This is a genomic window from Pedobacter punctiformis (assembly GCF_027213715.1).
Taxonomy (GTDB): domain Bacteria; phylum Bacteroidota; class Bacteroidia; order Sphingobacteriales; family Sphingobacteriaceae; genus Pedobacter; species Pedobacter punctiformis.
Map to the genome: position 1 here is coordinate 57672 of NZ_JAPWGM010000004.1, position 230686 is coordinate 288357.

Below are 230686 nucleotides of genomic sequence, written 5' to 3' on the forward strand. Positions count from 1 at the left end.
CAAACTTATTGTCTTCTACATGGTGTGCATCTAAAAACTGACCAAAAGCGTCTGATTTAGCCGCCTGCCCCAAATCTTTTTTTATGTAAATATCAGCTGTAATCCAATAACCGCCCCGCTGCTTTAATGCCCGGTGTATAGTTTGGCAAAGCGAAGCTTTTTCTTCGGGATTTAAATACATGAGCAAACCCTCGTTAATAATACTCAGTTTACCCGCAGGCATTTGATTAACCACTTCATTAAAGGCACTTTCATCCATTGCATTAAGAATTTTGGTTTGCAGCTTACCCTTTAAATGCAATTGTTCCTGACGGATCAGTTGTTCAGTTAAATCCCGCTTAATTTGAATCACTTCTGCTAAATCCGTATCGAGGTAAAAAACATTTGGATGGTTAAGCGCCATGTTCAAACCTCTGAAAGAGAAACCCGAAGAGATTTCGAGTACGTTTAAGCTGCCTGAAGCAAAAAGTAAACTATCTAAAGATAAATACCGGCTCTCAAAATGCAGCAACCGTTTTAAAAAGAGATCATCATGTTGATCACCCGCCAGCTGATCAACTACATCGTTACCCAAAATTAGCCTGGCTGCATCCGCTATAAAGGGAATAGTAGTTAAGCTTTTGGTAAGCAATAAAGCTTTAGCCGATGGACTGATGGAACTGTAATCGCGGTTCATTTTGGATTGAAAATGTGAATCAAAAATAGCATAAAATTATAACTATATCTTTAAAGCACTGTTTCAATATTTATGCTCATTACAGCTGTTAATATCTGAATTACAAAATCAATAAAACGTTTAAATTAAATAATTATGGATATAGGAGATACTTTGCCCGTATAGCCTTAAACTTCTGCAATCCAGGTTCCCAGCTTTTTCTGATGTCTGCTTCCGATACGCCTGCTATAATCTGTTTTCTTAATTGATCGGTACCAATACGTAAATCAAAAGCTGATATATCCTGGTTCTCTCTTCCTGGAGCAAAGAAATTAGCCTTATCCGGGTAAGCATTATATAATTCAATTAACCACGATAAATCAATTTGGCGGTTTTTCCGAAGCTTGTTAATATCATAATTGCGAAAATCGAGGCCATAACAAACAGCGTCTTTGTGTCGTGGACTCTCGCTCATTCCGGGAATACTTACCGGTTGGTACGAAAACGAATACTTGCCTTTTAATGCGGGCGCTCCCAAAATAGTAAACGGCATATAAGTTCCCCGGCCTTCATTAATAGCAGTTCCTTCAAACATGCATAAACTTGGAAAAAGCATAACAGCTTGTTGTGTATTTAAGTTTGGTGAGGGGTGTATCGGTAATACATAAGGCATCTCGTGATTATAGTTGGCAACCTTTATAATATTTATTTTGCATTGTTTTTTCAGGTAGCCTTCGCCATTAAGGTATTGTGCAAATTCACCAATAGTCATACCATGTGTCATCGGGATATAATGGATCCCTATGGCAGATTTGAATTTATCATCAGTCATTACCGGCCCATCTATTACATATGCATTAGGATTAGGCCGGTCAAGAATTAGCAGTTCTTTGTTGTTCTCTGCACAGGCTTCCATTACATATTCAAGCGTATTAATATTAGTATAGTAACGGCAGCCCACATCCTGAATATCAAAAACCATAAGATCAATATCGGTCATCTGGTCTTTTTTTGGTTTTTCGTTTTTGCCATATAAAGAGATTATTGGAATACCGGTTTTAGCATCTATTTCATTACCCACTACAGCTCCATTACTGGCATTGCCTCTAAAGCCATGCTCAGGTCCAAACACTTTTACAATTTTGATCCCAAGGCTTACTAAACTGTCTACACTGCTTTTTTTGCCGATTATGGAACTCTGATTTGCAACCAGACCAATTCGTTTTCCTTTTAGATATGGTAAGTATTTTTCAGTCTGGTCGGCACCTGTAATAATTCCCCGCTTACCGGATGTACTTTGATTTGATGATGCAATTTGTGCAATGCACGTAATGTTGCTGATTACCAGAAGCGTTAAAAAAAGTATAGAAATAAATCTCATCATTTTTAAAAGGTTTATAATTTCTTTATGACCATTAGTATTTGCATGATGTATCTATAAGCCACAAGGACTAAATTAGTAAATTTGGCTAAAGTATCATATATATGCCGTAGGTTATATACTAAATTATGAAGGTAGGCGGAGGCTTGTATGCGGTAGTGTTATTTTAAGTTTATCACTTGCAAGATGAGGAATGTACCTGATTCCTTTATTGTAGCTGTTTACGATGCGGTTTATAGTTAATGTAGTTGGTGTTTTTGTTACTACCAGCTATATTTTAGCCCTGTATTACTCAAGTTTTTCTTTCATGCCCAAAATACCCAACAATCCACCTGTATGGATGGCCAGTATTTTATCTTCTTTTTTGATTATCCCTTTTTGTTCCAGATCAACAATCGAATAAAACATTTTTGCTGTGTAAACCGGATCAATTAACAAACCAGTTTTCGCTATGAAAGTTTTCATAAAGCCAGTCAGCTCTGGTGTTGTTTTGGCGTAACCACCAAAATGGTAGTCGGTATGCAGAATGAGGTGCTCAGATATAGAGACATATTTTGCAATTTCATCCTTAATAAAAAGTCCTCCTTTTAAAACAGGAATCATATGCAGTTTAGTTTCCAGGTTATTTTGTTGTATGCCTTTTAATAAACCTGCTGCTGTAGTACCCGTACCGACAGCACAAAAAATGTGATCGTAAGCTAGCGGTAATTCATTAATAATTTCTGCACAGCCGGAGATAGCTTCAGCAGATGCCCCGCCTTCATCAATGAAGTAAGCGGCCTTATCATTACCAAAATGTGTTTTATACAGTTCAATTTTGTTTTTATAACTTTCCCGGTCTGTAAAAATCAGCTTCATTCCATACAAAGTACAAAGCATCAGTATTTCATTTTTAACAGCTTCACCCCGCACAAAGGCAGTCGATTTTAAATTCAGTCTTGCTGCTGCGGCAGCTGTAGCCAATAAATGATTGGAATAAGCGCCTCCAAAAGTTACAATATGAGATTTTTGTTCAGTCTGGAGTTTTTGAATGGCGTACTTCAACTTTCTCCACTTATTGCCCGAAATATAAGGATCAATTAAGTCATCCCTTTTTACAAAAAGATTGTTAAAAAGAGCAAACTCTAATTTATGTACAGGACTGTATATTTTTTCAAACACGTGTAAAAATAAAAAACACCTGCAAATTGCAAGTGTTTTTATAATTTTTTAGGGAATTATTACTTGAAATAAATCTTTCTTACCAGATAAGGAAAGAAATTAAGCACGATTTTAACGTTTTGAGTAAAATTTTTCATATCCGTTATTATTAGGTATTCACGATACACAAATAACAAGCCAAATATTTATAATGTATTGATCTGGATTAAACTTAACACAAAATTAATATTAAACCAGTTTTTCGATGATTAGATTGGAGGATGTAAGGTATCACTATATCTAAAAATAGTATTATGTATTGTCTAATTGTATACAAAATAGAACGATCACTATATCAATTGGATACAATTTTATAGATGATAACCTGTCTAATTAATTCCTCAAATTTCGCCATGCATATTGAATGAAGTATTCAGGTTAAAATTGTTTTCCAATTCTAAATCATTTAAAAAAAATCTTAGCCTTAAAAGTTTATTTTTGCAGGATGGAAAATGAGGTAGAGCTTCAGGAATCAGAAGAACAGGATTTATATGAGCACTTAAGGGTAATTGTTGACAAGGGGCAATCCTTGTTAAGAATTGATAAGTTTTTAATGCACCGGGTAGAAAATGCTTCCCGAAACCGTATTCAAAACGCGATTGAAGCCGGGAATGTATTGGTTAACGAAAAACCAATTAAGGCAAGCTATAAAGTAAAACCTGCTGATGAGATTTCGATTGTTTTACCACATCCACCACGCGATACTGAGGTTTACCCCGAAGATTTACCTTTAGATATTGTTTACGAAGACAGTGATTTGCTGGTTGTTAATAAAGCCGCAGGCATGGTTGTACACCCTGGTTTTAATAATTATACAGGAACCCTGGTTAATGCTTTGGCATTTCATTTTGAGCAATTACCACAATTGCCGGGCAACGATGGCAGGCCAGGTTTGGTACACAGGATTGATAAAGACACCTCGGGTTTATTGTTGATTAGTAAAAATGAAAGATCAATTACTCATTTGGCCAAACAATTTTTTGACCACAGTATTACCAGAAAATACATCGCTCTGGTATGGGGCGATATTGAAAATGATGGTACTGTAACCGGTTATATCGGCAGAAGTGTGAAAGACCGTCGTGTAATGGATATTTACGATGATGAAGAAAAAGGAAAATGGTCGGTAACACATTACACTGTTTTAGAGCGCTTAGGCTATGTAACTTTGATTAGCTGCCAGCTTGAAACCGGACGTACACATCAAATCCGGGCACATATGCAGCACATTGGGCATCCTTTATTTAACGATGCAACCTATGGCGGAGATAAGATTTTAAAAGGAACAACGTTTAACAAATACAAACAATTTGTTGAAAACTGCTTTCAGTTATTGCCAAGACAAGCGTTACATGCACAGTCACTGGGTTTTATTCATCCCACAACAAAAGAATATATGTTTTTTGAATCGGCTTTACCCGAAGATTTTAAAGCAGCATTAAATAAATGGAAAAATTATACCGCTACCTCATAAAATATGCCCCAGGACTACCTTTTGTTTAATGATGAATATTATGCGGCAGACGCTCCAATTATAAGTGCCTCAAACCGGAGTTTTAAATTCGGTGATGGCCTTTTTGAGAGCATGCGAATGATTAATAATAAACTGCAATTTGCAGATTTGCATGCTGACAGGCTTATTGCCGGAATGAAAGCGCTTAAAATTGACGGACACGCCTTGATGGACGATTATTTTCTGCGTCAAAAAACAGCTGACCTTTCTAAAAAAAATAAGTGGAATGGAAATGTACGTTTTCGTTTATCTGTATATCGTTCAGGTGCGGGTGTTTATACCCCTGAAGCAAATAAAGCCGGTTATGTTTTAGAAGGCATTCCTTTAAAAAGTAATCTGTATGATATTAATGCCAAAGGTTTAATTATCGATGTGTTTGATGAAATGACGAAACCCGTTAACAAACTGTCGAACTTTAAAACAGCCAATGCCTTGCTGTATGTCATGGCCGGGATTTTTAAAACCAATAACCGCCTGGATGAAGCCATGATTTTAAATCAAAATGGTTTTTTGTGCGAAAGCATCAGTGCAAATGTTTTTGTGGTATATAATAAGCAAATTTATACACCGGCCTTAACCGAAGGTTGTATTGGTGGTGTAATGCGTACCGCCGTAATGCAAATTGCAAAAATGAATAATATACCTTTAATTGAAGCGCAGATCAATCCTGAGATTTTAAAAGAAGCAGAAGAGGTTTTCATTACTAATGCTACACAAGGTATACAGTGGATAATGGGCTATGGCCGAAAACGCTATTTTAATGAAGTTTCAAAATTTTTAATCGAGAAATTGAATAGTTTTTAATCTCGTGCAGGTTCAGTTTTATCAAACGGAAAATGAATTATTAAAACCTTATTTAGAAGGTAACTACTTTCTTTTCAAAGATAAAACGGAAGAAGATATAAAATACCTTACTTTCCTGAATAATTTACTTAACCTTTCAATTTACCGGAATGCTCGGCAAAAATGAAAAGTCTATTTTTCTAAATATTCCTTTAAACTTGTTCTTACAATGTGATTCCATCCTGCCTCAAAGCTTTTACGGGCAAAATTCGGATCATCCTTAGGAAAAGTTTCTGTGCCGGTATGTGTAAGCTTAACACGGCTGCCTGTAGCCGTTTCAAAAATCTCCCAGGTTACAACCGAATTGCCTTCATAGTTATCATATTGCCAGGTATATGATAGTTTTTTATTTTCTTCCACTTCTGTTACCTTACAAAGATGCAGGTATTGCTTGTATTCAGCCCCGCCAAGAAAATCAAATTTAAATCCAACCTGAGGTTTGAAATCCTTTAACTCAAAATACCAGCTTTTCATCTCGTCCTTATCCGTTAGGGCCTTCCAAACTTTATCCGTTTTTACATCGATTAGCTGTTCTACTATAATTGGGTCCGTTTTCATAGCTTAAATGTTTAATATTGACTAATTATAACCTCATTCCTCTTAAAAAATCTTCAACAGGCATTCTTTTTTTGCCTTCATATTGTATATCCATAAGTTTTATAAAACCATCTTTGGTGGCAAATTTCAAATAAGTTTTACCGTCCGTTAAAAAGCTTCCGGCAGAAATGCCTGGCTCTTTATCTTCATATACCGCTTTAAAAATTTTAAGGGTTTTATCATTCAATGTGGTAAAGGCCGTTGGATAGGGACTTAAACCCCTTATTAAATTGTAAACCGATTGAGTGGTATTGTTCCAGTCTATTTTACAATCTTCCTTAAATATCTTTGGTGCATGTTTTAAGTCATTACTCTGCGGTTGTGGCTGTTCGGTAAAGTTATTTTCTTCAATGGCCTTAACCGTTTTAACCAATAATTTAGCTCCAACCAACATCAATTTATCGTGCAAATCTCCTGCGGTTTCATCATCAGCAATGGCTACACTGTCGCTCATAATTACATCTCCGGTATCAATCTCCTGCTTTAAAAAGAAAGTAGTTACCCCGCTTTCTTTTTCGCCGTTAATAATAACATGGTTAATTGGTGCAGCACCGCGATACTGAGGCAAAAGCGATCCATGTAAATTAACAGTTCCCTTTGGAGGCATATTCCAAACTACCTCAGGCAACATTCTAAAAGCAACAACAATTTGTAAATCCGCATTAAAAGCTTTAAGCTGAGCTAAAAACTCCGGATTTTTAAGTCTTTCGGGCTGTAATACCGGAATGCCTTTTTCCACGGCATACTTTTTAATAGCACTTTCATTTAATTTTTGTCCGCGGCCAGCAGGTTTATCTGGTGCGGTAACCACCGCAACCACATTAAAATTGGCCTGTACAAGTGCATCTAAAGAAGCAACGGCAAAATCGGGGGTACCCATAAAAACTATTTTCATCAGTATATGTTGTGTTTCTAGCTGTTTATAAAAAACGTGTGTATCTACATTTAAGTTTTACAAAATAACTAAAAAATAAATCATACTTACAGGTTAAAATGGTACAAGGCAAAGAAGTTGTTAAAGCGAACGGATTGGTTTATGTTACCGATGTGATGCCCGGAATTTACCGGAAAGGAAAGGCTGGAGAATTTTATTATGAGGATAAAGACGGACATAAAGTTACAGATGAAAAACACCTGGACAGAATTAAAGCACTCGTTATTCCACCTGCCTGGCAAAATGTATGGATTGCCAATAAACCCAATGCCTATTTACAGGTAACAGGAATTGATGCTGCAGGAAGAAAACAATATAAATACCACGCCAAGTGGACCAGCAGGCGTTCTGATCATAAATACTATCGTTTATACGAATTTGGAAAGGCTTTGCCTGGAGCACGCAAACAATTGGCTAAAGACCTTAAACGTAAAGATTTTGATGAACGTAAAGTACTGGCAATTTGTGTGGATGTGCTCCAAAAAACACTTATCCGTGTGGGTAATGAAAATTACAAACAGCTCTATGGTTCTTTTGGATTAACAACGCTTAGAGATAAACATGTTAAAATAAACGGAAGCAAAATTAGCATGGATTTTGTAGGTAAAAAGGGGGTATTGCAACAGGTAGAATTGAATGACCGCAACCTGGCAAAGCTGGTTAAAAAATGCAGGGATATTCCCGGGCAGGAGTTATTTCAATTTTATTCTAACGGAAAAGAACATAAAAGTGTTGATTCCGGTAAGATTAATAACTACATTAAAGAAATTACCGGTGATGATTTTACGGCTAAAGATTTTAGAACCTGGGGTGGTACATTGGAAGCCTTAAGGCAATTTGCAAATTGCAGTAGTGACGAAAATGTTAATACAAAAAAAGTAATGATTACTGTGCTGGATTGTGTTGCAAAAAAACTGGGAAATACCCGGGCCGTTTGCAAGAGTTCTTACGTATACCCGCTTTTGCTTACCGCTTATGAAAATAATGAATTGAAAAAATTTATGGAAAAGATGAATTCTAATCAAAGTATAACCAAAACGGGTTTGGGACATGATGAAAAGGTGTTATTGTCTTTTTTAAAATCAACAACTAAATAAAAGAAATTATATTTGCGATCCTAAATCTTTATGCAGCTTGACCTTGATAATAATTCAGATTTATTTAATCTTTTAATAGAAGAGTCGGCTATGCCGATAGCTTTATATGAAGGGGAAAATATGGTAATTAAGGTGGCTAATAAAGCCATATTAAAAGCCTGGGAAAAAGATTGCTCTGTAATTGGAATGGAGCTAGCCAAAGCTCTTCCTGAACTGGATGGGCAACCTTTTATGCGCATTTTAGAAGATGTTTATACTACTGGAATTGCCTACGAAGCCAAAGAAGATAAAGTGCAGTTAATTCAGGATGGCGTTTTAAAAACCTTTTATTTCGATTTTACTTACAAGCCTTTAAAGGATATTAATGGGAAGGTTTGTGCTATTTTAAATAATGCAACAGACGTAACCGCATTGGTAACGGCCCGGTTGAGGGTAAAAAGGAACGAAGTTCTTTTTAGAAAAATTATCAGAAATGCACCCGTAGCAATTGGTATTTTAAGGGGAGAGGATTTTGTAATTGAAGAGGCAAATAATGGGCTCCTAACTTTGTGGGGCAAATCCAGAGGTGTAATTGGCTCTAAACTGATAGATGGTTTACCTGAATTAGTTGGCCAACCCTTTTTAGATTTGCTAAGTAAAGTTTATACCGAAGGTACATCTCATTACGGTAACGAAACTTTAGCAAGAATAGAACGAAACGGGGTGCTTGAAAACTGTTTCTTCAATTTCGTTTATGATCCGATAAGAGATGAAAATAATCAGATTACCGGGATTATGATTGTGGCCAATGAAGTAACCAACCAGGTAAAAACAAGAGAACGTATTGCGGAAAGTGAAGAGCGGTTTAAAAATTTGCTGCTCGAAAACCCTATGCCAATGGCTCTGTATGAAACCGAAGATATTATCATCAGGCTGGCGAATGATGAGATGCTAAAAATGTGGGATAAGGATAAAAGTGTGATTGGGAAACCAGTGGCGGAAGGCATTCCTGAATTGGTTGGACAACCATTTGTTCCCATTTTGAAAGAGGTTTACCGAACTGGAGTTCCTTACCACGGCGACCAGCAGGAAGCCAATTTAATGATGGACGGAGAGCTGAAAAAAGGCTGGTATAATTTTACCTATAAACCTTTAAAAAATGCAGAAGGTGTAACCTATGGTATTTTACATGGTGCTATTGATGTAACCAAACTGGTGCAGTTACAAAAGCAAAAGGATGAATTTTTAGGCGTTGCCAGTCATGAATTAAAAACACCCGTTACCAGCATCAAAGCATATACCCAGGTTTTAGAGAAACTGATCCGGAATGAAGGGGATGAAAAGAAAGCGAATATGGTGCGCAAAATGGACCAGCAGTTAAACCGGTTAACAGGCTTAATAGGCGATTTATTGGATGTAACTAAAATTCAGTCCGGAAGAATGGTATTTAATCAAACGCAGTTTGATTTTGATTTGGCCATAGAGGAAGTAATTGATGAAATACAACATACCACCAGCAAACATCATATCAATGCAGATTTGCAAAGCAAGGCACTAATTTATGCTGATAAGGAAAGAATAGGGCAGGTGATTATTAACTTCCTGTCAAATGCCATTAAATATTCTACAGATTCGCATCATATAGATGTTAAAAGCTATTTGAAAGATGAAGAGGTGGTTTTAAGTGTACGCGATTATGGAATAGGTATTTCTTCTGATTTATTGCATTTGGTTTTTGACCAGTTTTACAGGGTTGGCGGACATCTTTTACATACTTATCCCGGATTGGGTTTAGGACTTTATATCTCAGCCGAAATTATTAAAAGTGAAGGTGGCAGAATATGGGTAGAAAGCGACGAGGGTGCCGGATCTACATTTTATTTTGCCTTGAAAGTTTAATAACATTAAGCCGGATTATCCAATTTAATCAACCGATATAAGAAGTTATTTCTGTTTATTGATCCTTTGGAGCCTTTTTTATAGGATGAACTGGCTGTTCACTTAGTTCGCGCTCCTTTGCAAGGTTTTTAGAATCAAGCTCTTTTATATTCTGCTTTTCTTCTTTTTTCTTAACCGTTTTATGGTCAACAGGTTCCCGTCCTTTAGGTATCTCCTGCTCGTAATTACTTCCTGGTTTTTTACTTTTTTCTTTTGGTCCGCTCATGTCGAATTAATGATTAAATGCGTAAATAGCGCCATTACAGAAGCCTTTTACGCACTCTATAATTCGCCATTATTTATACAACAAATATTTCTTGCGCATTGTTTTATATGCGCTTAAACCAGGTTCCCAGCTGGCTCTGATTTCTTTTTCTGATTTACCATCAATAATTTGTTGTCTGAAATCAGCAATACCAACCAAACGCTCTATAACACCCATTTCCTTACTTAATTTAGAATTAAAAAAGTCGGCTTTATTCGGTGAATTTTTATAAAGTTCAATCATCCATTGCAGTTGTATGGTTTTGCTTTTTCTGATTTTTTCGATGTCTGCATTTCTTAAGTCTAAGCCATAACAAATCTGATCCTGAAATAAAGGCGTTTCTGACATGCCTTTAATGCTTTTAGGTGTAAAGCTAAAACTGTATTTTCCTTTTAAAGCAGGTGCCCCAACAATAGTAAAAGGATACATTGTACCGCGGCCATGATTTAAATAAGTGCCTTCAAATAAACAGGTTGTTGGATACAACATAATAGATTGTTGCGTATTTAAATTTGGTGATGGCTTAACCGGTAAGGTATATTCCATATCGTGATTGTAGTTTGCAACTTTAATAATATTGATTTTACATTTTACCTTGCCTTTTAGCCAGCCTTCACCGTTTAGCATTTGAGCATATTCTCCAATGGTTAAACCATGGGCAATAGGAATAGGCTGAACCCCAATACCCGATTTAAATTTTGGATCTAAAATAGGCCCGTCAATTAAATAACCATTAGGATTTGGACGATCAAGGATTAAAAGTTCTTTATTGTTTGCCGCACAAGCTTCCATAACATACTGCAGCGTATTGATGTACGTGTAAAAACGAACCCCCACATCCTGAATATCGAATACCATAATGTCAATATCGGCTAAATCCTCAGCAGTTGGTGTGCTGTGTTTGCCGTATAATGAAATTGCTTTAATTCCGGTTTTGGTGTCTACCGCGTCATCAACATGAACACCGGCGCTGGCATTTCCTCTAAAACCATGCTCCGGACCAAAAATCTTTTCAATTTTAACACCTCTTTTAAGTAAACTATCCACTACGGTTTGATTACCAATAATGGAGGTAGGGTTAACCACCATACCAACACGTTTCCCTTTTAAAAGAGGCAGGTATTTTTCAGTTTGTTCAGCACCGGTTTGCATAGTGCCTGCTTTTGCAATCGCTCTCTCGCGGTCTATTAAAGTTGTACTGTGTTTAGTTTTTAAATCGCCGTCTAATGGTTTAGGCTGTCCGCACGCAGAAAGACAAATAAAGCCCGAAAGTGCAATGCCAATGTAGGTTCTCATCATTATATTAGGTTCTGATCAATTATTCCTTAAATATTTATACACTAAGGTATCAAACAATAAAAGGATTTTACGGTTAAACTTCTGCTTTTTCTAAATAAATGCCTTTATTTAAAAGGAATTAAGCATTTTTGCTAAGTTACAAATTTATCAAATTGAATTTCGAATATTTTATAGCCGGGCGGATTGCCATTAAATCTGAAAGAACTTTTTCTAAGTTGATTGTTCGTATCGCCATTGCTGGTGTAATGCTTAGTCTTGCTGTAATGATTCTTTCTATTGCTATTATTAAAGGCTTTAAGACCGAAATTCAGGATAAGGTACGCGGTTACCTTGGCGATGTACAAATTACACGCTATGATTTAAATAATTCTTTTGAGCATTCCCCATTTGTTTTAGATGCCACAACAAAATACCGGCTTAATCATAATTCTGCTATAGATTATTACTCTTTTTTTGCCACCAAACCTGCAATTTTATCTGCCAATAATGAAATTGAAGGCATTAATTTTAAAGGCGTTGATAAAAATTACAACTGGGATTATATAAAAAAACACCTGATTAATGGCCGCGTAATCAATTTTGCTGATAGTACAAAAGCGATGCAGGAGTTATTAATTTCTAATTATACGGCAAACAGACTTAAGCTTAAAACAGGTGATGATTTTGTGATGTATTTTGTTCAAAATCAACTCAGACCACGCAAGTTTAAAATTGTGGGTATTTATGATATTGGGGTTGAGGATATTGATAAAGGTTTTGTGCTGGGCAACCTGAATATTGTTAAACGGTTAAACAACTGGAAACCGGATGAAATAGGAGGGGTTGAAATTAAAATTAAGGATTTTGACCGGTTAAATCCCGTTGCAGATCATATTTATGAGAACCTGCCGACCACACTTCGATCCTATTCTATTAAAGAAAATTTTCCGAATATTTTTACCTGGCTGGGGCTTTTAGATATTAACACGAAGGTTTTATTAATCCTGATGCTCATTGTTGGGGTAATTAACATGATTACCGCTTTGCTAATTATGATTTTAGAGCGAACCAATATGATTGGAATGCTAAAAGCTTTTGGAGCAAGTAATTTCAGCATTATGAAAATCTTTCTCTATAATTCTGCTTATTTAATTGGTATTGGTTTATTACTCGGTAATATTTTGGGTTTAGGTTTGGGTTTTTTCCAGCAGGCCACTCATATTTTTAAACTAAACCAGTCTTCCTATTTCCTGGCTTATGCCCCAATAGAGTTTCATTTTATAGATGTATTGCTGTTAAATGTGGTTACTGTAGTGGTGTGTTTAACTGTATTGCTTGTTCCATCTTTATTAATCAGTAAGGTGTCGCCTTTAAAGGCCATTCGGTTTAAGTAACGGGCTTTTTAAGCTGAAAGTTTGATTATTGATTCAGTTCAGTTAAAAATACAAACCGGGGCAACAACCACAATAAAAGGAAAGAATAAAAATCACCTTACAAATTCCAAACTTATGACGCCCCGGTTTGTATTTTGCAAAAATCGGAGAGCGCATCATGCACTTATCAGCCTCCTATTAGGTAAGCACATGCCAACTCTTTTTAGCTTATATGGATAAATTATAGGCAGGCCATCAACCGCAGGGTTACCCGGTTAATCAGTTGTCTGTCATTATGAATACGAATGAAAGATTAAAAACGCTACAGCATCAACAAAAAATTAAACGGAAAGCCAATCAATGCCTTGCATGGCGTTTAAAAACTCAGTTCTGGGTGGCAGGTTTAAATATGGATAGGTCACTTTTGAAAGATATAAACCTGTTGGGTGTGCGGGTTCTAAAAGTTTCGGCGTTTCCAGTGTAATCAACAGATTTTCAAATTCATCTACACTTAAATCTCCTTTACCGACTTTTAAAATTTTCCCCATTAAAATGCGGATCATTTTGCTTAAAAAGCGATTACTGGCAATATGAAAACGAATGCGGTCGCCCTTGGCATTTACAAATAAACCGGCATCCATTACATTACAAATGGTGTGTTCGTATTTATCTGGCTGGGTACAAAAAGCCCTGTAATCTTTATATTCAGGCAACAGGTTTACTGCTGCTTTCATCTGCTGTAAATCGAGTTGTTCTTCCAGATAAAAAGAACTTTGAGTACTTAAAAAGGGATCTTTATAGGTATGGATAAAGTAATCGTATTGCCTTTGTACGGCATCAAAACGGGCATGAGGTAAACCCTCCATTTTAATAATATCAAAAATGGCAATGTTTTGAGGCAGGGCCTTATTTAAGCGGTAGAGCAGATCAAAATCATAACCCTGTTCTATATCCGCATGGAAAAAAAACTGACTGGCGTGTACGTGTGCATCCGTACGTCCGCAACCAATAATCGGAATCGTTGTTTTAAAAATCTGTAAAAGCGCTTTTTCCAAAACATCCTGCACACTTAAAATGCCCGGTTGTTTTTGCCAGCCGTTATAATGCTGGCCCTGGTATGCGATGTGAAAAAAATACCTCATTTATAATTTCTTCGCCTCATTCCAGTATATATCCATTTCGGCCAATGTCATATCAGCTAAGGCCTTTCCATTTTCTTTGGCTTTGTTCTCTAAATACTGAAAACGTTTAATGAATTTTTTATTGGTCTTTTCCAGTGCATTTTCGGGGTTGATGTTAATGAAACGGGCATAATTAATCAGAGAGAAAAGTACATCTCCAAATTCCGATTCTGCCTTTTCCTGGTCTATAATGGTGTTATTGTCGACATTAAATTCTGCCTTAAACTCCTGCAACTCTTCCTCAACCTTTTCCCAAACCTGGGTTTTATCTTCCCAGTCAAAACCTACACCACGAGCCTTTTCCTGAATCCTGGATGCTTTAACCAGTGCCGGTAAAGAAGCCGGTACACCTGCTAAAACAGATTTATTGCCTTCTTTTAGCTTAATTTGTTCCCAATTGCGTTTAACATCTTCTTCATTTTGTACTTCTACATCGCCATAAATATGCGGGTGTCGGTTAACGAGTTTATCACAAACGCCGTTTAATACATCAGTAATGTTAAAATCATTGTTTTCCGAAGCAATTCTTGAATAAAAAACCAAATGCATCATTACATCACCCAATTCTTTTTTAATCTCGTCAAGGTCGCCTTCTAAAATGGCATCCGAGAGTTCGTATGTTTCTTCAATAGTCAGGTGGCGCAGGGTTTCCATGGTTTGTTTCTTATCCCATGGGCACTGTGTACGTAAGGTATCTAAAACGGTAAGTAAACGTAAAAAAGCATCAGCTGGGTTACTGGCACTGGCAGGAATCGGATTGTTAGGCATTGCAGATTTTTTAGACCGCTAAATTACCAAAACATAACACAGCTACCAAAGTAAATGATTTGATATAGAAAATCAGTTTTTGGTTACCTATATCCTGCCATCGTTCAATTTTTAATTTCATAGGTAATGTTAGTGTTTCTGCAATTAGTGTTGGTGCTCCTGCCATCAGTGTTATTTATTCGCTCAAGTTTTTAGTATTCTATGATATGATTGCATTCTTCATACGCGTACGCCAACGCCAAGGGCTTTGCGAAGTTGCGGCAATTTCGAAGCCGAGTACTTTCGGTGACTGTGAACGAAGTTATGGAAAATATTAGTACAATTTTGCACAAGAAGGTCGCAATTTTGCCAAGCCCATGTTAGCGGTTCGTTGTGCGTTTACCATTCTTGAATAATAATTCCCAATTGTTTGTCCATTAAAGCAAATTCTTTCGCTTTCCATGGGCGAAGAGTAATTTTTGATAAATTAGGGTGTAAAAACTCGGGATGAGATTTTGAAACCTTTTGATAAACTTCCTCAATATTATTGGTTATTAATCTAAATTCCGGATTATGCTCTTTGGCTAATCCGTCATCTTGAAAAATATTAATCCGTAAATCATTTCTAGAAACTACACAAAAAGGGTTTTTAGAATTCAATTCGTTGTGTTCGATTTCGAATTCTAGACAATCTACAAAGAGTTTTAATCCATCCTTAATATCGATATAGAAGATATTGGGCACTAATTTGGTGAAATTCATGAAATATAAAGTTTAATTAACACAAAATTTAATTACAATCACCGCTAACGTTTTGGGGCTTTGCAATGGTGGGGCAATCGAAGCACAAATCTTCAATTTTTTACAAAAGTTCAATTGAAAAACTGCCATTGAATTTTGCACTTCAGCCCGCCTGGCGCAAAACCCTTGTTACTTGCCGTATTTTTTTCTTAGTATATTCAGTAGCTTAAAAATGCTTTCTTGTGTTTCTTGTGTTGCACTATTTGCTACGATAATGTATGCCAATTTTTTGTTTTTGTCCAATAGAGTGTAACAAAAAAATGTCCCTGCCGAACCCGAATGTTCTGATAATTGTTTTTCTTTATTATTTATGTTTCCCCAACCAATAGAATAGTCCTTTAGTCCAAAATGAAGAAAATTATAGGTGCCCGCTTTCAAAATATTGTCACTTCCCAATAAGCCTTGTAAATTAAGTTGTATAAATTTAGCATAATCAGGTAAGGTCATACAGATATCTCCTGCTGGTTCTCCAAGTGATAAGTTATAGTCAGTATCAGACAGAAGTGGTTTTAAGGTGTCATTTTCAATCCAATGTCCATACGGTTGATTTAAATTAATTTTATTAGGCCAACTAAATCGTACGTCAACATTCAGCTTTTTTTTCATTATTTCTTTTATCAATTCTTCCCAAGTTTTCCCTGATACTTTTTCAAGCATTAACGCTGCTATGCTATAACCCGCATTAGAATAGTTGTATAGTTTTTCATTGTTTTTTACAGGTTTTTCAATGAGTAAATATTTTGAAAATTGCTTACGTTGTTCTGATTTGTCTCCTTCAAATTCTGGTAGTTCCTGAAACTCTAAGCCGCTTGTATAGGGTTGGATTTTAGCTCTGTGTGATAATAAATCAGCCAAAGTAATATTTAAATATTTTGGATTGCTTTGCTTTTTCCAACTTGGAAATAAATCAAAAAACTTAGTTGTCCATTGTATTTTATTATTTTCAACAAGATAAGCAGCTATGAAACCTGTAATTGCTTTTGTATTTGAACCTAAATGAAAGTAATCATTAATATTAGCTTTCGTTTGCTCATTTTTAATGTCTATCCTATGAAACCCCAGTGTTTTTAATTCAAGAACACTGTCTGCCGAAACGACAACAAAACCAAGTTCTGGGATTTGATTTTTAAGCATTAGACTATCAGCAACGATTGATGTTTCTTGTGCCTTTATTTTAAATGAAGCTGTAATTATTAATATTGTCGTAAATAGTCTTCTCATATTTTATGGTGTCGTTTTAATATGGCAGGTAACGTTTTGGGGCTTTGCGATGGTGGGCAATCGAAGTACAAATCTTCAATTTTGTACAAAAGTTCAATTGAAAAACTGCCATTGAATTTTGCAGTTTCGCCGCACTACTGCAAAACCACTGTAAGCTGACATTTTATTTTACTCTTATATGCCGGTTTTTCAAGGTTTTTTATCATTTAGGAAAGGGTATTTTTTAAAATATTGTCTAACCCCAAAATACCTATACCATTTCCAAAACATCCAAGGACTAATGTTATAGTATTCGCTTGTTCTGTACAATACTAAATCTTTATATTGAGGATTGTTTTGTTTAAATTTATTAAAATCATTATTTAAGGCTAATAATGCCTGTTCTGCAGTATTACTTCCTTTTGATATCACCACCAAATGCTCGAACTCACCATTTAAAGTCTTAAAATTTTCAGAAGAGCCATAAGGAGTTCTACCACTAAATGCTCCTCCCCACATCGTTAGTACATTGCTAAAAAAAATAAAAAGTAACAAACAGATAATTAAATGTTTTGGACTTCTTATCAATTCTCCTGGAAAAAAAGTTACCGTACCAATTTTGAACTTCATCCGCTGTGTTTAATCGTTTTGTCTTATTGTTTTCAGGCTAAATTACTACTACCAAAAGTTTTTTCTGCATTTGTTTTTTGTTATTATAAAAATACGATCAGCGCCCAAATTGAAGCAATCCATTTACAATTCGCTGGGTTTGGCTTACAATTCGTTAAAAAAGTGTGATTTGGAATCAGCTTGGCTGAAATAAGCTATGTGGTAATAATCTAAACAATTGAAAAATAATGATTTATGCAAACAATTTTTGACGGTAATGCTTTTATTCGTTTAATTTATTTTGGATTATTTTCCAAGCTTCTTCTTCATATTCAAATGCAATTTCTTCGATTGTAGTTATTTTTTTATGATTTAGTAATTGTATACTTAACGAAAGATTTTCTGGCTTTTTAATTAATTTCTTTGAAATAATGATGAAAGTATTCACTCTTAGTCCATTGTTGGTTAGTGCATTATTTTTGGTTTCGGGTTCTTTTGTAAATTCAAAATCTACTGATGCTCTGCCTGTTGAGTGTCGGTTTTTTGTCTTTAATAACTTTGCAGATTTCATTTCGGCCCATAATATTCGTCTTTTCCAAAAAATTGAATAGGCAAAAATTCCATAATCATTAATTTTTATGATGGGCAAAAATGTTGCCGTCAAAATCCAAATGTCAACGATTAAAATAATTACAAATAAAATGACGCCTAAAAAATTGTCGTTTAGATAAAATTTAATTCTGTTTTCTGCAATACTTATAATTCCTATTACTGCAAATTGCAAAGTAAAAAGCATCATAATCATTGCGATAATGTTTAAAAACCAAACCTTTGAAAAAATTCTGTAAACCGTTTTCAATATTTCTTTCTTTTAAGTGTTGGGTTTTTGTCAGCATTATTGCTAACGGTTTTCGGTTTGGCGTAGTGGCGGATTTTCAGCACAAAAGTTCAATCGAAGTACGAAAGTTGAACCTTGCACGAATGTTCAATTGAAAAACGTCAACCGCCATTACCTTGTTAGCGGTAGTACTTTTATTCGAGCGATTGTAAATTTATTTCCTTCATATAACAATCAAATACTCGATATACCTTAATTTCGGGTCGCTCGGCTAAGTATGGCTTTATTTCACTAATATTTTTGAACTCTTCATACATATCATATTCGTCTTTGCAAAAATATTGATATTCAATTGTATAAATTCCCTTTTCAATTCGTTCTTTGTCTTTTGAATTTTTATTGTTTTCAATTATGATTTTGGTGTTAGCTTCCAACAAATCAAAATCTCCATTCAAAACAGCTATGTGTCTTTTCAATATTTCACTTAATTCTTTTAAATATTTGTCATTTATTTCTTTTCCACTTACTGCATATTGATTCGATATCTTGTCCAAAAAAATCGTTTTTTTTGTCTTCAAATATTGTTCAAAAAGATTGTTGTAATTTTCTCTCAAATCAGTTCGATAATTCTCTATTTTTTTGTTTTTTGGTTCAAGATTGTCAATATAATATTCATTTATTTTCGCCCAGATTGGTGTAGATGTAGTTGCCTCAAACCAAATGTCAATACTAACAAAATCGTTTTCCGTTTCAAAGTGAATTTCGTATGCCAGTTGTTTTTCAACGAATGCGGAAAACTGAAAGTCAGATTGAAGAAAAGAAAAATTTTCTTCAATGCTTTCTTTGATGTCAGTAAAAAAAATATTTTCCTCCATAATCCATTTTAGGTCAGGCGTATTACCGCTAACGGTTTAGGGCTTTGCGTTCGGGCGGGAAATCGAAGCACAAAAGCCGGTATTATTACTAAAGTTTAATTGAAAAACTGCCGTTGAATTTTGCAATCAGCCCGCCTGACGCAAAACCCTTGTTAGCGGTAGCTTTTTAATATGCTTGCAGTTCAGCACTATTTTTTGGGCGATACAAATAAAGTTGAATGTAAGTTGTAGTTCCAATATCTTTGTCTTTTCGCTTAAAACCTCCCCAAAGTGCAGATTTTTCGTTATTTATTTTTTCTAAACAGACTAATTTTCCATTGGCATAAAAAGTCATTTTGTATTTTTCTATGGGTTTCAAATCAAAAAAATTAAGATTATCATCTGTTCTAAATTGATAATCATTGTCCCATCGATATTTAATTTCGGTAGATGATTGATACAATTGTTGGGAAAATCTTTTTTCTGTGTTATAAAAAACATTCGCTAAATCATTTTTTGTTCCTTTCAAATAGATTTCTCTTATTTCATTGTATTTTGCAACAACTTCCTTTTCTAATGCTTTTAGTTTGTCTTTATCATTCGTAAAAAGTGTTTCGGCATTATCTAAAGTGATAATTGTATAGGGAACATTTGCTTCAAAAGTAAAACTGTCTTCAAAATAATTCTTTCCTTCAAAAGTTGCAACTTCTCTACCTTCAACCATTTTCTGAGGCGTTGTATAAGTTTTTACTTCTTCTTCATCGCCCCAACTATTATCTTTGTTTATGAAAGATTCTTCTATAATTATCCGAACACCAGAGTTCCTCATTAATGTTGTGTGCATTGAATTGGTGGTTTGATTAAATCCAGGAGACAAACGAATAGTTATTTTTTGTGGACCTTTTTGGGTGATGTCCCAATTCAGCGGAAAATACGAACCTGACAAACCGCCTCCAGAATTATCTTTGTATTTAATTATGGGAACGTCATTAATTAGAATTTCAAACGAGCAATTACTCGTTGTAATACTTGCTCCGTAATGCGGTTCTTTACTGAAATGTTTTATTTCGTTTCCGATTGTATAAATATCTTTTTCTGATTTTGTGTTTTTATTTTGTCCGTTACAGCCTGTGAATAGAAGTGTGAAGTTTAGAAAGAAAAGTATTTTGTATAATTTCATCATTATTTGTTGAGTTATTTCATTTAGTTGGGTCGGTCTGTAAAATTACCGCTAACGTTCTAGGGCTTTGCGTTCAGGCGAGAAATCGAAGCGCAAAAGCTGGTTTTATTACTAATGTTCATTTGAAAAACTACTGTTGAATTTTGCAATCAGCCCGCCTGACGCAAAACCCGTGTTAGCGGTTCGGTTTTGTTTATCTGTCATTTCTTGGTGACGTGTCGGATTTACTTACAAGTTTAAAAGCAAATAAATCATCGTCCCTTTCTTCACACTCTACAATGTCCAAATGTTTAAACTCATCAAGTAAATCATTGTCGTATAGTTCCCAAATTTGATACTGGTTATTTGGCAAGCATTCGGCCTGAACTGTCATCCATGCATTGTCCTTACTTTTAACTTGAATAGTTGTTATAGTCGAGAAGCCTTCTGTCCAATTGTCTTGGTCAAGTTCGTATTCAGAAATTTCAAATGCCTCTGGTCTGTACTTGAAACCATTTTTGTCTTTAAGCCGAGTTATTGCTAATTCAGCTTGCTCTTTTGTCGAATAAGCACCAATTAATTTTGTCTCGTTACAGCCTCCAAGTTCGTAGGAATGATGTAAAATAAAAACTGTTCTCATATTCTTATACTGTCTGTAAACTGACCGCTAACTTATAAATATACGCAAGTTTTTAAGATAGAAAAATAATTAATGTACCCCCAGATAGGTTGAGCCTAAGCTTTTTATATTTCTTTTATGCGTATTTGAGTACAACATTTTTAAAAGCCTACTTAATAAATGCAAGTTTACTACCCATTTAATTTGTCTAATGGACTTATTGCTTTCACATCTTTTACCAACTTGTGCATAAATGAGGGTGGTTTTAATATCATGATGTCCCACTCATATTTTTATCATACTATGGATTGCACTCTTCATATGCGATACGTGTGCGTCAGCATGTGGCCAATATGGTAGGGATTTAGATTATCCTGATGCTGAAATACCATACCCATGCGATTAAGAAGATTTGAAATGGAATTCTGAACCATAAATATTTCAAACCAGGTCCGCGTTTATGCAAGTCTTCATAATTAATATGGTGTTTTGCAGCATGAATATTTGCCGGCAACATGGCGATTAAAAAAATAATTAAAGCTATTCCGGTATAATAACGGGTTGTTTCAATAACCAGGCCAATGGCAAAAAGTACCTCAAGGCCGCCCGTTAAAATAACGATTTCAACTTTTTTTGGGATAAATGAGGGAACCATTTCGGCCATGCTGGTTTTAAATTTAAAGTGGCCTATAGAAGTAAAAAGCAGCATAATACTCATTGCTATATTACCAGCAAAGAAATTGTTCTGATCAAAAGCAGCATACTTTCCAATTAAAAGAATAACAATGAAAGAGCATAATAAAACAACGAGGGGTTTCATAAAGCTTAGGAAATTAGGTTAAAAGCAATTAAAAGGGTTGCAATAAACAATACCACCAGCCCGGAAAGAAAAATTAGATCTGCTGTTTTTTCCAGGCGCTTGCTCGCCGTTTGTCCCCGGCGCATGGATAAAAAGGAAAGGATACAACTGGTCATAAAAATTATGACCGCCAGAACTGCAAATTCGTCAATTAAAGATCCATCGCTCAGGTTTAGTTTTTTCAGGGAGGTTAATACAATAAAGCATATGCCCAGTAAATTAGCCGATGTACTTAGAATATGAGGAGATCTGTTTTCGGGCATTTATTCTTTCTCTTCGAGTTTAATTTTCTTCGTAATCTGATAAACCCTTCTTTTCTTTAAAGGTTTAACACCTTCGCCCATTAATTGCCCCCATGGTTTTAGCTCGTCAATTCTGTCGAAAATAATTTTCATCATGGCCAGGTAAGGGATACACAAAAACATGCCGGAGATGCCCCAGACCATTTCGCCAACTACAATACCTACAAAGGCAATTAAGGCATTAATTTTAACTTTAGAACCTACTACCAGCGGCATCAGGATATTTCCATCAACGGCATGTACGGCCACAAAAGCAATTAAAACCAATAAAACTTTAGCCGCACCTGCGGTAGCGAAAGTAATTAGACAGCTGATTAACAGAGCAGAAAATATGCCCAGATAAGGTACTACATTGAAAATGCCTGCCACTAAGCCAAGCAAAACGGCATATTTTACGCCTAATATTGATAAAACGGCAATCATTAAAACCGTTACAATAAGCATTTGCAGAAATAAGCCAATGATGTATTTTTTTATAATGCTTTGAATCTGGCTCACAATTTCGGATACTTTTTCCCGGTGTTCTTCTTTAAAAACGGAGGTTAAAAAAGTATATAAAATGTGGCGGTAGTTTAAAATAAAGAAGGTAAAAAGTAGGGTAAAACCTAAAAATAAAAACGTTGACGATACCGTTGCAAGGGTTGCTGCAACTACGGTAGCACTTGTTGCCAAAGCTTTTTCAGCACTGTCATTTAAATAAGAAATCTGTTTTTCTGTATTTACATGGAAAGTGGATGAAATCCAATGCTGCAATTCATGAAAAGAAACATTTGCCTTTTCTTTAAGTAAAGGCCAGTCCTGCCATAAATCAGTAAGCTGGTTGCCAAAAAAAAATATGATGCCACCGATTACTGCAATCATTAATACAACCGCGAAAATGGTTGATAAACCGCGTTTAAATCTAAGTTTTTTCTCCAGAAAGGTAGCTGCCGGCAAAAGCAGAAGTGCCATTAAAAAAGAGAATAATAGGGGTGCCAGTAACGATTGACCCAGTATAGCAATGTACGTTAAGCTGATTAAACAGAATAATACAAGGGCAAGTTTAGGAAGGAATGATAGTCCGGTTGTTTTCATAGAATTTTTATGTCCCGTTATATACAAAATGCCTGACTAATTTGTTTTAATCAGGCATTTAAATATATAATATTTTTTCTAATAGATACTGGCTTTATCTAATGATGAAATATCTGCAGGACTTAATTTTAAGTTGGCTGCATCGGTGAAAGATTTTAGCTGATCCAGATCTGTCACACTTGCAATTGGGGCCGTAATTGAAGGATGATAAATTAACCAGGCCAATGCAACGGCTGCAGGTTCGGTGTGGTGTATTTCAGCAACCTGATCTAATGCCTTTAAAATTCTGAAACCACGTTCGTTTAAGTATTTTTTGATGCCACCACCGCGTTTACTTTTGTTTAAATCGTCTTCGCTACGATATTTTCCGGTTAAAAAGCCACTTGCCAGAGAATAATAGGTAACTACGCCTAAACCATGTTCTAAACATATTTTTTCATGTTCCTGTTCAAAACTTTCGCGGTCGAATAAATTATAACCGGGCTGATAAGCCTGATATTGAGGCAGGTTATGCTGATTTGAAAAGAGGAGCGATTCTTTCAGGCGATCTGCTGAAAAATTTGAAGCGCCGATCCAGCGTACTTTTCCTGCTTTAATTAAAGTCTCATAAGCACTCAAAGTTTCTTCAACAGGTGTGGTTTCATCGTCGTAGTGAGAAAAATAAAGGTCGATATAATCTGTTTTTAAGCGGGTTAAAGAGTGTTCGACTTCATTAATGATGTAATCTTTTTTTAGTGTTTTGCCATGGCCCATATCCGAACCAACTTTGGTTGCAATAATTACATCATGACGTTTATTTTGCTTACTCAGCCAGTTGCCAATAATTTTTTCTGATTCGCCACCTTCATTACCGGGTACCCAACGTGAGTATACATCGGCCGTATCAATAAAGTTAAAGCCTTCGCCTACAAAATGATCCAGTATTTCAAATGATTTTTGTTCGTCAACCGTCCATCCAAAAACGTTTCCACCAAAAACAACAGGTGCTATATTTAAATCCGACTTTCCTAAAATTCGTTTTTCCATAATATGAGTTCTAATGTTACTTTAACAAATCTAAGCCACATGGGTTTTGCCGGGCAGTCTGAAAAGTGTCAATTTCTAATGGGGGCGCAGGAAAAGATTCTTTTAACGCCCTTAACATCTCCCTTTTGCCTGGTGCACCCGGAAGTTTCTCAATGGTAAAGCCACTGGCTTTAACGGCTCTTTTTAGTTTTCCGGTAATGGCGTAGGTTACAAAAGTTCCACCCGGTTTTAAGAAATTGCAGGCCTTCGCAATAATTTCATCAGTCCACATTTCTGGCTGGTGCTGAACGGAAAAGGCATCGTAGTAAATTACATCAAACTTTTTTTCTGTGTGAAAACTGGCAAGAGTAGTATGCGGAATTTCCAAATTGCAAAACGCCGATAAACTTTGTGAACCCTTTAGTGCCATATCATAATTATTGATGAAATTGTTCCATATTTCTTCAGGAACATAAGCGGCATAACCGGTTTGCTGAATAACTTCTGTTGACAGTGGAAAGGCCTCAATGCTTGTATAATTGAGTTTTATATTTTGTTCGGTGCAATATTCAAAGCTTAAAATAAAGTTTAATCCGGTACCAAAACCAACTTCTAAAATGGAAATTTCAGATTTTCCATTGCTTGCAAATTTTAAGCCTGCATCTATAAAAACATGTTTACTTTCCTGCAGTGCTCCGTGTTTGCTATGGTAATGTTCGCCAATGTTTTCGTTGTATAAAGTGTTGGATCCATCGGCAGTTGGTGTAAGAATATTCATGATTCAAAAATAAGTTTTTAATTTAGCATTTGCTTTTGGTCGTGTTTTTTGTGCTGATCAGTCTTCAAGGCCTCTTAAAATGTTGTTTGGTGTAATGATTTTTTGCTAAATTGATAAAATGGATATAGAAACTTTCAGAACGTATTGTCTAAGCTTGCCGGGTACAACCGAGGGTCTGAAATGGGAGCACCTTTGCTTTATGATTGAAGAAAAAATATTTGTAATCATTGCCATTGACGAAGGAAATAGTTTCTCCATTAAATGTAATCCTGATGATTTTGATGAACTAACTGCGAGACATGGTATTATGCAGGCGCAGCACATGGCCAAACGACAATGGGTGCGGGTAGAAAATCTGGAAATTTTTCCGGATGCTGAACTGATGAAACGGGTTGCGGATTCCAGGGCATTGGTATTGGCTAAACTGCCCAAAAAAACGCAGGCGAAATACAGTTAATCAGACGAGTTTTTTTAAAGCCAGCAAGGTGTTTTACTGCTCCTTTTTATTGTCATCTTTTTTATCCTCTTTTGAATTTTCCTGTAATTCTTTTTGCTTCGTGATGTTGAATCTATACAGGTCTTCAGTATCGACTAATTTTCTGGTACATTTTTCAATGTCTGTTCCTTCTTTTTCCCATAAGTAGGGGCGGAAACTGTAAGATTTATTTCCATCTAAATTGGCTATAAACTGATTCCATTTGGACCATCTTAAGCCCTTATAAAATTTATTCAGGTCGCTGTCGAAACAAAAAAGGATAAATTCTCCATAACCTGCACCTAAAGATTCCCAGTTTAAGCTGTTTGGTGCTAAGTAATAAACATTTTTGATGTCTTTGCCCAGGCTGCCATAATTAATCGCAAAGAAGCCACCAACTGCATCGTCAGCCACTAAAAGATACCCGGGTTTATCTCCATATTCGGTAATGGTTTTATCTTTATTCCATTCGGGTAAAGAACGGTTTAATTTTGCGCTACCCGATCCTAAAATCCTGATCCAGCCATTATCGATCATTATTCCACCGGTGTTATAAACAATTGCACCCAAAGTAGAGTAGGTTGAAATTTGAGCGTTGTAAAGTGCATCTTTTGCTTTTGCCGAATCTACTTCAAGGATTTCAACTTTATTTTTAGCAGAGTCGATCCATTTTTGAACGAGCGGCCAGGCCGGATCGGTTTTGTTGATCAACTCATCAATGCTTTGCATTTTATTTTGAGCAACGCCAAGTAAAGAAACAGCTGAAAGGCAGAAAATAGAAATGGCTTTAAATACTTTTATCATGGAGGTGATGTTATTTTAATCAAATATAGAATGATAAATCTGAACCTGATTAAAAACCGGGCTAAAAAAAAATCGCCCCGATTGTTCAGGGCGATTGTAATATAGGTTTGATATTCCTCTTCGGGATGAATTATTTTAGGGAAATAAGATTTACCACATTCTAATTCTATCTTCAGGTTTTTTATATAATTTATCTCCTGGTTTAACATCAAAGGCTTCATACCAGGCATCCATATTTACCGGTGCTCCAATTGTACGGAATTCACCAGGAGAATGTGAATCGGTTTTAATTAACTGTGCCGCATTATCAGGCAAAATATTACCTCTCCAAACCTGAGCCCAGGCTAAGAAGAAACGCTGATCAGGTGTGAAACCGTCAATTTTTTCATTGCTTTGGCCTTCTTTAGTCATTTTGAATGCAGTATAAGCCGCGTTTAAGCCACCTAAGTCGCCAATATTTTCGCCCATGGTTAGTTTACCAATCACATGGATGGTATCTAAAACCGTGTAGGCGTCAAATTGTTCGCCCAATGCTTTTGTTTTTGCTTCAAATTTAGCTTTATCTTCAGGTGTCCACCAGTTTTTTAAATTACCAGCTGCATCATACTGACTTCCGCTATCGTCAAAACCATGGCTCATTTCGTGACCGATTACTGCACCAATGCCGCCATAATTTACGGCATCATCTGCATTTGGATCAAAGAACGGGAATTGTAAAATTCCGGCCGGGAAAACAATTTCATTTAAAGTAGCGCTATAATAAGCATTAACTGTCGGAGGGGTCATGCCGAATTTTTTACGATCTACCGGTTTACCCAATTGATCTACCATATCGTTATATCCCCAAATGCCAGCATTTTTTAGGTTTTGAAAATAGGTTCCTTTGCTAATTACCAGGCCATCATAGTTTTTCCATTTCTCAGGATAACCTACTTTTGGAGTAAAAGCATGCAATTTTGCCAAAGCTTTTTGTTTGGTTTCAGCACTCATCCATTCTAAACCATTAATTCTGATTTCAAACGCTTTACGCAAATTTACAATCATCTGGTTCATGCGTTCTTTCGCTTCAGGTTTGAAGTATTTGGCAACATAAAGCTGACCAAGTAATTCGCCAATTGTGCCATCGGTTAAAGATGACATGCGTTGCCAGCGGGGAGTTTGAACTTTTTGTCCGGTTTGTGCCTGGTTAAACGCAAAACTAGCCTTAACAAAAGGAGAGCTTAAGCTTGATGCTGAGCCTTTTAATATATTCCATTCCAGATAAGTTTTCCAGTCTGCAACTGAAACACTTTTCAACAGGCCATCTAAGCTGGCAAAAAACTTAGGTGAAGAAACTAAAACAGTGTCCTGACCTTTGATTTTAAATTTAGGCAGGTAAGTATTCCAGTCAATATCAGGGGTTGTTTTATTAAAATCAGCAATGGTAAATTTGTTATACGTTTTATAAGGATCACGCATTTCCAAACGGCTCATTTGCGCTTCAGCAAATTGCTTTTCTATTTTGAAAACGGTGGCTGCCTTTTGTTGTGCTTCTGCAGGGGTGCTTCCTGTTAAAGTAAACAAAGTAACCATATAGGTATTGTAAGCCTCACGGATTTTTACGCTGCGGGTATCGTCTTTTAAGTAATAATCACGATCTGGTAGAGTAGTGCCTCCCTGACCAAGACTAACCATGTATTTATTTACGTTTTTGCGGTCCTGGCCAACGCTTAAACCGAACATTCCGCCGCCCATGCCGTTTGTGCGCATGTAAGCAACCTGATCTAAAATACCTTGAATATCTTTAATCTGGTTAATTTTTTGAAGTTCCGGTTTAATAGGGCTATAACCTAATTTTTCAATAGTTAGGCTATCCATCGCAGCGGCGTAGAAATCGCCAACACGTCTTTTAACAGATCCGGCAGGAGCCGATTTATCTGCTGCAGCCTCTTCAACAAGGCTTTTTACAGCGTTAATATTGAAGTCGCGAAGTTGGTTAAAGCTTCCCCAACGGGTTTCTTTTGGAGGTACAGGGTTGTTTTTTATCCAGGTGCCACTTGCGTACCGGTAAAAATCATCGCCAGGTTTAACGGAAAGATCCATGTTAGCTGGGTCAATGAATTTTCTGGGTGCTTGTGCATTTGCCGAAAAACTGGCTGCAACAATGCCTAAGCCCGCAAAGTATCTTTTTAGATTTTGATATTTCATTTGCTATTAAAGTTAGTTATAACAGCGAAAAATATGAAATACTAAATGATATATAATAATATAATAGAAATATTACTTATTGAACCAATAGTATATTTTGGCTAAGCCCAGACGTCTGATAAATTCTGCGGGCGAAAATATGGTCTTAATAGATTTCATGATTTTTTAAATCTTATACACTATTAACACTTTTTAACATTATTTATTGTGCAAGTGTTATAATTTTTCTTATCAAGAATGATTCAGGATAGCAATTATATTTTGACTAATTTTGAATATTAGACATAAAGATGAATAATTCAGGAGCCCTACCTAACGATGACAGCTGCTGCGGCAGCAAAGCGAAACCAACCCACCAACACAACCATGATCATGACCATTCTCACGATGATGATGATCACGGGCATGACCACAGTCATTCAGAAGATCCTTCACAATTTAAAGCCTATCAACCGGCAATCATTACCTTAATCATGTTGCTTATAGGTATTGCCTTAGATTCAGTTTTTAAAGTTTCTGCTTTTAATATTATTAGGCCTTACTGGTATATTTTAGCCTATTTGCCGGTAGGTATTCCTGTGTTAAGGGAAGTTTGGGAAACTTTTAAGTCAAAGGATTTTTTTACCGAGTTTTCTTTAATGTCTATTGCTACTATTGGAGCGTTTTGTATCGGACAATATCCTGAAGGCGTTACCGTAATGCTTTTTTATACCATTGGTGAGTTATTTCAAATGGCTGCTGTTAACCGGGCCAAAAAGAACATCAGGGCCTTGCTTGATGTGCGACCAGATGCTGCAAGTGTTTTAAGAAATGATAAATATGAAAGCGTTAAACCAGAAACTGTAAATATTGGCGAGACCATACAAGTAAAAGCCGGAGAGAAAGTGCCGTTGGATGGTGTATTATTATCAGATAAAAGCAGTTTTAATACAGCGGCTTTAACAGGAGAGAGTAAACCGAAAACCATTAATCAGGCTGAAAATGTGCTGGCTGGAATGCTTAACCTGGATCGGGTTATAGAAATTAAGGTGACTAAATTGTTTGAAGAAAGTGCCATTTCTAGAATTTTAGAAATGGTGCAGAATGCAACTACCCGCAAAGCAAAAACCGAGTTGTTTATCCGCAAGTTTGCCAAAGTATATACGCCAATTGTTTTTTTTATGGCACTGGCATTGGTCATTATCCCTTTATTGCTTTTAGGACACGATTATGATTTTCGTACCTGGTTATACCGGTCGCTGGTTTTTCTGGTTATTTCTTGCCCTTGTGCATTGGTAATCTCTATTCCTTTGGGCTATTTCGGTGGTATTGGTGCGGCATCGGCCAATGGAATTTTATTTAAAGGGTCTAACTTTTTAGAGCTGATTACTAAACTGAACACAGTAGTAATGGACAAAACCGGAACATTAACCAAAGGTGTTTTTAAAGTACAAAAAGTAGAAAGTAAGATTGATGAAAGAGATTTTCTAAATCTTTTAACTGCGGTTGAAGCCAAGTCTACACATCCGATAGCAAAAGCAATTGTTGAATATGCTGCCGGAAAAGAGATTCATCTGGCAGAGAATATTGAAGAAATTGCAGGAATGGGTTTGAAGGGAAATGTGCAGGATAGGGAAGTTTTAGCTGGTAATGTTAAACTGCTCGAAAAATTCAATATTGATTACGACCAGAGTTTAAAGGATATTGAAGAAACTATTGTGGTTGTTGCAGTAGATAAAAAGTATGCAGGTTATGTACTAATTGCTGATGAAATTAAAGAAGATGCTGCGGAAGCAATAAAAGCATTGCATGCCAATGGAGTAAAACAAGTGGTTATGCTGAGTGGAGATAAATCATCTATTGTTAAAAAAGTAGCTGCCCATTTAGGCATAGATTCTTTTTTTGGAGATTTATTACCTGAAGATAAAGTTGCAAAACTGGAAGAGATTAAAAAAGATAAAAACAAGGTTGTTGCGTTTGTAGGCGACGGTATAAATGATACACCTGTTTTAGCCATAAGCGATGTAGGCATTGCTATGGGGGCCATGGGAAGTGATGCAGCAATTGAAACCGCCGACGTGGTGATACAAACTGATCAGCCTTCGAAAATTGCTACTGCTATAAAAATTGGCAAAGCCACTAAAAATGTGGTTCTTCAAAATATAGTACTTGCCTTTGCAGTAAAAGCCATTGTATTGATTTTAGGTGCAAGAGGTCTTGCAACTATGTGGGAAGCTGTATTTGCAGATGTAGGTGTAGCCTTATTAGCCATATTAAATGCAGTGAGAATACAAAAAAAGAAATTTTAAAATACTATTAAAATTAGTATATTTGGGAGTGAATAAGCCAATTCCATATCCAGAATTAGATGATGAACCTGTTGAAAAGTTCGAAGATATAGATGCGTCATTAACTTACAGCTATTCCAATTATTTAAAATGGCTTTTTGATGATCGTGTAGAACTGATTAAAGGTAAAGTGTTTAAAATGAGTCCTGCCCCTTCAAGGATTCATCAGGAGATTTTTGGGCGTATTTTCAGGCGCATTGGTAACTTTTTAGAAAATCAATCTTGCAAAGTCTACGGCGCTCCATTTGATGTTCGTTTTCCAAAAGAAAGCATTGATGATAAAGCCATTTTTACCGTTTTACAACCTGATATTTGTGTAATATGTGATAAAACTAAACTGGATGACCGGGGTTGTGTCGGTGCGCCCGATTTAGTAGTCGAAATATTATCTCCCGGAAACAATAAAAAGGAATTGCTTTATAAATATCAAATTTATGAGGAATTTGGTGTGAGAGAATATTGGGTGGTGAGCCAAAGTGATCAAAGCATTTTAATATACACTTTGCAGGAGGGGAAATTTTATCCTTCAAAGATTTTTACCCTCAGTGAGAAAGTCACATCATCTGTATTACCGGGCTTTGAGTTACTTTTGGATGATGTTTTTACAGAATAAATAAGCTCAACTGCTATTTTTCAAAATCCTTCTACCTGTATCAGTCACATGCTAAATCCGGTTCATTTTGTTTGATAATTTTTGGATGAAATTGTAAATTTTAGCGCAATTTTATTGAGCTAAACCCGATAAAATATAATTCAGTAATTGCTTTTCAAATTATTTTTCAGCTTATACAGTGAACTTGCAAGAAGGCTTTTCTGCATTACAGCTCTATGCTTTTTCTGCTTTAAATTTTGCCCTTAAAAACGTATTTTTGCTGGCTCAAACAGATATTGAATAATTTTCATGAGCATATCCACTAAGTACAATCCTGCAGAAACCGAAGATAAATGGTATAGCTACTGGCTATCGAAAAAGTTTTTCCACTCCGAACCAGACGAACGTGAGCCTTACACAATTGTAATTCCGCCGCCAAATGTTACGGGAGTGCTGCACATGGGGCACATGCTTAATAATACCATTCAGGATGTTTTAATCCGTAAAGCCCGGATGCAAGGTAAAAATGCCTGCTGGGTTCCTGGAACAGACCATGCTTCTATTGCAACTGAGGCCAAGGTTGTGGCTATGCTTAAAGAGCAGGGGATTAATAAAAAAGACATTTCGAGAGAGGAGTTTTTGAAATATGCCTGGGAATGGAAAGAAAAATATGGCGGTATTATTTTAGAACAGTTAAAAAAATTAGGGGCCAGCTGTGATTGGGATCGTACCCGTTTTACAATGGAAGATGATCTTTCTGAAGCGGTTATCGATACCTTTATTCACCTGTATAAAAAAGGATGGATTTATCGTGGCATCCGCATGGTGAACTGGGATCCTGCCGGTAAAACAGCAGTATCTGATGAGGAAGTAATCCGCAAAGAAGTAAATCAGAAACTTTATTACATCAAATACCTGATTTCGGGTACTGAAGATCAGTTTTTAACAATTGCAACTACCCGCCCGGAAACCATTATGGCGGATGCAGCGATTTGTATTAACCCAAATGATGAACGCTTTACACATTTAAAAGGTAAAAAGGTTTTCGTTCCACTGGTTAATCACGAAATTCCGGTTATTGAAGACGAATATGTGGATATTGAATTTGGTACAGGATGTTTGAAAGTTACCCCGGCGCATGATTTAAATGATTACGAACTTGGTGTTAAACATAATTTGCCTGTAACGGATATTTTAAATGAAGATGGTACCTTAAACGAACTGGCTGTTATTTTGATTGGCGAAGATCGTTTTGTTGCCCGTAAAAAAATTGCAGTTTTATTAGAAGAGGCGGGGCATTTAGAAAAAGTAGAAGATTATAAATCACAAGTTGGCTTCTCTGAGCGTACCAACGCTGCTATTGAGCCAAAGCTATCAATGCAGTGGTTTGTTAAAATGCAGGAAATGGTGAAGCCAGCCTTAGCCGATGTGTTAAATGGTGAAGTAAACCTGATTCCGAATAAATTTGAAAATACTTACCGCCATTGGATGGAAAATGTTCGGGATTGGAACATTAGCCGCCAGCTGTGGTGGGGACAACGTATCCCGGCCTGGTATGATGATAAAGGGAATTGGGTGGTAGCCAAAACTAAAGACGAAGCTCTAGAAGAATTCTGGAAAAAGAAAAACCTCGATCAAACTTGCTCTGATGCAGAAAAAGTAGGGTTTAAAACTCAGTTAGAACCATTCTTAAGACAGGATGATGATGTGATGGACACCTGGTTTTCGTCGTGGTTATGGCCAATTTCTGTTTTTGATGGCTTTAAGAACCCTGATAATAAGGATATAAATTATTATTATCCAACAAATGATTTGGTAACGGCCCCTGAAATTTTATTCTTTTGGGTAGCCCGTATGATTATGGCCGGACATGAGTTTATGGGCAAAAAACCATTTACAAATGTTTATTTAACGGGTATTGTAAGGGATAAATTAGGCCGGAAAATGTCTAAATCTTTAGGAAACTCTCCTGATCCGATTGAATTAATTGAAAAATATGGCGCCGATGGGGTTCGTGTTGGAATGTTAATGTCCTCTCCGGCAGGAAATGATTTAATGTTTGATGAAAGCCACTGTGAACAAGGCCGTAATTTTGCCAGTAAAATATGGAACGCTTTCCGTTTGGTTAAAGGGTGGGAAATTAATGAAAACCTTGAAAATCCAAATGCTCAGGCCATATCCTGGTTTGAAAACAGGTTTAATGAGGCTTTAGTTGAAATAGAGGATAATTTTAAGCAATATCGTTTATCTGAAGCGTTAATGATTACCTATAAACTGGTGTGGGACGATTTTTGCGCATGGTACCTGGAAATGGTTAAGCCGGCTTACCAACAACCAATTGATGCGGCTACCTATCAGGCAACAGTTTCGTTTTTCGAAAATATTTTAAAATTACTTCATCCTTATATGCCTTTCTTAACCGAAGAATTGTGGCATGATGAAGTATTTGGCGAACGCTCGGAAATGGATTGCTGCATTGTTGCCGAATATCCAAAAGGAGGTTCATTTGATCATATTTTGTTAAAAGATGCTGAGGTTATAAAAACAGTTGTTGCCGAGATCAGGAATATTCGTAATCAAAAACAAATTTCTCCTAAAGAAGCTTTGCCATTAAATTTGAAGGTAAATTCAGGTTTGGATTATAAAAAATGGTTAAATATTATTTTCAAACTGGCTAACGTGAGTGAAGCAGAGTTTGTTAATGATAAAATACCAGGAGCAACAGCTTTTATGGCCGGAAAAGATGAATTCTTTATCGTTTTGGCTGATACTATCGATGTAGATGCAGAGCGTATTCGCTTAAAGGCCGATTTAGGGTATTTACAGGGCTTTTTGAAATCTGTTGATGCTAAATTGAGTAATGAGCGTTTTGTGCAGAATGCCAAACCAGAGATTATTGCCAATGAGCGTAATAAAAAAGCAGATGCTGAAGCTAAAATCAAAATTATTGAAGAAAGTTTAGCCCTGTTGGGATCATAAATAAATATTATAAATGATTGAGCCTGTTAGAATTAATTTTTAACAGGCTTTTTATTTTTAAGGCAGTCGTCACTCTGAATTTATTTCGGAGTCTTTTTGATAATTAAGATGCGGAAATGAATTCAGCCTGATGAATGTGTTAAATCGATTCAGTTCTTCCCGTTTCTAAATTGTTACCTCCTTTAAATACAATTCTCTATTAAAAATCTTATTTTGGGGCATGTTAAATGCTGAAATTGAAGTGTTTATGCAGTTTAAATTTCTAACCTATATTAACTTCATCCCCAATGGAGAATTCCAGAAGAACATTTATAAAGCAATCGGCAATATTTGCTGCGGCAACCTACGCAGGTACAATGGGCCTGAGCGCTAAAAGTTATGGTCGTATTATTGGTGCCAATGATAGAGTAAGAGTTGGTATTGTTGGCTTTTCAGACCGTTTTAAAGACACACTTTTACCTTGTTTTCTCAACCACAGTAAAGAACTGAACTTTGATGTTGTCGGACTTTCTGATTTGTGGAACTACCGGCGGGAGCTGGGCGTTGCTCATCTTAAAGAAAAATTCGGGCACGATATTCAGTCTTGCCGAAACAATGATGAACTTTATGCGATGAAAGATCTGGATGTTGTAATCATCAGTACAGCCGATTTTCAACATGCTTTGCATACAATTGAAGCAGTTAAAGCAAATTGCGATGCTTATATAGAAAAGCCCTTTGCCGAAACAATGGATGATGCGAAAGCGGCATTAAAGGCTGTAAAAGCGAGTAAACAAATTGTACAAATTGGTTCTCAGCGCAGAAGCGGAGAAAATTATTCCAATGCTGCAAAATACATTCAGGACGGAAAATTTGGTCCAATTACAGCAGTAGATTTAGTGTGGAATGTAAATCAGCCCGGAAGGTGGCGCAGACCTGATTTAGTGGCTAAATTAAAAGAAGAAGATATAGACTGGAAACGTTTTTTACTGAACAGACCAGCTGATGCTTATGACCCAAGAAAATATTTGGAATACCGCTTATTCTGGCCTTACTCATCAGGCATGCCTGGACAGTGGATGTCGCATCAAATTGATACCGTACATTGGTTCACTAAATTACATCATCCCAGAAGCGTGGTGGCTAACGGAGGAATTTATACCTGGAAAGATGGCCGTAAAAATTGGGATACGATGGTTGCGGTATTCGATTATGGACAACCAAATACCACAGATGGTTTTCAGGTAACTTTCACTTCGCGAATGCAGAACAGTGTAGGTGATGTTGGTGAGGTTTATTATGCTAACGGTGGCGAACTAAATTTAATTACCAACAAAGTTTCGCCAAAAGGGGGCTTAAAAGAAAAGGAAGCTGCTGCGATGGGTATGAAAGCTAATTTATTGCCCGATTTTGACCTCACCAAAACTGAAATTAAAACAGCAACGGGCGCAAACATGGGTGGTGATCCTTTAACGTCAGCCCACATGCGAAACTGGATGGAATGCATCCGAAGTCGTAAAACACCAAATGCTCCTGTTGAAGCTGGTTATTCACATTCAATTGCAAACATTATGACAAATGCGGCAGTTAGAACCGGAGCAAAAGCAACCTTTGATGAAAGCAGACAAGAAGTAATTGCTAACGGAAAAGTTTTTAAATATTAAATCTCAAAAATTCGTCATTGCGAGGAACGAAGCAATCTTTTTTGTAAGATAGATTGCTTTGTCATTCTTCCTCGCAATGACGGCAAAAAAGTAAAAACCCAAAATTAATATGTTAAACATTAAAAAATATAGCATTTTAGCCCTTTCCTTAATTAGTTTATCAACTTTTGCACAAAAAACCAAACCTCTTTTTGATGGAAAAACTTTAACAGGGTGGAAAGCTGTTGCCGGAGCAGCACCTTACAAAGTTGAAGATGGAATGATTGTAGGCACGATGACTAAAGGAACGCCAAATTCTTTTTTAATTACTGAAAAAGAGTATGGAGATTTTGTTCTTGAACTTGACGTTAAGCTGGAAGGGGAGACGACTAATTCGGGAATCCAAACGCGTAGCCACATTAAACCTGAAGGAAATAATGGAAAAGGCTTGGTTTATGGTCGCCAGGTAGAGATTGATCCAACAGCCAGGGCATGGACGGGTGGTGTTTATGACGAAGCGAGACGTTTATGGCTTTATCCTCTGGAATTAAATCCAAATGCCAAACCTTTATATAAAAAAGAAGCATTTAACCATTACAGGATTGAATGTATTGGAAACGAAACTAAAACATGGGTAAATGGAACACCTGTTGCTTATGTAATCGATACGCTGGATAAAACAGGTTTTATCGGTTTACAGGTTCATGGCATTGGTACCAATCTGGATAATGATGGTAAAAAAGTCTATTTCAAAAACATCAATATTCAAACGGAAAATATTAAACCCAAAGCTTTTTCTAAAGGAATATATGTGGTCAATTTAACGCCAAATGCTTTATCAGATTATGAAAAAGCTAATGGGTATAAATTGTTGTTTGATGGAAAAACGAATAATGGATGGGTTGGAGCATATAAAACTACCTTTCCGGCAAAAGGGTGGAAGATTACCGATGGTATAATGAGTGTTGAACCCTCAACCGGTGCAGAATCGACTAACGGTGGCGATATTGTAACTAAAGATCAATATTCGGCTTTTGATTTATCTTTCGAATTTAAGCTCACACCCGGCGCAAATAGTGGAGTTAAATATTTTGTAACGTTAAGCGAGAATAATAGCGGTTCGGCAATTGGTCTCGAATATCAGGTATTAGATGACGAACTCCATCCGGATGCCAAATTAGGGCGTGACGGGAATAGAACATTAGCATCTTTATACGATTTAATTACCGCAAAAAAAGAGGCAAGATATCTTCGCCCTGTTGGAAGCTGGAATAATGCAAGATTAGTGGTTTATCCGGATAATAGGGTAGAGCATTATTTAAATGGGGTAAAGGTTTTGGAATATGTGAGAGGATCGGAAGCATTTAAACAACTGGTTGCCATAAGTAAATACAAAGACTGGAAAAACTTTGGCGAGGCACCGAAAGGACATATTCTGATTCAGGACCATGGAAATAAAGTTGACTTTAGAACGATTAAAATTAAAACGTTATAAAATCAGAGCTGCAAATATTCGGGTAATTCCTGTACAAAATCGAAGCTGCCGTTTAGGTGGTCTATTTTTGCATAAACATGCTGTAAACCATTGGTTAAGGCAATCCATCTTGCCTGGTGAATGGAATTGTATCTCGCTGCCTGATCAAACACAGCTTGCGTAATTTTAACCTTTGGTGCTTTACATTCTATCAGCATTAATTTTTCACCTGCAGTATTGTAAACTAAAATGTCGCTCCGTTTTTGCAATTGATTTAAAATCAAACCGCCTTCAATCTGAATTAAGGTTTTAGGGAATTTGCCCTTTTGAATCAGGTTTTGGATAAAATGCTGGCGAACCCATTCTTCGGGTGTTAACACCAAATGCTTTTTTCTTAACTCATCAAAAATAAAGATCGTATTATCCTTTTGGGTAATTTTAAATGGATAGGGCGGAAGGTTTAATGGTGTTGGATTAAAAGTCATTCGTTCATTGGCTCAATGGTTTATTAATTATTAACCATCATCCATTGGCCAAAGTTACCAATTTTGTGTATAAACAATTCCCTAAAAATATTTAATGTTGAAACCTAAATTGTAATTTTACGGGCAATGACTGCTGCCGAAATTATCAAAGATCTTAAAGCCCGAAAGTTTAAACCTGTGTATTTATTGCATGGAGAAGAATCTTATTATATAGATGAAGTAACGGATTATATCGAAGATAAACTGTTAAATGATGCTGAAAAGGGCTTTAACCAAACTGTTTTATATGGCAAAGATACCGATATGGCAACAGTTCTGGGTGCAGCAAAGCGCTACCCGATGATGTCGGAATTTCAGGTTGTTATTGTTAAGGAGGCACAGGATTTAAAATGGGCTAAAGAAGAAGGGAATAGTAAAGAGGCAGAGTTTGTTTTAAACTATTTTGAAAAGCCTCTGCCAAGCACCATTTTGGTATTGGCGTTTAAGTATGCCAATTTCGATAAACGTAAAAAAATCTATAAAGCCATTAGTAAAAGTGGGTTAATTTTTCAGTCTGATCCTGTGCGGGATTATAAACTGGTACCCTGGATTGAAGATTTTGTGAAGGATAAAGGCTATAAAATCGATCCACAGGCTTCGGCGCTAATGGCTGAATATCTGGGTACTGATCTTTCAAAAATTGCCAATGAGATTGAGAAACTGATGCTCAACATTTCTAAAGAGGTAACCATTAATACCGATTTGGTTCAGAAAAATATTGGAATCAGTAAAGAATATAACGTTTTTGAATTGCAAAAGGCTTTAGCCATTCGTGATGTTTTAAAGTGCAACCGCATCATCACTTATTTTGCAAACAACCCTAAAGCCAATCCAACAGTGATGGTTTTGGCTAATCTGGCAGGTTATTTCACTAAGATATTAAGGTACCACTACTTACAAAATAAAGCAGAGGCTGCATCAGCATTAGGTATCCCTCCATTTTTTGTGAAGGATTACGAAGTTGCCGCAAGAAATTACAATACAGGAAAGGTTTTTCAGATTATTGGCTTACTCCGCGAATATGATTTAAAAAGTAAAGGTTTGGATAGCAGTGGAAATGTAAACGATGGAGAACTTTTAAAAGAGTTAATTTTTAAGATGATTCATTAATTTTAAGCAATATGTTACAAGGATTACGAACTATAGTTTACTACGTTGGCGACCTAGAAGCTGCCAAAGAATGGTATAAAAAGATTTTTGAAATTGAGCCGTATTTTGATGAACCTTATTATGTTGGTTATAACATTGGTGGGTTTGAATTGGGCTTAAATCCGGATGATTCTGGATACAGTAACGGAAACCATTCTATTACTTATTGGGGCGTTGAAAACATAGCGCAAACTTTTGCCCGGTTTGCCGAACTTCAGGTAGAAATCCATCAGAAACCTGAAAATGTTGGCGGGAACATTTGGGTAGGCAGTATTTTTGATCCGTTTGGTAATGTAATTGGATTAATTGAAAATCCGGAATTTAAATTACCATAACAACTATCTTTTTAAAATTCTGTAATTTCTGAATATTTTCTTTCTTCCGTTAACGGCGTAGATGATTGCGGTTATCACACTGCATATAATCAAACCGGAAGTCCACATCACCTTTTCGGAAGAAGTGAACTTATCCGAACTATTCACTTCAAACAGACAAAGGATAATAAAACCTAAAATAAGGAAAGCGCTGATTGAATTTATAATTTCTGTGAAAGGTAGATGGAAAACCTTAAAGACAATGGCAATAGCCAATGTTCCGTAGGTTAACAGAAAGATTGAATTAAAATACTTTAGAACATTCATGGCTTTTAGAGTTAGCGGTTAACCAAATCTAATGTTTTGATTATATTTTACAAGAATCTGTCCCGTTATTTGAGTGCTTTTATTAGTTTTGAAACAAATAAAATTCTATGAATCATTGGTTAGTAAAAAGTGAGCCTTTTAAATACAGTTGGGAGAAATTTAACAAAGATGGCCGTACCTTTTGGGATGGCGTTCGTAATTATCAGGCTCGTAATAACCTAAAAGAAATGAAAGAGGGCGATCTGGTACTTTTTTACCATAGCAATGAAGGTAAAAATGTAGTTGGTGTAGCCAAAGTTGTTAAAGAATTTTATCAGGATCCAACCACGGACGATGCAAATTGGGTGGTAGTTGATTTATCTCCTGTAGAAAGTTTGAAAAACCCGGTTTCGCTTGAACAAATTAAAGCCGAAGAAAGCCTGAAAGATGTTTCCCTGGTTCGTCAGGGTCGCTTATCGGTTATGCCTTTAAAAGCGGAAGAATTTGATAAAATTTTGGAAATGGGGAGCTAATCACTCCTGAATCTGCGGGGGGATTTGTCAGCGTTTAGAAGTAAAATATAGTAATAGGTTTTGAACAACTTCTTACTATATTTATGAAATCTTAATCATCTATGTATGAAAGCTTTCTCTCTAATCTATTTGTTCTATGCATTTGCTTTTGTTACCCACGCACAATCTGTTAAACCTTTTTTAGCTGTAATTAAAACCAATGATGGGCAACAAAAAGGCATACTACATAAGGTTGATTCTAATTCAGTGGTGATTGATGCCAAGGATGGATTTATGCGTATTCCGACTGAAAGTATAAAATCTGTTAAAATAAGAAGGGCAAAAAAAGGCTATAAAATGCGCAACTATATGGCCTATAAAGAAGATAACAGTAAATACAAACTAAACAGAGAAGGCAAATTTGTTGACGATTTTGGACATGAAATGCCATCGTTGAAAGACGAGGCTATGGCCGCCATATTTTCGCCATTCTTTAACGGAATAATAAATGCCATAGCTTTACCCATCCACGCTATAAATCCAAATGTAAATAGTTTTAAAATGAATAATGATAAAGCGAGGCGTGTGGTGCAACTTAATGAAATAAGTTATTATTCCATTTATTACCAGGCTAATCCGGATGTTTTAGCTGAACTGCATAAGCTTAAAGAGATTTCGGCGCAAGCTAAACCTTAAATCTGAGTTTCTTTCTTTCGGTTGCTTAACATCAGGCCTATTGTCATCACTAAACTTGACCCTAATACAACCAGAAATAAAAATGAGGTGCCTACCTGGGGTATTTTTAACGAATTGGGCAAATTAAAGTATAACAAAATACTGATTAAACCCCTTGGTGCGATATAAACGATGGGTGATGGTATTCCTTCTTTGAAAAACTTTAAGCAAACCCAGCGAATGGCATAGATGGAGATTAAGATAAACAGACCATTTGCCAGTACAGGTTTATCATTTAATTCGTAAATATTCATGGTAAACCCGAAAATTACAAAGAAAAACGTCCGTAAAATAAAGGCACTTTCAGCGGATAGCTGATACAGCTGGGATAAATCTGCACTTAGGTTTTTATATAAAAATACACCTCTGAACCAGGCATTTTGAATCGTATCTGCATTGTTCAAAAATAATCCTGTGCTTAAAATCAGGACTAAAGATGATAAATGGTAGGATTGGCCAATTGCATAGACCAAAATCAGTATCGAAATAATAAGGAAAAACTTAATGTGGTGTACCAGTTTGCCCATTATATAAAGCAAAACCACACATGCGATTGCAGAGAACAGAATAATCAAAAAGGTACTTAACCCAAGGCTTATAAACGAAGAATAGGAGATTGCCGGATTGGTTATGGCGAAATTAAAAATGATAATTCCCAAAATATCGGAGAAGGAAGACTCGTAAATTACAAACTCTTTATCCTGATTATTCAAAGCTGCGGCCGAAGGAATTGCAATTGCCGAGCTGATTACGCTAAAAGGAATGGCGTTGGCAATACAAACGTATAAACTTTGGTGACTGATTTGGTAGATGATAAAAGTAATCAGTGCAATGGTACTGATTAAAATGAAAAACGCGGATAAGAAAGCACTTCGAATAATCTTATTCTTTTCTTTGTCGTACTTGAGTTCAAGCGAACCTTCAAAAACAATTAATATTAAACCAACTGTTCCTAAAGTTGGCAAAATAGAGAGAAAATTGAAAGTATGAAGTTGTAAATTATCAACCAATAAGCGTAGGCCTATTCCCAGCAATAGCAGCAATAAAACCGAAGGGATTTTTGTTTTACTGGCCACTAAATCAAACAGATAAGAAAATATTACTAATCCGCTTAAAATAATTAATATCGTATAAGTTGTCATATTTTTAGCGTATTGAACACCGCTAAAATAGCACAATCAAAATAAGTAGCCGAAAAAAAGTATAAAATTATGCTTTAAAAAACAAAGCTTTTAGCTCACTTGCATCATCAGGATTCATTTTCCCGCCAAGAACCAAACGCAGTTGTCTGCGACGCAGAGCGCCTTCAAAAAGCTCAATTTCCTGCTCGCTTTCAGGTACTAATTCAGGTACAGGAATAGTTCTTGCACTTTGGTCAACAGCTACAAAAGTATAATAAGCTTCGTTGCTTTTTTGTCTGGCACCACTTGGAATGTTTTCTGCCCAAACGTCAAGTCTAACTTCCACCGAAGTGTTAAAAGCACGGGTTACTTTGGCTTCAATGGTAATTACATCGCCTAATTTAATAGGGTGTTTGAATGAAACGTTATCTACAGAGGCTGTTACCACAATACGATTACAATGTTTTTGAGCTGAAATTGCAGCGGCAATATCCATCCAGTGCAGCAAACGGCCACCCATTAAGTTATTCAGCGTATTGGTATCATTTGGCAATACCAATTCATTCATTATTGTAAAGCTCTCCCTGGCAAATTTCTTTTTCAAACTCATAACTGGCCGCAAAAGTACATAAAATTGTGTTAAAACGGCAGGTAATTACAAATTTGAAACGGTTAATTGAAACTTAAAATCACATGTAAATCAATAAAACAATTAAAAATATATCCTGTTATCTTAGCATAAAATTGAATTAATGCAAAATCAAACCATCATCCAGTATTTTCATTGGTATTATAACGAAGAACAAAACTTGTGGACTAAAGTTGCGGCAAATGCGGCACATTTAAAAGAAATTGGAGTTACTTCTGTATGGTTGCCACCAGCCTATAAAGCCAGTACCGGCGGTTATTCTGTTGGTTATGATGTTTATGATCTATTCGACCTGGGCGAATTTGATCAGAAAGGCAGTGTAAACACTAAATATGGTTCTAGGGATGAATATATCAACGCAATAAATACTTTACATCAACAAGGTATTTCAGTTTTGGCCGATGTGGTGTTTAATCATAAAGCCGGTGGCGATGAATTAGAGAAAATTCCAGTAAGAACAGTTAATGAAGAGGACCGAAATGAATTTACCAGCGATGTTTTTGAAATAGAAGCCTGGACAAAGTTTACATTTCCCGGCAGACAGGGGAAGTATTCTGAGTTTATCTGGGATCATCAATGTTTTAGCGGGGTAGACTGGGCCGAAGATTTAAAACAAACTGCCATATATTCTATTCAAAACCATGCAGGAGAAAGCTTTGAACAGGTTCCATCTACAGAGTTTGGAAACTACGATTACCTGATGTTTAACGACATTGATTACCGCAATACTTCGGTAGTAGAAGAATTGAAATATTGGGGCGAATGGCTTGTTGAGACTGCTAATATCGACGGTTTTCGCATGGATGCTGTAAAACATATTAATCCTCAGTTTATTAATGACTGGATTGATCACCTGAATCAAAAATTTAATAAAAAGTTTTTTATCGTAGCCGAAAACTGGGACATTGTGAGTACAGAAGCAATGTCGGAATATATTGACTTGACACAGGGAAGGGCACAGATATTTGATTCTCTTTTACATCATAATTTTTATCTGGCCAGTCAGGACGGAAATAGTTTTGACATGCGTACAATTTTTGATAACACCTTGATTCAGCTTAACCCCGAATTGGCCGTTACCTTTGTTGATAACCATGATTCGCAACCTCTACAAGCTTTAGAATCTTATGTAGAGTTCTGGTTCAGGCCAATTGCCTATGCTATTATCTTGTTAAGAATTCAAGGAATACCTTGTTTGTTTTTCCCGGATTTATATGGAGGAATTTATGATGATAAAAACAGCGAAGGAGAAGATGTACACATTGAATTAGCCATTTTGCCCTTGCTTGAAAATATGTGTAAAATAAGATCTGATTTAGCTTATGGAGCTCAGCGGGATTACTTTGATCATGGAAATTGTGTGGGATGGGTACGTGAGGGCGACAATGAATATGAAAACAGTGGTTTGGCGGTAATTTTGAGTACCAGAGAAGAAGGATTTAAAGAGATGGAAATAGGAGAGAAGTTTGCTGGTAAGACTTTTATTGATGCTTTAGGCCATCGTGAGCAAGAAATAGTTGTTGGAGAAAATGGCTGGGCCGAATTTCATTGTAATCCAGGCAGTGTAAGCATATGGATTTTGAAAACAGATTAAATAACCTGCTGGATAATAAAGTTTACCCAACAGGTTTAATTTGTTAAGGTAAAAAATTATCTACTTCTCTGTAAGCTTCAATGACCCTTAATTCGCCAGCCTTATCTGGTTTAGAATTGCCGTGTTCCATACCCATTACACCTTTATAACCTTTGCTGTAAAGATGTTTAAACAGATTTTTATAATTAATCTCACCAGTGGTTGGCTCTTTTCTACCCGGATTATCTCCAATTTGGATGTAAGCAATCTCATCCCAGCACCTGTCCATAGTTTTAATTAAATCACCTTCAGTACGCTGCATGTGGTAAATGTCATATAGTATTTTACACGAAGGACTTTTAACTGCTTTACAAACGGCATAGGTTTCATTTGTTTTTTGCAGAAAGAGTTCAGGTGTATCGCTTAAGGTTTCTAAAACCATAATTAATCCATGAGGTTCAAAAATCTCTGCTCCGGCACGCATCGCGTCAATTACATTGGCAAACTGATTTCCGTAAGGCAAATTGCGCTCATAAAAACCGGGCACAACTGTTAACCACTTTGCATTACATCTTTTGGCTGCTTCAACAGACTTTTTACAGGTTTCTATAAATTTATCTTTAAATTCCTTTTTGCCCGTTGTTAAAGAAGTTTTCCAGTTATCGCCGCCATCAACAACAAAAACACCCATCCTCATGCCTAATTTGGATAATAAATTACCAATTTTCTCCTGCTCATCAACCGGGCGGTTTAGATAGCCATTATCTTCAATAGACCTGAAGCCACGATCATACATAAACTGAATTTGATCGATAAAATTTTTACCTGCATGGTTTTGGAACATGCCCTGATGGGGGGCATAATCTAAGTTAAATGTTTTATCCGCTATTGCACCACTGGTTTTTTCAGCAGCAAAGCTTTCAGAAAAAGCTGTTCCGGTTGTTATAGCGCCTGCAGTAAGCAAGCTGTTTCTTATAAATTCACTTCTTTTCATCTGTTTGATTTTTAAACTGATTTATGGTGTGATTAATTTTTTAAATCCTGTGGTTAAGATGTCGGCTACTTTTCCATCCTTGCGGTGATAAACGAAATAAGCTTCCAGGTCTTTTCTATGCTCTACAAATTTAATAGCTTCCTGTAAATGCATGGCCATTAATGCATTATCGTATCCATCAGCCGTAATAGCATCATGAGCATAAACCGTTACACTAATCATTTCATTGTTTAGCGGATATCCTGTTTTCGGGTTAATCAGATGGCTTATCTTTTTTGTACCGTTTTGGTGAAATTTCCTGTAATTTCCAGAGGTTGTTATTGCGCCATGATTTAGAGCAACAACGTGCCTGATGGCAGGTGTACCGTTTTCGTCTGGTCCTTCAATGCCTATTTTCATTGGGTCTCCATTGGGTTTCGGGCCTAAAATTCTAATTTCTCCACCAATCTCAGCAATATAATGCTTTATGCCTCTTTGTTCAAGGTAACTGCTCACTAAATCAACACTGTAACCCTGTGCTATTCCATTTAAATCTATTTTTATACAGGGCTTGAGCTTTCTGAGTAATCCTTTCTTAAAGATCAGATTTTGCATGCCTACACAATTTAAAATAGCTTTAACTTCAGCACTATCCGGTTCTTTTAACTCTTTTTTAGGTCCAAAGCCCCAGGCTTGTACTAAAGGCTCAACCGTTATATCAAAAATGCCTTTTGTATCTTTATTAATTTCAAAGCTTTTTTTTAATACCTCACTAATAAAACGATCGGTTTTAACTTCCTGATCCGTATTGTTAAACTGATTTATCAATGAACCTTTTTTGTACAGGGACATTGATAAATCTATTTCATTTAATAAACTGTCTATGTTTCCTTTTGTAACAATCTTATCGTAAGCATAATAACTTATAGTGTAGTCTGTTCCCTGTGCATAGCCATGTATTTCATATTTGCTCAATTCGTTTTTAAAAAAGTAAGCGATGAAAACCGGAAGAAGGAGTAACAGAAACTTATAATTTACCATGATGGATATAAAGCTTACTACAAAACTTTGGTTTTACCCGGCATGGCATAAGGATAAATTCCATTTGCATCCGGTAATACCTTTGGCATGGCATCCCAGGCCAATCTATCAGGCAACAAACTGTTATTTGCTGCTAAGGCTTCATCCCATTTAATGGTTTCACCCGAGTAGGTTGCGTACCGGCCTATAATCGATGTAAATGTACTTGTTGCAGCATAATCGACATTGTTAAACTTATATTCGCCTTTAAATATTGCTTCAAACAACTCATCATGTTCCGTTTGATAAGGGTTGGCATTTCCTTTAGTAACGTGATTGTAGAGCTCTTTTCCGCTATAATCTTTCATAATGGCCTGATTACTTCCTGAAAGATAAATTTTGCCTTTTGTACCCTGAAAAGATTCATCAACCCGATTGCTAATGCCTTCAAAATGGCGGCATTGGCTACTGATCACCGCACCATCGGCATAAGTCAATTCAATAGAGTGATTATCGTAAATTTCTCCATAATCTTTACCCGTTCTCCAGGCCCTGCTTCCAGTTCCCTGTACAGATACCGGATGTGCATTTTTTACCCAGTTGGCAATATCGATATTGTGTACGTGCTGCTCTACAATATGATCACCACAAAGCCAGTTAAAATAATACCAGTTTCGCATTTGGTATTCCATTTCTGTTTGACCTGCCTTGCGGGGATTTACCCATACGCCACCACTGTTCCAATACACCTGGCCAGACATAATATCGCCTATTGCGCCATCATTAATCCGTTTTATAGATTCGCGGTAATTGGTTTGATAACGTCTTTGTAAACCAACCACAACATTTAATTTTTTTCTTTTTGCTTCTTCAGCAGCTGCTAAAACTTTTCTGATACCCGGCGCATCAACTGCAACAGGTTTCTCCATAAAAACCTGTTTATTTTGTTTAATAGCCTCTTCAAAATGTATAGGTCTAAATCCCGGAGGGGTAACCAGTAAAACCACATCGGCTAAAGGAATTGCTTTTAAATAGGCATCGAAACCTACAAACTGTCTTTCTTTTGGAACATCTATTTTTGCTGCAAATTTAGTTGATAAAGCCGTGTAGCTTTTATCAATTCTATCCTGAAAAGCATCGGCCATGGCCACCAGTTTAATGTTATATTTTGTGCTCAGGGCTTGAAATGCAGCACCCGTTCCACGATCGCCGCAACCAATTAAAGCGATTTTAATAGTGTCTGATCCTGATGCATAGGCCCCAGCTAAAGGAATGCTGCTTAACATAGCCCCGCCTGCGAGCAGTGCTGATGCTTTTAAAAAGTCACGACGTTGTTGTAAGTCGATGTTTAATTTTTTCATTGTGTGGTTCGTTTAATGTTTAGGTTTTAATAATCAGCGATTGGTTTTTTATTGTAATAAGCTTCTATTTCTTCTTTGGATGGTGTTTTAACTGGTCTGACTAGCCGGAGGCCAACAAATGGTGCTTCAGGAAACCACCAGTTACTTTTTGGAATTTGTGGATCTAGTTGCTTCCACGATGAATCTGAAGCTAATCTTACGGAAGAGGTTAATTTATCTGCTGTTTCATCATAAGAACCTCCGCGAACACTGTTTGGGTAAAGTTTATCTGGCAATGCAACTGGATTTTGTACTGTTTTGTCTTTAGTGTAAAAATCTGCTAAATATTGGTCGTAAGTCCACTCACTCACGTTTCCATGCATATCGTATAAACCCCAGGCGTTTGGCTTTTTTTGACCAACAGGATGCGTTTTATTGGCACTGTTTTCTTTGTACCAGGCATATTCGGTAAGCTTTGAAGCATCATCTCCGAAAGAGAATTTAGAATCGCTACCCGCTCTGCAGGCATATTCCCACTCGGCTTCGGTAGGTAATCTGTAAAAAATGCCTGTTCGGGCATAAAGCCATTTACAAAATTGAATGGCGTTATACTGAGTCATGGCTATAGCGGGTTGATTTTCTTTCCCCATTCCAAAAGTCATGTCCAGATAGGGCTTCGTAGGTCTTGTCACCGCATCTACATTGGCCGGAATTTTTCCATCACTTGCTTTAAGTTCGTAATCGCGGTATAGGAAAGGTTCGAAAATATTCCAGGTTACTTCATATTTACTCATCCAGAAAGCATCCAGCTTAACTTTATGAACCGGTAATTCATCTGGTTTTCCATTTTTACTGCCCATTTGAAAAGTGCCTTCAGGGATGGCCTGCATTTCGAACTTTAACTGGGTGCCGTTAATGTTTTGAACATAAGGACTGGTTGTATTTTGTGCAAAAATATGCACGCAGGGGTAAGATATTAATGCAACAGCAATTAACTTTTTGAACATAATGATTGGTTAGGGACGCTTGTTTCCATGCGTTTGTCAGTTTTACTTTTCTGAGGATTAAAAGTAATTAACCGCTTTTAAATCAAAGAGCATTTGTGTAACAATAAAGTTATGAATTAAAAAAATAAGATGATGACAAATTTATCTTCTTTCCGAAATTTTATTGCTAATCTGTGCAAAGCCCATTAAGCTGTCCCATCTTGCACCAGGCCTGCGGTAGTATGCAAAAATTTGATAGGTGTTTTCAGTTTCAAAAAAAGAACCCTCAAATGGTTTTGTTTCTGTAGTATTTGTGGTTTTATCCAGCCAGGTATACTCATAATCGTAAAGCCCCTGTTTAAGCAAAATATTACCATAAAACTGTTTTCTGCCCGCATCATAAATAAGTTTGTTTTCGTTCGATAGCGTATAATTATTGAAACGGCCAACTACGTAAGCATCTCCATTGGCAGAAGGTGCAAGTGCATTTAAAGTAAACAGCACACCTGCATATTCAGCTTCTGTACGGTCATCACGGCCATCGGTATTGCGAACAAAAAAGTTTCCATTTTCGTCAAATTGATTAGCAAAAGCGCTCGTGTTTCTTGAAGCATCCTGAAACAGAATTACATTAACAGCTTCGTTATCTCTGTATATGCCTTTTACATTATCGGCTTTATATCGTAAACTTCGGATATCAAATTTTCTAAATTCATTATCAGCCCAAAAATCATTGGTATTAATGTCATTATAAACCAGTTGATTTGGCCGGATAAAAGATGGTTTGGTGTTAACTTGTGCTGTGTTGGCATTAAAATTTTGCATAACCACCGCTTTTAAATCCTGATAGGGATTAGAAATTGGAATTTTATGGTTAATGGTGAAGTTAATTTTTTGCTTTAAATTTCGATCTGCAACCTGCATAGAATTGGTTACTTCCATAGCAATGGCAAACTGACTGTCTACAATGTAAAAACGCTGAGAAATAACCGGTTTTTTTAAATCGCCGTCTTCATAAACTTTAAGCAAATAATTACCACTAATTTTTGGCTTAATCTGGTCATTCGGTAAACTTAATTCATAATGAGTATATTTTCTGGTTGTATTTACCGAATAGCGGTAATTAATTATCCGGTCATCGTTAAAACTTTCTAAATAATCGATACTTGAAATGCGTGAAGATTGCCAGTCTGATGTACAATGCTCTACCGTATACCAGTAATTTTTTGTTCCGCCAAGTAAATCATCAAATGAGAAATTTATGGTTTCGGCAGAATTTAGGTTAATAACAGGCAGTGATTGTTCTTTGCTGTTGTTAGAGCAGAGTACTGTTTTAATGTTTGGCTGGTATATTTTGTTTTCGTAAACGAAAGGTGTACCACTTTGCGCAAAGGTTAATGTAGAGATGAAAAATAAAATAGGCAGTAGTATTTTTTGCATCGCTAAATCTACATTTTTGAAATGAAGAGACAAAGTCAATTTTTTATACCCTGCCGGCAGACTCTTTTCTTTTGACAACAAAAGAAACAAAATTACCCGCTTGTAATTTTCTATTAAAGTTAGGAACTGGGGCCGGTCATTGTATTCCGAAAAATTGACCATGCCGGGCCAAAGTAAAACGTAGAAACAATGCTTTGGCTTGGTTAACTATAAATACGAAGAGTTTGATCATAAAAAAAGCCGAAGGCGTGCTTCGGCTTAATCATATAAATAATCAGGGTTGATCGGTTTTACCCCTCAAGCTCCATAATTTCAGCGGCTAAACTTTCCCATTTGTTTTGGGTATTGTCTAAATCATGTTTTGTAGCTAAATAACGTTTATTGGCTTCAGCTAATTTATCAGCCTTGCTGTACACATTTTCATCTGCTAATTCTGTTTCAATGGTTTTTACAGCCGCTTCCAGATCAGCAATCAGCTTTTCTGTTTTCTGCAATTCATCATTTAATTTTTTCAACTGATTAGCCGTATTCGGAGCAGCAGGTTTTGGCTCTTCTTTCTGTTTTTCAGGTAATTTAACCGGGATAGGCTTAGAAACCGGAATTACCCTTTTACTATTCCATTCCTCATACTCCGCATAAGTACCTGGGTATTGTTTGATTTTTTCTTCTTCAATGAACCAGATCTTGTTAGCCACATTATCTAAGAAATACCTGTCGTGAGATACAGAAATAAAAGTACCTTCAAACTGTTGTAAGGCTTGAATTAAGATGTTTACCGATTGGATATCCAGGTGATTGGTTGGCTCATCCAGAATCAGGAAGTTCGAATCTGTTGTTAAAGATTTTGCCAGTGCAACCCTTGATTTTTCACCTCCGGAAAGGACTTTAATTTTCTTAAAAACATCATCACCTGTAAAAAGGAAACAGCCTAAAATACTGCGCAATTCTGTATCGGTATGTTTTGGCGCAAAAGCCTGTAATTCTTCTAAAATAGAATTTTCCAGATGCAAAGATTCCAATTGGTGCTGTGCAAAGAAAGTAGTTGTTACATTATGTCCGGTTTCACAGAAACCATCAAAACCTTCGGTACCGGCAATAATTCTCAATAAAGTAGATTTACCTTTACCGTTCGCACCGATCAGGGCAATTTTGTCACCCTTTTCAATCACACCTTCAGCATCTTCTAAAATATGAACGTTAGGGTATCTTTTAGTTGCGTGCTCAATTCTAACCACGTGTCTGCCCGACGGCTTGGTAAATTTAAAGCTGAAGTTAACAGTTGGATTATCATCATCCACATCATCCACACGCTCCATTTTATCTAAAGCTTTCATCCGCGACTGAGCCATTTTGGCTTTGCTTGCTTTAGCTTTAAAACGTTCAATTAAGCGTTCTTCCTGCTTAATTTTGGCTTGCTGGTTTTTAAATTCTCCTTTTTGAATCTCGCCCCGTAAAGCTTTTTCTTCTACATAGAAACTGTAGTTGCCCGCATAAACCGTTAATTTTCCTTTGCGGGATTCTACAGTACGGTTTACAATTTTATCCAGGAAATATCTATCGTGAGAAACGATTACAATTGCCCCTTCAAAACCCATTAAATAGTTTTCTAACCATTTAATTGAGGGTAAATCCATGTGGTTGGTGGGCTCATCCAGTAATAAAATATCAGGATTTTGAAGTAAAATCTTCGCCAGCATCACCCGCATACGCCATCCTCCCGAGAAGGTATTAAGTGGCCTAACCTGGTCTGCTGTGCTAAAACCCAAACCGGCTAAAATTTCATTTGCACGATATTCTATATTGTAACCATCAAGGGCTTCAAACTCTTGTTGTTTGTCACTTAATTTATATAAAACCTCTTCACTATAGTCGGTCTCGATTTTTTTAAGCAACTCCTCAATTTCATCATGCAGCTGGTTTTGGCGTTCAAAAGCCTCCATGGCCACATGTAAAATACTATGGTGAGAATCGTAAGAAAGTAAATCCTGGTTCAAATATCCGATTTTCAAGTCTTTAGACATAGAAACCGTACCCGAACTTGGCGCATACTCACCAACAATTATTTTTAAAAGTGTAGATTTTCCTGTCCCGTTAGCACCAATTAAGCCGGCTCTATCGCCCGGTTTAATATGCCAGTTCGCTTCATCATATAAGGCTCTTGAGCCAATCAGGAATGTTAAATTATTTATTGAAATCATTTCGGCTGCAAAAGTACGAATTTTAAAGGCTATTTTTTGCTTGAAAATCAAATTCCTGATCGCATGAATTAAGCAAGCGTTTAAGCTGGTCAGATCTGACCAAAAGGGTTAAAAAGAAAATCAAATTTTATCAGTTTTGAATGATTAAAATGTATAGGTTTGAGTTATAAATTACCTATAGAAATGAATAACGACAATGTAAAAATCCTTAGCACAGAAATCCTTTCAGATAACTGGTATACCTTAAATAAGATCACTTTTCAATACCAAAAGAAAGATGGCAGTTGGCAAACTCAAAATCGAGAGGCTTATGACAGAGGCAACGGCGCAACCATTTTACTGTATAACAAAACAAATAAAACCGTTATTTTAACCAGGCAATTCCGGTTGCCTACTTATATTAATGGAAACGAAAGTGGCCTGTTGATTGAAACCTGTGCAGGCTTGCTGGATAAAGATAATCCTGAAACAGCAATTAAACGCGAAACGGAAGAAGAAACAGGTTATAAAATTACCGAGGTAAAGAAGGTTTTTGAAGCCTATATGTCGCCAGGCTCGGTTACAGAAATATTATACTTTTTTGTAGCCGAATATTCAAAAGAAATGAAGGTAAGTGAGGGTGGTGGGCACCATGAAGAACAGGAAAACATAGAAGTAATGGAAATGCCTTTCGAAGAAGCGGTGAACATGATTGAAAGCGGAGAGATTAAAGATGGCAAAACAATTATGCTGCTTCAGTATGCTCAAATTAATAACCTGCTAGGATGAGGAAGTTAATTGCAATTTTAGGTGTAGTTGCGATGCTTGGAGGCATGGCCTACTTCTTTTTGTTTAAAAAGGACAATGAAAGATTTTTAACCCAGGGGGATTGATTATTTTCAGCAAGAAAAATACAATGAGGCATTGGTTTATTTTAATCTGGCCGAAGAATTAGATAATACAGAAGCCTTAATATATTCAGGAACCATTTATTTAGAATCAAACAACCCCAAACAAGCGATTCCTAAACTTGAAAAGTACATCAGTAAAATCAGCCCTGATCATGAAAATTATAAAATTGTTTTAAATGATTTGGGTGTTGCTTATTTTAAGATAAACAATATCGAAAACGCTAAAAAATATTGGGAAAAGGCAGCTGCTGCTGGAAATCCAACCAGTTTAAATAATCTAAAAGAGTTAGAAAAAAATAACCTTTAACGGTTAAGCTAACAACTCAGATTGACAATTTTTTAAAATAAATATTTGAAAATCTAAATATTATCTCTACTTTTGTACTGTAATAAAAATAATTACAGAATGAATAACAGCCGGTTTTCAATTTCTTTACACATACTCACGCTCCTCGATCAGGCGAAAGGTGCATTAGTGTCTTCTGACTGGATTGCAGGTAGCATTAATATTAACCCTGTTTTGGTACGTAAAGAGATTATTAACTTGCGTAAATACGGTTTTGTTCAAAGTAAAGAAGGCAAGGGTGGGGGAAGTACTTTAGCTAAAAGTGCAGCTGATATTAATTTAGGTGATGTTTATCTGGCCATAAAACAGAAAAGTATTTTAGGCGAGAGCAAAAATGAGCCTAATCCAAATTGTCCTGTTGGAAAACAAATTAATAAACACCTTGATCAATTATATCATGATGCTGAAAATGCATTAATCAGAAATCTTTCGGGCCAGAATCTGTCAGATTTTAGTTCAAAATTTAGTTAAATTTTTTTATGATAAACTGTAATAAAATTAATTACAATATAAAATAATCTCTATGAAAATCAAATCAATTTTAATGGCCTGGCCTTTGTTTTTGCTATTTTATTTACACCAAAATATCTGAAAGACTTTGAGATTGAACTGACGAGACATAAAGATTCAAAAGATTAATTAAAGCCATGGAAATAAAATATCCGGATTTAGGCGATAAAGGAAGTTTAGACGCAGGTGCAAAAATGAATACCGGCGAAATGAAGTGGTAACTATTAAATTAAAAGAACAAAATTCAAAACATAAAAATTAAAATAATATGAAAGTAGCATTAATTGGAGCCTCAGGATTTGTAGGAGCCGCAATTTTAAAAGAATTATTAAGTCGTGGAAACGAAGTTACCGCTATTGCACGTGATGTAAATAAAATTGAAACCGAAGGTGATAAACTGACTAAAAAACAAGCAGATGTTTTAGATACAGATAAATTGGCGGAGGCAGTAAAAGGTGCTGATGCCGTTGTAAGTGCATTTAATGCCGGCTGGGCCAATCCAAATCTTTATGCAGATACGATTAAAGGAGCAGAGGCGATTCAAAAAGGGGTAAAAGTAGCTGGCGTTAAACGTTATATTTTTATAGGAGGAGCCGGTACTTTACAAATCGATGGTAATCAAATCGTGGACGGCCCAGATTTTCCTGAAGCTTATAAACCGGGTGCAACTGCCGTTAGGGATTATTTTAATACACTTAAAAATGAAACGGAATTAGATTGGTTGTTTTTTAGTCCGGCTATAGAAATGCACCAGGGCATAACCACAGGCCGTACAGGTAAATATCGTTTAGGTAAAACCAGTCCTGTTTTTAATGAAGATGGCCGTTCTATCCTTTCAGTTGAAGATTTAGCAGTTGTTATTGCAGATGAACTGGAGAATAATGCGCATTATCAGGAACAATTTACCGCTGCGTATTAAAATTCTGAAAACTGCTTAAATTTCAATTAGATTTTTGCATGTTAGTATGAGCCTGTTGAAGACCTTATATGCTTTGCAAAAATTCAGCATAACAATTTTAAGGAAATTATTTTAGTTGAAATTTAAGCAGTTTCGTATAATTGTAAACTGGATAAAGGAATATTGGTAGAATTATACTTCTACCTTTTCCATTTTACATTTAGTTATTTTATCTTCGTTGCATGTATCGCCTTATTAAACCAATTTTCTTCAAATTTGATCCCGAAAACGTGCATTATTTTGTCGTAAAGCGGTTAAAATGGTTTAATGACAGATTTCCACTTGGAAAAACCATTATCAGAAGCAGTTTTGATTTTCATGTTAAAGGATTGGAAAAGGAAGTTTTCGGAATTAAATTTAAAAACCCTGTTGGTTTGGCGGCTGGTTTTGATAAAAATGGCGAGTATGTTGAGGCTTTAAGCAATCTGGGCTTTGGTTTTATTGAAGTTGGAACCGTTACCCCGATGCCACAACCGGGAAATGATAAGCCACGTATGTTTCGCTTACCTAATGATGAAGCCCTGATTAACAGAATGGGTTTTAACAATAAAGGAGTAGATGTAATGGCCGAACGTTTGCGGATTTTAAAGGATAAACATCCTGATATTGTTGTAGGTGGAAATATTGGTAAAAATAAAACTACACCTAATGAAGATGCAGTAAGTGATTACATAAAATGTTTTGACAGATTATTTGATGTTGTTGATTATTTTGTGGTTAACGTAAGTTCTCCGAATACGCCGGGTTTACGCGAGCTACAGGAGAAAGGACCATTAAAAAATATTCTGAATACCTTACAGCAGCGCAACCGTAAAAATGATATTTCGCGTCCAATCTTATTAAAAATAGCACCCGATTTAACGGATGCGCAATTGGATGATATTATTGAAATTGTTTCAGAAACTAATATTGCCGGAATTATTGCCACTAACACCACCATTAGCCGTGAAAACCTGGCAACAGAAAAGGAACTTACAGATGAAACCGGTGGTTTAAGTGGTAAACCAGTTAAAGATCGTTCAACGGAGGTAATCCGTTATTTATCTGAAAAATCGGGTAAAGCGTTTCCAATAATTGGGGTTGGAGGTATTCATTCTCCGGAAGACGCTCAGGAAAAATTAGATGCTGGTGCAAGCCTGTTACAACTGTATACAGGTTTTATTTACGAAGGCCCTGGCTTAGTTAAAGACATTTGCAAAAGCCTGGTTAACATACAGGTTTAAAATAATGAAGCGCAAATACCATTCACGCTTCAAACCTAATTTTATTATTTTACTGCAATAAAGATATCAACTTCGGCCTGTTCAGGATTTTGTGCTTTTTCGCCATACACCTCAAAATCAGCTGTAAAAGCTCTTTGTATGTCAGCATTCCAGATTTTTACCCATGCATCAAACACCAGTCCTTGTAAAATATTTCCCTTCACTGCATATTTCGCATAAGCAGCCTGTTCAATGGTTTTTTCGATCATGCCTTCAGGAACAGATGCTGAATTTGAAACTTTGCAACCAATAATCGTTGTATAAGGTTTTGTATGATCTTTCTCGTAATCTGTATAAATAACATAAACCGCATTACCGGTTTTATTTGGGATTTTCTCCGAAATATTCTCAGTCATAAACCTGTTCCAAAGTTCAGGGATATCTTTTCCGGATTGTCCGTTTTCATTTGTTGTCCTTACGGAAATTCCAACTACGCAAAATTTTTCAATGGTTTGACTACTCATTTTGATGGTTTTTAATTAAGCCCAAAAATATAATTGAGTTACGACAGCCCTATGTCAGGGGTTGAGAAGATTTTTCAAGGCAAATTTTAAAATATTCCTGTAATGACATTTTCTGCGGTTCAAATTGTTCATCAAGCAGGTTCAACGTTTTTATTCTGTCAAGTCTGAAAGATCTAAAATCCATTCTTAAACGACACCATGCAATTAAAAGCCAGTTTTCTTGTGTGCTGTATAAAGCAAAAGGCTCAACTAATCTCTTTGTGGTTGCATCATTGTCAGGAGAATAATATTCAATTTGAGTTAGTTTATAATTGGTTAAAGCCAGTTGCAGATATCCTCAGCTACATTTTGCCTGAAAACAATCCGGTTTGCCAGCAAATTTGCTTTGTCTTTAGTATTGTTTTTTAAAACAGATTTTATCTTAAAAATTGCGCCTGTATATTCTTTTACAAAAGAAGCATCTTTATTTTTTAAAATGAGTTGTTCTGCGGTAATCAGTGCATTGGCCTCACTTTCAGTAAACATTACAGGAGGAATATTGTAGCCCTCAATAATAGAGTAGCCTTTACCTTCTTCGGATAAAACAGGAACACCTGCTTGCTCCAGTGCCTTAATATCTCTGTAAATGGTGCGTACGCTTACTGAAAACTTTTTGGCCAGTTCTGTCGAAGTCACCAACCTTTTGGTTTGTAAGTGAATTAAAATAGCCGTTAATCTGGAAAGACGTTTAGTGTCATTGTCAATCATAAGGTTTAAAATGTCAACTTAATACAGGTAGGGCAAAAAGAATAGCTCCTGCTAAAAAGATAACGGTTAAAACATGTATCTTATAATGATTTGCCCTTAAAAAAATGAATTGTTGTACGGTCCGGATGAGCCAAAATATGGAAGATCCTGTTAAAAACCAATTTCCAAGTTTAGTTGTCATAAGTTCCTTTGGAAAAACGAAACAAATAATGGCGGTCAAAATGAAATAATAACTAATTTGAATGTTTAAAATTTGCATGATTCCTCTATTTGCAAAGCTTAATTTTTTCAAGTCATTGTCCCACCGAAATATTTTCCAAAATCCGAAGTGGAAAAGTGCAAATGCAATATTGTATAGGCCACAAATAAATATTACTGTTTTCATCTCTTCAGTTTCTTGTGAATCCCGTACCGCTAATTCTTAATGTATTTAATTTAGAATACCCTTTTAAGGTTCTTTATCATTATTCAGGCAGCACTATATCATTCCAATCTTTAATTGCGAATGATTTTATAATACCTTCCAGAATAAATGGGTCTTCCTTTGTAAACTGTTCGGCTGCTGCACGGGTTTTAAATATAGCCATACTTCCCATGTCAGAAAATGGCCCAACGCCAATTATCTCACCACTCTCAATATATTTATCGACAATAATTTTATGTCTGGGATAAACTGTCATAATGGTTTCCATTGATACACCAGACGGTTCTCCAATTAATACTGCTTTCATTTTAGTTGGTTTTTAAAAAACTTCAGGCAATCTTAAATGCCATTTTTCATTTTTTCAACATATTCTGCGTTGAATAATTGATTAGGCTTCAAATAAACAACATTGTTTTGGAAATCAAGAAACGTGTTGAATCTTTTTAATATTTCATTACCTAAAATGTGAATATTTTCACCTCTCATAGGTTTGTTAGCTGTAATTTGCTGAACGGGAACATTTTTTAATTTATAGTTTCCAATTTTCAGTAATTCCAAATTAGAGGTAATTACAGGTATTTCATTTCCCTGAGCGCCTTTCATCATTACTTTTTTTATCACTTCCATTTTTTCTGCAGGGAAGTTACTCAATTTCAGTAAATCATTGTCAAGCATCGCTGTTCGTTGGTAGCCTGTATCAAATAAAAATAAACTTGTGTTTTTAATGCCGTTTTGAGAAATAGTGCCCTCTATCAAAAAAAGCTCTTTAAAGTATTTAATGGGGAATTTTTTGAACTTACTATCTTTAGATACGTATGCAGGCAGTTGATTGTGAACGATTAATGCATTTTTGTCGTAGTTGAGCTCAACAGTCTTATCTTTGAATAAATCCCAGCCAAATCTTCCGTCAGTATCATGCCCCGTCAATTCTGCATCGTAGATTTTTGTTTTATAATCATGGTTCCCGATTTTGAGATTGTAAACGGTATTGTAAAGCTTTGGGACAGATTTGAGTTTATTTTTTAAAACATTATTTGTAAGTACAAGTTCGGTGGTTCCGGTATCGAAATTTAAGTTTAATGTATCACTATCATTAAAAACAGCCTTTACATAGATCGTATTTTGTTTATTGATAATTAGCGGGATAGTGTCACTTTCCAGTGGTTTATTTTGCGCAATTGCATGAGTTGATAATAAAATGAATGCTATAAACAGGTTTTTTATCATGAATGTTGTATTTAAAATAGATGTGTTTGCTTAGAGGAAGACTTTGTGTGCTTTAGCACGATTTTATTTGGCCGTGTATTTTTCAAATAATGCGTAATCAAAAGGAATTTTCATGGTTAAATCTTTGGCTTCCCAATCCTCACCATTCGAAGCCTGATAAAAATCATATGCGTTTTTCATGAAATTGTCGCCATTTGGGGCTTCCTGCCAATCTTTTTTCTCCCGGTTGTAAAGTAAAATCATGCAGCTTACACAGTTAAAATTGCCTTCCTTCTTTGCATTTTCGTAGCATTTGCCAATTTTAATGTTCAGTTTTTGGCGGATAATGACGTCTGTCAATCTGCTATTGGTCAAATGAGTAAGTGCAACCTCTGCATCCTTATCGGATGGTGAGTTTTTAGAGATTCTTAAGTTTTCAAAATGTGCATTTTTGATGGCTTCTAACTCCGTTTGCTTAGCATGTGCATCTAATATATTGATATCTGCCGGATAGAAATCTTCTACCGGCAAAACTGCAGTTGAATCTGAAACACCAGCAACATTTCTTTTTACTATTTCTGTTGCAGGTTTCGAATTAGTATTCCCAAATAAATAAGATTTTAATTCTGTAAGATGAAAGCCTATTTGGTTAAAACCAACCACAAATTTTAAAAATAGAACTACCGCTAACAGCGTTATTCCGAATATCCAAAGGTATTTTTTCAATTTCAAATTGTTTTATAAATCGTGTTCAAAGTTTATCCGTGTATGTATAACAGAAATCAGTTAGTCCCCCTCGTTTTAAACTGCCACCGGTTAATGTTATTTTATTTCTCTGTTTAATACAATTAACTTATTGTTTTTTATTCCCCGGTCTGCCATCGGGTAAAACACAATTGCATAAGCGTTTTCGGTTGTTTTATTTATGCCTGAAATAACCAGCTTATCATCTTCCATTTCTAAAATTTCATTTGTAAGCAAATTCTTATAACCTTTTACGCCTTTACTGAAAAATATTTCCAATAATGTATCTTTTTTTGTCGTAAACCAACCATTTCCAAACTCTCCGTTAAATCTGGTTATATAAGTATCGTCAGCAAGTTTAACAGGTTGCCAGGTATTAAAGAATGGATCTTTAATATCGATAAGTTTAATTTTTTCGCATTTTCCGTTGATGTCAATTTTTTCAATAATAATTACACCCTTTTCCTGCGTTAAGAGATAAGAATCTTTTTCAAATGACAAGCTTAAAATTTGTCTGTAAAATTTTTGTCTGTTATTAATTTTTCTGTGTCTGATTTCATTTCCTTTTTCATCAATTTGTCTATGCAACCAGGCATTACCATCTTTTGCTAATAAATGAATTTCGTGATTTGAGATAAACACTTTGTTATTTCTCGGTAATGAGACTTTTAAATTGTATTTTTTTTTTATCATTCCATTTTTGAATTCAATGGCAAGAAGCTGATCTGGTTTTGTGTCTGACCAAATATCTACATTATAAAAGACTGAATGTTTTTCAGTTGAACCAATAAAACTGCCCGTAAAAGGCTTATCACCTTTTGGTACATCTATATTTTCCCGGTTAAAAATCGGTATGCTTATTTCCAGTTCTTTATTGGTATAAGGTGGAATAATGGAAACATATGCTTTGTTATCCGAACTGAAAAATAATGTTGGTAAAATGCCACTATCTTCTACAAAACTTTCTTCTTTACCATCATTGTCTATAATGGTATAAACTAAATTGTAAGTTTCGTTTTTATTATAAACATAGTTTGCTAAAAGAGATTTATTAGCAAATGAAATACTTTCTTTAGCCGAAATTCCTGTGTCAGCAACTAATGTTGTTAATATTCCAAAATCAGTCTTTATAGTCGATGATTCGAATAACTTTGCTTTGTCTACATTTTTCATAATATGTCATGTTATTTTGTAGTTACACTACTTGCTAAATAAACAATACTTTATAGCCATTCTTCAAAACCATTTACAATTCGCTGGAAATGATTTACGATTCGTAATTTTTCAAAGAGAAATGATCGTATTCCGGGTTTGATTTCTATTGATAAATGCGTGTTTTAAATTGCTGGCAGAAAGCCTAGGAGGGGTGCTACCTTTTGTTAAAGTGTTGCTGTTATCGCTTTTGAAATATTCTGTAACTCCTTTGAAGAAGTCATGTTTGTTAGTTTATTTACTTTTAAGCGTAATATTTTATTGTTTTTCCTGACTATAATCATCAGAAAATTTTCATTGTCAGTGTGTAAAAATGCCTGGTCACCGGGCTCATTTAACTTTTTTAACCCGGGCATATTTTCATTTTGTTTTAAAATGCTGGTATATGTCTTTTGTGCAGAAGTTATATTTTTAAACTCTTCAAGCAGATAATATAAATTACTTATTTTAGAGCCGGTGATATTTGTAGTATAGGTACATCTGAATTTTGTAATTCCATTTTTGCTTTCAGAAGAATTTTCAGTCAGTTTTGCAGATTGTCCTAAAATTTTTTCGGCATCAGCTTGAGTAATACAAACGTTTTGTTTTACTATTTTCTCCTGACTTGTTAAGTTAAGATTTTGCCTGATATTGTCATTATCGGATTGATAACAGGTGAAAAATGCCAATAATATATTCAAAGAAAAATATATGATCGTATTCATATCATTTAATATTTTAATTAGACCTGTTATCCCTGATTCTTTCTATTATTTTATTTTTTCGCTTTTTTTATTGCATCAAGATATTTTTTCTTAACCCCATTATCTTCCTCAGCTTCAGATAATTTTTCCAAAACAGGCATCAGTTTTATATTACGACTCGTTTTTAATTTTAGTATCTCGCCAAGAGCCAAAGCTGTTGCCCAGCGAACAACAGTTCCGTTATGAACCGCGTTTTCAAGCAAATTGGTGGTTGCAGAATCAAGTTTGTCAGAATATTTACTGGAAATATTTGCAATAACTTTTGCACTTTCCCATTTTATTCGTGGTTCATCTTCTTTCAAAGCTTTAGTTACAAAAAAGAAAACCGTTTCATCTGCGAGATTTGGATTTTTCTTCGTTGCGTATTCAATAGCTTCGATACAAGTTGCTCTGTTTGTTGCATTTTGTGTTTCAGCAAAGGCCAGTAATTCATCACTTGGTAAAGTGTTTTCCAATAACCACTCACCAATTTGGGCTACTTTTGCCTTTGCTTTTACTGATTTATCCTTAAATAATTCTTCGATGGTCATTATTTCTCGTTTAAGCGTTTTTTAGAATTTAATTTTAGTTTATACAAAATATACATTACAAATGAATAATCGAAAATAGAAGGCACAAAAAAAGCATCCTGTGATCAATAGGATGCTTTAAATTTTTTAAGAGTTTCTAAAAACTATTTTGCCAATGCAGCTAAAACAGCATTGTTTTTAGCTAATTGATCGTTTTTAGGTTGTGCAGAGCGACTTCCTAATTCGATATTAGTTGCTCTTTTTAAGAAATCTACTTCCTGATGAGCAAAGTTTTTATTTCTTCTGTCTTTTCTTTTTAATCTGGTAACTGCCATGGTAATAACCTTTTATTATATTTTATTTGTACAAATGGAGGTCGAGAGCGGATTCGAACCGCTGTAGAAGGTTTTGCAGACCTCTGCCTAGCCACTCGGCCACTCGACCTGATAAATTCAAGGCTGCAAAAATAGCAATTATTACTTAGCTAACAAATATATTGAGCTTAATTTTGAATTATATTCGATGTTATTTGCTATCTCTCACTATTTCAGTACAAAAAATTGCAGCACTGACTGCAACATTTAAAGATTCTGCCTGGCCAATTCTTGGAATGGTAACCGGATAACTGATTTTTTTTATAATTTCTTCTGTAATTCCTTTTCCCTCATTACCTAAAATAACCAATCCTTCTCTCTTCCACTTGGTTTTGTAAATAGATTCTCCGTCAAGCAAAGCCCCATAAACCGGTATTTTAACTTCATCAAGTAAAGAAGAAAGATTTTCGTAATAGACGTTTACTCGTGCAAGCGAGCCCATGGTGGCTTGAACAGTTTTTGGATTATAAGCTTCAACAGTATCCTCAGAACAGATAATATTTTTAAAACCAAACCAGTCAGCTGTCCTGATTATAGTACCCATATTTCCCGGATCCTGTACTCCATCCAGCACAAGTGTAAACTGGCCATCCAAATCTTTAATGTTTAACTTTTTGTTTTCCTGAAACTTCACCAGCGCTAAAAAGCCCTGTGGAGTTTGTAATGTACTAATCTTCGCTAACTCAGCGTTGTTTACTTCAAATAAGTTTATATTTGCAGCCAGTTTGGGTAACAAATTGTGTTGTTCACTGCTGTAAAATATAGAGTGGATCTGGTAGCTTGATTGTATAAATTCTTTTATAGATTTTATGCCTTCAACAATAAACAACCCATTTTCACGGCGATATTTTTTTTGATGTAACGATTTAATAAAACTAATCTGAGATTTTGAAAGCATACAAATACTTAATAAATTTTAAACTGAAAAGCCCTGCAATATTACTTATAATTATTGTTTTAATGCAGGCTTGTTCATCAACTAAATATATTGCAGACTACCAGGCTATTGTTAAAAAAGTTACGATAGATAGTGTTGATTCAAAATTTAAAGAGCAGGCTTATAACTATGTTCAAAAGGACATCAGGCCAACTTCTCCTTACAGCATTAACGTTCCACTGTATAATTTATTCAATACTAAGGATGGCCGTTATAAAACCAATAACATTAAACCTTTTGGAACACCACCTGCTATTTTAGACAGTACACTGGTTGAGATTTCGCGTAATCAAATTCAAAAATTTCTTAGGGGAAAAGGATATTTTAAGGCAAAAGTTACTTCAGATATTAAGGTAAAAGATAAAAAGGCAGAAATTAAATTTAAGGCTGATCCGGGACCTGCTTCTTTTATCAGCCATATTACCGATTCTATTTCTAATCAAAATATTAAGAATATTTACGAAACCAATAAACCTGGATTAACGCATTTACACAAAGGAATGCAATTTGATACGGATTCGTTAACTTATGAAAGGGAACAGATTTATAAGATTATGAAGGAAAATGGTTATTTCTATTTTCTACGGCCTTATGTGAATTTTGATGTTATTGAAACAGCAAATGTGAGCGATGTTAATTTGCGGTTAAATATAACCAACCCGCCAACAAAAGATGGACACAGGCAATATAATATTGGTTACACACACATGATTATTGCTCCAAATCCGGACGGTTTCCCTGATTCGGTTCGTACAAAATTGAGTAAGGATACTGTAAATGGGATTATTTTTACCGATTTTTCTAAACGTTACAGAAAAAACCCGATTGTGCGTTACGACTATTTGAAACAGGGCGAATTGTACGACATCAGAAAGGAAAATTTAACCTACGACCGTTTATACGAACTGAACATTTTTAAAAATGTTAAGATCGATTATTTTAACCGCGATAGTACTTCAAATAAAATTAACCCGATTATTCTTTTAACACCTCAAAAGGTAATGAGCAACCGCATTGAGGGAGAGGTTCCTTTTAATGGTGGTACCGTAGGTTTTAACTTAAGTAATACCTATACCAATAACAACCTTTTTAGAGGGGCAGAGCGGTTTGAATTACAGGTTAAAGGCGGTTTGCAATCCCGCATAGGAGATGGAGCAAAGCCATTCAAAGACATTTATCAGCGTGATTTCTCCATCAGTGCGAGTATAACGGTGCCAAGGTTGCTTATCCCATTTTACAACCCTGTTTTGGGGGCTAATGGAATGCCGCATACAACTTTTTCATCCAGTTACATTTACGCATTACAAAAGGATGTTTCGGTAAGACGGATTTTTATTAACTCCATTACCTATGACTGGGTTGAAACAAAATCTAAACTGCATTCCTTTACACCTTTAAATTTTGAGTATAGATTTGGAAATCTGGACCCAAAAATTCCGGAAGAAATTCTCCTCAACAACTTATACTATGGCCTCTTGTTAAATAGAAAAGATTTAACCTTGGGAATGAAATATGCCTATACCTTAAACGCCAATAAACTAAATGACCTGAGGAGTTTTATATATTTTAGAGGTAATATTGATATAGCAGGAAACCTTTTACAAGGCATATCCAGCTTAACGGGTGCCAAACATGATGCTGCAAATGGAGATTATGCCAAAATTTTAGGTTTACCATTTAATCAATATGTGCGTCCGGAAATAGATATACGCTGGTATAAACATTTAGGTGAATCAAATCAATTTGTTGCCAGACTAAGCGCCGGTATTGGATATGCCTACGGAAATTCGGAAGAAAGAGGAATTCCATTTGAAAAATTATTTTTTGCAGGTGGTTCAAGTGGAATAAGGGCATGGCAGGCCAGAACCTTAGGTCCGGGTAATTATAACCGTGCTGTAATTGCTACTGAAGCCGGAAGAAAAGCCTTGTTTGGATTGGATCAATTGGGAGAGATGAAAATTGAAACCAATTTTGAGTATCGCTATACTTTATTGAAGAAGTTTTTTGGAGGTGTTTTAAAAGGAGCTGCTTTTGTTGATATGGGAAATGTTTGGAACATTAATGGAAAAAGTACATTAAGTGGTGGTATAAGTGAGGAAGTGAAACAGGCAACTTTATTTAAATTAAGTAAACTGGCGCAGCAAGCCGCGATAGGAACGGGTATGGGCTTTAGATATGATGTACAATATTTCGTATTTAGATTCGATATTGGCTTAAAACTTAAGGACCCACAGTTCTCGGGTTCTGATCAATGGGTGGTTAGTAAATTTCTATCTGGAGGACGGGCCTTTAAAGACGCATATAGCTTAACCAATGGTCCGGATACTTACCGTTTTATTCAGTATAACTTTGGTATAGGAATGCCTTTTTAATCAAAAAGGCTTAATGGCTTAGGCTTATTTTCGATATGCTTAAATTGAAATTCTTTGTAGGGCCGCCATCTTTTATCCATGTATTTGTATACGGAGAAGTTATTGATTGTAAAAGTTCTTTTAAATTGCTTTTCCTGATATTCATTCATAATAGATTCAAATGTTTCAGGCTTAACATCTTTAAAAGCAATGGTTAAGTGTGGCGTAAACTTAAAATTATTTTTCTCTGGTAATAAAGCCAATGGTTTAAGTTCTTTTTTAATCTGGCCCTGAAGTTTCATAATTTCATCATTCTTCTCTACATCGATATAAATGGTATGTGGAGCAAATGCACTAAAATTCTTTAAAACCTGTTCAAAGGTATTCATAAAACAAGCCCGTTCTAAAGCATCAAAGAACTTCTGTTCCTGTAAAGCTGAAGATAATTTTACAGGATTGTAAAGCGTAATATGTGCTGGCCTTTTTAAAGATTCGTGAACATTATACTTTGCAGAAATGTCATTTCTGATGAGATCGATATCCTCTACTATACTTACTGGTGGGATAATACAAACTAAAAATAAATTTTCCATAGACTAAAATTACTAAAAATATTAGTAATTAATAGGCGTTTATGAAAAAAATAATTCCTTATGTCAGTCCTCAAAAAAGATTTTTTAATCCATCAAACGTACTTTCAAAAAACGTAGAAAGATTTAAGCCGTTACTGTGATTAAAGTAAATAAATATGACGAATACAATTGCCACAAATATGATGAGTTTCCTGAAAGCAAAGGCAATTAAGATCAGTACGATAGGAATAATGAAGAGCCATAAACTATTAATGGTGTAAGGGCTTAAATCAGTATCTTTTTTATACACGTAAACAAGCTTGCTGTGCGTACCTGTATCGTTTTGATGTTTGAGGTAAACAAATGTAGAACGTTCAATAGGAAGCGGTAATACTGCTACACCATCATTAAATTTTAAGCTTTGCGTAAAACCACTTACACTAAAGGTATAAATACCGTTAATGTTTTCGTTTGGCTTATTTAAAGAGTCGGCGGCAATAATGGCCAGTTTATTATTTTTAAGCAAATTTTCTTTAACAAGAAAATTATTAATGGCTGCGGTTTGGGCAAAGCCAAAAAAGCTGATTAAGCTGAGAGAAAAGAAAATAAATAGTCGTTTCATTCTATAGAACGTTTGTTGTAAATTAAATAGCCAATGTGCAATAATACACCATTTCTTTTAACTGCATCATTATATAAATTATAACTTAAGCTTACAGGGCCTACTGGCGTGTGATAAACCAAGCCGGTGGTGCCTGCATAACGTATTTTACTAATTGCCTTTGCATAATCAACATCCTGAAAATTATTGAGTTCGAATTCTTTATGCGGCAGGAAAAGATATCCTTCCAACCTGAAATCCAGATTCTTTTTTAAGCTATAAATATTTTTCACACCCCCGGCAATATAGGTAGTTGCTCTAAATTTATCCAGAAATAATGAACGGCTGTCTTGAAGTGGATAAAATGCCGGAGACATGAGTAAGCTAGAGTAATAATTTTTAAACAATGGCTGATTGGAGATTACACCTTCAATTAAATAGCCAAATGTATAATTTTTAAGGTGCAGGAAATAATTTTCCTGAGTTAATTTGATGCTTCCCCAATGTCTGATCTGCTGTTCTGGTAAGCCTTTGATAAATCCCGGCGTATTTCTGAAAATATTACCGGGGTTATAATTTTCACGTCCGGTGGTGTAATTAAAACTCAAAGAGAAACTTTGACCTCTGGTTGCATATTGCTTTCTGTTGAGTGAGTTCTTCTCTAAATTTAAGGAACCTTTAAAGCCATTAAAAATCGTTTGGTCTAAAATATCACCCACTGCAAACGTATTATTCGGACTGTAACGGTCATTATTATTGATGAACGTAGAGTGTAATACAATTTTAGTGTTGTGGTTTAGCGGCATACCTATCATCAAATCAATTTTACGATCAGATTGTTCGATGTAAATAGGGCGGGGGTTTTCAATAAAAATTTGACTGGTGTTGTAAAAATTCCAGTGATTATAAGTTAATTCTGCTGCTAAAAAGAGGGGTAAACGGGTAGGGTAATCTACACGGCCATTAATTTGTACGGATTCATAAAAGCGGCCAGAATAAAAACTGGTACCGAAAGTATACGCCTTTCTGTTTAAATAGTTGTATTCGGCACCTAAAAAAACATTGCTGATTGGCCTGGTGGAGATATTCCCGCCTAAATCAAGCTTGAAACTTCTTTTCGGTTTGGCAATTACTTCAAAGGTATAACTATCTGTTGCAGCCTGATAAGATATTCTGGGATAAATGGTTTCAAAAGTTTGATCGGCAACCAATTTATAATAACCACGCTTAATATCCTGAAGATTGAAAGTTGTTTTATCGCTTTTAAAAAGCCGTTCAACATATTTTTTCTGATCGTTGTTAACCCCCGATACCGTTACATTGCTAAATAGAAGGTCTGGTTTTTTGGCATTAAACTGTGCCCGTTTCTTTTCCAATTCCTCATCGCTTACTCTGTTGCTGATTAAAGCCTTAATTTTAGGCATATTAGCCATGGTTGCTTCGTAACCTTTTTGAATGAGCTCTTTTACCGGTGAGAAGTTAGAAACACTGTAATCGCCTACCTCCGGTTGAATGTAAACCCCATTTTTACCAATCATAGTAGAATCAGACTTAGATAAAAACATGAACACCAAAAAGCGGTTCATCAGTCTGTCATCTATATTTTTAGGGTATTCGTTATACGTTTTAGAGGATACATTGGCTCCAATAATATAATCCGGCTTAAATTCTTTGGTCATTACATCCACCGGGAAATTATTGTAGAGCCCACCATCAAAAACATATTTGTTATCCAGCTTAATCGGGCGATAAATAACCGGAACCGTCATGGTTGCCCTAACTGCTTCGGCTAAACTGCCTTTGCTTACAGTAATGCTTTCTTGCGACAATACATCGGCTACCATACACCTGTAAGGAATGAAAAGGTTATTAAAATTATCTTTTGAAACCGCAGATGCCTGAGAGAAAAGCTCCAGAAAGGCAAAATTTAGTGGAATATCATTAATCAGGTTAGACCTGAAACTGAAGTGAAACCCGGTATCAATGGCAACTTTAGCGGTAAGCATAGAAGCATTAGGTGCGTTTTTTTGAAAGAAAAAAGTGTAATCGCTTGTGTAACGGCCATTTACCCAGTTTTGAAAATCGTTGCTCAAAGCAATTTTTTCTATTTGTGCCGGAGAATAACCCGAAGCATACATGGCACCAACAATGCCTCCCATTGAGGTTCCGGTAATATAATCTATCGGGATATGGTTTTCTTCCAGTGCTTTTAGCGTACCAATATGCGCCAAACCTTTTGCACCACCGCCACTAAAAACAAGACCTACCTTTTGCGCATGTAACTGGATACAGCACAGGAAAAGAAGCATCAGCAAAAAACATCTAAAAGTAAGCACCCCTAAAAATAAGGTTTTACTTTTAAAGTTTAGTTCAATATAAAGATGTTATATGTTAAAAATGATGCAAAAGTTACCCAAAGGATGTATGGAATGAAAAGTAAACCTGCCCATTTATCAATTTTGTAAAATACATAGGCATTTATAAGAATTACCAGTAATAACAGAATAATTTCTGCCAGTGCAAAACCAATTTCGTGCAGATAGAAAAATATAAACGACCAGCTTAAATTTAAAACCAACTGAATCAGATAAATGGCAACAGTTCGGGGAAAGTGAACAATTTTATCTCTTTTCATCCAAACCAAATAGGCTGCAATACCGATCAGGATATAAATTGTTGTCCAGGCGTATGGAAATACCCAGTTTGGCGGGTTAAATGATGGCTTGTTAAGGATTGGATACCAGGTTTTTACAGATTGTGCCGTTGCCCAGCCGCCCAATGCACCAATTCCAAGGGTTAGGGCAATGCTAAGGATAAGCGCTAAAGGTTTAAATTTCATTTTGCTAATTTGACTTTAAACAATAATAAAACCTAAAAGTTTTACCTAACGGCCAATTCCCGGTACTACCGGTAAACTTTCATTATCTTCTGATCCAACACTTTGAACGGCAAATAAATAATTGTCTTTACTATAAGGCAAACGCAATTCTGTAGCCGTTGTATAAAACTTTTTCTGCCAAACCGGACTGCTTGTTTCGCGCATAAGCACATAATAACCTTTATTTATACCTGCTGCGGGTGCTTTCCAATATAAAAAAGTAGAGTTGCTCAAATTTTTAACATCAACTTTTACCTCTTGTGGGGTAGCGGGCGCCTTAGCTAAATTGGCCAGCACTGAAATGTTTACTGCAGTATTTTTCCTCAGGTATTCAAAGTCCATATACTCTATTAAATCGCCATATTTAATGCCGTTTTCTGTTCTTAAGTCCTGATGCTGATGTTCGAAATTTTCGTTCATTTCAGTAATTCTAACTGCAGTAAAGCCATTTTCAACAAAAGGAGTATGGTCTCCACCACGTAAAAAACGATCGTTTCTGTAAATTAATTTTACCTCCAGCTGATCTACATAACGTTCGCCAATTTCTTTTACATAACGAGCCAGCTGTCTGCTTTTTCCATCATTCTCTAAACCAAACTGCCTGATGTTTTTTGCATTTTTATCTAAATCCAAAGCTGGCAAACCTTCGCTAAAAACCCGGAGTTTGGTGTTGTCTATAACCTGGGTTTCACTGCTGTTGTTGCTGCCAATCATGTCGTTATTAAGCATTGCTTCAATTTCCCAGCCTTCTTTCTTTGCTTTTCCGGCCATAAAACCAGATCCCAATAGCGATTGTTCTTCGCCACTTACGGCAACAAAAATTACTGTTGCAGGAAATTTATATTGACTCATAATTCTTGCTGCTTCAATTACTCCAGCAACGCCGCTTCCATCATCGTTGGCACCCGGCGCATCACTAATGCGGTTCATTACATCGGTAACCCGGCTATCTAAATGCCCGCTGACTACAAAAACACGTTTATCATTGGGGTCGGTACCCTTTAAAACCGCTACTGCATTACCTAATAAAGTGGGTGCATCAACTCTTTTTCCATCCGCTTTAATGGTCACCGTATCTAAAAAGGCTGAAAGACGACCATCACTTTGTTTTGCAAACTGGCTAAACTTACTTACCACCCAGTTTCTTGCTGCGCCAATGCCATTTTTCTTGCTTTTTTGATCACTCAGTGTATTTCTGGTACCAAAAGAAACCATTTTGGTGATGTAAGATTTTAGGGAATCTGCGTTAACCGCTTTTACCATTTTTTCAATGTCTGTATGCCGTTTAACAATAGTTTGGGCATTTGATACTAAACTAAAACAGGTAAACAATAAAAGAATGCAGCATTTTTTCATATGGAATCAAATTGAAAGGCTAATGTATTAAATGATTGGTGATTACTATTAGTGTAGGGCTGTAACAATTTGAACATAAAAACCTTTTAATTGAAAGGGATCAGCCATTTGGCATAAATGTACATTTGATCAGGATGTATTTATATTAAAGAATTACAACCCTTTAGTGAATCTCTCCTTTGTTTATGCAACTTAGACTAAGCAAACGTTTGCGCTAAGTTTGTTATTATTTAGTTTCCAACCTGTTTCGATTTTTAATCAAGTGCTTAATTTGTAGTGATTTATTTTGATGTTTGGCCATAGGCGTAGGTAAGTTTACCTAAAAAAACAAAAAAGTAAGAATATGGAAACATTAAAAACAAAATTCTTCTTGTTATGCCATAATAAATTGTATCCATAAGCTTAATGTTATATGTGCGGTTTTCTCTGTTGGCTCTGTTTTTAGGCAAACGTTTGCGTTAAAAAAAATAAAAATCGGGTTTGTTTAATTTTTAACTTGGATTAATAATAGGGCAAAGAAGTATATTTTTTTGCTGATAGGACTTAATAAAATATTGCTTTTAACCAGGTATAATAACAACGAAACTACCTCTGACCAGGGTAGATTTTAAAAACAAATAAAGATTTTCTTTTCTGCTGCAACAGTTAGAGATCAAAACATAAACCATCAACTTAAACCAAAACCAATGAATAAAAAATTTACTCCCTATTACAAAGAATAACAACATCCTAAAAAATACCCAGGTATTTTAATTTTTTAAGCAAGCTTAATAAAAAATATACCCTTAACTAAGGTATAGTTGAGCAAGAAAAGCAGGAGAATTGAAATGCCTTCACTCCCGGGTTTTTTAACAAACAAACAAAAAGCTTTTAAACTTATAAATAGTTATAAAAACAGACACTAACCTTTAAACCAAATTCTATGTTCAAAAAATTTACTTCTTTTTCTATGGCATTGGTGTGCCCAAAAATCTCAAACAGACATAATTGGCCCCGAAAGTTTTAACAGATCAATTATTCCTTATTAATAAAACTTAATTAAACTAATAAAAATGGTTAAAATCATTAAAGGTATTTTTTGTGCCTTGTTGTTATCTATTTTTGGTTTCTCAGTCGTTCAGGCTAAAACTCTTGTTGGGAAAGATTTTAAAATTAATCTTTATAACAGGGTGTGTAAAGGAGGTGACCTGATAAAGGTAAAGAATCAAACACTTGCTATTGATACAAATAAGAAGCAAAAAACAGCAAAAGATTCTACATTAAAAGTTGCTGGCGAAAAAGATACTTTAGGCCGAAATATAAGGCTAAACAGGCTTTTTAAGGGTAATAAAGACTCATTATCTGTTGGAATATCCAGAGCGATACCAAATTTATCTTTACAGCAGATGCTTAAAGGTAATATTGCCGGATTATATGTTCAGGAAACCACCGGAGAACCCGGTACGGAACAAAGCATGATTATTCAGGGTACATCCTCCCCAATTTTTAATAAGAGAGATATTTATAACGTACAACCTGTTGTATATATTAATGGGATTCCTTTAGTTCAGGATAATCCCTTTGCTTATGATGTTCAGAAATACGATTACAACAGAATCGGACCTGCAACCAATCTATTATCTTCCATAGATATAGATAACATAGCTTCGATTGAAGTTATAAAAGATCCGGTTTCATTGGCCAAACTTGGTCCAAATGCCGCTAATGGAGCAATTTGGATTACCACCAGGGCTGCAAAGAGCGGAACAAGAGAAATTAGTGTTAATTCTTACTTCGGGATGGTACAAGCCAGTAATGTAAGTACGGTTAATGGTGTATTTGAAAACAACTTCAGAAAGCCTTTTTATCAAAAATATGCTACCGCTGACAACTATGCCAATTATGCTTCTTACTTAAAAGATTCTACCAACACCGATTACTTTGGGAAATCTAACTGGAATGATTCATATTATAAAACCAATCCGACTTACTCCGTAGATTTAGGTATTTCCGGAGGTTCTGATCGTGCAAATTTTAGATTTTTTGGTTCAGGAACAAAGAGCGCAGGCAATGCCGATGCAACTTCTTTAACCCGTTATAATGCTTCGTTTGCTATTAATATGGCACCATTTGATTGGGTAACGGTTTCAAGTTTTATTAATGCATCGAGGTTGGACAGGGCTAGAAACAGAAGTTTGAGAGATCGTTTTGCTGAGGTTAGGTATTTACCGGATCTTGTAAATCCACTTTCGCCAAATAAAGACAATTATCAAACTTTTTTAGATGAGTATGATAAAGTGGTTGATGATAACCGTAACAATCTGGTAAACGGATCGCTATCTCTAAATTTTAAATTAACACCGAGGTTAAATTTTGTTACCAGTTTATTATTTGATTATAATGAAGGTATCCGTGATGCATTTTTTCCTTCTACTTTGATGGAGAAAGTAAATTATGTATCTAATTATTTTGGTTATAACCAGCGTTTTGGACTTAATAATGTATTGACTTATAAATATGATTTAAATAAGGATCATAAATTTCAATTTGGCTTAGGGCAAACCACTCAGGGCGATACCTATAAATACAATTACGCCAGAGCTTATAACGGGCCTAATGATTTTATTAAAATAAATGTAGTTAGTGGAAACTCGAATGCAGGTTATGATAAAAATGGTAATATTATTTACTTAAATACTTTAGCAGAAAAGGCTTCTGGTTTTTATGTGTTCAGGTATACGGATAAAATGAAAAACGGTTTAGTGTCGTTTCATGCATCGGCTAAATATGAATATAAAGACTTATTAACTTTTGCAGGTATCATCAGAAGAGATGGATCGTCTAACGGGCAACCAGATAGCAGATGGATTACTACTCCTGCGGTTAGTGCTGAATGGAACCTTAAAAATCAATTCCTTAAAAACAACAATTTCTTCAATTCGTTAACTGCGGGTGTATCCTGGGGGCGAAGTGCTAAAATTTTTACAGATGACAGATTTGGTGCAGGCCCGCAATACCGGGTAGAGTATGGCTGGAATGAAGAACCTACTATTCCAACTTTTGGTGCTGCAATGGGGGTTTCAAGACCTTATAATACAGGTTGGGTTGGCTACGGAATCACATTGCCTTACTCAGACAGATTTAACTTTACCCTTGCATCATCTTTATTTCGCGGAAGAATAGACGCTGCTGTTTCACTTTATAACAGAGATGATAAAAATCAGTTGTTAAACTTACCTGTTGCGGCCGAGAGTGGTTATGCAAGCATTTACAAAAATGGGATGTGGATTAATAACAAAGGTGCAGATGTGCTGATTAGTGCTCAAGTTTTAACTAATGAAAATAAATTAAGCTGGTCTTCAACTTTAAACTTTGGCTTTAACAAAAATACCCTTAAAGCTTTACCTGATAATTTAAATTCATTGGTTATCGGTGATAATAAATTAACCGTTGGCCACTCAGTAGGTTCGTATTGGCTTTACAGCAATGCAGGTATTTATAATTCGGATGCTGAAGTTCCGGTGAATCCTGCAAACAATAAAAAACTTGCATTTAATGGTATTGCTTTAAAAGCAGGTGATCCGAAATGGGTTGATTATAATGGCGATTATAATGTAACAGATGCGGATAAAGTTATGAAAGGAGATCGTTTACCTAAACTTACAGGAGGCTGGGGTAACACCTTTAACTATGGTAATTTCACTTTAAATTTTAACTTCTTCTTTGCTCTGGGCCAAAAAGCAATCAACCAGTTTGATGCTTCGAGATATGATTTTGCAAACCGCGAAACGGCAAGTGATATTAACTCAATAAAAGAAATCACAACCTGGCAAACCAGTGATAATATTAAAACTTATCCGATATATAATACCTGGAGTAATGTTGTTCCGTATCGCGTAGATCAGGATTTATTTTTGGAAAATGCTTCTTATGTAAAATTAAGATCATTAACATTTGGTTATGATCTGTCAAAAGCACGTTTCCTTTCAAAATCAAAGCTTGGCTTTAGAAAAGCATACGTATACGTAACCGGAAGTAATTTATTTACAATCACCAATTTTTCAGGTACAGATCCGGAGTTAATCAACTACAATGGTACTTATGATGGAACAAGTTTGCCTATAGCCAGAACCTTTACAGTAGGGTTTAAAGTTGATTTATAAAATTAATTGATAGAAAAATATAATATGATATCATTATTAAATATGGGTGCTAAATTAAATAAGTTTTTAATAGCGCTATTATTAATTATTGTAGTTTCCGGTAACTATTCCTGTAAAAAAGTCATAGATATTGAGTCTTCACGTTTATCGGACGAAACAACACAATGGACTAAACTGGAAGATGCGAAAGCCGGATTGATTGGTATTTATGCGTTAATGCGTACTGCAATGGTAGCCGATAATACGCACTGGCTGATTGGAGATTTAAGACAGGGCGATTTTGCATCTACAAGCCGTCCCGATTTAAAATCGATTGTAGATGGTCAGTTAAATGCATCTTATCCACTTTTAACCAGGGTTACCAACTGGAGAAGATTTTACTCTGTGGTTAACGCGGCAAGTTTGTTTATTGAACGTTCAGGTGAAATTTTACCATTGGATAAACGCTATACAACGGTAAATCATGATGTAGATATTGCACAGGCAAGAGCTTTAAGGGCGTTTGCTTATTTTTATATGACTAGAATCTGGGGCGATGTTCCTTTATTAACCTCTTCTCACGATGGTGATTTTGAACAACACGCACGAACCAGCCAGGCTAAGGTTTTAGCATTTGCAACTTCCGAATTACTTTTGGCAGCTAAAGTTTTACCATTTCGTTATGGCGGTACAGATGCTCAGCTTCCGGGGCTTTATTATGGTGCTCCATGGCCTACCTGGAATGGTGTTTTATTTACCAAACTGGCAGCTTATGCAATTCTGGCACACATTTCTGCATGGCAAAGCAACTACTTTGATACAGAGGTTTATACTAAATTCATCGTTGATAATTACACCAAATTAAATGGTGACGGAAGTTTTGGTATTCGCTATATTGATATGGATGCCTTAACCGAAAATAATAATGGTTACAGTCCATTTGCATTTAAAAGAGCTACGCAGGTTGTTGGTTTTGGTTTCGAATATGGTAATGGCGAGGCAACAGCCAACGGTCACCTGGAGCAATTAACCTTGGCCAGTCCGTTAATATCAAAGGCTACACCTGAAATTTATGTACCAAAAGACACTATCCGTAAAGTATTTACCGATCCTGGTGACCTTCGCTTTAGCATAGACCCACTTACAAAGTTATACCGTACTAACTATTTCCTTAACTACAGTACTGAAAAACCAATGTTCAGTAAAATTAAGGTTGTTGCAGATGCCAGAACCAGTGGAGACTTTGCCTTATTTACTTCTGCCGTTTTATTTACCCGTTTAGAGGAATTAACCTTATTAAGAGCAGAGGCTTTGGCTGTGTTGGGACAGAGAAACGAGGCTATTGATAATTTAAACCGTGCGACAAACCTTAGAGGAATTATTCCTTATGGCTCAACATCATCAAAAGACCTGATTGATGCCATTTTTGAGGAAAGACGCAGAGAGTTAATGGGAGAGGGCTGGAGATGGTTTGATCAGGTTAGGTATAACAAGATTAAGCGTAATAATGCTGCATTTAACACATTGATAGACAGAAATGGAATTTATTGGCCGGTATCTAAAGATGTAATTAATGCCAATCCAAGTGTTACACAAAATGGCTACTGGAACTAAGTTTATAATGAATAATCAATTGATAATAGAAATACAGATGAAAAATAAAATAAATAAGCTTTTGTTTTCGCCTCTTGTAATGCTGTTTGTTTTTTGTTTGGGCATAACAGCCTGCAAAAAAGATTCGGCCTACCATGATTATGAAAATACCATTAAAGAATTTGACGGTACAGCCTTAAAATACCTTCAGGATCAAAAAAATACTTACGATTCGATGTTATTTGTTTTAGACAGAGTACCTGATTTAAAAGATTCTTTAGCAAATGATAAGCTTACCCTGTTTGCGGTAACTAATCAAAGTTTTCAGGTGGCGATAAAAAACTTAAACATTGAGCGTAAAGCACAAAATAAAACACCGATGTATTTAAAAGACGCTAATGTAGCACAGCTGGATACATTGCTTAGCCGGTATATGGTTAAAGGGATTCGCAGCACTGAAGATTATAAACCTTTTACGGATGGTGTAACCTTAAAAAGTATGAAATACAATTACCAAATGCATGTTCAATACAAAAAACTGGATGCGTCAGGTTTTGTTGAAGGCGGCCCGCAATCAATTATTTATAGCGATCCCAAGAATTCTATTTTTCAAAAATACTGGGAAAACGCAACGACTAATGCAGTAAATATTAAAACAAAAAATGCCATAATCAATGTTCTGGCACCTAGTCACGATTTTGGCTTTAATGAATTTGTAAAAAGAATTAATCAATAAGGTTTAATAAAATGGATAATAAAAGATATTTATCATTATTTGGTGTATTGCTTTTTGGTTTTGCCTTCGCAATTACAGCCTGTAAAAAGAATTTGCCTGATGCCCGCCTTTCTTTGGGCTCCGATTCTCAGTTCACAACAACCGTTTATAAACCTGTATTGGGTAGAAATACTTTATTCTCGAATAATTTTAATGCAGCGAGTTCAAGCTTACCACTTAGCTTTAAAATTATTAATATGCGCAGGTTTAACGGTGATCCTGCTCCCGAGCTGACCGAAAACTTCCCGGTTACTGTATGGAAGCAATCGTATTTGGGTGACGAAAAATCACTGGCAGAGATTGAAGCGAAGCGTACTACTGAAAACCACCCTCTTTTTGAAATAAGAGAACACTCAGGTCAGTTTTTAATGTGGGCAAAAGCAAAATCTGATTTTGTCAGGGCACAACCTGATTCGGGATATGTTTTCGATGTGGAAATGACCAACTCAGGTGGAAGAAGGTATTTCAAAAACTTTAAGCTTCAACCTTATAAAGAGCGTCCTTACGAGCTTTCGGCAGCTGATCCTATTACCGGACAAATTAGTTCTGGTTACATTTTTCCAGGCATTTTCAACAACATACGGGGTGAGCGTACCAACAGGTATTTATCTCCTGTGGAAGTACAGGTTTTAACCAGAAAAGTAAATGATACAGGAAATTCTTTAACCTTTAAGTTTGTGGATAGTCTTTACAATCCGATTGATCCGAACAAATTTGCGGCTACGCAATGGCCAACAGTTGTACATGGCTTTGATATGGTTAAAACTAATGAGGCGGTTAGCTATAAAGTGGCCTATCCTGTTCCTTTAGCAGCTTACCCAACAATATATACTGATGGTAGCGGACAAGCGGCCAGAGCTGTATTTAGATATGACAGACAAGGCTTTGGAAATGTAAAGGAATCGGCACAGCTGGGCCTCTATTTTCAGCTGTTCGAGAAAGGGGATTGGGAAATTACCTTCTGGTTTAGAACGGAGCGCCCCAAATTCACAAATGACTAATTAATACATCTGTTTTAAGAAAATATAAGTATCTGATATGAGGTATCTTTACATAATAAGTTTTTTGTTCCTGCTGTTTTGTACAAACGAAAAATTAATGGCTCAACAAAAGAAAATAATAGTTAAAGGAACTGTTATTGATAAAGGAGACAAAAATGATGGAACACTGCCAAGCGTGAGTATTCTTTCAGGCGATCCTTTAAAACCCATTGGTATGACTGATGGCAATGGAAATTTCTCTGTAAGCGTAGATGAGAATGCAACATTGGTTTTTAAATACATTGGCTACGTAACCCACAAAGTTGAGGTTAAGGGCAGAACAAAAATAACTATTTCCCTAAACCCTGATAATAACCAGTTAAAAGAGGTTTCAATTGCCGGATATGTATCCAAAACAAAAGAAACTTCGGTAGGATCAAGTATAATTATTTCGGGTAAAGAGTTGCAGGATGTTCCGGTTGCAAATATTACAGATTTACTTCAGGGTAAAGTTGCCGGTTTAAATATTCAGCAAAATACTGGTTCGCCGGGTATCAGGGGATCTATAGCCATCCGTGGACTTTCTAACCTGACCATTTCCGGCTCTGGTAACGAAGCCTTTTTAACGCCAACAACGCCACTCTTTGTTGTGGATGGTATTCCGGTTGATGATAATTCAAGTTATCAATACGGTTTCCAGCAGGCTGGTCCCGGAATTAGCCCGATATCCTTAATTCCTCAGGAAGATATTGCGAATATGGAGGTTTTGAAAGATGCGTCAGCAACTTCGCTGTACGGTTCGAGAGGAGCTTACGGAGTAATTTTAATTACCACGAAAAGAGGAAATTCAAAAATTCCGGTAATCCGTTACAGCGGTAAGTTTTTCGTTAGTGCGGTGCCGAAACTTCGTTCAGTAATTGGTGGAAAGGGTGAAAGACTTCTTCGTATTGATCAAATTATGACCAGCGATTCCAGCTATTATCACGCTTTAGGTTTAGTAAACGGTACAGAATTTTTGTCAGATAGTTTAAATGCCTACTACAACAATTCAACCGACTGGCAATCTTATTTTTACAAAACGACCTATAATCAAACCCATAACTTAGATATATCGGGTGGTGATCAGACATTTAACTATAAAGCTAATTTAGGATACTTTGATCAAAGCGGTATTCAGCAAAATACAGGTTTTAACCGCTACAACCTGAATATGAATATGCAGTACCAGCCCAATTCAAAATTTAAATTATACGCCGGAATAAACAATTCATTAGGCAAGCAGCAAAAGGGTAGTGGGAATGGTTTAATTAATAATGGTGTTGCTGAGGGCGGGGCATCATCGTCACTGCTTCCGGCTCCATCTCAGTTTACTTCTGTAAATTCGGTTTTAAGTGCCATTCAAACTGATAACGATAATAAAACGGTTAATGTAAACAGTACGGTAGAATTGCAGTATGAGTTTGTTAAGGGATTAAGATTGACCTCAAATTTTAACTATACTTATAATACAGCAACTGAAGATAATTTTTTACCAGCTGCTATTAATAATAATGTGCCCTCACTGTTTACTTACAACAGTGTGAAAAATACGGTGTATAACAGGAATTTACTGGCATATGTATACAGCATTAAAGATAAAAGCGGTGAGGATGCTCATAATTTCAACGCCTACGTTTTTACGGAAATTAACAGTGCCAACTATAAAGCTGATGCAATAAAAAGTAATAAGGGGGTAAATGACCACATCCGCGGCCCTATTATTGGAGTTGATAACTATGTTACTTCGCTCGGAGGTACATTAAATGATTTTTATCAGTCTAGATCTGTTGCCCTTGCCGGTAACTTCTCTTACAACTATAAACAAAAATATGTACTGGATCTTTCTTACCGTTTTGATGGAAATTCGACCAACGGGCCAGATGCAGGTTATACTAAAAGTCCATCAGTTGGGGTAAGGTGGAACTTCAATAAAGAAGAGTTTTTATCAAAACTTAACTGGCTTGAATATGGATCGTTAAGGTTAAGTTACGGTAGTAATATTGTGCCAAACGGAACCATTTATGATGTTTATGGTAAATATGTCTCTGGTAATCTTTATAACGGTAAGCCCACAGTAAATCTTGATACTGCCCGCTTACCCAACACAAATTTACAACCTACAAAAAATACAACTTTAAATGCGGGTTTTGATTTGGCCTTATTTAACAACAGAATCAGTTTAACTTTTGATACTTACTATAAACAAGTAGATAATATTTTCCGCACAAAAGACCTTTCTAATACAAACTCTTTTAAAAGCGTTACAACAAATGAAGCAAGTATGGTTAACTATGGTTACGAAGCCAATGTAACCGCCAGACCATTGCCGAGCAGCAGTAAAGTAAACTGGACAATATCTGCAAATATCGCCATTAACCACGATGTGTTAACGCATTTACCCGATGGTGTACGGCAATTTATCTATGTGGATGCAACAACAGGACAATCCATTTTATACAGGGTTGGATTAAACTCGCTTTCGAACTTTATTTATAATACTAAAGGTGTTTACTCTACTATTGGCGATGTTCCGGTTGATCCTTTAACAGGTTTGAGGTATAGAATTGGTGGAAATGGTGTTTTAAACTACTTTCAGGCAGGAGATCCGCGATTTACCGATTTAAACGGCGATTACGTTTTGGATAACCAGGATTTAGTGGTGGCAGGTAACTCACAGCCACAAATTACCGGTGGTATTTCAACTTTTATCCAATACAAAAGCTTTTCATTTAGTGCCCAAGGTTCTTTTACCTTGAAAAGAGATATTTTGAATAATGCCTTAGCTTCTCAATTCCAAATCTTTAATAATCCTACTGCTATTGATAAAAATGGAAACAGGATTTTACCTCAGGGATTGGTGCCTTTAAGTTTATATAACTATTGGCTGGCTTCAGGTGATAATGCTACCTATCCAAACCCTTATGATTTTACAAGAAGTAAAATTGTAGATCCATTCCGTTTTGCCCAAACATTGTTTCAGGAAGATGGATCTTACTTTAAATTAAATCAGGTTACATTAAGTTATTTAATCAACCAGAAATTTACAAAACGATATGGTGTTAACCGCTTAAATGTATCTCTTACTGCAAGTAATGTATTTATGATTTCAAACTACTCAGGACCAAGTGCAGAAAATGTGAGTGCACTGGGGCGGGACAGCTCAGGTGGTTATCCAAATCCAAGAACATACACCTTTGGACTTAACGTAGAATTTTAATTTTCAGAACTATAATTATGAAACAATTTAAATATATCTTTCTTATTGTTGGTTTGTCAATATCAACCATAAGCTGTAAAAAATTTCTAAACATAGTACCAACTGATAATTTATCTGGAAATAACTTTTGGCAAACCAGAAAGGATGTTGAAGGCTTTACCAATGGTTTATATAGAATTTTAAGAACAAAAACAGCACAAAGTGGAGGTTTCTTCCCTGTAGCTGATATACGTTGTACGCCTTTAAACTCTGTAACAGGTAATCTTTTTATTTCTCAGTTGAGCACCAATAACTTAAGGGGTTTAGTAGCTAGTAACCAACAATGGACAAGCGGTTATAATTTTCAAAATATGACCTACTGGGTTAGCTTTTACGATATTATACAAGGGGCCAATATTTTATATGCCCAGGTAGATAAAGTTCCCGATCCTTCATTATCCGAAACAGATAAGAAACGTTATAAGGCCGAGGCCGTTTTTATGCGTAACCTGGCTTACTTTTTTATTGTGCGTTTATATGGTGATGTGCCTTATTATACCAATGCATACAATGAAGAACCCTTACCAAGAACACCGATGCTTACGGTATTAAATAACTGTATTGCAGATATGAATGCAGTTAAAGCAGATTTGCCATGGACTTATTCAGATCCTTCTTTAGTAGGTGTAAGAGCCATGCGTGGTGGTGCAATTGCACTTTTAATGCACATGAATATGTGGGCTGCCGGCTTTGACGAAGTCAATAAAACAAAGTATTATACTGAAGTTAAAAATTTAGGCGCCGAAATAACCAGTACGAACGATTATAGTTTATTGCCATTAACTGAAGACAGCAACAAACAGTTATTTAAGGGACGCACTAAGGAAAGTTTGTTCGAAATTCTTCAAAATGCAAACTATGGCGAAAAATTTTCTACACAGGCTTCTTTTTGGAATTTAGTGAGCCATTACCCACTTAAAGGAGCCATTACCAATACAAATAGCCTGGCCTACTACGATAAAAAATTCATGGATCAAATTTACTCAGATGGTTTACCTGATTTAAGAAAAGATATTTGGTTTGAAAACAGATCAGCTTCAAATGGTACTTTCCAGTTTAAAAAATTTGCCAATGTATATGTGTCTGGTACAGAAGTTTTAAATGATGATGATATTATTGTTTTCCGTTTGTCGGATGCATTATTATTAACAGCTGAAGCAGAAGCGGAACTGGGAGAAGAGGCAGAGGCAAAAAGATATGTTAATATGGTTAGACAAAGAGCTAAAGCAACTGATATTACTTCAAGCGGTAATGATTTGAAGGATGATATTTATTTTGAAAGAGTAAGAGAACTTATGGGAGAAGGTCATTATTACTATGATCTTGTAAGAACTAAGAAAATTTTGGATTCTAAATATTGCTATCGTGTAATGACAGTGAGTGATTATAACGCGAGAGCCTGGACCTGGCCTATTGATCCGTCAGCATTGCTGAATAACCCTAACATGACTTTAAACAATTTCTGGAGATAACCTGATTAACTAAAAAGATGAAAATTATGTTTAAAATATTTATAAAAACCGCAGTTATGGTATTACTTGCTGCGGTGTTATTTGCATCATGTAAAAAGAACGATTACTATTACGATACGGGTGTACATGCAGCTGAATATAATGGTACCATTCTAAGTTATCTGAAATCAAAACCTGTTTATTTTGATACCCTTACAAAGGTGATTAATATAGCCGGTATGAACGATGTTTTTGAAAAAGAGAATGTTACCTTTTTTGCGCCAACAAGTTCAACCATCTATAAATCTCTTAACAGGTTAAATACTTACCTTAAATTAAATGGCAGGGATACCGTTTCACAGCTTACGCAAATTAAGCCTTCTGTTTGGAAAGAAACATTGTCCATGTATGTTTTTAAAGGCACCAGCCGCTTAAAAGACTATCCGCAAATAGATACCTTATCTTTATTGGCTTTCCCAGGTCAGGGTTATACTTCGTATCAGGGCAGAACAATGAATATTGGAGTTTTATACCGTGATGCCGGAGGTGTTAAATATGCAGGTTACAGACAGTTAATCCTGTCTTTTATTCCTGATTATGCCAACCCGCGGGTCGGTTTGGTAAATGTACCAATTGCCTCATCAGATATTGCTCCAACAAACGGTATCGTACACGTTTTGGTTCAAAACAAGCATAATTTTGGCTTTAATACCGATCGGTTTATCAATACTGCAGTATCAAGCGGAATATTACCACCAACACCATAATTTTTAAAATAAAGAAGATGAGAATTATAAATCATAAAAATTTTGTAAGCCAAACAATGGTGTTAATGCTTTTCTTAACACTGGCTATATTTTCTTGTAAAAAGCAAGAGCTGATTGGAGAAGATCCTTATGCCGGAGGAAAGCAGCCGCTGGGTATAAAATTCTCGGCAGATGTTCCTGATCCGGAGATAGGTACGCAGGGTGGCGAGGTTAATGTAAATGTAAGAGGATTACTAAAATACAAGGACAAATTTAAATTTCTGATTAATGAGGTTGAAGCAACAGTATTGGCTTTAACGGACAGTACAATCAGAGTAAAAATACCAGATAATGCCAGTACCGGAGGCTTTTCTGTAATGCTTGATGGCCAAACCTTTTTTGGCCCGAACTTTACAATTGATGGAAAAGTAAGTCTGGATGGCTCCTTTTTAGCAGTCAACGGTTCTAATGGCAGTATATATGATATTTTAAAACTACCTACTTCTAATTACTTTCTGGGTGGTTCATTTACTGATTTTGACAATAAAGCAACCGCTAAAGTGCCAATTGGAGGTGTAGCGCAAATAACAGCACAGGGCGCCTATGCAAGTACACTGAATTTTGGTAAAGGGGCTAATGGTGTGGTATACAGTGTTAACCGGTTACCTAATGGCCAATATATTATAGCCGGACTATTTGGCAATTTTAACAATAGAAAAAATATAAATAGCATTACCCGCTTAAATAGTGATGGTACATTAGATTCGACCATTATTCAGGTGATTAACCCAACTCCGTTAGAAATCAGAAAAAATGTAGATACGGTACCAACTTTTAATGGTGGAGTGGATGGGGTAATCAGAAAAACCTTTGTTCAAAATAACATGATAACCATAGTTGGAACTTTTCAATACTACGCTAGATATTTCTACGAACGTTCTACTTATGATAACAAAGTATTGGATGCAACCAGAATGAGGCAGCTTGTTCGTGTTAAAATTGATGGAACGATGGATTCTACTTTCAATTTTGATCCTGCGGTTAGACAAAGCTATGCAGGAGGCAATGGTGCAATTAACGATGCATTTATGCAGCCGGATGGAAAAATTGTTATTGTAGGTAGTTTTACAACCTTTAACGGATCTCCGGCAAATCATATTGCACGGATCAATACCGATGGAACCTTAGATGCTAGTTTTAATGCAGGCGCAGGTACAAATGATGATATTACATCTATAACCTATAATTCGGTTACCCAAAAAATTATCATCTCCGGATTATTTAATAGTTATAATGGTACCTCCAGATCGGGTGTTGCCATGTTAAATGCTAATGGTTCAATAGATAATTCATTCTCATTCAGTAATTTATCAGGTGGCGTTCCAACGTTTGCCTCGCAACTGGATAATGGGAAAATAATTGTTTCCGGCCAGTTTAATAAATATAATGACGTTGTCAGACAGGGTTTTATGGTGCTAAATGCTGATGGAAAGCTAGCATCGGGTTATAATAACTCAGGTGCTTTCCAGGGTCAGATTTACAGAATGGTTGAAACCACATCATCTTTAGGTAACCCTGCGGTGATTTTAACAGGTTTCATTAGTAAATTTGACAATAAGAAAGTTGGCAACATTGTTCGTGTAGAACTTAAGCCTTAACTATTTAAATGAATATTCATAACCACGAAATATGAAAAATCTAGAAAAAAACACAGCAACAAATGTCTTCCGGTCATTAACCGCGGCGGTTTGCCTGGCATTTGTGTTATTATTTGGATCGTCTTGTAATAAAGATTTTCCAAATACCTTAAACACAAATTATAAAAACGATACGACAGGAATAAATAATAAAACCCGTAAGGTACTATACATTATTATGGATGGTGTTAGAGGCAAGGCTTTACGAGCTTTAAATCCTCCTGTTCTGGCTCAGATAGTTAAAAAATCTATTTATGCCTATGACGGATTAACGGATTATCAAACCTCAACCATGACAAATGCAACCGCGTGGTCTAATATGATTACCGGTGTAACAAGTGATAAACATAAGGTTACAACAGAAAACTTTTCAGGAAATCAGATCGCTTCTTTTCCCAGTTTGTTTACACGTTTTAGGCAAACAAATCCAAATTTGAGATCGGTATCCATTGCTGCATCTAAAATTTTTAATGATAATTTAGCTAAAGATGCAACAGTAACGCTTAATTATGAAAATGATGATGCAAAAGTTAAAGATGGCGTAATAGAAGAATTCAAAAAAGATGATGCAGGTATTGTAGTTGCACAATTTCATAGCGCAGAGGTGGCTGGTGCAGCAAGCGGTTATACCGATGCTTCAACAAATTACATTAACGCAATAAAACAGCAGGATACTTATATAGGTGAAATTATGACAGCACTTCAAGGCCGGAAAACTTTTGCTTCAGAAGACTGGCTAGTGGTAATTGCTTCAAATAAAGGCGGTGTAATTCCTGCAATTCCGAACAATCCGGATAAAACCGTTTATGCTGATGACACCCGTAATAACTTTATTATATTTTATAACCCGAGATTTGTATCTCAGTTTGTGCCTAAACCTGATTCTGATAAATTACCGTATAGTGGCGCAGCTCCGAATTTTACCGGTACAAACAGTGCATTTTCTTTTGCAAAATTACCAAATGCGACCATTGGAAATTTTGGAACCGGTGATTTTACCTTCCAATGTAAGATCAGGTATGATGGCCCCGCTAGTAATTACCCTTCATTTATTTCTAAAAGGGCAAGTTTTACCGCTGGAGTACCTGGTTGGGTTTTATTTTTAGAAGGAGATATCTTTCAGTTAAATATGAGCCAGGTTGGACAAGGAAATACACAGGTAAGCGGTGGAACAATCAGAGATGGTATATGGCACTCCATAGCTTTTAAAGTTTGGATGAATGGAAGCGTACGTACTGTAACCATGTATAAAGATGGTGTAAAAGGTCTGGATAAGGTGATAACCAATGTTGGTAATTTTGATTCGCCAGCTCCGCTGACTCTTGGAGGTAATTTTATTTCAGGAGAAGGGGGAACAATAGACCTTTTAATTAAAGAAGTGGCTATGTTTAATGTGGCTATTCCTGATGCAGCAATTTTAGCCAATATGCGTAAAACAACTATTGATGCAACATTTCCAAACTATAATAACTTAGTGGGTTACTGGCCGGCAAATGAAGGTGGAGGAAGCACATTGGCAGACTTATCTGGTAAGGCTGGGAACTTTACAATGTCTTCAACCGCGAAATGGAAAACTTTTACAGATTTTTCACCAAACCTTGATCCAACAGTAAGTGAAGCCACTTATATGGTTGTTCCTAATAATGTTGATATTCCTTTTCAGATTTATACCTGGATGGGGGTGATTATTCAACCTTCATGGCAGCTAAAAGGCAAATCATGGAAACCTAATTATACGGATGTTAGGATATAATAAACAAATTAATACTTAAAGGCCTATTATTTCTTAAATATGAAACGTAACAAATTTTTACTCCAAATAACATTCCTGATTTTACTGCTCAGCACGGCTGCCTGTAAAAAATATGGATATGAAGTTGAAGATGGTTATACTGATGGTTCCAAAACGCCAAATACTTCCTCTTCAATTGATACCAACATGTCTGTAGTAGACAGGACAATGTATGCTAAAGCGCGTATTTTTCCCGGTTTGGTAGACAACAGCGAACCTCGTGTAAAGGATCAGAAATTTACACTTGATCTGAATTTTTCAGCTCAGAATGCGAGTAACCTGCGTATTCAGGTAGCGCCTGAACCACAATTTAGTACGGGTTATTATGCGGCCCCGGGTGAGCTGATTAAAATTATTGTACCCGATGGAATTAATGGTTTAAGCATGCAAATTGGTGGTCATACTGATAATTTAACCGGTAAAGTTCCATTACTTAGAGATCCGATTATTTATAGTGTAAAACAACTATATCCGGGTGTTAATTATGTGCGTAATTTATATGGCGGTACCATTTACATAAGGGCGGCATTTGCTTTCCCAAAACCGGTTGAGTTCACTATTTCTGGTGCGGTTGTTTCTCCTGATTTTGTATTGGGAGTTACCCAGGATGCTGCATGGGTAGCGCAGGTTAAGGCATCTAATGTGCCATGGCTAGAGATGCGTGCCAAAAGAGTTGTGTTTTTGATTCCAAGAGATTTTGTAATCAGAAAATTTACTTCCAGTGAACCACTAACTAATCCAACTGCAGTAATGACAGAGTGGAATAATAAGTTTGATTTGGATTATAATGCCTGGATGGGACTTTCGGATAATGCTCCGGATGTAAAAGACAGAAGTCCGCAAGGTCCATGGAGAGGCGTTTTAGATATTCAGTTGACCGCCGGTTACGGACATAGCGGTTTCCCTTTTGTTGGTCAAATGGACGATGAATGGTTTAACAGTTTTACCAGTTTAAAACAACTTTTAACAGGCACCAACTGGGGTACTTACCATGAATTCGGTCACAATTGTCAGCAACCACTTGTATGGAGCTGGAGCACTTTGGGTGAAACGACAAATAACCTGTTCTCATTTAAAGTGGCTAAAAGAAATGGTGTTGCTTTTAATATTTTACATGGAGTAAATCACGATTATGTGACTGCTGCACTGGCATTCGCGGCAAGTACACCTGCGGCTGGCGTAACCAAAAATTTTGACACTGATCCATTATTCGTGGATGTAAATGAAGGCCCTTTCAGAAAAATCAATCCTTTTATACAGTTATTTGAAAAGTATGGGTACGATATGATGACTTACTTTTATACCAGTGCAAGACATGCATCCCGATTATCATTTAATGATATTGATAAACATGATTTTACTTATGAAAGAGCATCTGAATATGCCCAAACAGATTTAGCTGCTTTTTTTGAAGCATGGGGTATCTTAATAAGTACACAATCTCAGGCTAAAATTTCGGCAAAATATCCTCCTTTAAAAGTTAAGCTGTGGACGTATAATATATTTACTAAAGCCGGTGGTACAGCAGCTATAGTACCTACAATGACAGCAAGTTCTGAAGAAACAAATGGTGAAGGAGCAGTTAATGGCAGGGCTGCAACCTTACTTGATGGCAATACGGCAACATACTGGCACTCTGCATGGCAAACCGCTCCAATTGGTGCATTTCCTTACACTTTAACTTATAATTTAGGCTATTCACAAACTTTAAGAGGCTTGTACTTTACACCGAGGGCAAGTGCAGGACAAAGACCAAAAAATGTTGATATATTAAGTAGTGCAGATAACGTAACTTTTACGGCAGTTGCATCTACTCAAATACCAAACGCGGCAACGCAGTATAACTTTATTTTCCCTGCACCGGTAAAAGCAAAATATTATAGAATAGTGATTAAAGATTCCTGGAATACTGGAACAAATGCTTCATTATCTGAAGTAGGTGCAATTCAATAATGGTTAACAATTAATTAAGAATTAAAAATGAACAACATAAGCAAAAACATCAAAGTATTATCCTTTGCAATACTTTGCGTTGGATTAACCATTGTTGGTTGTAAAAAATATGATAATCCACCACCCGTTTTCGAAGAACTTGACAATAGTGACAGGGTGATCCAAAGAAAAGTTCTGGTGATTAGCATTGATGGGGTGACGGGGTCGGAATTGAATACCATTGCTCCGCCGATAATTACAGATTTAGCAAAAACGGGGAAATACACCTATAATGTATTGCGTGGTGCAGTAACCACCGATGCAAGTTCATGGGTATCTATGCTTACCGGAACAAGTTACAGTAAACATCAGATTAAAGATGATGTTACGTTTCGTCGCCCGCCTGCTGATGATGAACATGGTGCAGTGGTTTATTATCGTAATGTACTGGATTATGTAATGCAATATAAAAGCATAAAGACAGCCTTTGTTACACCTTGGTCTCAGCTTAGAGGTTATATGAAACAGGCCGATTATGCTCCGAATGTTTCAACCGATATTGCTGTAAAAGATTCGACAATTAATTTACTTAATACAAGTAACAGCTTAGGAGCAGTTATCGTTAATTTTAAAGATGTGCAAACAGCAGGCTTAGCTGGTAGTTTTACGGCATCTAATGCAGGCTACAAAGCAGCAATTTTAAAATCTGATGAATATGTCGGTAATATTTTAACAGCATTAAAAGCGAGAAAAAATTATGCAGCTGAAGACTGGCTGGTAATTGTAACCACTAACCATGGGGGTAGCGAAGCAGATTCAAAACCTGGTTTTATAGTGCTTTCGAATAAAAATTTTAAAGGACAGGAAGTCAAAAAATCCGGTTTTAATACTGTTCTATTTAATAATACGAGTATTAATGCTTCAGTTCCGAATGATAACGGTTTATACGATTCGGGTTCAAGTAAAGATTTTACCGTTCAAATGCAGGTAAAGTTCAACTCGCTTACTTCGTATCCAGGCTTCTTATCCAAAGGATCAAATTTAGATTTATCAAAAATGACCGGGTGGTTATTTATGGAGACCGGAAGTAATTGGGCAGCTGTTTTGGGTGGAACTGGAAATGGAGGTACTGGAAAAACTCAGATTAACGGGGGCGCTATCGGTGATTTGCAATGGCACACGTTAACTATGACAGTAAAAACCGTTAATGCTACTACCAGAACAGTGAGTACCTATACTGATGGGAATTTAAACGCAACAGCTAATATTTCAAACACCAAAAGTTTGGCTACTACCGAAAAACTAACATTGGGATATAAAAATGTTGATAACGGAGGTGGTGCTTTAAATTTCCACGGAGCAGACCTGATTTATTTTAATACAGCCTTAGATGCTGCAACCATTAAAGCAAACATTGCCTTAAAAGATATAACTAAACACCCTAATTATGCTAATGTTACGGGTTACTGGCCAATTAATGAAGGTGGAGAAGGCTTGGCTACAAATGCAGCACCTGGAGGTTATGATATGTTTTTAAATGGTGGTTTTACCTGGAAAGGATTGGGTATTGATGTGCCTGCTTCGGTAACACCTGATGCAAATGCTACCGGTAAATCTATTATTGTAACTCCGGCAACTATTACAGCAGCAGCAATGTATTGGCTGAAAATTCCAATTTTGCCTGAATTTGGAATTGATGGAAATCCGGTTCTAAATCAATTTGAAGTAGAATTTTTAAAATAAATCAATCATTTAGTTAAAACAGATGCTGTCTGTTGAACGCTTAAATATCTCTCTCAAAAAAGGATGCTCACGGGCATCCTTTTTCGTTATAAAATACTGAACCGGGTATCATTTATAATCGTATAACATCAATATTTCAGAGCCTTTTATTTATTCATTTCGTTCATTTTGGTTGCTTTAAATTAATTGATAATGGTTATACATAAATTTATTACAGACATTATTTGACCGGGTGATCAAAAGGCGTTTAAGTATATTTCAAATTTAAGCGTTCAATAATAGGTTCAAATTTATACGGAGCAATTGAGAACTGAAAATGAGTGAGAAAATGATTTTAAATAACAGACCCGACAATGTGTTACTGATTTCCGAAAGTCAGGAAACCGAAAAATTAATTTCAGCGTATTTATTTGATGCTGAAATAGAATTTAATGTCGCGGAAAGTATAGAAGATGCCTGCGAATTATTGAAGAAAAATAAATTCAAACTGATTTTATTGGATATTCATTTAAACGATTTAAATGAACTCTATGCCATTAAAATGTTAAAAGACAAAAATATCAATGTTCCAATTGTTGTGCTTACTGATGAATTGCAAGGGTTGGAAGTCGGAAAATATTTTAACCTCGGGATCAGCGGTTGTATATCAAAACCAGTAAGTAAAATGGATTTAGCTGGAATAACTACACAGTTTCTGCAATACGAATATGCTGCTACTCTTTAATTATAAATCTTAAGTTCCTTATTCTAAAGTATCAAATACTTGAAATTTGTCACAAAAAAGGAGACGAAGTAATTAAACCCCGTCCCCAATCTAAATTAACGCTCTCAGGAAACAAAACTGGGCAATTTGTATGAAGATTTTATGAATTAATCAGGTTTGATTCATAACAATTGGATTAATTTTTAATTTATTTAAAGCAAAATGTAATTGAAAAAGTTATTTATTGATGTAACTAATCGATTAAAAGCATAGCTTTATTTTATTAAAAAATCATTGTAATGAAAATCGCTACCTATAATGTTAACGGTGTAAACGGAAGACTTCCGGTGCTCCTGCGCTGGCTGGAAGAAACGACTCCGGATGTTGTTTGTTTACAGGAATTAAAAGCGCCGCAAGAAAAATTTCCTGAACAAGCTATAAAAGATGCAGGTTATAATGCCATTTGGCACGGACAAAAAAGTTGGAACGGTGTGGCAATTCTTGCCCGAAATGTGGAAATTAAGGAACTAACCAGAGGTTTGCCCGGTGATGAAGAGGATTTACACAGCCGCTATATTGAAGCCGTTGTTAATAATGTAATAATAGGCTGTTTATATTTACCCAATGGAAATCCGGCACCAGGGCCAAAATTGGATTATAAAATGGCCTGGCTGGAAAGATTGAAAATTCATGCTGCACAACTTTTAGAACGTGATTTACCAGTTGTACTTGCCGGAGATTTTAACGTAATTCCCACTGAGCATGATGTTTATAAGCCGGAACGCTGGGTTGAAGATGCGCTGTTTCGTCCGGAAGTTAGAGAATCTTTTAATAGTTTAGTCGGACAAGGGTGGACCGATGCAATAAGAAAGCTCTATCCAACAGAGAAAATTTATACTTTTTGGGACTACTTCCGTAATGCTTATGGTCGCGATGCGGGATTACGTATTGATCATTTTCTGCTTAGTCCGAAGCTTAGTAACCGCCTTTTGGCCGCAGGAGTTGACCGTGAAGTACGTGGTTGGGAAAAAACAAGTGATCATGGCCCGGTTTGGATCGAATTGTCAGATCAATAGAGGTGTTTTAAGGTCAATATGTAGTTTTTAGCTTGTTTTGTATCGATTTTGTTTCCGTAGGAAGCTACCGGTAGCCAAATAGTATTCTATATTTGGATAAGGATTTGCGGGTTTAATTACATTTATTAATTTCGCGGCTCGTTTTTTGTAATGAGGAATGAATCAATTTAAAAATTTAAAATAAATAAAATGGACAAGTTTCAAAAAGTTAAAGAGTTGGTTTCTGCAGTAGAAGCTGATGCGACTAAATTTTATGATGGTGGAAATGCAGCAGCTGGTACTCGTGTACGTAAAGCAATGCAAGATTTAAAAGTTTTGGCTCAGGAAATCAGAGCTGAAGTAACTGAAAAGAAAAACAGCGGAAAATAATTTCTATAGCGTTTTGGGAAAATAATAAAGCCCCGTCCAATTTGGTCGGGGCTTTGTTGTTAATGCTGTTTTGAAAAAGAACTTTTAATTATTTTTTTCTGGCTTTCTTTGTTTCCGTTTGTTCGCTAACTAAAAGTGTGGCCAGCAAATCAAATTTTTCTGGATTAGCCTCGTAATCTGCCGATATTTCCTGCCATTTTTTAAGTTCTGACTGTGCATTTTCGAGTTCGGTATGCAGTGCTTCTATTTTATTGTTTAATAATTTTTGGATGTTACTTTGTGTCATGGTGCAAAGGTAAATACTCTGATATTAATTTTTTATTAAACCTGTTGTGTATGGATTAAGCTATTTGCAGATCAACGGTTTAATTTTTTAACATGACTCTTTATTAAATTTGATGTAAACCTTTTTCCCTGTAACTACGTTATATTGAGCCAACAACATTTGTTAAATTAACGAAATCCTGCAGGATATTTGTAAAGCTAAAAAAACGTGATAATTAATGCGTTTTATACAGGTTTTTCTTCTATTTTTGCAGGCTAAAGAAAATGCTCCCGTAGTTCAATGGATAGAATTATGGTTTCCGGTACCATCGATATGAGTTCGAATCTCGTCGGGAGCACAATTTAAGCCACTTAATGATTAATTAGGTGGCTTTTTTAATTTTGACTCTCCTTATTTAAATACTAAAAATCTCTTTTCCATCAGGTTAATTTAATGTTTCATTATTGCTTTAAGTTGGCTTTTTTAAAAATAAAAACGCACATTTGCAAACCGTTAAATAAAGGTTTAGGCATGTAATTATTTTAGTTTTTTGTTATGGAAGAATTGGTTGTAGATGAGATTAGAGAACTACTTGAAAAAGAGAACGATAAGGGCTTAAAGCAATATCTCGACCAGTTAAATATATCAGATGTTGAACAACTGATAGATGAACTTCCACAGCATGCCGCTAAATTTATTGAAACCCTTTCTTTAAACCGGGCGGTAAATGTTTTCCGTATCCTTGATTTTCCTACACAGGAAAGAATTATCAAAAAACTTTCGGGCAATAAACTTAATCAGATTATAAAAGATCTTCCGCCGGATGATCGTACAGCCTTATTTAGTGAACTGAAGGGGGATGTGGTAAAGAAAATGATTACGCTTTTGCCTCCTGAAGAACGTAAAGAATCATTGGCACTTCTGGGTTATAAAGAAGATAGTATCGGACGTTTAATGACGCCTGATTATATCGCTGTTAAGCCTGAATGGTCTATTTCCAGGGTTTTGGCTCACATCAGGCGTTATGGGAAAAACTCGGAAACCATTGATGTAGTCTATGTGATCGATAAGGAAGGTGTTTTGCTTGATGACATCAGGATTCGTGAAGTTTTGTTAGCCGATCCGGAAGCCATTATTGGTGAACTTACCGATAAACGTTTCATTGCTTTAAAAGCGAACGATCCTCAGGAAGATGCCATTAATATTTTCAGGATGAATAACCGTGTGGCGCTGCCTGTGGTTGATGAAAGCAATATTTTGCTTGGTATTGTAACTGTTGATGATATTTTATGGATTGCCAACGAAGAATATACCGAGGATATGCACAAAATAGGGGGTACAGAGGCTTTAGATGAGCCTTACCTGGATATTCCTATTTTAAAACTGGTTAAAAAACGTGCCGGCTGGTTGGTGGTTTTATTTTTAGGTGAAATGCTTACCGCTACGGCCATGCAACACTTTGAGATAGAGCTGGAAAAAGCCGTAGTATTATCGTTGTTTATCCCCTTGATTATGAGTAGCGGAGGGAACAGTGGCTCTCAGGCCTCTACATTAATTATTCAGGCCATGGCACTGGGCGAAGTCACGATTTCAGGCTGGTGGCGGGTGATGCGCCGTGAGCTTGTATCAGGTGCCTTACTTGGAATTATTTTAGGAAGCATTGGTTTTGTACGCATTATTACCTGGCAAAAACTTCATTTATACGATTATGGCCAGCATTGGTTTTTAATTGCAACAACTATATTTTTTACCTTAATCGGCATTGTGCTTTGGGGGAGTTTAATTGGCTCAATGATGCCCATTATTATGAAGAAGCTTAAACTCGATCCCGCTACTTCTTCGGCGCCATTTGTGGCCACAATGGTGGATGTTACCGGTATTGTAATTTATTTTACGGTGGCGGTGCTTATTCTAAAAGGTGTATTGCTCTAAAATTTAAGTCTGGATTGTCGAATATTTAATAATTTGATGACATTCTTTTTCCAAATTAATGCCTAGCTTGTTATGGAGTTTAAACCAAAATTAAACTCAATTATTCTGATTCTAAATCAGTAAAAAAACAAGGAATTAAACAATGGATAAAAATAAAATAACAACGCTCTTTACAGATATTGGCGGTGTTTTGCTAACCAATGGGTGGGACAGGCAGGCAAGAGCCGAGGCCGCTATAAGGTTTAACCTGGATTCTGTCGAAGTGGAAGAACGTCACCACCTTACTTTTGATACCTACGAAGTTGGCAAAATAACATTAGATGAATATCTGGATCGCCTTGTTTTTTACGAAGACCGTAATTTTAGTCCGGATGATTTTAAAGACTTTATGTTTAAAAAATCGTTGCCATATAACGATATGATTAAGCTGATTTGCGATTTAAAAAAGAAGTACAACTTAAAAGTCGCTGTAATCAGCAATGAAGGTCGCGAGCTTAATCAATACAGGATCAATACTTTTAAACTAAACGAATTTATTGATTTCTTTATTTCTTCAAGTTTTGTGCATTTCAGAAAACCCGATGCAGACATTTTTAAAGTGGCAATTGATATTTCTCAAAGCGATATAGAAACCAGTATTTATATAGACGACAGAATGTTATTTGTGCAAATTGCTGAAGGATTAGGCCTGACTGGAATTTGCCATACCGATTACGAAACGACCAGACAAAAACTGGCTGAATTTGGATTAGAAGCCTAAATAATAAGATTATTACAAGGCATGGAATTGGATTTTAACAAAAAAAGCTGCCTTTTTGAGGCAGCTTTTTTTGTTACTATTTATTCGTTATACGTTAAACCTGAAGTGCATAATATCACCATCTTCAACGATATAAGTTTTTCCTTCAACACCTAATTTACCGGCTTCTTTGCAAGCATTTTCAGAACCTAAGGTTACAAAATCATTGTATTTAATTACCTCAGCACGGATAAAGCCTTTTTCAAAATCTGTATGAATTACACCAGCTGCCTGTGGTGCTGTAAATCCCTTAGTAATTGTCCATGCTCTAACTTCTTGTACACCAGCAGTAAAGTAGGTATAAAGGTTTAATAATTTATAGGCTGCACGAATTAATTTGTTTACACCTGATTCTGTTAAGCCTAAATCTGCTAAAAACTCCTGACGTTCTTCATAACTTTCCAATTCGGCAATTTCAGATTCGATTTTTGCCGAAATAACTAAAACCTCTGCTTTTTCGTCTGCAACATTCGCTTTAACTAAATCAACATATTTATTACCAGTTATTACCGAAGCCTCATCAACGTTACAAACATACATTACAGGTTTTTGAGTTAATAACCCTAAATCTTCAATAAAATCAAAGTCGTCTTGCTCAAGAGGTGCGGTACGGATCGATTTGCCACTTTCCAAATGCTTTTTAACAACCGTTAAAATCTCATAAGTACGTTTAGCATCTTTATCGCCACCGGTTTTAGCCATTTTCTCTACCTTTTGAATGCGTTTTTCAACAGTATCCAAATCTTTAAGCTGCAACTCTGTATCAATAATTTCTCTGTCTCTGATCGGATCAACAGAACCATCAACGTGGATCACGTTTCCATCATCAAAGCAACGTAAAACGTGGATAATGGCATTTGTAGCACGGATATTTCCTAAAAACTGATTACCTAAACCTTCACCTTTTGATGCGCCTTTAACTAAACCGGCAATATCTACAATTTCAATTGTATTTGGCTGTACCTTATTTGGCTTAACCAGTTCAGCAAGTTTGGTCAATCTATCATCTGGTACTGTAATTACACCAATATTAGGTTCTATAGTACAAAACGGGAAGTTTGCAGCTTGTGCTTTTGCGTTAGATAAACAATTAAAAAGAGTTGATTTACCAACATTAGGTAAACCTACTATACCACATTGTAATGCCATTTATTTATAATCTTAAGTCTTTAGTATCAAGTTAGGAAGGTTGTATTTCTCCCTTAAAAGTCGGCAAAGATAAGCTTTTAAAACCTTTAATAAAACTTATGCATTTGCATCAAATCTATATTTTATCTAAGTTTAACCCAAAATCAATAGAAAGATGGAAGAATTAGATCAGCAAGTGCCTCAGGAAGTAAAACTAATAGTGAGCGAAGAAATGCGCAGCTATATTTACGAATTGACAAAATGGGCAAGATTTTTATCCATTGTAGGTTTTGTGTTTGCTGCTTTTCTAATTATTGGTTCTTTTGGTATTGGTGCTTTTTTATCCAGTAATCCAGCTATGCTCGCACAGTTAGGCCCGCTGGCAAAAAGTGGCAGTACCATCATTACAATTGTTTATCTTTTAATGGGTTTGTTCTATTTTTATCCAAGCTTACTATTGTTCAGGATAGCTGGAAGAGGGCAGCAAGGGGTTTTATATGGCGATCAGGAAAGTTTAAATGCCGCTACACTAAACCTTAAATCACTTTTTAAATTCTGGGGTATTATTACTATTGTTGTTATTGTAGGTTATTTTGGCCTGATCTTTTTGGCTGGTGCAAGTATGGCCATACGCTAATCTACTTAAAGTATTTTTGCATACCTTCTGGTTGTTTCCAGTTATAGTTGGGCTCGTAATAATTCCATAAAGTTTTACTCAGGTTTCTGATCATTGCCCAGCCTTCGTTGCTGTAATTCCATGAAGTATCCTTTTGGTTTTTAGTGGTAATGCAAAAAACATAATCGCCATGCGGTGCATTTACAAGTACAACTTCAGATCGTGCAGCATCTACGGCGCCTGATTTAGAGGCAACCTGTACGGTTGGTGGAATCTGCGATAAAGCTTCTGTATCCCAGTAAATGCGGATTAGATTTCTATAAATACGTTCAGAAGCTGCAGGATTAATCATCTTTCCATCCCTGATTAAAGTTAGCAAAGTAGCCATTTCTCTTGGTGTGGTTTGTCCCCAGCCATATTTTAACTGGTTTTCTCTGCGCCCAGGCGTACGCGAATTTACTCTTGTAAATTGCATTCCATTATTGGCCATGACCTCATTAATAGCCGTTCCGGTTCCGGCCATTAACTGGCTCCATAAACTTGCGGTATTATCGCTTGTCGTAATCATGAGCATTAATACTTTTCCAAGTTCTATTTTTTCGCCATCCTTAAACGAGCCTAAAATGTCCTCACCAGCATATAGCAAGCTATCGCAATAGGTTAATTTGGAATGATAATCTAATTCGCCTTTTTCTATTTTATTAAAAATTCCGCAAGTAATGGGTACTTTAATCATGCTGGCCGTGGGGAAAATGCCGTCGGCATTTATACTTGCAGTTTTTCCCGTTTTAAGGTTTTTAACATAAATTCCTACATCGCCCTGAAACCCTTTAACAATTTCATTTAATTTTAATTGCAGTTTTTGGTCTACTTTTTCCTGAGCTGATAAGGTAAAAATGGATAAACACAAAAGCAGGGAAGGAATTATCTTTTTCATGAGCAGATTGTTTAAAATAAATTCATAAAAAAAGCCTTTGTAATTAAACAAAGGCTTTTGTATTGTAAATATATTACTTAAAAAGAAAAATCATCTGATGATTTTGTGGAGTGTTCTCCGTTTTCAGAGTACTCATAACGTTTTTCAACAACATCCTGGTGAGTTTTGATGTAATCAACCGTTTCATTAAGACCTTCTGCAAATTTTTCGAAATCCTCTTTGTACAAAAAGATTTTATGTTTTACAAATACACCGTCTTCTAATCTTTTCTTGCTCTCGGTAACTGTTAAGTAATAATCACCTGAACGAGTAGCCTTCACGTCGAAAAAATAAGTTCTTTTACCTGCTCTTACTTTCTTTGAAAAAACTTCTTCTCTCTCTTTGTTGTCAAATTCTCCCATGGTTGGTATTGATGTTGGTTTTTTGGTTTCGGTAAATATAAAGCAAATATTTAAAGTTCAAAACAGAATTTAACATAAATTAAATACTGCGGCTTTCTTCTTCCAAAAGTTGATTGTTATACAGTTCGGTATAAGTCCCATTCAGGTTAAGTAGTTCATTATGTGTGCCTTGTTCTATAATGCTGCCGTTATCTAATACCAGGATTTTATCTGCATTTTTAATTGTTGATATCCGGTGTGCAATAAGAATACTGGTCTTTCCATGCATAATTTTACCTAAATTTTGCAAAATTTCCTCTTCTGTTTTGGTATCAACAGCCGAAAGGCAATCATCAAATATTAAAATTTTAGGCGATTTAATTAGTGCTCTGGCTATAGATACACGTTGTTTTTGCCCACCTGACAGGGTAATTCCACGTTCGCCGAGCATAGTTTCAAACCGCTCTTCAAAATCCATAATGTTACTGTAAACCGAAGCATTTTTTGCAGCAAGGTGTACTTCTTCATCTGTTGTCTGATCTAAACCGAAAGCAATATTATTTTTAATGGTATCCGAAAAAAGGAAAACTTCCTGTGGTACAAAACCAATCTGGCTACGGTAGTTTTTTAAATTCAGACCTTTTATATTGCTGCCATCTATATCAATTTCGCCTTGCTCCACATCGTACATCCTCATAATTAAATTGGCTAATGTGGATTTTCCTGAGCCTGTTTTGCCAATAATAGCAACAAATTCGCCACTGTTAATTTCAAAACTTACATCCTTTAAAGCCTGTATTCCAGTATCGGGATAAGTAAAGTTTACCTTTTTAAAAACGATGTTTCCATTAATTTCCCGTTCGGTTTCATTGGTAGATTGAATATCTGAAGAGATTTCTAAAAACTCATTAATTCTTTTTTGTGATGCCGCGGCCCTTTGAATAAGAGAAGTTACCCAGCCCAGCATGGTTACCGGAAAAGTAAGCTGATTGATGTAAATAATGAACTCAGCAATATTTCCGGCGGTAATACTGCCATTCATCACTTGGATTCCTCCGATGTAAATGGTTAAAATAGTGCTTAATCCGATAAGTAAAAGCATTGTTGGGTAAAATAATGCCGAAACCTTAACCAGGCTCATCGAATCTTTTTTATACTCGTTACTTTGAATTTCAAACATCGTACGTGTGTAATCCTCCCGAACATACGATTTGATAATCCTGATGCCTGAGAAACGCTCCTGTACAAAACTGGAAAGTTCAGAAAGCCTTTCTTGTATTTTACCGCTTTTTTTAAATATAACCGTGTTTACATAATATATAATAATCACCAAAAGGGGCAAAGGGGCAAGGCAATAAATGGCTAGTCTGGTATTTACATCAAACATGGAGTAAATTATCAATACCGATAAAACCAGCGTATTGGCCGTGTACATAATGGCCGGACCAACATACATTCGTACCCGGTTTACATCTTCTGTTGCACGAGCCATCAAATCGCCGGTATTGTTGCGGCGGTAAAAACCCAAACTCAATTCCTGGTAATGGTTATAAATATCATTCTTCATGTCAAATTCTATATGTCTCGACATTAGAATAATGGTTTGACGCATAAAGAATAAAAATAAACCTCTAAGTAAATAGAGTGCTATAACCAATAAGCCGAAATACAGCAGGCTGTTGCTGAAAATATCATAAATAATTTGCTGACGGTTAAATCCGTTAAAAAGCATATAGATTTGAATGTTTTCAGTAATCAAATCAAAGGCATAACCAATAACCTGGGCCGGAATTACACCGAAGATGTTAGAAATAACAACGAAAATAATTCCCGGAATAATCCACCATTTATATTTATAGAAATACTTATTTAAATGACGAAGATGTTTCATGTAAAGCAAACTTAGATAAAACCTCGAAGCATTTACGAAACCAGTTGAAAAAAAGTCTAAAAGTTTACAATAGTTTATAAAATAACAGCATTTGACCTGTATTCTTTTTATTTTATAAATAGGTTGAAATGAATGGGATTAATTAAAACATTAAAGTAATTTTGTTATAGTTTAGCGAAAAGCGTGTAATAATGGTTTTTTATTTTAATTTTGCAGCAGGTTAGCTCTACGTAAATTATGCCAGCGAATTCTTCATCCGAAACTTCAATTTTAGATCAGTTAAGTGTCTATGGACATAAGAAATTGGTTTTCTGTAACGATGCAGACACGGGTTTAAAAGCCATTATAGCTATTCATGATACTACATTAGGTCCTGCATTAGGCGGAACCCGTATGTGGAGTTATGCTACAGAAGGAGAAGCCTTAGAAGATGCCCTTCGTTTATCTCGTGGTATGACTTATAAATCGGCCATTACCGGATTAAATTTAGGTGGTGGTAAAGGGGTCATTATTGGAGATTCCAGAAAAGACAAAACCGAAACTTTAATGCGCAGCTACGGCAGGTTTATTAAAAACCTGAACGGAGAGTTTATTACTGCTGAGGAGATGGGCACCAATACCCGCGATATGGAGTACATTCGGATGGAAACCAATTATGTTACCGGTGTACCTGAATCAATTGGTGGCGCCGGAAATCCTGCTCCGTTTACGGCTCAGGGTGTGTATTTGGGTATCAAAGCCAGTGTTAAAGAAGTTTTTGGTACGGATATGCTGGCCGGAAGAACAATTGTAGTACAGGGAATTGGTAATGTAGGAGAGCATTTAGTAGCTTTGCTGAGAAAAGAAAATGCCGAAGTACTAATTAGCGATATTAACCAGGAACAACTTACTTACGTTGCTCGTAAATATAAAGCGAAACCAATTGAGGCGGATAAAATTTTCGGCATCGATGCGGATGTATATGCCCCTTGTGCAATGGGCGCAACCGTAAACAACAAAACGATTGAGAAAATGAAATTTGCAATTATTGCAGGCTCGGCAAACAATCAGTTAAAAGATGAACTTGCCGATGGCGAATTGCTTTTAAATAAGGGAATTTTATTTGCTCCTGATTATTTAATTAATGCCGGAGGATTAATTGCATGTTATTCTGAGTTAACAGGTTTTGGTAAAAAAAGAACTGTACAGCTTACAGAAAATATTTATGAAGCAACCAGAAATGTAATTAAATTAAGTAAAACAGAAAAAATTTCAACCATTACAGCTGCAAACCGCATCGCCGAAAAGCGGATTGAAGACATTAAAAAAATTAAATCATCATATTAAATAATTATAAAAGGTCTAAAAAACCATATTCGTTCTTACATTCATGTTAAATAGAAGGCACCTAAGAATCAAAGCTTTGCAAAATATTTTTGCTTGGCACATGACAGAAAAAAAAGACATCAGAGGCTACTTAAAAACCCTGATGCAAAGTATCGACAGCGTATACGAAATGTATATATGGATGCTTTCCTTATTGGTAGAAGTTACAGAGTTTACAGCAAACGATGCTGCTGAACGGGCCAATAAGCATATTAAAACAGCTGACGATATTAATCCAAACTTAAAACTACTGCACAACAAGTTCAGTGTTTTAATGCAGCAAAATCCTGAATACATTTCGGCGGTTAAAAAATATAAAGTAGACTGGGGTTTCGATCCTGAAATCCGTAAAACCGTTTACAATTCATTAAAAGCTTCAAAAGAATATGCAGAATACCTTGCTGATCCAAACGAAAGTTTAGAATCATCAAAGGACATCATCAAATTTATTTTCAGAAAAATTCTTTTAAAAAATCAGGCGATTATCCAGGTTTTTGAAGAGAAATTTATCAACTGGCAGGTTGATCATGAAGTGATGAAAGGTATGGTAGCAAAAACGTTAAAGAATTTCACTTCGGAGGATCCTTTTAAAAACAAACTGACCGAAATTAGTGCAGATTGGATTGAGGATAGCAAATTTGTTCAGGATTTATTCCTTTACACTTTGCAAAATGATGAGAAATATCAGGAAATGATTGCTGATCGTACCAAAAACTGGGAATCTGAGCGTATTGCTTTAATGGATACCATTTTAATGAAGATGGCAATTTGCGAACTGCTTAATTTTACTTCAATTCCGGTAAAAGTAACGATTAACGAATACCTTGAATTATCAAAAGATTACAGTACGCCGAAAAGTAATTCATTTATTAACGGTATTTTGGACAAAATTTTAAGCGATCTGAAGAAAACCAATACCATTAAAAAGATTGGCCGAGGTTTAATTGAAGAATAAAAGATATTTAGATAATGAAAAAAATATTTATCCTGGCTATTGCAGCATTATCATTTACAGCCTGCCACAATGCAAATAATCAAACAAAAGAAGAATCAACCGGCGTATCTATTGGTAACGATACTTCTAAAACCGCTTCGAAAATAGCGCCGGCTGATGCAGCTGTGATTTCTTTTGATCGTGAAATTTATGATTTTGAGAAAATTCAGCAGGGAGAAAAAGTTCAGCACGATTTTAAATTTAAAAACACAGGTAAAAGTCCCTTAATTATTACAAATGCCACTGCCACATGCGGTTGTACTATTCCTGAGTCGCCAAAAGAACCAATTTTGCCGGGTAAAGAAGGGGTTATTAAGGTTGTTTTTAACAGTGAAGGTAAATTCGGAATGCAAGATAAAATCGTTACGGTTACTTCTAATGCTAACCCTAACGTGAGCACTGTACATTTGGTAGGAGAGGTTTTAGCAAAGAAATAGCTAAGCCCAAAAGATAAAATTTAAACAACACAAATAAATAAGAAATGACATCAACAGTAATTTTACAGGCCGCAGGTGGTAGCAATATGCTAAGTACTATTGTGCCAATGGTATTAATCATGGTAGTTTTTTACTTCTTCATGATCCGTCCGCAGGTTAAAAAAGCTAAAGACCATAAAAAATTGGTTGAAGAATTGAAAAAAGGAGATAAAATTGTAACTACTGCTGGTATTCATGGTCGCATTGTTGACATGAACGAAACAACTTTCTTAATTGAAGTAGAGGGTGGCGTTAAAATCCGTTTTGATAAAACTGCAGTATCTTTAGATGCAACTAAAGCTGTAGCTCCAAAAGATTTAGGCCCTAAAGCTTAATTTTATATACGCTTACAAAAGGCCATCTGAATTTCAGATGGCCTTTTTTGTTATAAATTATTCTGGTGTGATTGGAAGCTCAGCACCTTCCTCTTTTAAAATTTTACTACATTTGGCTAAATTGTTGCATGGTTGAGCATTAAAAGCCTCTATCATCCATTTTCATAGCATATGCCCTTTATTAAGTTAACCCAAATAGAAAAAAGACGTGTTTTTAGCTTACTGGCTTGCCTGGTACTGGCGGTTGCGGCATGGCTTTTTATGGCGTTAAACAACAAATATGTGTATACAGCTAAAACGGTATTGATTTACAAAAATTTCCCACAAAAACGGGCCTTTCATCCTTTGCAGTCTGATACAGTCGATTTACAGGTAGAAGGCACTGGCTGGCAGCTTTTATTTGCCCGTTTAAGAATTAATCCGCAATCTATTGCTGTAAGTTTAAATCAATTAAACTCAAAAGAGTTTATTGTGTTCTCTGATCAGTTGTACAACATTAATAAGCAACTGGAAAGTTCACAAAAGGTTATTTCGGTAAAACCAGATACGTTATACTTTGACTTTACTAAAAGAACCGTTAAAAGAGTGGCAATTAAATTGATTAAGAAGATTGATTTTACCAAACAATACGGAATTTCCAGTGACATATTGCTCAATCCAAAATACGTTACCGTAACCGGCCCGATTGAGGAGTTGGATAAAATTACAGAATGGTCAACAGATACCTTAAAACTGAGCAATTTGCAAAACAATGCAACGGTTAGGGTGCCCATGCAACACAGTACGCACAAAAATGTGAGTATTTTCCCATCGACTGTAGAAGTTAAATTACCGGTAGATGAATTTACAGAAAAGACAATAGAAGTTCCTTTAAAGATTATTAATAACCGCAATTATAATAGCATTAAGCTTTATCCGAAAAAAATAAAAGTTACCTTTTTGGTGGCTCTAAGTAATTATGAGCAGGTTGATGAAAGTTTTATTCAGGCAAGTGTTGATGCCGATGAATGGTCAAACCTGCATCATAATCAATTTACGGTGAAGATTACCGAATTCCCGGATTATTGTAAACTAATTAACATTTCTCCATCTAAAATAGATTTCGTAGTCGAAAAATAATGTATAAAGTTGGTATAACAGGCGGAATAGGCAGCGGTAAAACAACCGTATGCAAAGTTTTTGAAGTATTGGGTATCCCCGTTTTTTATGCAGATACCGTTGCCAAAGAAATTATAGTGGAAGATGCTTTACTGATAGAGGGTATAAAAAGTACTTTCGGAAAGGAGAGCTATTTTGAAGATGGCAAATTAAATAATAAACATATTGCGGCTATTGTATTTAATAATGAAATGGAGCTGGCAAAGTTAAATGCACTGGTTCATCCAGCAGTTTTCAGGGCATTTGATCATTGGGAAAAGCAAATTGATCCTGCTGTGCCCTATACTTTAAAGGAAGCTGCCTTATTATTTGAGAGTGGCTCTTATAAAATGTGTGATACCAATATTTTGGTTACTGCACCATTGGAAGTTAAGCTAAACAGGGTGATGCTACGGGATAACGTTTCTGCTGAACAAGTAAAAGCCAGAATGGATAAGCAGTTTAATGATGAGAAAAAGAAAGAAATGGCCAATCATTTTATAATAAACGATGAAGAACATGGAATTATTGAACAGGTTTTGGCATTACATAAGAAATTTTTAGAGGTAAGTAAAAGATAATGATACTGGAAGATTTTATTACAATTACCTCAATGGGATTGTATTGTGTGTATGGAGATTTTTATCTTGATCCTCAGCAACCGGTTAAAGAAGCCGTAATTTCTCATGCGCATGGCGATCATGCGGTAGGTGGGAATCAAAATGTTTATTGTACGGGAGCTACAACTGCATTTATGAAACATCGCTACCGTAAATTTGCTGCAGGCGATTTTCATATTAAAAGTTACCATCAATCCTTTAAATTAAAAGAGGTAACCATTACTTTTTACCCTGCAGGCCATATATTGGGTTCTGCACAGGTAATGATGGAATATAAAGGCGTTAAATACCTTTATACGGGTGACTATAAGATTGAGCCTGATATCACCTGTGAGCCTTTTGAATTTATACAGGCAGATGTTTTAATTACAGAAAGTACTTTCGCCGATCCGGAAACCAAACATCCTGAAGCAGCAGGAGAAATTAACAAGCTAAATGCTACAAACGCTAATATTATGCTTGGTGCTTATGCGTTAGGAAAAAGCCAGCGTATTATTCAGTTGATTAACCAATATTGTCCTGATAAAAATATACTGGTACACCATAGCATTATGCCTTTTGTTAAAATTTATGAAGAGCATGGCATGAAACCCGGGAAATACCAGGTTTACGATCGGAAAGTGATGAAGCAAAATACCCAGCATCAGGTTTATATTGTACCACCAATGGTTTTTCATAGTTATTTTAAAGCGGTAAATGTAGTCAGGGCATTTGCTTCAGGCTGGAAAAACCTTCAGCAGCAAAATGGAATTTCACTTTATATATCTGATCATGCAGATTGGGATGCCATATTGGAAACCATAGAAAAAGTACAACCCAAAGAAGTTTGGACTTTACATGGCGATGGAAAGCAATTAAAACAACATTTTGCAGGAAAACTGGAGGTTAAAATTTTAAACTAATGAACAACTGAGTTTTGAGCATGTTTAAAATCCGGCGATCAATCGTTTTAACAATTGAAAAATGAAAGAAGGAGAAGACTTTTATTTTAACGAAGAAGGCTTAATGGTTTTTACAGAAGTTTACCATTTAAAAAGAGGGTATTGCTGTAAAAATAAGTGTAAACATTGCCCCTGGGGTTACGGAAAGAAAAAGGAAAAGAAGTCGTCTTAATCTTTAATAGAAACCTTATTGTAAATCTCTGCTAAAGGAATTTCGAAACCCAAAGAATTAAATTTTAAAGTCTGATCTATATTTTTGTACTCCTTTAATTCCCAGTTCTGTTTCTCATTAATGTAAAACGCTTCAATTAATACCGATTCAGAATCAACCAGGATATACTCTTTCAGTGACGGGATGTCTCTGTAAAACTTAAATTTATTCCCTCTGTCGTAAGTTTTAGTTGAGGAAGATAAAATTTCTATGATTACAGCAGGCAGGATAGAGGTATTTTTATCATCCTTGCTGTGTACCAAATCGTTACAATAAATTGAAATATCCGGATAGGTAAATAATGTGTTTTCCGGAATTTGCATTCGCTTGTCGCTGCCATATGGGCGGCAGGATTTGCCTTTTAATTTTATACCTATTTCAACAAAAAGATTAGTGAAAATTTCGTTATGGGTATCACTTGCTCCGGCCATGGCAAAAATCTCACCTTCAAAATATTCATGCTTTTCGTCAGATGAATCTTCCTTTTTAAGATATTCAGCAACCGAATATTTTTGTTTTAGGTAATCTACAGCAGGCTCATTAACTTCGTTTTCCATACAAGCTAAATTAATGAAACTAAATGGGCTATCATAACTAAGTTGCCAACAGAAAAGAAGTTTATTAATGTGAATGCCCTAGGAAAAAACCAATAAGGGCAACACCAATTCCCAGCAACACGGCAATCATTTTACGAATATTTATTTTATGATCAGCGCTGGATTCGAATAAAATAGTGGTAGAAATATGTAAAAAGATACCAATTACAATACCCATTATTTTGTTAAAATAAGCCTCTACACCGCCAATAGTTCCATTGCTTAGTCCCATGCTTACATAAAAGCCCAGCGGAGCCATTATCGCAAATATGACAAGGTAAACCATAATGCTTCCCTTTTTAAAGTGATTTTGCATTAAAATGCTGGCCAGTGCAAATGCAGCAGGGATGTGGTGTAAAGAGATTCCAAAAATTAATTCATTGTGCTGATCTTTAGCCAAAGGCATTCCCTCTAAAAAAGCATGTAAACATAAGCTAATCATAATTCCATAAGGGAAAGCATGTCCATCATGATGTTTGTGAATATGTCCATGTTCTACACCTTCAGAAAACTGCTCAAGAAAAACTTGTAATAGAAAGCCAATTAAGATAAAGATTCCAATCTGCCAGCGGTCAGGGCCACTGTAGGCATCAGGAATTAAATGTAAAACGGTAATGGCAAATAAATAAGCCCCGCTAAAAGATAAAATAAGCTTAAGAAACTTAGATTTATCGCTTTTAACTAAAAATATAGCCGATCCGCCTAAAAAAGCACAGAAGAAGAGTACGCAAATTTTCCAGACTTCCATTTTTAAAAATCGGGTTGAAGTTTTTTAAATATTCTTGAACAAATAAATCCAATCAGCGTTCCCAGTAATGCCCCTGCCGTTACATCTACCGGATAATGCACACCCACGTAAACCTGCGCAAAGCTTATGATAAAAGCCCAGAATAAACCAATGGGTAAAATGGGTTTCCATCTGCTGTAAAATAGGCAAATTAAGAAAATGGCAATGGCAAAATGATTGGTTGCATGCGCTGAGGGAAAACTTAGTCCGCTTCCACAAGGAACGCGATGGATAATATCATTAGCTAGTGAAGGATCATTACAAGGCCTTAATCTGGCTACAAAAGGCTTTATTAATCTCGAAGCAATTAAATCACCCATGGCAAAGGTAAAAAGTATCATACCGATGATGTAATAGCCTTGTTTTTTATACTGTTTAATGCAAAAAATAATAATAAACAAATAGAGTGGTGCCCAAAAAAAACGGTTCCGCATTAAAGGCATCAGCCAGTCGAAAAATCCATTGGAAAGTCCACGGTGAATTTTCAAAAACAACTCTGCATCAAACTGCTGAATGCTTTCTATCATGCTTTTTTACAAATTAAAATTAACCGGTCAGAATTTTCTTTATTATAATCTTCGAGTGCATAACTACCGAAGGTTTTTGCGATCACCATGCCTGCCTTTGTTAACATTCTTTCAAAATCCTGTAAACTAAAAGCTTGTACACGCTCTTCAAAATTGTAAGTTTTGTGGTTGTCCTCAAAATTAATCTTCTTGATAATTTTTCCATCAACAACTTTTTTATCAATATTAAAAGTGATATGATCCAGGACTTTGGTTTCGTTAGAATTTAAGTTCCTGATTATTTTTTCTGTGTTAAAATAGTCGACTACTAATATTCCGTTTGCATTTAAACTTTTTCTAAAGGTTTTAAGCGCATTTACATGATCTTTTTCGGTATCAAAATAGCCAAAGCTGGTAAACAGGTTTAAAGCGATATCGAAATAATTAATGTAGAATAAGCGGCGCATATCATGCACCAGAAAATGAAGTTTTTCATTTTCAAATTGCTTCGCATATTTTATGCTTTGCTCTGATAAATCAATTCCGGTAACATTAAAGCCTTTTTTATTCAGATAAATAGAGTGTCTTCCTTTGCCGCAGGCAATATCAAGCATTTTGGAATCTGTAGCAGGATTTAAAAAAGAAGTTAAATTATCAATAAAAAATTCGGCTTCGGCATCATTTCGCTGTTGATAAAGAATATGATAATAAGGGGAATTAAACCAATATTGAAACCACTTGCGCTGCATAAAAAGCCGTATTTGTTTTTTGAAAGAGGCAAATATAATGTTTTGCAATGGCAACGAAACTTTTGAAGATCGATTTTATGCAATATTGTTGCATAATTAAATTTCGTTTTAAGCCTAATCTACTAAATACATCGTATAAACAGATATAAAGTGAATGTAAATTAAACGATTACCAATGTCAAAACTTAGACACAATCTTGAATTTTTTCTTATTTTTGGGCATATATAAAACTAAACATAAGTGACTTTAATAAAATCGATTTCAGGCATAAGAGGAACCATTGGTGGACAAGCAGGAGATGGCTTAACACCTATTGATATTGTGAAATTTACAGCTGCGTTTGGTAGTTGGGTAGTTCAAAAAACAAATAATAAAAGAATAGTATTAGGTCGTGACGCCCGTATATCAGGCGAAATGGTTAATAATTTGGTTATCGGAACTCTTCAGGGTTTAGGTATTGAAGTTATTGATTTAGGCTTATCTACCACACCAACTGTAGAAGTTGCTGTTCCTGATGAAAATGCAGGTGGCGGCATTATTTTAACGGCGAGCCATAACCCTAAACAATGGAATGCGCTTAAATTGTTAAACAACCATGGCGAGTTCATCAGCGATGCAGATGGCAAAGAAGTTTTGGATCTTGCGGAAAGTGCAGATTTCGATTTTGCTGATGTAGATAAATTAGGTAAAGTAATTAAAAACGATACTTACCTGCAAAAGCATATTGATAAAGTTTTAGCCTTGCCTCTGGTTGACGTTGATGCAATTAAAAAAGCCAATTTTAAAGTGGTTATTGATTGTGTAAATTCTACCGGTGGTATTTTTATTCCGGCTTTGTTAAAAGCTTTAGGCGTAAATGAGGTTGTAGAATTATATTGCACTCCTGATGGACATTTTCCGCATAACCCCGAGCCACTTCCTGAAAATTTAACCGTAATTTCTAAGGAAGTTCAAAAACAAAATGCCGATTTGGGTATTGTTGTTGATCCGGATGTTGACCGTTTATGTTTTGTAAATGAAGATGGCAGCATGTTTGGCGAAGAATATACATTAGTGGCCGTTGCAGATTATGTGCTTCAAAATACACCAGGAAATACAGTTTCCAACCTTTCTTCAACCAGAGCCTTACGCGATGTGACAGAGAAAGCTGGAGCAGCATATAATGCTTCTGCAGTAGGAGAAGTAAATGTGGTTAATAAAATGAAAGAAACCAATGCAATTATCGGTGGCGAAGGTAATGGTGGTATTATTTACCCTGAATCTCACTACGGAAGAGATGCTTTAGTTGGAATTGCCTTGTTTTTAACACATTTAGCTAAATTTGGTAAGCCAATTTCGGTTTTGAGAAACAGTTATCCGGGTTATTTCATCTCCAAAAATAAAATTACCCTTACTCCGGAGATGGATATTGATCATTTATTAAAGCAGGTAGAAGAAAAGTATAAAAATCAGCCATACAGCACAATTGATGGTTTGAAAATAGAGTTTGATAAAACATGGGTTCATTTACGCCGTTCAAATACAGAGCCGATTATCCGTATTTACAGTGAGGCAGAAAACGAAACAGTGGCCGAAAGCCTTGCGAAGAAAATAATCTCTGATATCAAAGAGATTTTGAACTAAACACATACAAACACACAAATGAAAAGGGTTTATTTAGATAATGCAGCAACAACGCCTCTTGATCCTGCAGTGATTGCAGAAATGACGAACGTAATGGAGAATTACTTCGGTAATCCGTCTGCTATTCATGCTTTAGGGCGTGAGGTTAGAACGTTGGTAGAGAAGGCACGTAAAACTGTTGCGGGCTTATTGGGCGCATCGCCATCTGAAATATTTTTTACTTCAGGTGGTACAGAAGCAGATAATACCGCAATTAGATGTGGCATTTCTGCTTATGGAATTAAACACGCCATTACCTCTAAAATCGAGCATCATGCGGTAGAACATACTTTAAACATGATGTTAAAGGATGGGCAGATTGACAAACTGAGTTTTGTTAATATTGATGAAAAAGGCAATGTCGATTATGCGCATTTAGAAGAATTATTGCAAAATAACGAACGCACTTTTGTTTCTTTAATGCATGCCAATAACGAGTTAGGTACGTTAACGGACATGCAAAAAGTGGGTGATATCTGTGAAAAATATAATGCAATTTATCACGCAGATACCGTGCAAACGATGGGGCACTATCCTCATAATGTTCGCGAATTAAAAGCACATTTTATTGTTTGTGCAGCGCATAAGTTGCATGGTCCCAAAGGCGTTGGCTTTTTATATGTAAATAGCAATATTAAAATCCCACCAATGATTTATGGAGGTGCACAAGAGCGCAATATGCGTGGTGGCACTGAAAATGTATATGGAATTGTTGGGTTGGCCAAGGCTTTAGAAATGGCTTATGAAGATATGGAAGCACATCAAAACCACATTCAGGGCTTAAAAGATTATTTAAAAGAACAGCTTATTGCCGAAATTCCGGGGATTTCTTTTAACGGCGAAACAGATGCAGATAAAAGTTTGTATACGGTTTTAAATGTTTCATTCCCAGAAATGGATATGGCCGATATGCTGCTTTTTAATTTAGATATCAATGGCATTTGTGCCTCAGGCGGGAGTGCTTGTTCATCGGGCTCTAATATTGGTTCTCATGTACTAAATGGTATAAATGCAGACCCAAACCGCCCTTCGGTACGTTTTTCTTTCAGTAAATACACCACTAAAGAAGAACTGGATTATGTGATAGAAAAAGTTAAAATGGTGGTTAAGCAAAATGCTTTAGCCTAAAAATATCAATAACCAAATAGGAAAGCCTTAACATTTTGTTAAGGCTTTTTTTGTAAATCAGCTTTTTGAATGCTAAGTCGTTAATGTGGTTATTGACTTGAACAGGTTAATTTTATTCTTTTAGTTTTGAAATAAGTAAATAAAAAAGAGTATATTTAAGTAAATATTAGAAAAAGGTAGATTTTAAGCTGCCAAAATATTTGCCACATCCCCGAAAAAACCTTAGTAATACTCCACGCATAAGGTTAAGCAAGATTCATTTTTTGAAATAGTTTTAATAGGTCTATACCCCAGATTGGATTAAACATTTGCTTTACATTTTATTTAATTATAAAATCTTAATCTCTTATCGTTATGGAAACCAACAGCAATCTTAACAAAGGCACGGAAAATGCCGGGTTAAAATCAGAAAAATCGAATGCTGAAAAAAGACATGTATACAATTTTGTCTTAAATTCTTTTTCAATCGAATCGTCAAGTCATTTTAGTAAAATACACAAAAGAAGATTTCACTCTTTTGGGTGCGGACACGAACCTGGAACCACCCCTGGAACAGGTTTTTAAGCCGTTTAATGCTGTTTTGCTAAATGTGCAGGTCTTTTAATAATAAAGGCCCTTGACTTTGTAATTTTTGTGCAGACATTTATAGATAATTTACCCTTGTTTATAAGTGATGGCAAAACCTGTGTGTTTAAAGATTGAGAAACAAAAACTTTTACCATTTGTTCCCTTTATACATCAATTATAACAGTTATGGAAACAAATAAGGAAAAAGGCAAAGTTGTTCAGAACGATTTGTTGGATAAAAAAACAGAAGGTGTAAGGAAAGATAAAAACCTGGATCAGAATAAATCATCAAAAATCGCAACCAATTTATTTAATAAAAACGATGGCCGCAAAAATAACTCATTTGGCCCCGGACATGAACCTGGAACTACACCAGGATCCGAGATATAGATTAATGAAAGGTTGTATTTCAAAATAAATCATTAAATTTAAACCACAGTAATCGCTGTGGTTTTTTAGTTAATCCCGTTATGGAAAGAAGAAATTTTATTAAAAATTCTGCATTGGCTATGGCTTTGCTATCCATTTATAAAACAGATGCATTTGCCCAAAGTAATTTATTAAGCGCTTATAATTTTAAGCCTATCCGCAACAATGTAGGCATATTTACAGAGCAGGGTGGTACTATTGGCTGGTTGAATTCTTCAAATGGCTTTGTTGTTGTTGATGCTCAATTTCCGGCTTCTGCTCCGCATGTAATTGAAGAATTAAAAAAACTTGGCGAAAAACCATTTAAATATTTAATTAATACTCATCATCACGGAGATCATACGGCTGGAAATATAGCTTTTAAAGGTTTGGCAGAAAAGGTTGTAGCCCATCAAAACTCATTAGTTAATCAGAAAAAGGCAGCAGAAAAAGCTAATAATCTGGATCAGCAATTGTTACCTGATGTTACTTTTGGAACCGGGTGGAAAGCTAAAGTTGGCGATGAGAAAATCAGTGCATACTATTATGGTTCGGGCCATACTAATGGCGATGCCGTTTATCATTTTGAAAATGCAAATATTGTGCACGTCGGTGATTTGGTTTTTAACCGCAGATTTCCCTATATAGATCGTGATAATGGCGCACACATTGGAAACTGGATTGCAGCATTAGATAAAATAACCAGTCAGTTTGATAACGATACCATATTCATTTGGGGACACAGTCTTGATCCTGAAAAAGTAACCGGAAACAAAGCAGATGTAAAAGCTTACCAAAATTATCTGCAAAGCTTGCTGACATTTGTAGGCGCAGAAATCAAAGCTGGAAAAAGCAAAGAAGATATTTTAAAAGCAACGACCATACCAGGTACTCCTGAATGGAAAGGGGATGGCATACAAAGAAGTCTTACAGCCGCTTATGACGAATTGAAGGGAGCCTAAAGTTTTATAATTGCTATTAGGATATATTTATTGTTTGTAAATATATTCTATAGCTTCATCTTTACCTTTTTTAAAGTTTTCGATTGAATAAGTAATTTTAACATCCGGAAGGAGAGGGCCTTTTTTTCCTTTCCAGTTTTCCCAATATTTAGTGGAATAACTGATAATAATTTTTGTTTTTGGCAATTTAAAGCCTCTTACTTCACCATAATGATTAATATTGCCACTCGTGCTTTCTCCAATTAATTTAGCATTGGTATTTCTTTTTAGGTTAACCGCATTCATTAAAGCAGAAGAGAACGTTCTTTTTCCAATCAATACAAATAGCTTTTTCTCTTTATTTAGGTAACTCGTTTTAATGCTATCTATAAAAGGCCATAATATTCCGGAGTTCCCTCCGCTATTTTCTCTAAGGTCTAAAACTATTTTCTTTGGGTGATTTATTTTAATCTCCTTAAATAAGGCTTCATTAAATTTTGCAAATGGATTATTCTGATCTTCCTTACATCTCGAATAATTGAAGTACAATATCCCATTTGTTTGATTGTATTGGAACCAGTAATTACCATTTTTCTCTGAGGAATAAGGTGTATATAAGTCTTTTGCTAACTGTATTTTCCTTTTATCGATTTTTAAGATAGATTTTAATATGATTTCAGTTTCTTTTCCGTTTGGGTTTTTAAAAGTGTATTGCGCTTCTTCATTAGAATTTAATATATCCAAACCTTTTAAAAAAGCAGGATTATTCAGGAAGTTTAAAAAACCGACTTCAAAATAAGATTTGTTTTCGCTCTGAATGACTTGTTTAAAACGATCGATAATTAGTTTTATCGGTTGACCATTAATTTGGGTAAGTTCTGATTTCAAGTGTTCTGCATGTGATGAATCGATACCAACAACAAATATTCCTTCTTTAAAAATATCGAATTGAATGGGGAGAATTTTGGTATAAGGAGGCTCTATTCTGGTATGTTCATCGCCAATGGAAACAATAAGTTTAAAAAGTTCTGTGGTAAAGGTTTCATAATTTAAATCATTAACCTTTAGTTTAATGTCTTTAATTTTATTTTCGAAATCAGATTTATTAATTTTTATGAATAAATTTTTGTGTTTTTTAGGTAATGTATCCTGAAGATACTCCAAATCATTAAAAAAATCTGTAGTCGAAGGGGTTTGAGCAAAAGCAGATTGAATAAAGAATAGTAAAAGCACAAATAAGATATACTTCTTCATTAGTTTGGGTTGGTTTTTTTAATAGACAAGTCACTATTTAATAAGTTGCATCGTTTACTACTAAATAATAAGTGATTGACCTACTATTTTTTCAATTTATAAACATTCTATATTTAAAATAATCCTTTCATCATCACTAAATTACCATAAGCTTTAGTCATTAACAGTTATATTTGTTACAATTCAAAAATCAGAACTTATGGATGATTTTATAGCTGCCCGTTCCCAAATGGCCCTCTCATTGGGCTTTCACATTATCTTTTCTTGTATTGGTATGGTAATGCCGTTTTTTATGGCAGTATCCCACTATAAATGGTTGAAAACTAATGATGAAGTTTATAAAAACATTACTAAAGCCTGGAGTAAGGGTGTAGCCATTTTCTTTGCAACAGGAGCGGTATCAGGCACGATGTTATCTTTTGAACTGGGCTTATTGTGGCCAAAATTTATGGAACATGCAGGGCCTATTTTCGGAATGCCTTTTTCATTAGAAGGTACTGCCTTTTTTATTGAAGCCATTGCACTGGGGTTTTTCCTGTATGGCTGGAATAAATTAAATAAATGGTTCCATTGGTTTACCGGGATGGTAGTTGGGGTAAGTGGTTTGGCATCCGGTATTTTAGTGGTTGCAGCAAATGCCTGGATGAATAGCCCGGCTGGATTCGATTTTGTAAACGGTCAATACTTAAACATAGATCCCATACAGGCCATGTTTAATAAAGCCTGGTTCACTCAAGCCTTACATATGTGCCTGGCTGCCTTTACCGCAACAGGCTTTGCTGTGGCTGGTGTACATGCTTTAATGGTATTGAGAAACAGCAATAAAGATTTCCATTTAAAGGCTTTTAAAATTGCCGCTGTATTTGCCTGTATTGGTGCATTGCTGCAACCATTAAGTGGCGATTTATCGGCTAAAGATGTAGCCAAAAGACAGCCTGCGAAACTGGCGGCTATGGAAGCGCTCTATAAAACCGAAAAACCAGCCCCTTTATTAATCGGTGGAATTGTAAATGAGAAAGATAAAACGGTTAAAATGGCGATTCAGCTTCCCGGAGCATTAAGCTTTTTGGCACATGGTGATTTCAAAGCCGAAGTTAAAGGTTTAGATCAGATTCCTGAAGATCAACATCCTCCTGTAGCCATAACACATTATGCTTTTCAAATTATGGTTGGTATTGGTACGTTACTGATGCTTGTTGCTATAATTTATTTCATAACCATATTTAAAAAGAAACCTTTAACCGATAAACCCTGGCTGCTTAAATTATTCGTTTATGCAATACCACTAGGTTATATTGCTCTGGAGGCCGGCTGGGTGGTTACAGAAGTTGGCCGGCAGCCCTGGATTATTTATGGTATTATGCGCACAAAAGATGCTGTAACCCCAATGCCGGGTATTGCTTATTCTTTTTATATCTTCTCTGCAATTTATATCTCTTTAAGTATTATAGTAACGTTTCTGCTGTACCGACAGATAAAAATGGTACCCATTTTATACAACAATTCATCAACAGAACCCCAAAAAAGTTAACCATGGAATACGTTGTAATCACTTTTTTATGTTTGGGCATATTGTTATACTTTTTGCTTGGCGGTGCTGATTTTGGTGCCGGTATTATTGAATTGTTTACTTCCGCCAAAAACAGAGGTAAAACCCGTAAAACAATGTATCAGGCTATTGGTCCGGTTTGGGAAGCCAATCACATGTGGTTAATTATTGCCATTGTAATTCTTTTTGTGGGGTTTCCGCATATTTATACCACCATGTCGGTTTACCTTCATATTCCGCTGCTCATTATGCTTATCGGAATTATTGCCCGTGGTACAGCGTTTGTATTTCGTCATTACGATGCTGTTCACGATAATATGCAGGAGGTTTACAATAAAATATTTGTTTATTCCAGTTTTATTACCCCATTATTTCTGGGCATTATCGCCGGGAGTGTGATTTCTGGTCATATTGATACGCAAGCCACTGATTTTGTTTCGGCTTACATTTACAGCTGGTTAAACTGGTTTTCTGTTTCGGTTGGCCTATTTACCGTAGCACTTTGTGGCTTTTTAGCTGCCATTTATTTAATTGGTGAAACTAAAGATGAACACGATAAGAAAAGATTCATAAAAAAGGCGGAGTTTATGAATATTGCTGCAGTTTTATTTGGTGCGATGGTTTTTATCGCCTCCTTTAAAGAAAATGTTCCGCTTGCAGACTGGGTTTTTAAAAATCCCATTGGACTTTCTGCCGTAATATTAGCCAGTTTATCTTTGATTTTATTGTGGTATTTACTGCTTAAAGGAAAAACGAAGATTTTACGTGTTTTAGCAGGCTTTCAGGTCACTATGATTCTATTGGCCATTAGTTATGCCCACTTTCCTAATTTTATCCGTTTAAAAGGCGGCGATACAATTTCCTTGTTTAGCGCCGTAGGCCCGGAGAAAACCATTTATAGCTTAGGCTTAGCACTTTTGTTAGGCAGTGTTTTGATTTTACCTTTCCTTGGATACTTGTTTTATAAGTTTCAGCAAAAAGAAGAAGAATAACGATTTCATTATTGTGAAATCTAATTTGTAAAATTAATAAGGAAAGCAGTTACAGTAGCGCTTTGGGTTCGAAAGCCCCGCTATTACTGCAATCTTTTTTGAACTTCTATTCTGCTGAGATACAAGGTATCTGCAACCCATGAAAAATGCTTCGTGCCTCAGCACTACAGATTTATTTAAGTTTGTGTATCAAAAAAGTATTTCCGCTTTATCGGGTTTAGAAGAGTTAGGAAAGATGAAAGAATTTAAAAAATCACACTTTAGAAGCTGATAATAATTATTTCTGTGAATATCCCTGATTTAAATAATAAAAAAGGAGCACCTGTTTCCAAATGCTCCTTTATGTAAATTATAAAATCTTTTGTTTACAACCCGCCTTTTCGGTTGGCTTTAGTTTGTACCGGCCAGGTATTTGGTTTGCCTGTACGTTCATTAACACCTAAATCTGTACTTCTCTCTGTTGATGTTTTTTCAGGGTCCTCGCAAGCCATATAAACTAAAATTGCTGCTAAAATTACATTGCTTCTAATTTCATCAAAAACAAGCTTATCATAGCTGTCACGATTAGTATGCCAGGTATAAGTTCCATAATCCCAGCTTGTAGAGCTTAATGAGAAACCAGGCGCACCTACCGCCACAAAAGAGGCAAAGTCTGAACCACCACCACCCGGAGCACCCGGAAAATTGGTTTTAATTTGATTTTTAATGGTATCGGGAACTTTAGCCAGCCAGCGGGTTAAAAAATCTTTCGCTTTAGCATAACCCTGTCCGGATAAATTAACCACACGGCCTGTACCATTATCCTGGTTAAATAAAGCCTGAAGGTTATTTACAACTTCCGGATGATCTTCGACAAAGGCTCTTGAACCGTTTAATCCCTGCTCTTCGCTGCCCCAGTGTCCAACTAAGATGGTTCTTTTAGGATTTGGATAAAATTTCTTTAAAACACGCAAGGCCTCCATCATCATAATGGTTCCGGATCCATTATCAGTAGCGCCACTTGCACCATCCCATGAATCGAAATGGGCCGATAGCATTACATATTCATTCGGTTTTTCTTTTCCTTTAATTTCTGCAATCGTGTTAAAAGTTGGTACAACACCTAATTCTTTAGATTCAGACTCAATTTTAAGTGTAGGTTTAGAGCCATATTTAGCTAAACGATAAACTAAACCATAATCTTCAACGGATAAATCTAACGTAGGAATTTTTGTAGTATTTGCCCCAAAGATTTTATCTACGCCAAAACCTTGCGACCAATTGTTGATGATAATCCCGGCTGCACCAGCATTTTCTATAGCTAAAGCTAAATTTTTGGCATTTAAGCCTGTTTTTGCAATTCCAGCCGCCCAGGCTTTTGCTGCCTCAGCTTTCTCTTTTTTATATTTTTCAAATAAGTCTTTGGTTGCAAATTCCTCCCAGTTTTTTTCCGGTCGACCCGAAAGCTGATTCATCGAAATCAGAACCAATTTTCCTTTTACGGCCGGTAACCATTTTTGAAATGAAACTGAATCGGTGATTTCTGGTAAGATAATGGCCTCAGCATTAATGGCTTTCCCATTTGTAGAAGGACTCCAGGCTAATTGTGTGCCTTCTAACGATCTTACCCTTGGGCTAATTAAATCAATATGAGTAACACCTCTTTGCCAGCCTCTCCATTCGCCCCATTTCTCATTTTTTGCAGAAATGCCCCAGTCGCTGTATTTTTTTACAGCCCAGTCATTAGCTTGTTTCATTTGCGGGCTGCCAACTAACCGTGGACCAACTACATCAAGAAGTTCATGAGCTAGTTTTTCCAGTTGAGAATTTTCATTAGCTTCTTTAACAATTCCATCGATGACCTGATTGTTTTGAGCAAACACAACAGAAGAGGTGAAAAGGAGCAGGGTAGGCAATAGTAATTTTTTATTCATAATTAAGTTCCGGTTAAATTGATTGAGCTAAATTAAGAATTAAGCGATGTTTAGTAGGAAGTTAATAGAAATGTTGCACGAAATATCCGTTTACTCCGTTTTTTTGCATTAAGAAGAATGGTTTTATTTTTTAACGAGGTGAATATATTTGTCTCCGCATTCGGATAAGCGAACATATTCATTCATTGAGTTTCCATAATTTTGAATGGAGATTTTACCCTCATTCAGAAGACCTTGTAAATCTCCCTGATTTTCATCGCCCGGTAAGCCTGAAAAAGTAATGTAATTACCATCCTCAGATCTTGAAAAGTAAATTTTACCATTTCTTTTGCGTTTATCTGTTTTCAAAAAGTAAAGGTATTCTCCTTTAACGTAGCTTATTTTGATGTCTATTTTGCAATTTCCTTCAGATTCAGTATTACTTACGCTGTAATTTCCGGCTATTTGTTTTGGAAGCGGTTTATATTTTAATTTTGATACCTGCAGTTGAACAGGCAGTTCTTTTTGAGTAACCAGGTTTTTCCACGTTCCGTTTAATACTCCATTTTTTAAAGTAGCCGTTATTTTTGCAGTTTTATTTTTCAGGTAATCGGTTTCAAAGCAGGTAAGTCGATCATTTTCAACCTTACCGTCTGTTAGGTTGATTTCTATTCCTTTATTTGCATAAAAGTAAGTGCCGGATATGGTATTGTTTCTAGCCTTTAAATTCATGTAAACCGTATACTTTCCTATTTTTCCGGCATAATTATGCTCAAAATTTTCCTTTTTAGGATTAATGGAGCCATTAAATAGTAAAAAGATAGAGGATAGTAAAAACAGATACTTCATGTTAAGCCGGTTTAGAAACTCGTTTTTTGAATTTTATCGTGAAATGGTAAGTATTCAGACAATGCTGCAGAGCCGTACCAGTTAAACAACTCCACATCCAGAAGTTTACTTTTAATGGCCGGATCTGTTTCTAATAACTGTCTGGCTTCTTCCTGTGATTTGGTATTCAGAATAAAAATACCGCGATAAGACCGGTCATTTTTACCTAATGGTCCGGCTACAACCAGTTTATTGGTTTCAACCAAGCGGCCGATATTTTTCATATGCCCGGCAAAAAGACTGTCTGTTTGTGCTTTGGTTGCTGTGGTATTGGTTCCGGTTTTAAGAATGACAAGGGTGTACATTTTCATACCATAATTATCTGCACCTAATTTTTTAGCCAGCGCCTCGTCATAGGTCGCTTTTGGCTTTTTATCTTGTGCCTGTACTGCATACCCGAATGTAAAAAGGCAAATAAGGACTACTAGTTTTTTCATCTGATTTTTTTAACTAAAATTAAAATAATTCTTTAAAAGAAACTCAAAATTAATTTTTCAATCCGGAATAAGTTCATTCAAAAAAAAAGCAGGGAAGAAGTAACCTACACTTCAAAGCCCTGCTTTTCTAAATATATAAAAGTAATACTAATTAATTATTCATCATTTTAATAAAGGCAGCAAGTTTGGCTTTCATCGCCCTTCTGTCTACAATAAAATCAAGGAAACCATGTTCCAGTACAAATTCTGATGTTTGGAAACCTTTAGGTAAATCTTTTTTAATGGTTTCTTTAATTACCCGGGGACCAGCAAAACCGATTAATGCACCAGGTTCGGCAATGTTAATATCGCCAAGCATTGCATAAGAAGCAGTAACACCACCAGTAGTTGGATCGGTTAATAAGGAGATGTAAGGAATTTTAGCCTGACTTAATAAAGCTAATTTTGCTGATGTTTTAGCCATTTGCATTAATGAAAATGCAGCTTCCATCATTCGGGCACCACCTGATTTGGAAATCATCAGGAAAGGAATTTTGTGTTTGATGCTGTAATCGATAGAACGGGCAATTTTTTCGCCTACTACTGATCCCATGGAACCACCAATAAAAGCAAAATCCATACAGGCAATTACTAAATCCTGCCCTTCAATTTTACCAACACCAGCACGAATAGCATCTTTTAAGCCGGTTTTAGCCTGACTTTCTACAATTCTTTCCGTATACGGTTTATTGTCATTAAACTTAAGCGGATCGCCTGAAGTTAGATTAGCAAAAAGCTCTTTAAACTCGTTATTATCAAATAAAACCTCGAAATATTCTTTTGAGCCTACTCTTAAATGATAGTCGCAATAGTGGCAAACGTATTTATTTTCCTGTAGTTCTGCCTGATGCAGCGGTTTTTTACAATTTGGACATTTGTTCCACAAACCATCAGGTGCTTCTTTTTTCTCTTCAGTTGTGGTAATGATACCTTTATTTTCTCTTTTAAACCAAGCCATATAATTTTTTAAAGAATCGGATTGCAAAGAAACGAAAAATTATTTTAAGTCAAGTATTTCTATTTAGTGTAAAAAGTACACCATGGATAATGTAGTTTATACACTAAATAGGCCTTATTTTGATATTAAACAGATAAAACTGTTGTTATAAAAGCTTTAAATGTTATTTTTTTTTATAACTTCGGACTTAATAAAATTAACAAGAAATGAGTTTAAAAGGCTATAAAGGCGTAATTTACGGAGATGCCGTTCAAGAATTATTTGAGCAGGCTAAAAAACATCAGTTTGCTTTACCGGCAGTAAACGTTACTGGTACAAATACAGTTAACGCGGTTTTAGAAACTGCAAAGGCAGTAAATTCGCCTGTTATGATTCAATTATCTAATGGCGGTGCTCAGTTTTATGCGGGCAAATCGTTAGATAACGAGAAATTACAAGCATGTATCTTAGGTGCTGTATCGGCAGCTAAACATGTACATTTATTGGCAGAACATTATGGTGTTGCTGTGGTTTTACATACAGACCATGCCGCTAAAAAATTGTTGCCTTGGATTGATGGCCTTTTAGACCATGGTGAAAAATTCTTCGCTGAAACGGGAAAACCTTTATTTTCATCACATATGCTTGATTTATCAGAAGAGCCGATTGAAGAAAATATGGAAATTTCTGCTAAATATTTTGCCCGTATGGCCAAAATGAATATGACGATCGAAATCGAACTTGGTGTTACAGGTGGCGAAGAAGATGGTGTTGATAACAGCGATGTAGACAGTTCGAAATTATATACTCAGCCAAGTGAAGTTGCTTATGCTTACGAAGAATTAAGCAAAGTTTCTCCACGTTTTACTGTTGCTGCAGCTTTTGGTAATGTACACGGTGTTTATAAGCCAGGTAATGTTAAGTTACAACCGGTAATTTTGAAAAACTCTCAGGATTTTATCAAAGAAAAATTTAACCTGATTGCTGAAAAACCAATCAACTTTGTTTTCCATGGTGGTTCAGGTTCTTCTCAGGAAGAGATCAGAGAGGCAATTTCTTATGGTGCCATTAAAATGAACATAGATACCGATATGCAATGGGCATTTTGGGAAGGTATTTTAGAGTATTATAAAAAGAACGAAGCTTATCTTCAGGGGCAGATTGGTAATCCTGATGGCGATGATAAACCAAACAAGAAATATTATGATCCACGTGTTTGGTTGCGTAAAGGTGAAGAAGCTTTTGTTAAACGTTTAACAACTGCTTTTGAAGATTTAAACTGCATTAACGCAAACGATAAACTTTAAGATTAAAGTTTTAGCATTAAACTAAAACTTTATCCTTTATAAAAACATTTAACCATTAAAAGAAAACGCCATAGGTATAAAAACTTATGGCGTTTTCTTTTGTTTTAGTCTTATATTTAAGCAAACAAAATGTAATGAAGAATTCTAAAAAAGAGGCGAAAAAAAATAGCTTTTTCGAACGTTTTGCCAATGCGGCAACCAAATTTACGGGTAGTTCTGTTGCATTTATTTCTGCTACAGTAATTGTAATTGTATGGGCGGTAACCGGGCCATTATTTAATTATTCTGAAACCTGGCAACTGGTGATAAATACCGGAACCACCATTATTACATTTTTAATGGTGTTTTTAATCCAAAAAGCACAAAATAAAGATGGGAAAGCCATTCAGCTTAAATTAAATGAATTAATAGCGGCACATGAAAGGGCAAGCAACCGTATGGTGGATATTGAGGATCTGACGGAAAAAGAATTGGACCAGTTGCATAAATTTTACGTTACGCTGGCTACATTAGCCAAAAAAGAAGCCGATATTCACTGTTCTCATTCAATAGATGTGGCAACAGAGTTGAATGAGTTAAAATTAAAAACGAATAAACACTTTAAAAATCAAAAATAATGAGCTTGCTGGTTCAAAAAGTAAATCACCCTGAAGATTTAGAAAAGGTTTTTGCCATACGCAAAATAGTTTTTGTAGAAGAACAAAATTGTCCGCCGGAATTGGAGTGGGAACATGAAGATGAATCAGTGCACTTTTTGGCTACACATAACGGGCAACCCTGTGGTGCCTGTCGCTGGCGCAAAACAGATGCGGGTTATAAGCTTGAGCGTTTTGCCGTATTAAAGGAATTTAGAGGAATGGGGGTTGGACGTGCATTAATTGCCGAAGCTTTATCTGATTTGCCTGAAAATGCGCATTACATTTATCTAAACTCGCAGTTGGATGCCATGAGCTTGTATGCTAAGTTTGGTTTTATTGCCGAAGGCGACCAGTTTGAAGAAGCCGGAATACAGCATTTCAAAATGGTGAAAAAGATTTAATTTCTACCACGGTTATTGACAACCGTTTTAATGTTTTATATTATCTGAAGTTGTTTAAACCCGATTGAAGCGGCATCCCCGATTTTTCATCGGGATATAGTGAAAAGCGGGACCAGCTTTCCAAAGAAGTACAGGCGCTGCTTTCCAAAAAGACTGGAAAAATACTCAGCTTTTGAATAATCTCGTTGATAACTATAATTCAAGCAATTTCAAGTACAGACTTAATAGTGATTAGGAAATGAATGGGCAGTAGTTTTTAACTTAGAGCGGTCCCGCTCCCGTTTCTGTCCCGATGGAAGAATCGGGACATTTCACTCCGATCGGGTTTAAAAACAAAGTTGCTGCCTTTACAAGTGATAGTTGAAGATTGCTTCGTGCCTCGCAATGACGAACTTAAGAGAAGAATAAGCTATCCAAATATCTTTCCGGATAAAACCATGGCCTCATTCCATTTATCCATATTCAGGTTTAAATTTTCTCCCTTTGCGTTTAAAAAGCTAATTACGTCTTCAGTCGCAATATTTCCGGTCAGGTCATCAGCGGCCATCGGGCAACCCCCAAAACCTTTTAAAGCAGCGTCAATTCGTTTTACGCCAGAATTATATGCGGCTTCAATTTTTTCGAAACGTTGAGCAGGAGTGGAGTGTAAATGAATGCCAATTTCAATGTTTTTGAACCTGGAAATTAGTTCAGGTAAAATACTTTCAATTTTTTGAGGTGTTGAAACGCCAACAGTATCGGCCAGTGAAAGAATTTGAACACCTTTATTAACCAAAACATCTGCCCATTTTTCTACAATCTCATAATTCCAATCATCGCCATAGGGATTACCAAAGCCCATTGATAAATAAACGACTGCTGTTTTATTGTTTTTAGCACAAAGAGCAAGCATTTCTTCAACTGTATTTAAAGATTGGGCAATGCTGGAGTTTGTATTGCGCTGCTGGAACGTTTCTGAGATAGAAAAGGGAAAACCAAGGTAATGGATCTGTTCGTGCAATACAGCCTCTTCAACGCCTCTTAAATTGGCTACAATGGCCAATAATTTAGTATTGGTTTGATCCAGGTTCAAATTTGCAAGAACTTCCTTCGTATCTGCCAGTTGCGGAATGGCTTTAGGAGATACAAAACTGCCAAAATCGAGCGTATCGAACCCCACTTGTAAAAGTAAATTCAAATATGCTGATTTGAGTGCTGTGGGTACGAAATCATGCAGGCCCTGCATAGCATCACGCGGGCATTCTACTAATTTGAATTGGTTTTGGCTCATTTGGTTATCGGTCTGTCGTTATTGCTTTGTACTTCACAATAACGGGCAATTATTTAAAGTGTTCTGTTTTTATAAGCATCGTAATCGGTAAGTGCTACCTGGTAATTTCCGAGCATATAGGGCGAAGATATTAAAAAATCAGCCGTTGCTACATCACAGGCCATAGGAATGTTCCAAACAATGCCAATGCGTAACAATGCTTTAACATCAGGATCATGCGGTTGGGCCTCCATCGGATCCCAAAAAAAGATTAAAATATCGATCTCTCCCTGTGCAATTAAAGCACCAATCTGCTGGTCGCCACCTAAAGGACCACTTAATAACTTTCTAACGGGTAAATTTAACCGTTCTTCAATCAGTTTTCCTGTGGTTCCTGTTGCAAGCAATTCATGGCCTGCAAAAGCATCCCGGTTTGTGGTTACCCAATTTAACAAATCATCTTTACGATTATCGTGTGCAACCAGTGCAATTCTTTTATTTGGCGTTAATGTTTTATAAGTCATCTATAAATTTTGAGATCAAACTTTTTTAACTTCTTCAACTTTAGGTATATCTGTACGATAATCAATGCTTCTATCTTTTGCAAAGGTTCGGATAATTAACCTTGCACCCCTGTCATAGCTAAAATAACACCAAAGCCAGTTTACAAAAACAATAATTTTGTTTCTAAAACCCACCAGCGTCATTAAGTGAACAAACATCCAGGTAAACCAGGCAAAAACACCCTGAAAGCGAATTTTGCCTAAATCTACCACCGCCTTGTTCCGGCCGACAGTAGCCATAGAACCTTTATCAAAATACTTGAATTTTTCTAAAGGTTTATTTTCTTTGATGTTAACCAGGTTCTTTGCCAGCTGATGCCCTTGCTGGATCGCGGCAGGGGCAACACCTGGGTGACCGTTGGGCGTTTCGTCATCTATAATTGCGGCAACATCGCCAATGGCATAAATATTAGCATAGCCGGAGATTAAATTCTGTGTATCTGTTTTTAATCTTCCACCTCTTACAATTTCAGCTTTATCCAAACCGGGTATAACCTGACCTTTAACACCAGCACTCCAAATTACTGTAGAAGCGAGGATGGGCGGTTTATCCTGTAAAGTAAGTGTTTGTCCATCGTACGCTAAAACCCGTGTACTGTTCATAACGTTAACACCCATTTCCAGTAAAAAGTCTTTCGATTTTTGCTGTGCCTGGGGAGACATTACACCCAATAACTCAGGAGAGTTTTCAATTAAATAAATATTGACTTTTTTCAAGTCTAATTCGGGATAATCATTTGGAATAACATGCTTTTTAAGCTCTGCAATGGCTCCGGAAGTTTCTACACCTGTTGGACCACCACCTACAACCACAAAGTTTAGCAGCGCTGTTTTTTTGTCTTTATTTGCCTCGATCAGTGATTTTTCAAAGTTCTGCAAAATCAAACTTCTTAAATCCAATGCTTCGGGGATAGATTTCATGGGCATTGAATTATTTTCAATTTCCTGATTGCCAAAAAAATTACTGGTAGAGCCCGTTGCGATTACTAAGTAATCGTAAGTGATTTTACCAATATCGGTTAAAATGCAATTCTCTGCCGAAATGATTTCATTCACCTTTGTAACCCGGAAAAGCAGGTTTTTTTGCCCCTTAAAAATTTTTCTGATTGGAAAAGCGATGGAGTCCGGCTCTAAACCTCCGGTTGCAACCTGATAAAGTAAAGGCTGAAAGGTATGGTAATTATGTTTATCGAGCATAACCACCTGAAAGGGTTTCTTTTTTAATCTTTTTGCTAATTCAATACCGCCAAAACCACCACCAACTATAACTACTCTCGGGTATTCACTTTTAGGAAGGTCTAAATCCATTCTTTGGGTTTTTTATATACAAATGTAACAAAAAGAGGACCAAAAGATTTAAAAACTGAGGCTTTGATTGTACAAATGAACGATTTGTATAGAAGTAACTTTGGGATGACTGATGATGAGCATCCGACCACTTTTAAACCAGTGTACATAGGTTAGATAAAAGCAGTGGCATAAAAAAAGCGTTCCGGTTTTTAAACCGGAACGCTTATATTTTTAAAAATTTTAAATCTTATTTTTTCTCCGCTGAGCTACCCAAATCAATTACGATAGGGGTAGAGATACATAATGATGAGTATGTACCAATGATACGGCCGATTAACAAGGCGAAAATAAATCCGCGGATGCTGTCGCCACCGAAAATAAAGATTACCAATAACACGAAGAATACGGTTAATGAAGTTAAAATCGTACGACTTAATGTACTGTTCAACGCGAAGTTGATTAAATGGTTACGTTCTTCACCATGTAAATCTTCTTTACCAGATTCTTTTAATTTCTCACGGATACGGTCAAACACAACAACGGTCTCTGTCATGGTATAACCCATTACTGTTAAAATTGCTGCAATAAAATCCTGACCAATTTCTAATGAGAATGGCATAATACCATCTAAAATGGTGTAGAATGAAAGTACCATTAACACATCATGGAATAATGCGATAACTGCACCCAAACCATATTGCCATTTTTTAAATCGTACTACGATGTAGATAAACATGAATAAACAGGAGATTAATACCGCGTAGAAAGCACCATTTACAATATCGCTGGCGATAATTGGCGTAACTTTTTGCGAACTTACAATCTCATATTTAGAACCTGCTAAACCTTTGTTTAAAGCATCTTCAACAAGTTTATCTGTTTTAACATCCTGATCTTCGATGTGGAAAGTCGTGGTAATTTTAACCTGACTGTCTTCGCCTGCAGTTTTAACCTCAGGCGTTTCATTACCGAATACCGGGTTTAACTTTGATTTTAAATCTTCAGTATTTACCGCTTTATCAAAGTGAACCAGGTAGGTTCTACCACCTTTAAAATCAACACCAAGGTTTAAACCTCCGTTTTTGAAATACATACCTATACCAGCAATAATAATTAAGGTAGAGATTACATAGTATATTTTACGACGGCCAACAAAGTTGAAGCTGATGTTTTTAAATGCATTACGGGTAACGCTGTTATCAAAGCTGATGTCAATTTTGCGGTTTAATAACGATTCGAAAACAACTCTCGAAATGGCTACGGCAGCAAACAATGAAGAAAGGATACCAATACATAAAGTAGTTGCAAAACCTTGAACTGGTCCGCTACCGAAAACGTAAAGGATAGCACCTAAAATAAATAAAGTAACGTTTGAGTCAATGATTGAAGGCATTGCATGTTTAAAACCTTCTTTAATTGCTGCGCTGGTATTTTTACCGTGAGCAAGTTCTTCACGTACACGCTCAAAAATCAGGATGTTTGCATCAACTGATAAACCTATGGTTAGTACGATACCTGCAATACCTGGTAAGGTTAATACTGCACCCAATGATACTAAAATACCAATGATGAAGAATAAGTTTAATAATAAAGCAAAGTTTGCAACCCATCCTGCACGGTGATAATATAACGCCATGAAGACTAAGATTACGATAAACGCAATTACGAATGAAATTAAACCGTCGTGAATGGCTTGTGCACCTAAAGTAGGACCAACTACGAAACTACCGGCAATACGGGCAGGAGCAGGTAATTTACCAGCTTTTAAGATGTTTGATAAATCTTTAGTGTCGTTTTGAGTAAAGTTGCCTGTAATTGAAGAAACACCGTTAGGGATTTCGTTTTGTACTGTTGGAGCAGAATAAACTGCGTTATCCAATACAATTGCAATTGCTTTTAAGTTATTTCTGTCAGCAGAAGCTTCGGCAGTAATTTTTTTCCATTTCGCAGCACCCTCGCTGGTCATGTACATCGTTACTTCCGGTTTACCTTTCTGGTCAAAGTCATTACGTGAATCACTGATAGACTCGCCACCTAAATCAGGCTTACCATCAGCACTAAGTGCTTTAATGGCATAAAGTTCGAAAACTTTAGTGCCTTCCATTGGTTTAACACTCCACATAAACTTCATGGTAGAAGGAATGGATGCAGCAACCTCAGGAATTTTGAAGTATGAATTTACTTTAGCGGTATCTTTTTGAGCTACCCAACCAACAATTGGTCCCGGACGTAATTGTTGTTGTCCGTTCTCTGCAGTATAAGTAGGAATACTTAATACAGAAAATAAAGGGTTAGATTTCGCTAATTCTGCTTTAACAGCAGTAGAATCTTTTTTGCCTAAGCCGGCTAATTTACCACCTTTAGCGGTTGTATCTTTAGCGGTAGCTTTTTCTAAACCAGCTAATTTACCGCCAGCAGCAGCAGTAGTCGTGGTGGTATCCGTAGCAGCAGTTTTAGTATCTTTTAAAGTAGTTACTAAAGTTTTGTTGATACCTTCTAATACAGGAAGCACTTCCTGTACCTGGTAAACTTGCCAAAACTGTAATTCAGCAGAACCTTGTAATAATTTAGAAATACGTTCTTTATCCTGAACACCCGGCATCTCAATTAAGATACGGTTGCTACCTTCTTGTTTTTGCATGTTTGGACTTACCACACCAAAACCATCAATACGCGAGCGTAAGATGATAAATGAACGGTCAATAGCACTTGTTGCTTCTTTCTCCAGGAAAGATTGAACTTCACCATTACTCGCCGTCGATTTTAACTGAGTAGCATTATCCTGGTTAGAAAAATATTCTGCAAGTTTTACACCAGGGCTTAATTTTTCAAATTCATTAACAAATAATTTGATGTAATCTTTACCGCCAGCATTAAGTTGGGTTTGTGCATTTTGCAATGCTTTGTTAAAATTAGCATCAGTAGGGCTGCCTGCTAAAGATTTAACTAATTCTGATAACGATATCTCCATCGTTACGTTCATACCACCTTTTAAGTCTAAACCCAAGTTAATCTCTTTAGATTTAACTTCCTGATAAGTGAAACCTAATAAAGGATAAACCTTAACTGTGCTCATCGAATCCAGATAAGCCTTTTCTTTGGCCATATCCCCCTTAGCATAGTTTTTAGCATCTTTCTCTACGCTGGATGATACCAGAGTAAAGGAAAGTGCATACGCACAAACGATAGCCAATACTATCGCTATAAACTTAATAAAACCTTTTCCTTGCATTGTTTGTTTAAAATAATTTGTCTTTCGCTGTTTTTTAACAAGTCGGCAAATCTAATTAAATTTTTAAATTATAGAACCCCTTAATTGATAATTTATTAAGATTAATTTTTATGAAGCATTTATCCCTAGTTTCGTTACACCAATGTGGAGTAAATATTAAGGCTTAAAGTTCAAATTTTTAGTATAAAACCATCGCTGTTTTAAGTGACGAAGCAATCTCGCCGGGGGTAATTATTGAGCTTAATTTTAATTTGGAAAGCAGATCCGGTAATTTTTCGGTTAAGTTCTGTCCCGCTAATGCTACTGCCGGAGAAAAACCGGCATTCGCGTATATCGGGTTTAAGGTGGCGCAGCCTCAGTAGCTATGAATGTTGGGGTTTAAATTAAAGCGATCATCATTGCGTAGAACGAAGCAATCTTAATGCATCCGTCATCCAAAGCAATGAGCTGATTTACACACGCTCTAGTACCGAAAAAGTATAATCATAAGGATTTTTTTCATCCGCCTGATGCGTTTCAGATCTTACTTCTTTCCATTCACTTTTATCAATTTCTGGAAAAAAAGTATCCGCATCAAAATGATGATGGATTGTCGTTAAAAATAAAGTATCTGTTTTGGGTAAAGCCTGTCTGTAAATTTCTGCTCCGCCAACTATAAAAATATCTTTTTCCTCATTTTTACTGATTGATAAGGCTTCATCCAGACTGTTTACAACCTCAACACCTTCAATTTTCAGGTTCTTATCCCGGCTAATTACAATATTTCTGCGGTTTGGCAATGGTCTGCCCACTGAGTCAAAAGTTTTACGACCCATAATAACCGTATGACCGCTGGTGGTTTGCTTAAAGAATTTTAAATCGGCAGGCATATGCCATAAAAGCTGATTGTTTTTGCCAATGGCGTAATTTTCGCCAACAGCTACTGCAATTGATATTTTACTCATAATTTTGTTCATTGGTTCATTTGCTCATTGGTTTTAAACTGTCGAGCTTTTTCCAATATATTTTATATAAGCATTCAACTTAATGTGAATAACTTCTAATTGATTTAATAGTTTTTGAAAGGTTTCTTCCGATATCAGAGCCCTATGCCTCATTTTTCTAAGAAAGGACTTAGTTTCAAGGATTGAGCCCCGGCTGTAATAGCAAAAATTTTTATTCTCTTTAAAATGGAAACGCCCATAACCTTCAGCAATATTAGCGCTTATTGAATCGGCAGCTCGGCAAACCTGTTTACCTATGGTATCTTTTGCAAAGAAATCCCAGCCGGCAGTAACATCCCATATCGCATTTGAAAAATCTTCCGCAAGAATGTAAACATCAAGGTCTTCAATTTTGTTATAGCTCATAATCGTTTGTTTAATTGAAGCTAATCAATAAACTTTAGATTTTTTTACTAATGAACTAGTGAACAAATGATGCCATTGAACTATACCGCTACAACTCCTTTAATGTGTGGATGTGCCTCGTAATTTTCTAAAGTGAAATCCTCAAATTTGAAATCAAAAATGCTTTTTACTTCAGGATTAATTTTCATTACAGGCAGCGGTTTTGGCTCGCGGCTTAATTGCAGGTTTGCCTGCTCAATATGATTATTGTATAAATGTGCATCGCCCAGCGTATGAATAAAATCGCCAGCTTCCAGGCCGCAAACCTGCGCCACCATCATGGTTAATAAAGCATAAGAGGCAATATTAAAAGGTACACCCAAAAATATGTCCGCACTGCGCTGATACAACTGGCAGCTTAATTTTCCATCGGCTACGTAAAATTGAAAGAATGCATGACAAGGCGGCAAGGCCATGTGTTCAATTTCGGCCACGTTCCATGCAGAAACAATTATACGACGCGAATCCGGGTTGTTTTTGATGGTATTGATGATGTTGATAATCTGATCAATGTGTTTCCCATCCGGCGTAGGCCAGCTCCTCCACTGCGATCCATAAACCGGGCCAAGGTTTCCATCGGCATCTGCCCATTCATCCCAAATACGAACGCCATTATCTTTAAGGTATTTAATATTGGTATCACCCGTTAAAAACCAGATTAACTCATGAATAATAGACTTTAAATGCAGTTTTTTAGTGGTCACCATAGGAAAGCCCTCCTGAAGGTTAAAACGCATCTGATAGCCAAAAACACTAATGGTTCCCGTGCCGGTTCTGTCATGTTTCTGCGCTCCATTATCCAGCACGTGCTGCATTAAATCTAAATATTGTTTCATATTATTCTGATAATTTACAAATATCTAAAATTTATAAGTGGCTGTATATTTTAGTTTTCGACATCTTCATATTTTTAAACAAGCCTGACGATTACAAAGTATTTACATTTTGTATGTTTGCAATCAGAGCCAGTTGCTTTTAGTCATCATAAGGCTCAGAACTTAAGACTTACAAACTCAAGACTCAAATGTTATCTTTTCCAAACGCAAAAATTAATCTAGGCTTAAACATTACCTCAAAGCGGGAAGATGGCTATCATAACCTCGAAACTGTTTTTTATCCGATAGGCGTTAAGGATGCAGTAGAAATTACGGATGCAGCTGAAACCACTTGTATAATTAAAGGAATAGAAATTCCCGGCAACACAACAGATAATATTTGTCTGAAAGCATTTGAACTGTTGCGAAGGGATTTTGAAATTCCACATCAGCAAATTACCCTGTTGAAAAACATTCCGGTTGGTGCAGGTTTGGGCGGAGGCTCGGCTGATGCAGCCTTTTTAATTAAGTTGGTTAATGATAAATTTAAGTTGGGTCTGTCGGTTGAACAAATGCAGGCTTATTGCAGGCAATTGGGGGCAGATTGCGCCTTTTTTATTGAAAATAAACCCGTTTATGCTTTTGGTAAGGGAGATGAATTTGAAAAGCTGGAGGTAGATTTGTCATCATATTATCTTGTTTTGGTAAAACCACCTGTACATGTAAGCACAGCTGATGCTTATGCAGGTATAAATGCTCAAAAACCTTTGCAATCCCTGAAAGAAATCATACATTTGCCCCCAACAACATGGAAATATAAGGTTACCAACGATTTCGAGCAATCGGTATTCGATCAGTATCCCCAAATTCGTCAAATAAAAACCAGTTTATATGATGCAGGCGCTACATTCGCTTTAATGAGTGGCAGCGGCTCGTCGGTATTTGCTCTATTTAACCAACCGGTTAAATTGCCCGAACTGGAAAAAAACAACATTGTATATTATAACATTTAAAAGAGATGGAGATAAATCTCATCCGCAAAAGCGGTAAATTTAATTTTGAAGCAGAAAATGAAGGCGGTTTTACCGTACAATTAGATGCAAAACCCGCCATTGGTGGTGAAGGGAAGGGTTTTAGACCTATGGAAATGCTGTTGGTTGGCCTGGGTGGTTGCAGTGGTATTGATATGGTTAATGTTTTAACCAAACAAAAAGAACCCTTAGATGATGTTAAAATCAATATTAAAGCAACGAGAAAAGACGAAGAAATGCCACCGATCTTTGATGTGATTGATATTAACTTCGATTTATACGGAGATTTAAACGAAGCCAAAGTTCAACGGGCATTACAAATGACTTTTGATAAATATTGTTCGGTTTCTAATATTTTAGGCCGTTCAGCAACTATAAACTTTACTTATAAAATTCATAACAGTTAATCCGTTTAAACTATAAACGGTAGCTAAAATTATATTTACAATACAATGAAATCCGAAAATTTTGAAACCATAGCCATTCGTACCCAAACCGAAAGAAGCCTGCATAAAGAACATTCATCGCCTATTTACCTGACTTCGAGTTATAAATTTGATGATGCAGAAGAAATGCGTGCTCTTTTTGCAAATGAGAAAGAAGGAAATGTGTACAGCCGTTATTCAAATCCAAATACATCCGAGTTTATCGAAAAAATGTGTCTTTTAGAAGGTGCTGAAGATGGTTTTGCTACTGCAACCGGAATGGCTGCCATATTTACCACTTTTGGTGCTTTTTTAAAAAGTGGCGATCACATTATTTCCAGCCGCTCGGTTTTTGGTTCTACACACCAATTGCTAACCAATGTTTTCTCTAAATGGGGTGTAACTTTCGATTACGCAGATTTGGATAAACCTGAAGAATGGGAAGGCTTGATTAAGCCAAATACCAAAATGATTTTTGTTGAAACACCGTCAAACCCCGGTATCGATATTATTGACTTAGAGTTTTTAGGCAATTTAGCCAAAAAACACAATCAACTTTTGGTGGTTGATAATTGTTTTGCTACGCCATACTTGCAACAGCCAATAAAATTTGGAGCACACATTTCTATCCATTCAGCTACAAAATATATCGATGGACAAGGACGCGTATTGGGCGGAATTATTTTAGGTACTAAAGATTTAATTGCTGAGGTTATCGGCTTTGCCCGTCACAGCGGACCAGCTTTATCACCTTTCAACGCCTGGATTTTATCGAAAAGTTTAGAAACCCTGGCTGTTCGCATGGATCGCCATTGCGAAAATGCATTGAAAGTTGCCGAATACCTGGAGAAACATCCTAAAATTAAATTGGTTAAATACCCATTTTTAAAATCGCATCCGCAGTACGAAATTGCTAAAAAACAAATGCGTCAGGGTGGTGGTATTGTAACTATTGTAGTTGATGGTGGAGTAGAAGGTGCCCGTAAATTTATGGATAGCCTTAAAATGTTCTCTATTTCTGCAAATCTTGCCGATACACGCTCAATTGCTACACATCCGGCAACAAGTACACACTCTAAATTAACAGAGGAACAACGTAATGAAGTGGGTATTGAGCAGGGATCTGTTCGTTTATCAATCGGGCTGGAGCACATTAACGATATTTTAGCAGATATAGAACAGGCTTTGGCTTAATATCTTTTAAAAACCTGCTTAATAAAAATTAGCTAAAACGCTACTTTAGATAAATAATATGAAAAAATACTGTTTTATTTTCCTAGCCGCATTTATGTTTTCTTGTAATCAACAAAGCAATAAACAAAGTGTTTTAGCTAAAAATGCAGGTTTAAATTTGGAGGAAATAACCTTCAATGAAAAACCGCTTGATATTCTAAAATCGAGAATAGACAGCAGTAAAAATGAAGAATCAGCTTTTGTAGAAAAAGGATATTCAGAACCGTTCGATTATCCGGTGGGTTATAAATTTGAACCCTGGAATGAGAAAGATTCATTTTATGGCAAAGCTTATTATAGTAAAGCCATTGATAGTATGGCCCATTATGGTGATTTATATTTTGATCACATTGCATTTTTAGAACATAATGATAAAACAGTTGCTCTTTTGGCCACTGTTGAGGTTTACGCTGATAGTATTTACAATAATTTGGTTAAAAAACTTAATAAACAATATGGTACACCAAGCTTTAGCCCACAAACAGATATAGATGTGTTTTATGAGTGGACAGGCAAGGATAGATACATTCAAACTGATTATTACAAAGGTTTCTCGGCATTGGCAATGTCTGATAAAAAAACCGAAATGAAAGAAACATTTACAATACAACTACTGATTTTTAATAAACAAGCGGGACTGGAAATTAACAACATCCAACAAAAAAACTATTTAAAAACTAAAAATTACAAAGTAATGCCTGGTGATTTTAAATTGTATAGCCAGGATCCTGCTAAAAATTTAGAGTTGGCCAATCAGCTTCTTTCAGAGAAATTTAAGTAGGCATTACGGTAAATGGCAATATGACCGATGTAGAATTTATAACTGCTGAACTAAAGACCTTAAGCGAGCCAGGATTTTTAGAAAAAATGGCCCGTTTTGGAATTGATACCTCCAAAGCATTAGGTGTGCGCATTCCTGAAGTTCGGAAACTGGCCAAGCAAATCGGTAAAAATCAGGAAATTTCTCTGGCCTTATGGGAAACAGGAATTCACGAATCAAGAATTTTAGCCAGCATTATTGGCGATCATAAACTGGTTACCGAAAAACAAATAGATCAATGGAGTCATGAATTTAGCTCCTGGGATGTATGTGATCAGGCTTGCGGAAATTTGTTTGTTAAAACGCCTTATTTTAAGCAGAAAGCTTTAGAATATACATTAGCTGAACCCGAATTTGTAAAACGTACAGGTTTTGTTTTAATGGCTGAGGCTGCGGTACATTTAAAAAAGGAAGCGAACGAAACCTTTATCGGTTTTCTTCCAATTATAGAACGTGAAGCCGCTGATCAGCGTAATTTTGTTAAAAAAGCCATTAACTGGGCTTTGAGGCAAATCGGAAAAAGAAATGCCATTTTGCATAATCATGCCATCGATACCTGCAACAATATTTTGGATCAGCGTAATAAAAAGGCCAATTGGGTTGCCCTGGATGCACTAAGGGAATTGCAAAGCGAAAAAGTGCTGAATAAAATCGGCTAATCATTACTTATCCTACATCAATGTGCAGCAGCAAAAACCATAGTAAATTTGTATCATAAACAAGAAAGGAAATTTATGTCACAATTTATTTTGCACAAAGAAAACACCCGCGGTCATGCAAATCATGGTTGGTTAAATGCACATCACTCATTTAGTTTTGCTAACTATTACAATCCTGAAAGGATGCATTTTGGGGTTTTAAGAGTTTTAAATGATGACAGTATTGATGGTGGTATGGGTTTTGGTTCGCATCCACACGATAATATGGAAATTATAACCATTCCATTAGCAGGAGCCATAGCCCACAAAGACAGCATGGGAAATGCTGCGGTAATCAAAAACGGAGAAATTCAGGTAATGAGCGCCGGAACAGGTGTAAGTCACAGTGAGTTTAATGCTAATGCAGATGAACAATTAAATTTATTGCAGATTTGGTTATTCCCTAACAAAAAGAATGTTACACCACGTTACGATCAAATGGCTTTGGATGTTGAAGCACGTCACAACAATTTTCAACAGATTTTATCACCAAATGCAGACGATGCAGGTGTTTGGATTCATCAGGATGCCTGGTTTTCTTTGGGTAAATTTGATGAAGGTTTTGAAACCGAATATAAAATCAAAAAAGCCGGAAACGGAGTTTATGCTTTCGTAATTAATGGTGAAGTAACTATTGATGGGCAAACATTAAGCAAAAGAGACGGGCTTGGTATCTGGGATACTGATAAAGTCAGTTTTAAAGCAAATTCTGCAGATGCAGAAGTATTGTTAATGGATTTACCAATGGAATTGTAATAAAAACAATTAAATGTCACGCTAAATAGCTTAGCGTGACATTTTTTTTAAACCTTTTTATGCCACTTACTATACTTTATATTGGCAGAGATGCCGAAATTACAACAGTGATGCACCGTTTGCTTAACGAAAGACCAGAATGGACCGGGCTAACTGTTTGTAATGATGATGAAGCTGTTTCTATTTGCAAAAAACAACAGCTTGACCTGGTTTTGCTTGGAAATGGTATTAATGCCGAATGCGAAGCAACTTTAAGGCAAAAACTAACTTCCATCCGTCCGGGATTAAAAATTATCCAGCATTACGGCGGGGGGAGCGGTTTGTTGTATGGAGAAATTATGAGCGCAATTAATTAAAATTTAGCGTTTATTGGTTCTTCTCAAATCATTGTACCGTTTTCTCTTTTTAAACGGGATTGTAGCGATATCCCCGATTTTTTCTATCGGGATTAAGCGTAAAGCCCGGCTGGCTCAAATAGTAGCATAAGCATAGCTTTCCAAATCAGATTAATATTTTAAACTGGAAATTAACCTGGTTTTCTACTCGAATTACATTAATTGATGTAATCTCTATCCTCGTCACTCAAGGCCTTTTTGTTTTCTATAGCCGAATGTCTTTCTATTTCTGCATCCAGGTTTTTAACCGTTTTTCTCGGACGGCCAACGATAAAGCCAAGAATAAAACCTATAACAATACATAATCCAACAACCAGCAATTTTGATACGGCTACGGTGGTTACCAGAAAATTAAAGTCTACCGGGTCTGTATTAACCATTAAGAAAATGGTTAATAATATAGTTAAAACGATGATGAAGATGGTTTTTGTACTCATGTTTTTAAAAGCTATAATTAAATGAAAACTCTTTTGATAACTATGTAAGTATTTGGTAAACAGTTATATTGTATGTTTGTTTTTTTATTTGGTGTAAGTATGGTGTAAGTAAATGCTATTTTAATGCTTTTTCAAGTCGATCAATTGTCTTCTCGTGACGTTCAATAATTTCCCATGCACGGTTTAGATTTTTGGTGAGAATTAAAATTTCTGTTTTCATGCTATCCAAGCGATCACCTAATTCTATTGAAGTTGTTAAGCTGGTTTTCTTGCTTATGTCCTTAATCTGCTTATTCCCCTTATTGTCAAAGAGCCAAGCCTGATTTAAGTTGTATTTAGTCTTAAGTATTTTCACCACATTCACATCAATAGCATTCTCACCATTCTCCATCCGGTTTAATTTGGCTTTTGATATATTAAGCATAGGCCCCGCATTGTCGACATTATTATCCACAAACTCTTTTCTAAATTCCCGAAGTCTCTTTGCTGTTGCTAAGTCGTTTTTCATTTTGTAAAGGTAATAGCTTAATTTTTTATTGTAAATACTACTTAAGTACTAATTTTTATTGTATTATCCACTTGAACCAGAAAGAAGTACCTCCTGCAGCTGAGTGCTCGTATTCGAAAGACAGGTCATCTGTGTTGTAACCATCTAAAAGTTTTATTATTCTACTAAATTGATTTCTTATCAAATTAAAATCTGCTTGCTCAGTGTTTACCATCAACCTCCCTGAATCTAAAATGTTATCATCAAAAAATCTTGCATTAACGGTTATTACATCCCGATACCCATAAATTTTATGACTAAATCCATAACTATTTCGGAATCCACCATCTGGCCAATATTTAGACCTTTTCATTTTTTGAAGCCTGGCAAGGGCTGTATCAATAACAAATGTTTTAACCTCGTTTTGAAGCTGGCGGTTGGATAACATCAATTAAAAATTATCGCTTTTAGGATTAGATTTTATGAATTTTGTATATGATTCAATAATTGAGCTAATTTTAGAATCAACTAACACAAAAAGTTTTTTATTATTTAAAGGCCATTTTTTTTCGGCCAAATATTCTTTATACTTTGTATCAAATGATGAATAATCTGAGTCGTTTGAGGATAATCTTTTGTAACCAGATGAGCCAAACATTTTATACCGCAGTTGGTATATACGGATTCTTGCTTTATTATCCTTAACGGTAATATCTGTCATGAACGCCATGCGTTCTTGGCCGCCTACAAACCCTGGAGCAATATAATCAAATGTTCCAGTTCCGACTATATTTCCATTATTTTCGTCCTTAACTTGAATAACTTCTTTAGAATCTGCAAAGGAGTTTGCCATCCATTTTAGGGATGTATTAAATAACTCAGATTTTGATCGATCTAAACCATCAACAATACTTTCGTAGACAATTGATCCCTCTTTTATTGGCATGGCTACCTTTGCAGTATCTCGTTGCTTTTTCTGGCTAAATGCTATAACCGGTATTATTACAAGGATTAATAATATTAATTTTTTCATAGGTTTAATTTTCATTATCCGAATTTGTTATAAGGGTCCACTATATTAAAAATTTGTTCCACATCGTTTAATGATACTGTAAAGTCAGGATAGTTTTCTTTATCTGGGTTCCAAGAATGCAAAGTTATTTGAGCGCTATCAACATCATGATCTATTATGGACTTCACCACTATTCCCTCAGTCCTGTGAACTATTACCCAGGCTTCGGTAGTATTTATATGCAGCTTATATTTCCATTTGTCTCTAGACAAATCTCTACCTACAATTTTTTGGCCAGGCCATAAACTTTTTCTTGCCATTTCCTGGCTAGTTATATTTATCATGCTTTCTCCGCCCATTTCAAAAATTAGATAAGACCCAAAATGCTTTTTGTCAACAGGCAATGGGATTGTGTCTAGGTCAGCATAAAATTCTGGATCGGAATGACCACGGAGATAACTTCCCCAAGCCTTATAGGGTATTACTGGAGTCTGCATAATTAAACTGTCATCGGGTAAGGAATAGAATCTGTCACTAGTTGCTTCAAATCCTAACGGGTCGGCTAATCTTAATGGTTTAGCCTCAAGCTTCGGTTTTCTTTCAGTAACCGACTCTTCTTTATTGTTAAGTATAAAGTTCTTTATATCGTCGTTTAGTGACATTATCTTTGTGATCAAGTCAGTAGGCAAGGGTACCTTACCATTTAAAACTTGTGAAAATGACGATTCGTTGCTGTAACCCAGCAATTTACCTATCTCTTTTTGGTTGCCAAAACCAGTGGACTTTAGTTTGCCTACTGCAATTTTTATAATCTGTAAATCAGTCACTTATATAATATATGTAAAAAAGTTTATATAAAGTATTGCGATTAATATAAAGTTCTTTATATTTGTATCACATAACAATAACAAAGGTAAATATAACAGAATGAGTTCACAATACTTAATAAGTACCAAAATGAATATTCATCACATCATTAATGCAAGAGCGAGATATAAAGAGATTGGATTGAGTATGAAGGACTCGTTAGCGATTATAAAACTTAAATATAGAAGATAATGAACCTAGACCAACTTAAACAGAATGCTTGCAAAACGCTGGCATTGATAGACCTGATTGAAAGGAGTAAAAGCAGGGCTCGAAACATTTGGGCAGTACAATACTATACTTTATTCGGATCTACTCAAGAGAGGGAGGAGGCTGTAAATAAACAAAATGCAGTAACGGCAAGATTGGAAGGTTATTTAGAAAAATTAATACAATGAAAACTACTCTCAATTCAATTTTAGCTGGCAGTGGCGCTGAGTTTTTCACACACGACAATCAACCAATGGTGAGTTACCAGAGAAGGCAATACGATCTTGAAGATGCGCCAATACCAATACACAATGCTTTAGAAAATTACCTTAAAGCACATCCAGACAAAGTAATGGCATACCGAGATATGGCTGGGGCTGACAAGGTAAAAGACCAATGCGTGAAGTGCCTGTTCAGCAATCTTGATGGAATGCCAGACCTTACAGATGATGGAGTACTGACTCCTGAGTTTGTAAACTGCTCAAGCCGGGGTAAATGCAAATGGGAGGGGATTGGATGTTTAAGAGATCCATTTGGACTAAGTGAAAGGGAATCTCAAATAGCAGACTTGGCAGATTTAACCAATGAAGAGATAGCAGATAAATTATACCTATCAAAACACACAGTTAGTACACATCTACAAAATGTTCAGCGAAAAGTAGGTGTAAGAAATAAAAAACAATTAATCAAAATCAGACCAGCAATATGGAATCAGCACCAGTAGTACAAGCAATTCAGGGAAAGGGGCTAGTACAATTTATGAGAGAAATTGAATTACCCGGAGAAGAAAATGCAGTCCCATTCCCTGTTGAGAAAACCGCTTATTTAAGAAATCAGGCAAGCTCAACAATGAAGTATGAGTTTCCAGACAGGGTTTATTCAGTAAGCAATAGAGGCGATAAAACTTTGGTTTACTGGGAAAGGAGGGAGTCATGCAGGTAGCAATTATTGAAACCATAGAATGGGAAGTTTTGAAGAAAGAGATAACAGAACTCAAAGGATTGGTCAAGAAACTTATTACCAATCAAAAAACCGTATCCACTAGAGACCAAACCTACAATTTAAAAGAAGCAGCTAAAATACTCGGAACTCAATATGGATGGGTATTTAAGAATAAGCATAAAATAGGTTGCAGCAGGGTTGGGCGAGCCTGGATAATCAAACAAAGTTCAATTGACGCATACATAAACACCACTTACCATAAAGATAACTAAGCCATGAGGAACCAACACAAAAAAAACATGAGCATAATTAAAGAGGCTCAAAAGGAACTTTCAAAAATGATTAAAAGATTGGAGGGCAATAGAAATGCTTAAGGTTCACCATACAGTTTATCCATCAGGCAGAGAGCCTCAGGTAAAAAATAATGTTAAGGATGGCGGTTTGTGGTATCGTGATGAGCAGGAACAATTACTTAACCAAGCCCGCCGAATTGCAAGAAATAAACCAAAGGATGAAGTTGCTGAGGCTATGAAGATAGTGAGGATAGTATTGGCAGGAATAATATTAATAGGAGTTTTTTACTTAATCAATTTATAAAATGCAAAACGGACGTATCAAGGTAGCTAAGGCACAAAATAATGCAAGTACGCTGCCAGAAATCGGTAAAATTAAAACAGGGACAAAAGCAATCTCGAGTGGCGGTAAGGAATATCCAAAAGCAATTGACTATTTCAGGCCTACAGGAAACTTTGCAAATCAATTCACGGCATTATTTGGAGAGAAACCAAATAGCCTACAAATAGCCTTCATTAGCAATGATATCAAAGAGGTTTGTAATGAGCAATTTGAGAGTTGGGATAAAGGAAAACGGTTCGGTTGGGGTGATGGCGAAACCTTCAGTGTATTCAACGCAGCTACCGGTAAGTATGATGAAGGTGTTTCTGCAACGGACAAACGGGTAAAGGCTTTAAAATGGGACCGTACATTAACATTGCGCTTTGTTCTACTTAAAATGACTGGAGTATTAGGTTATTGGTCTTGGTCTACAAAGGCAAAAGAGGTAAGTATCCCATCAATTACCAAGTCATTCGATTTAGTTATGGAAAAATCAGGTTCTATTATTGGCTTCCCTTTCAACTTCACCATTGAAATGAAAAAGTCTTATACTCCTGGTGAAGCTAAAACTTATCCGGTAGTTTCTCTTATTCCATCATTTACAGAGGAAAATATGGAGGCTGTACGTAATTACATTGAGGCAGGGGGCTCTATGAACCGGTTAACAACTAAGATGATCGAGAGTGGTTCAATGGAGCCTAAAGTTTTAGAAATCGGGGAGGGCAAGTAATATGAGCATGACAGTAGAATTTGTCCCAACCGAGTGGTTCGACGAAAACGCAATAAAATTACCCAATTATAAAGTTGGACGTGTGAATTTTGGGCTAGGTAGATCTTATATCAAAATTGATAAAGATGGAACTTTAGCACAGCCATTTAAACTTTATACTAGCCTAACAACATCAATCGCTCAATCAATGCCAACACCAAAAGCTTTGGAAGATTGGAAGTTTTCTTTAGGTAAAAAAGAAGCTGATAGACAAATGAAGGTCCGCGCACATTTTGGAACAATGATGCATATCGAAATTGGAAAATTCATCATGGAAGGCATTTATGATCTTGATAAATGTGATGAGGTAGTTGAGAATTATACTAGTGATAACAACTTCTGGGATAATGATTGTGCTTTTTGGGCCGATGAGTTAAAAGAGGATTTGCTTGCTTTTGTTCAGTTTTACAATGACTATGAAATTATTCCGTTGGGATTGGAGTATGTGTTATTAAGTGATGAAAGAGGATTCGGAACACCAATCGATTTGGTTTGTTTATTAACGGTTGATGAAAAAGGAGAGTGGGGAGAGGTTTATAAATCAGGAGATCGCAAAGGAGATCCAAAAATCACAACTAAGCGTGTTCAAAAACGTGCCATTATCAATTTTAAATCTGGCCGTAAAGGATTTTATGAAACTCATGGAATCCAAATGGAATGCGAGAAGTTGTTGTGGGATGAAAACTTTCCAGAGTCACCCATTGATATTGCTATGAACTGGGCACCTGCAGATTGGAAAACTACGCCAAGCTATAAGATTAAAGAATGGCAGGGTACAACCAGTCAGGACGAAATAGATGCTATTTTAAAGCTTGCCCAAATACGCTACCAGGATAAAGCAGAAAAACGTCAATATATGAGTATGTCCGGAGTGATTAGTACATCAGAAAGCGTTGCAGGAGCAGTTCAATTCGAAGATGTTGAAGACTTCTGTAACAGGAAGTTTGGTAATACCCCAAACAAAAAACGTACTCACAAAGCGACCGAGGCCAAGCAAGCAGTATTAACTAAAACATTTGTTTCATCTTCTTTACCAATATAAAAATGGAATTACAAATTATTACCCCGCAAGAGATACAGTCGGCAAGCCAAGTGCTCTCTACTACAAAAAGTTGGGTTGCCGCCTACCAAAAGAAAGAAGCAATCCTTATTGCAATTGCAGACAAAGAAGGCATCAAGCTTAGCGTTGATACTGATAGCGCCATTAATGATTTTCTTGCTTCATTAAAGAAAGCAACCAAAAATGCAAATGATGCTAGATCACCATTTACTCGTAGGCTAGACGAGATCAAAGGTTATTTTACAGCAGAGGAAAATTTGCTTAAAGGACTGGAAAATAAGTTACAGGGAAAAAGGGATGCAAGTGTTAAGGCCTATACTCAGGAGAAAGCTGAGCAGGCAAGGAAAGATCAGTTGAAGCTTGATCAGGCAAAAGCGAGAATTGAGTTATTTGCAGAAGCGGAAGCGCAGATCAGAAACCAGTATGCTGCTATTCTCGCCACTGATAAGCAAAGGTTGTTAGAAGCATTTGAAGAAGCTACACTTGAAAACATTACAATATTAGAGGATGTATTTAAAGCCGATGTGCTACCATTATCTAAAGATATTTGGGATAGTTTAAAAGCTGACATAAGCAATCCACTCCTTTATCCATTAGCTTCAACTATTACTGACGAATTGGAAGATATCTGCAACCGGGCCAAAGAAGGTAAGTTTGAAAAGGTTGCGCCTCATTACCAGTCGGAGATTAAAAATTATGCTGATCATTTACTATCTCTGATTCCTGAACGTCGTGCGGAGTTAGAAGAGGGCAAAGCCAGCGCAGCAGCTGAAGAATTACGTAAGGAGCAGGAAGCAGCGGCACAATTGCAACAGCAACAATCCGAGGAACGTCAGGCTGAACAGGTAAAAACACAAATTGGCGCAGCTGTTATTGATGTGAAAATTGAGCAGGCTCATAGAGGATTGAGTATCCCAAAAGCATCAGCAATTGAATCGTATGGTATTGAGGTTTTGGAGCAGGCAGGTTGGTCAGAGATATTCAAATTTTATACTACCCATTGCGATAAAGATATCACTGAAAAAACCACCATGAACACAATGAAGCTTTTTGCTGAAGCAGAGGCTAAACGTAGTGGTACAATTATCGAAAGCGCATACTTGCACTATGAGCCTAAATATAAAGCACTAACACGTAACACTAAAAAAGCAGCGTAATGACAATACTAGAACTAATTGATGAAATTGATCGGCACTTAGGTTGGAAACTCTACTTATTTGAACAGTCGCTTAATCGCCAAATGTTATTGCTTAAATATGGACCAACATATATTGATAACTTATTGGATGAAGCTATAAAAGAATTAGACACAGATAAAATATTTGGAACCAAAAATTAACACTTAATAAAATGAAAAATCAAAAAATTACACCAACCAACATTACAAAACTAAAAAAGAACGAGGTTTTCGTTTTCGGAAGTAATATGAATGGAAATCATGCCGGTGGAGCCGCAAGATTAGCACAAGATAAATTTGGTGCAATTAACGGCCAGGCATTCGGATTACAAGGAAAATCATTCGGTATTCCTACACTAAACTATGATATGAGTAAGATTGCCATGCCTGATCTTGCTAGATTCGTATCTAAATTTATTGCTTTTGCTGATACTAATAGAAACCTTGCTTTTCTTGTTACAGAAATAGGTTGTGGAATTGCTGGCTTTACCCATGCTGAAATTGCACCCTTATTTAAAGAAGCTTATGGAGTTCATAATATTGCTTTGCCACAGTCATTCGTTGAAATACTTTCAACACAAAAAAAGGGATATAAGGTTACTGATTCAAATATGATATGTAATCCTGATGGAAAACCATTCAAGTTTGAAATAGGTAAAATTCACCATGTTGACGGAGAGATTGTACCTTGTTTAAACGGGTTTCATTATTGCCAGGAATTAAATGACTGTTTTGAATATTACGATTTTAATACAAATAATCGTGTTTTTGAAATAATCGATCATGGAATCACTAAACATGAAGGCGATAAGTCATGCACTTCAGATATTGAGTTTGTTCGTGAATTAAGTTGGCTTGAAGTGTATGATTTAGTTAATGTTGGCAAAGGAAATACTGGCCGAAAAAACGCTGGGAACTACAACGCTGGGAACCGCAACGCTGGGTACAGCAACGCTGGGAACGACAACGCTGGGTACAGCAACGCTGGGAACTACAACGCTGGGAACCGCAACGCTGGGAACTACAACGCTGGGAACCGCAACGCTGGGTACAGCAACGCTGGGAACAGCAACGCTGGGAACGACAACGCTGGGAACTACAACGCTGGGAACCGCAACGCTGGGAACCGCAACGCTGGGTACAGCAACGCTGGGAACCGCAACGCTGGGTACAGCAACGCTGGGAACCGCAACGCTGGGAACGACAACGCTGGGAACGACAACGCTGGGGACTACAACGCTGGGAACCGCAACGCTGGGTACAGCAACGCTGGGAACGACAACGCTGGGGCTTTTAATAATTTGCAAGCAAATTACATCATGTTCAATAAACCATCATCTTGGACTTATGAGGATTTTACTTCTTCAAAAGCATTTGGTTTGCTGCAATCAATAGATACTACTCTATATGTGCCTTCTGGAAATATGACAGATCAGGAAAAGAAAGATCATCCTTATCACATAACCACCGGCGGATATATGAAGCATTTACCATATAAAGAATGTTTTACCAATGCTTGGAATAACTGGACAACAGAATCACGTGAGGCTTTCACATCATTGCCAAACTTTAACTGGGATGTGTTTACTGATATCACAGGTGTTATTGAATCATAATTATGGGAACGCGTAAATCGAAAGCCGACTTATCAAGTCTACCTAGGCACATCATCAAACAAGGTCACTTTTTTGTAAACTCTCATACCGGAGCGAAGATTCACGAAAATAGGGTAAGTGAATGGCTGCCTAAACCTAATATTAGCGAAGAAAAGCATGAGTTAATTATGGAAAAAAGGTATGATCTTCGATATTAAATTCTCAAATTTGGGAATATAGAGAATAAATTACTATATTAGCGTTATAATTGGACGCGGCCACGTTCACAAAGACTTTTAATCTCTTTGGGGTAAGGCTGGCCGGCTAAACTCCAAAGAGATTTCTTTATTTAAAACTGCCACTAAAGGCGCAACACTTACAAATTATGTCAGAAAGAAACCTATCGGGCTCAATAGCCCTGACCAAACTTACTCACGTTATGATGGAGAAGAAAGGCAAAACCGGAATGATCAAAGGGATTTTTATTCCTATTGAACTGAATGCACTTGAAACTAAGGATGATGCAGTTTATCTGCCAATCCGAGTAACAGCCAAAGATGAAACAGATAGCTACAGGCAAAATGGTTTTATCTCAAAATCAGTTAAGAGAGCAAAAAAATGGTCAGAAATGACCGAGGCAGAAAAAGAAGCTGAAAAAGCATTAACACCAATACTGGGCAACCTTAAAGACTTCTCAATGGTCGGAGGTAATGATGCTGCAGGTGCGGCAAGCGGGCCAGTTGGTGAAGATGATGATCTGCCTTTTTAATCTGCTATACGGATTTGGTATATCAGCCCTGCAAGTTCCGATTTGCGGGGCTTTGTCGGTACCAGCCAATAGTGGCCTAACAAATGAAACTGGATATGACACCCCAAGAAAAGAAATCATTTATAGCTAAAAATTGGCATCTTATGGATGATGCTCAACTCTCCAAAGCCACCATGTTAAGTGAAAGATCCGTTCAACATTATAGGATGGAATTAAATCTAAACAAAACCAGATTTTCTATAAAAGAAAATGAAGGCATAGCGCTGGTACTTGAATTATTTGTAAATGGCAGCACTGTTGCTCAGATCTCCAGGCTAACAGGTGTGTATGATAGTGTTATCTCCAAGTTAATAACTAAACATTTTTTTTATAAAAAAAGATCCATAGATACAATTACCATGGTTTTGGATAGTAAAATTAATTTTACTTAAATTTTTATTCTCATTTATGAGAAACATGAGAATATTTTTTGTATAATTGTGGTGCGGCCGTCACCGAACCTTAAGACATTAAAATTCCACCCCTGTACATACTCTGGTAGCCTTACCAGAATGCTTGACGGCCATTTTGTACAGGGGTGGGGTTTAATTTAAAATAAGCAAATAATAATGAGTTTATCGACCAAACAATCCGATTTCTTGGACGCTGTTCTCGCAGGCCAAAACGTATTTTTAACTGGTAAAGCCGGAACAGGTAAAACTTTCGTTGTAAAAGAAGCAATGAGGTTGATGAAAGCGAATGGAAAGAAGATAATTGCTATTGCACCTACAGGCATTGCAGCTAATAATTTAGGGGGGCAGACAATTCATTCTATGTTTGGTTTAAACCCTTTTGGCGTAATGAATTTCGAAGCCTGCAACTTTTTGAAAGGTACGAAGCGAAGAATGCTGGATTTAGTTGATGTCATTCTTATAGATGAAGTATCAATGCTTCGTCCTGATATCCTTGATGGCATGCATTGGACTTTATTAAAAAATGGTTGCTGTGGTCTAAATACCAAACAGCTTGTTTTTATTGGAGATCTTAAACAACTTCCGGCTGTATTAAATGATAATTCTCGTTCGATACTTTACAGAACCTATAATGGAGAAGAATTTTTTGAGGCAAAGGTTTATCCTCAGCTCGCTACCGAAACAATCGAACTAGATGAAGTACTTAGGCAGAATGATGAAGAATTCATAAACAACCTAAATATTATCAGAGAAGGAGGTAAAGCTCCGTATTTTCATCAGTTTATCGGCACTCAACCCAAAGGTGTTATTCTTGCTCCTCACAACGCTACTGTTGACAAATACAATAAAGCTGGGTTGGAGTCACTCAAAGGAGATGTTATAACATTCGATGCAAAGGTTACCGGTAACATTAATGCTGACGATTTCAATCTTCCTACAAAGATAAATGTTAAGAACGGCGCAAAAATAATGTACTTGGTTAATTCTAAAGATAATGACCTGGTAAATGGCTCCATAGGCACCTTTGTTTCTCATGAAGGTTGTCATTATATCAACGTAAACGGAGTAGATTTTGCACTTAATCAGGTTGAGTTCACAAAGAAAGAATATGTATTAAATGCTGATAAGACCGATTTGGAATTGCAAGTGGTGGGAAGTATTGAACAATATCCTTTTAAGCTTGCGTACGCACTAAGTATTCATAAGAGCCAAGGACTAACATTCGAGGAGGTTACAATAGATTTAACTCGTCCATGCTTTGCTCCAGGGCAATTCTACGTTGCTGTAAGTCGTGTTACAGGCCCATCTGGACTAACGATAATTACGAATTAATCACAATTACATAATATCTAGTATATGCGCGATAAAATAAATGATTTGGCTAATGCCATTAATGAAACAAAATCTTTCATAGTAAATTTATCATCAATAGAAGATTACGGATCATGTAACTTGGATACTGTAATTGTTGATTTTACAGGTTGGAAGCAAAAGGAAATAGATTACTTGGCGTCAGTCTGCGGCTTACGAATTGGGGAAAAAATGAATGGTTGGCATAAGGGATATCGATTTATATTCTTCCAAACAAATTGTCAGGCTTCCGGCAGGACTAAGATAGTAGAATCTGCAGCAGGAAAATTGAAAGACCTCGGAATATCATCTGCCAGTGTGTGGTATAAAACGGATTGATCATGCAGTTAAGGACTTATCAATCAGAAAGCATATTCCATCTTAGAGAAGGATTTGCTAATAAACATCAACGACAGGTATTAACGCTACCAACTGGAGCAGGGAAAACTGTTGTTTTTTGTGAAATGGCCCGTATGGCTCATACCAAAGGAACTGTTACTTTGATTTTAACTGACAGGACTGAATTATTCAAACAAACCATAAAATCACTGAATAGGGTTGGCATTACTGTTGAAGAAATATCACCAAACAAAAAAAATATTTACGACGGGGCAACAATATATCTTGGGATGGTGGAGACGCTAAAACGAAGAAAAAACCTTTCGATAGAACCCAATCTTATTATTATTGATGAAAGCCACAAAGGCAATTTTACAAGCATACTTGAAAAATATCCTGACGCAAAGGTAATCGGTGCGACTGCAACGCCGGTTGGGAAGCATTTTTTTAAATATTATCAAAATATCGTGCAAGTAATTGATGTGCCTGAACTTGTTTCATCTGGGTATCTTGTGAAATGTAAAGCATATCAAATGCAAGACGATTTTTCAGACTTGGAAACAAAATCCGGCGAATACACTGATTATTCATTGCTATCGCATTTCGATAAAGCTGTTCTGTATGATGGTGTTATTGATTGGTGGAATAAATATGCCTTTGGATTGAAAACCATCTGTTTCAATGTCAATATAGAACACACTATTAAAACTCATCAGGCTTTTGTTGCTGCAGGGATATCAAGTGAATATGTTACCAGTAAAACACCGAAGGAAGAACGTGACAGAATTTTGGCAGCATTTACAGCTGGGCATTTCCAAGTGTTGAACAATTGTGGAATACTAACTACTGGTTATGATGAGCCGACAATAGGCTGTGTGATTATGAATCGAGCAACTAAGTCATTACCTCTATTCTTGCAATGTGTCGGACGTGGATCTCGTGCTTTACCTGGGATTTTGGATGGATTAAATACTAATGAGCAACGTTTGGCGGCTATCGCTTCATCTGCAAAACCTCACTTCATTTTACTCGACTTCGGAATGAACCACGATAGGCACGGGATGTGGAATGAGCCACGACTTTGGAAGTTGAAAGAGCCAAAGGAAAAGCAAGAAACATCTGCACCAGTTAAAAAATGTGGAAATGAGGAATGTGAATGTCTTGTACCTATTTCTGCAAAAGAATGTAGTTTTTGTGGCTATACTTTCCAGATTTCTGAATCGACTACAAAAGAGGGTATAATGGTGGAAGTCACACCAAAGGTTCCATCTGGTTTGGTTGGTAGACGAATAAGTGATTTAACAATTGATCAACTCATTGAATTGGAAAAAAGCAAGGCTTATAAATCTACATTCATTTGGCGTGTTATTCGATCAATGGGAAAAGATACCATCATGTACTATGCCGGCATAAAAGGTTACAAGAAAGGATGGATTGAAAGGCAGTTAGATGGAATGGATGATTGTGAGTATACAGATTATAAATTAGTTGGTTAATTATGGGAAAAATTTCATTTTTTAAATCATTTCCCAGAAAGGGACAGCCGCATGTATCGGACGAGATTACAACTGTTATAGATTTCCTTAACCAGATTAAGTATGGAAAATGGAAAGATCAAGTTGAAAAGATAAGAATTGAACAGGAAAAATCAATCCGTGATAGGCTTAAAACAGGATTGCCATCAGTTACTATTTCCGGAACTTTTGTAGAAAGGAAAGAAGAAAACCTAATTGAGCATAGCGGCTTTATATGTATAGACATAGACTATTTTACAGATAAATCTGCACTACTAGAAGATCCTTACACTTTCGCTTTATTTAAATCTGCTAGTGGTGGTGGCTTAGCTGTAATAGTTCGTATCAACCAAGAGAAACACAAAGAATCATATAGCTGGTTGAGAAATTATTATTTTCAATCGTTCGGTATTGTCGTTGATCGGGCACCTAGCAATCCCGCATCATTACGTTTTGCTTCTTTTGATCCAGAATTGTTTTTGAATGAGAAATCTAGGATTGGAAAGTATATAACTGCTAAACCAAAGAAAATTCATTCACTGCCAATTGTTATTCCAGGAGATACTGTTGGAGAAATGATAACTGAATGCATTAATCTTGGGCAGAATATTGCGCCAGATTATGATTCATATTATAAACTCGCCTTTGCTTTAGCTGATGGATTTGGAGATAACGGTAGGCAATGGTTTCATTCATTGTGCTCAGTTTCAGAAAAATATGATAGCAGGCATGCAGATAAGCAATATGATATTGCGTTAAAAGGAAATAAACAAGGAATAACTGTAGGGACGCTGTATTGGATGTTGAAGCAGGTTGGTATTCATGCACCACTTACCGACAACAAGCCTTTGCAAATCGCTGCTATGGCTAAGAAGTCAGGCAGGAATAAAGAAGCTGTAAAGCAGCAGTTAACTGAAATGAACGGACTTGATCCTGTTCAGGCTGAAAACTTGGTTGATGAAGTATTCAAGCGTGATGATATATCCATAAAGTCTGCTTCTGGAGATACTGATGAACTCATTCAGGCTTTTTTTGAATGGATGCAACAAAACCATCCCATGAGAGTAAATAGTATTACTAGAGTAATCGATGAAGCTGGAAAGGAGGTTAAAAGAGAAAGAATAAACAGCATCTACCTTCGCGCAAGAATGTTCTTCAATACAAAAGATATAACAAAAGACTTATGCGAAAGCTATATATTTTCTGATTTCATTAGTGAGTACAATCCCATTACGGAGTATATCGAAAAAAACTTGCATCGCAGATCTGTCGGTAATATCGCTTCTCTTGCAAAATGTATTCGTTCCGAAACTAAGATGAAAGAAGTGTTCGTTAGAAAGTGGTTTCTTTCTTTAATTGCAGCATATAATGGTCATCCAGTCCGTTCTGTTCTCGCTTTATGCGGAGGCCAAAATACAGGAAAGACCGAATGGTTCAGGAGACTTCTACCTACTGGATTGAGAAAGTACTATGCTGAATCGAAACTTGACGCCGGTAAGGATGATGATATACTCATGTGTCAGAAACTAATAGTTATGGATGATGAAATGGGGGGGAAGAGTAAGCAGGATGAAAAACGATTCAAAGAACTTACTAGTAAATCCGTATTCTCATTACGGGCTCCATACGCGAGAAGTAATGAAGATTTTAAACGTCTTGCTGTGCTATGCGGAACAAGTAATGATCATGAGGTAATAAATGATCCTACAGGAAATACAAGGATATTACCCATAAACGTAGTTTCACTCGATCATGAGTTGTACAATTCCATCGATAAAGATGAACTATTTATGGAAGCATATAGGGCATACGAAGATGGAGAAATGTGGCAGCTCACAACAGAGGAATTGGCGGAGCTGAATTCTATGTCAGAAGACTTTGAAAGTATACCATTTGAAAGGGAATTAATTATGAAATTCTTTTCTCCGCCAACTCCGGGTAAATATTCAGAATGGTTATTAAGCTCAGAGATAAAGGATATTATTGAAGCTAATACGAAACAGAAAATTACAAACATTAAAAAGTTTGGAATAGAATGTAAAAAGATTTTTGGTGAACGGAAGTCTAAAAAAATTAATGGAGTTGATTTGAAAAGGTATGAGTTGGTACGTTTTGCTAATACTGATCCGACCGTCGGTCAGCAAAGCGGTAGCGAAATTTCTACTGAACAAGCTGATATACAGGAACTTCCTTTTTAAGCGGTCGGAAAGTCGTAAAAAAATAAATTTTGGCATTAGTGATTATGCTATCGTGTTTGAAAATTGCATTTCTTATTAATAGTTATTGGTATTACACTAATCTCTATATATACTGACCTTACTGACCTTTTTATATATTATACTATAAAAAATATCATTTAAATAGTTATAAAGGTAATTTTTTAGGCGGTCAGAAGATTTTATTCTTATCGACCTTTAAGTGACCACCTGACCTTAAATAAAATACACAAATGAAAAATAAAGAAAACACAAGACGAACACAGAAAGAGTCAATAACAACGGATTTGATAATCTCACTTCATAAAATACTACGTAAGGCAAACTCTAAACAAATCAAAAAGCTGAAGAAAATTTTAGATAATTTTTCACGTGAAATAGATAGGGATGACGACTACTTCTACGAAAGAATGGATTTAGTGCTGAAACACTTTGATAGGAAACAATGTGATTCGTTTTTAACGACATCTCAAATAATGGAAAAAGTGCAAAGAGTAGAGAGAGTAAAGCCATTAGACCCCATAAGGACAGGTATGCTTTTAACGGAATTATTTGGAGAACCCGTTACAACAATCATTAAAGGACGAAAACAAAAAGTTTATCATGTTAAACCAAATTAATAATATGGAATTTAGAGATCAATCAGAAGTAGCAATCCAGAGTAAAGCTTATGTTAACCTGTGGAATAATAGGCCAGACCTTCGCGGAAGGGTTTTCGCGATAAATAACAACAGCCAGAACTCAATCAAGGGAGCATTAAATAAATCAATGGGGGTTTTGCCAGGAGTAGCAGATATGGCATTCATAAGAAGTAATGGGGCTATACTATGGATAGAATGGAAAACTCAATTAGGATCTCAAAGTAAGCAACAGAAGGAGTGGGAGCATACAATTACACAACTAGGACATGAATATGTTATCGTTCGCTCAGAGGACGAATTTTTATCAGTAATCGACAAATACAATGATTAAGCTATACGAATGGTATAAAGACGCCAAGCAAAGAATTTGGTGTGTGGTTAGAGTTTGGCCAACAGGAAAACCTGAAGAATGCACAATAGATATTTTGGAATTAGGAAAATCTATACCGGTTAATCAGCCAGAACAAACATTACTTAATCTTATAAAAAATGGACACTTCCAAAAATATACAAGAAAATAACCCTCAAGGATGCCAATGTGATAAACCGTTTGCCACATGTCCCTACGCTATCGAAATGCCTCATGGAGATAAATGGTACTGCGATAAAAATAATAATGGCAAATAGCCTTTTTTTTAAATTATTAATTCTCAAATTTGGGAATATAGAGAATTTATATTTATATTTGTCTTAAACACAATAAGGCAATGTTAAGTTCGCAGGAAAGAGTAGGACGTATATTGAAGGTCCTTCATCCAGAAATGTTTGAAGATCTGGCCGTCACTCATAGAGAAACTTTGAAAGATCCAAAGTATGTTCAAATTATATTTGATTCTGTAAAAGAGAATTTTCCCATAGAGGATGAATTTAATTGTATGCTTCTTTTCATCGCATCATGCTATCAGCTTTACGAACCGCTTAGTTTTTTCTTCTTACCCGGAGAAGGTGTTTCAGCTAAGTTACCAGCAGGCGTGAGAGACGAGATGTCAAGGTGCTTAAATTTTAATAATCCTGAGATGGTCAATGCATACAAAGGGTATTGTGATTCACCCATGAAGCCAAACAACAACGGCGTAGTTAAACCTTTCTATAAAAAAGTAATGACAGTGGTAGATCTTTTCGAACCATTCTCAATTCATAAAGATTCGCAATATAAATTATTCGCATAAGAATGTCAAAGAAGCAACCACATAAGGTCGGGAATCAATTCTGGAAGATGCGTGCATCACACGGAAGGGATTTACTATTTGCTTCACCGTCATTACTTTGGGAATCTGCTTGTGAATATTTCGAATGGTGTTCAAATAACCCATGGCATAAACAGGAAGCTATTAAGTCAGGAGAGCTCGCAGGAACGACGATGAGTATTCCAACATCAAGACCATTCACTATGCATGGGTTATGTCTTTATTTGGATTGTAGCACGTCTTATTTTAGAGAGTTTAAAAGAACTGCTACTGAAGATAAACGAGATTTTCTGACAGTCATTGAAAAAATAGAAGAAATCGTTTACCAACAACAGTTTGAAGGAGCCACAGTTGGCGCTTATAATGCGAACATTATATCAAGATCTTTGGGGCTGGTTGATAAGAAAGAAACTGATCATACTGTCAGGATTGGAAAAGATTTAGAGGATGAGGTGTATGACTAATGAGCTTACGTTTAGATAAAAAATGGTTTAATCCGCTTTACTTTATCATTAATGAATTAGCAAAGGATGATACCATCAGGACAATTCTGATTTTTGGAGGTAAGTCGAGTAGCAAAACAGTATCTATCTGTCAATTTCTTGTTAAAGATAATTATGTTAAAGCGAGTAATACAATCGCATATCGCAAGGAAAGCAATATAATTCCAACAACGCTTAAAAAATCTTTCAATCTTGCTGTATCATCATTGAGGTTGTCTCCAGTTGTCGAAACACAGGACAGGCGATATTTAGTTGAAAATCAAGGTAAGGGTTTAAGTGAAATTGTACTTAAAGGGATTGATGCTGAAGAAAAAGCAAAGGGCCTTGAATCTTACAAATACTTATATCTTGATGAGTTAAACCAGTTTGAACAAGCTGAGTATGAGCAGTTCGAGATGTCATTGAGGGGAATGCCAGGTCAAAAGGTTTTTGCGTCTTGGAACCCAGTTGATGAGAATAGCTGGGTTAAAAAGGAATTGGTTGATACATATGAGTTTGAGATAATGGAAGATCATAAATTACCATCTCCTGATAGTTACGTGAAGCGTTCGACCTGTGGTAAGGTAGTATTGATTAACACCAACTATAAAGATAATTATTGGATTACTGGGTCTCCCTGTGGCACTTATGGTTTTCATGATCAAAATCTGATCGCCATTTATGAAAACATGAGGTTGAAAAATTATAACAGCTATCGTGTCAATGTTTTAGGACAATGGGGAAAAACTACGTTTGGAGGTGAATTCTGGAAAGAATTTAAGCCGGAAATTCATGTAAATAATATTGGCTGGGATAAGTCAGCCCCGATTTGGCTTAGTTGTGATGAAAACGTTAATCCATATCTACCATGGACAGTTTGGCAAATCAAAGGCAAGCATGCGCAACAGATTGATGAAATCTTTATGAAAGACCCCTTAAATCGAGTTACACATGCTGCAAAAGAGTTTATGAGGCGTTATCCATTGGATGAGGTGCAAGGGTTATTTGTTGGCGGTGATCGAACTTCAATTAAGGAAGACACTAAAAAAGAGAAAGGGGAGAACTATTTTACTGATATTATATCAGTACTTAAAGACTATCGACCTCAATTGCGTATCCAATCGGTAAATCCATCAGTTGTTCAATCTGGAAACTTCATAAATGATATTTATTCAGGAGATAGCACAAGTGGTATAACTATTGGCGTTAACGCGAAGTGCAAACAATCAATTTATGATTATCAGTACACTTTAGAAGCTTCTGATGGGACAATCCTGAAAAAAACAAAACCTCATCCAGTAACAAAAGTACCATACCAAGAATTCGGGCACGCCTCAGATTGTAAGCGCTACCTTATAACTCACAACTTTGCAACCGAATACCTCGCTTTCATCAACAAGAAAAAAGGATTGGGAGTTAGGGCTTTGAATATATAACCGCAGCGTTGCTCACGAGTGGTTTCTAACCTTGAAAAATAAAGTGAAAAATAATTTACTTTTTATTTGTTTATATGTGAACTTTTGTTTACCTTTATAGTATCAAAAGAAAGGAGATGAAATCATCAGAGTTATTCAAAAAATTAAAACAAGCAGGCTGGCAAGAGATAAGCCAAAATGGAAGCCACATTAAGATGAAGCACCCCACAATACCGGGAGTCTTAATCTACCCTTATCATGGCTCAAAAGAGATCCCGAAAGGAACAGAGAAAGCAATTAAAAAACAAGCAGGGCTTAAATAGCCCCGCTTTTACATATACATACATATAGACATGAAAAAATTAGATTTTATTATCGAAAAAGGAGCCGACGGTTACGGGGCTTATCGAGAAGAAAAAGGATTGGGTTTAATTACTACAATGGGTGATACCGTTGCCGAAGTGCGAGACAATATTGTTGATGCATATAATTTATTCGCAGAGGAAGTAGGTAAAGAACCAATAACAAAAGTGCATATTAAGCTAAAGTATGACTTAGCCTCATTTTTTGAGTTCTATAAAGAGATTAATGTATCTGCTTTAGGCAAGCGTATAGATATGCAAAAGAGCTTATTATCGGATTATAAAAATGGAAACAGAAAGCCATCAGATAAGCAAGTTAAAAAAATATTAACTGGCATAAAAGAATTAGGAAAAGAATTAAGTGAATTAGAATTGGTTTAGGCATGAAGACTAAAATTGAAATAATTGAAAAATTAAAATGGCTTGAAGATTTACGAGATCGTGGCGAGTATGAGGGGTCTGATGTAGATGAGATAGCCGCAAAAATTATTGCGTTGCAATGGGTTTTAGGTATTCAAAGTAGTATCGACAACTAAGCTTATGAGAGCAACAGAATTAAGAATTGGGAATTTAGTTAACACGCCTAATCCAAATATGAACCCTTTTAAAGTTGAGGCGATTGAAAGCGAAAAAGTAGGGGGTAACAACCGGATTAATAGTTTTATTTATTGGCATAAAGATAACATTATAGGTATACCTTTAGATGAATGGTGGTTACTAAAACTTGGTTTTGAGGCGCCTGCCGATGGAGAAAGTCGGTTTGATTATAATTATGGTGAAATTATTGTAGATTTGAATGATAGGATTTATATTGTAGAGAATGAATTCTATGTTCAAGACATGACTATTCATAGGCTCCAAAACATTTATTTCGCCTTGACAGGTGAGGAGTTAACGATTAAAGCATAATATTATGAGTTTAGATGTCTATTTAGAAAACAGAAAAGGAATTGTTTTCAGTTCCAATATCACGCATAATTTAATTAATATGGCAGATGAAGCAGGAATTTACAGATATTTATGGAGACCTGAGGAATTAGGAGTTGTCAAAGCTAAAGGATTAATACAGCCTCTGTATGATGGATTAGTATCTTTAAGAGAAAAACCAGATTATTATAGACAATTTAATTCACCAAATGGATGGGGTAAGTATGAAGATTTTTTAACATTCGTTGATGATTATTTGTTAGCATGTAAACAAAATCCTAATGCAAAAATATCGACACATAGGTAATTAACTTACCAATCCACACAAGTAAACAGCAATTCAATAGCCGGCTTAATCAGTTGGCTATTTTTGTGTTTAGCCAATTCGCTATTCACACATATGGAATTACAGGAACTTACTGATTTATTATCTGACCCAAAGAAATTAGTAGACAAGATTACAGAACTTGCTCCGGAAATACCCGAGGAAGCATTAAACTTTGAGCCAGAGTTACATAAAGTTGTGACTGATCTCACATATCGACCAGACAGGAAGGTTGATGTTGCAACCGGAGATAAAGAAGAAGATGGTAGTCCAAAGTATAGGAGCGAAACTAAGCCGGTTCATCGAATTCCATCAGCGACACAAAAGCTAATTATTGATTGGTCTGTTGATCTTGCTCTATCTGCCGGAGTAGGTATTGATTGTACTCCAAGAGAAGGATTTGCGACCGATGAAATCATGCTGGCCATGGTAAAAAAGACGTTAGAGGATAATAAGTTTGATTATTTAGCTCAAGAGATTGAGAGACTTAAACAACGATATCTTACTGTGCTTTTAGTTTGGTATAGCGTACCTGCAGAAGATGGGTATTGGTTTGACATTACAGGCAAGACCAACAACAAATTTAAAATGCGTTGTACCATACTTAGCCCCGAAGATGGTGATATCATCATCCCAATTCGCGATCAATATAAAGATATGATTGGAGCGGCTCGAAAGTATAAGGTTAAGGTCGGTGAAAAAGATGTAGAGAAAATGGATCTTTTCCTAAGTGATAAATACATAACATTTATTCAAGGCGAAACCGGATGGGCAATTGAAACGAGTACTCCTATAACTTATGGTAAAGCTAATTTTATTCTTGATGAGCAAAAGCGCACCGAATGGGCCGATGTAAGTTCAAAAATTACACGTGTTGAGGAAATAGATAGTGATACAGCCGACGAAAATCAGACCAGCGCATTCCCTATCCTTGTAGCAACCGGAAATATCGTTGCGGCATCAGGGGGAGGAACTTCCAATACCCGTAAGACCTTTCAAATGGATGGCGATAAAGCTGATCTAAAATACGTTGAAAGCAAAGGTGGGCAGGAGTCAGCAAGTAATGAGCGCAAGAATATCAGAACAGATATTTTTATTGAAACGGCTACACCCGATTTAAAGTTTGAGGATATATCAGGTGATTTGCCTGGCGTAACAATTGAAATGATGCTGCTACCATCTACCAATAAAGCCAGACGTAAGCAGCAAGGAAGTATTGGTATATTTCACCAGCGTAATCTAAATTTCCTTAAATCTGCCATGGCCATCATTAATACTGATGTTAAGCCGTCATTGGGTTTAGTTATGAAACCTAAATTTAAAATTGAATTGCCACGGAATCTAACCGAAGAATATAACCGGGTTGTCGAATTGGTTTCTGCTGGATTAATGTCAGTAAGAACCGCAATACAGACTTTAGGGTTTGTGGATGATATAGATGCGGAGATTGCGGCTATTGAATCAGAAGTTGCTAAGAGGGCATCTTTGGCGCCAGCGCCACAACCAATACCAGTAGTTTAACATGACCGGCATAACTACGAACTTCATAGATTTATTCAAAGAGGATATCTTCTTGTTGGGTGATTTTACTGACTTCTTTTGTGGCAATAGGATTGGTGAGGGGTGCAGCAGGTCTGTGTACGAATATCGTATTGATCCCCGTTATGTTATTAAAATTGATCGGACCAATTTGTTTAACAATGTTGCTGAGTGGGATATCTGGCATTCGTTAAAAGATAGTGAACACGGTAAATATTTAGCGCCTTGCTTATCAATATCGAGTTGTGGTAGGGTAATGCTGCAACGCCGTACTCAGCTCATCAAGTTTAACCAATTACCTGAGAAGGTGCCAGCTTTCTTTGCTGATACCAAATTACAGAATTGGGGCAGGATTGGTAAGAGCATCGTTTGTCATGATTATGCCAACCATGCATTTTATGCAGGCGGCAATAGAATGGTAAAGGCTAAATGGTGGGATGATAGTATTGGTCATTTTAAGGTCATTTGAAACAAAATTAAAATAAAAACTTCTCAAATTTGGGAATTACGAGAATTGTTTTTATCTTAGCATAAGCAAAAGGGAAACCAAGCAAGCAACGATCTGAAATAAGTCGTTGCTTCGACGTCAACGACACATTGCTTTTTGCATTAACAACTAAATTATTTGCTTATGCCTAGTTAATTAGAGGGACTAGCCACCCAAATCGATGACGATTGGTTGTAGGCTCTTGAGATAGATGAAACCCACTGACTGTATTAATTTACGGAGTGGGTTATTTAGGTGAGAGCAGTTAATTTAGATAGCCGTGGTTGATTTTATAAGTCGCCACGGTTTTTTGAACCCACATTAAAACTTATTTATGGTTATTACTTTGAAAGATGTTCACATTGGAACAGTAAAAGGCTATTTGACTGTTTTGAGGTTTTACAAAGGCATTCAAACTAATAGAAAAAGAGACTTCGTTGCTTGCAGATGCTTTTGCGGAAACGAGTACAATATGCAGCTTTACAATTTTGTGAATGCTTCTGAAAAAGTTTCATGTGGTTGTGCCAGAAGGATTGGAAACGACATCAACATAAGAAGAGATTCTCCAGAGTATAGAGCATGGAGGGACATGAGGGACCGTTGTTATAATCCGAATAAAAAGGACTATGTGCGATATGGAGAAAGAGGTATTGAAGTCTGCAAAAGATGGTTAGAGAGTTATGATAACTTTTATTTAGATATGGGGAAGCGGCCAAGCAAAAGCCATTCTTTAGATCGAATAGACAATAATGGAAGCTACGAACCTGATAATTGCAGATGGACTACACCAGTAGTACAGGCAAACAATAGGAGGAAAAGAACAACCGGTTATGATAATGCTGGAGCTCCAAAAAGAAGGGTTAAATGCTTAGATACAGGTGAAGTTTTCGATAGTATGACAAAATTATCAAAGCACACAAACATGACCACCAATAGATTGGTAAGAAGGTTTAAGAACAGCGACATAGCAATAATTAACAGTTATTCTTTTGTCGAATTAAGATAAGGACTAGACGAGTTCATTTAGAAACGAGCAGCAGAGAGATGTAAGGGTGCCAATAGTCCGCACCATTAAAAGCCCTGCCCCAATGGGTAATCCAATCGGGAGCAGGCAAGTTACTGACCAAATATGGTCATAGTTTAGGTTTAGGTTAGTAGTCGGGTTGGTTCCCCGGCTACTTTTTTTACACTACAACCATTTTGCAGAACCAAGTTGATTGATACTTAAAAAAAATAATATATGAAAACTGTAGAATTCGGTCAAATGAAGGGTTATCCTCATTATTTGCAAATTAAATTAAATAAAGGTGGTGGTCATATTGTAGATATGGTTTCGTCTAATGACAATGTTTTAGAAGTTGGAGATGTTATCGAAAAACTTCAGTCATCTTACACTATAAATGAGATTGTAGAAGAAAGACCTGCTAAGGGAGACCATCCAATACCTGTTACTTTTCAAAGATTGTTGACTAGTTAGTTTATGATCCAATCCAACACACCCCTAACAAACGCAAAACATATCCTTTGGTGGGTTGTGATTGCGGTAATAGCATGGTACACGAACAGTAACTAATTAAATAAATATATGAATAAGAGAAGATTTGGATTGATTGCCACGGCAATGGGTATGGCTGGGCTAATGGGATCAGCACAAGCAGCAACATCAGCTACGGCTAAGCTAACAGAGCAAGTAAACGAACTTAAAGGCACAAAAGAAGAACGCAAAAGCAAAGAAGCAATCAACATCAATCAAGATGGGGGTTTGGACTTCAATCCTTTCCTTTTCAATGATGCTGGCCTTTCACCAAAAGAATACGGTTTGCGTTTTGGCACCGGGAAGTCATTCATCTGCAAAAGTAACCGCAAACGTTTTGCAACTAACGCCAAATTAAAGAGAAGGAGGATAAAATAATGACACAATTAACCAAACTACAATTTTGGACACAAAATGTATCTGTGTTGCAAAATCACATCTATCAGCAAAATGTTGCTGCAGGTTGGCATTCAAAACCACGTGAAGTTGGAACATGCCTAATGCTTATTGTAAGCGAGGTTGCAGAAGCAATGGAAGGAGATCGAAAAGGATTGATGGACGATCACTTGCCAAGCCGTTCAATGCTTGAAGTAGAATTAGCAGATGCAATAATCCGGATCCTTGATTTAGCAGGCCGTGAAGAATTAGATGTTGCGGGAGCTATTCACGATAAATTAATTTATAATCAAACAAGAGCTGATCACAAACTAGAAAATCGTAGCAAAGAAGGGGGTAAGAAATACTAATGACACAAACAGCAATTTTAGAGAGAGAGAATAAGGTGCTTAAGTCCCAACTGCAGGAAGCGGTTGAGCTACTAAGCGGTGTTAAGTCACAGGTTGGACTAACCTGGCAGGAACCGATTTCAGAGTTTACATCAAGGGTAGGGGGCAAACGCCACAATCCGAATGATTGGTCAATGGCTGACCGGAACGGAGAGCAGGGAATATGAGCGATTTAGAATCAACAGAGCAATTTAGGTTTTGCAACCACCATCACGAACTAGATGAAAACTATGAGTTAGTTAATTTTGGTGATGGCGAGTTTGTAGCCAATAAAGCTGCGGTACCCTTATTAAAAGCACTCAATGAAGTAGGATTAAAAACCAGAACGCATCATTATACCGGTGAAGGTCCTGCGTTCATATCAATACTACTCGACGATATTCAGGTTGAAATAAAAACAGTAAATGAGATAGATGCAGATCGGACCAAATATAATGGTAAGAAAGAATTGTTATTGATGTGGAATGTTACCCATCCAGTTGACTGATATTATAACCAAGCTTTTTAAGGGCTTCTAAGGCTAGTTGTTCATCTTTTGGGGTAATGCGTTGTTTACTATTTCCTTGCACCACTTCGTTTAGCTTGTTGCTTAGCTTGTTCTTATTGTAGCGTGGCTTATCATCGCCATACATAGCAACAGCCAAATCAGCTTGACTAATCAGAGGGTTGTCCTTAAGAAACTTCTTTAAATCCATTAGCACAAATATAGTAAAATATTATACAATGCAAATGACTTATATTTAATGACAAACCAATGACAGTAATATAATGCAATCGCATTATATTTGTTCTATACAAAAAGCAATGAAGCTTTTAATAAACGATCTCTAAAAATGAATTTATTAACTAATGAAGAAGCTAAGGACGTAAGAAGAGCTCTAATCATGACAATGCAAAGGGCCGACTTAACCGAGAATCCAGCAGATAAGATTTTTGCTGACAGATTGGAAAAAATCGAAGAAAAGTTGAATGAGGGAAGCGAACGAGAGAAAGTATTACTACTCGAAATCTTTTCAAATCCGGAAGGTCTTTTTGAAATGGTAAGCAAAGACACCCAGTACTTACTAAAATGTGAAAAGAAATACACCAAAAAAGAAGTTAAAGAATTTGCTAAAAAGATTTTCGATTCAATTTAAACTAAACAGCGGGGCGTTAACCCCGCTAACTAAAACCTATAAATGAAGATTATGAAAAACCTAAATCAATTCAAAAGCACAATCAAATCATTATTCCCTTCAGATAAAATATCTTTTAAATCAAAAGGCAACGGAACAGCATTTGGAGTTGATGGTGAGATTTATATCGCGTCAATCAAAAAAGATTGGAGTTATGAAATACCAAATAACATATATAGCCAATTAGTAAAGCTGGGCTGTACTACTGGAAGCGTAAACAATATAGTTAAAGTTAATTTTATAAACAACTAATTACCGTTACTGCAATTGCGGTAATGCCAGCGCAACGCCCTAAACGGCTTGCGCATAAGGCAGTAAAAAATCATCCCACAATGTATAATCGTCCCGGAAGTAAATGCATAGTGCCTAAATGGGTGCTTGCAACAATAATGAGTATAGCAGTAGCAGGATTAATAATGATGTTCTGCTTTGGTAGAGTTTAAAGAAAAGAAGATGGAAAAGGAAACACTGCATATAGCAGCCGCCGGAATGGGGGTTAATACGATAGCTTATTTAATTAAATGCGATAAGAAAGGAATTATTTTCGATGCAATTTTGTTTGCCGATCCAGGTAAGGAAAATCCAAAAACCTACGAATACATTCCTATTTTAAACAAATGGTTAATAGATCATAATCAACCTGAAGTAACTATTGTAAGGCAAGTGAATAAATACGGTGATTTTGTTGGCCTTTATCAGGACTGTATCAACAACAAAGCATTGCCAAGTATTGTTTACGGTTTCAAAACGTGTTCATTAAAATTTAAGAAATCTCCACAAGACAAATATTTAAATAATTGGGAGCCAACAAAATTTGCATGGGATAATGGTATACCAGTATTCAAATACAAAGGTTTTGATGCTGATGAAGGACACAGAACAAAGAAAGAATACCCTGATGTTAAATATACCGATGTTCATCCTTTAGTTGATTTAAATATGGGACGTTTTGAGTGCATTCAAACAATTATTGACGCTGGTTTGCCTCTACCTCCAAAATCATCCTGCACATTCTGTCCTTCAATGAAGCCATGGGAAATAATTGAGTTGTACGAAAATAACATAAAAGAGTTCCACGATGCAATAACGATGGAAAGAAATGCCGCCGAAAATATAACTACAGTTAAAGGTTTAGGTAGGGATTTTAGTTGGTGGGATTTAATAAAAGCTTACCGGTACTTGCAGATGATCAAAACACGTAAAAGCATGGGTATAATAATACCAGAAAAAATTAAAAAACTAATGCTTAAAGTAAATAGGTCAAGGCCTATAGATTATGAAAAGCTCGCCAAAGAACGTAATGTTAAAGATGCGGTTTGCGACTTATTTAGTCAAAACATAAATATACCATGTGAATGCATGGATTAACTAATCAAAGAATATGAGAGAAATAAAATTTAGAGTATGGAATCAAGACGAGAAAAAATACTTTATTCCTTTCATTGGGGGTAGAATAGATTTAGGTCTTCAATACTATGAGACACATGTTAAATGTGCTTATCCTGAACAATTCACCGGCTTAAAAGACAAGAACGGTAAGGATATTTATGAGGGGGATATATTGCATTTTAAAACCTATGCTGGTGGTGGGTTTGCCAAAACAGGGATTGATTGTTATGCAGAAGTTGTGTTTGGAGATCACAATCTAAAGGACGATGTATTATACAGAAGTCATGGATTTTACTTGTTAACAGGTAAAAGTTATAGCCCGACATCTATTCATTATTGGTTAAAATCACATAAGGCTGTTGTTATTAGCAACATTCACGAAAACCCTGACTTAATCAAATAACCATGAAAACAGCAGAAGAAATAGCTATAAAACACGGTTTGTATCATTCTTACACAAAAGAAGCGGATGATAAAGCAATAGCCGCCATGAAAGAATACGCCAATCAGAAGCTTGAAGAGGCAGCGGACATTTCAGAGCATGAAAAATTACATTATATATGGCAAGAATCGGCATCAGATAATACACATGATAGCCTTTATTCAAGAGGTAAAGCTGTAGCGTTTGGCGAAATAAGAAAATCAATCCTTGAACTTAAAGACGAAATATAATGGAAAATTTAAAATACGCACAAGACTACATTAGAGCAAACAGCTCTGTAATGTCGGGTTTTAACATGTTTATTAATGGACATGCCCCAATAACATTTGGAGACGGGTTTAATGACGCATATGAAAGAATCCAAGGCTATGAATATGCCGAAAAAATGGCAAGAGAGAATGCCATCGCTTTTACTCATGTTTTTGGATGTAAAAAATCAGGTTGTTATCCATTTCAATATGGAGGCTTTTTTGTTTGCAATTCTTGTGGTGGAAAAGGAGTTGATAAAGATTGGTGGAAAATTAAAGTTGAAAAAGATGGTAATGAATATTGCTGTCATGGATTAGATTTTAAAAACCTTCAAGAAAGCGACAATTATGCATTCGGCAAAACTTTCGATGAAGCAATTTACAATTATGGTGAATTAATGAAATTAAAAGGATAAACAGTATTAATTATGGAAAATACATTAGAAAATAAAATTAAATTCTTTGTCTTGCATTATGGTCAAGATGTAGCTATTCAGGGAGAAGGAGGAGGATCTGGATTTTCATATCCGATTACTTACCACATATTAGATCAAGTTTACGACTCATACCTACGACTCAAACCCCTTTCATCAATAACAGATGAAGATGGTATTGAGGTCCGCAAGCATCTGCACCTTAAACCTAACACTAAAGCCAATTGGACTTTAAAAGATTTAGTTGATCTGTTAAAAGAAAAGCATGGCATAAATTCATTACATGTTTATGACTATCTCCGTTCAAAAGGCTATGCACTCCCTTACATGGGAATAAGCGTTGAAAAGCAGATTGAATATGGTTGGATTAAATTGAAGGAGGGATTATAATGAATTACGAGATTAAACAATGTCCTGAATTCCCCTTTTTTGGAGCCAGTTATCCAGATGCAAGATGTATTGATGGCTATCTATGGGATTTAGATTGGTGCGATGAAAATGGAAGATTAACGAAGGGAGGAGAATATCCATGTCCATTCTGTAATAGTGAGGAGTCTATTCAAATGGGTATTGATGATGAGGAAGGAACAAGAGAGGAAATAATTATTCAAAGAGATTTATTCTGGAAAAAATATGATTACACACCTTAACGAAAGCACTGCTATAGTAGTGGTGCCGAGATGGTTTACATCAATTTCCCATATAGACGAATCAAATATATTTTATTGGTCAAATGAAATTCATCCTTCTATCTGGGCCGATCAAGGCCATTACCAATGGGTTCTATCTGAACCGATACTTTATGATAAACCGATATTAGGTGTGAAAGGCGCTTTAGGTTTGTGGGAATGGGAAAAACCTTATGAGGTTATTGGTAGTGCTGAAATGGTAGCAATTTAATATATTTGAAGTATGGGATGGGACGCATATTGCACGCCACAATTGGCAGCAAACAATCAAGAATTCAAAGAAGCATCAAAACGAGTATTGCATTATTGCAGTTCAGCTGACGGCGGATTATCTAAAGGTTCGTTAGGACTATCGGACTCCGCAAGGATGCTCGAAAAGGCTTTTGAAAAAACAGGCGAAGATACAATAGGTTTCTTTTTTCACCCATATCAAGATGATGAAGTTACTCCTGAACAGGTGAAGATATTGTCACAAAGATTGAATTGGAATTTTTATAAAGAGATTAGATACGAACAAAGGTGGGCGTATTGGTCAGCGAAGGAGTTTATTGAAACATGCGCTTTATTAGGGTTAGGGATTAGGTTTAGTTATTAATAATATTTGAAGTATGGAGAGCCTAAAAAAATTGTTTTGTAAAATATTTAATCGGAAGTTAGAACTATTTCTTTTGGAAGTAAGCCGTTTAGCTACACAAAAAGAAATCCTATCCCATGAAGATCAGCTCAATAACCTTCACGCCTCTAAAAGATTAATATTGATATATTTTCTGAAAATTGGGTATAGTATTGAGGAGGCTTTTATTTTGACAGAGGAAGCTTTTAAAATCACATGTGAAACAATCCTTACAGATTATGAAGCTGTTATGTTTGTCAATGATTTGAAAATTAATAATATTTGCATAGCTAAATAGTTCCCCAGTTAGTTCAATGAAAGAAGGTCGTCCGTTAGTGGAGGCAAATGCGTGAATGAAAGGTAGCGCACTGGGGGATATTTCAAGGCGTCAGCAAATGCCGATTGAGCTGCACAGAAATGTGGCTTTTTTTATGTATAAAAAAACGGGCGTACAACTGAAGTCATACACCCGTTATCTAAATTAACGCTCTCAGGAACAAATATAAAAAAATTATTTTTTTCTCTTTGTTTGAGAACTGTAAAACTGGCTCTCAAAATCGATCACATGCTGAGGCTTATTGCTATCGTCCCAGGTTGGACGTTTTCCGCTACCTCGGGGTATCAGGGGAGTAACCTTCACCTCTTCGACGTATGCTTTCTTTGCTAAGTGTCCTTTTACATAAACAACTACTGGATCGTCACTTCCAGCATTTCTTAAATGCGCTCTTAATTTTTCATCAAAATTCGCTACAGCTTGAGCCACCGAACCACCCCGGCCAATAACACTACCGTGTACATCCTGAGCAAGAACGCAAACGAACCCAGGCGATTCACTGTACACTTCCGCTCCAAGTTCCTTTGGAATTCCATCTAATTCAATTTCATGCTTTTTACGTCGTGGCATGAAGGGATAACATTATTCAAACCTTCTTTGTTTTACCAACCCCGCTTGGTAATCTCGCCAGCTTTATCGCGCCAATACCTGTGGGTAAATTTGGGTTCAAATAAATACGCAAGGTGTAGAACGAGTAATTAACGGATGCAACTTAGCAGAAACCCAAAACACATTTTATGACACTTAAAGAAAAGATCGCAGCACGACTGAAAGCGAAAGCAGCAGGAGTGAACCTTTCCAAAACAAGAATTGATGCAATTGTTGCTCGCGCAGAAAAGGGATTAACGGACGAATCGGACGACACCGCTATTGATGCGAACCTTGACACCATCAACGAACTAACTCCTTTTAAAGAGATGGCCGCTTTTGATGATCATCAAAGGGCAAAGGATGCAAAGGATAAAATCGAGAAAGACAAAGCCGACAAAGAAGCTGCGGAAAAGGCTGCAAAAGAAGGTAATGTTGATGTGCCAGAAGATGCACCGGCATGGTTAAAACCTCTTTTAGAAGCACAAGCGGCAACCACAAAAGCTTTATCTGACCAGATTGCGGCTATTAATGGCGAAAAGGTGTTAACAACTCGCAGGGAACAATACGCTAAAACATTGGAGGGCACTTCTGAAGCCTATAAAGCTGAAGCGCTAAAAGACTTTGACAGATTATCATTTAAAGATGATTCAGATTATCAAGAATGGGCAACTGCAAAATCAGAAAGTGTTAAAGCCTTTATTCAAGAAGATGCTAATGGTGGGTTAGGTGGAGATAGACCAGTGGGTGGTGTTGGCGGAAATACCAGCACAAAAAAAGAAGCCACAGCAGCCGAAGTAGATGCTGTGGTTAATGCGATTATCTAATTATTTAAACAAAGACAAATGTCAACAGCAATCGGAAATTTAGCTAACGCTGCAACATCACTGGATACCGGAAACGATTCTATTGTGATTGTTGAATATATCAGCGGTAAAGTTGGCGGTGCTACTTTAGATGTTACAGGTTGGACACCGGATGTTATTCCAGGTGGACACGTAATCATCCAAGAAACCGCAACAGGTAATTTAAAGCCGTTTCCAGTATCTGGCTCTGCTTATGATGCATTACCAGCCAATCATACAATCTCCCCATATGTAACTGTAGCCTCAGTATTGACTACAAAACCATTTGTAGGATTGATGGATAGAGGTACGGTAAATCCTAATGCGCAAAAATATACCATTAGTTCAGTATTGGCAGCGGTTAAAACTGCTCAACCACAAATAATTTATAGAGCAGATTAATTATGGAACCGTCATTATTTACCGCTTGGGTAGCGAAGTATTTCAAGCCCTTAGTAGCGAAGGTTGTTGAGAAAATCAATGGCACGAAAACACCTGCAACATATTTGCATAAAACAATGTTGCGCAAAGAGTATTCTCCAACTCTAAAATGGAATTCAATTAACGTAGAAGGATCAACAGTAGCTGCTGATGTAGTTGCCATGGATTCACCTCTACCATTAAAAAAACGTGATTCAATTTCAAAGGCTGATGGCGATATCCCGAAACTGGGTATGAAATTAGCTTTGAATGAGCGCACAATGACTGACCTTGATATTCTTTCAAATAGTCCAGGTAATCAAGAGAGCTCAATTGTTCAGAAATTGTTTCAAGATACAGCTAAAGCTATCACTGGTATTTATGAGGTGTTGGAAATGATGTTTTTACAGGCCTTATCATCTGGAGTAACATTGATTGCCGATACAGCTAACGTGGGATTAGGTATCCGTATCGATTTTGGTTATAAGGCCGAAAATAAGTTTGGCGTATCTGTTGTGTGGTCAGCAGGAGCAACCGGAACACCAATTAGTGACTTTAACCGTGTTAAAGATAAAGCTGATGCTGATGGTAATTCAATTACCACGGTTATGATGGATCAGTTTGCTTTTAATAACATGTTGAAATCTACGGAACTAAAACAGGCCTACGCTGGCTCTTTAGGTATCGCAGTAAATACCACTTCGGTATTGCCAACTCCAAACATGGAACAAGCGACTTCATTTATCTTGGGCCAGTTTGGTTGGACGCTTAAGATTGTTAATCGTACTGTACGCATCGAACGTGATGGCGTTAAAACCAATGTTAAGCCATGGCAAGAGGGATCTGTTGTGTTCTTGACTTCTGAAGAAGTAGGCTCTTTAACGTGGGGTACTTTAGCAGAAATGAACCATCCAAATAAAGCGGTTACTTATCAAACTGCTGATCAATTCATCCTTGTTTCAAAATACCACAAAGTTGATCCACTGAAAGAATATACTTCTTCTCAGGCATTAGCACTGCCGGTAATTAACAATGTTGATGAGATCTATCAGTTAGACACTAAAACAGTTCAAGCGTAATGGCTAAGATACAAGAACCAAAAGAACAACCAGGAGATAAATACCTGGTTGTTCAAGAATTCAGAGATAAAGACAATTTTAATCTTCATTATAACGAAGGTGAAAATGTAAGTCATTTTCCTGATGATCGGTTAAAAGAACTAGTAGAAAAAGGATTGGTAGAAAAGAAATAACCATGACCATAAAAGAAGCCTTAACATCCACCGTAAACTTCCCTCTTCCTGATAACAGGATAAATAAAGCATTGATTGATGCTGAGTTAGTTGGTACTTCCGACTACGACAAATCAAACGAGCGGAGTGTTGATCTGTGTATGTCTGGGCTTCTCTTAACCTTGATTACTTCTGCAGATACTACTGAGGATGATGTGAGCATTAAGCTGCCAAGTAGGGATGTACTACTATCCGTTTACTCCGCACTAAGAAAAAAGTGGGGTGAAGTAGATGAACTGGCGCCTGTTAAACCAACTGTAACACAAAGATTATTTTGGTAGAATTTAGACCGCATATACTGAAGTGGACAGAAACCACTGAGGCAACGCAAGATCATGAGACTGGGTATATTATTCCGGGTGCTTCAGGCATTCAATTACAGATACCTTGCAGGTTTCATCTATCAAGTAATGGATCTGCAAAGACCTTTAGAAACGAAGACTTTACTGAGGTAAAGCAAGTAGGAACTATAAGAGTGGATGCAGGTCAGAATATTCCGGATGTAGGTATGCAGATCATTGTTGAAGGTCATTTTGAAGGAACAGTCAAAGCGGTTTACAAAGGACAACTTTCCCATAGAATTGAGGTATGATAAAGATAACGGCAGACTTTTCATTACAAGACTTGAACGACATAATCAATGATGAAACAGAATCATGGTTTGACGAGTTGGTTGATGATTACAGACGAGCTGGTAAGCAGTTTGTTGAACGTGCAGTTGCGAAAGCAACATTTAACAATATCACCTGGAATCTTAGATCATCAATTGGTTATCTGATCATGTTTGAAGGAAAAATTGTTGAATCTTATTTCAAAGACTTAAAAGATGGCACAGAAGGGCAAGAGGTTGGGCGAGACTATGCTGAATTTGTAGCCAGATTGGTTAACGATGGAGTTGGATTGGCAATGGCTCTAGTAGCAGGAGAGGAATACGCTTATTTCGTTGAAAAAAAAGGTAAGGACGTTATTTCTGGATCATATTCATTTTTTGAGACAGATCTTAAATCAGCATTACAATGAGTGATTATAAAGATGGATTTGATTTAGTGTCTGATGTGTTTAAACTCATAAATGTATCGTCTGTTCAGATATTATTGGGAGAAAAAGGCAAAGTTGAACCTAGTGTTAAGTCTACAGATTCAAGCACTAAAGGTATTGTCGTTAATAGTATTTCCATATCAAATACATCAGATCAAATTGGATTTGGAAATGTAAACTGTTATGCGCCTTCGATCTCATCAACAGTAAATGGTAAAGCCGTTCAATTGCCTGATCAAGCAACCTTAAGTAATTTAGTGAAAGCTGTTAAACCTCTTATTGATGGGATTTACAAGCCAACTTTCAGAGTTTGGATTGAAGAACTTGGAGTAATTCTGCAAGATACAGATGGAAGCTATTTTGCAAACTTAACGTTCAGATATCAGAGTATTCAAGACAATTATACAAATATTTAAAAACCCGCCTTAAAGGCAATTAAATAATAAATTATGGCAACAAACATTGTAGGCGGAGTTGAGTTGATTGAAATCGCTCCGGCAGTAACTACTGAGGCAGGCATCACCGGTGCTACGTTTCAAAGGTTAGAAAATATCGCTCCGGATAGTGTTGTTTACACTAAAAATAGTGATACAGAAACAGATCTTATTCCAGAGGATAAAGATGTGGCATTATTAACTTTTTATACTCCTGGGGAAGCAGATACAATTGCAATTGGGGTTCTTGAACAAAAGCCAGAAATTCTTGCATTATTATTTAATCAGGAATATACTGAAGCGACTACCAGAATTGTTACTCTTGCTAAGCGTAAGGTAGCAAACTTAATGATCCGAATTACTACCCGTAGTATGAAAGATGGCCGAAAACAGGTTATTGTTTTACCTAATGTTGCAGTTACTACAACATTTGTAAATAACCTGTCTAAAACGGCTGTTCAACAATTACTATTAACAGGCAAAGTTGGATCATTTAAAACTACCACAAGTTTAGAAGATGCAATTTCAGTTAAAACATGGGTTACCGAAGCTGGCGCTCCAATTGATTCGAGTACCCCATAGAAACGTTCTTTATGAAATGGGTAAAATTTAAAAGCGATCTGTTTGTAGCATCTACAGGCAAGCTACATAAAAAGGGGCAAGTTTTGCAGGTTTCAGACTCTTTTGCTCAAAAACATGGTTCAGATGGTTCTGGGCTTGTTGAAGAAACAAAAAAGCCTAAAGAAACAGTCATCCCCATTAGCAACAAATAAACAAAAGCCTTTGCTTCGGTAAAGGCTTTTTAATTAAACTTTATTTTATGACTGAAAATGAAATACTAAAAGGTGTAACTGAAACCTTAATAGAAAAGCCATTTTACACAGTAACAGTTCCAATAAAGGAATTAAAACCAATTCCAAAGAGGTCGTTTTTTGATAAGTTAGTTGGTAAACCAATTATCCATCAGGAAGTAAACCGGAAATTCACAATAAATCCGTGTGTTGTTGGAAACATGTATAGAATTGCAGGTCATGCTGTATCTTTGCCAGATGAAATATTGGAGGGGTCAATGGCTCAATCAATACTGCCAATTATAAATGAACATTTATCTACATTGGTTTATATTGTAGCGGCAGGCATTCAGAACAATAAAAGAGAGCCTGAGCAAGAATTAATTTCGTTTATAGAAGATAATTTTGAAGCTGAAGATCTTTATAAAACATTGCACCCTATTTTAGAAAATTTAGGTATGCAGTCTTTTTTGAATTCTATTGCCTTGGCGAAGGGAACAGTACGCATCCTGAAACCAAACGTAAGTCCATTAGACGGGAGCGAGTTGATAGCCTCCCACATTCCGGAATAGGGAGTATGCTTAGATTCTTTAAGGGTGCAATAAGTTCAGATGATTTGTTATGGAAAACCACATGGAAAAATTACACATTATATTTAGCATCTTTTTGTGTTGATGATGAAGAAGATAGTTCAAAACTAGAGGTTAAGGACTCAGACGACATCTTCTAACAAAAAAGCCACCCAACCAGGTGGCTTACATATTTTAAAGAAGGAAAAATAGTGTCAAACATAATATCTATTGCCGCACCCTTTTACCAACCCATCTACGTAACCACTTGAATTAATTACCCCAAAACATACAGGGTATTTTTGTTTTATGGCGGTAGACATTAAGGCAAATGGGAATAGAGGGTTAAATTTTACGGCAACTCTTGATATTAACGAGGCAAAAAAGAATGCCATAGAATTGAAAAAGGTTTTATCTGATCTTGGCATTAATACCGTAACAGAATCACAAAAGAAATTTAATCAATCCCAGATTGAATTCCAAAACCAACTTCGAAAAGCAAGGATTGAACTTGCAGCCCTTAAAAGAGAGGAACAAGAATTAAAGAATACTCAACTTCAATCTGGCGTTGCTGCTGCTGAACTTACAAGGCAGATTGCTGCTAATCGATTAGCGCAACAAGAACTTACTAAGGCTGCTCGTGCGGCAAAAGATGCACAGAAGGCTGCGGCAGGTTCCTACAAAGAAGCTACTGATAGGTTAAAAGCTTTAGGTATTGAAATAAGAAATACTACAGGTGGATTCAACAAGCAAACTCCTGAATTAAAGGCGAAAATTCGTGAATATAATGAGTTAAATGATAAACTAAAGGCTTTTGATGCCACGATGGGCAACCATCAACGAAATGTTGGCAATTATGCAAAGGCATTAGATGGTTTAAAATCCTTAGCCGCAACTTATTTAAGTGTTACAGCAATACTTGGCGGAATAAAAGCAGTTATAGATGCAAATGCAGAAATTAGCGATAGCCTATCAGATGTTCGACGTACTGCTGGATTAACAGCAGCAGAGGCTGATAATCTTTCGGAACAATTAAAAAAGATTGATACCCGTACATCCTTAAAAGGGTTATTAGATATTGCTATTATTGGAGGGCAACTTGGGATAGCTAAAGATCAACTAGCTGGCTTTACAAGCGCAGTAAACCAGTTAGCCGTAGCTTTGGCAGGGGAGCTTGCAGGTGGTGCAGAAGGAATAGCTAAATCTTTAGGAGTACTTGATAATGTATTTGGTATTACAAAATCAAATGCTGGTGATGTTGAGAAATCTTATAACCAAATTGGTTCTGCAATATTAGGATTAGGGCAATCCGGATTAGCAACCGGTGACTACCTGGCTGATTTTGGGGAGCGAGTGGGTGGCCTTGCAAAACAAGCTGGTCTATCATTGCCAATTATTCTTTCTTACGCTGCTGTTCTGCAGGAAAATGGAGTGAGCGCTGAGGTTGCAGGATCATCGTTTAAAAAGTTACTAACTGCCCTTACAACAAATAGGCAAAAATTCTTTTCTATAGCCCAATTGGCTGACGCTAACTTAACTTTAAAAAGCTTCACTGATACCATCAATAATGATGCAAAAGGAGCTTTGGATTTATTTTTTGCTGGCTTAGCAAAGGGAGGAACTACAACTACCTCCTTTAATGATATACTTAAGTCCTTAAAATTAACCGGATCAGGAGTTTCTCAAACAATTGCAGCTTTATCGCACGGTCAGGAATCTTTAAATGAACACATTAAGCAATCAACAGTTGATTTCAACGCCGCAACATTATCTGCAGAACAATATGCATTAAAAAACGACAACCTTGCAGGAAGTATCGAAAAGATAGGCAACACATTTGAAAAAGTTACTGTATCAGGGTCAATAGGAAGGTTTTTTAAAGCCATCGTGGATGGAGCTAATTGGACACTTAAATCTTTAGATGATTTATTTACTAAGATTGGGCAAGTTCAAAGAGATGCCGCCCTTAAGAATTTTAATAGAACCGGGAAAACTGGAAGCATTTTCTTTAGTGTTGAAGACGCAAAAAAGCTTCAGGAAGAAGCAAGACAAGCAGCTAATTTAGGATACAACGAGGGGTTAAAAGCTCAGGGTTTATCTTATGCAAACACTTTGGTTAGTAGGGCCAAAGATGAAATTGAATTAAATAGGACTATTGAAGCTCAGACCGCAAAATTATTAAGAATTGCAAGAGAGAGAAATAATGCATTGGCCATAAAAAAGCAATTTGATGGAATAGTCTCGACTCAGGAGCAACAAAACATTAATAAAACATCAGCTGATTATGCCAGGCAGACATTTGTTGTAGGGGAATTAACAAGAAAGAAAAAAGAATTATATCCTGATGCTAAAGCAGCCCCGGCAACTCCTATTACCCCCATTTCTAAAGCTATACAAAAGGAAATGGAGACTGCCCTTAATGCTCAGAGGCGTTTGCAAGAGCGGATTGATGAACTAAGGGATAAAGGGAAGCGTAAGGTCTTAGATGATAATCAACAGGAGATCGAAGCTGTTAGAGCTAAATATGATAAACTAAGGGAAGAAGCAGAACGGTTTAATAATGATCCTAAGAATAAGAGAAAAGGATTAAAAGTAGATGCCAGTGGCTTAGTTAAGGCTCAATCAGATGAAGAGGATGCATTACGCGATGATCAAGCAGCTAAAGCACTTAAAAATACAATAGATAAAGAGAAAAAACTTTATGCTGACTTTGAAAAGTATAAATCTGATTTTGGGTTAGAAAAAGCCAAAGCTCGATATGAAAAACTTATTAATGTAGATCAAACCTATTTAGAAAGCCTAAAAAATAAACAAGACAAACTTCTAGGGGATGACAAGGCTAAAGGTGGTGACGCAGGAGGAGGTGATTATATTGTTAAACAACAAAAAGTGTTGGAAGAGGCTACGGCAGACGCAGTTCAGGAAGAACAAAAACGTACTGACGCACTACTTAAGGAGTTTATGAGTTATGCAGATAAGCGTAGGATTCTAACCGAAATTTACAACAAAGACCTTGCTGATTTAGAAAAAAACAATGGTGATCAGGAAGAAAGAACGAAGAGATATAATAAGGATTTGAAGGAATTGGATGAAAATAATGGATCCAAATTAGAGTCGTATAAAAAAATGTTTGATGGTATTGATAAGCTGTCAACTAAGAATGCTTTAAAATTAGTTCAAAGTGCAAGAAATCAATTAGCTAAAGAACTTAAGGATGGATTAGTATTGACTGCTGATCAAGTAAAAGCTTTGAATGATTTATTCAGTAATACCGAATTAATTGTTCGTCAAGGAGCCGGGCAAGCCCTCTCCGATCTAGCAAGGCAGGTTGAGGATATAAGCTCTCTTGTTGGAGGGCTGGATAGTTCTTTTGGTAAAGTCTTAGGAACTCTTGGGAATGTTTTGGGCCAGGTAGGAAATGTAAAAAAAGGGATAAAGGATATGCAAATTGCCTCTAAAAACAATGATGTTACGGGACAATTAACTGCAGGTTTAGGAATTTTTGGGGCAGGTATATCTATATTCAAATCTATATTTTCATTCTTCGACAAATCAGCGCAAAGAGAAGAACAAGCTTCTTATGCTAGGGACTTGCAAAACAAACAAACTGAAGCATTGAATAAAGCGCTTGAAAGACAAGTTGCATTATTAGATGATGTTTATGGCAGTGAGAGAATTAAAAATTTTGATGCAGCGATAAAACAGGCAAGAGACAACCAGGCAAAGTATGCTCAGGAATTAGCTGGTCGTATCTCTTTGACTGGGAATAAAGAGTTAGATGATATTATTACAAAAATAAATAATGGTGAACAGGCTATTGTAGGAGTAACTAACGAGGCTTTCATTAAACAGAACCAAGCAAAGTTGGATGCTTTAAAACTACCAACAGACCTGGCATCACTTCAGCGTCTGTTAGATGAGGGTAAACTCGATGCAAATACAGCAACTATAGTAACAAACCTTATTAAAGCAAATGAGACCGCAGAACAATTAGTCAATAATTTAAGAGCTGAAAATGTAGGGTCAACTTTAACTCAAATTGCTGATGACTTCATCTCAACGCTCACTGATGGGACTCAAGATTTTGGTAAATCCTTTGAGGCAACTATCCAAAAGTCTATTCTTAATGGGTTTAAGGGTGAGCTTATCAGAACTCAACTACAAGCCTTCTATACCGAATTCGCAAAATTAAGCGAGGGTGGGTTGACAAGCAGTGAAATAGAGGTATTAAGGAAGTCCTATCTAACAGCCAGCGAAAAGGCTAAATCTGATATTGAAGCATTAAGCAAAGCTACCGGCATTGATTTAACGAGTAGCGGGAGTAAAACTTCCGACACTTCCTTAAAAGGCCAAATAACGGGGATTACAGAGGATACTGGCAATAAGTTAACCGGGGCCTTTAATGGCATGAGGCTTACACAACTTCAAACAAACGTATTATTAACCGCTCAAAGTAAGTCATTAGGAGACTTATTCCTAATCGCAAGGGATAACTTTGCTTTGCAAGTGAAAATCGAATCTAACACACGAAGGGGAGCGGATGCAGGAGAAAATGCATTGCCGATTTTAAGAAGTATTGCGGATAACACTAAGGATAGTTTGGCAGCACAATTAAGGGCTGGTGGCAAGTTTGGATATTAAAGATGGGAAGCAAGTTAAATAATAAGGATTTAGAATCAGTATTCGGGGTTATCATCGAAAGTGATGGCCTTAACGAGTTTCTTGCTTTTCCCAAAAGAAAAGATAGCTTAAACCATAATTGGCCGGAAGTGAATGGAAAAGATATTGATTTATCAAATCCAACATTTGAAGCCAGGAAATTTACGCTAAAGTGTGTTTTAACTGCATTAGGATCTACTGATCAAATCAGAAATGATAATTTTTGGTCGCAGTACAATGGTCTTTTTACGGAGCTTTCAGGCGTTGGAACTCATGAGATTTATTTGGCTTCTATCGATAAGACTTTTATAGCTTATTATGTTGATCAACAATCGGTAAGTAAAATTACACATGTTGATCAGGAAAAGAAGTTAATTATAAAATTTGATATCATTTTTCAGGAATCAGATCCTTTTGCCAATATTCAAAAGGTCTATTTAGTAGATCAGGATGACACCTTTTTAATCGCATAAGATGGGAAGGATATTGTCCGTATACAAATATAATGGAACGCTAAGAGCAACTGTTCATCCTGACGAAAGTAGCGGTGAAGTGTGTGATATTATGGGGCAGGATATATTTCAAATGGGGATAACTGTACCTGTTCCAATATTCTTTGAATATGGTGATTATGTCATGGTAAATGGGCGTAAGTTCAGATTAAACACGCCTCCAAATCCTATAACAAAGAATGCTGAGCGTGATTATGAATATAAGTTAACGTTTGAAAGCGATCTGCAACAGATAGGTAAAGCTGCCTTTTTATTCCTTGACTCCACGAATAGATTTACTGAACCTGTTTTTCCAATTACTGGCAATGCTATTGACTTTCTTCAGTTGTTAGTCGCTAACCTCAACCGGTTATATCCGGATTACAATTATGTAATTGGATATGTTGTCGATTCTGATACAGTTACAATTGATTTTGAGAACAACAACTGTTTGGAAGCGCTAAATATACTTGCGGAAAAATTTGAAACGGAGTGGCATGTTGTAGGAAATAAAATTAGTCTTTACAAGAGAATTATTAATAGCGGAGTCGTACTTAAATACGGTAAAGAGGAAGCATTATACCAATTAAGTATTGCGCCACAAACAAACGCCAATCCAATAACAAGAGTTTATGGTTTTGGAAGTGACCGAAACATTGGCAGTAATTATCGTAATGGCTCCAGGCGCCTAAGAATGGCGGATAAGCTGTATCTGGATAAGAATACAGGGTTGTCAGATGGAACGGGTAAGTATGATGTTGTAGAGGTGGTAAAAATATTTGAGGATATATACCCCCGTAGAAATGGAACTGTTACAAGTGTAACGACCCCATTTGTTTTTGCAGACTCGGGGATGGATTTCAATGTAAATAGCCAATTAATCCCGGGTGTTGAGGCAAAAGTTGAATTCATATCAGGTCAGTTATCAGGAAACTCATTTACAATTTCAGACTATAATAATGCAACCAAAACATTTACCATAAATAAAAACACCGAAGATCAGACAATAGATATCCCATCAGAACTATTAAGCCCTGCAATTGGTGATAAATACGTATTGATTAACATTTTAATGCCAGATCAATATATAATTAATGCAGAGGCTGAACTCAAGCAGGCGGTAAAAGATTATTTAGATTCTGTTTCCGGAGATGTTCAAATATCATTTAATGCCGTTTGCAATCCTCTTTATTTCAAAGTTACAGGGCATACTGTTTCACTGGGGCAGGTGGTGTCAGTGGTTGATACAAAGTTAAATATTAACAGACAAATAAGAATTATTGGATATACCAGAAATTGGATCTATCCATACTTATATACACTCTCTCTTGCTGATTCAGTAAAAGATAAATCATTAATCAAATTAATTAATACATAATGCCAGAAGTACCACATATAACATTGAAGATGCCTAACACTATGCCATTAGGCAGAAGTGCTGAATCAGATGATCTCATTTGGATTTGGGATTCATCAGTTGCGGCTTTAAGGCAATGTAAGATATCTGATTTGCCTTTTGGAGCCGGTGGAGGTAGTAGTGGTCCCTTGCTTGGTAGTCCTTTTAAAATCAGATTGGGAGATCCAGAAGTTGAAGTGGTTACAGTTAGTCCCGGGGTTTATAATACAGTTGTTACTGACTTAAGGCTCGTTGGCAAAACAGATTATCCAGTAAGCTGCACCCAATTAAACAATGCTTCGTTCCGTGATGGAGATTTAATTTTTGATTCTGTAAATGGCAAAGTAACCATAAAGAACTTTATTCTGATTAGCGGAGAAATATTAATTCTTTATCCTGATGGAGTGCCTGGGAGTTCAGGAGGTAGCACAGCATTATTACAGGATCAAATTGACGAATTAAAATTAATGTTAGCGCCTTTATTGCCTGATATATCTGGTAAAAGTGGAGCCAGCTTCTGGTGGACAAGAGCTATTGAGGATATCCCTGCTGGATGGGTAATTGATGAAAGCATGAAAGGATATGTTCCGGTTCAATTTGACGCAAGCATTGATGAGATAAAAGAACCGGGATTAACAGGCGGTAGCGCATCTCATGTAAATACTGAAGATGAGATGTTCCCTCACGAACATAAAATGTTTTCATCAGATGTTCGGTCTGGCCCGAATGGAACAGAAATAATTACTTCAGATAAATATGTGGCACGAGGCGCTGCATATAAAGGGCAAGAGGGATATGAATTATCGTATTCTTCATTAGAACCAACACTAGGCCGGTCTGGATTAAGTGGCGGGTATTTAGCCGATGGCGCAACTGTTAAAACAGCAAAGCCTTACAGCATAAGAAACCCTTTTAAGACAGGGTGTTGGATTAAATATATATCAGCATAGAAATGGCAAAGAAAATTTATATAAGAACTCCAAAAACAAGCGATACCATTCAAGATGATGACCTTAAGGTATTATCTGTGTTTGAATTACCTGTAATTAACGAAGATAACGAAGCTGATCAGAGAGAGGGATCTGTTGGCATTAAAGATGGTATTCCTGTTTACCACAATGGCTCCGAATTAGTTCCTTTTGGTAGCGCATTGACTTTTGGTAATGGATTAACAGAAAGCGGTGGAGTAGCTAAACTAGGTGGATCCTTAACGGAACCATATACGATAATTGACACTACAGGGAATTTCTTTATAATGGGAAATCTGTCAGGAGCTCCCGGACAAGTATATCCTTTTTTAGTATTATCGGATGTAGGACAGGGGGCTATTTTTGGAGTTCAAGATTCAGCATCTAGCATTTTAAGCAATATTGCTTTTAAAAACCCTAATGATCCTGATTTACCAACTATTGTATTAACTGATGGTATTAATAGATTGGGTGCATTTTACGCCTCTGATACTTACGATTCAGATTTAGATACCTGGATTCCGTCATTGAAGAAAGTTAAGGCTTTAATACCTGCTCCATCTGATTTAACGCCTTATCAGCAACGCTCTGAAAAGGGAACGGCGAATGGTTATGCTTCATTAGGAGCCGATGGGAAAGTTCCAAATAGTCAAATTCCTGCATTAGCGATCTCAGAAACTTTTCCCGTTAATTCTCAAGCTGCTATGCTTGCCTTATCTACCGCTGGCCAGGGAGACGTAGCTGTTAGAACAGATATAAGTAAATCATTTATTTTAACACAATCCCCTGCATCGACATTAGCTAACTGGCAGGAATTGTTGACGCCAACGGACGCTGTATCTTCTGTAAATGGACAGGTTGGAAATGTCAGCCTGACAACTACTGAGATTTCAGAAGGTTCAAATAAATACTATTTAGATTCAAGGGTTGATGCTAGGATTACAGGCAAAGCTAATCTGGTAGGCGGAAACTCATTTACTGGGGCACAAGTACTAACAGGTGGCAGTAGTTATGTTCAATTAACTGATGACAGTGGAAATCAGACAATTATAACTGGATCAGCATTAAGTACAAGAACCCCTGCTGGTGTTGGCACAGGGGTAAAGGCTGATGGTTTAGAACATATAGGCTCAGGGGCAAACAATTTTAAATTATATTTCCCTGCTTCTTTTGGGAACAGAACGCAAACCTTACAAGATAAAGATGGTTCAGTAGCATTAATTGAAGATTTTGCATCTGGGCAAATAATTGGAGCTGACACAACAGGTAAAGCTACTGGTACAACCTTACAGGATGTTACCACAGCAGGTAATGTATCAGTATATGAGTTACTTTTTCCATCATGGAAATTACCTTTTAAAAGTATAAATCCTAATAGCAGAACATGGAATTTAGCGAATGATATAGCTAGTTATGGCGATTTTGCAATTTCACAAAGTACCACACAATCATTATCTGGATTTGTACAAAGACTGTACTTTGACCCGACAGGAAACATCGGAATAGGCACTACTTCCCCTTCTGAAAAATTAGAAGTCAATGGAAATATTAAAGCGGATAATTTAGGGTCAGGAGTATACACTCCAACATTTACTGCAGGCGCAAATACAACAAGTGCCGGCGGAACTGATGCGCATTTTATGAGACTTGGCAATCAAGTTACCGTATATGGTACTGTTCAGGCAACATTAACATCTGGCGGCTCAAATAGCAGTGTTACAATTTCGCTTCCTATCGCATCGACATTAACGAATGCAAATGATGTCGTAGGGCATGGATCTGTAGGATATGCGGGTTATAATCCTGGTGTCGTTGTTACGGGCGATGTTGCGAATGCAAGAGCCGTATTAGTCATTAATGCATTCAGCTCGGCCGGGAATGGTATAACAGTAAATGTTCCTTATTCATTCACTTATACAATTAAATAGCATGTTAACTAGTAAACAAGCAATATTAAAATATGGCATGCCAAACAAAACCGGATCAGGTTATTTGGTTTCAATAAAGTTACCTTATCCTATGTATTTGAATTGGGAGACGAAAACATACATCAATAGTTTTCAGTGTCATAAATCAGTTGCGAACCAGTTAGTAGCAATTTTTACTGACATTTTAAATCATTATGGAATTGAAGAAATAAAGAGGCTTCAGATTGATGATTATGGTGGGTGTTTCAACTACCGCGTTATGCGAGGAGGTTCAGAGTTAAGTATTCATAGTTGGGGCTTAGCCATCGATCTTGATCCGGACAGAAACCTATTAAAGGAAACTTCTAAGACAGCAAGATTTGCAAGACCAGAATATAAACCTATGATTGATATTTTTTATAAACACGGGTTTGAAAGTTTGGGAAGAGAGAAAAATTACGATTGGATGCATTTCCAAGTTAAAGGTTAAAATGAAAATAACGAATGGCAACAACAACACAAAAAACTCTTACGTGGCTATTTGCCGCAGTTTCAAGCCTTGCATCATATATCGCCATTCAAAGCAGGGCAAGTTTAACCGAAAGCAGAGAACTAAGAGAACAGGATAAAGCCTATTATCAAAAGCAGATAGAGGTAAGAGATTTAATGATTACTAAAGAGAGGCATGAAAAGGACAGTTTACAAGGTGTAATTGTGAGTAGGTCGGATAATTCATACCAGGAATTAAAAAGCTTATTCAAAATTGATTCCACCAAAAAGAGTACGATCATAATTAAAACATTAAAAAAATGAAAAAACTATTAATAGTGTTCGTGACAGTTGTAATGTTGATGCCCAGCAATGGGTGTAGGATATTAAAGCATAAGACAAAAGAAAGCAGGATTGAAAAGTCGGACATTAAAAATGATGTTGCTGTAAAATTGAGCTATAAAGATAGCCTCCAATCCGTTTTAAATTATATTACTTCAAAGTCTGATCTTGACATCAATGAGGAAGTAAACATTAAAGAACCAGTTTTGATGCCGATTGAACTAACTGGAAATTTCAGGTTAGATGATAAAGCTGCCAGAGGCGACACGCTCATGAAGCTTGTCGATCCTAAACTGGGCATTTCATTAGCCATATTTGCCGGAGATAAAGGCCAAGCTACTGTAAGGCTAACTAGTAAATATGGTAGCTCTGATATACCTATGCGCGAAATACAGTACAAAAGAAATGTGTCAAGCAAAAAAGAAACGATTGACACTACAAAAAGGAAAAGTGAGGTTAAGTCAGAAGTAAAAGATAGCGTTGATAAGTCGCAAAAAAAGATTGAGAAAAAGGAAGTTAAACAAGATAAGAATAAAGATACTAAACCTACGCTTGGCACATTCGGGATAGTCATAGGTTCTATTGCTGTTATTTGCTTTTTTATATGGCTGGGTTTTAAAGGGAAATAATTTTTTTAGTACATTGTGGGATTAATACAATATACTAACTAAATTAGCATAACAATGAGTTCTCAAGATACTACTAATGTAATGGATGATTTAAAATTAAGATTTGGAACAAATTCGAATGAAATTGATGCAAACACATTAATTACAAGTATCTTACATTTTTCAAATGTAATTCAAGAAGTAAATAAAGAATTAAAAACTGATCGAAAAATTGATGTAAAAATAAAGGCTTTTGAACATGGTAGTTTTATTGTTAGCATTGTTCTTGAATCTAATCTGCTTGAAACTATTGGTAAATTATTTACAAAAGATAATAGTGATATAGCAGCAAATATCGTATCCATTGTAGGAGCTGCTTACGGAACTTATAAATTCCTGGGAGGATCACCGCCAACAGAGATTAAAGAGAATAAGGAAGAAATAAACTTAAAAAATATTAATGGAGATAACATTGTTATTAGCAAGGTAGTATTTAATGTTGTAAATAATCCTCAGGTTCAAAATAGTGTATCAAAGGGGTTGCAAGTATTAGAGAATGACAGTGATGTGCAGTCTTTTGAAATATTTGACAAGAAAAATGATAAGGTTGTCGGTTTGGATGATACTGATATTCATACATTGGCTAATATGGAGATTTCAAATAGACCAGACACTCGAGTAATAAGCAGAGAGTGTATTTTAAATATAATTTCACTATCATTTGACAAATCGAAAAACTGGGAGTTTTATTTGGATGGGAATAAAATTACAGCAAAAATTAAGGATACAGTTTTTCATGAACATATTGATAAAGGAGAATCATTTGCAAAAGGGGATACATTGTATGCTGAACTAGAAGTTAGTCAAGTTTATAATTACGATTATAATGCGTATGCTAATAAATCTTATAGAGTAATAAAAATAATTAAGCACACAAACCGCCCAAAGCAAACTGATATTTTTAATGAAGATTAAATAATGAACCCGCAGCCTAGCAGGTAAGATATAGCCTCTCGAAAGTAGAGGCTTTTTTGTTTACTAATTATTTTAGTAATTTTGTCAAATGGATAGATTTGATATTGATTATAAAGATGGGGTCTTAACTGTACGACAATCAGCAAAAAACTTATTTTCGATTGATCTTAATAATAGGTTCATTGGCTACATAGGATATAATGGAGCAATATTCAAGCTGCAGCCGGAGAGTAAGATGCAAGAAGATGCTTATCTGTTAATTGTTGAAGAATTAAAAAACAGGTTATGAAAAAATTAATCTTTGAACATGATGGCGTTGAGATAGAATTAAGGCAGCTTCATCCATTATACAAGCGCTACAGCATCTATATTAAGGGTTATATGCTTGGTATTTATTCGGCTGGTGACGTTAAGCCTAAAGGACGATTAAATGAATCTCAGTATGAGCGAATCAAGAAAGAAATTATTAATTTGGAATATGCTGAAGCTATTGAATCCAGTACACCAGGTAGTTCTACATTTAAAAATGTTCTTTGGTGCCCGGAAAAGGAACTCTTTGGTCGCAAAAGCACCTTTATAAATTTAAATCCATATTAATATCGGTTAATTAGCCGATAATTGAATTTATCGGACGTTTAGCCGATATTGAAATTACGATAAGTTTTATATCTTTACTCTTGAGAGCATTAATTTAGATGGGGCATACGACTTAGGTTATATGCCCCTCTTATTTAACTTCAATTGTCCATGTTTCTCCCGTGAAAAAATCTAATTCTTCGTCAGAAATGGAATGCGTTATAGAAGTATGGAAACTGATTTCCTTATTGTCTTCTAAGTTTTTAGACAATCTTTTTTCTAACAATAGTAGAAATGCTTTTATGTCATCAGCATTTTTAATTTGTCTGTCCATAATTTAAATATTACTCTCAATAATCAATTTCATCATTTCCAGTCTGATTAAAAGAGGTTGATTGATCTTAGCCGTAGGATGAGCTTTCAAGGGCGAAAAGTGACTATCTAAAAATTGCTCATAATCATTAACTTTTGTAGCGGCATTAAGCATAACTGGCATTACAGGTTTTGGAGCCTTAGAAAACCATTCTTCTAGTTCTTGGATTGTCATGCCACTAAGTTACTTTAATTTATCTAAAACTTGTTGAGCATATCCATCCATTACAAGGTCGTCGCTTATATCACTAATATAGCCTTCGTGAACGGACAAAGATGAGTGACCAATAAGGTCTTTTGTAATGCTTAAATCTTTTATCGTTGTATTTGCCAGCCTACTAAATGAATGGCGTGCTGTATGAGGTGTAATATTTTTATCAATACCAACAATCTTTGCGGCCCTCTTAAGCAATCCATTAATTTTAATTGTTGATTTTTTTATATTTTCCTTATAAGTGAAATAGTCAGCGTGAAATCTGGTAAACGAAAATAAATAACCGTCAGGATTTTTACCGCTCCACCTATCCAGTATAATTTGTAGTTCCTGTATGATAGCGATATTCTGAACTTTCCCTGTTTTGCTTTCTTTATAAACAATCCTTCCGGAATGTATGTTACTTGTCTTAAGCACGACAAGGTCGCCAATCCTTATTCCTCTCAAATAAATACTTGACATAAATAAATCTCTGGCTTCAGCTTGTTTACCACTCAACGGGTAAGAAGAAAATTTATTTATTTCATCAACGGATAATTTATCTTTAATTGATCGCTCCCTTTTAAAAGTAATATCATCCAGGGGGTTATCTACAATATATTTTGATTTCTTAGCGGAACGCAAAACCCGGTTGAACACCTGCATCTTTTCTCTAACCGTATTCAATGCATTTTTTTTGCTGTCTCTTAAGTACGCTGCAAAATCATACATTTTTCTTTCTGTAAGCCCTTGGAAGCAAATATTATGATCGTATTCGAGTAATTGATCATAAAGAACTTTGAATGCCTTATATCGACCAAATTGATTGTTTAATTTGTAGTTTTCAATAATAGAAAAAAAGAATGGGTAAAAATCAATCCTGTCATTCAAACCAAACTCTCTCAGGGCTATTTCAATTTCGTTATTTATCCTTGGCGCCTCGATAAATCTTGGTGATACCCTTGACTTAGAGCTTAACCAATATTTAGCATTGCACCTGGATATAACTTTTCTGACAGCTTTTCCTTTAACGATTATTTGAATCATTATTGGATTACTTCCATCTGAATAAGTTTTGCTTTTGTAAAGAATAATTTTTGGTTCTGACATGGTGTAAGTAATGGTGTAAGTAGGCGAACAAATATACAATAATTACTAAATATATTAGTAATCTATTATTTTTAGTTTATTGTTTTCTAATCTTCTACGAGTTATTTTTACTTACTATAGATTATCTTAGTTGTCAGAATGAATAATTAAATGAAAACTCTAATATCGGATTTTGATTATAAATCTGATTAACAAATACTAATCTTGTTCCAATATCAATAACAGGTTGGTACCTTAAAATGTTTAAACTACTGTTCAGCTCCACCCCGTAAGTCTTGGGTTGACCCAAATTAGTGTTTTTACCAATGTTTTCATAATGACAAAATAATCCGGCTCTGAAGTTGCGGATATAAGCCAGTGGTCCCAATTCCCAATCCGGAAAGGCAAAAGGAAAACGGTAGTTAAAAAGCAAACTGTTTTGAAGCTTACTTTTTGCCTGGATGCTGTTGTAGCCATACACCGTAGCAATTTCAGTTGCATACTGATTTACACCTGTAGCTTCCTGATAATTGAAACTGGCAAGGAAAGAATGATTTTTAGCAAAGCCCGGGAAGTATAAGAAACTTTCCAGTGCAAGGATTTTACCTTTCAGGTTTTGATCAAAAGGCTGATGGTTATAGCTTATCCTTAAAATCTGGGCCCATTTTGGTGCAATATCTCTTTCAGTTGTATTTACGCTGTGGTTGAAAGTGAAATTATACTCCATCGGAAATTTAAGCCTTGTAATAAAATTATCAGGCATGTTTTCGGGCAGGTATCTTTGGGTAAAACTTGTTGCAGCATTTAAAGTAAAAGAATAGTTCTGGTTTCTCGAATTAAATGAAAGTGGCAGTGAAGCATTAAGCTTGATGTAGTTCTCCCGCCAATCTCCTTGCTGTATGGCATTTTTAGCCTTGTAGAACGTTCGTTTTGGTCTATTGCGGTATAATACACTAAAAACAGGATAAAGTGCCTTATAGCTCATGTCTGCTGTATACTCAAATCTTTTTAAATCCCGGTGATATTTTGCACCCGTATAAAAATCCATGGTGTTTAGCAAGTTGTTTGATTGCAGTTCCACTCCAAAAGTATATTCGTTATCAATGACAGGAATGATACTGTGAAAGCTGAAAAGATTTAAAACCTGGTGATAAGGTTTTGAGGTAAAATTACTGTCTGGAATATTCTCGAAAACATTACCCGTATTTTCCTGCTTTTCTGCTGCTGAAGCAAAATCTACAAAGCCATCTTTTCCCGGTTCTTTTTCTTCTATACTTTTTTCTGAAACTTCGTAACCGTTAATTTTGTAATCGTTAAAAACAAATTTTCCATCTTCAGTTTCAGCCGGATTAAAGGCTCCATAATTAGAAGCCGTTAGCGCACTTATTTTTCCGGAAGCAATGTCTATGCTGTAAATATTATCAATGCCATTGTAGTGCGCATTAAATGCAATTTTATCACCCATAAAAATTGGCCGGCTCAGTTGCTGTCTGCTTGCTTTAATCAATTCTGTTTTTTGATCGCCATTCAATAAGATTAAACTCTTTCCTTTTTCATTCACACCAATGTAGGCAATCCGGTTTCCTGTTTTGTCAAAAGAAGGAGTCTGGATAATTTGGTTTTCCGGATTAGGGTAAGTCTTCAAAATCTTGCTGGTAGAAGTTTCCATTTCTACCAGATTAAATTTGTTTTGAAGATCGACTCTGGCCGCAATAATTTTCTTTCCATCTGCTGAAAGGCCCGGAGAAAAAATCCGGCTTTTACTAGTCAGTTTCTTAAAAGTTTTTGTCTTAAAATCATAACTGCAAACTACACTATAGCTCCGCTGTTTGTACCTCGGGTCATACCTGATTTCGTCCCAAACCAAAACCTCATTTTGAAAGCTAAACCAGGGCTGTTCCTGATAGCCGATTCCAAATAATTTTTCCTCGCTTTTATCCTCATTAATCAGCACAAAATGTCTTGCTTCAGTTTTACTTTCTTTTAAGACTAAAATTTGTTTTTTATTGAAACGGGTTGGTAGAAAATAGTTTGTTGCATAGGCCGGTTTTTTGTTTAAACTCTGGTAGTTTTCAGTTCTTGAATTTTCAGCCTGTGCTTTCCATTTTTTCTCTGCATTGGCCTGGGCAGAAAGAAAAAATTGCCGGGTGTTTTCTCCACTGAATTTTTTTAAACTGCCTGAAAAAGGGTAGAGGCGAACAGGTCTTTTTTTAATGTCATTTAGCAAGCTGTCTGAAAAGAATTTTCCATACGTTTCTTTCATGTTTGCAACCATAAGGTAACCGGTCTGGTAATAGCCCGGAGTCACGTCTTTATTAGAACCAAAATAAGCTTTACTGTAGCTGAATTTTTTTCCCTCTAAAATTGAAGTGCGAAAAGGCATGATCCAATTCGGTTGTCTTCCCCGACCCGAGTAGGTCAATGCGGTTTCGTTCACAACAGCATCTCCTTCAAAAAACCAGGTTGGTATAGCGGCGCCCATGTAAGCAAAGTAAACCAGTTCCGGAAAAGGTTTTGCCTGTCCGCCTGTCAATCTGTCAAATTGTGCGATGTGGCGAAGCTCATGAACCGCAAGGTTGTTGAGCCAATCCTGACTGTCAAAGTATTGGGGTGGAGTGGCATAAAATTCCGACTTCTTTGGGGCCAGCTGAACAAAGCCATTTGCCACCGTTCCTCTGTTCTGTAAAACCACGGGAATAGAGGTGTTTTGCCTGTTTAACCCACTTCCAATTTTAGGGTAAATGAAGGGTAGGGTATTAGCCATTCTTCGGGCATCTTTTTCCAGTTCTTCGGGAAAGATGATTTTAAAGCCTCCTGATGAAATGTAATGCCATTTTACACTAAGTGGGTTTTGTGCCGTGCTAAAAATCTGTCCAAAAACCGATACTGAAATAAAACTTAATATAAATGTATATAAGTATCTGATAATTAGTTTTTTGTTTGCTTTTATTAAATTCATCTAAGTTTTATGCTAAAATATTTAGTTTTTAGAATTTTTTAGTTTTTGTTTTGTCTGCTTATTTTCTTTATGTAAAATTTATAAATTATTGATTTATAAATAATTATATGTTTTTAATAAATTTTAAAAATATCTATTTTTAAGGATGTTGAAATGAATTTTAAAGTAATGAATAACAAAAAATAGCCGCTTACATTGATTAACCATTTATCGCTTTAATTTACACTTATTATTCGATTTTCCTTGAAAATTTTTCGCTCAAATTGAAATATAGATTACAGAAAATTATTTTATGATACAGGAATAATTTACTTTAAGCGATGGTTTTTTGAAGGTATTTCCCTGGTATTTTATGCAGGTTAAAATCTTAATTCAGTGCAGGGATTGAGGCTTGTGTTTTTAGTTTTTTAGACAGGTGTTTTTTAGAGTTTTCTAAGCCTTTTATTTCTGTTTTAAATTGGTTTTTTACAGGATTTTTTTAGGCTTTAAAGATTAGAATAAAGCAAATAATTTTTTGTTGTTTTAGTGACATAATGTCTTGTTTTTATTTTTTATGCTTTTATCAATTTTCCTAAATACCGGGATGAGTCTAAATCTGGCGATTTAGTTTCATCAGATTTCAACCTGATTTGCTCTAATGAATTTCGAATTTTATTATAAAAGCAGTCTTGTTTTTGAGTAATTGCCATTAGATTTTAAGTGAAAATTGATTTTAATTGCTGTTTCATGTATGTGAAATGTACCAAAAATGACTTTAAATCTCATCAAAATTGAATCCTTAATGCAGTTTTAAGCTGATATTTGTTTATGTGAGCCTAAAAACCATTAAATATTGAAAAATTTAAAATTTAAATTAAGTTGTTGATTTATAGTTATTTATGTTTCTTTTTATTGCTTTTCAGATATTTGTGATATTTATAGGTTATTGCAGGATTTGGCACATTTATGAAAGCTTTGAAAGAATTTGTTGTGAAAAATAGGGATTAATTTCAAGACGAAATATAGCTTGATCAGGTAGGTTTGTGTTCATTTTTAGAATTTATTTTGTTGTCCTTCACAGCTTTTTTATAGAAATCTACAGGCGATTATTGCGCCTTTTTAGCAAATAAATCACTGGATGTTTACTGCTTTTAGTTGTTGGTTAAGACTGTGTGATTCTCGAATTTTGCTTCGGTTTGTGTACCAGAATAAAGAAGTGAACCTCGCTATTTTTGATGGCTATACCTCCAGTTTTTTGCTTCTGTTTTGGAACTAAGGCTCTGCTTTAGAGGTGCAGATTAGATGGATTGATGTGGTCCTTAAGGTGCGGATTTTGGACATGATTTTAGCCGTGATTAAGGTTGAAATACCATTGAAATTTTGGGACTATGGTGGCTTAATTACAGTCTAAATTAAGGGTGATTTTTTCTGTTTTTGTAGATTGGATAAAGGAATACAGAAGCTAAAATAATTACAGCGCCGATGTAAAAACCTCCTGTCATTTGCTCTTTATTTTTAAAGAAAATAAAGGCCAGAATGATGCCATAAACAGGTTCTAAATTGGTAACCAAAGCTACCCGGAAAGCAGATAATGTCCGCATTACAGATACACCTGCAACATACGCTACAGAGGTGCAAAAAGTGCCTAAAATAGCCAGATAAAACCAATCTTTTAAGCTCAGATTAAAGTGCGTATTTAATAAAGAACCATCGTATAAACGATATAATGTAATCCAGAATAACCCTCCTACAAGTTCATAAAAACCAATAATAGAAGGCTCACTTTTTTGTACAAATGTTGAATTTATAGTAGAGAAAAGGCTGGATGCAAGAGCAGCTAAAAGGCCGAAAATTATCCCTAAAGTGTATTGGCTTTCGAATTTAAAGATCAAATAAATTCCAGCAATGATTAATAAACCGACCAAAATATCACCCATGAAAATGGGCTGTTTTTTAATCAGAGGTTCTAAAATTGCTGTGAATAAAGTGAAGGATGAAAGGCAAACCAGCGTTACTGAAACAGTTGAAACCTTAATGGCATGAAAGAAAAATATCCAATGAATAGCTACGATTCCGCCGGTTAAAAAAAACTGAACAAACTGTTTTCGGGTAATTTTAAGATTGGTTTTTGTAATTAAAAACCAGGCTAAAAGTGTGCTTGTGGCAATTAAAACACGGTACCAAACCATGGGTACCGCATCTATAGAAATAACTTTTCCGAGTACACCAGTAAAACCCCAAACGAATACGGTAAGATGAAGGATAAGAAGATTTTTTTTGTTGACCTCCATCTATTTTGGAGCTTTAATCAGCAGGTAGGCGCCCAGTATTCCAAAGAATATGGTTGGTGCTAATACCGCAATAAAAGGAGGTAAGCCACCCTTGGTAGAAAACATCTGTGTGAACTGATTAAACACGATATAAGCAAAGCTTAAAAAGATTCCAATTCCGAGTGAAACACCTACACCACCACGTACTTTACGTGAAGATAAAGCAACACCAATAAGCGTAAGTACAAAGGCTGACAGGGGGTGTAAATAACGTTTGTATTGCTCAAACCTCAGGTCGTTCATAACACCGGTTCCCCTGACTTTTTCCTTTCTGATTTTCTCAGAAAGTTCAGCAGTAGTTAAGTTTTGAACAACATTGTCATAAGCTGAAAAATCATCCGGACGCATGTCCAAAATGGTGTCTTTAAGTTTACCATTACCATAAATCATGGTCTCTTTAAGCCCATTTATTTTACGGATAGAGTAATTGGTTAACTGCCACTTACGTTTTAATGAATCCCATTTAATATTTTCGGCAATAATTTTTTTAGTCAGTACATCCCCATCAAAATTATCTAAAGAAAAGCGGTACCCTGAATTGGTTTTATTATCGAAGTTATCAATGTAGATGTATGTTCTGTCATCCAGTTTCATATGGATGTTAGACTTCGTCGACGGATCATTTCGCTTAACGTAAGTATTTTCGAACTTATTTTTTAAAGTGTTTGTATAAGGTAAAAGGTAAAGATTAGACAGTAAATTGGCTGAAAAAATGATTGATGCTGAAATGAAATATGGCCAAAGGAAACGGTTAAAACTTACCCCACCACTTAAAATGGGCACAATTTCGGTTTGATCGGCCATTTTAGCCGTGAAAAATATAACCGCAATAAAATTAATTAAGGGCGATAACATGTTGATGTAAAACGGTATCGAGCCGGCATAATATTTTGTTAATATGCCCCAAAAACTCAGACCACTTTTCATAAAGTCATCCATTTTTTCCGATAAATCGAAAACCACGATGATGATGACAAAAATAGCCAGTGCATAAATAAATGTACCCAGGTATTTTCCTATGATGTAGCGGTCTATAATTTTTATGTTGCCCTTAATTATATTCATCTTATAGTTTATTGCCTAATACTTTAACCATTTGATTTTTCCATTCGTAAAACTCACCAGCTAAAATCTTTTCTCTGGCTTGTTTTACCAGCCAAAGGTAAAAATGTAAGTTATGCAATGTAGCAATTTGAGCACCTAACATTTCTTTACTGTGTACCAAATGTCTTAAATATGCTTTACTGGTCACTAAATCTGCATGTAAATCGCTGTCTGCTTCCAATGGTGAAAAATCATTTTCCCACTTTTTATTACGGATATTAATAATGCCATTTTTAGTAAACAACATACCATTCCGGGCATTTCTGGTTGGCATTACACAGTCGAACATGTCAACGCCAAGCGCAATATTCTCTAATATATTAATAGGTGTACCAACACCCATTAAATAACGTGGTTTTTCTACAGGCAATATATCGCACACCACTTCTGTCATGGCGTACATTTCTTCTGCAGGTTCTCCAACTGATAAACCTCCGATTGCATTACCGTCACGATTCATACTGGCAATAAATTCGGCCGATTTTATTCTTAAATCTTTATAAACAGAGCCCTGAACAATAGGAAATAAGGTTTGATCAAAGCCGTATTTTGGTTCAGTCTGATCAAAATGTGTACAACAACGCTTTAACCAGCGGTGTGTCATCTTAATTGATTGCGCCGCATAGGTATAATCGCATGGGTAGGGCGTACATTCATCAAATGCCATAATAATATCAGCACCGATTGTTCTTTGAATATCCATTGCATACTCAGGCGTAAACAAGTGCTTGGAACCATCAATATGCGAATGAAAAGTAACGCCTTCCTCTTTAATTTTTCTTACTTTACTTAAAGAATAAACCTGATAACCGCCACTATCGGTTAAAATCGGCCTGTCCCAACCTATAAATTTGTGTAAACCACCAGCTTTTTCTAAGGTATCAAGTCCTGGTCTTAAATATAAATGATAAGTATTGCCTAAAATAATCTGGGCATCAATATCCTGTTTTAATTCCCGCTGATGCACCGCTTTAACTGTACCAGCAGTACCTACAGGCATAAAAATAGGGGTTTGTATCTCTCCGTGAGCAGTTGTAACTGTTCCTGCACGGGCTTTTGAAAGTGGATCGTTTGCCTGTAAAGTAAATTTCATATTGTGCTTTTCTCCTCGCTAAAATCTGCCAAAAATAGCAAATTATGAGGTCATATTTTTGTTTAATTTTTTATCAACATAAAAGTGGATTACTGATTTAAAATGAGAAATTTGTGCCTGTTTTATTTTAACGTTGTGATATTAACCCTACCCGAAGTTTGTTTATTGGCTTTTCTTGCCTTTTGCCTCATTATACAATTGTATTATGTGCTTTTTGTACATTTAAAATTGGCAAACGTACGTATAGAAGAGGTGCCTCAAATGGCTTTAAAGCCAATAAGTGTAATTATTTGTGCACGAAATGAAATTGTTAACCTTCAAAAATATTTACCCGCCGTATTTGAACAAAATTATCCTGATTTTGAAGTTGTTGTAGTTAACGATCGCTCGTGGGATGGTACGGATGAGTACCTTGAACAGCTTGAAAAACAATATAAAAACCTGAAAGTGGTTAAGGTATTGGATAACGATAAATTTATTGCAGGTAAGAAATTTGCGGTAACCATGGGAATTAAAGCATCCAAAAATGAATGGCTGGTGTTTACGGATGCAGATTGTATGCCAGCATCTGCAAACTGGCTTATGGACATGCAGCAACCAGCAGAGGATAACATTGAAATTTTATTGGGCTACTCGCCATATATAAAGAAAAGAGGGGTTTTAAATGCTTTAATCCGTTTTGAAACTTTTTTTACAGCTGTAAATTATCTCTCTTTTGCTTTAAAAGGAATGCCTTATATGGGTGTTGGTCGTAATATGGCGTATAAAAAATCACTTTTCTTTAAAAATAAAGGTTTTGCTGCTCACATGCACATTCCTTCAGGAGATGATGATTTGTTTGTAAACGCACATGCCAGCCGCAGAAATACAGCGATTAGAATTCATAAAGATAGTCATGTTTGGAGTGAGCCTAATACGACCTGGGCTGGCTATTTAAGACAGAAAAAGCGTCATTTTGGTGCCGGAAAGCTATATAAATCGAAACATAAATTTATTTTAAGTCTGCAGATTATCTTTCAGTTCTTATTTTATGCCTCATTTGCCGCTTGTATGTTTTTTAGCAGAGAAGTCCAATATATTGCGGTAGGTGTTTTAATCTTTAGCATCATCATTCGCAGTTTTATATATCCTAAAATTTTAAAACGCTTAAATTATAGCGATTTACGTTGGTGGTTCCCGATATTAGATATACTTTTGTTCTTATTTTTAACGATTAATGGCTTTTTAGCCATGTTTGGAAAGAAAAAAGTGAACTGGAAATAATATGATCAATTCCTAAAATTATGCTTGAAGTTAAACCCGATATCATTTTAAAATATTTTACAAACTTAACCGAAAAACAAATTGCTCAATTTGAACAGCTTTTTGAATTGTATAGTTTCTGGAATGCTCAAATCAATGTAATTTCCAGAAAAGATATTGAAGAGTTATATGAGCGTCATGTATTGCATTCATTAGGAATAGCTAAGGTTTGTACTTTTAAACCGGGAGAGGATGTGCTTGATGTGGGTACTGGTGGCGGTTTTCCAGGAATTCCATTAGCGATTTTATTTCCTGAAACTAATTTCCATCTGGTTGATTCAATTGGAAAAAAAATTAAAGTAGTTAAAGAAGTCGCGTCCGCGTTAGGTTTGGAGAACCTGCAGGCCGATCATTTAAGAGCCGAACAGATTAAAAATAAATATAATTTTATCGTTTCACGAGCGGTAACCCGTCTGGGCGAGTTTTATCCATGGATTCAGGGCAAATTCAAGAAAGAATCTATTAATGCCATTCCGAATGGAATTTTGTATTTAAAAGGTGGCGATTTAGCTGAAGAAATTAAAGAATCAAAACTGAAAGCAGAATTATATCCGCTTTCAGCTTATTTTGAAGAAGATTTTTTTGAAACAAAATACGTGGTTTATGTGCCACAGTAGAGCCATTACAGAATATTTAATTTTGTTAATTTTTTAATGCGTTTTCGATTCTGGAGTTGGTATCGTAAGAATTTCAATATTTGATCCATAGGCTTCTATTGCCCCAAATTTACCTTTCTCTCCATATTTCTTTATTGCATTTTTAGGGTCTAAAAGTATAATATATTCCGCATTTTCTACACCACCTGAACTCCCTGCTTCAATTTCATTTCCATTTACAATAAAGATTCTCTTTGAAACCGGCATTGGTTTCAGTAGTGTGTCGTTATATTTAAGATCTAAGTAAACAACATCTATTTTCGGAATATTTATTCCCGTTTCATAAAATGCTTTTCTAATAGTGTCTTGCTCTGGTTTAACATTTGATAAACTTTGATTAGAACCACTTTTAAGTGCGTATTTTGAATTAGCCATAGCAATTGAACATAACAAGATCATACTCATAAGGGTTAACAGTAATAGTTTATGGTTGACTCTGCTTACTGGTTTTTTTTGACTCAACATATGTTTTTTATGTAATACAAGTAAAATAATCTAAGTTGAAAGCGAAATTATATCTGTTTCAGCTTATTTTGATAAAGAACTTTTTGAATGAAGGGTATGGTTTACGTGCTTTTTATTATACGATACGCTTAATATAATCTAGTCGTAAACCATACTGCCTTTGTGTGATACCTCCATAAATCAGAGCGTCTTTATCCGATTTTTACACTGGTTCTTTTGGCGGTGGAGGCGGAGCAATCTTTGTAATTGTTTTTTTCACTTTAGAAGCTGGTTCCATTGGCGGAGGCGGTGGAGCAATTTTCATAAGTGGTTGTTTTGCATTAACTTTTGGTTCCATTGATGGTGGAGGCGGCGGAGCAATTTTCGTAAGTGGTTGTTTTGCTTTAACTTTTGGTTCCATTGGTGGTGGAGGTGGCATTTGTTTCAGAACTTTAACCTTTGGCCCAACCAGCTCAACAGCACCATATTTAGCTTTATTTCCATATTTTTTTACCGCATCATTTGCGTTTAATTCTATTTTCTTATCGAAATTTGCAGCGGCAAAGAAGTCGTTGTTGTCCTTGATTTGTTCTCCGTTAATAAGAATTAATCTTTTCTCGAAAGATGTCTGTTTTTTTGTTTTACCATTAACCGATACAGCTGTTGTAAATAATACAGATTTTTTCTCCAAATCTTGCATGGTTGTATACTTGATCTTGCTAGAATCCTGATGGCTTGATTTTAAGTCTTTTGGATACAGATCTACCAAACCATAATCTTTTGTAAATGCCATTGTAGAAAGGCATAATATTCCTCCGGTAATTGGTAATGCTAAGAGCAGTTTAAGCTTGGCCCAGGCTGCTGATTTTTTTTGATTTAACATACTGATTCTTCTTTTTAATATTGATGAACTAAATATTTGATTAGTGAGTGTGAGATTTTTAATTCCAGTTGAATTTTTAATCAGAAACATAGCATAATCGTACCTTTCTATGCCCTGACTAATCGTTTCTTCGTCTGCTAAATATTCGTGTATTAGCTTTATATCTCTTTTAATCAGGTAAGAAAATGGATTAAACCAGTTCATAATTTGAATCATTTCGAATAACAACACGTCTAAGCTATGTTTCTGCCTGATATGAACAAGTTCATGCTTAAGTATGGTATTTCTCTCTGATAATTGTGGATCCATAAAAAGCAGGTTGAAGAACGAAAAAGCAACCTTAGAATCCTTTAAATCAAATAATTTCACTCCTTTTTCTAATTGCACACATGGCAGTTTAAGCATACGGACAATTTTGAATAAGCCGAAGAATAATTTAAAGAGGAATGAAAGAGTAATTAAAGCATATGTTGTTATAAGAATATGATCAAAAGTGAAAATGCCTGACTGATAAGTTTCAAAAAGGGAAGCGTCAATAAGCGCAGTTTCGGTAACTGATTTTGCGGGTACTGCACCAATCTGTCCGGTTACTAGAGTTCTTAAAAAACCTATTTGAAAAAATGGCAACAAGAAAGCCAGAACAGAACTGAAAATTAAAAAATATCTGTTTAATCTGTAAAAAGTTTCCTTGTGCAGGAATAATCTATAAAAACCATAAAACAGGATTAGATAGAGGTTTGCTTCGAGTAAATAATATAACCAGTTCATAACTTATTTTTTTTAAGTTGCTCTGCCAGTTGAATAATTTCATCTAATTCATTTTTGCTTAAATTTTTCTCCTTAACCAGAAATGAGACTAAACTTTCGTAAGAGTTTTCAAAATAATTATTCATCACTTTGTTGAAAGCAAAGTGCTTATAATCAGATTCTTTTATAACAGGGAAGTAGATATGCGTATTTCCAATTGCTTTATGATCAATAAAACCTTTGCCTTCTAAAACCCTGATTACAGTTGAAACCGTATTGTATGCAGGTTTTGGTTCAGGCATTTTTTCAATTACATCTTTTACTAAGGCTTCACCCAGCTCCCAAAGGATGAGCATAATTTGTTCTTCTGCTTTTGTGAGTTCTTTTATCATGTTAACTATTTTTATAGTTTGCTTAATATGAAGTTACTACTATTTTTATAGTTTTAAAACTATTTTTGTAGTTTAATTTTAACTATCTGATTATTAGTGTATTATTTTTTATCTAAATCCTTTTTTACAAAAAAAGACCTGCCGATGGGCAGGTCTGTAATTATAATTTGTGTTGGACCAGCTGGAAATGATGGTGTTAATTTTTCATTATTGTTTTGTTTTTCAGTGATAGCTGTAATCCTGTTTGGCGATCAATGTTTTTTGCAACCTCCAAAATAGCATTTGCCGCATCATTAAAAAATGATTGTGTAATGGTTTCATATTTATCGGTAGATTGATGATAATCTTTATGATCTTCAACACCAAAATACAGAAATGGAATATTTTTTGAATTAAAAGCACCCTGATCGCTTTGATTTGTCCAGTCTTCGTGGCCTGATTTGGGATCATCATGTCCCAGCAAAACTTTTATTTTAGGGTTATTGTTGACCACATATTTTTTAAGCTCAGGATATTTAAATGTTCCGCATACATATAATTCAGCCTTATCACTGTGGCTAATCATATCCATATTTAAATTTACACTAATGGTATTGATAGGCACGGGAGGGTTGGAAACAAAGGCTTTAGCACCTTGTAAACCTACTTCTTCAGCATCAAAAGCGGCAAAAATAATGGTGTTATTGGGTTTGTTTTTAGAAAAATAAGCTGCAATTTTTAATAAGCCAGCCACACCAGAAGCGTTATCATCGGCACCATTAAATATAACATCTTTTACAACGCCCAAATGGTCATAATGCGCAGAAATTACGATAACGTTATTGCTTTTACCCGGAATATAACCAACTACATTTGTGCCGTTTAAGTTTACTCCTTTGGATTTAAATGTAAATTCCTGGGCATAATTTACATTTGCGGGGTAAGATTTTAAACCTAATTTAATAAATCTGTCAATAATATAAGCCCTGGCCATCTCGGCACCTTTAGTTCCATTTTTTCTGCCCTGATACGCATCAGAAGAAAGTACCTGTACATCTTTCAACAGTTGATTATCTAAATTTTGAGCTGTTCCGCTTTGGTTTTTAACGGATGAACAGCAGCTTAACATAACTGCTAAAGGAATAATATACAGGATTTTCATTTTATATTGATTTGTGTCTAAAGATATTAATTATTAGATTATTGTAAGAAAAACGATGTTTCTTGTATGGTATTGCATATTTAAACCTGATGGTTATTAAATACGACGACTTAGTCTGCGCAGCATTATTTTACCGTTCCTTCAAACTTAATTCTTTTGTCTTTAATGTTAACCAGCTCATCTAATTCATACACATTTCTATAACCATATCCATAAAGGTTAATGTATGTTGGGATATTAAGGGCAAGCATAATGGGTTTTCGGTTTGATAGTATCTGGGTTTCGACCTGAGGTTTAACATCTGCTATTTTGGAAGCAAAGTCTATCTGATCACCTTCAAAATTGTTATTGCAATAAATTAATATTTTGGTATTTACATCAGGAATGAGCCGGTTAAGGTTCTGTTGTGTAAAATCTGTAAAACTTAATGATATTGCACCTTTTAAATGCTTTCGGTTGTATCTGAATGTAGAACGGGCATCTAAAATAATTACATTTTTCTCCTTACTCATCTTCAGAAATGTATTTAAATTGATTAAGCGTTGTTTCCTGTGGTTTTCTACTTCTGTAACCAGGTTTTTAAAATCGTCATAATTAACCAGGGCTTTTTTATACTCCTGATGTTTGGCTGTATTATTATGTTCCTGCGCAAAGGAGAATTTGGTACACACAATTAAAACTGCTAGAAGGAGGTATTTAAAATTATTTTTCATTCCAAAATACTTATAATGTTGATGGCTAGGTTTAAAGTTAACAATAATTCGGGCCAAGTCCGGGGTTTTGATGAATAAGAATCTTTAGGCGGCTACTTCTCTTAAGTCTACGGCTACAACTCTTGAAACACCTTGTTCTACCATGGTTACACCATAAATAATATCCGTACTGGCAATGGTTCGTTTGTTATGAGAAACAATAATGAACTGTGACTGATCTGAAAATTTCCGGATAATATTATTGAATTTATCAATATTGGTATCGTCCAATGGCGCATCAACCTCATCAAAAATACAGAAAGGTGCAGGTTTTAAAAGATATAGAGAAAACAGCAGGGCAGTAGCCGTTAATGTTTTTTCTCCACCAGATAATTGGTTGATAGACAGGGGCCTTTTACCCTTCGGACGGGCAATAATATCAATATCGGCCTCCAGTGGATTAGCCGTGTCTGATAAAATTAAATCGCAACTGTCTTCATCATTAAATAAAGAGCGGAAAACCACAATAAAATGCTCTCTTGCCTGCGTAAAGGCTTGCATAAACTTCTCTTTCGCAGTGTCGTCAATTTCTTTAATGGTTTGCAAAAGATCAGTTTTAGCTGCAATAAGGTCCTTTTTTTGATTTTGAATAAAGGTGTAACGTTCATCCATTTCCTTGTAAGCTTCCATAGCCATAGAATTAATGGCACCAAACTCATCCAGTTGGCGTTTCATTTTCTCTACTTTTTGGCGAAGATCAAATTCACTTTCTGTTACTTCGGTTTCTGTTTCTAAAAGATCATTAATATCAATATTAAATTCAACAGCAAGCCGTTCTTTTAAGGCATTTAAATCAATTTTTAATGCATTCTTTTTGTCCTTTAGCTCGGTTAACAGAAAATCTGTTTCTTCTCTGTTTTTACGCAGACTAGTCAGGTTGTTTTCAACCTCATTGATATTGCCCTTACTTTCAAAATATTCTTTTTCAGCTTCGGCTAAACCCTTTTCCATTTCTTCACGCTGCTGATACATTTCTAATAGTGTATCGTCATTTAAATCGGTATGTTGCAGTGTTTTAGTGATTTCAGCTAAGGTTTCCTGTAAATCCTTTTCGTTTTGCTCAATGCGTTTATTTAATGCTTCTTCCTGTACAAAACGATAGTCTAAATCCTTTTCAAGACTTGTAAGCTTATTTTGTTGCTGATGGAAACGAATATTATCCTGATTATATTTTCCAGCTGATTCATTAACCTGATCGGCAATTTCCTGGTAATTAATTTGTTGTTCCTGTAAATTAATGTGCGCTTCCTGTTGATTCTTTTGTAAAGTAACTAAGGCCGGAAGTTTTTCAGAAAGCCCCTTTTCTATAGAAATAATCTTTTGTGCAATATCTGCTTTACGGTTTTCGCTCGTGGTAATAAACTCATGATACTGGTCGCGGCGGGTTTGTACCGAAATGTATTCGTTATTTAACTTGTTTAATTCCTGTTGTAAGGTGTTGATCTGGTTGAGTTTAGATGCTTCCTTAAGGTTGAAAATGTTATTTGTTTCTGCTGAAATAACGGTATTAAATTGATTAATTTGTGTTTCAGCTGTTTTTATTTCTTTTGCTAAGTTTTCTAAATTTTTAGCACGACCGATTCTTTTACCTTCAAATAAACCAACTGAACCGCCTGCCAATGTGAATTTAGTTTGGGCGTACTTACCATTTTTAGCTAAAATAGTTAAACTTGCTGTTGGGTTTTGCTTAAATAACAGTTCCTGCTCACCCGTAACGATGTATACATTTTGAAGAAGCAAATTACAAAGATGCTGATACTTTTTATCTACTTCGATTACCTGCAAAGCTGAAATTAATCCTTCGTGATCGCTGATTGAAGGATTTTTATCCGGGACGTTTTCCAGAATGAAAAAGTTTGCCCGGCCACGGCTGGCATCAGTTAGCAAATTGATGGCCTGGACGGCATCTGCATATTTCTCCACCACATAATGGTTCATTACGGGTTCGAGATAGTTCTCAATCGCAATGCGGTAATCTTCATTACAAAATAAAATATCAGAAAGAAGCAGGGCACTTTTTGCAAAAGCATTATTCTTTTTTAAGAAGCGAATCGACTCTGGAAAGCCCTCTAAACTATCTACAAGAGATTTCGTCAGATTATATTCGTTTTGTTTTGCATCTTTTTTACGGTTTTCAGCATTAAGTTTTTCTTTGTTGGAACTTAGATTGATTTCTGCATCAGCTAACTTTGTTTTTAGTATTTCCTCTGCTTCTGTGTATTGTTTAATGCTGCTTTGCTTTTCTCTAACCTGAATGTCGAGCTCGGCCAAAGCATGGTCAAAAGCTTTTAACTCTAAACTTTTAATTTCTGTATCGTCCACATTTCTATTGGTTTCCTGTACCAAAGCATCTTTTTGGATGTTTAAAATATCAATTTCCTTTTGCGATTGATAGACTTGATTTTGAAGATCATTAACAGATTTAACCAGGTTATCTGTCCTGTTTTTTTCAGTTTGCTGTTGCTCCCTTAAAGTATCCAGGGTTTGTTTTAACAGTTTTAAATCAGATTCAAGGCGATTAAAAACTTCTGTTTCAGTGAGCACTTCTTCATTTAAGCGCTTAATGTTATATTTAATATGGTTAACCTGGTTTTTGTCCTTCTCCAGTTCACCGGATAAGCGGTTTTCTTTCTCCTGCAGAAAACGCATTTGCTCATTTTTAACTTTCTTTTCGCTTTCGTAAGCACGAATTTTAGAAACAAATTCGTTTGTAGCTCTTTGTTGAACAGAAAGATTCTTTTCCTGGTTGATGCTGCCCAGTTTAAGTTTTTGTAATTCGGCTTCGCCGGTATCAATTTTAGTGCTTAACTCCGTTCTGTTTACCTGTTGGGCTTGTTCCTGACTTTCTAAAGCATTTAAATCGGTACGAAAGAAAGCAATACGATGCGTGGCCAGCTGAACACTTACTTCGCGGTATTGCTCTTTTAATTTATAATAGCGTTCTGCTTTTTTAGCCTGATTTTCTAAAGTTTTAAGGTTCTTTTCGATTTCAAAAAGTAAATCTTCCACACGCTCTAAATCGGCCTCAGTGTCTTTTAACTTATTGAAAGTCTGTTTTTTGCGGAGTTTGTATTTGGAAATTCCGGATGCTTCTTCAAATAGGGAGCGGCGTGAATTTTCTTTATTGGAAATAATTTCATCAACCATTTTTAACTCAATGATCGAATAACTGTCAGAGCCGATGCCTGTATCCAGAAATAAATCGGTAATGTCTTTTAAACGACACTGAACGTCATTTAAGCGATACTCACTGTCGCCGTTTCGGTATAATTTACGGGTAATGGTAACCTGCGAATAGGCGGTAGGCAGTATGTTTTTGGTATTATCAAAACTTAAAGAGACCTCAGCAAGCTGAGCCTGTTTTCTATTTTTGGTGCCATTAAAGATGATGTTTTCCATCTTTTCGGATCGCAGTGCCCGTGTGCTTTGTTCGCCCAAAACCCAGCGCATGGCATCAATGACATTAGATTTTCCACAGCCATTAGGTCCAACAATAGCCGTAACACCCTCGTTAAAGTTAATGGTAACTTTATCGCCAAAACTTTTAAAACCTTTAATTTCTAACCGGGTGAGTTGCATTTACGTGATCCTTGGAACAGGAACTCAATAATAAGGATAAAATTTTAAAAATTAGCCTCAAAATCATAAAGAATTTAGCATATGAATTGTTGATTTTCTTTTAAAATAAACAATTCAATAACATGTTTGTCATTTGTAAAATATCCAATAACTAAAACTTTCTGTAAACTTTAATGGTAATATTGGATAATTATTTTTGTCAATTAATTAAAATTTAAACATTCAATTATATGGAATACAGAAGATTAGGTAAATCTGGTTTGCAGGTAAGTGCTTTGTCGTTAGGAAGTTGGTTAACTTTTGGTGCACAAATCAGCGATAAGGTTGCCGATGAACTGATGGGAATTGCTTATGATGCGGGGGTAAACTTTTTTGATAATGCCGAAGGCTACGCAGAGGGTAAATCAGAAATTGTGATGGGTAAAATCCTTAAATCTAAAGGTTGGGAAAGGGAATCTTTCGTGGTATCGAGCAAAGTATTTTTTGGAACAGAAAACAAGGGCCCAAACCAAATGGGCTTATCACGCAAACATGTTGTAGAAGCCTGTAATGCAGCTTTAAAACGCTTGCAGGTTGATTATCTGGATTTATATTTTTGCCACAGACCAGATAAAAGTACACCTATTGAAGAAACGGTTTTAGCCATGAATACTTTATTGCAGCAAGGTAAAATTTTGTATTGGGGTACATCTGAATGGAGTGCGGCAGAAATTACCGAAGCCATTGCAGTTGCAAAAGATTACCGTTTAATTGGCCCAACAATGGAGCAGCCTCAATATAACCTCTTTGAACGTAAAAAATTAGAAGATGATTTTTTGTTGCTTTTCCGTGATCATGGATTGGGTACCACCATTTGGTCTCCATTAGCATCTGGCTTATTATCAGGTAAATATACTAAAGGAGATGTGAAAGATACCCGTTTAGCTGATGCAAAACTGGGCTGGCTAAAAGACAATGTTTTACAGGCCGACCGGTTAAAAAAAGTAGAAAAACTACAAAAAGTGGCTGATAAACTAAATGTTTCTCTGGCTAAATTCTCTTTGGCCTGGTGCCTTAAAAATCCAAATGTAAGTACTGTTATTTTAGGTGCCTCAAAAGGGGAGCAGTTGAAAGAAAATTTAACGGCTTTAGAAGTTGTGCCTTTGCTTACCGATAAAATAATGGAACAGGTGGAAGAAATTATGGGTACAAAACCTAAACTTCCTCAATTTTAAATTTAACACGTTAAGCTTGTCAAAGCTTAATTTGTTTCGACAAGCTTAACGTGATATTTTGTATAGTGCTGTTCTTTAGTTTTTTACGATCATCAATTTAGCAAATTTAAGCAACAATTGTTTATTGCCTAATCCCTGAAAAAATACAGTTGCCTTAATATCAGGTAATTGACCTTCCAGGCTAATAATTTTTCCGAAGCCAAATTTTTCGTGTTCTACTTCCATTCCTCCCTGAAACTCATGGGGCTGTGAAGGCATAAAACCAGGTGTGGGTACGTGTGCTTTTGGTAAAATTGAAGTTGTTTTTGGCCGAACCGGAGGAGCTGAAGCTGTTGTAGTTGCCGGTTTTGGTTTGCTGAAGAAATCACGGGGTTGTGAGGTCCATGTTTTGCGTTCTTCATCAAAATTACCATACAGGAAACTGCTTTTTGAAGCTGGTTTTACATCCAGTTCTAAGAATTTAGGACTTATCTCATTAATAAAACGACTTGGTTCACAGTTTGTTAAAGTTCCCCAGCGGTAACGTGAAGTTGAATAGGTTAAGGTTAATTTTTTCTCCGCACGGGTTATAGCAACATAAAATAAACGGCGTTCTTCTTCCAGATCGGAACGTGAATTTACCGACATTTGCGAAGGGAAAAGGTTTTCTTCCAGTCCAACCACAAATACATTTTTAAATTCTAAACCTTTGGCTGAGTGTATGGTCATTAAAGAGACTGTATCTTTGTTTTTATCCCCATCCTTATCGTCATTGGTTAATAAGGCAACATCCTGCATAAAAATATCCAAACCACGTTCTTCAATATCCTCACGTTCAGCAAATTCTTTTATACCATTTAATAACTCCTGAATGTTCTCGTAGCGGCTTCGGCCTTCTACACTATCATCGTTATATAATTCTTTTAAAATACCTGCATGTTGTGCAATAAATAAAGCTGTTTCGTATGCATCCAGTTTTTTAGCTTCTGCGGCAAAACTTTGAATCATCATCGAAAAATCATTCAACTGATTGGCTAAACGGCCATCAACGTACATATGAGCATTGGAAATTACTTCCCACATGGTTTTATCATGCTGATCTGCGGCAACAATAATTTTATCGATAGACGTATCGCCGATACCACGTTTAGGATAATTAATTATGCGTTTTACCGCTTCTTCATCATTAGGGTTGAAGGTTAAACGGAAATAAGCAATTAAATCTTTAATTTCTTTACGCTGATAGAAGGAAAGGCCTCCATAAATTCTATATGGAACGTTAAGCTTGCGTAACGATTCCTCCATAGCCCTGCTTTGTGCATTGGTACGGTATAAAATGGCGAAATCATGGTAGTCATAACCTTTAGTGCTGCGTTCCTGAACGATGGATTCAGCAACCAGTTTACCCTCCTCGTTATCTGTAAAAGCACGCGAAACCTTAATCCGGTCACCAGGCTCATTATCAGAAAAAGTATTTTTTTCTAACTGATTTTTGTTATTGGCAATAATGCTGTTGGCAACCTCTACAATATTTTGGGTAGAGCGGTAATTTTGCTCTAATTTATACACTTTCAAATCCGGATAATCCCGTTCGAAGTTTAAAATATTTTGAATGTTTGCCCCACGAAAAGCATAAATACTTTGTGCATCATCGCCCACAACACATATATTCTGATAAGCAGCAGCCAGCTTTTTCACAATGGTATATTGCGAAAAGTTGGTATCCTGATACTCATCCACCATTAAATATTTAAATTTTTGCTGGTATTTATTTAAAACATCAGGATGATCCTTTAATAAGATATTGGTTTTGAAAAGTAAATCATCAAAATCCATTGCGCCAGCTCTGAAACAGCGTTTAGCATAAGTCTCGTAAATCTGACCAATTAGCGGACGTTTGTTTTGAATATCTTCGGCCTGAATCTGATCATTATTAATGTATTCAGCCGGAGAAATCAGGTTGTTTTTTGCAGAAGAAATGCGGTTAAAAACAAAATTGGCTGCATATAATTTATCATCCAGTTGCATTTCTTTCAAAATACTGCGAATTACACTTTTACTATCATCTGTATCATAAATGGTAAAATTACTTGGATAACCAATTTTTTCGGCTTCAACACGAAGAATTTTTGCAAAAACAGAGTGGAAAGTACCCATCCAAATGTTTTTCGCCTCAGCACCAACTACTTTACTGATCCGCTCTCGCATATCCTTACTCGCTTTGTTGGTAAAGGTTAAAACCAAAATATTAAAGGCATCCGTACCCGATTGAATTAAGTGGGCCACTCGATATGTGATTACCCGGGTTTTGCCCGATCCGGCACCCGCAACAATCATTACCGGTCCTTTTGTATTCTCTACTGCTGCTCTTTGTTGTGGGTTTAATCCTTCTAAATAGTCCAAATCGGCTCCTGTTTTTTTGAGGTTCAAAAATAACAAATTATGTGCGCTTATTAAAAGGTGTTGGTAAATTGAGGATTAATATTATTCTAAGTACCAAAGCTGTTGCTTTTTTGGAAAGCAGAGCCTGTATTTTATTGGAATGATAGTCCCGTGCTGCGCTAATCCCGATGAAAAATCGGGGAACCGCTTCGCCCGGGTTTAGGCGGGCAATAAAATGCAAATAATTTGATTATATAGCATTTTCGCTATCATCTCCATCTGTTGTTACGTAAATATTAAGTTTCTCATTTATAAATTCGTAAAGCCCTTCATCAAACATACCCTGCGTTTGGCTTCTTCCAAATCTTATGGTATTTAATAAAACGTCCTTATTCTCCAATATTACAGTAACCTGTGTTTTCCAATTGGGCAATGCAATAATCAGGTTATTTTCATTATCATGTATTTCCCATTTTAACGATTGAAATATCTTTAATAAATATGCCCTGTTTTCAATTAAGTTTTTGCCTGGGATTCTTTTTAATTTTCTTCCGCCGGTAAATAATTTGAATAAAAGGAAGCCTAAAACTAAAGCCGCTAAATTGGCAATTACGATATACATAGAATAGCCCTGATTAAAAAGACGGATGTTTTTTAGCGTAATGATTATTGAACTTAAGGGAATAATTCCAATAATAAATACTTCGATACATGAAATTAAAATACGGCTGATTTTGCTTCTTTTCAGGTACAATTTATTATTTCTTATACTTTTTAATACATCAATTCTCTCTGCGTCAATCATTTTATTGTTTTAATCGTTATTCTACATCCAGTCCTGATCGCCACTTTCTATTTGATACAGCCAATAGTTTACAAGGTTTTTAATCTCAGTGTAGTTGCCATATTTGAAACGGATTTGTCCGGCAGCCGTGTGGAGGCAAAGATGACCAACATCTACACTTTTATGCCAGGGATACTGAAATGTTGTAATGGCTTGTATTTTATTCGGGGTAATAATTTCATGAGAAATATCCCAGATGCCACTTTTTTTAATGATAAATTCTTCGTTCACGTTAATGCGATGCCTTTTATAACTGATATAAATCATCAATACACCAATTAAAAAATAGACACTGGCCAGCGGCAAAAACGGCTTAATTTGAGGAACATTGAAGCCGATAATTAAAAATATAGCGATCGGTAAAACCAGATTGAAGAAAATCGGGAGGTTCAAAAATCTCCAGTTGGGAATAAATAGTTTAGCACTGGCCGGAATTTTACCCAGTATCATTTTAATTAGCTCATCTCTTTCTGTAACGTTGCAACCCGGAACTTCCAGTGTGCTGCCGTGTAATTCTTTGCCATTTTTAGCATGTCCGTTTTTAGCCTGTTTCAACCTTACATTGAACATGTTCATTTTCTTCTGAAAATAATTCTGACTGTAGGCTGTAATCTGCACTTTATCAGGGCTTACTAAAGTATTCTTTTTTGCAAATAATCCCGATGAAATCAGTAAAGAGTGCTGATGTTTGCTTATTTCTAGTTCAAAGTATTTTACAAAAGTTCTGACCAGATTAATAACCAGCAATGCTACCAGAAAGATAATGATCAGTACACTTACAGAAAAAAAAGTCGTTAAGCCCGTAAGTGCTGATTCAACCCGTCCTTTATCCACCTCATAAATATTCATAAACTCGCGTAGGTTATGAAAAACGAAATAGAAAAATGCAGCCAGTAGGGTTAAACTCTGCCCATAATTAGAAGTCAGGCCGACTTTAAATAACGTTAGCGCACTTATTTTTAAAAAAGGGAGTGTTTCAGGCTGAATTTGTTTTGTTTCTTCTTCAACAGGCGAAGCAGAAGTGGCCCGGTTGAGTAAATGTGCCTTTAAATTGTAAGCTGAGGCTTCATCAATGGCTTTAATACTAACTTCTTCCCCGTGTGCACCCGCCGTATCGATCTTTAAACCGTAAACACCAATTATTTTTTGTAAGATGGATTGGTTAATGTTAACCTGCTGAATTTTATCCAGTTGGATGGTAACCTGATCTTTATTGATTATTCCTTTGTGAATAACAAATTCCTGTTTTTCCTTATTTAAAAAGAAGGTAAATTTTAAATACCATAAATAGGCAAACAACAAACTAACCAATACAATAACCAATATGGCCAATAAAAAATAAAGAACGCTGACTGTTTTAAATTTTACAAAAGCGATAACAATTGGAAAAATTAAGGCCCTTGTAATTTTAATTAAAGTGCTGGCCGTCATGATGATGATGCCGTGCGCAGATTGCCGATGAGGTTTGCTGAAGTCGTAATCCATTAATTTACTTCAGTTTTATCGGCTGTTAAATCCAGTTTCCTTAAAAGCAATTCCTTTATATTTTTTGCATCCTCAATAGGAATTCCGGTAATGTGTAAATGCCCGGTTTGCCCGCCTGCAGTAAAAATTTGAAGGGCACCCAGTTTATATATTCTGGAAAATACACCTTCATTAAGTTCGATATGCTGTATTCGGTTTAAAGGAATTATAGTGGTGCTTTGGGCAATTATACCGCTTTTATAAACGATGTCATGTGTTCTTAAAGCGTAACCCCTCTTTTTAAAACTTGCTTTGAATAATAGGAAAAGCAAAGCAGCAAGGGTTAAATGGCCAATAATAATTGTGGTTAAATAGGCTTTGACTTCAGGAACAAGCAAACAAACTGCGGTTAATGCCAAAGCAAGCAGGAGCAAGAAAATTAAGAGATTAATGAGGATGATTTTCCAGTAATTGCGATGTGGCTTATTTAACTCAATTTCTTCGTATCTGGGAATTGAGCGGATATCGATTGTATCATTTTCAAATTGGGACATTATTTCTTCGCTTTCAGTTAAAGATAAAACAATTGATCAATTAATAGATTAAAGAGATATCGTTTTGTTACCGCACCACAATGAATTTCTTGATGGCAGAATACTGACCTGAATCTGAAGAGATTTTAAAAAAGTAAACACCAGGATTGAAATTAGCTGTATTCACATCCAAAGTGTGTTTGCCAATGTTCAGGTATTCATTTACGACGGTTTTAACCAGACGGCCCATTAAATCATAAATCTGCACATTAATTTTATCTGTTTCCGGTAAAACAATATCGATGTACGTTTGGCTTGCAGCAGGGTTGGGATAGTTTTGTGAAACAATGAACATCAGAAACCGATCAAAAATTGCTTTGTTAATGGCATCAAAAATAACATAACTTACCAAGCGGTAACCACGGGCATTTGGGTGAAAAGAATCCTGATATAGCGAAAAATCTCTCCGCATGGCTGCATTTATATCAGCGAGGTAAATTTTATATTCCGAAACCAGTTTTCTGTAAATGCCATTTAGCGTTCTGATGTTGTTATTTACCGCAACCAAATCCTTGTTTGTACGGTCATCAACATATTGTAAAGTGCAAAGAATAGGAACCAGTTTCTGTTTCAGGCTGCTTTGAATTAGTGAACGCATATTAGCCTCTGTATTGGCTATTGTCGATTTTCCGGCCGCTATAGATATCGCATCGTTAATCCCCATATCAATTACAATAAACCCTGTTCTGTCGGCAATTGCCCGGTCAATACGCAATAAACCTTGTGCAGTTGTTTGTCCGCCAATCCCCTGATTGGTAATGTCTACCACTTTACCCGTGTAGCAATTAAGAAAGTTGTTGGCAAGCATGGTTTGAAAACCAAAACCATTAACCCCTTCAACAGTGCTGGCTCCAAAAGTTACAATGTTTATGCTGTCTTTGGCATAATATTGAGCCGCTTCGGGGCAACTTACACGTGGCGTATTTTGATTTTGAGCAGAGGCTGAAATGTTGAAACAAAAAAGCAGCAGCAGAAAGGGATAAACTATTGCGCTTAATTTCATTGTTAAAGTTCTTTCAGACAGGATTTAAGGATTTGAATGTTGGGGCGCAATTTAATAAAAAATTAAACAATCTATTTGAAGAATATTTGCGTTTTATCAAATAAATATGATAAAATAACTTGAGGATTTAAAATTTATGCAATAAAGCCATTTTGATTTGTCAGATCAGGTTAAATTAATTCAGGTTTAAGGCAAAGTTTAATGCCTTTTACCTTAAAATCCTATATTTGCCCAAATTCATTTTGTTATGCAAGAGATTAAAAATTATGTAGAAACGCACAAACAACGTTTTTTAGATGAGTTGTTTGAGTTATTGCGTTTTCCATCGGTAAGTGCCGATCCAAAATATAAAGCGGATGTATTAAAAACAGCTGATTATGTGGCCCAAAAGCTAAAGGATGCAGGCGCAGATAACGTGGAAATATGCGCTACAGCAGGTTATCCAATTGTTTATGGCGAAAAAATTATTGATGCTTCTTTGCCTACAGTGCTGGTTTATGGTCATTACGATGTTCAGCCGGCAGACCCGATTGAATTGTGGCAAACACCTCCTTTTGAACCAACTATCCGCGATGGTAAAATTTATGCCCGCGGTGCCTGCGATGATAAAGGACAATTTTATATGCATGTTAAAGCATTTGAATTGATGATGCAAACCAATACCCTTGCCTGTAATGTGAAATTTATGATTGAAGGCGAGGAGGAAGTAGGATCGGCTAACCTTGGTATTTTCGTTAAAAATAATGCGGAAAGATTAAAGGCTGATGTGGTTTTAATCTCTGATACTTCGATGATTAGTATGGAAAATCCATCTATCGAAACTGGTTTGCGTGGTTTGGCTTATATGGAGGTAGAAGTTGTTGGGCCTAACCGCGATTTACACTCAGGCGTTTACGGTGGTGCAGTAGCCAACCCGGCAACAATTTTATGTAAAATGATTGCTTCGTTACACGATGAAAATAATCACATCACCATTCCGGCATTTTATGATAAAGTGATAGAATTAACAGATGGAGAAAAGAAAGCCTTAAATGCTGCACCATATAATGAAGCTGAGTATAAAAAAGATTTGAATATAGAAGAAGTTTGGGGCGAAAAAGGCTATAGTACTTTAGAGCGTACCGGAACAAGACCAACTTTAGAAGTAAACGGAATCTGGAGTGGCTATATCGGTGAAGGTGCTAAAACCGTATTGCCAAGTAAGGCAAATGCAAAAATTTCTATGCGTTTGGTTCCAAACCAAAGTTCAGATGAAATTTCTGAGATTTTTGCTAAACATTTTGAAAGTATTGCACCAAAAAATGTTAAGGTTAAAGTTACTGCCCACCATGGTGGCGAGCCTGTAGTTACGCCAACCGATAGTGTAGCCTATAAAGCAGCAGAAAAAGCCATTGAAGATAGCTTTGGCAAAACAGCAATTCCAACAAGGGGTGGAGGTAGTATTCCAATTGTTGCTTTATTTGAAGATGTTTTGGGCATTAAATCGGTACTATTTGGTTTTGGCCTGGATAGTGATGCTTTACACTCTCCAAACGAAAAGTATGACATTTACAATTATTATAAAGGCATTGAAACTTTGCCTTTGTTCCACAAATATTTTGCTGAATTAAGCAAATAAAAACTTTATTGCAAAATTTTAAAATCCCTGTTTGTTTAAGCTAAACAGGGATTTTTTGTTTTGTGAACTAAAGCTGGGTTTTTCATTTGCTCTTCAGTTCCGTCATTTGCTGCAATCTTTTTAATTCCTGGCCTACCAGGCATAAAGAATCTGTTTAATTGGCTGTAAATGCTTCGTGCCTTCAGCATAACAGTATAGCCAGGGTGCTGCAACAAAAGGTATTTCCGCTATTGCCGGGTTTATTTATAATGGTTTGTTTTTCATAGGTGCTTATGATTAGCAAAAAGGGTTGAAATGGGAGCAGGACTTCTTTAACTTTTTAATACGGGAATTGATTCTCAAAAAAATCAAAAACCATTTTTAGTTATTTTTTTATAAATTGTGCTCATGAAACACCTCATCTCATCTCTTTTGCTTTTAGCTGCGCTTCCTTCTTTTGCGCAAAGTACTAAAACGATTAAGCAATCTGGTAATCCAGTATTTTCAGGATGGTATGCTGATCCGGAGGCAGCTATCTTTAATCATAAATATTGGGTTTATCCTACCTATTCTGCAAAATATAAAGAACAGGTTTTTTTGGATGCTTTCTCTTCAGATGATTTAACCAGCTGGAAAAAACATGACCATATTTTAGATACTGCAGCCGTTAAATGGGCTAACAAAGCAATGTGGGCACCTGCAATTGTACAAAAAGACAAAAAATACTATTTATTTTTTGGTGCAAATGATATTCAGAGTGATCAGGAAATTGGTGGAATTGGAGTGGCTGTTGCAGATAAACCAGAAGGGCCATTTAAGGATCATTTAGGAAAACCTTTAGTTGATAAATTTTATAATGGAGCGCAGCCCATTGATCAGTTTGTGTTTAAGGATAAAGATGGGCAGTATTATTTAATTTATGGCGGATGGCAGCATTGCAATATCGCCAAATTGAATAAAGACTTTACCGGTTTTCTGCCATTTGATGATGGAAAAATTTTTAAAGAAATTACGCCTGAGCATTATGTAGAAGGACCGTATATGTTTATGCGCAACGGGAAATACTATTTTATGTGGAGTGAGGGTGGTTGGACCGGGCCGGATTATTCAGTTGCCTATGCCATAGGCGATACACCTTTTGGTCCTTTTAAAAGAATTGGCAAAATTTTAAAGCAAGATCCAAAAATTGCAACAGGTGCGGGGCATCATTCTGTAATTATGAATGAAAAAAAGAATCAGTACTATATTGTGTATCACCGCAGACCACTAACGGAAACAGATGGAAATCATCGGGTTACCTGTATTGATGAAATGAAATTTGATCAGGATGGAAATATCTTACCTATAAAAATTACAAATGAGGGCGTAAAAGCACAAAAGGCTAAATAATTTTCTTTACCCACAGAAAAATTTAATGTTTTTCTGTGGGTAAAACTTTAACCACTTAAATTGTAATTTCTTCTGTTACCATCGGAACATGCCTTTTATTAAGTAAATAATATCCGTAAGCACATAAAAATAAAAGCGCTGCCAAACCTCCCCAAAGCCAGTTGTAACCAAATTGCTTTGCAATATAAAAACCTGCCAGGGGGCCTACAACCTGCGCAAAAGACCAGCTTAACGTGTAACTGGCCGCATATAATCCACGGTTGTGCTGATTACTTCTGCTAATTACTAATGTGTTAATAAAAGGCAGCGAAAACATTTCTCCTATGGTGAAAGTTATTATCGCCAGTATGGCAATGCCGAGATGAAAAATTAAAGGAATGCTTAAAAATATATAAGATGAACCAAAGAAAATGGCACCCACAATGATGAAAAAGATTGGCGGACGTTTTTTTTCAATCTTATTAATCATAATCATTTCAAACAATGCGATTAAGCCTCCATTAAGGCCAATAATAATACCGATGGCAAATTCGTTAATGTGCCATTGTTCTTTAAAAAATATAGGAACAACCCTAAACATTAAAAAAGCGCAGGTAATAAAAATTGTGGTCAATAATATAAATTGTACGTAGAAAATATCCTGCCAGGGCTTTGTAATAATCAATTTGCTTCTGTTTTCTTTTGCTTGTTTAATAAAGTCTTTAACTTTTGGAAGCAATAATAAAATAGAGACGCCAACTAGAATACTAACCACACCTTCTACAATAAATAACAGTTGATAATTAATGGATGCAATTAAACCACCTAAAGTAATACCAGCAGAAAAACCCATGTTAACAGCCAAACGGTTAAGCGAATAGGAGCGTGTTGTAGTACCCTCTTTTGCATAGTTAGCAATCGCAGCAAAGTTTGCAGGTCTGAAAGCTTCTGAAAAGAAACTGATGACCACAGCTAAAACGCAAAGCGTAGAAAAATGGCTTATGGTAGAAAATAAAATAAACAGAACGCCACTTATAACCGAAGATAGTATTTGAACAGGCCTGAAACCAATTACATCGGTTAATTTTCCACCGGCAGCTGAACCTAAAATAGAGCCTACACCAAATAAAGCAATAATTAAGCCTGCATCCATTTCTGAGCGGTGCAAACTTTGCGTAACATAAAGGCCCATAAAAGGCACTGCCATACTTCCACAACGGTTAAGCAACATTACAACACTTAAAAGCCACGTTTCGCGACTTAAACCACTAAAAGATTCCTTGTAAGTATTGAGAATGAGCTTGAACATTAGGCATTAGGTTTAGATGGTAAATGTACTAAACAGTTTATTTTTTTTTAGTCATATGCAGGCTAAATTAAAATTTATTAGCAACTGATTTTGTTTATTTTTGTTACATGCCGGTAAGTAAACCTAAGGCTGCTGTAAGTAGAAAAACAACTGAAGCGATTAAGCCAAAACGTGTAGTAAGAAAGAAAAAAAAGAATGGCTTATCCACTAAATGGAAGGTTGCACTGGCAGGTTTATTACTGGTTTTACTTTCGCCACTTTATTACGGATATATTTTAAATGGCTTTGTAGCAACCTGGCGCTGGGTAAGAGATTGGGGCCAGGATCCAAACTACAGAACCTATAAAAGTTTTAACATCAAAATTCCTAAAAAATATGCTATTCATGGAATTGATGTTTCTTACTACCAGGGTAAAATAAACTGGTCAAAAGTAAAATTGATGAAAGAGGATGAAGTGAGCATCAGATTTGCTTTTATAAAAGCAACAGAAGGTGTTTTATTGGTCGATCCTTATTTTCAACGCAATTGGAGAGAGGCCCCAAAAGTCGGAATTGTTTGTGGAGCATACCATTTTTTCAGGCCTAAAAGAGATGGCAAAACGCAGGCTAAATTCTTTTTGCAGGTTGTTGATATTGAAAAGGGCGATTTACCTCCTGTAGTTGATATAGAATCTCTTGATGGTATATCGCCACTTAAAATGCGTACAGAACTGATGGATTTTTTAAACTATGTGGAACTAAAAACTAAAGTCCGCCCAATTATCTATACGGGCTTAACTTTTTACAAAGATTATCTGGAAGATCACTTTGATGGTTATCCCTTATGGATTGCGCACTATTATCAGCCTAAATTAAATTTAGATAAAAGTAAATGGAACTTTTGGCAACATTCTGATAAAGCCAGAATAAATGGCATCGGGCATATTGTAGATTTTAATGCATTTAATGGGGATAGTTTAGCTTTCGAAAAAATGAAAATAGATAAGCTTTAGCCGGTAGTTTTCAGTTCACCAGTTTAAACAACTAACCAACTATCAAAGCGAATCCTAGATTGTCCAGCTTTCACACGTCTCAAGGAAAAATTCATCAGCTTCGGCACCAATTCCGGGTTTATCAGGCACATCTAAAAAGTAACCATCATAAGTTAATCCACCTACCACAGGATCAACTAAATGGCCTAATAAACAGGTATCTAAATCAAAAAACTCCACATTAGGACTTGCTAAAGCAAAATGCAAATTTGCACTTAAGGCAATACGACTTTCCAGCATGCTGCCAATCATACATTTTACACCTTTTTGCAAAGCTTCTTCATGGATTTTCTGAGCTTCTAAAATTCCGCCAGATTTAGAGAATTTAATGTTTAAATAACTTGTAGACTGGCTATTAATTAATTTTCTTGCGTCATGGTGATTATAACAACTTTCATCGGCCATTAATTTGATCGGGGAGTTGACGTTTAATTCGGGCAAACGATCATCATACCAGGTTCGCATAGGTTGCTCGCAAAACTCTATATTGTACTTTTCCAGCTCAGTTAAAGCAAATAAAGCATCATCAAAACTCCAGCCCTGATTAGCATCTAAACGTAAAATCATATCATCCCCAACAGCTGTCCTGATTTGTTTAACCCGTTCAATATCATCATGAATTTTCTTTCCCAATTTGATTTTAATAATCCTGCAACCCTGACTCTGATATTTTAAAGCCGTTTTAGCCATTCCCTCAGGTGTATCAATACCAATCGTCATGTCGGTTTCTATGGTGCGTTTTTGTCCACCTAAAAACTTATATAAGGGCAAATCTGCGTGTTTAGCAGCAATATCAAATAAAGCCATATCAAAAGCACTTTTTATGGTGCTGTTATGATCCGCATAACCCAATAAATCATTCATCCTTTCAGGAATATCCAAGGGATCTTTTCCTATCCAAATTTGAGCAAAATCTTTGGCCATGGCCAAACAAGTATCCTGTGTTTCACCAACAATCATTGGAAAAGCAGAACATTCGCCGATACCGTGTATTCCCGAATCGGTATAAACCCTGATCAATACATTTTGAGCAAAGTGCATGGTGCCTGTTGCAATAACAAAAGGTTCCATCGGAATGCTAAAGCGATATATTTCGGTATGTGTGATTTTCATTTTTTAGATTTTGGATATAAAACTAAAGGTATAATGTTCCGGCATGAAATTAGAAATTTCTGTCAACTTTATCAAAAAACCTATGCCTTACCATGTAAACCCTTTACCTTTACCGTATGGAAAATCAACCTAATCATTTAATCAAGGCCTCATCACCCTATCTTTTACAACATGCATATAATCCGGTTAACTGGTATGAGTGGGGTAGCGAAGCTTTAGAGAAAGCCAAAGAGGAGAATAAATTGATTTTAGTGAGTATTGGTTATTCTGCCTGTCATTGGTGTCATGTAATGGAACGCGAAAGTTTTGAAAACCATGAAGTGGCCGAGGTAATGAACCAGCATTTTGTTTGTATAAAAGTAGACCGGGAAGAACGGCCGGATATTGATCAGATTTATATGTATGCCATACAATTAATGACTGGGAGTGGTGGTTGGCCATTAAATTGTATTTGTTTGCCTGATCAGCGCCCGATTTATGGAGGTACTTATTTTCGTAAAAACGACTGGATTAATATTTTAGAAAATATTGCTGCACTTTGGGCAAATGAACCAGACAAAGCAACCCAGTATGCTGAGCGATTAACCTCAGGTATTCGCGATAGTGAAAAAATTATTCCTGCAGTAAGAACCGAAGACTATACAAATGCAGATTTAACCGAAATCGTTAATCCCTGGAAACACCATTTTGACATTAGCTTTGGGGGCTATAACCGGGCACCTAAATTCCCTTTACCCAATAACTGGGTTTTCTTATTGAGGTATAGTTTTCTGAAAGATGACGAATCTGTTTTTACAGCAACCTGTAATACACTCGAGGCCATGAGCCGTGGTGGAATTTACGATCAGATAGGCGGTGGTTTTGCACGTTATTCTGTTGATGATCAATGGCATGTGCCGCATTTTGAGAAAATGCTTTATGATAATGCGCAGCTAATTAGTTTGTATGCGGAAGCGTATCAATGTACAAAATTCGATTCGTTTAAACAAACTGCAATAGAATGTATTGATTGGGTGTTTAATGAAATGACATCTGCCGAAGGGTTGTTTTATTCTGCGCTGGATGCAGACAGCGAAGGTGTGGAGGGTAAATTTTATACCTGGGATAAAGCAGAATTTGATCAGGTTTTAGGAACGGATGCGGCTTTAATTGGTGATTATTATAATGTTACCGAGGAAGGAAACTGGGAAGAGGAGCAAACCAATATTTTACGCAAAACCGTTAACGATGATGACTTAATCGCTAAATATGGAATCGAAGCAGGAGATCTTTTCGATAAAGTGAAAACATCAAATGCAAAATTGCTGGCGGTTAGAAATAAGAGAGTAAGACCGGGATTAGACGATAAATGTTTAACCGCGTGGAATGCTATGATGATTAAGGCACTAGCCGATGCTGCCCAGGTGTTAAACCATAATTTGTATTATGAAAAGGCTTCAACTGCTGCCCGGTTTATTTTAAAGCATTTAAAAACGGATAACGGAGGTTTGTACCGTAATTATAAAAATGGAAAAGCTTCTATCACTGCGTTTTTAGATGATTATGCTTTTTTAATTGAAGCATTTATTGCCCTGTACGAATGCGACTTTGACGAAAACTGGTTAACGGAGGCAAAGAAATTAACAGATGATGTGCTGGCCAATTTTTCTGATGAAGAATCGCCAATGTTTTTTTATACCTCTGCTACTGCTGAAGATTTAATTGCCCGTAAGCACGAAGTGATGGATAATGTTATTCCGGCTTCAAACTCGGTTATGGCTCAAAATTTAAAAAAACTGGGCTTATTGTTTGATGAAGAAATTTACAGTAAAAAGGCTTCTGAAATGCTTGCAGCTGTACAGGCTAAGATAAAAACTTATGGTTCGGCTTATTCTAACTGGGCCATTCAATTGCTTAATGAAGTATATGGAATAAATGAAATTGCCATAACTGGCTTAGAAGCTGATGTGATTAAATTAGAATTAAGCGGGCATTATATTCCAAACAAAATTACATTAGGCGGAACAAAAAGTAACCTGCCGCTGTTAAAAGGTAAGCAAAGCAATGAAACAAAAGTTTATATTTGCCGAAATAAAGTATGCCAGTTACCGGTTAACACTGTTGAGGACGCATTAGAGTATTTACAATAAATTAATTTAAATGAATATTTCACCAAACTCTGTAGTAGCGTTAACTTACGAATTGCATACTACTAACGAAGAAGGACAACAAGTTTTTGTTGAAAAAGCTGATGAGCAAAATCCTTTAGTATTTTTATATGGCGTAGGCATGATGTTGCCTAAATTTGAAGAGCATTTAACCGGTTTAAAAACCGGTGATGAATATAGCTTTGAATTATCAGCTGCAGATGGTTACGGAGAAATTGATCCGGGTGCTTTTGCAGATTTGCCTAAAGCAATGTTTACCGAAGCTGGTGGCGAATTGCCAAGTGTTGGTGATGTAATTCCTTTACAGGATAACAATGGTAACCAATTTAGAGCCGGTGTAACTGCTGTACATGATGAAACCATCTCTGTAGATTTAAACCACCCAATGGCTGGTAAAAATTTATTATTTAGCGGAGCAATTTTAAATGTTCGTGAAGCAACTCAGGATGAACTGGCACATGGCCACGCACACGGTGCAGATGGACATTCAGGTCATTAAGACATAAATGAGATTAACAAAAAAGGCTTCAAATCATTTTGAAGCCTTTCTTATTTGATATAATTTTAAGTGATTCTTATAATTGTTTAGATGCAATTAGTGCAATTGGTGGATTATCCATTGCATTGCCTTTATTTAATTTTAAAACGCCTTTAACACTTATGGGTTGGTAAGTAAATTTTACGGGCTCAGTCATTTCGACTAAAACCATAATCGGAACACCGTTTTTACCACAAAAAAAGCATTGATTAATCGGTAGGGTAGAAAGCATAAACTTCGTTTGTTTCATTCCATCTTTAATAGGCACAATGTAGCCGGTAAGATCAAACTGTTTATTCTCGTATTTTTTAATGTTTGCATTGTAAATGGCATACATTTCAGTGGGTTTGATGGTTTTAAATTCTACGCCACCAATCACATCCCAGTTTGCTGATTCCATTTGATCGCTCGGATCGTGTTGCGCTTTGGCAGTAAAACCTAAAAGGACTAAAAATATAAAAGCAATTCTTATCATAATTGTATTTAACGGGTCGTTTTCCAGATACAAATATAAAAAAGCAGAGACTTTTGACGCGTAATTTATTTGCTACCCTTAATATTTTATAAAAAGCAGGGTTAAAAATCAATTTTTAGCCTCAAACCACCGTTGGTTAAGTTTAAATTATCTTTAGAGAAATTTTTCATCGGTAGCCTTAAAAAAGGTTCGACCGCAATATTTTTCTTAGCCGATATTTTTTGTTTATACCCTAATGAAAAATTATAGAAACCTAAATATTTTTCAGGAGCGGTTACAGATTCAGATTGGGGTTCGGAAACCCGTTCGGAAACCACCAGCATTTTTTGCTCCGAAAAGCCCATTGCATTCACAACCGTGGTGTTTTGCGCCTGGGTAACTACATAATTGTTTTGCTGTTTATTATTTAATATCGCTAAAGCAGAAATACCAACGCCAGTATAAAATTTATCACTGATTTTGTATTTCAATTCCAATGGAATGTTTATTCCACGAACACTGGCATCAATCGATTGTAAACTTCTGCTGCTATTATCTGTACTTGCAAATAGATTTGAGGCAGGCGCATCCGCTACACCCATATTCCTTTTATTTTGTACAGGATCACTGGTCGAACTTAAAGCCGCATAAGAAATTCCCGAACTAAGAGATAATTTATCTGCCAAACTGTAAGAGAGTGAAAAACCATAGTTCATATTTACCTTATTGTCATTTCCCATTGCCGGTGCAATATAAACGCCGGGCTGCCATTTGTTTTCTTCTTTACTCAGTTTCGTTTTTCCTTTTTGCTGTGCAAGGAAAGTATCTTTTGCTAATAATTCTTCGAAACTATTTTTTACAGGTGTTTTTTTCTTTTCTGTTATAATTTCAAAGTTACGTTGTTTTTGTGCGTTTAATATTGAAACACTAACTAAACGGTTTTCTAGTTGATTTGGATTTAAAACGGCTAATTCATGGTTGCTTTCCGGTACAGCCGTATTTTCTATCAGCGGAGTAACCTGAGCTGACTGACTATTTGTTTCTGTATTTTTTGGCTGATTTGATAAAGTGTTTTTTAAAGCAATATTATTTTCGGAAGGATTATTTTCCGTATCCATTGTAGCAACTGTAGCCTGACCGGAAACAGGGGCAGCAGGTTTTACTTTTTCTATTACTGGTTTTGATACCACAACAGGATTTATTTTTTCTGTTTTGTATAAAGATAAAAACAGGCCGCCAAAAACTAAAATTAGGGCAGCAGCAGACCATAGAGGCCAATAAATGAAACCTCTTTTCTTGCCCTTTTCCTGGACAGAAAATCGCTCCCAAGCCCCAGGAGAATAAGATTCTTCATGGTTATTGAGTTGCGTTTTGATATGATCAATTAACTCTTTATCCATTTTTTTTTATATGAATTAACCAAAGTGTTTTGGTAAAGGGTACGTAATTTGTTTTTTGCTCTGGTAAGGTAAACCCGACTAGAGTTTTCAGGAATGGTTAATAATTTTGAAATTTCGTCGTGGGCAAAACCCTCAATTTCATATAAATTAAAAACCAGGCGCTGTGTATCCGGTAAATGATTTAATAAGTTTAAAATATCGTTAACATGGAGATCTGAAGCGATAGAAACCTGCGTTACGGGATGCTCATCTTCTCCAAGGTCATCCACATAAAATTGAACTTTATTGCTCCTTAATTTATCAATCGCTGTTCGCGATGCAATCTGAGCAATCCAGCCTTTAAAGGTTTTTTGTAATTCCTCAGGTCGTTTAGGTGCTTTGAAGTTATTTACATTTTTAAAAATCTTTATAAAGCTATCATTTACAAGTTCTTCGCTATCCGAAATGTTTTTGGTGTACCTTAAAATAATACCCATTAAGTAGCCATAAAATGATTTATACATCATTTCTTTACAGCTGTTATCGTTTTTTATACAGCCTTTTAATATTTCCTCAAAACTGAGTATTTTTTTGATCACCCCCGGCGATTGTTTATTAAAAAGGTTTGATTTTAATTAAGAGCAGTCAATTTGACCCGTTGTAATGCAAAATTAAGGAAAATAACACCATCCGCAATTCTGGATGCAATTGGGATGATGTTAAATTCCAGGTAGAATTAGTTATTAGACATTACTTTAAGACCAAATTTGGTGCTGTCTGTTTTACTTTTTAATCCTTTAGCCCAAATGGTGTAAATTTTTCCTTTTTCAATTTTAACTGCCTCAAGCGTTGTTTTTGCACCAGGATTAGCACTTTCTTTTACTTCGAAAGTATAGTTATCAGAAGGGGCTACAGCAACAAAACTGGTAAATTCTTTATAAGCTTTAGTTGCAAATAATGCTGGCTGACCTTGAATTGCCAAGTCTAATGCAGGGGCGTCAGGACTTAAATTTACAAAGCGGATCTTAGCTTTATCTGTTTCGGGTGCCGTTAAATCATCTTCTAATACCAATATGCTGTTCTTTTTTAAGGTATCAATTACAAAAATGGAGTAAAATTTACCCGATTTGAAAGTTGCTGTAGTTGTTGTAAGGTATTTTAAAGAGTCTTTTTTAGTTACTCCAATTAATCTTGAGCCCGGATAAGCAGCAAAATAACCCATATCATTTGTATAGGTAAAGATTTTATTATTTACCCTGCTGTTATCTACTATAAAATCTAAAGCACCTGCACCAGGCGAGGCATGTACGAAACCTATTCCTGCAGCTTCAATCGGATCGCTATTATTCCAGTCTTTTTTACAAGAAGAAAAAAATAAAGTAACAGCAAATAGAGAGAAGATAATTTTTGATGTAATACCAAAGTAGTTGTTAAGATTAGTTTTCATGTAGTTAAATCAATTTTATAAATAAATTGGTTAATGGCCATTAACACTTTCTCTTAAAACGAGGCCAGTTATGAAAACGCTACAATGGGTTTGAATTTTTTTATGATTACATAAAAAAAGCGTTTTGATGACAGATCAAAACGCTTTTAAAATATTCAGGTTTAAATTACGAATACATCGTTTCACGTAATTTTGCAACCTCTTCACTGTTGATGTACTCATCATAAGTCATTAACTTATCAATTGTACCTTTTGGTGTAATTTCGATAATTCTGTTCGCTACAGTTTCCGTTAACTGGTGATCTCGTGAAGTAAACAAAATTGTTCCTTTAAAATCTTTCATTCCGTTGTTTAACGCTTCGATAGATTCAAGGTCAAGGTGATTGGTTGGCTCATCAAACATTAACAAATTAGCTTGTTGTAACATCATTCTCGAAAACATGCAACGCATTTTCTCACCACCAGAAAGTACTTTTACATTTTTTAGCACTTCTTCACCCGAAAATAACATACGGCCTAAAAAGCTACGTACAAATTGTTCGTCTGCATCAGTGCCCGAGTATTCACGTAACCAGTCTACAAGATTTTCATCTTTACCTGCAAAATATTCCGAATTATCGTTAGGGATATCAGCCGTACTAATGGTTACACCCCATTTAAATTCACCTCTATGCTCTGTATCGCGACCGGCTAAAACATCGTAAAATGCTGCGGTTGCTAAACTGTTCTGAGAAAGGATGGCAATTTTATCACCTTTATTAACCATAAAAGTAATGTTGTCAAATAAAACGCCATCATTACCAGTTTTACCTAATTTTTCTACCTGTAAAATCTGATCCCCGGCTTCTCTGCCCGTATTGTTAAATATAATGGCAGGGTATTTTCTGCTGGATGCTTTAATTTCAGAGATGTCGATTTTATCAAGGGCTTTTTTACGGGAGGTAGCCTGTTTTGATTTTGATGCATTTGCACTAAATCTGCGGATAAATTCCTGTAACTCCTTTACCTTATCCTCCATTTTTTTATTCTGGTCGCTACGTTGTTTCAAAGCCAGTTGACTGGATTCGTACCAGAAAGTATAGTTACCCGAGTAAATGCTCATTTTAGCAAAATCGATATCTACAATGTGCGTACAAACCGCGTCTAAAAAGTGCCTGTCGTGAGATACAACCAATACAATGTTTTGATAATCAGCCAGGAAATTCTCTAACCAGGCAATGGTTTCGATGTCCAAATCGTTGGTTGGCTCATCCAGTAGTAAAATATCCGGATTTCCAAATAATGCCTGAGCCAATAATACCCTTACTTTTTGAGTATTATCCAGTTCTTTAAGTAATTTATAGTGGTTTTCTTCTGTTATACCCAAATTGCTTAACATGGTAGCTGCATTACTTTCCATGTTCCATCCATCCATTTCAGCGAAAATATTTTCCAGTTCACCCGCACGCTCACCATCTTTTTCAGAGAAATCTTCCTTCATATAGATGGCATCTTTCTCTTTCATGATAGAATAAAGCTCCTTATGGCCCATCATTACGGTTTCAAGTACAGTAAACTCATCAAATTCATAATGATTTTGCTTTAAAACCGCCATTCTTTCTCCCGGCGTAAAGGCTACGCTACCCGAAGTTTGATTTACCTCGCCAGATAAAATTTTAAGGAAAGTAGATTTACCTGCGCCGTTAGCCCCAATCACGCCGTAGCAGTTGCCTTGCGTAAATTTTAAGTTAACATCCTCAAATAATGTGCGTTTGCCGTATCGTAATGATAAATTAGAAACTGAAATCATGCTGTATAGAAATAAGGCGCAAAGGTAAGCAAAAAGGTTGAGGGTAAAAAGGATGAAAGCAAAAGGCCGGAAACTCAATTTAAAATATCCGTTTCTTTTCCTTTAAGAAATCGCGAGATGATTTCACAAACTTTGTTTCTAAACCCGATCGTAGTGGATGTCCCGGTTTTACCATCGGGACAGAAGCGGGAGCGGGGTTCCTTGGAGCTAAAAGCTACTGTTCATTCGTTTCCTGATCGTTTATCAAATTTATGCTTGAAAATGTAAATATTGCTGTTTGTAAAGCAAAGCCTGGATTTCTTTTCAAAGCCCGTCCCGCTTTCCGCTATATCCCCGAAGAAAAATCGGGGGATGCCGCTTCAATCTGGTTTAGGTAAATTGGGTAGTGCAAAAGCTTAAAATGATCATTGTTAAGAAGCAGGACTTAATTTTCAAGCTCATTTTTTATTATTTTTGAAATATGTACAATCATTTCCTTCTCGATGCGATTAAAACGACCCTTTCTAAAATTAAAGTTGAAAAATTGGCACTTGTTGCATCGAATGATAACTTTTCGGTAAAGGAATTAATTGATCTGACTTTTTATGAAGACGAACAAATTGGTTTTAGGGCAGCCTGGGTTTTAGAAAATGTGTTTTCTGAAAATCCGCTAAGATTTTTGCCCTATGCCGAATATTTTTTTCAAAAATTTTCACTGCAAAATAATTTATCTGCCCGCAGACATTACAGCAAGATTTTAGCACTTATGACTAAAAAAAATGCGGCTCCTGAAATCAAAGAAATTATAGCCAGTTATGCTACAGATCATTTAGTTGAAACGGTTTTTAGCTGGCTGATAGATGAAACAGTTCCGGTAGCGATAAAATCACACTGCTTAAACATTTTAGCCAATTTAAATGTTAAACATAATTGGATAAAAGAAGAACTTTTGCAAACCATGAATTATTTGGTTGATAAAGAAAGTATTGCATTCTACGCAAAAGTGAAACAGATCAGGAAACAGTTGGCAGTTAACAGTTTTTAATTTTCAATTAGTTGTTCAAGGCTTTCAGTTAACTAAACGTCAAATATTGCCTTAAACCTTCTGCCTTCCACCTTTAACCTTATATTTACCAAATGAGTACCACATACGAAATCATTTCAAAAGTAATTAAAGAACGCCGCAGTATTTTTCCGGCAAGCTATATAAAAAAAGAAATCCCCGTTGAGGTTATTAAACAGATTTTAGAGACTGCAAATTATGCCCCGACACATAAATTAACTCAGCCCTGGCGTTTTGTTGTTATCCGGAAAGAAGGCAGGGCAAAACTAGGCGCAGAACTCGGAAAATTATATAAAAAGCTGGTTTCTGAACAACAATTTCTACAGAAAAAGTACGATAGTTTTGCAGAGAAAACCAGTCAGGCTGATTGTATTATTGCCATTAACATGCAGGTAAGTGGTAAAATACCAGAGTGGGAAGAACTGGCAGCAGTGT

The 230686-nt window shown here is 36.0% G+C and carries 244 protein-coding genes and 2 tRNA genes (2 of these 246 only partly in view); 142 read left to right on the forward strand and 104 right to left on the reverse strand.

Annotated features, from left to right (window positions below; translation table 11 throughout):
* The 3 genes from O0955_RS12280 to O0955_RS12290 form a co-directional block, all read right to left on the reverse strand.
* On the reverse strand, positions 1-676 hold the 5' portion of the coding sequence (locus O0955_RS12280) for a hypothetical protein (RefSeq protein ID WP_269427841.1). The gene continues 185 nt to the left of window position 1, outside the view; only the first 676 of its 861 coding nucleotides appear in the window; it begins with the start codon at positions 674-676; the stop codon falls past the left edge of the window.
* Positions 677-809: 133 nt separating this feature from the next.
* Positions 810-2039, reverse strand: coding sequence for an exo-beta-N-acetylmuramidase NamZ family protein (locus O0955_RS12285; protein WP_269427842.1), 1230 nt, complete (start codon positions 2037-2039; stop codon positions 810-812).
* A gap of 285 nt (positions 2040-2324) precedes the next feature.
* On the reverse strand, positions 2325-3197 hold the full coding sequence (locus tag O0955_RS12290; RefSeq protein WP_269427843.1) for a 1-aminocyclopropane-1-carboxylate deaminase/D-cysteine desulfhydrase: 873 nt from the start codon (positions 3195-3197) through the stop codon (positions 2325-2327).
* A 484-nt stretch (positions 3198-3681) separates the two neighbouring features.
* On the opposite strand from O0955_RS12290, the gene O0955_RS12295 reads away from it, so the two are divergent.
* Positions 3682-4710 carry an RluA family pseudouridine synthase gene (locus tag O0955_RS12295; protein ID WP_269427844.1) on the forward strand — a complete coding sequence of 343 codons (1029 nt, stop codon included), beginning with the start codon at positions 3682-3684 and terminating at the stop codon, positions 4708-4710.
* A gap of 3 nt (positions 4711-4713) precedes the next feature.
* The gene (locus O0955_RS12300; RefSeq protein ID WP_269427845.1) at positions 4714-5553 is read left to right on the forward strand and encodes an aminotransferase class IV; all 840 of its coding nucleotides are present in this window, start codon (positions 4714-4716) and stop codon (positions 5551-5553) included.
* 171 nt (positions 5554-5724) lie between these two features.
* On the opposite strand, the gene O0955_RS12305 is transcribed toward O0955_RS12300, so the two are convergent.
* Entirely contained in the window at positions 5725-6150 is a 426-nt protein-coding gene (locus tag O0955_RS12305; protein WP_269427846.1) for an SRPBCC family protein, read from the reverse strand.
* A gap of 25 nt (positions 6151-6175) precedes the next feature.
* The gene (gene fmt, locus O0955_RS12310) at positions 6176-7084 is read right to left on the reverse strand and encodes a methionyl-tRNA formyltransferase (protein ID WP_269427847.1); all 909 of its coding nucleotides are present in this window, start codon (positions 7082-7084) and stop codon (positions 6176-6178) included.
* 98 nt (positions 7085-7182) lie between these two features.
* Here fmt and O0955_RS12315 point away from each other — a divergent pair, with 98 nt between their 5' ends.
* Together O0955_RS12315 and O0955_RS12320 are read left to right on the forward strand one after the other, a co-directional pair.
* Entirely contained in the window at positions 7183-8220 is a 1038-nt protein-coding gene (locus tag O0955_RS12315; RefSeq protein ID WP_269427848.1) for a DNA topoisomerase IB, read from the forward strand.
* A gap of 30 nt (positions 8221-8250) precedes the next feature.
* Positions 8251-10098 (forward strand): PAS domain-containing sensor histidine kinase, encoded by a 1848-nt coding sequence (locus O0955_RS12320; protein WP_269427849.1) that lies wholly within the window; start codon positions 8251-8253, stop codon positions 10096-10098.
* Positions 10099-10153: 55 nt separating this feature from the next.
* Here the strand turns inward: O0955_RS12320 and O0955_RS12325 are convergent, their stop codons facing one another.
* Complete coding sequence (locus O0955_RS12325) at positions 10154-10363, reverse strand: hypothetical protein (protein ID WP_269427850.1); 210 nt, start codon at positions 10361-10363, stop codon at positions 10154-10156.
* A 69-nt stretch (positions 10364-10432) separates the two neighbouring features.
* A complete protein-coding gene (locus O0955_RS12330) occupies positions 10433-11701 on the reverse strand; it encodes an exo-beta-N-acetylmuramidase NamZ family protein (protein ID WP_428982414.1) in 1269 nt (422 codons plus the stop codon).
* 152 nt (positions 11702-11853) lie between these two features.
* On the opposite strand from O0955_RS12330, the gene O0955_RS12335 reads away from it, so the two are divergent.
* Positions 11854-13074, forward strand: coding sequence for an ABC transporter permease (locus tag O0955_RS12335; protein ID WP_269427851.1), 1221 nt, complete (start codon positions 11854-11856; stop codon positions 13072-13074).
* 320 nt (positions 13075-13394) lie between these two features.
* On the opposite strand, the gene truA is transcribed toward O0955_RS12335, so the two are convergent.
* The 15 genes from truA to mnmC2 form a co-directional block, all read right to left on the reverse strand.
* The gene (gene truA / locus O0955_RS12340) at positions 13395-14195 is read right to left on the reverse strand and encodes a tRNA pseudouridine(38-40) synthase TruA (RefSeq protein WP_269427852.1); all 801 of its coding nucleotides are present in this window, start codon (positions 14193-14195) and stop codon (positions 13395-13397) included.
* Positions 14196-15002 (reverse strand): nucleoside triphosphate pyrophosphohydrolase, encoded by an 807-nt coding sequence (gene mazG / locus O0955_RS12345; RefSeq protein ID WP_269427853.1) that lies wholly within the window; start codon positions 15000-15002, stop codon positions 14196-14198.
* Positions 15003-15012: 10 nt separating this feature from the next.
* The gene (locus tag O0955_RS12350) at positions 15013-15168 is read right to left on the reverse strand and encodes a hypothetical protein (RefSeq protein WP_269427854.1); all 156 of its coding nucleotides are present in this window, start codon (positions 15166-15168) and stop codon (positions 15013-15015) included.
* Positions 15169-15380: 212 nt separating this feature from the next.
* Positions 15381-15743 carry a VOC family protein gene (locus tag O0955_RS12355; protein WP_269427855.1) on the reverse strand — a complete coding sequence of 121 codons (363 nt, stop codon included), beginning with the start codon at positions 15741-15743 and terminating at the stop codon, positions 15381-15383.
* Positions 15744-15911: 168 nt separating this feature from the next.
* Positions 15912-17003, reverse strand: coding sequence for a serine hydrolase domain-containing protein (locus tag O0955_RS12360; protein WP_269427856.1), 1092 nt, complete (start codon positions 17001-17003; stop codon positions 15912-15914).
* A gap of 189 nt (positions 17004-17192) precedes the next feature.
* Positions 17193-17612 carry a hypothetical protein gene (locus O0955_RS12365; RefSeq protein WP_269427857.1) on the reverse strand — a complete coding sequence of 140 codons (420 nt, stop codon included), beginning with the start codon at positions 17610-17612 and terminating at the stop codon, positions 17193-17195.
* A gap of 262 nt (positions 17613-17874) precedes the next feature.
* Entirely contained in the window at positions 17875-18450 is a 576-nt protein-coding gene (locus O0955_RS12370) for a hypothetical protein (RefSeq protein ID WP_269427858.1), read from the reverse strand.
* A gap of 173 nt (positions 18451-18623) precedes the next feature.
* Positions 18624-19304 (reverse strand): hypothetical protein, encoded by a 681-nt coding sequence (locus O0955_RS12375; RefSeq protein WP_269427859.1) that lies wholly within the window; start codon positions 19302-19304, stop codon positions 18624-18626.
* A 166-nt stretch (positions 19305-19470) separates the two neighbouring features.
* Positions 19471-20466, reverse strand: a complete 996-nt coding sequence (locus tag O0955_RS12380; RefSeq protein WP_269427860.1) for a hypothetical protein — start codon at positions 20464-20466, stop codon at positions 19471-19473.
* A 190-nt stretch (positions 20467-20656) separates the two neighbouring features.
* A complete protein-coding gene (locus tag O0955_RS12385) occupies positions 20657-21082 on the reverse strand; it encodes a DUF7336 domain-containing protein (RefSeq protein WP_269427861.1) in 426 nt (141 codons plus the stop codon).
* 343 nt (positions 21083-21425) lie between these two features.
* The gene (locus tag O0955_RS12390; RefSeq protein ID WP_269427862.1) at positions 21426-21881 is read right to left on the reverse strand and encodes a DoxX family protein; all 456 of its coding nucleotides are present in this window, start codon (positions 21879-21881) and stop codon (positions 21426-21428) included.
* Between the two features lie 5 nt (positions 21882-21886).
* The gene (locus O0955_RS12395) at positions 21887-22183 is read right to left on the reverse strand and encodes a hypothetical protein (RefSeq protein ID WP_269427863.1); all 297 of its coding nucleotides are present in this window, start codon (positions 22181-22183) and stop codon (positions 21887-21889) included.
* A complete protein-coding gene (locus tag O0955_RS12400; RefSeq protein WP_269427864.1) occupies positions 22184-23296 on the reverse strand; it encodes an AI-2E family transporter in 1113 nt (370 codons plus the stop codon).
* Between the two features lie 78 nt (positions 23297-23374).
* Positions 23375-24322 carry an aldo/keto reductase gene (locus O0955_RS12405; RefSeq protein WP_269427865.1) on the reverse strand — a complete coding sequence of 316 codons (948 nt, stop codon included), beginning with the start codon at positions 24320-24322 and terminating at the stop codon, positions 23375-23377.
* 16 nt (positions 24323-24338) lie between these two features.
* Positions 24339-25079 (reverse strand): tRNA (5-methylaminomethyl-2-thiouridine)(34)-methyltransferase MnmC2, encoded by a 741-nt coding sequence (mnmC2, locus tag O0955_RS12410; RefSeq protein ID WP_269427866.1) that lies wholly within the window; start codon positions 25077-25079, stop codon positions 24339-24341.
* A 118-nt stretch (positions 25080-25197) separates the two neighbouring features.
* On the opposite strand from mnmC2, the gene O0955_RS12415 reads away from it, so the two are divergent.
* Positions 25198-25536, forward strand: coding sequence for an MmcQ/YjbR family DNA-binding protein (locus O0955_RS12415; protein ID WP_269427867.1), 339 nt, complete (start codon positions 25198-25200; stop codon positions 25534-25536).
* A 33-nt stretch (positions 25537-25569) separates the two neighbouring features.
* Here O0955_RS12415 and O0955_RS12420 read toward each other — a convergent pair whose 3' ends face one another.
* Both O0955_RS12420 and O0955_RS12425 read right to left on the reverse strand, forming a co-directional pair.
* Complete coding sequence (locus O0955_RS12420) at positions 25570-26358, reverse strand: DUF2625 domain-containing protein (protein ID WP_269427868.1); 789 nt, start codon at positions 26356-26358, stop codon at positions 25570-25572.
* A 150-nt stretch (positions 26359-26508) separates the two neighbouring features.
* A complete protein-coding gene (locus O0955_RS12425; RefSeq protein WP_269427869.1) occupies positions 26509-28545 on the reverse strand; it encodes a M13 family metallopeptidase in 2037 nt (678 codons plus the stop codon).
* Positions 28546-28835: 290 nt separating this feature from the next.
* On the opposite strand from O0955_RS12425, the gene O0955_RS12430 reads away from it, so the two are divergent.
* The 5 genes from O0955_RS12430 (at position 28836) to O0955_RS12450 (ending at position 37560) form a co-directional block, all read left to right on the forward strand.
* On the forward strand, positions 28836-30833 hold the full coding sequence (locus O0955_RS12430) for a heavy metal translocating P-type ATPase (protein WP_428982415.1): 1998 nt from the start codon (positions 28836-28838) through the stop codon (positions 30831-30833).
* A gap of 28 nt (positions 30834-30861) precedes the next feature.
* Positions 30862-31485, forward strand: a complete 624-nt coding sequence (locus O0955_RS12435) for a Uma2 family endonuclease (protein ID WP_269427870.1) — start codon at positions 30862-30864, stop codon at positions 31483-31485.
* 288 nt (positions 31486-31773) lie between these two features.
* Positions 31774-34443, forward strand: a complete 2670-nt coding sequence (locus tag O0955_RS12440) for a valine--tRNA ligase (RefSeq protein WP_269427871.1) — start codon at positions 31774-31776, stop codon at positions 34441-34443.
* 287 nt (positions 34444-34730) lie between these two features.
* Positions 34731-36086 (forward strand): Gfo/Idh/MocA family protein, encoded by a 1356-nt coding sequence (locus tag O0955_RS12445; RefSeq protein ID WP_269427872.1) that lies wholly within the window; start codon positions 34731-34733, stop codon positions 36084-36086.
* 109 nt (positions 36087-36195) lie between these two features.
* Positions 36196-37560: a 3-keto-disaccharide hydrolase gene (locus O0955_RS12450; RefSeq protein ID WP_269427873.1), complete on the forward strand. Its 1365-nt coding sequence runs from the start codon at positions 36196-36198 to the stop codon at positions 37558-37560.
* A 2-nt stretch (positions 37561-37562) separates the two neighbouring features.
* On the opposite strand, the gene O0955_RS12455 is transcribed toward O0955_RS12450, so the two are convergent.
* Positions 37563-38024 (reverse strand): type I restriction enzyme HsdR N-terminal domain-containing protein, encoded by a 462-nt coding sequence (locus tag O0955_RS12455; protein WP_269427874.1) that lies wholly within the window; start codon positions 38022-38024, stop codon positions 37563-37565.
* 126 nt (positions 38025-38150) lie between these two features.
* Here O0955_RS12455 and holA point away from each other — a divergent pair, with 126 nt between their 5' ends.
* Complete coding sequence (gene holA / locus O0955_RS12460) at positions 38151-39173, forward strand: DNA polymerase III subunit delta (RefSeq protein WP_269427875.1); 1023 nt, start codon at positions 38151-38153, stop codon at positions 39171-39173.
* A gap of 11 nt (positions 39174-39184) precedes the next feature.
* Entirely contained in the window at positions 39185-39547 is a 363-nt protein-coding gene (locus O0955_RS12465) for a VOC family protein (protein ID WP_269427876.1), read from the forward strand.
* A gap of 3 nt (positions 39548-39550) precedes the next feature.
* Here O0955_RS12465 and O0955_RS12470 read toward each other — a convergent pair whose 3' ends face one another.
* Positions 39551-39853: a hypothetical protein gene (locus O0955_RS12470; RefSeq protein ID WP_269427877.1), complete on the reverse strand. Its 303-nt coding sequence runs from the start codon at positions 39851-39853 to the stop codon at positions 39551-39553.
* A gap of 107 nt (positions 39854-39960) precedes the next feature.
* Between O0955_RS12470 and O0955_RS12475 the strand changes: the two genes are divergently transcribed.
* Together O0955_RS12475 and O0955_RS12480 are read left to right on the forward strand one after the other, a co-directional pair.
* The gene (locus O0955_RS12475) at positions 39961-40365 is read left to right on the forward strand and encodes an EVE domain-containing protein (RefSeq protein WP_269427878.1); all 405 of its coding nucleotides are present in this window, start codon (positions 39961-39963) and stop codon (positions 40363-40365) included.
* 105 nt (positions 40366-40470) lie between these two features.
* Positions 40471-41040 carry a hypothetical protein gene (locus O0955_RS12480; protein ID WP_269427879.1) on the forward strand — a complete coding sequence of 190 codons (570 nt, stop codon included), beginning with the start codon at positions 40471-40473 and terminating at the stop codon, positions 41038-41040.
* Here O0955_RS12480 and O0955_RS12485 read toward each other — a convergent pair.
* Both O0955_RS12485 and O0955_RS12490 read right to left on the reverse strand, forming a co-directional pair.
* Entirely contained in the window at positions 41037-42221 is a 1185-nt protein-coding gene (locus tag O0955_RS12485) for a cation:proton antiporter (protein WP_269427880.1), read from the reverse strand. The two genes, O0955_RS12480 and O0955_RS12485, sit on opposite strands and share 4 nt — an antisense overlap.
* 67 nt (positions 42222-42288) lie before the next feature.
* A complete protein-coding gene (locus O0955_RS12490) occupies positions 42289-42810 on the reverse strand; it encodes an acyl-CoA thioesterase (RefSeq protein WP_269427881.1) in 522 nt (173 codons plus the stop codon).
* 142 nt (positions 42811-42952) lie between these two features.
* Between O0955_RS12490 and O0955_RS12495 the strand changes: the two genes are divergently transcribed.
* Complete coding sequence (locus O0955_RS12495; protein ID WP_269427882.1) at positions 42953-44443, forward strand: alpha-amylase; 1491 nt, start codon at positions 42953-42955, stop codon at positions 44441-44443.
* 43 nt (positions 44444-44486) lie between these two features.
* Here O0955_RS12495 and O0955_RS12500 read toward each other — a convergent pair whose 3' ends face one another.
* The 6 genes from O0955_RS12500 to O0955_RS12525 form a co-directional block, all read right to left on the reverse strand.
* Positions 44487-45416, reverse strand: a complete 930-nt coding sequence (locus O0955_RS12500; RefSeq protein ID WP_269427883.1) for a hydroxypyruvate isomerase family protein — start codon at positions 45414-45416, stop codon at positions 44487-44489.
* Between the two features lie 21 nt (positions 45417-45437).
* The gene (locus O0955_RS12505; protein WP_269427884.1) at positions 45438-46370 is read right to left on the reverse strand and encodes an FAD:protein FMN transferase; all 933 of its coding nucleotides are present in this window, start codon (positions 46368-46370) and stop codon (positions 45438-45440) included.
* 83 nt (positions 46371-46453) lie between these two features.
* Positions 46454-47776, reverse strand: a complete 1323-nt coding sequence (locus O0955_RS12510) for a Gfo/Idh/MocA family oxidoreductase (RefSeq protein WP_269427885.1) — start codon at positions 47774-47776, stop codon at positions 46454-46456.
* A 26-nt stretch (positions 47777-47802) separates the two neighbouring features.
* Entirely contained in the window at positions 47803-48762 is a 960-nt protein-coding gene (locus O0955_RS12515; RefSeq protein ID WP_269427886.1) for a formylglycine-generating enzyme family protein, read from the reverse strand.
* A 141-nt stretch (positions 48763-48903) separates the two neighbouring features.
* Complete coding sequence (locus O0955_RS12520) at positions 48904-50181, reverse strand: type IX secretion system plug protein (RefSeq protein ID WP_269427887.1); 1278 nt, start codon at positions 50179-50181, stop codon at positions 48904-48906.
* A 290-nt stretch (positions 50182-50471) separates the two neighbouring features.
* Positions 50472-52379, reverse strand: coding sequence for an ABC-F family ATP-binding cassette domain-containing protein (locus O0955_RS12525; RefSeq protein ID WP_269427888.1), 1908 nt, complete (start codon positions 52377-52379; stop codon positions 50472-50474).
* Positions 52380-52562: 183 nt separating this feature from the next.
* On the opposite strand from O0955_RS12525, the gene nudK reads away from it, so the two are divergent.
* The 5 genes from nudK to O0955_RS12550 all read left to right on the forward strand — a co-directional run bounded on the left by nudK (position 52563) and on the right by O0955_RS12550 (position 56306).
* Complete coding sequence (gene nudK, locus O0955_RS12530) at positions 52563-53147, forward strand: GDP-mannose pyrophosphatase NudK (protein WP_269427889.1); 585 nt, start codon at positions 52563-52565, stop codon at positions 53145-53147.
* Positions 53148-53282: 135 nt separating this feature from the next.
* Positions 53283-53576, forward strand: coding sequence for a tetratricopeptide repeat protein (locus O0955_RS12535; RefSeq protein WP_269427890.1), 294 nt, complete (start codon positions 53283-53285; stop codon positions 53574-53576).
* A 99-nt stretch (positions 53577-53675) separates the two neighbouring features.
* Positions 53676-54086, forward strand: a complete 411-nt coding sequence (locus O0955_RS12540) for an Rrf2 family transcriptional regulator (RefSeq protein ID WP_269427891.1) — start codon at positions 53676-53678, stop codon at positions 54084-54086.
* Between the two features lie 307 nt (positions 54087-54393).
* The gene (locus tag O0955_RS12545) at positions 54394-55044 is read left to right on the forward strand and encodes an NAD(P)-dependent oxidoreductase (RefSeq protein WP_269427892.1); all 651 of its coding nucleotides are present in this window, start codon (positions 54394-54396) and stop codon (positions 55042-55044) included.
* A gap of 221 nt (positions 55045-55265) precedes the next feature.
* Complete coding sequence (locus O0955_RS12550; RefSeq protein ID WP_269427893.1) at positions 55266-56306, forward strand: quinone-dependent dihydroorotate dehydrogenase; 1041 nt, start codon at positions 55266-55268, stop codon at positions 56304-56306.
* A gap of 44 nt (positions 56307-56350) precedes the next feature.
* Here the strand turns inward: O0955_RS12550 and O0955_RS12555 are convergent, their stop codons facing one another.
* From O0955_RS12555 to O0955_RS12610, 12 genes are all read right to left on the reverse strand, one after another.
* Positions 56351-56809, reverse strand: a complete 459-nt coding sequence (locus O0955_RS12555) for a GyrI-like domain-containing protein (RefSeq protein ID WP_269427894.1) — start codon at positions 56807-56809, stop codon at positions 56351-56353.
* Positions 56810-56858: 49 nt separating this feature from the next.
* Positions 56859-57140 (reverse strand): helix-turn-helix transcriptional regulator, encoded by a 282-nt coding sequence (locus O0955_RS12560; RefSeq protein ID WP_331283549.1) that lies wholly within the window; start codon positions 57138-57140, stop codon positions 56859-56861.
* Positions 57125-57556, reverse strand: coding sequence for a helix-turn-helix transcriptional regulator (locus tag O0955_RS12565; RefSeq protein ID WP_269427895.1), 432 nt, complete (start codon positions 57554-57556; stop codon positions 57125-57127). Before O0955_RS12565 ends, O0955_RS12560 begins: the two co-directional genes overlap by 16 nt.
* 464 nt (positions 57557-58020) lie before the next feature.
* Positions 58021-58287 (reverse strand): YciI family protein, encoded by a 267-nt coding sequence (locus O0955_RS12570; protein ID WP_269427896.1) that lies wholly within the window; start codon positions 58285-58287, stop codon positions 58021-58023.
* 32 nt (positions 58288-58319) lie between these two features.
* The gene (locus tag O0955_RS12575; protein WP_269427897.1) at positions 58320-59207 is read right to left on the reverse strand and encodes a pepsin/retropepsin-like aspartic protease family protein; all 888 of its coding nucleotides are present in this window, start codon (positions 59205-59207) and stop codon (positions 58320-58322) included.
* A gap of 63 nt (positions 59208-59270) precedes the next feature.
* Positions 59271-59912, reverse strand: coding sequence for a hypothetical protein (locus O0955_RS12580; RefSeq protein ID WP_269427898.1), 642 nt, complete (start codon positions 59910-59912; stop codon positions 59271-59273).
* Between the two features lie 96 nt (positions 59913-60008).
* Complete coding sequence (locus tag O0955_RS12585; RefSeq protein ID WP_269427899.1) at positions 60009-61103, reverse strand: hypothetical protein; 1095 nt, start codon at positions 61101-61103, stop codon at positions 60009-60011.
* 206 nt (positions 61104-61309) lie between these two features.
* A complete protein-coding gene (locus tag O0955_RS12590; RefSeq protein WP_269427900.1) occupies positions 61310-61846 on the reverse strand; it encodes a hypothetical protein in 537 nt (178 codons plus the stop codon).
* Positions 61847-61896: 50 nt separating this feature from the next.
* A complete protein-coding gene (locus O0955_RS12595; protein WP_269427901.1) occupies positions 61897-62415 on the reverse strand; it encodes a hypothetical protein in 519 nt (172 codons plus the stop codon).
* A gap of 143 nt (positions 62416-62558) precedes the next feature.
* Entirely contained in the window at positions 62559-62729 is a 171-nt protein-coding gene (locus O0955_RS12600; RefSeq protein WP_131538159.1) for a spore protein, read from the reverse strand.
* A gap of 35 nt (positions 62730-62764) precedes the next feature.
* Positions 62765-62838 (reverse strand) — tRNA-Cys (locus O0955_RS12605).
* A gap of 81 nt (positions 62839-62919) precedes the next feature.
* Positions 62920-63666, reverse strand: a complete 747-nt coding sequence (locus O0955_RS12610; RefSeq protein WP_269427902.1) for a TrmH family RNA methyltransferase — start codon at positions 63664-63666, stop codon at positions 62920-62922.
* On the opposite strand from O0955_RS12610, the gene tamL reads away from it, so the two are divergent.
* Positions 63657-66077: a translocation and assembly module lipoprotein TamL gene (gene tamL / locus O0955_RS12615; protein ID WP_487362612.1), complete on the forward strand. Its 2421-nt coding sequence runs from the start codon at positions 63657-63659 to the stop codon at positions 66075-66077. The two genes, O0955_RS12610 and tamL, sit on opposite strands and share 10 nt — an antisense overlap.
* On the opposite strand, the gene O0955_RS12620 is transcribed toward tamL, so the two are convergent.
* From O0955_RS12620 to O0955_RS12640, 5 genes are all read right to left on the reverse strand, one after another.
* Positions 66074-66649, reverse strand: coding sequence for a 2'-5' RNA ligase family protein (locus O0955_RS12620; RefSeq protein WP_269427904.1), 576 nt, complete (start codon positions 66647-66649; stop codon positions 66074-66076). The genes tamL and O0955_RS12620 overlap by 4 nt on opposite strands.
* Positions 66650-66719: 70 nt before the next feature.
* Entirely contained in the window at positions 66720-67250 is a 531-nt protein-coding gene (locus O0955_RS12625; protein ID WP_269427905.1) for a hypothetical protein, read from the reverse strand.
* The gene (locus O0955_RS12630; protein ID WP_269427906.1) at positions 67247-69565 is read right to left on the reverse strand and encodes a patatin-like phospholipase family protein; all 2319 of its coding nucleotides are present in this window, start codon (positions 69563-69565) and stop codon (positions 67247-67249) included. The genes O0955_RS12625 and O0955_RS12630 overlap by 4 nt, the downstream gene beginning before the upstream one ends.
* A 29-nt stretch (positions 69566-69594) precedes the next feature.
* Positions 69595-70068, reverse strand: a complete 474-nt coding sequence (locus tag O0955_RS12635) for a TspO/MBR family protein (RefSeq protein WP_269427907.1) — start codon at positions 70066-70068, stop codon at positions 69595-69597.
* Positions 70069-70113: 45 nt separating this feature from the next.
* A complete protein-coding gene (locus tag O0955_RS12640; protein ID WP_269427908.1) occupies positions 70114-71370 on the reverse strand; it encodes a M20/M25/M40 family metallo-hydrolase in 1257 nt (418 codons plus the stop codon).
* 1145 nt (positions 71371-72515) lie between these two features.
* On the opposite strand from O0955_RS12640, the gene O0955_RS12645 reads away from it, so the two are divergent.
* The 14 genes from O0955_RS12645 (at position 72516) to O0955_RS12710 (ending at position 93736) form a co-directional block, all read left to right on the forward strand.
* Entirely contained in the window at positions 72516-75605 is a 3090-nt protein-coding gene (locus O0955_RS12645) for a SusC/RagA family TonB-linked outer membrane protein (protein ID WP_269427909.1), read from the forward strand.
* 24 nt (positions 75606-75629) lie between these two features.
* The gene (locus O0955_RS12650; protein WP_269427910.1) at positions 75630-77198 is read left to right on the forward strand and encodes a RagB/SusD family nutrient uptake outer membrane protein; all 1569 of its coding nucleotides are present in this window, start codon (positions 75630-75632) and stop codon (positions 77196-77198) included.
* 37 nt (positions 77199-77235) lie between these two features.
* Entirely contained in the window at positions 77236-77913 is a 678-nt protein-coding gene (locus O0955_RS12655) for a hypothetical protein (protein ID WP_269427911.1), read from the forward strand.
* A gap of 11 nt (positions 77914-77924) precedes the next feature.
* Positions 77925-78953: a DUF5007 domain-containing protein gene (locus O0955_RS12660; protein ID WP_269427912.1), complete on the forward strand. Its 1029-nt coding sequence runs from the start codon at positions 77925-77927 to the stop codon at positions 78951-78953.
* Between the two features lie 97 nt (positions 78954-79050).
* Complete coding sequence (locus tag O0955_RS12665; protein WP_269427913.1) at positions 79051-82188, forward strand: SusC/RagA family TonB-linked outer membrane protein; 3138 nt, start codon at positions 79051-79053, stop codon at positions 82186-82188.
* A gap of 17 nt (positions 82189-82205) precedes the next feature.
* Complete coding sequence (locus tag O0955_RS12670; protein ID WP_269427914.1) at positions 82206-83699, forward strand: RagB/SusD family nutrient uptake outer membrane protein; 1494 nt, start codon at positions 82206-82208, stop codon at positions 83697-83699.
* A gap of 26 nt (positions 83700-83725) precedes the next feature.
* Positions 83726-84445, forward strand: a complete 720-nt coding sequence (locus O0955_RS12675; RefSeq protein WP_269427915.1) for a fasciclin domain-containing protein — start codon at positions 83726-83728, stop codon at positions 84443-84445.
* A 17-nt stretch (positions 84446-84462) separates the two neighbouring features.
* A complete protein-coding gene (locus O0955_RS12680) occupies positions 84463-86082 on the forward strand; it encodes a DUF5008 domain-containing protein (protein WP_269427916.1) in 1620 nt (539 codons plus the stop codon).
* Positions 86083-86113: 31 nt separating this feature from the next.
* Positions 86114-87874 (forward strand): DUF4983 domain-containing protein, encoded by a 1761-nt coding sequence (locus O0955_RS12685; RefSeq protein ID WP_269427917.1) that lies wholly within the window; start codon positions 86114-86116, stop codon positions 87872-87874.
* A gap of 39 nt (positions 87875-87913) precedes the next feature.
* On the forward strand, positions 87914-89866 hold the full coding sequence (locus O0955_RS12690; RefSeq protein ID WP_269427918.1) for a M60 family metallopeptidase: 1953 nt from the start codon (positions 87914-87916) through the stop codon (positions 89864-89866).
* Positions 89867-89893: 27 nt separating this feature from the next.
* Complete coding sequence (locus O0955_RS12695) at positions 89894-91588, forward strand: alkaline phosphatase family protein (protein ID WP_269427919.1); 1695 nt, start codon at positions 89894-89896, stop codon at positions 91586-91588.
* 316 nt (positions 91589-91904) lie between these two features.
* Positions 91905-92312, forward strand: coding sequence for a response regulator (locus O0955_RS12700; RefSeq protein WP_269427920.1), 408 nt, complete (start codon positions 91905-91907; stop codon positions 92310-92312).
* A 278-nt stretch (positions 92313-92590) separates the two neighbouring features.
* Complete coding sequence (xth, locus tag O0955_RS12705) at positions 92591-93367, forward strand: exodeoxyribonuclease III (protein ID WP_269427921.1); 777 nt, start codon at positions 92591-92593, stop codon at positions 93365-93367.
* A 189-nt stretch (positions 93368-93556) separates the two neighbouring features.
* The gene (locus O0955_RS12710) at positions 93557-93736 is read left to right on the forward strand and encodes a histone H1 (protein ID WP_269427922.1); all 180 of its coding nucleotides are present in this window, start codon (positions 93557-93559) and stop codon (positions 93734-93736) included.
* A gap of 88 nt (positions 93737-93824) precedes the next feature.
* Here the strand turns inward: O0955_RS12710 and O0955_RS12715 are convergent, their stop codons facing one another.
* Positions 93825-94022 carry a hypothetical protein gene (locus O0955_RS12715; protein WP_269427923.1) on the reverse strand — a complete coding sequence of 66 codons (198 nt, stop codon included), beginning with the start codon at positions 94020-94022 and terminating at the stop codon, positions 93825-93827.
* Positions 94023-94287: 265 nt separating this feature from the next.
* Here O0955_RS12715 and O0955_RS12720 point away from each other — a divergent pair.
* From O0955_RS12720 to O0955_RS12730, 3 genes are all read left to right on the forward strand, one after another.
* A tRNA-Arg gene (locus O0955_RS12720) sits at positions 94288-94359 on the forward strand.
* 197 nt (positions 94360-94556) lie between these two features.
* Entirely contained in the window at positions 94557-95933 is a 1377-nt protein-coding gene (gene mgtE, locus O0955_RS12725; RefSeq protein WP_269427924.1) for a magnesium transporter, read from the forward strand.
* A gap of 142 nt (positions 95934-96075) precedes the next feature.
* Entirely contained in the window at positions 96076-96693 is a 618-nt protein-coding gene (locus O0955_RS12730; protein WP_269427925.1) for an HAD hydrolase-like protein, read from the forward strand.
* An 87-nt stretch (positions 96694-96780) separates the two neighbouring features.
* On the opposite strand, the gene ychF is transcribed toward O0955_RS12730, so the two are convergent.
* The gene (gene ychF / locus O0955_RS12735; RefSeq protein ID WP_269427926.1) at positions 96781-97881 is read right to left on the reverse strand and encodes a redox-regulated ATPase YchF; all 1101 of its coding nucleotides are present in this window, start codon (positions 97879-97881) and stop codon (positions 96781-96783) included.
* Between the two features lie 154 nt (positions 97882-98035).
* Here ychF and O0955_RS12740 point away from each other — a divergent pair, with 154 nt between their 5' ends.
* Entirely contained in the window at positions 98036-98497 is a 462-nt protein-coding gene (locus O0955_RS12740; RefSeq protein ID WP_269427927.1) for a hypothetical protein, read from the forward strand.
* Between the two features lies 1 nt (position 98498).
* Here the strand turns inward: O0955_RS12740 and O0955_RS12745 are convergent, their stop codons facing one another.
* The 3 genes from O0955_RS12745 to O0955_RS12755 all read right to left on the reverse strand — a co-directional run bounded on the left by O0955_RS12745 (position 98499) and on the right by O0955_RS12755 (position 101684).
* Positions 98499-99413 carry a serine hydrolase gene (locus O0955_RS12745; RefSeq protein WP_269427928.1) on the reverse strand — a complete coding sequence of 305 codons (915 nt, stop codon included), beginning with the start codon at positions 99411-99413 and terminating at the stop codon, positions 98499-98501.
* A 77-nt stretch (positions 99414-99490) separates the two neighbouring features.
* The gene (locus O0955_RS12750; RefSeq protein ID WP_131538137.1) at positions 99491-99814 is read right to left on the reverse strand and encodes a DUF3276 family protein; all 324 of its coding nucleotides are present in this window, start codon (positions 99812-99814) and stop codon (positions 99491-99493) included.
* A gap of 79 nt (positions 99815-99893) precedes the next feature.
* Positions 99894-101684, reverse strand: coding sequence for an ABC transporter ATP-binding protein (locus O0955_RS12755; RefSeq protein ID WP_269427929.1), 1791 nt, complete (start codon positions 101682-101684; stop codon positions 99894-99896).
* Positions 101685-101921: 237 nt separating this feature from the next.
* On the opposite strand from O0955_RS12755, the gene O0955_RS12760 reads away from it, so the two are divergent.
* The 8 genes from O0955_RS12760 to O0955_RS12795 all read left to right on the forward strand — a co-directional run bounded on the left by O0955_RS12760 (position 101922) and on the right by O0955_RS12795 (position 107724).
* Positions 101922-103010 (forward strand): Glu/Leu/Phe/Val family dehydrogenase, encoded by a 1089-nt coding sequence (locus O0955_RS12760; protein ID WP_269427930.1) that lies wholly within the window; start codon positions 101922-101924, stop codon positions 103008-103010.
* A 43-nt stretch (positions 103011-103053) separates the two neighbouring features.
* Positions 103054-104004 carry a transcription antitermination factor NusB gene (gene nusB, locus O0955_RS12765; protein WP_269427931.1) on the forward strand — a complete coding sequence of 317 codons (951 nt, stop codon included), beginning with the start codon at positions 103054-103056 and terminating at the stop codon, positions 104002-104004.
* Positions 104005-104018: 14 nt separating this feature from the next.
* Positions 104019-104480, forward strand: a complete 462-nt coding sequence (locus O0955_RS12770; protein ID WP_269427932.1) for a DUF1573 domain-containing protein — start codon at positions 104019-104021, stop codon at positions 104478-104480.
* A gap of 44 nt (positions 104481-104524) precedes the next feature.
* Positions 104525-104854, forward strand: coding sequence for a preprotein translocase subunit YajC (gene yajC / locus O0955_RS12775; RefSeq protein WP_269427933.1), 330 nt, complete (start codon positions 104525-104527; stop codon positions 104852-104854).
* Between the two features lie 171 nt (positions 104855-105025).
* Positions 105026-105973: a CdaR family protein gene (locus O0955_RS12780; RefSeq protein ID WP_269427934.1), complete on the forward strand. Its 948-nt coding sequence runs from the start codon at positions 105026-105028 to the stop codon at positions 105971-105973.
* Positions 105973-106572: a dephospho-CoA kinase gene (gene coaE / locus O0955_RS12785; protein ID WP_269427935.1), complete on the forward strand. Its 600-nt coding sequence runs from the start codon at positions 105973-105975 to the stop codon at positions 106570-106572. Before O0955_RS12780 ends, coaE begins: the two co-directional genes overlap by 1 nt.
* A complete protein-coding gene (locus O0955_RS12790; protein WP_269427936.1) occupies positions 106572-107513 on the forward strand; it encodes an exonuclease in 942 nt (313 codons plus the stop codon). The genes coaE and O0955_RS12790 overlap by 1 nt, the downstream gene beginning before the upstream one ends.
* A gap of 61 nt (positions 107514-107574) precedes the next feature.
* On the forward strand, positions 107575-107724 hold the full coding sequence (locus O0955_RS12795; RefSeq protein ID WP_269427937.1) for a C1orf53 family protein: 150 nt from the start codon (positions 107575-107577) through the stop codon (positions 107722-107724).
* On the opposite strand, the gene O0955_RS12800 is transcribed toward O0955_RS12795, so the two are convergent.
* From O0955_RS12800 to O0955_RS12815, 4 genes are all read right to left on the reverse strand, one after another.
* Positions 107721-108320 carry a Uma2 family endonuclease gene (locus O0955_RS12800; RefSeq protein WP_269427938.1) on the reverse strand — a complete coding sequence of 200 codons (600 nt, stop codon included), beginning with the start codon at positions 108318-108320 and terminating at the stop codon, positions 107721-107723. The two genes, O0955_RS12795 and O0955_RS12800, sit on opposite strands and share 4 nt — an antisense overlap.
* Positions 108321-108384: 64 nt before the next feature.
* Entirely contained in the window at positions 108385-109107 is a 723-nt protein-coding gene (locus O0955_RS12805) for a ZIP family metal transporter (RefSeq protein ID WP_269427939.1), read from the reverse strand.
* Positions 109108-109109: 2 nt separating this feature from the next.
* Positions 109110-109673 (reverse strand): phosphatase PAP2 family protein, encoded by a 564-nt coding sequence (locus tag O0955_RS12810; protein WP_269427940.1) that lies wholly within the window; start codon positions 109671-109673, stop codon positions 109110-109112.
* The gene (locus tag O0955_RS12815; protein ID WP_269427941.1) at positions 109670-110401 is read right to left on the reverse strand and encodes a class I SAM-dependent methyltransferase; all 732 of its coding nucleotides are present in this window, start codon (positions 110399-110401) and stop codon (positions 109670-109672) included. The genes O0955_RS12810 and O0955_RS12815 overlap by 4 nt, the downstream gene beginning before the upstream one ends.
* Positions 110402-110642: 241 nt before the next feature.
* On the opposite strand from O0955_RS12815, the gene glmM reads away from it, so the two are divergent.
* From glmM to O0955_RS12835, 4 genes are all read left to right on the forward strand, one after another.
* A complete protein-coding gene (gene glmM / locus O0955_RS12820; protein WP_269427942.1) occupies positions 110643-112025 on the forward strand; it encodes a phosphoglucosamine mutase in 1383 nt (460 codons plus the stop codon).
* 18 nt (positions 112026-112043) lie between these two features.
* Positions 112044-113192 (forward strand): cysteine desulfurase family protein, encoded by a 1149-nt coding sequence (locus O0955_RS12825; protein ID WP_269427943.1) that lies wholly within the window; start codon positions 112044-112046, stop codon positions 113190-113192.
* Positions 113193-113945: 753 nt separating this feature from the next.
* Positions 113946-114149, forward strand: coding sequence for a hypothetical protein (locus O0955_RS12830; RefSeq protein WP_269427944.1), 204 nt, complete (start codon positions 113946-113948; stop codon positions 114147-114149).
* An 80-nt stretch (positions 114150-114229) separates the two neighbouring features.
* Positions 114230-115129: an MBL fold metallo-hydrolase gene (locus tag O0955_RS12835; RefSeq protein WP_269427945.1), complete on the forward strand. Its 900-nt coding sequence runs from the start codon at positions 114230-114232 to the stop codon at positions 115127-115129.
* Positions 115130-115156: 27 nt separating this feature from the next.
* On the opposite strand, the gene O0955_RS12840 is transcribed toward O0955_RS12835, so the two are convergent.
* On the reverse strand, positions 115157-116362 hold the full coding sequence (locus tag O0955_RS12840; protein ID WP_269427946.1) for a S41 family peptidase: 1206 nt from the start codon (positions 116360-116362) through the stop codon (positions 115157-115159).
* A gap of 199 nt (positions 116363-116561) precedes the next feature.
* Here O0955_RS12840 and O0955_RS12845 point away from each other — a divergent pair, with 199 nt between their 5' ends.
* Both O0955_RS12845 and O0955_RS12850 read left to right on the forward strand, forming a co-directional pair.
* Positions 116562-117893, forward strand: coding sequence for a cytochrome ubiquinol oxidase subunit I (locus tag O0955_RS12845; protein WP_269427947.1), 1332 nt, complete (start codon positions 116562-116564; stop codon positions 117891-117893).
* Positions 117894-117895: 2 nt separating this feature from the next.
* Positions 117896-118903 carry a cytochrome d ubiquinol oxidase subunit II gene (locus O0955_RS12850; RefSeq protein ID WP_269427948.1) on the forward strand — a complete coding sequence of 336 codons (1008 nt, stop codon included), beginning with the start codon at positions 117896-117898 and terminating at the stop codon, positions 118901-118903.
* A 365-nt stretch (positions 118904-119268) separates the two neighbouring features.
* Here O0955_RS12850 and O0955_RS12855 read toward each other — a convergent pair whose 3' ends face one another.
* The 4 genes from O0955_RS12855 to accD form a co-directional block, all read right to left on the reverse strand.
* Positions 119269-120816 (reverse strand): M20/M25/M40 family metallo-hydrolase, encoded by a 1548-nt coding sequence (locus O0955_RS12855; protein ID WP_269427949.1) that lies wholly within the window; start codon positions 120814-120816, stop codon positions 119269-119271.
* Between the two features lie 123 nt (positions 120817-120939).
* A complete protein-coding gene (locus O0955_RS12860; protein WP_269427950.1) occupies positions 120940-121644 on the reverse strand; it encodes a hypothetical protein in 705 nt (234 codons plus the stop codon).
* Between the two features lie 11 nt (positions 121645-121655).
* Positions 121656-122120, reverse strand: coding sequence for a YciI family protein (locus O0955_RS12865; RefSeq protein ID WP_269427951.1), 465 nt, complete (start codon positions 122118-122120; stop codon positions 121656-121658).
* Positions 122121-122271: 151 nt separating this feature from the next.
* The gene (gene accD / locus O0955_RS12870) at positions 122272-123117 is read right to left on the reverse strand and encodes an acetyl-CoA carboxylase, carboxyltransferase subunit beta (protein ID WP_269427952.1); all 846 of its coding nucleotides are present in this window, start codon (positions 123115-123117) and stop codon (positions 122272-122274) included.
* A 206-nt stretch (positions 123118-123323) separates the two neighbouring features.
* Between accD and fbaA the strand changes: the two genes are divergently transcribed.
* The 3 genes from fbaA to O0955_RS12885 all read left to right on the forward strand — a co-directional run bounded on the left by fbaA (position 123324) and on the right by O0955_RS12885 (position 125442).
* The gene (gene fbaA / locus O0955_RS12875) at positions 123324-124403 is read left to right on the forward strand and encodes a class II fructose-bisphosphate aldolase (RefSeq protein WP_269427953.1); all 1080 of its coding nucleotides are present in this window, start codon (positions 123324-123326) and stop codon (positions 124401-124403) included.
* 134 nt (positions 124404-124537) lie between these two features.
* Positions 124538-125020, forward strand: a complete 483-nt coding sequence (locus O0955_RS12880; RefSeq protein ID WP_269427954.1) for a low affinity iron permease family protein — start codon at positions 124538-124540, stop codon at positions 125018-125020.
* The gene (locus tag O0955_RS12885) at positions 125020-125442 is read left to right on the forward strand and encodes a GNAT family N-acetyltransferase (protein ID WP_269427955.1); all 423 of its coding nucleotides are present in this window, start codon (positions 125020-125022) and stop codon (positions 125440-125442) included. The genes O0955_RS12880 and O0955_RS12885 overlap by 1 nt, the downstream gene beginning before the upstream one ends.
* A 409-nt stretch (positions 125443-125851) precedes the next feature.
* Here O0955_RS12885 and O0955_RS12890 read toward each other — a convergent pair whose 3' ends face one another.
* From O0955_RS12890 to O0955_RS12920, 7 genes are all read right to left on the reverse strand, one after another.
* Positions 125852-126712 carry a hydroxymethylglutaryl-CoA lyase gene (locus tag O0955_RS12890; protein WP_269427956.1) on the reverse strand — a complete coding sequence of 287 codons (861 nt, stop codon included), beginning with the start codon at positions 126710-126712 and terminating at the stop codon, positions 125852-125854.
* A gap of 53 nt (positions 126713-126765) precedes the next feature.
* Positions 126766-127215 carry a methylglyoxal synthase gene (locus tag O0955_RS12895; protein ID WP_269427957.1) on the reverse strand — a complete coding sequence of 150 codons (450 nt, stop codon included), beginning with the start codon at positions 127213-127215 and terminating at the stop codon, positions 126766-126768.
* Positions 127216-127230: 15 nt separating this feature from the next.
* The gene (locus O0955_RS12900) at positions 127231-128562 is read right to left on the reverse strand and encodes an NAD(P)/FAD-dependent oxidoreductase (RefSeq protein WP_269427958.1); all 1332 of its coding nucleotides are present in this window, start codon (positions 128560-128562) and stop codon (positions 127231-127233) included.
* Positions 128563-128791: 229 nt separating this feature from the next.
* The gene (gene secDF, locus O0955_RS12905; RefSeq protein WP_269427959.1) at positions 128792-131776 is read right to left on the reverse strand and encodes a protein translocase subunit SecDF; all 2985 of its coding nucleotides are present in this window, start codon (positions 131774-131776) and stop codon (positions 128792-128794) included.
* A 452-nt stretch (positions 131777-132228) separates the two neighbouring features.
* Positions 132229-132720 (reverse strand): dihydrofolate reductase, encoded by a 492-nt coding sequence (locus O0955_RS12910; RefSeq protein ID WP_269427960.1) that lies wholly within the window; start codon positions 132718-132720, stop codon positions 132229-132231.
* A 33-nt stretch (positions 132721-132753) separates the two neighbouring features.
* Positions 132754-133125, reverse strand: coding sequence for a four helix bundle protein (locus O0955_RS12915; protein WP_269427961.1), 372 nt, complete (start codon positions 133123-133125; stop codon positions 132754-132756).
* An 80-nt stretch (positions 133126-133205) separates the two neighbouring features.
* A complete protein-coding gene (locus O0955_RS12920) occupies positions 133206-134000 on the reverse strand; it encodes a thymidylate synthase (protein ID WP_269427962.1) in 795 nt (264 codons plus the stop codon).
* Between the two features lie 188 nt (positions 134001-134188).
* Here O0955_RS12920 and ispE point away from each other — a divergent pair, with 188 nt between their 5' ends.
* The 7 genes from ispE to O0955_RS12955 all read left to right on the forward strand — a co-directional run bounded on the left by ispE (position 134189) and on the right by O0955_RS12955 (position 139298).
* The gene (ispE, locus tag O0955_RS12925) at positions 134189-134992 is read left to right on the forward strand and encodes a 4-(cytidine 5'-diphospho)-2-C-methyl-D-erythritol kinase (protein WP_269427963.1); all 804 of its coding nucleotides are present in this window, start codon (positions 134189-134191) and stop codon (positions 134990-134992) included.
* Between the two features lie 5 nt (positions 134993-134997).
* Complete coding sequence (locus tag O0955_RS12930) at positions 134998-135417, forward strand: OsmC family protein (protein WP_269427964.1); 420 nt, start codon at positions 134998-135000, stop codon at positions 135415-135417.
* A 45-nt stretch (positions 135418-135462) separates the two neighbouring features.
* Positions 135463-136629, forward strand: coding sequence for a trans-sulfuration enzyme family protein (locus O0955_RS12935; protein ID WP_269427965.1), 1167 nt, complete (start codon positions 135463-135465; stop codon positions 136627-136629).
* A gap of 58 nt (positions 136630-136687) precedes the next feature.
* On the forward strand, positions 136688-137449 hold the full coding sequence (locus O0955_RS12940; RefSeq protein WP_269427966.1) for a hypothetical protein: 762 nt from the start codon (positions 136688-136690) through the stop codon (positions 137447-137449).
* 20 nt (positions 137450-137469) lie between these two features.
* Positions 137470-138147, forward strand: a complete 678-nt coding sequence (locus O0955_RS12945) for a DNA alkylation repair protein (RefSeq protein ID WP_269427967.1) — start codon at positions 137470-137472, stop codon at positions 138145-138147.
* Between the two features lie 75 nt (positions 138148-138222).
* Positions 138223-138942 carry a pirin family protein gene (locus O0955_RS12950; protein ID WP_269427968.1) on the forward strand — a complete coding sequence of 240 codons (720 nt, stop codon included), beginning with the start codon at positions 138223-138225 and terminating at the stop codon, positions 138940-138942.
* Positions 138943-139001: 59 nt separating this feature from the next.
* Positions 139002-139298, forward strand: a complete 297-nt coding sequence (locus tag O0955_RS12955) for a hypothetical protein (protein WP_269427969.1) — start codon at positions 139002-139004, stop codon at positions 139296-139298.
* 197 nt (positions 139299-139495) lie between these two features.
* Here the strand turns inward: O0955_RS12955 and O0955_RS12960 are convergent, their stop codons facing one another.
* From O0955_RS12960 to O0955_RS12980, 5 genes are all read right to left on the reverse strand, one after another.
* The gene (locus tag O0955_RS12960; protein ID WP_269427970.1) at positions 139496-139774 is read right to left on the reverse strand and encodes a LapA family protein; all 279 of its coding nucleotides are present in this window, start codon (positions 139772-139774) and stop codon (positions 139496-139498) included.
* Positions 139775-139889: 115 nt separating this feature from the next.
* The gene (locus O0955_RS12965; RefSeq protein ID WP_269427971.1) at positions 139890-140282 is read right to left on the reverse strand and encodes a hypothetical protein; all 393 of its coding nucleotides are present in this window, start codon (positions 140280-140282) and stop codon (positions 139890-139892) included.
* A gap of 55 nt (positions 140283-140337) precedes the next feature.
* Complete coding sequence (locus tag O0955_RS12970; protein WP_269427972.1) at positions 140338-140634, reverse strand: hypothetical protein; 297 nt, start codon at positions 140632-140634, stop codon at positions 140338-140340.
* Between the two features lie 78 nt (positions 140635-140712).
* Positions 140713-141294, reverse strand: a complete 582-nt coding sequence (locus O0955_RS12975; protein ID WP_269427973.1) for a DUF4468 domain-containing protein — start codon at positions 141292-141294, stop codon at positions 140713-140715.
* Between the two features lie 14 nt (positions 141295-141308).
* The gene (locus O0955_RS12980; protein WP_269427974.1) at positions 141309-142100 is read right to left on the reverse strand and encodes a hypothetical protein; all 792 of its coding nucleotides are present in this window, start codon (positions 142098-142100) and stop codon (positions 141309-141311) included.
* A gap of 231 nt (positions 142101-142331) precedes the next feature.
* On the opposite strand from O0955_RS12980, the gene O0955_RS12985 reads away from it, so the two are divergent.
* The 36 genes from O0955_RS12985 (at position 142332) to O0955_RS13160 (ending at position 165319) form a co-directional block, all read left to right on the forward strand.
* Positions 142332-142538 carry a hypothetical protein gene (locus O0955_RS12985; protein WP_269427975.1) on the forward strand — a complete coding sequence of 69 codons (207 nt, stop codon included), beginning with the start codon at positions 142332-142334 and terminating at the stop codon, positions 142536-142538.
* Positions 142535-143074, forward strand: a complete 540-nt coding sequence (locus O0955_RS12990; RefSeq protein WP_269427976.1) for a helix-turn-helix domain-containing protein — start codon at positions 142535-142537, stop codon at positions 143072-143074. Before O0955_RS12985 ends, O0955_RS12990 begins: the two co-directional genes overlap by 4 nt.
* Entirely contained in the window at positions 143056-143292 is a 237-nt protein-coding gene (locus O0955_RS12995) for a hypothetical protein (protein ID WP_269427977.1), read from the forward strand. The genes O0955_RS12990 and O0955_RS12995 overlap by 19 nt, the downstream gene beginning before the upstream one ends.
* Positions 143283-143564, forward strand: coding sequence for a helix-turn-helix domain-containing protein (locus tag O0955_RS13000; RefSeq protein ID WP_269427978.1), 282 nt, complete (start codon positions 143283-143285; stop codon positions 143562-143564). The genes O0955_RS12995 and O0955_RS13000 overlap by 10 nt, the downstream gene beginning before the upstream one ends.
* 94 nt (positions 143565-143658) lie before the next feature.
* Positions 143659-143889, forward strand: a complete 231-nt coding sequence (locus O0955_RS13005) for a hypothetical protein (protein WP_269427979.1) — start codon at positions 143659-143661, stop codon at positions 143887-143889.
* Between the two features lies 1 nt (position 143890).
* A complete protein-coding gene (locus O0955_RS13010; RefSeq protein ID WP_269427980.1) occupies positions 143891-144637 on the forward strand; it encodes a recombination directionality factor in 747 nt (248 codons plus the stop codon).
* A 7-nt stretch (positions 144638-144644) separates the two neighbouring features.
* Entirely contained in the window at positions 144645-145718 is a 1074-nt protein-coding gene (locus tag O0955_RS13015; RefSeq protein ID WP_269427981.1) for a hypothetical protein, read from the forward strand.
* A gap of 2 nt (positions 145719-145720) precedes the next feature.
* On the forward strand, positions 145721-146893 hold the full coding sequence (locus O0955_RS13020; RefSeq protein ID WP_269427982.1) for a hypothetical protein: 1173 nt from the start codon (positions 145721-145723) through the stop codon (positions 146891-146893).
* Positions 146893-147075, forward strand: coding sequence for a hypothetical protein (locus tag O0955_RS13025; RefSeq protein WP_269427983.1), 183 nt, complete (start codon positions 146893-146895; stop codon positions 147073-147075). Before O0955_RS13020 ends, O0955_RS13025 begins: the two co-directional genes overlap by 1 nt.
* A gap of 11 nt (positions 147076-147086) precedes the next feature.
* A complete protein-coding gene (locus O0955_RS13030; RefSeq protein WP_269427984.1) occupies positions 147087-148529 on the forward strand; it encodes an A1S_2505 family phage non-structural protein in 1443 nt (480 codons plus the stop codon).
* A gap of 2 nt (positions 148530-148531) precedes the next feature.
* A complete protein-coding gene (locus tag O0955_RS13035; RefSeq protein WP_269427985.1) occupies positions 148532-148726 on the forward strand; it encodes a hypothetical protein in 195 nt (64 codons plus the stop codon).
* Between the two features lie 167 nt (positions 148727-148893).
* The gene (locus tag O0955_RS13040; protein WP_269427986.1) at positions 148894-149277 is read left to right on the forward strand and encodes a hypothetical protein; all 384 of its coding nucleotides are present in this window, start codon (positions 148894-148896) and stop codon (positions 149275-149277) included.
* Between the two features lie 83 nt (positions 149278-149360).
* On the forward strand, positions 149361-149708 hold the full coding sequence (locus O0955_RS13045) for a hypothetical protein (RefSeq protein WP_269427987.1): 348 nt from the start codon (positions 149361-149363) through the stop codon (positions 149706-149708).
* 177 nt (positions 149709-149885) lie between these two features.
* Positions 149886-151061 (forward strand): ATP-dependent DNA helicase, encoded by a 1176-nt coding sequence (locus O0955_RS13050; protein ID WP_269427988.1) that lies wholly within the window; start codon positions 149886-149888, stop codon positions 151059-151061.
* Positions 151062-151085: 24 nt separating this feature from the next.
* A complete protein-coding gene (locus O0955_RS13055) occupies positions 151086-151418 on the forward strand; it encodes a hypothetical protein (RefSeq protein ID WP_269427989.1) in 333 nt (110 codons plus the stop codon).
* Between the two features lie 2 nt (positions 151419-151420).
* A complete protein-coding gene (locus O0955_RS13060; RefSeq protein ID WP_269427990.1) occupies positions 151421-152914 on the forward strand; it encodes a DEAD/DEAH box helicase in 1494 nt (497 codons plus the stop codon).
* 2 nt (positions 152915-152916) lie between these two features.
* Positions 152917-155130 (forward strand): VapE domain-containing protein, encoded by a 2214-nt coding sequence (locus O0955_RS13065; protein ID WP_269427991.1) that lies wholly within the window; start codon positions 152917-152919, stop codon positions 155128-155130.
* Between the two features lie 251 nt (positions 155131-155381).
* Entirely contained in the window at positions 155382-155768 is a 387-nt protein-coding gene (locus O0955_RS13070; RefSeq protein WP_269427992.1) for a hypothetical protein, read from the forward strand.
* A gap of 4 nt (positions 155769-155772) precedes the next feature.
* Positions 155773-156120, forward strand: a complete 348-nt coding sequence (locus O0955_RS13075; protein ID WP_269427993.1) for a VRR-NUC domain-containing protein — start codon at positions 155773-155775, stop codon at positions 156118-156120.
* Positions 156113-156310: a hypothetical protein gene (locus O0955_RS13080; protein ID WP_269427994.1), complete on the forward strand. Its 198-nt coding sequence runs from the start codon at positions 156113-156115 to the stop codon at positions 156308-156310. The genes O0955_RS13075 and O0955_RS13080 overlap by 8 nt, the downstream gene beginning before the upstream one ends.
* Before the next feature lie 186 nt (positions 156311-156496).
* A complete protein-coding gene (locus tag O0955_RS13085) occupies positions 156497-156958 on the forward strand; it encodes a hypothetical protein (protein WP_269427995.1) in 462 nt (153 codons plus the stop codon).
* A gap of 2 nt (positions 156959-156960) precedes the next feature.
* Positions 156961-157440 (forward strand): terminase small subunit, encoded by a 480-nt coding sequence (locus tag O0955_RS13090; RefSeq protein ID WP_269427996.1) that lies wholly within the window; start codon positions 156961-156963, stop codon positions 157438-157440.
* Entirely contained in the window at positions 157440-158894 is a 1455-nt protein-coding gene (locus O0955_RS13095) for a phage terminase large subunit (RefSeq protein ID WP_269427997.1), read from the forward strand. The genes O0955_RS13090 and O0955_RS13095 overlap by 1 nt, the downstream gene beginning before the upstream one ends.
* 116 nt (positions 158895-159010) lie before the next feature.
* Positions 159011-159196, forward strand: a complete 186-nt coding sequence (locus tag O0955_RS13100) for a type II toxin-antitoxin system HicA family toxin (protein ID WP_269427998.1) — start codon at positions 159011-159013, stop codon at positions 159194-159196.
* 30 nt (positions 159197-159226) lie between these two features.
* Positions 159227-159616: a helix-turn-helix domain-containing protein gene (locus O0955_RS13105; protein ID WP_269427999.1), complete on the forward strand. Its 390-nt coding sequence runs from the start codon at positions 159227-159229 to the stop codon at positions 159614-159616.
* 2 nt (positions 159617-159618) lie between these two features.
* Positions 159619-159771 (forward strand): hypothetical protein, encoded by a 153-nt coding sequence (locus O0955_RS13110; protein ID WP_269428000.1) that lies wholly within the window; start codon positions 159619-159621, stop codon positions 159769-159771.
* A 4-nt stretch (positions 159772-159775) separates the two neighbouring features.
* The gene (locus O0955_RS13115; RefSeq protein WP_269428001.1) at positions 159776-160144 is read left to right on the forward strand and encodes a hypothetical protein; all 369 of its coding nucleotides are present in this window, start codon (positions 159776-159778) and stop codon (positions 160142-160144) included.
* 4 nt (positions 160145-160148) lie between these two features.
* Entirely contained in the window at positions 160149-160469 is a 321-nt protein-coding gene (locus O0955_RS13120; RefSeq protein WP_269428002.1) for a hypothetical protein, read from the forward strand.
* 93 nt (positions 160470-160562) lie between these two features.
* The gene (locus tag O0955_RS13125; protein ID WP_269428003.1) at positions 160563-162008 is read left to right on the forward strand and encodes a phage portal protein; all 1446 of its coding nucleotides are present in this window, start codon (positions 160563-160565) and stop codon (positions 162006-162008) included.
* A 1-nt stretch (position 162009) separates the two neighbouring features.
* Positions 162010-162495: a hypothetical protein gene (locus tag O0955_RS13130; RefSeq protein WP_269428004.1), complete on the forward strand. Its 486-nt coding sequence runs from the start codon at positions 162010-162012 to the stop codon at positions 162493-162495.
* A gap of 352 nt (positions 162496-162847) precedes the next feature.
* Entirely contained in the window at positions 162848-163519 is a 672-nt protein-coding gene (locus tag O0955_RS13135) for a hypothetical protein (RefSeq protein WP_269428005.1), read from the forward strand.
* A gap of 234 nt (positions 163520-163753) precedes the next feature.
* Positions 163754-163990 (forward strand): hypothetical protein, encoded by a 237-nt coding sequence (locus O0955_RS13140; protein WP_269428006.1) that lies wholly within the window; start codon positions 163754-163756, stop codon positions 163988-163990.
* A gap of 108 nt (positions 163991-164098) precedes the next feature.
* Positions 164099-164425, forward strand: coding sequence for a hypothetical protein (locus O0955_RS13145; protein WP_269428007.1), 327 nt, complete (start codon positions 164099-164101; stop codon positions 164423-164425).
* The gene (locus O0955_RS13150) at positions 164425-164793 is read left to right on the forward strand and encodes a nucleoside triphosphate pyrophosphohydrolase family protein (RefSeq protein ID WP_269428008.1); all 369 of its coding nucleotides are present in this window, start codon (positions 164425-164427) and stop codon (positions 164791-164793) included. Before O0955_RS13145 ends, O0955_RS13150 begins: the two co-directional genes overlap by 1 nt.
* Positions 164793-164999 (forward strand): hypothetical protein, encoded by a 207-nt coding sequence (locus O0955_RS13155; protein WP_269428009.1) that lies wholly within the window; start codon positions 164793-164795, stop codon positions 164997-164999. The genes O0955_RS13150 and O0955_RS13155 overlap by 1 nt, the downstream gene beginning before the upstream one ends.
* The gene (locus tag O0955_RS13160) at positions 164996-165319 is read left to right on the forward strand and encodes a hypothetical protein (protein ID WP_269428010.1); all 324 of its coding nucleotides are present in this window, start codon (positions 164996-164998) and stop codon (positions 165317-165319) included. Before O0955_RS13155 ends, O0955_RS13160 begins: the two co-directional genes overlap by 4 nt.
* Here O0955_RS13160 and O0955_RS13165 read toward each other — a convergent pair.
* Positions 165300-165527: a hypothetical protein gene (locus O0955_RS13165; protein ID WP_269428011.1), complete on the reverse strand. Its 228-nt coding sequence runs from the start codon at positions 165525-165527 to the stop codon at positions 165300-165302. The two genes, O0955_RS13160 and O0955_RS13165, sit on opposite strands and share 20 nt — an antisense overlap.
* A 138-nt stretch (positions 165528-165665) precedes the next feature.
* On the opposite strand from O0955_RS13165, the gene O0955_RS13170 reads away from it, so the two are divergent.
* The 11 genes from O0955_RS13170 (at position 165666) to O0955_RS13220 (ending at position 170120) form a co-directional block, all read left to right on the forward strand.
* Positions 165666-165968, forward strand: coding sequence for a hypothetical protein (locus tag O0955_RS13170; RefSeq protein WP_269428012.1), 303 nt, complete (start codon positions 165666-165668; stop codon positions 165966-165968).
* 51 nt (positions 165969-166019) lie between these two features.
* Entirely contained in the window at positions 166020-166259 is a 240-nt protein-coding gene (locus tag O0955_RS13175; protein ID WP_269428013.1) for a hypothetical protein, read from the forward strand.
* 201 nt (positions 166260-166460) lie between these two features.
* Positions 166461-167375, forward strand: a complete 915-nt coding sequence (locus O0955_RS13180) for a phosphoadenosine phosphosulfate reductase (protein WP_269428014.1) — start codon at positions 166461-166463, stop codon at positions 167373-167375.
* A 13-nt stretch (positions 167376-167388) separates the two neighbouring features.
* Positions 167389-167799 carry a YopX family protein gene (locus tag O0955_RS13185; RefSeq protein WP_269428015.1) on the forward strand — a complete coding sequence of 137 codons (411 nt, stop codon included), beginning with the start codon at positions 167389-167391 and terminating at the stop codon, positions 167797-167799.
* A gap of 2 nt (positions 167800-167801) precedes the next feature.
* On the forward strand, positions 167802-168068 hold the full coding sequence (locus O0955_RS13190; RefSeq protein WP_269428016.1) for a hypothetical protein: 267 nt from the start codon (positions 167802-167804) through the stop codon (positions 168066-168068).
* The gene (locus O0955_RS13195) at positions 168068-168502 is read left to right on the forward strand and encodes a hypothetical protein (protein ID WP_269428017.1); all 435 of its coding nucleotides are present in this window, start codon (positions 168068-168070) and stop codon (positions 168500-168502) included. Before O0955_RS13190 ends, O0955_RS13195 begins: the two co-directional genes overlap by 1 nt.
* Positions 168503-168514: 12 nt before the next feature.
* Positions 168515-168910 (forward strand): hypothetical protein, encoded by a 396-nt coding sequence (locus O0955_RS13200; RefSeq protein ID WP_269428018.1) that lies wholly within the window; start codon positions 168515-168517, stop codon positions 168908-168910.
* Entirely contained in the window at positions 168910-169170 is a 261-nt protein-coding gene (locus tag O0955_RS13205) for a hypothetical protein (RefSeq protein ID WP_269428019.1), read from the forward strand. The genes O0955_RS13200 and O0955_RS13205 overlap by 1 nt, the downstream gene beginning before the upstream one ends.
* Positions 169154-169420, forward strand: a complete 267-nt coding sequence (locus O0955_RS13210) for a hypothetical protein (RefSeq protein ID WP_269428020.1) — start codon at positions 169154-169156, stop codon at positions 169418-169420. Before O0955_RS13205 ends, O0955_RS13210 begins: the two co-directional genes overlap by 17 nt.
* A 12-nt stretch (positions 169421-169432) precedes the next feature.
* On the forward strand, positions 169433-169804 hold the full coding sequence (locus tag O0955_RS13215) for a hypothetical protein (protein WP_269428021.1): 372 nt from the start codon (positions 169433-169435) through the stop codon (positions 169802-169804).
* Positions 169805-169817: 13 nt separating this feature from the next.
* Positions 169818-170120: a hypothetical protein gene (locus O0955_RS13220; RefSeq protein WP_269428022.1), complete on the forward strand. Its 303-nt coding sequence runs from the start codon at positions 169818-169820 to the stop codon at positions 170118-170120.
* A gap of 213 nt (positions 170121-170333) precedes the next feature.
* On the opposite strand, the gene O0955_RS13225 is transcribed toward O0955_RS13220, so the two are convergent.
* A complete protein-coding gene (locus O0955_RS13225) occupies positions 170334-170726 on the reverse strand; it encodes a hypothetical protein (protein WP_269428023.1) in 393 nt (130 codons plus the stop codon).
* A 167-nt stretch (positions 170727-170893) separates the two neighbouring features.
* Here O0955_RS13225 and O0955_RS13230 point away from each other — a divergent pair, with 167 nt between their 5' ends.
* From O0955_RS13230 to O0955_RS13330, 21 genes are all read left to right on the forward strand, one after another.
* Positions 170894-171571: a hypothetical protein gene (locus O0955_RS13230; protein WP_269428024.1), complete on the forward strand. Its 678-nt coding sequence runs from the start codon at positions 170894-170896 to the stop codon at positions 171569-171571.
* An 18-nt stretch (positions 171572-171589) separates the two neighbouring features.
* On the forward strand, positions 171590-171991 hold the full coding sequence (locus O0955_RS13235) for a hypothetical protein (RefSeq protein WP_269428025.1): 402 nt from the start codon (positions 171590-171592) through the stop codon (positions 171989-171991).
* Between the two features lie 2 nt (positions 171992-171993).
* The gene (locus O0955_RS13240; RefSeq protein ID WP_269428026.1) at positions 171994-173088 is read left to right on the forward strand and encodes a major capsid protein; all 1095 of its coding nucleotides are present in this window, start codon (positions 171994-171996) and stop codon (positions 173086-173088) included.
* Positions 173088-173261 carry a hypothetical protein gene (locus tag O0955_RS13245; protein WP_269428027.1) on the forward strand — a complete coding sequence of 58 codons (174 nt, stop codon included), beginning with the start codon at positions 173088-173090 and terminating at the stop codon, positions 173259-173261. The genes O0955_RS13240 and O0955_RS13245 overlap by 1 nt, the downstream gene beginning before the upstream one ends.
* A 2-nt stretch (positions 173262-173263) precedes the next feature.
* Positions 173264-173581, forward strand: a complete 318-nt coding sequence (locus tag O0955_RS13250) for a DUF6706 family protein (protein WP_269428028.1) — start codon at positions 173264-173266, stop codon at positions 173579-173581.
* Positions 173575-173892: a hypothetical protein gene (locus O0955_RS13255; protein ID WP_269428029.1), complete on the forward strand. Its 318-nt coding sequence runs from the start codon at positions 173575-173577 to the stop codon at positions 173890-173892. The genes O0955_RS13250 and O0955_RS13255 overlap by 7 nt, the downstream gene beginning before the upstream one ends.
* Positions 173889-174320, forward strand: coding sequence for a hypothetical protein (locus tag O0955_RS13260; protein WP_269428030.1), 432 nt, complete (start codon positions 173889-173891; stop codon positions 174318-174320). Before O0955_RS13255 ends, O0955_RS13260 begins: the two co-directional genes overlap by 4 nt.
* Positions 174317-174754, forward strand: a complete 438-nt coding sequence (locus O0955_RS13265) for a hypothetical protein (RefSeq protein ID WP_269428031.1) — start codon at positions 174317-174319, stop codon at positions 174752-174754. Before O0955_RS13260 ends, O0955_RS13265 begins: the two co-directional genes overlap by 4 nt.
* Positions 174755-174787: 33 nt before the next feature.
* Complete coding sequence (locus O0955_RS13270) at positions 174788-175354, forward strand: hypothetical protein (protein ID WP_269428032.1); 567 nt, start codon at positions 174788-174790, stop codon at positions 175352-175354.
* An 11-nt stretch (positions 175355-175365) separates the two neighbouring features.
* Positions 175366-175545, forward strand: a complete 180-nt coding sequence (locus O0955_RS13275) for a hypothetical protein (RefSeq protein ID WP_269428033.1) — start codon at positions 175366-175368, stop codon at positions 175543-175545.
* A gap of 47 nt (positions 175546-175592) precedes the next feature.
* The gene (locus O0955_RS13280; RefSeq protein WP_269428034.1) at positions 175593-176135 is read left to right on the forward strand and encodes a hypothetical protein; all 543 of its coding nucleotides are present in this window, start codon (positions 175593-175595) and stop codon (positions 176133-176135) included.
* A gap of 306 nt (positions 176136-176441) precedes the next feature.
* Entirely contained in the window at positions 176442-180773 is a 4332-nt protein-coding gene (locus O0955_RS13285) for a phage tail tape measure protein (protein ID WP_269428035.1), read from the forward strand.
* Positions 180774-180775: 2 nt separating this feature from the next.
* Positions 180776-181264, forward strand: a complete 489-nt coding sequence (locus tag O0955_RS13290) for a hypothetical protein (protein ID WP_269428036.1) — start codon at positions 180776-180778, stop codon at positions 181262-181264.
* A gap of 1 nt (position 181265) precedes the next feature.
* On the forward strand, positions 181266-182660 hold the full coding sequence (locus O0955_RS13295) for a phage tail family protein (RefSeq protein WP_269428037.1): 1395 nt from the start codon (positions 181266-181268) through the stop codon (positions 182658-182660).
* A 29-nt stretch (positions 182661-182689) separates the two neighbouring features.
* Positions 182690-183628 carry a hypothetical protein gene (locus tag O0955_RS13300; RefSeq protein WP_269428038.1) on the forward strand — a complete coding sequence of 313 codons (939 nt, stop codon included), beginning with the start codon at positions 182690-182692 and terminating at the stop codon, positions 183626-183628.
* A gap of 2 nt (positions 183629-183630) precedes the next feature.
* Positions 183631-185574, forward strand: coding sequence for an autotransporter outer membrane beta-barrel domain-containing protein (locus O0955_RS13305; protein WP_269428039.1), 1944 nt, complete (start codon positions 183631-183633; stop codon positions 185572-185574).
* A 1-nt stretch (position 185575) separates the two neighbouring features.
* Positions 185576-186043, forward strand: a complete 468-nt coding sequence (locus O0955_RS13310; RefSeq protein WP_269428040.1) for a M15 family metallopeptidase — start codon at positions 185576-185578, stop codon at positions 186041-186043.
* Positions 186044-186057: 14 nt separating this feature from the next.
* Entirely contained in the window at positions 186058-186366 is a 309-nt protein-coding gene (locus O0955_RS13315) for a hypothetical protein (RefSeq protein ID WP_269428041.1), read from the forward strand.
* Positions 186363-187013: a hypothetical protein gene (locus O0955_RS13320; RefSeq protein ID WP_269428042.1), complete on the forward strand. Its 651-nt coding sequence runs from the start codon at positions 186363-186365 to the stop codon at positions 187011-187013. Before O0955_RS13315 ends, O0955_RS13320 begins: the two co-directional genes overlap by 4 nt.
* A 54-nt stretch (positions 187014-187067) precedes the next feature.
* Positions 187068-187967, forward strand: coding sequence for an LAPAL motif-containing putative phage structural protein (locus O0955_RS13325; RefSeq protein ID WP_269428043.1), 900 nt, complete (start codon positions 187068-187070; stop codon positions 187965-187967).
* 285 nt (positions 187968-188252) lie between these two features.
* Positions 188253-188564 carry a hypothetical protein gene (locus O0955_RS13330; protein WP_269428044.1) on the forward strand — a complete coding sequence of 104 codons (312 nt, stop codon included), beginning with the start codon at positions 188253-188255 and terminating at the stop codon, positions 188562-188564.
* A gap of 130 nt (positions 188565-188694) precedes the next feature.
* Here O0955_RS13330 and O0955_RS13335 read toward each other — a convergent pair whose 3' ends face one another.
* The 7 genes from O0955_RS13335 to tgt form a co-directional block, all read right to left on the reverse strand.
* Entirely contained in the window at positions 188695-188877 is a 183-nt protein-coding gene (locus tag O0955_RS13335) for a hypothetical protein (RefSeq protein ID WP_269428045.1), read from the reverse strand.
* Positions 188878-188880: 3 nt separating this feature from the next.
* Complete coding sequence (locus O0955_RS13340; protein ID WP_269428046.1) at positions 188881-189090, reverse strand: DUF6965 family protein; 210 nt, start codon at positions 189088-189090, stop codon at positions 188881-188883.
* Positions 189091-189099: 9 nt separating this feature from the next.
* Positions 189100-190218 (reverse strand): site-specific integrase, encoded by a 1119-nt coding sequence (locus tag O0955_RS13345; RefSeq protein ID WP_269428047.1) that lies wholly within the window; start codon positions 190216-190218, stop codon positions 189100-189102.
* A gap of 133 nt (positions 190219-190351) precedes the next feature.
* Positions 190352-193156, reverse strand: a complete 2805-nt coding sequence (locus O0955_RS13350) for a hypothetical protein (protein ID WP_269428048.1) — start codon at positions 193154-193156, stop codon at positions 190352-190354.
* Positions 193157-194547: 1391 nt separating this feature from the next.
* Positions 194548-195426 (reverse strand): DMT family transporter, encoded by an 879-nt coding sequence (locus tag O0955_RS13355; protein ID WP_269428049.1) that lies wholly within the window; start codon positions 195424-195426, stop codon positions 194548-194550.
* Positions 195427-196530 (reverse strand): LptF/LptG family permease, encoded by a 1104-nt coding sequence (locus O0955_RS13360; RefSeq protein ID WP_269428050.1) that lies wholly within the window; start codon positions 196528-196530, stop codon positions 195427-195429.
* A gap of 1 nt (position 196531) precedes the next feature.
* Positions 196532-197662, reverse strand: coding sequence for a tRNA guanosine(34) transglycosylase Tgt (gene tgt, locus O0955_RS13365; RefSeq protein WP_269428051.1), 1131 nt, complete (start codon positions 197660-197662; stop codon positions 196532-196534).
* A gap of 102 nt (positions 197663-197764) precedes the next feature.
* On the opposite strand from tgt, the gene O0955_RS13370 reads away from it, so the two are divergent.
* Both O0955_RS13370 and rsmG read left to right on the forward strand, forming a co-directional pair.
* Positions 197765-198925, forward strand: a complete 1161-nt coding sequence (locus O0955_RS13370; protein ID WP_269428052.1) for a glycosyltransferase — start codon at positions 197765-197767, stop codon at positions 198923-198925.
* Positions 198926-198945: 20 nt separating this feature from the next.
* Complete coding sequence (gene rsmG / locus O0955_RS13375) at positions 198946-199581, forward strand: 16S rRNA (guanine(527)-N(7))-methyltransferase RsmG (protein WP_269428053.1); 636 nt, start codon at positions 198946-198948, stop codon at positions 199579-199581.
* 33 nt (positions 199582-199614) lie between these two features.
* On the opposite strand, the gene O0955_RS13380 is transcribed toward rsmG, so the two are convergent.
* The 6 genes from O0955_RS13380 to smc all read right to left on the reverse strand — a co-directional run bounded on the left by O0955_RS13380 (position 199615) and on the right by smc (position 207558).
* Positions 199615-199995, reverse strand: coding sequence for a hypothetical protein (locus O0955_RS13380; RefSeq protein ID WP_269428054.1), 381 nt, complete (start codon positions 199993-199995; stop codon positions 199615-199617).
* Between the two features lie 292 nt (positions 199996-200287).
* Positions 200288-201715, reverse strand: a complete 1428-nt coding sequence (locus tag O0955_RS13385; protein WP_269428055.1) for a M56 family metallopeptidase — start codon at positions 201713-201715, stop codon at positions 200288-200290.
* On the reverse strand, positions 201712-202086 hold the full coding sequence (locus O0955_RS13390) for a BlaI/MecI/CopY family transcriptional regulator (RefSeq protein WP_269428056.1): 375 nt from the start codon (positions 202084-202086) through the stop codon (positions 201712-201714). The genes O0955_RS13385 and O0955_RS13390 overlap by 4 nt, the downstream gene beginning before the upstream one ends.
* Before the next feature lie 196 nt (positions 202087-202282).
* The gene (locus O0955_RS13395; protein ID WP_269428057.1) at positions 202283-203227 is read right to left on the reverse strand and encodes a M28 family peptidase; all 945 of its coding nucleotides are present in this window, start codon (positions 203225-203227) and stop codon (positions 202283-202285) included.
* Positions 203228-203352: 125 nt separating this feature from the next.
* Positions 203353-203940, reverse strand: a complete 588-nt coding sequence (locus O0955_RS13400; RefSeq protein WP_269428058.1) for a rhodanese-like domain-containing protein — start codon at positions 203938-203940, stop codon at positions 203353-203355.
* Positions 203941-204024: 84 nt separating this feature from the next.
* Positions 204025-207558 (reverse strand): chromosome segregation protein SMC, encoded by a 3534-nt coding sequence (gene smc / locus O0955_RS13405; protein ID WP_269428059.1) that lies wholly within the window; start codon positions 207556-207558, stop codon positions 204025-204027.
* A gap of 230 nt (positions 207559-207788) precedes the next feature.
* Here smc and O0955_RS13410 point away from each other — a divergent pair, with 230 nt between their 5' ends.
* Positions 207789-208772 (forward strand): potassium channel beta subunit family protein, encoded by a 984-nt coding sequence (locus tag O0955_RS13410; protein WP_269428060.1) that lies wholly within the window; start codon positions 207789-207791, stop codon positions 208770-208772.
* 75 nt (positions 208773-208847) lie between these two features.
* Here the strand turns inward: O0955_RS13410 and O0955_RS13415 are convergent, their stop codons facing one another.
* The 5 genes from O0955_RS13415 to O0955_RS13435 all read right to left on the reverse strand — a co-directional run bounded on the left by O0955_RS13415 (position 208848) and on the right by O0955_RS13435 (position 215037).
* Positions 208848-211154: an ATP-dependent helicase gene (locus O0955_RS13415; protein WP_269428187.1), complete on the reverse strand. Its 2307-nt coding sequence runs from the start codon at positions 211152-211154 to the stop codon at positions 208848-208850.
* A gap of 229 nt (positions 211155-211383) precedes the next feature.
* On the reverse strand, positions 211384-211938 hold the full coding sequence (locus tag O0955_RS13420; RefSeq protein WP_269428061.1) for a hypothetical protein: 555 nt from the start codon (positions 211936-211938) through the stop codon (positions 211384-211386).
* A 21-nt stretch (positions 211939-211959) separates the two neighbouring features.
* Positions 211960-213462, reverse strand: a complete 1503-nt coding sequence (locus O0955_RS13425) for a PH domain-containing protein (protein ID WP_269428062.1) — start codon at positions 213460-213462, stop codon at positions 211960-211962.
* The gene (locus O0955_RS13430) at positions 213462-213995 is read right to left on the reverse strand and encodes a PH domain-containing protein (protein ID WP_269428063.1); all 534 of its coding nucleotides are present in this window, start codon (positions 213993-213995) and stop codon (positions 213462-213464) included. Before O0955_RS13430 ends, O0955_RS13425 begins: the two co-directional genes overlap by 1 nt.
* A gap of 67 nt (positions 213996-214062) precedes the next feature.
* The gene (locus O0955_RS13435) at positions 214063-215037 is read right to left on the reverse strand and encodes an SGNH/GDSL hydrolase family protein (protein ID WP_269428064.1); all 975 of its coding nucleotides are present in this window, start codon (positions 215035-215037) and stop codon (positions 214063-214065) included.
* A gap of 247 nt (positions 215038-215284) precedes the next feature.
* On the opposite strand from O0955_RS13435, the gene O0955_RS13440 reads away from it, so the two are divergent.
* Positions 215285-216655 (forward strand): dipeptidase, encoded by a 1371-nt coding sequence (locus O0955_RS13440; RefSeq protein ID WP_269428065.1) that lies wholly within the window; start codon positions 215285-215287, stop codon positions 216653-216655.
* Between the two features lie 387 nt (positions 216656-217042).
* The gene (locus tag O0955_RS13445) at positions 217043-218023 is read left to right on the forward strand and encodes a glycoside hydrolase family 43 protein (protein ID WP_269428066.1); all 981 of its coding nucleotides are present in this window, start codon (positions 217043-217045) and stop codon (positions 218021-218023) included.
* A gap of 55 nt (positions 218024-218078) precedes the next feature.
* On the opposite strand, the gene O0955_RS13450 is transcribed toward O0955_RS13445, so the two are convergent.
* Entirely contained in the window at positions 218079-219311 is a 1233-nt protein-coding gene (locus tag O0955_RS13450; protein WP_269428067.1) for an MFS transporter, read from the reverse strand.
* Positions 219312-219418: 107 nt separating this feature from the next.
* Between O0955_RS13450 and O0955_RS13455 the strand changes: the two genes are divergently transcribed.
* Positions 219419-220303 (forward strand): glycoside hydrolase family 25 protein, encoded by an 885-nt coding sequence (locus O0955_RS13455; protein ID WP_269428068.1) that lies wholly within the window; start codon positions 219419-219421, stop codon positions 220301-220303.
* A 54-nt stretch (positions 220304-220357) separates the two neighbouring features.
* On the opposite strand, the gene O0955_RS13460 is transcribed toward O0955_RS13455, so the two are convergent.
* Positions 220358-221455, reverse strand: a complete 1098-nt coding sequence (locus O0955_RS13460; RefSeq protein WP_269428069.1) for a mandelate racemase/muconate lactonizing enzyme family protein — start codon at positions 221453-221455, stop codon at positions 220358-220360.
* A gap of 116 nt (positions 221456-221571) precedes the next feature.
* Here O0955_RS13460 and O0955_RS13465 point away from each other — a divergent pair, with 116 nt between their 5' ends.
* Together O0955_RS13465 and O0955_RS13470 are read left to right on the forward strand one after the other, a co-directional pair.
* Complete coding sequence (locus tag O0955_RS13465; RefSeq protein WP_269428070.1) at positions 221572-223584, forward strand: thioredoxin domain-containing protein; 2013 nt, start codon at positions 221572-221574, stop codon at positions 223582-223584.
* Between the two features lie 10 nt (positions 223585-223594).
* Positions 223595-224101, forward strand: coding sequence for an FKBP-type peptidyl-prolyl cis-trans isomerase (locus tag O0955_RS13470; RefSeq protein ID WP_269428071.1), 507 nt, complete (start codon positions 223595-223597; stop codon positions 224099-224101).
* Between the two features lie 76 nt (positions 224102-224177).
* Here O0955_RS13470 and O0955_RS13475 read toward each other — a convergent pair whose 3' ends face one another.
* The 5 genes from O0955_RS13475 to O0955_RS13495 form a co-directional block, all read right to left on the reverse strand.
* On the reverse strand, positions 224178-224615 hold the full coding sequence (locus O0955_RS13475) for a hypothetical protein (RefSeq protein ID WP_269428072.1): 438 nt from the start codon (positions 224613-224615) through the stop codon (positions 224178-224180).
* Between the two features lie 101 nt (positions 224616-224716).
* Positions 224717-225994 (reverse strand): hypothetical protein, encoded by a 1278-nt coding sequence (locus O0955_RS13480; protein ID WP_269428073.1) that lies wholly within the window; start codon positions 225992-225994, stop codon positions 224717-224719.
* Positions 225979-226572, reverse strand: a complete 594-nt coding sequence (locus O0955_RS13485; RefSeq protein ID WP_269428074.1) for an RNA polymerase sigma factor — start codon at positions 226570-226572, stop codon at positions 225979-225981. Before O0955_RS13485 ends, O0955_RS13480 begins: the two co-directional genes overlap by 16 nt.
* Before the next feature lie 137 nt (positions 226573-226709).
* Positions 226710-227420, reverse strand: coding sequence for a DUF4397 domain-containing protein (locus O0955_RS13490; protein ID WP_269428075.1), 711 nt, complete (start codon positions 227418-227420; stop codon positions 226710-226712).
* Between the two features lie 166 nt (positions 227421-227586).
* A complete protein-coding gene (locus O0955_RS13495) occupies positions 227587-229209 on the reverse strand; it encodes an ABC-F family ATP-binding cassette domain-containing protein (protein ID WP_269428076.1) in 1623 nt (540 codons plus the stop codon).
* Between the two features lie 460 nt (positions 229210-229669).
* Between O0955_RS13495 and O0955_RS13500 the strand changes: the two genes are divergently transcribed.
* On the forward strand, positions 229670-230233 hold the full coding sequence (locus O0955_RS13500) for a hypothetical protein (RefSeq protein WP_269428077.1): 564 nt from the start codon (positions 229670-229672) through the stop codon (positions 230231-230233).
* Positions 230234-230325: 92 nt separating this feature from the next.
* On the forward strand, positions 230326-230686 hold the 5' portion of the coding sequence (locus O0955_RS13505) for a nitroreductase family protein (RefSeq protein ID WP_269428078.1). Its footprint extends 215 nt past the window's final position; only the first 361 of its 576 coding nucleotides appear in the window; its start codon is at positions 230326-230328; its stop codon lies off the right edge, out of view.

Coding starts and splice junctions, on each gene's coding strand:
- O0955_RS12515 (WP_269427886.1), bottom strand. CDS start 48,762: ATGTTCAAAAAGTTAATTGCTGTTGCATTAATATCTTACCCCTGCGTG.
- O0955_RS12445 (WP_269427872.1), top strand. CDS start 34,731: ATGGAGAATTCCAGAAGAACATTTATAAAGCAATCGGCAATATTTGCT.
- O0955_RS12600 (WP_131538159.1), bottom strand. CDS start 62,729: ATGGCAGTTACCAGATTAAAAAGAAAAGACAGAAGAAATAAAAACTTT.
- O0955_RS13005 (WP_269427979.1), top strand. CDS start 143,659: ATGCTTAAGGTTCACCATACAGTTTATCCATCAGGCAGAGAGCCTCAG.
- O0955_RS13340 (WP_269428046.1), bottom strand. CDS start 189,090: ATGACAATCCAAGAACTAGAAGAATGGTTTTCTAAGGCTCCAAAACCT.
- O0955_RS12700 (WP_269427920.1), top strand. CDS start 91,905: ATGAGTGAGAAAATGATTTTAAATAACAGACCCGACAATGTGTTACTG.
- O0955_RS13475 (WP_269428072.1), bottom strand. CDS start 224,615: ATGATAAGAATTGCTTTTATATTTTTAGTCCTTTTAGGTTTTACTGCC.
- O0955_RS12745 (WP_269427928.1), bottom strand. CDS start 99,413: ATGAAAAAGATAATTCCTTCCCTGCTTTTGTGTTTATCCATTTTTACC.
- O0955_RS12565 (WP_269427895.1), bottom strand. CDS start 57,556: ATGATTGACAATGACACTAAACGTCTTTCCAGATTAACGGCTATTTTA.
- O0955_RS12610 (WP_269427902.1), bottom strand. CDS start 63,666: ATGCTTTCAAAATCTCAGATTAGTTTTATTAAATCGTTACATCAAAAA.
- O0955_RS12330 (WP_428982414.1), bottom strand. CDS start 11,701: ATGATGAGAACCTACATTGGCATTGCACTTTCGGGCTTTATTTGTCTT.
- O0955_RS12555 (WP_269427894.1), bottom strand. CDS start 56,809: ATGAGTAGTCAAACCATTGAAAAATTTTGCGTAGTTGGAATTTCCGTA.
- O0955_RS13470 (WP_269428071.1), top strand. CDS start 223,595: ATGAATATTTCACCAAACTCTGTAGTAGCGTTAACTTACGAATTGCAT.
- O0955_RS13360 (WP_269428050.1), bottom strand. CDS start 196,530: ATGAATATAATTAAGGGCAACATAAAAATTATAGACCGCTACATCATA.
- O0955_RS13175 (WP_269428013.1), top strand. CDS start 166,020: ATGAAAAACCTAAATCAATTCAAAAGCACAATCAAATCATTATTCCCT.
- smc (WP_269428059.1), bottom strand. CDS start 207,558: ATGCAACTCACCCGGTTAGAAATTAAAGGTTTTAAAAGTTTTGGCGAT.
- O0955_RS12325 (WP_269427850.1), bottom strand. CDS start 10,363: ATGAGCGGACCAAAAGAAAAAAGTAAAAAACCAGGAAGTAATTACGAG.
- O0955_RS12550 (WP_269427893.1), top strand. CDS start 55,266: ATGTATCGCCTTATTAAACCAATTTTCTTCAAATTTGATCCCGAAAAC.
- O0955_RS12850 (WP_269427948.1), top strand. CDS start 117,896: ATGGAATACGTTGTAATCACTTTTTTATGTTTGGGCATATTGTTATAC.
- O0955_RS12840 (WP_269427946.1), bottom strand. CDS start 116,362: ATGAAGAAGTATATCTTATTTGTGCTTTTACTATTCTTTATTCAATCT.
- O0955_RS12665 (WP_269427913.1), top strand. CDS start 79,051: ATGGCTCAACAAAAGAAAATAATAGTTAAAGGAACTGTTATTGATAAA.
- O0955_RS12595 (WP_269427901.1), bottom strand. CDS start 62,415: ATGACCATCGAAGAATTATTTAAGGATAAATCAGTAAAAGCAAAGGCA.
- O0955_RS12480 (WP_269427879.1), top strand. CDS start 40,471: ATGAAAGCTTTCTCTCTAATCTATTTGTTCTATGCATTTGCTTTTGTT.
- O0955_RS12375 (WP_269427859.1), bottom strand. CDS start 19,304: ATGGAGGAAAATATTTTTTTTACTGACATCAAAGAAAGCATTGAAGAA.
- O0955_RS13190 (WP_269428016.1), top strand. CDS start 167,802: ATGAAAACAGCAGAAGAAATAGCTATAAAACACGGTTTGTATCATTCT.
- O0955_RS12525 (WP_269427888.1), bottom strand. CDS start 52,379: ATGATTTCAATAAATAATTTAACATTCCTGATTGGCTCAAGAGCCTTA.
- O0955_RS12570 (WP_269427896.1), bottom strand. CDS start 58,287: ATGAAAGCAGTATTAATTGGAGAACCGTCTGGTGTATCAATGGAAACC.
- O0955_RS13110 (WP_269428000.1), top strand. CDS start 159,619: ATGAAGACTAAAATTGAAATAATTGAAAAATTAAAATGGCTTGAAGAT.
- O0955_RS13040 (WP_269427986.1), top strand. CDS start 148,894: ATGTCAGAAAGAAACCTATCGGGCTCAATAGCCCTGACCAAACTTACT.
- O0955_RS12710 (WP_269427922.1), top strand. CDS start 93,557: ATGGACAAGTTTCAAAAAGTTAAAGAGTTGGTTTCTGCAGTAGAAGCT.
- O0955_RS13445 (WP_269428066.1), top strand. CDS start 217,043: ATGAAACACCTCATCTCATCTCTTTTGCTTTTAGCTGCGCTTCCTTCT.
- O0955_RS12935 (WP_269427965.1), top strand. CDS start 135,463: ATGAAATCCGAAAATTTTGAAACCATAGCCATTCGTACCCAAACCGAA.
- O0955_RS13130 (WP_269428004.1), top strand. CDS start 162,010: ATGACCGGCATAACTACGAACTTCATAGATTTATTCAAAGAGGATATC.
- O0955_RS12475 (WP_269427878.1), top strand. CDS start 39,961: ATGAATCATTGGTTAGTAAAAAGTGAGCCTTTTAAATACAGTTGGGAG.
- O0955_RS13145 (WP_269428007.1), top strand. CDS start 164,099: ATGAATAAGAGAAGATTTGGATTGATTGCCACGGCAATGGGTATGGCT.
- O0955_RS13310 (WP_269428040.1), top strand. CDS start 185,576: ATGTTAACTAGTAAACAAGCAATATTAAAATATGGCATGCCAAACAAA.
- nusB (WP_269427931.1), top strand. CDS start 103,054: ATGTTAAATAGAAGGCACCTAAGAATCAAAGCTTTGCAAAATATTTTT.
- holA (WP_269427875.1), top strand. CDS start 38,151: ATGACTGCTGCCGAAATTATCAAAGATCTTAAAGCCCGAAAGTTTAAA.
- O0955_RS12900 (WP_269427958.1), bottom strand. CDS start 128,562: ATGGATTTAGACCTTCCTAAAAGTGAATACCCGAGAGTAGTTATAGTT.
- O0955_RS13270 (WP_269428032.1), top strand. CDS start 174,788: ATGGCAACAAACATTGTAGGCGGAGTTGAGTTGATTGAAATCGCTCCG.
- O0955_RS13225 (WP_269428023.1), bottom strand. CDS start 170,726: ATGCCACGACGTAAAAAGCATGAAATTGAATTAGATGGAATTCCAAAG.
- O0955_RS12750 (WP_131538137.1), bottom strand. CDS start 99,814: ATGGGAGAATTTGACAACAAAGAGAGAGAAGAAGTTTTTTCAAAGAAA.
- O0955_RS13455 (WP_269428068.1), top strand. CDS start 219,419: ATGCCGGTAAGTAAACCTAAGGCTGCTGTAAGTAGAAAAACAACTGAA.
- O0955_RS12540 (WP_269427891.1), top strand. CDS start 53,676: ATGAATAACAGCCGGTTTTCAATTTCTTTACACATACTCACGCTCCTC.
- O0955_RS13125 (WP_269428003.1), top strand. CDS start 160,563: ATGGAATTACAGGAACTTACTGATTTATTATCTGACCCAAAGAAATTA.
- O0955_RS12815 (WP_269427941.1), bottom strand. CDS start 110,401: ATGCAGCGCAAGTGGTTTCAATATTGGTTTAATTCCCCTTATTATCAT.
- ychF (WP_269427926.1), bottom strand. CDS start 97,881: ATGGCATTACAATGTGGTATAGTAGGTTTACCTAATGTTGGTAAATCA.
- O0955_RS12590 (WP_269427900.1), bottom strand. CDS start 61,846: ATGAATACGATCATATATTTTTCTTTGAATATATTATTGGCATTTTTC.
- O0955_RS13020 (WP_269427982.1), top strand. CDS start 145,721: ATGGAATTACAAATTATTACCCCGCAAGAGATACAGTCGGCAAGCCAA.
- nudK (WP_269427889.1), top strand. CDS start 52,563: ATGAATAACGACAATGTAAAAATCCTTAGCACAGAAATCCTTTCAGAT.
- O0955_RS12780 (WP_269427934.1), top strand. CDS start 105,026: ATGCCCTTTATTAAGTTAACCCAAATAGAAAAAAGACGTGTTTTTAGC.
- mgtE (WP_269427924.1), top strand. CDS start 94,557: ATGGAAGAATTGGTTGTAGATGAGATTAGAGAACTACTTGAAAAAGAG.
- yajC (WP_269427933.1), top strand. CDS start 104,525: ATGACATCAACAGTAATTTTACAGGCCGCAGGTGGTAGCAATATGCTA.
- O0955_RS12890 (WP_269427956.1), bottom strand. CDS start 126,712: ATGAGCCAAAACCAATTCAAATTAGTAGAATGCCCGCGTGATGCTATG.
- O0955_RS12415 (WP_269427867.1), top strand. CDS start 25,198: ATGGATATAGAAACTTTCAGAACGTATTGTCTAAGCTTGCCGGGTACA.
- O0955_RS13385 (WP_269428055.1), bottom strand. CDS start 201,715: ATGAACTGGTTATATTATTTACTCGAAGCAAACCTCTATCTAATCCTG.
- O0955_RS12500 (WP_269427883.1), bottom strand. CDS start 45,416: ATGAAAAGAAGTGAATTTATAAGAAACAGCTTGCTTACTGCAGGCGCT.
- O0955_RS13235 (WP_269428025.1), top strand. CDS start 171,590: ATGTCAACAGCAATCGGAAATTTAGCTAACGCTGCAACATCACTGGAT.
- O0955_RS13140 (WP_269428006.1), top strand. CDS start 163,754: ATGAAAACTGTAGAATTCGGTCAAATGAAGGGTTATCCTCATTATTTG.
- O0955_RS13080 (WP_269427994.1), top strand. CDS start 156,113: ATGATTAAGCTATACGAATGGTATAAAGACGCCAAGCAAAGAATTTGG.
- O0955_RS12645 (WP_269427909.1), top strand. CDS start 72,516: ATGGTTAAAATCATTAAAGGTATTTTTTGTGCCTTGTTGTTATCTATT.
- O0955_RS13000 (WP_269427978.1), top strand. CDS start 143,283: ATGCAGGTAGCAATTATTGAAACCATAGAATGGGAAGTTTTGAAGAAA.
- O0955_RS13120 (WP_269428002.1), top strand. CDS start 160,149: ATGAGTTTAGATGTCTATTTAGAAAACAGAAAAGGAATTGTTTTCAGT.
- O0955_RS12485 (WP_269427880.1), bottom strand. CDS start 42,221: ATGACAACTTATACGATATTAATTATTTTAAGCGGATTAGTAATATTT.
- O0955_RS13200 (WP_269428018.1), top strand. CDS start 168,515: ATGGAAAATACATTAGAAAATAAAATTAAATTCTTTGTCTTGCATTAT.
- O0955_RS12295 (WP_269427844.1), top strand. CDS start 3,682: ATGGAAAATGAGGTAGAGCTTCAGGAATCAGAAGAACAGGATTTATAT.
- O0955_RS12680 (WP_269427916.1), top strand. CDS start 84,463: ATGAGAATTATAAATCATAAAAATTTTGTAAGCCAAACAATGGTGTTA.
- O0955_RS13335 (WP_269428045.1), bottom strand. CDS start 188,877: ATGGACAGACAAATTAAAAATGCTGATGACATAAAAGCATTTCTACTA.
- O0955_RS12670 (WP_269427914.1), top strand. CDS start 82,206: ATGAAACAATTTAAATATATCTTTCTTATTGTTGGTTTGTCAATATCA.
- O0955_RS13180 (WP_269428014.1), top strand. CDS start 166,461: ATGGAAAAGGAAACACTGCATATAGCAGCCGCCGGAATGGGGGTTAAT.
- O0955_RS13285 (WP_269428035.1), top strand. CDS start 176,442: ATGGCGGTAGACATTAAGGCAAATGGGAATAGAGGGTTAAATTTTACG.
- O0955_RS12800 (WP_269427938.1), bottom strand. CDS start 108,320: ATGGAAAACGAAGTTAATGAGCCTGCTGTAGATTACCTAAAACAAAAA.
- O0955_RS13055 (WP_269427989.1), top strand. CDS start 151,086: ATGCGCGATAAAATAAATGATTTGGCTAATGCCATTAATGAAACAAAA.
- O0955_RS13450 (WP_269428067.1), bottom strand. CDS start 219,311: ATGTTCAAGCTCATTCTCAATACTTACAAGGAATCTTTTAGTGGTTTA.
- O0955_RS12880 (WP_269427954.1), top strand. CDS start 124,538: ATGAAGAATTCTAAAAAAGAGGCGAAAAAAAATAGCTTTTTCGAACGT.
- O0955_RS12805 (WP_269427939.1), bottom strand. CDS start 109,107: ATGGAAGTCTGGAAAATTTGCGTACTCTTCTTCTGTGCTTTTTTAGGC.
- O0955_RS12440 (WP_269427871.1), top strand. CDS start 31,774: ATGAGCATATCCACTAAGTACAATCCTGCAGAAACCGAAGATAAATGG.
- O0955_RS12790 (WP_269427936.1), top strand. CDS start 106,572: ATGATACTGGAAGATTTTATTACAATTACCTCAATGGGATTGTATTGT.
- O0955_RS12365 (WP_269427857.1), bottom strand. CDS start 17,612: ATGAAGTTCAAAATTGGTACGGTAACTTTTTTTCCAGGAGAATTGATA.
- O0955_RS12405 (WP_269427865.1), bottom strand. CDS start 24,322: ATGGAAAAACGAATTTTAGGAAAGTCGGATTTAAATATAGCACCTGTT.
- O0955_RS13390 (WP_269428056.1), bottom strand. CDS start 202,086: ATGATAAAAGAACTCACAAAAGCAGAAGAACAAATTATGCTCATCCTT.
- O0955_RS12795 (WP_269427937.1), top strand. CDS start 107,575: ATGAAAGAAGGAGAAGACTTTTATTTTAACGAAGAAGGCTTAATGGTT.
- O0955_RS13095 (WP_269427997.1), top strand. CDS start 157,440: ATGAGCTTACGTTTAGATAAAAAATGGTTTAATCCGCTTTACTTTATC.
- ispE (WP_269427963.1), top strand. CDS start 134,189: ATGTTATCTTTTCCAAACGCAAAAATTAATCTAGGCTTAAACATTACC.
- O0955_RS13085 (WP_269427995.1), top strand. CDS start 156,497: ATGTTAAGTTCGCAGGAAAGAGTAGGACGTATATTGAAGGTCCTTCAT.
- O0955_RS13075 (WP_269427993.1), top strand. CDS start 155,773: ATGGAATTTAGAGATCAATCAGAAGTAGCAATCCAGAGTAAAGCTTAT.
- O0955_RS13420 (WP_269428061.1), bottom strand. CDS start 211,938: ATGATTGACGCAGAGAGAATTGATGTATTAAAAAGTATAAGAAATAAT.
- O0955_RS13250 (WP_269428028.1), top strand. CDS start 173,264: ATGACCATAAAAGAAGCCTTAACATCCACCGTAAACTTCCCTCTTCCT.
- O0955_RS12660 (WP_269427912.1), top strand. CDS start 77,925: ATGGATAATAAAAGATATTTATCATTATTTGGTGTATTGCTTTTTGGT.
- O0955_RS13320 (WP_269428042.1), top strand. CDS start 186,363: ATGAAAAAACTATTAATAGTGTTCGTGACAGTTGTAATGTTGATGCCC.
- O0955_RS12855 (WP_269427949.1), bottom strand. CDS start 120,816: ATGAATAAAAAATTACTATTGCCTACCCTGCTCCTTTTCACCTCTTCT.
- O0955_RS12655 (WP_269427911.1), top strand. CDS start 77,236: ATGAAAAATAAAATAAATAAGCTTTTGTTTTCGCCTCTTGTAATGCTG.
- O0955_RS12990 (WP_269427976.1), top strand. CDS start 142,535: ATGAAAACTACTCTCAATTCAATTTTAGCTGGCAGTGGCGCTGAGTTT.
- O0955_RS12985 (WP_269427975.1), top strand. CDS start 142,332: ATGAACCTAGACCAACTTAAACAGAATGCTTGCAAAACGCTGGCATTG.
- O0955_RS12995 (WP_269427977.1), top strand. CDS start 143,056: ATGGAATCAGCACCAGTAGTACAAGCAATTCAGGGAAAGGGGCTAGTA.
- O0955_RS12950 (WP_269427968.1), top strand. CDS start 138,223: ATGTCACAATTTATTTTGCACAAAGAAAACACCCGCGGTCATGCAAAT.
- mazG (WP_269427853.1), bottom strand. CDS start 15,002: ATGCCTAACAATCCGATTCCTGCCAGTGCCAGTAACCCAGCTGATGCT.
- O0955_RS12740 (WP_269427927.1), top strand. CDS start 98,036: ATGGAAGAATTAGATCAGCAAGTGCCTCAGGAAGTAAAACTAATAGTG.
- O0955_RS12910 (WP_269427960.1), bottom strand. CDS start 132,720: ATGAGTAAAATATCAATTGCAGTAGCTGTTGGCGAAAATTACGCCATT.
- O0955_RS12830 (WP_269427944.1), top strand. CDS start 113,946: ATGGAAACAAATAAGGAAAAAGGCAAAGTTGTTCAGAACGATTTGTTG.
- O0955_RS12620 (WP_269427904.1), bottom strand. CDS start 66,649: ATGGAAAATTTATTTTTAGTTTGTATTATCCCACCAGTAAGTATAGTA.
- O0955_RS12320 (WP_269427849.1), top strand. CDS start 8,251: ATGCAGCTTGACCTTGATAATAATTCAGATTTATTTAATCTTTTAATA.
- O0955_RS13435 (WP_269428064.1), bottom strand. CDS start 215,037: ATGAAATTAAGCGCAATAGTTTATCCCTTTCTGCTGCTGCTTTTTTGT.
- O0955_RS13105 (WP_269427999.1), top strand. CDS start 159,227: ATGAAAAAATTAGATTTTATTATCGAAAAAGGAGCCGACGGTTACGGG.
- O0955_RS13070 (WP_269427992.1), top strand. CDS start 155,382: ATGAAAAATAAAGAAAACACAAGACGAACACAGAAAGAGTCAATAACA.
- O0955_RS12975 (WP_269427973.1), bottom strand. CDS start 141,294: ATGAAAAAATTAATATTATTAATCCTTGTAATAATACCGGTTATAGCA.
- O0955_RS12315 (WP_269427848.1), top strand. CDS start 7,183: ATGGTACAAGGCAAAGAAGTTGTTAAAGCGAACGGATTGGTTTATGTT.
- xth (WP_269427921.1), top strand. CDS start 92,591: ATGAAAATCGCTACCTATAATGTTAACGGTGTAAACGGAAGACTTCCG.
- O0955_RS12430 (WP_428982415.1), top strand. CDS start 28,836: ATGAATAATTCAGGAGCCCTACCTAACGATGACAGCTGCTGCGGCAGC.
- O0955_RS12730 (WP_269427925.1), top strand. CDS start 96,076: ATGGATAAAAATAAAATAACAACGCTCTTTACAGATATTGGCGGTGTT.
- O0955_RS12845 (WP_269427947.1), top strand. CDS start 116,562: ATGGATGATTTTATAGCTGCCCGTTCCCAAATGGCCCTCTCATTGGGC.
- O0955_RS13185 (WP_269428015.1), top strand. CDS start 167,389: ATGAGAGAAATAAAATTTAGAGTATGGAATCAAGACGAGAAAAAATAC.
- O0955_RS13220 (WP_269428022.1), top strand. CDS start 169,818: ATGGAGAGCCTAAAAAAATTGTTTTGTAAAATATTTAATCGGAAGTTA.
- rsmG (WP_269428053.1), top strand. CDS start 198,946: ATGCTTGAAGTTAAACCCGATATCATTTTAAAATATTTTACAAACTTA.
- O0955_RS12755 (WP_269427929.1), bottom strand. CDS start 101,684: ATGAAACATCTTCGTCATTTAAATAAGTATTTCTATAAATATAAATGG.
- O0955_RS12970 (WP_269427972.1), bottom strand. CDS start 140,634: ATGAAAAGGTCTAAATATTGGCCAGATGGTGGATTCCGAAATAGTTAT.
- O0955_RS12835 (WP_269427945.1), top strand. CDS start 114,230: ATGGAAAGAAGAAATTTTATTAAAAATTCTGCATTGGCTATGGCTTTG.
- truA (WP_269427852.1), bottom strand. CDS start 14,195: ATGAGGTATTTTTTTCACATCGCATACCAGGGCCAGCATTATAACGGC.
- O0955_RS12650 (WP_269427910.1), top strand. CDS start 75,630: ATGATATCATTATTAAATATGGGTGCTAAATTAAATAAGTTTTTAATA.
- O0955_RS13090 (WP_269427996.1), top strand. CDS start 156,961: ATGTCAAAGAAGCAACCACATAAGGTCGGGAATCAATTCTGGAAGATG.
- O0955_RS13330 (WP_269428044.1), top strand. CDS start 188,253: ATGAAAAAATTAATCTTTGAACATGATGGCGTTGAGATAGAATTAAGG.
- O0955_RS13460 (WP_269428069.1), bottom strand. CDS start 221,455: ATGAAAATCACACATACCGAAATATATCGCTTTAGCATTCCGATGGAA.
- secDF (WP_269427959.1), bottom strand. CDS start 131,776: ATGCAAGGAAAAGGTTTTATTAAGTTTATAGCGATAGTATTGGCTATC.
- O0955_RS13035 (WP_269427985.1), top strand. CDS start 148,532: ATGGGAACGCGTAAATCGAAAGCCGACTTATCAAGTCTACCTAGGCAC.
- O0955_RS13350 (WP_269428048.1), bottom strand. CDS start 193,156: ATGAATTTAATAAAAGCAAACAAAAAACTAATTATCAGATACTTATAT.
- O0955_RS12625 (WP_269427905.1), bottom strand. CDS start 67,250: ATGAAACGACTATTTATTTTCTTTTCTCTCAGCTTAATCAGCTTTTTT.
- O0955_RS13165 (WP_269428011.1), bottom strand. CDS start 165,527: ATGGATTTAAAGAAGTTTCTTAAGGACAACCCTCTGATTAGTCAAGCT.
- O0955_RS13495 (WP_269428076.1), bottom strand. CDS start 229,209: ATGATTTCAGTTTCTAATTTATCATTACGATACGGCAAACGCACATTA.
- O0955_RS13245 (WP_269428027.1), top strand. CDS start 173,088: ATGGCTAAGATACAAGAACCAAAAGAACAACCAGGAGATAAATACCTG.
- coaE (WP_269427935.1), top strand. CDS start 105,973: ATGTATAAAGTTGGTATAACAGGCGGAATAGGCAGCGGTAAAACAACC.
- O0955_RS12355 (WP_269427855.1), bottom strand. CDS start 15,743: ATGAATTTCACCAAATTAGTGCCCAATATCTTCTATATCGATATTAAG.
- O0955_RS13440 (WP_269428065.1), top strand. CDS start 215,285: ATGCAAGAGATTAAAAATTATGTAGAAACGCACAAACAACGTTTTTTA.
- O0955_RS12395 (WP_269427863.1), bottom strand. CDS start 22,183: ATGCCCGAAAACAGATCTCCTCATATTCTAAGTACATCGGCTAATTTA.
- O0955_RS13430 (WP_269428063.1), bottom strand. CDS start 213,995: ATGTCCCAATTTGAAAATGATACAATCGATATCCGCTCAATTCCCAGA.
- O0955_RS13295 (WP_269428037.1), top strand. CDS start 181,266: ATGGGAAGGATATTGTCCGTATACAAATATAATGGAACGCTAAGAGCA.
- O0955_RS13500 (WP_269428077.1), top strand. CDS start 229,670: ATGTACAATCATTTCCTTCTCGATGCGATTAAAACGACCCTTTCTAAA.
- O0955_RS13465 (WP_269428070.1), top strand. CDS start 221,572: ATGGAAAATCAACCTAATCATTTAATCAAGGCCTCATCACCCTATCTT.
- O0955_RS12585 (WP_269427899.1), bottom strand. CDS start 61,103: ATGAAAAATGTAGACAAAGCAAAGTTATTCGAATCATCGACTATAAAG.
- O0955_RS12940 (WP_269427966.1), top strand. CDS start 136,688: ATGAAAAAATACTGTTTTATTTTCCTAGCCGCATTTATGTTTTCTTGT.
- O0955_RS13230 (WP_269428024.1), top strand. CDS start 170,894: ATGACACTTAAAGAAAAGATCGCAGCACGACTGAAAGCGAAAGCAGCA.
- O0955_RS12380 (WP_269427860.1), bottom strand. CDS start 20,466: ATGATGAAATTATACAAAATACTTTTCTTTCTAAACTTCACACTTCTA.
- O0955_RS13275 (WP_269428033.1), top strand. CDS start 175,366: ATGAAATGGGTAAAATTTAAAAGCGATCTGTTTGTAGCATCTACAGGC.
- O0955_RS12865 (WP_269427951.1), bottom strand. CDS start 122,120: ATGAAAAAACTAGTAGTCCTTATTTGCCTTTTTACATTCGGGTATGCA.
- O0955_RS12825 (WP_269427943.1), top strand. CDS start 112,044: ATGAAAAGGGTTTATTTAGATAATGCAGCAACAACGCCTCTTGATCCT.
- O0955_RS13015 (WP_269427981.1), top strand. CDS start 144,645: ATGACAGTAGAATTTGTCCCAACCGAGTGGTTCGACGAAAACGCAATA.
- fmt (WP_269427847.1), bottom strand. CDS start 7,084: ATGAAAATAGTTTTTATGGGTACCCCCGATTTTGCCGTTGCTTCTTTA.
- O0955_RS12960 (WP_269427970.1), bottom strand. CDS start 139,774: ATGAGTACAAAAACCATCTTCATCATCGTTTTAACTATATTATTAACC.
- O0955_RS12885 (WP_269427955.1), top strand. CDS start 125,020: ATGAGCTTGCTGGTTCAAAAAGTAAATCACCCTGAAGATTTAGAAAAG.
- O0955_RS13155 (WP_269428009.1), top strand. CDS start 164,793: ATGACACAAACAGCAATTTTAGAGAGAGAGAATAAGGTGCTTAAGTCC.
- O0955_RS13425 (WP_269428062.1), bottom strand. CDS start 213,462: ATGGATTACGACTTCAGCAAACCTCATCGGCAATCTGCGCACGGCATC.
- O0955_RS12895 (WP_269427957.1), bottom strand. CDS start 127,215: ATGACTTATAAAACATTAACGCCAAATAAAAGAATTGCACTGGTTGCA.
- O0955_RS12450 (WP_269427873.1), top strand. CDS start 36,196: ATGTTAAACATTAAAAAATATAGCATTTTAGCCCTTTCCTTAATTAGT.
- O0955_RS12455 (WP_269427874.1), bottom strand. CDS start 38,024: ATGACTTTTAATCCAACACCATTAAACCTTCCGCCCTATCCATTTAAA.
- O0955_RS13205 (WP_269428019.1), top strand. CDS start 168,910: ATGAATTACGAGATTAAACAATGTCCTGAATTCCCCTTTTTTGGAGCC.
- O0955_RS12465 (WP_269427876.1), top strand. CDS start 39,185: ATGTTACAAGGATTACGAACTATAGTTTACTACGTTGGCGACCTAGAA.
- O0955_RS13280 (WP_269428034.1), top strand. CDS start 175,593: ATGACTGAAAATGAAATACTAAAAGGTGTAACTGAAACCTTAATAGAA.
- O0955_RS12635 (WP_269427907.1), bottom strand. CDS start 70,068: ATGAAATTTAAACCTTTAGCGCTTATCCTTAGCATTGCCCTAACCCTT.
- O0955_RS13260 (WP_269428030.1), top strand. CDS start 173,889: ATGATAAAGATAACGGCAGACTTTTCATTACAAGACTTGAACGACATA.
- O0955_RS13410 (WP_269428060.1), top strand. CDS start 207,789: ATGGAATACAGAAGATTAGGTAAATCTGGTTTGCAGGTAAGTGCTTTG.
- O0955_RS12300 (WP_269427845.1), top strand. CDS start 4,714: ATGCCCCAGGACTACCTTTTGTTTAATGATGAATATTATGCGGCAGAC.
- O0955_RS12545 (WP_269427892.1), top strand. CDS start 54,394: ATGAAAGTAGCATTAATTGGAGCCTCAGGATTTGTAGGAGCCGCAATT.
- O0955_RS12305 (WP_269427846.1), bottom strand. CDS start 6,150: ATGAAAACGGACCCAATTATAGTAGAACAGCTAATCGATGTAAAAACG.
- O0955_RS13100 (WP_269427998.1), top strand. CDS start 159,011: ATGAAATCATCAGAGTTATTCAAAAAATTAAAACAAGCAGGCTGGCAA.
- mnmC2 (WP_269427866.1), bottom strand. CDS start 25,079: ATGAATATTCTTACACCAACTGCCGATGGATCCAACACTTTATACAAC.
- O0955_RS13010 (WP_269427980.1), top strand. CDS start 143,891: ATGCAAAACGGACGTATCAAGGTAGCTAAGGCACAAAATAATGCAAGT.
- O0955_RS12715 (WP_269427923.1), bottom strand. CDS start 94,022: ATGACACAAAGTAACATCCAAAAATTATTAAACAATAAAATAGAAGCA.
- O0955_RS13400 (WP_269428058.1), bottom strand. CDS start 203,940: ATGAAAAATAATTTTAAATACCTCCTTCTAGCAGTTTTAATTGTGTGT.
- O0955_RS12285 (WP_269427842.1), bottom strand. CDS start 2,039: ATGATGAGATTTATTTCTATACTTTTTTTAACGCTTCTGGTAATCAGC.
- O0955_RS13380 (WP_269428054.1), bottom strand. CDS start 199,995: ATGGCTAATTCAAAATACGCACTTAAAAGTGGTTCTAATCAAAGTTTA.
- O0955_RS13265 (WP_269428031.1), top strand. CDS start 174,317: ATGAGTGATTATAAAGATGGATTTGATTTAGTGTCTGATGTGTTTAAA.
- O0955_RS13160 (WP_269428010.1), top strand. CDS start 164,996: ATGAGCGATTTAGAATCAACAGAGCAATTTAGGTTTTGCAACCACCAT.
- O0955_RS13115 (WP_269428001.1), top strand. CDS start 159,776: ATGAGAGCAACAGAATTAAGAATTGGGAATTTAGTTAACACGCCTAAT.
- O0955_RS12695 (WP_269427919.1), top strand. CDS start 89,894: ATGAACAACATAAGCAAAAACATCAAAGTATTATCCTTTGCAATACTT.
- O0955_RS13370 (WP_269428052.1), top strand. CDS start 197,765: ATGAGAAATTTGTGCCTGTTTTATTTTAACGTTGTGATATTAACCCTA.
- O0955_RS12930 (WP_269427964.1), top strand. CDS start 134,998: ATGGAGATAAATCTCATCCGCAAAAGCGGTAAATTTAATTTTGAAGCA.
- O0955_RS13135 (WP_269428005.1), top strand. CDS start 162,848: ATGGTTATTACTTTGAAAGATGTTCACATTGGAACAGTAAAAGGCTAT.
- O0955_RS13045 (WP_269427987.1), top strand. CDS start 149,361: ATGAAACTGGATATGACACCCCAAGAAAAGAAATCATTTATAGCTAAA.
- O0955_RS13025 (WP_269427983.1), top strand. CDS start 146,893: ATGACAATACTAGAACTAATTGATGAAATTGATCGGCACTTAGGTTGG.
- O0955_RS13315 (WP_269428041.1), top strand. CDS start 186,058: ATGGCAACAACAACACAAAAAACTCTTACGTGGCTATTTGCCGCAGTT.
- O0955_RS13210 (WP_269428020.1), top strand. CDS start 169,154: ATGATTACACACCTTAACGAAAGCACTGCTATAGTAGTGGTGCCGAGA.
- O0955_RS12350 (WP_269427854.1), bottom strand. CDS start 15,168: ATGGCAGGAGCACCAACACTAATTGCAGAAACACTAACATTACCTATG.
- O0955_RS12495 (WP_269427882.1), top strand. CDS start 42,953: ATGCAAAATCAAACCATCATCCAGTATTTTCATTGGTATTATAACGAA.
- O0955_RS13170 (WP_269428012.1), top strand. CDS start 165,666: ATGAATTTATTAACTAATGAAGAAGCTAAGGACGTAAGAAGAGCTCTA.
- O0955_RS12575 (WP_269427897.1), bottom strand. CDS start 59,207: ATGATAAAAAACCTGTTTATAGCATTCATTTTATTATCAACTCATGCA.
- O0955_RS12520 (WP_269427887.1), bottom strand. CDS start 50,181: ATGCAAAAAATACTACTGCCTATTTTATTTTTCATCTCTACATTAACC.
- O0955_RS13030 (WP_269427984.1), top strand. CDS start 147,087: ATGAAAAATCAAAAAATTACACCAACCAACATTACAAAACTAAAAAAG.
- O0955_RS12860 (WP_269427950.1), bottom strand. CDS start 121,644: ATGAAGTATCTGTTTTTACTATCCTCTATCTTTTTACTATTTAATGGC.
- O0955_RS12425 (WP_269427869.1), bottom strand. CDS start 28,545: ATGAAATATCAAAATCTAAAAAGATACTTTGCGGGCTTAGGCATTGTT.
- O0955_RS13150 (WP_269428008.1), top strand. CDS start 164,425: ATGACACAATTAACCAAACTACAATTTTGGACACAAAATGTATCTGTG.
- O0955_RS12385 (WP_269427861.1), bottom strand. CDS start 21,082: ATGAGAACAGTTTTTATTTTACATCATTCCTACGAACTTGGAGGCTGT.
- O0955_RS12400 (WP_269427864.1), bottom strand. CDS start 23,296: ATGAAAACAACCGGACTATCATTCCTTCCTAAACTTGCCCTTGTATTA.
- O0955_RS12945 (WP_269427967.1), top strand. CDS start 137,470: ATGACCGATGTAGAATTTATAACTGCTGAACTAAAGACCTTAAGCGAG.
- O0955_RS12965 (WP_269427971.1), bottom strand. CDS start 140,282: ATGAAAAACGACTTAGCAACAGCAAAGAGACTTCGGGAATTTAGAAAA.
- O0955_RS12510 (WP_269427885.1), bottom strand. CDS start 47,776: ATGAAAAAATTAAACATCGACTTACAACAACGTCGTGACTTTTTAAAA.
- O0955_RS13355 (WP_269428049.1), bottom strand. CDS start 195,426: ATGGAGGTCAACAAAAAAAATCTTCTTATCCTTCATCTTACCGTATTC.
- O0955_RS13060 (WP_269427990.1), top strand. CDS start 151,421: ATGCAGTTAAGGACTTATCAATCAGAAAGCATATTCCATCTTAGAGAA.
- O0955_RS13305 (WP_269428039.1), top strand. CDS start 183,631: ATGGCAAAGAAAATTTATATAAGAACTCCAAAAACAAGCGATACCATT.
- O0955_RS13065 (WP_269427991.1), top strand. CDS start 152,917: ATGGGAAAAATTTCATTTTTTAAATCATTTCCCAGAAAGGGACAGCCG.
- O0955_RS12675 (WP_269427915.1), top strand. CDS start 83,726: ATGTTTAAAATATTTATAAAAACCGCAGTTATGGTATTACTTGCTGCG.
- O0955_RS13325 (WP_269428043.1), top strand. CDS start 187,068: ATGAGTTCTCAAGATACTACTAATGTAATGGATGATTTAAAATTAAGA.
- O0955_RS13050 (WP_269427988.1), top strand. CDS start 149,886: ATGAGTTTATCGACCAAACAATCCGATTTCTTGGACGCTGTTCTCGCA.
- O0955_RS12770 (WP_269427932.1), top strand. CDS start 104,019: ATGAAAAAAATATTTATCCTGGCTATTGCAGCATTATCATTTACAGCC.
- fbaA (WP_269427953.1), top strand. CDS start 123,324: ATGAGTTTAAAAGGCTATAAAGGCGTAATTTACGGAGATGCCGTTCAA.
- O0955_RS12810 (WP_269427940.1), bottom strand. CDS start 109,673: ATGATAGAAAGCATTCAGCAGTTTGATGCAGAGTTGTTTTTGAAAATT.
- O0955_RS12955 (WP_269427969.1), top strand. CDS start 139,002: ATGCCACTTACTATACTTTATATTGGCAGAGATGCCGAAATTACAACA.
- O0955_RS12360 (WP_269427856.1), bottom strand. CDS start 17,003: ATGAGAAGACTATTTACGACAATATTAATAATTACAGCTTCATTTAAA.
- O0955_RS12920 (WP_269427962.1), bottom strand. CDS start 134,000: ATGAAACAATATTTAGATTTAATGCAGCACGTGCTGGATAATGGAGCG.
- O0955_RS13195 (WP_269428017.1), top strand. CDS start 168,068: ATGGAAAATTTAAAATACGCACAAGACTACATTAGAGCAAACAGCTCT.
- O0955_RS13490 (WP_269428075.1), bottom strand. CDS start 227,420: ATGAAAACTAATCTTAACAACTACTTTGGTATTACATCAAAAATTATC.
- O0955_RS13300 (WP_269428038.1), top strand. CDS start 182,690: ATGCCTAACACTATGCCATTAGGCAGAAGTGCTGAATCAGATGATCTC.
- O0955_RS13480 (WP_269428073.1), bottom strand. CDS start 225,994: ATGGATAAAGAGTTAATTGATCATATCAAAACGCAACTCAATAACCAT.
- O0955_RS12760 (WP_269427930.1), top strand. CDS start 101,922: ATGCCAGCGAATTCTTCATCCGAAACTTCAATTTTAGATCAGTTAAGT.
- O0955_RS12420 (WP_269427868.1), bottom strand. CDS start 26,358: ATGATAAAAGTATTTAAAGCCATTTCTATTTTCTGCCTTTCAGCTGTT.
- O0955_RS13240 (WP_269428026.1), top strand. CDS start 171,994: ATGGAACCGTCATTATTTACCGCTTGGGTAGCGAAGTATTTCAAGCCC.
- O0955_RS12490 (WP_269427881.1), bottom strand. CDS start 42,810: ATGAGTTTGAAAAAGAAATTTGCCAGGGAGAGCTTTACAATAATGAAT.
- O0955_RS13395 (WP_269428057.1), bottom strand. CDS start 203,227: ATGAAAATCCTGTATATTATTCCTTTAGCAGTTATGTTAAGCTGCTGT.
- O0955_RS12690 (WP_269427918.1), top strand. CDS start 87,914: ATGAAACGTAACAAATTTTTACTCCAAATAACATTCCTGATTTTACTG.
- accD (WP_269427952.1), bottom strand. CDS start 123,117: ATGGCTTGGTTTAAAAGAGAAAATAAAGGTATCATTACCACAACTGAA.
- tgt (WP_269428051.1), bottom strand. CDS start 197,662: ATGAAATTTACTTTACAGGCAAACGATCCACTTTCAAAAGCCCGTGCA.
- O0955_RS13215 (WP_269428021.1), top strand. CDS start 169,433: ATGGGATGGGACGCATATTGCACGCCACAATTGGCAGCAAACAATCAA.
- O0955_RS12390 (WP_269427862.1), bottom strand. CDS start 21,881: ATGAAACCCCTCGTTGTTTTATTATGCTCTTTCATTGTTATTCTTTTA.
- O0955_RS13345 (WP_269428047.1), bottom strand. CDS start 190,218: ATGTCAGAACCAAAAATTATTCTTTACAAAAGCAAAACTTATTCAGAT.
- O0955_RS12915 (WP_269427961.1), bottom strand. CDS start 133,125: ATGAGCTATAACAAAATTGAAGACCTTGATGTTTACATTCTTGCGGAA.
- O0955_RS13290 (WP_269428036.1), top strand. CDS start 180,776: ATGGGAAGCAAGTTAAATAATAAGGATTTAGAATCAGTATTCGGGGTT.
- O0955_RS12640 (WP_269427908.1), bottom strand. CDS start 71,370: ATGGTAAAAGCGGTTAACGCAGATTCCCTAAAATCTTACATCACCAAA.
- O0955_RS12470 (WP_269427877.1), bottom strand. CDS start 39,853: ATGAATGTTCTAAAGTATTTTAATTCAATCTTTCTGTTAACCTACGGA.
- O0955_RS12685 (WP_269427917.1), top strand. CDS start 86,114: ATGAAAAATCTAGAAAAAAACACAGCAACAAATGTCTTCCGGTCATTA.